At 45.1% G+C, this 230,686-nt stretch carries 206 protein-coding genes, 2 tRNA genes, 1 other RNA gene and 1 pseudogene (2 of these 210 running past the window's edge); 92 read left to right on the top strand and 118 right to left on the bottom strand.

All coding sequences use genetic code 11. From position 1 onward, the window contains the following. On the bottom strand, positions 1-744 hold the 5' portion of the coding sequence (locus ACTRWF_RS04245) for a CheR family methyltransferase (protein WP_012517625.1). The gene continues 87 nt to the left of window position 1, outside the view; only the first 744 of its 831 coding nucleotides appear in the window; its start codon is at positions 742-744; its stop codon lies beyond the left edge, outside the window. Between the two features lie 15 nt (positions 745-759). Then, positions 760-1,689, bottom strand: coding sequence for a chemotaxis protein CheV (locus ACTRWF_RS04240; RefSeq protein WP_015066431.1), 930 nt, complete (start codon positions 1,687-1,689; stop codon positions 760-762). A 271-nt stretch (positions 1,690-1,960) separates the two neighbouring features. Here ACTRWF_RS04240 and flgA point away from each other — a divergent pair, with 271 nt between their 5' ends. The 3 genes from flgA (at position 1,961) to flgN (ending at position 3,571) form a co-directional block, all read left to right on the top strand. After that, a complete protein-coding gene (flgA, locus tag ACTRWF_RS04235; protein WP_015066430.1) occupies positions 1,961-2,677 on the top strand; it encodes a flagellar basal body P-ring formation chaperone FlgA in 717 nt (238 codons plus the stop codon). 102 nt (positions 2,678-2,779) lie between these two features. Continuing rightward, on the top strand, positions 2,780-3,109 hold the full coding sequence (gene flgM, locus ACTRWF_RS04230; protein ID WP_015066429.1) for a flagellar biosynthesis anti-sigma factor FlgM: 330 nt from the start codon (positions 2,780-2,782) through the stop codon (positions 3,107-3,109). Positions 3,110-3,139: 30 nt separating this feature from the next. Beyond that, a complete protein-coding gene (gene flgN, locus ACTRWF_RS04225) occupies positions 3,140-3,571 on the top strand; it encodes a flagellar export chaperone FlgN (protein WP_015066428.1) in 432 nt (143 codons plus the stop codon). A gap of 46 nt (positions 3,572-3,617) precedes the next feature. On the opposite strand, the gene ACTRWF_RS04220 is transcribed toward flgN, so the two are convergent. Beyond that, on the bottom strand, positions 3,618-4,103 hold the full coding sequence (locus tag ACTRWF_RS04220; RefSeq protein WP_020744886.1) for an LPP20 family lipoprotein: 486 nt from the start codon (positions 4,101-4,103) through the stop codon (positions 3,618-3,620). A gap of 298 nt (positions 4,104-4,401) precedes the next feature. Between ACTRWF_RS04220 and ACTRWF_RS04215 the strand changes: the two genes are divergently transcribed. Together ACTRWF_RS04215 and ACTRWF_RS04210 are read left to right on the top strand one after the other, a co-directional pair. Continuing rightward, on the top strand, positions 4,402-5,586 hold the full coding sequence (locus ACTRWF_RS04215) for a flagellar assembly protein T N-terminal domain-containing protein (protein ID WP_015066426.1): 1,185 nt from the start codon (positions 4,402-4,404) through the stop codon (positions 5,584-5,586). A gap of 272 nt (positions 5,587-5,858) precedes the next feature. Next, entirely contained in the window at positions 5,859-6,242 is a 384-nt protein-coding gene (locus ACTRWF_RS04210) for an EAL domain-containing protein (RefSeq protein WP_080653170.1), read from the top strand. On the opposite strand, the gene ACTRWF_RS04205 is transcribed toward ACTRWF_RS04210, so the two are convergent. From ACTRWF_RS04205 to ACTRWF_RS04185, 5 genes and pseudogenes are all read right to left on the bottom strand, one after another. Continuing rightward, the gene (locus ACTRWF_RS04205; protein WP_012517616.1) at positions 6,217-6,813 is read right to left on the bottom strand and encodes a response regulator transcription factor; all 597 of its coding nucleotides are present in this window, start codon (positions 6,811-6,813) and stop codon (positions 6,217-6,219) included. The genes ACTRWF_RS04210 and ACTRWF_RS04205 overlap by 26 nt on opposite strands. Next, positions 6,814-8,181 carry an HlyD family type I secretion periplasmic adaptor subunit gene (locus ACTRWF_RS04200; protein WP_015066425.1) on the bottom strand — a complete coding sequence of 456 codons (1,368 nt, stop codon included), beginning with the start codon at positions 8,179-8,181 and terminating at the stop codon, positions 6,814-6,816. Further along, positions 8,178-10,265 (bottom strand): annotated as a pseudogene (locus tag ACTRWF_RS04195) (type I secretion system permease/ATPase). The gene ACTRWF_RS04200 and the pseudogene ACTRWF_RS04195 overlap by 4 nt, the downstream one beginning before the upstream one ends. A gap of 89 nt (positions 10,266-10,354) precedes the next feature. Then, the gene (locus tag ACTRWF_RS04190; protein WP_232363022.1) at positions 10,355-12,001 is read right to left on the bottom strand and encodes a TolC family protein; all 1,647 of its coding nucleotides are present in this window, start codon (positions 11,999-12,001) and stop codon (positions 10,355-10,357) included. A gap of 11 nt (positions 12,002-12,012) precedes the next feature. Beyond that, complete coding sequence (locus ACTRWF_RS04185; RefSeq protein WP_232362909.1) at positions 12,013-12,288, bottom strand: hypothetical protein; 276 nt, start codon at positions 12,286-12,288, stop codon at positions 12,013-12,015. Positions 12,289-12,548: 260 nt separating this feature from the next. Between ACTRWF_RS04185 and ACTRWF_RS04180 the strand changes: the two genes are divergently transcribed. The 5 genes from ACTRWF_RS04180 to smrA all read left to right on the top strand — a co-directional run bounded on the left by ACTRWF_RS04180 (position 12,549) and on the right by smrA (position 16,082). Then, complete coding sequence (locus ACTRWF_RS04180) at positions 12,549-14,369, top strand: retention module-containing protein (RefSeq protein WP_015066424.1); 1,821 nt, start codon at positions 12,549-12,551, stop codon at positions 14,367-14,369. Beyond that, positions 14,335-14,697 (top strand): hypothetical protein, encoded by a 363-nt coding sequence (locus tag ACTRWF_RS04175; protein WP_015066423.1) that lies wholly within the window; start codon positions 14,335-14,337, stop codon positions 14,695-14,697. Before ACTRWF_RS04180 ends, ACTRWF_RS04175 begins: the two co-directional genes overlap by 35 nt. Before the next feature lie 212 nt (positions 14,698-14,909). Beyond that, a tRNA-Arg gene (locus ACTRWF_RS04170) sits at positions 14,910-14,984 on the top strand. Between the two features lie 130 nt (positions 14,985-15,114). Beyond that, positions 15,115-15,240: a hypothetical protein gene (locus tag ACTRWF_RS04165; protein ID WP_020743011.1), complete on the top strand. Its 126-nt coding sequence runs from the start codon at positions 15,115-15,117 to the stop codon at positions 15,238-15,240. Between the two features lie 254 nt (positions 15,241-15,494). After that, positions 15,495-16,082 (top strand): DNA endonuclease SmrA, encoded by a 588-nt coding sequence (gene smrA / locus ACTRWF_RS04160; RefSeq protein WP_015066422.1) that lies wholly within the window; start codon positions 15,495-15,497, stop codon positions 16,080-16,082. A 157-nt stretch (positions 16,083-16,239) separates the two neighbouring features. Here the strand turns inward: smrA and ACTRWF_RS04155 are convergent, their stop codons facing one another. Both ACTRWF_RS04155 and purL read right to left on the bottom strand, forming a co-directional pair. Continuing rightward, entirely contained in the window at positions 16,240-16,380 is a 141-nt protein-coding gene (locus tag ACTRWF_RS04155; protein WP_012517588.1) for a hypothetical protein, read from the bottom strand. A gap of 258 nt (positions 16,381-16,638) precedes the next feature. Beyond that, positions 16,639-20,526 (bottom strand): phosphoribosylformylglycinamidine synthase, encoded by a 3,888-nt coding sequence (gene purL / locus ACTRWF_RS04150; RefSeq protein WP_015066421.1) that lies wholly within the window; start codon positions 20,524-20,526, stop codon positions 16,639-16,641. 176 nt (positions 20,527-20,702) lie between these two features. On the opposite strand from purL, the gene mltF reads away from it, so the two are divergent. Then, positions 20,703-22,094 (top strand): membrane-bound lytic murein transglycosylase MltF, encoded by a 1,392-nt coding sequence (gene mltF, locus ACTRWF_RS04145; protein ID WP_015066420.1) that lies wholly within the window; start codon positions 20,703-20,705, stop codon positions 22,092-22,094. A 159-nt stretch (positions 22,095-22,253) separates the two neighbouring features. Beyond that, on the top strand, positions 22,254-22,409 hold the full coding sequence (locus ACTRWF_RS04140) for a hypothetical protein (RefSeq protein WP_012517585.1): 156 nt from the start codon (positions 22,254-22,256) through the stop codon (positions 22,407-22,409). A 70-nt stretch (positions 22,410-22,479) separates the two neighbouring features. On the opposite strand, the gene tadA is transcribed toward ACTRWF_RS04140, so the two are convergent. Beyond that, positions 22,480-23,151, bottom strand: coding sequence for a tRNA adenosine(34) deaminase TadA (tadA, locus tag ACTRWF_RS04135; protein ID WP_015066419.1), 672 nt, complete (start codon positions 23,149-23,151; stop codon positions 22,480-22,482). Positions 23,152-23,560: 409 nt separating this feature from the next. On the opposite strand from tadA, the gene ACTRWF_RS04130 reads away from it, so the two are divergent. Continuing rightward, a complete protein-coding gene (locus tag ACTRWF_RS04130; protein WP_012517583.1) occupies positions 23,561-23,788 on the top strand; it encodes a hypothetical protein in 228 nt (75 codons plus the stop codon). Positions 23,789-23,835: 47 nt separating this feature from the next. Here ACTRWF_RS04130 and ACTRWF_RS04125 read toward each other — a convergent pair whose 3' ends face one another. Continuing rightward, positions 23,836-25,803 (bottom strand): monovalent cation:proton antiporter family protein, encoded by a 1,968-nt coding sequence (locus ACTRWF_RS04125; protein WP_080597421.1) that lies wholly within the window; start codon positions 25,801-25,803, stop codon positions 23,836-23,838. Positions 25,804-26,027: 224 nt separating this feature from the next. On the opposite strand from ACTRWF_RS04125, the gene ACTRWF_RS04120 reads away from it, so the two are divergent. Then, complete coding sequence (locus ACTRWF_RS04120; RefSeq protein ID WP_015066417.1) at positions 26,028-26,927, top strand: GGDEF domain-containing protein; 900 nt, start codon at positions 26,028-26,030, stop codon at positions 26,925-26,927. Between the two features lie 67 nt (positions 26,928-26,994). Here ACTRWF_RS04120 and tilS read toward each other — a convergent pair whose 3' ends face one another. The 17 genes from tilS to rpsB form a co-directional block, all read right to left on the bottom strand. Beyond that, a complete protein-coding gene (tilS, locus tag ACTRWF_RS04115; protein WP_015066416.1) occupies positions 26,995-28,320 on the bottom strand; it encodes a tRNA lysidine(34) synthetase TilS in 1,326 nt (441 codons plus the stop codon). Between the two features lie 136 nt (positions 28,321-28,456). Next, a complete protein-coding gene (gene accA / locus ACTRWF_RS04110) occupies positions 28,457-29,413 on the bottom strand; it encodes an acetyl-CoA carboxylase carboxyl transferase subunit alpha (RefSeq protein ID WP_012517579.1) in 957 nt (318 codons plus the stop codon). A 68-nt stretch (positions 29,414-29,481) separates the two neighbouring features. Beyond that, entirely contained in the window at positions 29,482-32,946 is a 3,465-nt protein-coding gene (gene dnaE / locus ACTRWF_RS04105) for a DNA polymerase III subunit alpha (protein ID WP_015066415.1), read from the bottom strand. A gap of 4 nt (positions 32,947-32,950) precedes the next feature. Next, a complete protein-coding gene (gene rnhB / locus ACTRWF_RS04100) occupies positions 32,951-33,523 on the bottom strand; it encodes a ribonuclease HII (protein ID WP_012517577.1) in 573 nt (190 codons plus the stop codon). Then, positions 33,516-34,664 (bottom strand): lipid-A-disaccharide synthase, encoded by a 1,149-nt coding sequence (lpxB, locus tag ACTRWF_RS04095; RefSeq protein WP_015066414.1) that lies wholly within the window; start codon positions 34,662-34,664, stop codon positions 33,516-33,518. Before lpxB ends, rnhB begins: the two co-directional genes overlap by 8 nt. A 2-nt stretch (positions 34,665-34,666) precedes the next feature. Further along, positions 34,667-35,437: an acyl-ACP--UDP-N-acetylglucosamine O-acyltransferase gene (gene lpxA / locus ACTRWF_RS04090; RefSeq protein WP_015066413.1), complete on the bottom strand. Its 771-nt coding sequence runs from the start codon at positions 35,435-35,437 to the stop codon at positions 34,667-34,669. A 1-nt stretch (position 35,438) separates the two neighbouring features. Beyond that, positions 35,439-35,888 (bottom strand): 3-hydroxyacyl-ACP dehydratase FabZ, encoded by a 450-nt coding sequence (gene fabZ, locus ACTRWF_RS04085; protein WP_012517574.1) that lies wholly within the window; start codon positions 35,886-35,888, stop codon positions 35,439-35,441. A gap of 193 nt (positions 35,889-36,081) precedes the next feature. Beyond that, on the bottom strand, positions 36,082-36,597 hold the full coding sequence (locus ACTRWF_RS04080) for an OmpH family outer membrane protein (protein WP_012517573.1): 516 nt from the start codon (positions 36,595-36,597) through the stop codon (positions 36,082-36,084). 62 nt (positions 36,598-36,659) lie between these two features. Next, on the bottom strand, positions 36,660-39,137 hold the full coding sequence (bamA, locus tag ACTRWF_RS04075) for an outer membrane protein assembly factor BamA (protein ID WP_015066412.1): 2,478 nt from the start codon (positions 39,135-39,137) through the stop codon (positions 36,660-36,662). 58 nt (positions 39,138-39,195) lie between these two features. Then, positions 39,196-40,548, bottom strand: coding sequence for a sigma E protease regulator RseP (rseP, locus tag ACTRWF_RS04070; protein WP_015066411.1), 1,353 nt, complete (start codon positions 40,546-40,548; stop codon positions 39,196-39,198). After that, positions 40,542-41,729: a 1-deoxy-D-xylulose-5-phosphate reductoisomerase gene (ispC, locus tag ACTRWF_RS04065; protein ID WP_015066410.1), complete on the bottom strand. Its 1,188-nt coding sequence runs from the start codon at positions 41,727-41,729 to the stop codon at positions 40,542-40,544. Before ispC ends, rseP begins: the two co-directional genes overlap by 7 nt. After that, complete coding sequence (locus ACTRWF_RS04060) at positions 41,729-42,592, bottom strand: phosphatidate cytidylyltransferase (RefSeq protein WP_014948557.1); 864 nt, start codon at positions 42,590-42,592, stop codon at positions 41,729-41,731. The genes ispC and ACTRWF_RS04060 overlap by 1 nt, the downstream gene beginning before the upstream one ends. Before the next feature lie 54 nt (positions 42,593-42,646). After that, entirely contained in the window at positions 42,647-43,432 is a 786-nt protein-coding gene (gene uppS / locus ACTRWF_RS04055; RefSeq protein ID WP_015066409.1) for a polyprenyl diphosphate synthase, read from the bottom strand. A 9-nt stretch (positions 43,433-43,441) separates the two neighbouring features. Further along, positions 43,442-43,999, bottom strand: coding sequence for a ribosome recycling factor (gene frr / locus ACTRWF_RS04050; protein ID WP_012517567.1), 558 nt, complete (start codon positions 43,997-43,999; stop codon positions 43,442-43,444). 23 nt (positions 44,000-44,022) lie between these two features. After that, positions 44,023-44,760 carry a UMP kinase gene (gene pyrH / locus ACTRWF_RS04045; RefSeq protein WP_015066408.1) on the bottom strand — a complete coding sequence of 246 codons (738 nt, stop codon included), beginning with the start codon at positions 44,758-44,760 and terminating at the stop codon, positions 44,023-44,025. Between the two features lie 235 nt (positions 44,761-44,995). Continuing rightward, a complete protein-coding gene (tsf, locus tag ACTRWF_RS04040; protein ID WP_012517564.1) occupies positions 44,996-45,868 on the bottom strand; it encodes a translation elongation factor Ts in 873 nt (290 codons plus the stop codon). 122 nt (positions 45,869-45,990) lie between these two features. Continuing rightward, positions 45,991-46,722: a 30S ribosomal protein S2 gene (gene rpsB / locus ACTRWF_RS04035; RefSeq protein WP_015066407.1), complete on the bottom strand. Its 732-nt coding sequence runs from the start codon at positions 46,720-46,722 to the stop codon at positions 45,991-45,993. A gap of 386 nt (positions 46,723-47,108) precedes the next feature. Here rpsB and map point away from each other — a divergent pair, with 386 nt between their 5' ends. The 3 genes from map (at position 47,109) to dapD (ending at position 51,645) form a co-directional block, all read left to right on the top strand. Further along, a complete protein-coding gene (gene map / locus ACTRWF_RS04030; protein ID WP_015066406.1) occupies positions 47,109-47,903 on the top strand; it encodes a type I methionyl aminopeptidase in 795 nt (264 codons plus the stop codon). A 269-nt stretch (positions 47,904-48,172) separates the two neighbouring features. Further along, positions 48,173-50,824 carry a [protein-PII] uridylyltransferase gene (gene glnD / locus ACTRWF_RS04025; RefSeq protein WP_015066405.1) on the top strand — a complete coding sequence of 884 codons (2,652 nt, stop codon included), beginning with the start codon at positions 48,173-48,175 and terminating at the stop codon, positions 50,822-50,824. Next, positions 50,821-51,645 (top strand): 2,3,4,5-tetrahydropyridine-2,6-dicarboxylate N-succinyltransferase, encoded by an 825-nt coding sequence (gene dapD, locus ACTRWF_RS04020; RefSeq protein WP_012517490.1) that lies wholly within the window; start codon positions 50,821-50,823, stop codon positions 51,643-51,645. The genes glnD and dapD overlap by 4 nt, the downstream gene beginning before the upstream one ends. A gap of 226 nt (positions 51,646-51,871) precedes the next feature. Here dapD and ACTRWF_RS04015 read toward each other — a convergent pair whose 3' ends face one another. The 3 genes from ACTRWF_RS04015 to ACTRWF_RS04005 form a co-directional block, all read right to left on the bottom strand. Further along, a complete protein-coding gene (locus tag ACTRWF_RS04015) occupies positions 51,872-52,321 on the bottom strand; it encodes a flavodoxin domain-containing protein (protein ID WP_015066404.1) in 450 nt (149 codons plus the stop codon). Between the two features lie 78 nt (positions 52,322-52,399). Then, positions 52,400-53,197, bottom strand: coding sequence for a pseudouridine synthase (locus tag ACTRWF_RS04010; RefSeq protein WP_015066403.1), 798 nt, complete (start codon positions 53,195-53,197; stop codon positions 52,400-52,402). After that, on the bottom strand, positions 53,194-53,562 hold the full coding sequence (locus ACTRWF_RS04005; RefSeq protein WP_015066402.1) for a YqcC family protein: 369 nt from the start codon (positions 53,560-53,562) through the stop codon (positions 53,194-53,196). The genes ACTRWF_RS04010 and ACTRWF_RS04005 overlap by 4 nt, the downstream gene beginning before the upstream one ends. A 251-nt stretch (positions 53,563-53,813) precedes the next feature. Between ACTRWF_RS04005 and ACTRWF_RS04000 the strand changes: the two genes are divergently transcribed. Together ACTRWF_RS04000 and ACTRWF_RS03995 are read left to right on the top strand one after the other, a co-directional pair. Further along, a complete protein-coding gene (locus ACTRWF_RS04000; RefSeq protein WP_015066401.1) occupies positions 53,814-54,863 on the top strand; it encodes a DUF3549 family protein in 1,050 nt (349 codons plus the stop codon). Between the two features lies 1 nt (position 54,864). Beyond that, positions 54,865-55,167 carry a DUF3301 domain-containing protein gene (locus tag ACTRWF_RS03995; RefSeq protein WP_015066400.1) on the top strand — a complete coding sequence of 101 codons (303 nt, stop codon included), beginning with the start codon at positions 54,865-54,867 and terminating at the stop codon, positions 55,165-55,167. A gap of 973 nt (positions 55,168-56,140) precedes the next feature. Here the strand turns inward: ACTRWF_RS03995 and ACTRWF_RS03990 are convergent. Continuing rightward, a complete protein-coding gene (locus ACTRWF_RS03990; protein ID WP_015066399.1) occupies positions 56,141-56,788 on the bottom strand; it encodes a GNAT family N-acetyltransferase in 648 nt (215 codons plus the stop codon). 217 nt (positions 56,789-57,005) lie between these two features. Continuing rightward, a complete protein-coding gene (locus ACTRWF_RS03985; protein WP_015066398.1) occupies positions 57,006-57,371 on the bottom strand; it encodes a DUF3192 domain-containing protein in 366 nt (121 codons plus the stop codon). Between the two features lie 368 nt (positions 57,372-57,739). On the opposite strand from ACTRWF_RS03985, the gene ACTRWF_RS03980 reads away from it, so the two are divergent. Next, the gene (locus ACTRWF_RS03980) at positions 57,740-58,042 is read left to right on the top strand and encodes a YceH family protein (RefSeq protein WP_015066397.1); all 303 of its coding nucleotides are present in this window, start codon (positions 57,740-57,742) and stop codon (positions 58,040-58,042) included. Between the two features lie 22 nt (positions 58,043-58,064). On the opposite strand, the gene syd is transcribed toward ACTRWF_RS03980, so the two are convergent. Continuing rightward, positions 58,065-58,610: a SecY-interacting protein gene (syd, locus tag ACTRWF_RS03975; RefSeq protein ID WP_015066396.1), complete on the bottom strand. Its 546-nt coding sequence runs from the start codon at positions 58,608-58,610 to the stop codon at positions 58,065-58,067. A gap of 147 nt (positions 58,611-58,757) precedes the next feature. Between syd and queF the strand changes: the two genes are divergently transcribed. The 7 genes from queF (at position 58,758) to ACTRWF_RS03940 (ending at position 66,756) form a co-directional block, all read left to right on the top strand. Continuing rightward, positions 58,758-59,618 carry an NADPH-dependent 7-cyano-7-deazaguanine reductase QueF gene (gene queF, locus ACTRWF_RS03970; protein ID WP_015066395.1) on the top strand — a complete coding sequence of 287 codons (861 nt, stop codon included), beginning with the start codon at positions 58,758-58,760 and terminating at the stop codon, positions 59,616-59,618. A gap of 76 nt (positions 59,619-59,694) precedes the next feature. Beyond that, complete coding sequence (locus ACTRWF_RS03965; RefSeq protein ID WP_015066394.1) at positions 59,695-61,251, top strand: GGDEF domain-containing protein; 1,557 nt, start codon at positions 59,695-59,697, stop codon at positions 61,249-61,251. An 11-nt stretch (positions 61,252-61,262) separates the two neighbouring features. Continuing rightward, positions 61,263-62,627, top strand: a complete 1,365-nt coding sequence (gene ppnN, locus ACTRWF_RS03960; protein ID WP_041702587.1) for a nucleotide 5'-monophosphate nucleosidase PpnN — start codon at positions 61,263-61,265, stop codon at positions 62,625-62,627. A 175-nt stretch (positions 62,628-62,802) separates the two neighbouring features. Then, complete coding sequence (locus ACTRWF_RS03955; protein WP_015066392.1) at positions 62,803-63,177, top strand: DUF3192 domain-containing protein; 375 nt, start codon at positions 62,803-62,805, stop codon at positions 63,175-63,177. Between the two features lie 11 nt (positions 63,178-63,188). Then, positions 63,189-64,799 (top strand): HDOD domain-containing protein, encoded by a 1,611-nt coding sequence (locus tag ACTRWF_RS03950; RefSeq protein ID WP_015066391.1) that lies wholly within the window; start codon positions 63,189-63,191, stop codon positions 64,797-64,799. Positions 64,800-65,047: 248 nt separating this feature from the next. Then, the gene (locus ACTRWF_RS03945) at positions 65,048-66,055 is read left to right on the top strand and encodes an isocitrate dehydrogenase (protein ID WP_012517475.1); all 1,008 of its coding nucleotides are present in this window, start codon (positions 65,048-65,050) and stop codon (positions 66,053-66,055) included. A gap of 386 nt (positions 66,056-66,441) precedes the next feature. Beyond that, positions 66,442-66,756: a ComEA family DNA-binding protein gene (locus ACTRWF_RS03940; RefSeq protein ID WP_287151421.1), complete on the top strand. Its 315-nt coding sequence runs from the start codon at positions 66,442-66,444 to the stop codon at positions 66,754-66,756. Positions 66,757-66,835: 79 nt separating this feature from the next. Here ACTRWF_RS03940 and galU read toward each other — a convergent pair whose 3' ends face one another. From galU to wecA, 4 genes are all read right to left on the bottom strand, one after another. Beyond that, positions 66,836-67,726 carry a UTP--glucose-1-phosphate uridylyltransferase GalU gene (gene galU, locus ACTRWF_RS03935; RefSeq protein ID WP_012517473.1) on the bottom strand — a complete coding sequence of 297 codons (891 nt, stop codon included), beginning with the start codon at positions 67,724-67,726 and terminating at the stop codon, positions 66,836-66,838. Between the two features lie 290 nt (positions 67,727-68,016). Then, the gene (locus ACTRWF_RS03930; protein WP_020742991.1) at positions 68,017-68,895 is read right to left on the bottom strand and encodes a glycosyltransferase family 2 protein; all 879 of its coding nucleotides are present in this window, start codon (positions 68,893-68,895) and stop codon (positions 68,017-68,019) included. Further along, positions 68,892-69,779 (bottom strand): glycosyltransferase, encoded by an 888-nt coding sequence (locus ACTRWF_RS03925; protein WP_020742990.1) that lies wholly within the window; start codon positions 69,777-69,779, stop codon positions 68,892-68,894. The genes ACTRWF_RS03930 and ACTRWF_RS03925 overlap by 4 nt, the downstream gene beginning before the upstream one ends. A gap of 112 nt (positions 69,780-69,891) precedes the next feature. Then, positions 69,892-70,953: a UDP-N-acetylglucosamine--undecaprenyl-phosphate N-acetylglucosaminephosphotransferase gene (gene wecA / locus ACTRWF_RS03920; RefSeq protein WP_015066387.1), complete on the bottom strand. Its 1,062-nt coding sequence runs from the start codon at positions 70,951-70,953 to the stop codon at positions 69,892-69,894. Positions 70,954-71,446: 493 nt separating this feature from the next. On the opposite strand from wecA, the gene ACTRWF_RS03915 reads away from it, so the two are divergent. The 8 genes from ACTRWF_RS03915 to galE all read left to right on the top strand — a co-directional run bounded on the left by ACTRWF_RS03915 (position 71,447) and on the right by galE (position 79,424). After that, on the top strand, positions 71,447-71,845 hold the full coding sequence (locus ACTRWF_RS03915) for a hypothetical protein (RefSeq protein ID WP_020742989.1): 399 nt from the start codon (positions 71,447-71,449) through the stop codon (positions 71,843-71,845). 4 nt (positions 71,846-71,849) lie between these two features. Next, complete coding sequence (locus ACTRWF_RS03910) at positions 71,850-73,679, top strand: polysaccharide biosynthesis/export family protein (RefSeq protein ID WP_462835151.1); 1,830 nt, start codon at positions 71,850-71,852, stop codon at positions 73,677-73,679. Positions 73,680-73,681: 2 nt separating this feature from the next. Continuing rightward, the gene (locus ACTRWF_RS03905) at positions 73,682-74,461 is read left to right on the top strand and encodes an ABC transporter permease (protein WP_012517467.1); all 780 of its coding nucleotides are present in this window, start codon (positions 73,682-73,684) and stop codon (positions 74,459-74,461) included. Next, the gene (locus tag ACTRWF_RS03900) at positions 74,458-75,132 is read left to right on the top strand and encodes an ABC transporter ATP-binding protein (protein WP_012517466.1); all 675 of its coding nucleotides are present in this window, start codon (positions 74,458-74,460) and stop codon (positions 75,130-75,132) included. The genes ACTRWF_RS03905 and ACTRWF_RS03900 overlap by 4 nt, the downstream gene beginning before the upstream one ends. A gap of 11 nt (positions 75,133-75,143) precedes the next feature. Beyond that, positions 75,144-76,262, top strand: a complete 1,119-nt coding sequence (locus tag ACTRWF_RS03895) for a KpsE/RkpR family capsule polysaccharide export protein (protein WP_012517465.1) — start codon at positions 75,144-75,146, stop codon at positions 76,260-76,262. A 220-nt stretch (positions 76,263-76,482) separates the two neighbouring features. Next, positions 76,483-78,003 (top strand): peptide MFS transporter, encoded by a 1,521-nt coding sequence (locus ACTRWF_RS03890; RefSeq protein WP_012517464.1) that lies wholly within the window; start codon positions 76,483-76,485, stop codon positions 78,001-78,003. Positions 78,004-78,102: 99 nt separating this feature from the next. Then, positions 78,103-78,405 (top strand): DUF6170 family protein, encoded by a 303-nt coding sequence (locus tag ACTRWF_RS03885; RefSeq protein ID WP_012517463.1) that lies wholly within the window; start codon positions 78,103-78,105, stop codon positions 78,403-78,405. Next, complete coding sequence (galE, locus tag ACTRWF_RS03880) at positions 78,402-79,424, top strand: UDP-glucose 4-epimerase GalE (protein WP_012517462.1); 1,023 nt, start codon at positions 78,402-78,404, stop codon at positions 79,422-79,424. The genes ACTRWF_RS03885 and galE overlap by 4 nt, the downstream gene beginning before the upstream one ends. A gap of 153 nt (positions 79,425-79,577) precedes the next feature. On the opposite strand, the gene ACTRWF_RS03875 is transcribed toward galE, so the two are convergent. From ACTRWF_RS03875 to ccmA, 10 genes are all read right to left on the bottom strand, one after another. Continuing rightward, the gene (locus ACTRWF_RS03875) at positions 79,578-80,492 is read right to left on the bottom strand and encodes an MlaA family lipoprotein (RefSeq protein WP_012517461.1); all 915 of its coding nucleotides are present in this window, start codon (positions 80,490-80,492) and stop codon (positions 79,578-79,580) included. A 2-nt stretch (positions 80,493-80,494) separates the two neighbouring features. Next, complete coding sequence (gene ccmI / locus ACTRWF_RS03870) at positions 80,495-81,781, bottom strand: c-type cytochrome biogenesis protein CcmI (protein WP_012517460.1); 1,287 nt, start codon at positions 81,779-81,781, stop codon at positions 80,495-80,497. Further along, complete coding sequence (locus ACTRWF_RS03865; protein WP_041703046.1) at positions 81,778-82,212, bottom strand: cytochrome c-type biogenesis protein; 435 nt, start codon at positions 82,210-82,212, stop codon at positions 81,778-81,780. Before ACTRWF_RS03865 ends, ccmI begins: the two co-directional genes overlap by 4 nt. Before the next feature lie 92 nt (positions 82,213-82,304). Further along, positions 82,305-82,964 carry a redoxin family protein gene (locus ACTRWF_RS03860; RefSeq protein ID WP_012517458.1) on the bottom strand — a complete coding sequence of 220 codons (660 nt, stop codon included), beginning with the start codon at positions 82,962-82,964 and terminating at the stop codon, positions 82,305-82,307. Beyond that, complete coding sequence (locus ACTRWF_RS03855; RefSeq protein ID WP_015066379.1) at positions 82,964-85,021, bottom strand: heme lyase CcmF/NrfE family subunit; 2,058 nt, start codon at positions 85,019-85,021, stop codon at positions 82,964-82,966. Before ACTRWF_RS03855 ends, ACTRWF_RS03860 begins: the two co-directional genes overlap by 1 nt. Positions 85,022-85,024: 3 nt before the next feature. Beyond that, positions 85,025-85,519, bottom strand: coding sequence for a cytochrome c maturation protein CcmE (gene ccmE, locus ACTRWF_RS03850; protein WP_015066378.1), 495 nt, complete (start codon positions 85,517-85,519; stop codon positions 85,025-85,027). Positions 85,520-85,565: 46 nt separating this feature from the next. Continuing rightward, positions 85,566-85,781 (bottom strand): heme exporter protein CcmD, encoded by a 216-nt coding sequence (gene ccmD, locus ACTRWF_RS03845; RefSeq protein ID WP_015066377.1) that lies wholly within the window; start codon positions 85,779-85,781, stop codon positions 85,566-85,568. Position 85,782: 1 nt separating this feature from the next. Then, on the bottom strand, positions 85,783-86,565 hold the full coding sequence (locus ACTRWF_RS03840) for a heme ABC transporter permease (RefSeq protein ID WP_015066376.1): 783 nt from the start codon (positions 86,563-86,565) through the stop codon (positions 85,783-85,785). Further along, positions 86,565-87,230: a heme exporter protein CcmB gene (ccmB, locus tag ACTRWF_RS03835; RefSeq protein WP_012517453.1), complete on the bottom strand. Its 666-nt coding sequence runs from the start codon at positions 87,228-87,230 to the stop codon at positions 86,565-86,567. Before ccmB ends, ACTRWF_RS03840 begins: the two co-directional genes overlap by 1 nt. Beyond that, positions 87,230-87,853 carry a cytochrome c biogenesis heme-transporting ATPase CcmA gene (gene ccmA, locus ACTRWF_RS03830; RefSeq protein WP_020744885.1) on the bottom strand — a complete coding sequence of 208 codons (624 nt, stop codon included), beginning with the start codon at positions 87,851-87,853 and terminating at the stop codon, positions 87,230-87,232. Before ccmA ends, ccmB begins: the two co-directional genes overlap by 1 nt. A gap of 308 nt (positions 87,854-88,161) precedes the next feature. On the opposite strand from ccmA, the gene fliK reads away from it, so the two are divergent. Both fliK and ACTRWF_RS03820 read left to right on the top strand, forming a co-directional pair. Further along, a complete protein-coding gene (gene fliK, locus ACTRWF_RS03825; RefSeq protein ID WP_015066374.1) occupies positions 88,162-90,747 on the top strand; it encodes a flagellar hook-length control protein FliK in 2,586 nt (861 codons plus the stop codon). A gap of 11 nt (positions 90,748-90,758) precedes the next feature. Next, entirely contained in the window at positions 90,759-91,076 is a 318-nt protein-coding gene (locus ACTRWF_RS03820) for an EscU/YscU/HrcU family type III secretion system export apparatus switch protein (protein ID WP_012517450.1), read from the top strand. A gap of 154 nt (positions 91,077-91,230) precedes the next feature. Here the strand turns inward: ACTRWF_RS03820 and ACTRWF_RS03815 are convergent, their stop codons facing one another. The 4 genes from ACTRWF_RS03815 to ACTRWF_RS03800 all read right to left on the bottom strand — a co-directional run bounded on the left by ACTRWF_RS03815 (position 91,231) and on the right by ACTRWF_RS03800 (position 95,243). Further along, complete coding sequence (locus ACTRWF_RS03815) at positions 91,231-92,427, bottom strand: ABC transporter permease (protein WP_012517449.1); 1,197 nt, start codon at positions 92,425-92,427, stop codon at positions 91,231-91,233. Continuing rightward, positions 92,411-93,232 (bottom strand): ATP-binding cassette domain-containing protein, encoded by an 822-nt coding sequence (locus ACTRWF_RS03810; RefSeq protein ID WP_015066373.1) that lies wholly within the window; start codon positions 93,230-93,232, stop codon positions 92,411-92,413. The genes ACTRWF_RS03815 and ACTRWF_RS03810 overlap by 17 nt, the downstream gene beginning before the upstream one ends. A gap of 304 nt (positions 93,233-93,536) precedes the next feature. Further along, positions 93,537-94,583, bottom strand: a complete 1,047-nt coding sequence (recA, locus tag ACTRWF_RS03805) for a recombinase RecA (RefSeq protein WP_012517447.1) — start codon at positions 94,581-94,583, stop codon at positions 93,537-93,539. 120 nt (positions 94,584-94,703) lie between these two features. Continuing rightward, positions 94,704-95,243, bottom strand: coding sequence for a CinA family protein (locus ACTRWF_RS03800; protein WP_012517446.1), 540 nt, complete (start codon positions 95,241-95,243; stop codon positions 94,704-94,706). A gap of 160 nt (positions 95,244-95,403) precedes the next feature. Between ACTRWF_RS03800 and mutS the strand changes: the two genes are divergently transcribed. The 9 genes from mutS to ACTRWF_RS03755 all read left to right on the top strand — a co-directional run bounded on the left by mutS (position 95,404) and on the right by ACTRWF_RS03755 (position 108,571). Continuing rightward, positions 95,404-97,995, top strand: coding sequence for a DNA mismatch repair protein MutS (gene mutS / locus ACTRWF_RS03795; RefSeq protein WP_015066372.1), 2,592 nt, complete (start codon positions 95,404-95,406; stop codon positions 97,993-97,995). Positions 97,996-98,131: 136 nt separating this feature from the next. Beyond that, positions 98,132-99,763 (top strand): CTP synthase, encoded by a 1,632-nt coding sequence (locus ACTRWF_RS03790; protein ID WP_020742982.1) that lies wholly within the window; start codon positions 98,132-98,134, stop codon positions 99,761-99,763. 59 nt (positions 99,764-99,822) lie between these two features. Beyond that, entirely contained in the window at positions 99,823-101,115 is a 1,293-nt protein-coding gene (gene eno / locus ACTRWF_RS03785; protein WP_012517443.1) for a phosphopyruvate hydratase, read from the top strand. Between the two features lie 144 nt (positions 101,116-101,259). Continuing rightward, positions 101,260-102,000, top strand: a complete 741-nt coding sequence (locus ACTRWF_RS03780; protein ID WP_012517442.1) for a hypothetical protein — start codon at positions 101,260-101,262, stop codon at positions 101,998-102,000. A 429-nt stretch (positions 102,001-102,429) separates the two neighbouring features. Continuing rightward, positions 102,430-103,989: a 2-isopropylmalate synthase gene (gene leuA, locus ACTRWF_RS03775; RefSeq protein ID WP_020742981.1), complete on the top strand. Its 1,560-nt coding sequence runs from the start codon at positions 102,430-102,432 to the stop codon at positions 103,987-103,989. Beyond that, on the top strand, positions 103,990-105,087 hold the full coding sequence (leuB, locus tag ACTRWF_RS03770; protein WP_012517440.1) for a 3-isopropylmalate dehydrogenase: 1,098 nt from the start codon (positions 103,990-103,992) through the stop codon (positions 105,085-105,087). 9 nt (positions 105,088-105,096) lie between these two features. Beyond that, the gene (leuC, locus tag ACTRWF_RS03765; protein ID WP_012517439.1) at positions 105,097-106,497 is read left to right on the top strand and encodes a 3-isopropylmalate dehydratase large subunit; all 1,401 of its coding nucleotides are present in this window, start codon (positions 105,097-105,099) and stop codon (positions 106,495-106,497) included. Between the two features lie 3 nt (positions 106,498-106,500). Next, positions 106,501-107,106, top strand: coding sequence for a 3-isopropylmalate dehydratase small subunit (leuD, locus tag ACTRWF_RS03760; RefSeq protein ID WP_015066369.1), 606 nt, complete (start codon positions 106,501-106,503; stop codon positions 107,104-107,106). 277 nt (positions 107,107-107,383) lie between these two features. Further along, positions 107,384-108,571 carry an HD-GYP domain-containing protein gene (locus tag ACTRWF_RS03755; protein WP_015066368.1) on the top strand — a complete coding sequence of 396 codons (1,188 nt, stop codon included), beginning with the start codon at positions 107,384-107,386 and terminating at the stop codon, positions 108,569-108,571. 162 nt (positions 108,572-108,733) lie between these two features. Here ACTRWF_RS03755 and ACTRWF_RS03750 read toward each other — a convergent pair whose 3' ends face one another. Further along, entirely contained in the window at positions 108,734-109,981 is a 1,248-nt protein-coding gene (locus tag ACTRWF_RS03750) for a general secretion pathway protein GspB (RefSeq protein ID WP_462835150.1), read from the bottom strand. Further along, positions 109,974-110,885: an ExeA family protein gene (locus ACTRWF_RS03745; protein WP_012517435.1), complete on the bottom strand. Its 912-nt coding sequence runs from the start codon at positions 110,883-110,885 to the stop codon at positions 109,974-109,976. The genes ACTRWF_RS03750 and ACTRWF_RS03745 overlap by 8 nt, the downstream gene beginning before the upstream one ends. A 219-nt stretch (positions 110,886-111,104) precedes the next feature. Between ACTRWF_RS03745 and ACTRWF_RS03740 the strand changes: the two genes are divergently transcribed. The 4 genes from ACTRWF_RS03740 to hemW all read left to right on the top strand — a co-directional run bounded on the left by ACTRWF_RS03740 (position 111,105) and on the right by hemW (position 115,620). After that, a complete protein-coding gene (locus ACTRWF_RS03740) occupies positions 111,105-112,298 on the top strand; it encodes a tRNA nucleotidyltransferase/poly(A) polymerase-related protein (protein WP_020742980.1) in 1,194 nt (397 codons plus the stop codon). Between the two features lie 150 nt (positions 112,299-112,448). Next, positions 112,449-113,675 (top strand): ATP-dependent RNA helicase SrmB, encoded by a 1,227-nt coding sequence (gene srmB, locus ACTRWF_RS03735; RefSeq protein ID WP_015066365.1) that lies wholly within the window; start codon positions 112,449-112,451, stop codon positions 113,673-113,675. Between the two features lie 210 nt (positions 113,676-113,885). Then, positions 113,886-114,488: an XTP/dITP diphosphatase gene (locus tag ACTRWF_RS03730; RefSeq protein WP_012517432.1), complete on the top strand. Its 603-nt coding sequence runs from the start codon at positions 113,886-113,888 to the stop codon at positions 114,486-114,488. Next, the gene (gene hemW / locus ACTRWF_RS03725) at positions 114,481-115,620 is read left to right on the top strand and encodes a radical SAM family heme chaperone HemW (RefSeq protein WP_041702583.1); all 1,140 of its coding nucleotides are present in this window, start codon (positions 114,481-114,483) and stop codon (positions 115,618-115,620) included. Before ACTRWF_RS03730 ends, hemW begins: the two co-directional genes overlap by 8 nt. A gap of 124 nt (positions 115,621-115,744) precedes the next feature. Here hemW and ACTRWF_RS03720 read toward each other — a convergent pair whose 3' ends face one another. The 11 genes from ACTRWF_RS03720 to ACTRWF_RS03670 form a co-directional block, all read right to left on the bottom strand. After that, positions 115,745-116,539, bottom strand: coding sequence for a YggN family protein (locus tag ACTRWF_RS03720; RefSeq protein WP_012517430.1), 795 nt, complete (start codon positions 116,537-116,539; stop codon positions 115,745-115,747). 257 nt (positions 116,540-116,796) lie between these two features. Continuing rightward, entirely contained in the window at positions 116,797-117,360 is a 564-nt protein-coding gene (locus ACTRWF_RS03715) for an Lcl C-terminal domain-containing protein (RefSeq protein ID WP_012517429.1), read from the bottom strand. A 2-nt stretch (positions 117,361-117,362) separates the two neighbouring features. Beyond that, positions 117,363-119,132: an Lcl C-terminal domain-containing protein gene (locus ACTRWF_RS03710; RefSeq protein ID WP_015066363.1), complete on the bottom strand. Its 1,770-nt coding sequence runs from the start codon at positions 119,130-119,132 to the stop codon at positions 117,363-117,365. 90 nt (positions 119,133-119,222) lie between these two features. Beyond that, positions 119,223-119,714 carry a PAS domain-containing protein gene (locus ACTRWF_RS03705; RefSeq protein WP_015066362.1) on the bottom strand — a complete coding sequence of 164 codons (492 nt, stop codon included), beginning with the start codon at positions 119,712-119,714 and terminating at the stop codon, positions 119,223-119,225. Beyond that, positions 119,714-120,709 carry a response regulator gene (locus ACTRWF_RS03700; protein ID WP_020745444.1) on the bottom strand — a complete coding sequence of 332 codons (996 nt, stop codon included), beginning with the start codon at positions 120,707-120,709 and terminating at the stop codon, positions 119,714-119,716. The genes ACTRWF_RS03705 and ACTRWF_RS03700 overlap by 1 nt, the downstream gene beginning before the upstream one ends. A gap of 280 nt (positions 120,710-120,989) precedes the next feature. After that, positions 120,990-121,700 carry an LrgB family protein gene (locus tag ACTRWF_RS03695; protein WP_015066361.1) on the bottom strand — a complete coding sequence of 237 codons (711 nt, stop codon included), beginning with the start codon at positions 121,698-121,700 and terminating at the stop codon, positions 120,990-120,992. Then, positions 121,693-122,106 (bottom strand): CidA/LrgA family protein, encoded by a 414-nt coding sequence (locus ACTRWF_RS03690; protein ID WP_012517424.1) that lies wholly within the window; start codon positions 122,104-122,106, stop codon positions 121,693-121,695. Before ACTRWF_RS03690 ends, ACTRWF_RS03695 begins: the two co-directional genes overlap by 8 nt. A 173-nt stretch (positions 122,107-122,279) precedes the next feature. After that, positions 122,280-123,041, bottom strand: a complete 762-nt coding sequence (locus ACTRWF_RS03685; RefSeq protein ID WP_462835149.1) for a LytTR family transcriptional regulator DNA-binding domain-containing protein — start codon at positions 123,039-123,041, stop codon at positions 122,280-122,282. A 146-nt stretch (positions 123,042-123,187) separates the two neighbouring features. Beyond that, positions 123,188-123,514 carry a DUF3718 domain-containing protein gene (locus ACTRWF_RS03680; protein ID WP_012517422.1) on the bottom strand — a complete coding sequence of 109 codons (327 nt, stop codon included), beginning with the start codon at positions 123,512-123,514 and terminating at the stop codon, positions 123,188-123,190. Positions 123,515-123,873: 359 nt separating this feature from the next. Next, positions 123,874-124,203, bottom strand: a complete 330-nt coding sequence (locus ACTRWF_RS03675) for a hypothetical protein (RefSeq protein ID WP_015066359.1) — start codon at positions 124,201-124,203, stop codon at positions 123,874-123,876. Positions 124,204-124,501: 298 nt separating this feature from the next. Further along, the gene (locus ACTRWF_RS03670; RefSeq protein ID WP_015066358.1) at positions 124,502-125,311 is read right to left on the bottom strand and encodes an MbnP family protein; all 810 of its coding nucleotides are present in this window, start codon (positions 125,309-125,311) and stop codon (positions 124,502-124,504) included. A 431-nt stretch (positions 125,312-125,742) separates the two neighbouring features. Between ACTRWF_RS03670 and ACTRWF_RS03665 the strand changes: the two genes are divergently transcribed. The 5 genes from ACTRWF_RS03665 to ACTRWF_RS03645 all read left to right on the top strand — a co-directional run bounded on the left by ACTRWF_RS03665 (position 125,743) and on the right by ACTRWF_RS03645 (position 130,088). Continuing rightward, positions 125,743-125,819: transfer RNA gene (locus ACTRWF_RS03665), tRNA-Ile, on the top strand. A 368-nt stretch (positions 125,820-126,187) separates the two neighbouring features. Beyond that, positions 126,188-126,907, top strand: a complete 720-nt coding sequence (locus tag ACTRWF_RS03660; RefSeq protein WP_462835148.1) for a zeta toxin family protein — start codon at positions 126,188-126,190, stop codon at positions 126,905-126,907. Between the two features lie 23 nt (positions 126,908-126,930). Beyond that, positions 126,931-127,107 (top strand): hypothetical protein, encoded by a 177-nt coding sequence (locus tag ACTRWF_RS03655; RefSeq protein WP_168104024.1) that lies wholly within the window; start codon positions 126,931-126,933, stop codon positions 127,105-127,107. A 1,041-nt stretch (positions 127,108-128,148) separates the two neighbouring features. Then, positions 128,149-129,333: an MFS transporter gene (locus ACTRWF_RS03650; protein WP_462835147.1), complete on the top strand. Its 1,185-nt coding sequence runs from the start codon at positions 128,149-128,151 to the stop codon at positions 129,331-129,333. A gap of 176 nt (positions 129,334-129,509) precedes the next feature. After that, complete coding sequence (locus ACTRWF_RS03645; RefSeq protein ID WP_015066334.1) at positions 129,510-130,088, top strand: outer membrane beta-barrel protein; 579 nt, start codon at positions 129,510-129,512, stop codon at positions 130,086-130,088. Between the two features lie 124 nt (positions 130,089-130,212). Here ACTRWF_RS03645 and ACTRWF_RS03640 read toward each other — a convergent pair whose 3' ends face one another. From ACTRWF_RS03640 to ACTRWF_RS03620, 5 genes are all read right to left on the bottom strand, one after another. Then, positions 130,213-131,349 carry a mechanosensitive ion channel family protein gene (locus ACTRWF_RS03640; protein WP_015066333.1) on the bottom strand — a complete coding sequence of 379 codons (1,137 nt, stop codon included), beginning with the start codon at positions 131,347-131,349 and terminating at the stop codon, positions 130,213-130,215. A gap of 613 nt (positions 131,350-131,962) precedes the next feature. Then, positions 131,963-132,364: a hypothetical protein gene (locus ACTRWF_RS03635; protein WP_041702571.1), complete on the bottom strand. Its 402-nt coding sequence runs from the start codon at positions 132,362-132,364 to the stop codon at positions 131,963-131,965. Between the two features lie 88 nt (positions 132,365-132,452). After that, positions 132,453-133,379 carry a PA2778 family cysteine peptidase gene (locus ACTRWF_RS03630; RefSeq protein WP_015066331.1) on the bottom strand — a complete coding sequence of 309 codons (927 nt, stop codon included), beginning with the start codon at positions 133,377-133,379 and terminating at the stop codon, positions 132,453-132,455. Between the two features lie 4 nt (positions 133,380-133,383). Then, positions 133,384-133,764 carry a PA2779 family protein gene (locus tag ACTRWF_RS03625; protein ID WP_012517410.1) on the bottom strand — a complete coding sequence of 127 codons (381 nt, stop codon included), beginning with the start codon at positions 133,762-133,764 and terminating at the stop codon, positions 133,384-133,386. Positions 133,765-134,245: 481 nt separating this feature from the next. Beyond that, positions 134,246-135,196, bottom strand: a complete 951-nt coding sequence (locus ACTRWF_RS03620) for an IS30 family transposase (RefSeq protein WP_462835146.1) — start codon at positions 135,194-135,196, stop codon at positions 134,246-134,248. A 226-nt stretch (positions 135,197-135,422) separates the two neighbouring features. On the opposite strand from ACTRWF_RS03620, the gene ACTRWF_RS03615 reads away from it, so the two are divergent. Next, the gene (locus ACTRWF_RS03615; RefSeq protein ID WP_012517408.1) at positions 135,423-137,015 is read left to right on the top strand and encodes an ABC-F family ATPase; all 1,593 of its coding nucleotides are present in this window, start codon (positions 135,423-135,425) and stop codon (positions 137,013-137,015) included. A gap of 79 nt (positions 137,016-137,094) precedes the next feature. Here the strand turns inward: ACTRWF_RS03615 and ACTRWF_RS03610 are convergent, their stop codons facing one another. Further along, positions 137,095-137,883, bottom strand: coding sequence for a hypothetical protein (locus ACTRWF_RS03610; protein WP_012517407.1), 789 nt, complete (start codon positions 137,881-137,883; stop codon positions 137,095-137,097). 412 nt (positions 137,884-138,295) lie between these two features. Here ACTRWF_RS03610 and ACTRWF_RS03605 point away from each other — a divergent pair, with 412 nt between their 5' ends. Beyond that, the gene (locus ACTRWF_RS03605; protein WP_015066329.1) at positions 138,296-138,796 is read left to right on the top strand and encodes a sulfotransferase family 2 domain-containing protein; all 501 of its coding nucleotides are present in this window, start codon (positions 138,296-138,298) and stop codon (positions 138,794-138,796) included. 79 nt (positions 138,797-138,875) lie between these two features. Beyond that, positions 138,876-139,643, top strand: a complete 768-nt coding sequence (locus ACTRWF_RS03600; protein ID WP_012517405.1) for a MipA/OmpV family protein — start codon at positions 138,876-138,878, stop codon at positions 139,641-139,643. A 102-nt stretch (positions 139,644-139,745) separates the two neighbouring features. Here the strand turns inward: ACTRWF_RS03600 and ACTRWF_RS03595 are convergent, their stop codons facing one another. The 4 genes from ACTRWF_RS03595 to ACTRWF_RS03580 all read right to left on the bottom strand — a co-directional run bounded on the left by ACTRWF_RS03595 (position 139,746) and on the right by ACTRWF_RS03580 (position 144,471). Next, positions 139,746-140,258, bottom strand: coding sequence for a CreA family protein (locus ACTRWF_RS03595; RefSeq protein ID WP_012517403.1), 513 nt, complete (start codon positions 140,256-140,258; stop codon positions 139,746-139,748). A gap of 82 nt (positions 140,259-140,340) precedes the next feature. After that, positions 140,341-141,957, bottom strand: coding sequence for a histidine ammonia-lyase (gene hutH, locus ACTRWF_RS03590; protein WP_015066328.1), 1,617 nt, complete (start codon positions 141,955-141,957; stop codon positions 140,341-140,343). 2 nt (positions 141,958-141,959) lie between these two features. After that, entirely contained in the window at positions 141,960-143,651 is a 1,692-nt protein-coding gene (hutU, locus tag ACTRWF_RS03585; protein WP_015066327.1) for a urocanate hydratase, read from the bottom strand. 64 nt (positions 143,652-143,715) lie between these two features. Next, positions 143,716-144,471, bottom strand: a complete 756-nt coding sequence (locus ACTRWF_RS03580) for a UTRA domain-containing protein (RefSeq protein ID WP_012517400.1) — start codon at positions 144,469-144,471, stop codon at positions 143,716-143,718. Positions 144,472-144,616: 145 nt separating this feature from the next. On the opposite strand from ACTRWF_RS03580, the gene hutI reads away from it, so the two are divergent. Together hutI and hutG are read left to right on the top strand one after the other, a co-directional pair. Beyond that, on the top strand, positions 144,617-145,876 hold the full coding sequence (gene hutI / locus ACTRWF_RS03575; RefSeq protein WP_015066325.1) for an imidazolonepropionase: 1,260 nt from the start codon (positions 144,617-144,619) through the stop codon (positions 145,874-145,876). Beyond that, the gene (hutG, locus tag ACTRWF_RS03570; RefSeq protein WP_015066324.1) at positions 145,869-146,873 is read left to right on the top strand and encodes a formimidoylglutamase; all 1,005 of its coding nucleotides are present in this window, start codon (positions 145,869-145,871) and stop codon (positions 146,871-146,873) included. The genes hutI and hutG overlap by 8 nt, the downstream gene beginning before the upstream one ends. A 100-nt stretch (positions 146,874-146,973) precedes the next feature. Here the strand turns inward: hutG and sstT are convergent, their stop codons facing one another. The 6 genes from sstT to ACTRWF_RS03540 form a co-directional block, all read right to left on the bottom strand. Further along, positions 146,974-148,194 carry a serine/threonine transporter SstT gene (sstT, locus tag ACTRWF_RS03565; RefSeq protein WP_015066323.1) on the bottom strand — a complete coding sequence of 407 codons (1,221 nt, stop codon included), beginning with the start codon at positions 148,192-148,194 and terminating at the stop codon, positions 146,974-146,976. A gap of 136 nt (positions 148,195-148,330) precedes the next feature. Then, positions 148,331-149,344 carry a S41 family peptidase gene (locus tag ACTRWF_RS03560; RefSeq protein WP_232363019.1) on the bottom strand — a complete coding sequence of 338 codons (1,014 nt, stop codon included), beginning with the start codon at positions 149,342-149,344 and terminating at the stop codon, positions 148,331-148,333. Next, on the bottom strand, positions 149,242-149,730 hold the full coding sequence (locus tag ACTRWF_RS03555; protein WP_232363018.1) for a hypothetical protein: 489 nt from the start codon (positions 149,728-149,730) through the stop codon (positions 149,242-149,244). The genes ACTRWF_RS03560 and ACTRWF_RS03555 overlap by 103 nt, the downstream gene beginning before the upstream one ends. A 124-nt stretch (positions 149,731-149,854) precedes the next feature. After that, positions 149,855-153,580, bottom strand: coding sequence for an AAA family ATPase (locus ACTRWF_RS03550; protein WP_015066322.1), 3,726 nt, complete (start codon positions 153,578-153,580; stop codon positions 149,855-149,857). A gap of 2 nt (positions 153,581-153,582) precedes the next feature. Continuing rightward, the gene (gene sbcD / locus ACTRWF_RS03545) at positions 153,583-155,061 is read right to left on the bottom strand and encodes an exonuclease subunit SbcD (protein ID WP_462835155.1); all 1,479 of its coding nucleotides are present in this window, start codon (positions 155,059-155,061) and stop codon (positions 153,583-153,585) included. 265 nt (positions 155,062-155,326) lie between these two features. Next, positions 155,327-156,619 carry a DUF3754 domain-containing protein gene (locus ACTRWF_RS03540; protein ID WP_462835145.1) on the bottom strand — a complete coding sequence of 431 codons (1,293 nt, stop codon included), beginning with the start codon at positions 156,617-156,619 and terminating at the stop codon, positions 155,327-155,329. A 174-nt stretch (positions 156,620-156,793) separates the two neighbouring features. Between ACTRWF_RS03540 and ACTRWF_RS03535 the strand changes: the two genes are divergently transcribed. Beyond that, entirely contained in the window at positions 156,794-158,092 is a 1,299-nt protein-coding gene (locus ACTRWF_RS03535) for a methyl-accepting chemotaxis protein (RefSeq protein WP_462835144.1), read from the top strand. A 120-nt stretch (positions 158,093-158,212) separates the two neighbouring features. Here the strand turns inward: ACTRWF_RS03535 and ACTRWF_RS03530 are convergent, their stop codons facing one another. Continuing rightward, positions 158,213-158,536 (bottom strand): DUF3718 domain-containing protein, encoded by a 324-nt coding sequence (locus ACTRWF_RS03530; RefSeq protein ID WP_462835143.1) that lies wholly within the window; start codon positions 158,534-158,536, stop codon positions 158,213-158,215. Between the two features lie 328 nt (positions 158,537-158,864). Between ACTRWF_RS03530 and ACTRWF_RS03525 the strand changes: the two genes are divergently transcribed. Beyond that, positions 158,865-159,467: a YigZ family protein gene (locus tag ACTRWF_RS03525; RefSeq protein WP_015066317.1), complete on the top strand. Its 603-nt coding sequence runs from the start codon at positions 158,865-158,867 to the stop codon at positions 159,465-159,467. A 122-nt stretch (positions 159,468-159,589) separates the two neighbouring features. Here ACTRWF_RS03525 and ACTRWF_RS03520 read toward each other — a convergent pair whose 3' ends face one another. From ACTRWF_RS03520 to ACTRWF_RS03510, 3 genes are all read right to left on the bottom strand, one after another. Next, entirely contained in the window at positions 159,590-160,126 is a 537-nt protein-coding gene (locus ACTRWF_RS03520) for a redoxin domain-containing protein (protein ID WP_012517392.1), read from the bottom strand. A gap of 269 nt (positions 160,127-160,395) precedes the next feature. Further along, positions 160,396-162,327, bottom strand: a complete 1,932-nt coding sequence (locus tag ACTRWF_RS03515; RefSeq protein WP_015066316.1) for a M1 family metallopeptidase — start codon at positions 162,325-162,327, stop codon at positions 160,396-160,398. 251 nt (positions 162,328-162,578) lie between these two features. Further along, the gene (locus ACTRWF_RS03510; RefSeq protein WP_012517390.1) at positions 162,579-163,007 is read right to left on the bottom strand and encodes an organic hydroperoxide resistance protein; all 429 of its coding nucleotides are present in this window, start codon (positions 163,005-163,007) and stop codon (positions 162,579-162,581) included. A 137-nt stretch (positions 163,008-163,144) separates the two neighbouring features. Between ACTRWF_RS03510 and ACTRWF_RS03505 the strand changes: the two genes are divergently transcribed. The 3 genes from ACTRWF_RS03505 to ACTRWF_RS03495 all read left to right on the top strand — a co-directional run bounded on the left by ACTRWF_RS03505 (position 163,145) and on the right by ACTRWF_RS03495 (position 165,039). After that, complete coding sequence (locus tag ACTRWF_RS03505; protein WP_462835142.1) at positions 163,145-163,585, top strand: MarR family transcriptional regulator; 441 nt, start codon at positions 163,145-163,147, stop codon at positions 163,583-163,585. Between the two features lie 188 nt (positions 163,586-163,773). Continuing rightward, the gene (gene trhA, locus ACTRWF_RS03500; RefSeq protein WP_015066314.1) at positions 163,774-164,430 is read left to right on the top strand and encodes a PAQR family membrane homeostasis protein TrhA; all 657 of its coding nucleotides are present in this window, start codon (positions 163,774-163,776) and stop codon (positions 164,428-164,430) included. 93 nt (positions 164,431-164,523) lie between these two features. Continuing rightward, positions 164,524-165,039, top strand: a complete 516-nt coding sequence (locus ACTRWF_RS03495) for a protein-tyrosine phosphatase family protein (protein ID WP_462835141.1) — start codon at positions 164,524-164,526, stop codon at positions 165,037-165,039. Between the two features lie 75 nt (positions 165,040-165,114). Here the strand turns inward: ACTRWF_RS03495 and ACTRWF_RS03490 are convergent, their stop codons facing one another. Continuing rightward, positions 165,115-166,023, bottom strand: a complete 909-nt coding sequence (locus ACTRWF_RS03490; protein WP_015066312.1) for a hydrogen peroxide-inducible genes activator — start codon at positions 166,021-166,023, stop codon at positions 165,115-165,117. A gap of 330 nt (positions 166,024-166,353) precedes the next feature. On the opposite strand from ACTRWF_RS03490, the gene ACTRWF_RS03485 reads away from it, so the two are divergent. Then, positions 166,354-167,331 (top strand): universal stress protein, encoded by a 978-nt coding sequence (locus ACTRWF_RS03485; protein ID WP_015066311.1) that lies wholly within the window; start codon positions 166,354-166,356, stop codon positions 167,329-167,331. A gap of 94 nt (positions 167,332-167,425) precedes the next feature. Here the strand turns inward: ACTRWF_RS03485 and ACTRWF_RS03480 are convergent, their stop codons facing one another. The 5 genes from ACTRWF_RS03480 to ACTRWF_RS03460 all read right to left on the bottom strand — a co-directional run bounded on the left by ACTRWF_RS03480 (position 167,426) and on the right by ACTRWF_RS03460 (position 174,398). Further along, a complete protein-coding gene (locus tag ACTRWF_RS03480; RefSeq protein ID WP_015066310.1) occupies positions 167,426-168,697 on the bottom strand; it encodes an inorganic phosphate transporter in 1,272 nt (423 codons plus the stop codon). Positions 168,698-169,037: 340 nt separating this feature from the next. After that, positions 169,038-169,754, bottom strand: a complete 717-nt coding sequence (gene phoU, locus ACTRWF_RS03475; protein WP_012517383.1) for a phosphate signaling complex protein PhoU — start codon at positions 169,752-169,754, stop codon at positions 169,038-169,040. Positions 169,755-169,838: 84 nt separating this feature from the next. Continuing rightward, positions 169,839-170,645 carry a phosphate ABC transporter ATP-binding protein PstB gene (gene pstB / locus ACTRWF_RS03470; RefSeq protein WP_015066309.1) on the bottom strand — a complete coding sequence of 269 codons (807 nt, stop codon included), beginning with the start codon at positions 170,643-170,645 and terminating at the stop codon, positions 169,839-169,841. A gap of 17 nt (positions 170,646-170,662) precedes the next feature. Continuing rightward, positions 170,663-172,222 (bottom strand): phosphate ABC transporter permease PstA, encoded by a 1,560-nt coding sequence (gene pstA, locus ACTRWF_RS03465; protein ID WP_462835140.1) that lies wholly within the window; start codon positions 172,220-172,222, stop codon positions 170,663-170,665. Continuing rightward, positions 172,215-174,398, bottom strand: a complete 2,184-nt coding sequence (locus ACTRWF_RS03460) for an ABC transporter permease subunit (RefSeq protein ID WP_462835139.1) — start codon at positions 174,396-174,398, stop codon at positions 172,215-172,217. The genes pstA and ACTRWF_RS03460 overlap by 8 nt, the downstream gene beginning before the upstream one ends. A gap of 209 nt (positions 174,399-174,607) precedes the next feature. Between ACTRWF_RS03460 and ACTRWF_RS03455 the strand changes: the two genes are divergently transcribed. From ACTRWF_RS03455 to ppx, 3 genes are all read left to right on the top strand, one after another. Beyond that, positions 174,608-175,114 carry a glycine cleavage system transcriptional repressor gene (locus tag ACTRWF_RS03455; RefSeq protein ID WP_015066306.1) on the top strand — a complete coding sequence of 169 codons (507 nt, stop codon included), beginning with the start codon at positions 174,608-174,610 and terminating at the stop codon, positions 175,112-175,114. A 142-nt stretch (positions 175,115-175,256) separates the two neighbouring features. Further along, the gene (ppk1, locus tag ACTRWF_RS03450; RefSeq protein WP_015066305.1) at positions 175,257-177,329 is read left to right on the top strand and encodes a polyphosphate kinase 1; all 2,073 of its coding nucleotides are present in this window, start codon (positions 175,257-175,259) and stop codon (positions 177,327-177,329) included. 16 nt (positions 177,330-177,345) lie between these two features. Further along, positions 177,346-178,908 carry an exopolyphosphatase gene (ppx, locus tag ACTRWF_RS03445; protein WP_012517377.1) on the top strand — a complete coding sequence of 521 codons (1,563 nt, stop codon included), beginning with the start codon at positions 177,346-177,348 and terminating at the stop codon, positions 178,906-178,908. A gap of 85 nt (positions 178,909-178,993) precedes the next feature. On the opposite strand, the gene ACTRWF_RS03440 is transcribed toward ppx, so the two are convergent. Then, complete coding sequence (locus tag ACTRWF_RS03440) at positions 178,994-181,102, bottom strand: prolyl oligopeptidase family serine peptidase (protein WP_462835138.1); 2,109 nt, start codon at positions 181,100-181,102, stop codon at positions 178,994-178,996. A 232-nt stretch (positions 181,103-181,334) separates the two neighbouring features. Here ACTRWF_RS03440 and ACTRWF_RS03435 point away from each other — a divergent pair, with 232 nt between their 5' ends. Next, complete coding sequence (locus ACTRWF_RS03435) at positions 181,335-181,784, top strand: hypothetical protein (protein WP_333970462.1); 450 nt, start codon at positions 181,335-181,337, stop codon at positions 181,782-181,784. 82 nt (positions 181,785-181,866) lie between these two features. Here the strand turns inward: ACTRWF_RS03435 and ACTRWF_RS03430 are convergent, their stop codons facing one another. The 4 genes from ACTRWF_RS03430 to tkt all read right to left on the bottom strand — a co-directional run bounded on the left by ACTRWF_RS03430 (position 181,867) and on the right by tkt (position 187,374). Further along, positions 181,867-182,766 (bottom strand): fructose bisphosphate aldolase, encoded by a 900-nt coding sequence (locus ACTRWF_RS03430; protein WP_462835137.1) that lies wholly within the window; start codon positions 182,764-182,766, stop codon positions 181,867-181,869. 301 nt (positions 182,767-183,067) lie between these two features. Then, positions 183,068-184,243, bottom strand: coding sequence for a phosphoglycerate kinase (locus ACTRWF_RS03425; protein WP_012517373.1), 1,176 nt, complete (start codon positions 184,241-184,243; stop codon positions 183,068-183,070). Positions 184,244-184,353: 110 nt separating this feature from the next. Continuing rightward, the gene (gene epd, locus ACTRWF_RS03420; RefSeq protein WP_024015764.1) at positions 184,354-185,364 is read right to left on the bottom strand and encodes an erythrose-4-phosphate dehydrogenase; all 1,011 of its coding nucleotides are present in this window, start codon (positions 185,362-185,364) and stop codon (positions 184,354-184,356) included. 18 nt (positions 185,365-185,382) lie between these two features. Then, positions 185,383-187,374 (bottom strand): transketolase, encoded by a 1,992-nt coding sequence (gene tkt, locus ACTRWF_RS03415; RefSeq protein WP_462835136.1) that lies wholly within the window; start codon positions 187,372-187,374, stop codon positions 185,383-185,385. 405 nt (positions 187,375-187,779) lie between these two features. On the opposite strand from tkt, the gene metK reads away from it, so the two are divergent. Together metK and ACTRWF_RS03405 are read left to right on the top strand one after the other, a co-directional pair. Further along, the gene (gene metK / locus ACTRWF_RS03410; RefSeq protein WP_012517370.1) at positions 187,780-188,925 is read left to right on the top strand and encodes a methionine adenosyltransferase; all 1,146 of its coding nucleotides are present in this window, start codon (positions 187,780-187,782) and stop codon (positions 188,923-188,925) included. 243 nt (positions 188,926-189,168) lie between these two features. Continuing rightward, complete coding sequence (locus ACTRWF_RS03405; protein ID WP_462835135.1) at positions 189,169-189,639, top strand: hypothetical protein; 471 nt, start codon at positions 189,169-189,171, stop codon at positions 189,637-189,639. Between the two features lie 38 nt (positions 189,640-189,677). Here the strand turns inward: ACTRWF_RS03405 and ACTRWF_RS03400 are convergent, their stop codons facing one another. Next, positions 189,678-190,181 carry an exonuclease domain-containing protein gene (locus tag ACTRWF_RS03400; RefSeq protein WP_462835134.1) on the bottom strand — a complete coding sequence of 168 codons (504 nt, stop codon included), beginning with the start codon at positions 190,179-190,181 and terminating at the stop codon, positions 189,678-189,680. 321 nt (positions 190,182-190,502) lie between these two features. On the opposite strand from ACTRWF_RS03400, the gene ACTRWF_RS03395 reads away from it, so the two are divergent. Further along, positions 190,503-191,681, top strand: a complete 1,179-nt coding sequence (locus ACTRWF_RS03395; RefSeq protein WP_462835133.1) for an ABC transporter substrate-binding protein — start codon at positions 190,503-190,505, stop codon at positions 191,679-191,681. Beyond that, the gene (locus tag ACTRWF_RS03390) at positions 191,681-194,560 is read left to right on the top strand and encodes an ATP-binding protein (protein WP_462835132.1); all 2,880 of its coding nucleotides are present in this window, start codon (positions 191,681-191,683) and stop codon (positions 194,558-194,560) included. Before ACTRWF_RS03395 ends, ACTRWF_RS03390 begins: the two co-directional genes overlap by 1 nt. Positions 194,561-194,826: 266 nt before the next feature. On the opposite strand, the gene ACTRWF_RS03385 is transcribed toward ACTRWF_RS03390, so the two are convergent. Further along, complete coding sequence (locus ACTRWF_RS03385; RefSeq protein ID WP_462835131.1) at positions 194,827-195,771, bottom strand: DMT family transporter; 945 nt, start codon at positions 195,769-195,771, stop codon at positions 194,827-194,829. 391 nt (positions 195,772-196,162) lie between these two features. On the opposite strand from ACTRWF_RS03385, the gene ACTRWF_RS03380 reads away from it, so the two are divergent. After that, a complete protein-coding gene (locus ACTRWF_RS03380; protein WP_462835130.1) occupies positions 196,163-198,556 on the top strand; it encodes a TonB-dependent receptor domain-containing protein in 2,394 nt (797 codons plus the stop codon). A 102-nt stretch (positions 198,557-198,658) separates the two neighbouring features. Here the strand turns inward: ACTRWF_RS03380 and rnpB are convergent. The 4 genes from rnpB to ACTRWF_RS03360 form a co-directional block, all read right to left on the bottom strand. Continuing rightward, positions 198,659-199,009, bottom strand: an RNA gene (gene rnpB / locus ACTRWF_RS03375) — RNase P RNA component class A. Positions 199,010-199,046: 37 nt separating this feature from the next. Next, positions 199,047-200,510: a potassium/proton antiporter gene (locus tag ACTRWF_RS03370; protein ID WP_020742946.1), complete on the bottom strand. Its 1,464-nt coding sequence runs from the start codon at positions 200,508-200,510 to the stop codon at positions 199,047-199,049. A 160-nt stretch (positions 200,511-200,670) separates the two neighbouring features. Next, a complete protein-coding gene (secD, locus tag ACTRWF_RS03365; RefSeq protein ID WP_462835129.1) occupies positions 200,671-203,247 on the bottom strand; it encodes a protein translocase subunit SecD in 2,577 nt (858 codons plus the stop codon). Between the two features lie 83 nt (positions 203,248-203,330). Next, the gene (locus ACTRWF_RS03360; RefSeq protein ID WP_462835128.1) at positions 203,331-203,645 is read right to left on the bottom strand and encodes a hypothetical protein; all 315 of its coding nucleotides are present in this window, start codon (positions 203,643-203,645) and stop codon (positions 203,331-203,333) included. A 510-nt stretch (positions 203,646-204,155) separates the two neighbouring features. Between ACTRWF_RS03360 and ACTRWF_RS03355 the strand changes: the two genes are divergently transcribed. Together ACTRWF_RS03355 and ACTRWF_RS03350 are read left to right on the top strand one after the other, a co-directional pair. Beyond that, positions 204,156-205,103: a DUF3034 family protein gene (locus tag ACTRWF_RS03355; protein ID WP_462835127.1), complete on the top strand. Its 948-nt coding sequence runs from the start codon at positions 204,156-204,158 to the stop codon at positions 205,101-205,103. Positions 205,104-205,115: 12 nt separating this feature from the next. After that, positions 205,116-205,547, top strand: a complete 432-nt coding sequence (locus ACTRWF_RS03350) for a group I truncated hemoglobin (RefSeq protein WP_020745395.1) — start codon at positions 205,116-205,118, stop codon at positions 205,545-205,547. 130 nt (positions 205,548-205,677) lie between these two features. Here ACTRWF_RS03350 and ACTRWF_RS03345 read toward each other — a convergent pair whose 3' ends face one another. Next, complete coding sequence (locus tag ACTRWF_RS03345) at positions 205,678-206,400, bottom strand: YebC/PmpR family DNA-binding transcriptional regulator (protein ID WP_012517357.1); 723 nt, start codon at positions 206,398-206,400, stop codon at positions 205,678-205,680. A gap of 228 nt (positions 206,401-206,628) precedes the next feature. Then, on the bottom strand, positions 206,629-207,726 hold the full coding sequence (gene zapE / locus ACTRWF_RS03340) for a cell division protein ZapE (RefSeq protein WP_024015751.1): 1,098 nt from the start codon (positions 207,724-207,726) through the stop codon (positions 206,629-206,631). A gap of 255 nt (positions 207,727-207,981) precedes the next feature. Between zapE and ACTRWF_RS03335 the strand changes: the two genes are divergently transcribed. The 3 genes from ACTRWF_RS03335 to ACTRWF_RS03325 all read left to right on the top strand — a co-directional run bounded on the left by ACTRWF_RS03335 (position 207,982) and on the right by ACTRWF_RS03325 (position 211,238). Further along, the gene (locus ACTRWF_RS03335; protein ID WP_012517355.1) at positions 207,982-208,419 is read left to right on the top strand and encodes a ZapG family protein; all 438 of its coding nucleotides are present in this window, start codon (positions 207,982-207,984) and stop codon (positions 208,417-208,419) included. Between the two features lie 88 nt (positions 208,420-208,507). Next, the gene (locus ACTRWF_RS03330; RefSeq protein ID WP_015066282.1) at positions 208,508-209,869 is read left to right on the top strand and encodes a DegQ family serine endoprotease; all 1,362 of its coding nucleotides are present in this window, start codon (positions 208,508-208,510) and stop codon (positions 209,867-209,869) included. Between the two features lie 298 nt (positions 209,870-210,167). Then, entirely contained in the window at positions 210,168-211,238 is a 1,071-nt protein-coding gene (locus ACTRWF_RS03325) for a trypsin-like peptidase domain-containing protein (RefSeq protein ID WP_012517353.1), read from the top strand. A 72-nt stretch (positions 211,239-211,310) separates the two neighbouring features. On the opposite strand, the gene murA is transcribed toward ACTRWF_RS03325, so the two are convergent. The 7 genes from murA to mlaF all read right to left on the bottom strand — a co-directional run bounded on the left by murA (position 211,311) and on the right by mlaF (position 216,018). Continuing rightward, entirely contained in the window at positions 211,311-212,573 is a 1,263-nt protein-coding gene (gene murA / locus ACTRWF_RS03320; RefSeq protein ID WP_024015749.1) for a UDP-N-acetylglucosamine 1-carboxyvinyltransferase, read from the bottom strand. 12 nt (positions 212,574-212,585) lie between these two features. Continuing rightward, positions 212,586-212,843, bottom strand: a complete 258-nt coding sequence (locus ACTRWF_RS03315) for a BolA family protein (protein ID WP_012517351.1) — start codon at positions 212,841-212,843, stop codon at positions 212,586-212,588. A 29-nt stretch (positions 212,844-212,872) separates the two neighbouring features. Then, complete coding sequence (locus tag ACTRWF_RS03310; protein ID WP_012517350.1) at positions 212,873-213,181, bottom strand: STAS domain-containing protein; 309 nt, start codon at positions 213,179-213,181, stop codon at positions 212,873-212,875. Further along, on the bottom strand, positions 213,178-213,843 hold the full coding sequence (locus ACTRWF_RS03305) for an MlaC/ttg2D family ABC transporter substrate-binding protein (RefSeq protein WP_020745393.1): 666 nt from the start codon (positions 213,841-213,843) through the stop codon (positions 213,178-213,180). The genes ACTRWF_RS03310 and ACTRWF_RS03305 overlap by 4 nt, the downstream gene beginning before the upstream one ends. A gap of 118 nt (positions 213,844-213,961) precedes the next feature. Further along, on the bottom strand, positions 213,962-214,435 hold the full coding sequence (mlaD, locus tag ACTRWF_RS03300; protein ID WP_012517348.1) for an outer membrane lipid asymmetry maintenance protein MlaD: 474 nt from the start codon (positions 214,433-214,435) through the stop codon (positions 213,962-213,964). 9 nt (positions 214,436-214,444) lie between these two features. Next, positions 214,445-215,221 carry a lipid asymmetry maintenance ABC transporter permease subunit MlaE gene (gene mlaE, locus ACTRWF_RS03295; RefSeq protein WP_462835126.1) on the bottom strand — a complete coding sequence of 259 codons (777 nt, stop codon included), beginning with the start codon at positions 215,219-215,221 and terminating at the stop codon, positions 214,445-214,447. After that, complete coding sequence (gene mlaF, locus ACTRWF_RS03290; protein ID WP_012517346.1) at positions 215,218-216,018, bottom strand: phospholipid ABC transporter ATP-binding protein MlaF; 801 nt, start codon at positions 216,016-216,018, stop codon at positions 215,218-215,220. The genes mlaE and mlaF overlap by 4 nt, the downstream gene beginning before the upstream one ends. 583 nt (positions 216,019-216,601) lie before the next feature. On the opposite strand from mlaF, the gene ACTRWF_RS03285 reads away from it, so the two are divergent. The 12 genes from ACTRWF_RS03285 (at position 216,602) to mgtE (ending at position 225,982) form a co-directional block, all read left to right on the top strand. Further along, entirely contained in the window at positions 216,602-217,558 is a 957-nt protein-coding gene (locus tag ACTRWF_RS03285; protein ID WP_020745392.1) for a calcium/sodium antiporter, read from the top strand. 2 nt (positions 217,559-217,560) lie between these two features. Beyond that, the gene (locus ACTRWF_RS03280) at positions 217,561-218,541 is read left to right on the top strand and encodes a KpsF/GutQ family sugar-phosphate isomerase (RefSeq protein ID WP_020742942.1); all 981 of its coding nucleotides are present in this window, start codon (positions 217,561-217,563) and stop codon (positions 218,539-218,541) included. Then, positions 218,542-219,090, top strand: a complete 549-nt coding sequence (gene kdsC / locus ACTRWF_RS03275; protein ID WP_012517343.1) for a 3-deoxy-manno-octulosonate-8-phosphatase KdsC — start codon at positions 218,542-218,544, stop codon at positions 219,088-219,090. It begins immediately after the preceding gene. Beyond that, positions 219,087-219,665: an LPS export ABC transporter periplasmic protein LptC gene (gene lptC, locus ACTRWF_RS03270; protein ID WP_012517342.1), complete on the top strand. Its 579-nt coding sequence runs from the start codon at positions 219,087-219,089 to the stop codon at positions 219,663-219,665. The genes kdsC and lptC overlap by 4 nt, the downstream gene beginning before the upstream one ends. Beyond that, the gene (gene lptA / locus ACTRWF_RS03265; protein ID WP_020745391.1) at positions 219,634-220,188 is read left to right on the top strand and encodes a lipopolysaccharide transport periplasmic protein LptA; all 555 of its coding nucleotides are present in this window, start codon (positions 219,634-219,636) and stop codon (positions 220,186-220,188) included. The genes lptC and lptA overlap by 32 nt, the downstream gene beginning before the upstream one ends. Before the next feature lie 2 nt (positions 220,189-220,190). Then, on the top strand, positions 220,191-220,916 hold the full coding sequence (lptB, locus tag ACTRWF_RS03260) for an LPS export ABC transporter ATP-binding protein (RefSeq protein WP_012517340.1): 726 nt from the start codon (positions 220,191-220,193) through the stop codon (positions 220,914-220,916). Between the two features lie 73 nt (positions 220,917-220,989). Then, complete coding sequence (locus ACTRWF_RS03255) at positions 220,990-222,471, top strand: RNA polymerase factor sigma-54 (protein ID WP_020742939.1); 1,482 nt, start codon at positions 220,990-220,992, stop codon at positions 222,469-222,471. A 30-nt stretch (positions 222,472-222,501) separates the two neighbouring features. Beyond that, complete coding sequence (gene hpf, locus ACTRWF_RS03250) at positions 222,502-222,789, top strand: ribosome hibernation promoting factor (RefSeq protein ID WP_012517338.1); 288 nt, start codon at positions 222,502-222,504, stop codon at positions 222,787-222,789. A 13-nt stretch (positions 222,790-222,802) separates the two neighbouring features. Continuing rightward, complete coding sequence (gene ptsN / locus ACTRWF_RS03245) at positions 222,803-223,246, top strand: PTS IIA-like nitrogen regulatory protein PtsN (RefSeq protein ID WP_020742938.1); 444 nt, start codon at positions 222,803-222,805, stop codon at positions 223,244-223,246. Positions 223,247-223,334: 88 nt separating this feature from the next. Beyond that, positions 223,335-224,180 carry an RNase adapter RapZ gene (gene rapZ, locus ACTRWF_RS03240; protein ID WP_012517336.1) on the top strand — a complete coding sequence of 282 codons (846 nt, stop codon included), beginning with the start codon at positions 223,335-223,337 and terminating at the stop codon, positions 224,178-224,180. Next, positions 224,180-224,452 (top strand): HPr family phosphocarrier protein, encoded by a 273-nt coding sequence (locus ACTRWF_RS03235; RefSeq protein ID WP_012517335.1) that lies wholly within the window; start codon positions 224,180-224,182, stop codon positions 224,450-224,452. Before rapZ ends, ACTRWF_RS03235 begins: the two co-directional genes overlap by 1 nt. A 171-nt stretch (positions 224,453-224,623) precedes the next feature. Further along, on the top strand, positions 224,624-225,982 hold the full coding sequence (mgtE, locus tag ACTRWF_RS03230) for a magnesium transporter (protein ID WP_012517334.1): 1,359 nt from the start codon (positions 224,624-224,626) through the stop codon (positions 225,980-225,982). Positions 225,983-226,320: 338 nt separating this feature from the next. Here mgtE and ACTRWF_RS03225 read toward each other — a convergent pair whose 3' ends face one another. From ACTRWF_RS03225 to rpsI, 6 genes are all read right to left on the bottom strand, one after another. Next, positions 226,321-226,794, bottom strand: coding sequence for a ClpXP protease specificity-enhancing factor (locus ACTRWF_RS03225; protein WP_015066278.1), 474 nt, complete (start codon positions 226,792-226,794; stop codon positions 226,321-226,323). Continuing rightward, positions 226,791-227,423 carry a stringent starvation protein SspA gene (gene sspA / locus ACTRWF_RS03220; RefSeq protein WP_015066277.1) on the bottom strand — a complete coding sequence of 211 codons (633 nt, stop codon included), beginning with the start codon at positions 227,421-227,423 and terminating at the stop codon, positions 226,791-226,793. The genes ACTRWF_RS03225 and sspA overlap by 4 nt, the downstream gene beginning before the upstream one ends. A gap of 168 nt (positions 227,424-227,591) precedes the next feature. Further along, positions 227,592-228,326 carry a cytochrome c1 gene (locus ACTRWF_RS03215; protein WP_015066276.1) on the bottom strand — a complete coding sequence of 245 codons (735 nt, stop codon included), beginning with the start codon at positions 228,324-228,326 and terminating at the stop codon, positions 227,592-227,594. Beyond that, a complete protein-coding gene (locus tag ACTRWF_RS03210; protein ID WP_015066275.1) occupies positions 228,323-229,588 on the bottom strand; it encodes a cytochrome b in 1,266 nt (421 codons plus the stop codon). The genes ACTRWF_RS03215 and ACTRWF_RS03210 overlap by 4 nt, the downstream gene beginning before the upstream one ends. A 1-nt stretch (position 229,589) precedes the next feature. Then, positions 229,590-230,222, bottom strand: coding sequence for a ubiquinol-cytochrome c reductase iron-sulfur subunit (gene petA / locus ACTRWF_RS03205; protein WP_015066274.1), 633 nt, complete (start codon positions 230,220-230,222; stop codon positions 229,590-229,592). A 436-nt stretch (positions 230,223-230,658) separates the two neighbouring features. After that, positions 230,659-230,686: the 3' portion of a 30S ribosomal protein S9 gene (gene rpsI, locus ACTRWF_RS03200; RefSeq protein WP_015066273.1), read on the bottom strand. 365 nt of this gene lie beyond the right edge of the window; the window shows 28 of its 393 coding nt (coding positions 366-393); its start codon lies beyond the right edge, outside the window; its stop codon occupies positions 230,659-230,661.

The following is a 230,686-nucleotide window of genomic DNA, read 5'->3' as shown; positions in this document are numbered from 1 at the left end:
GAAAAGTATGCCTTCAGACTGCAGTTGTCCGGCAATTTGTTGCAGTATGCGCTGCTTGATGTCTGCTGAAAAATAAATGAGCACGTTGCGGCAGAAAACGATGTCAAAGCGGCCAAGGGCGGCATAGCTTGAAAGAAGGTTAAGGCTTCTGAAGTTTACCATTCGGCGAACATCAGGCTTTATCTGCATCAAACCGCTTTCATTTTTTTGAAAAAATGCTTGTCGTCGTTGGGGCGATAAACCCCGAGCCAACGACAGCTCGTCATAGATGCCCGATTCGCACTTTTGCAACATTTCAGAGGACAAGTCAGTGGCAACAATTTCAACCCCCGCACGCAAAGCGCCGGGACGCTGACGCTGATACTCAAGTACAGACATAGCGATGGAGTATGGCTCTTGACCGGAAGAGCATGCTGCGCTCCAAATCCGTATCTTTTGGTTCTTTGCCGATAACTTAGGAAGCAGGTCTTTAACAAGAAGGTCAAAAGGATAGTTGTCGCGAAACCAAAGGGTCTCATTGGTCGTCATTGCATCTATAACGCTTTGAAGTAAAGATCTGTCAAAACCTCGTACAACGACATCAATCAGTTCGTCAGCCGACTCGTATTTATATTTGAAGAGCAAAGAAGCCAAGCGGCTGCGCACTAGATATTGTTTATTATCACCTAGTACTATACCGCACTGCTTTTCTAAGAATTCTCTGAACTTCAGGTAACTTGCTGGCGAAACGTCTTTATTAGCCAATCCTATATTGCTCCGTTATTCGCACTCTGTCATTAGCCATTTTTGTACTGCGGTCGCAAGCTCATCAGGATGAAATTTTGCGATAAAGTCATCAGCGCCGACTTTCTGTACCATTGCTTGGTTAAATACACCACTAAGTGAAGTGTGGAGCACGACGTGAAGCTTCTGCAATTCCGGCGTATTTTTTATTTCCGCCGTCAGCGTATAACCATCCATTTCCGGCATCTCAATATCAGACACTAAAACCCCAACACGGTTAGTTACATCGCCATACTCTTCAGCGATTTCTTTCAACCGTTTCAAAGCCTCTAAGCCGTTTTTCGCAAGCTCAATTTCAAGGCCAAGCGACGTTAATGCTTTTTTAACCTGATTTCGAGCCACTGAAGAATCATCTGCAATAAAGATAATCTTATTTTCTTGGCCCTCTGTGGTTAAGCCTTCAGCTACCTCAGTACTTACTTCTGCATTAAGCGGCGAAATTTCATTGAGAATTTTTTCTACATCAAGGATCTCAATCAATTCATTTTCAACTTCAGTAACCGCGGTTAAGTAACTTGCTCGCCCCGTACCTTGTGGAGGAGGCATAATTGCGTCCCAGTTGGTATTTATAATACGTTCCACAGCGCCCACTAAGAACCCCTGCACCGAACGATTGTATTCTGCGATAACGATAAAGGCATTAGAAAGGTCCTCAATCCGTCGGCCTCTCGTTGCCATGCTTAAGTCGATAACTGAAATAGTTTGCCCACGAATATGTGCCACCCCCCGCACCAGAGGATTGAGTTTTGGCATAGCGGTTAGCGGAGGACATTGCAGCACTTCCCGCACTTTAAAAACATTGATCCCAAAGCGTTGGCGGCCGTTCAGTCTAAACAGCAACAGCTCCAAGCGATTCTGCCCAACAAGCTGCGTGCGCTGGTTTACTGAATCTAAAATCCCCGACATAGGTCACCTCTAAATAATACTGGGCATGATCATTGCCTCTCATAGTAAAGATAGACAATATCACTAAAATTTTGCAGGTCAAACGACAGAAAAATGACACTTAATATCATTTTTGTTTTTGTAATTGCCAATTATTACAGCGTTGATAAGCCTGCGTTGAGACTAGCGCCTATTGACCTTACTGTACGCTTTGCAATTAAATCCAATGCGGATTTACACTGGTGTTACTAAGCATAGTCAATAACTCGTAAACTGAACACGAAAAGTCACTATGAAACCAAATAACGCTACAATGCACCAATCACTTACTCGCTTACTTCTATGCGTGGTACTTAGTGTGATTTCAATAAGTTGCTTAGCGGCAATGACTAATCACGTACGCGTAGAAGAAGGCGCAAAGCAATATTTGCTCTCTCAACTTACTGATAATGCGCAGGATACTAGCATTGATGTGGCTATTGTGAAGATAGACGATAGGATAAATATTCCAGATTGCCCCACCGGTTTTCAGTATAATGCTTCGCAAGAAGCGCTAAGTCAGTCGTATATATCGGTGCGCGTTAGCTGTCAAAATAATGAATGGTATTTGTTTACCAGCGGCCAAGTTACACGCACAAAAGAAATCGTTGTTACCCAAGGAGCCGTCAGTCCTGGCACGGTTCTTACTTCTTCTAATTTAACACTGGCAAAAGTTGACGTTAGACGATTGCGGCATACCGCATTTACCGATTTAGAAGCCCTTATTGGCGCTAGAATGAAGCGCCGAGTAACTAACGGACAAGCAATACAATCGAATATGCTATGCTTTGTCTGCAAAGGCGATAGAATTACTATTACTGCTGAGGTAGCTGGCATGGAAGTTAAGACTGCCGGTATTGCGCAACAAGACGGCGTCGTGGGTGATAATATTAAGGTTTTAAACGCAAGCAGCAGAAAAGCAGTAATCGCTAGAGTCGCAAGCCCTGAAGAAGTCGTGATACACTTGTAATTGAGGCAGTAAATATCTACTTTTTTGTGCATAATTTGGCTAAAGAAATAAGCGTAAAGGCCGATATACTTTACAGAGGCAAAAAAGTAGTGAGGACTTATTATGGCTATTAATAATATAAACAATGGGTTACCTAAAACACCCGTTGATAATGGGAAGGTTGCGCAACAAAACCAGACGCAGCAGTCTCAGCAACAGGCTTCGGCACAAACCGCGCAGACGGCTCCAGCGCCACGTCAAGACTCAGTGTCGCTGACTCAATCTGCACAGCAGCTAAATCAAGTGCAGAAAAAAGGAACTGAAGCGCCTGTTAATCAAGACAAAGTAGATCGTTTAAAGAAAGCGATTCAAAGTGGCGAATATAAAGTGAATCCAGAAGTGCTCGCTAACAAAATAGCGAAACTTGAAGGTGAAATTTTCGGTACCAAATAAAAATAATCAAGTGAATAGTAGAGCGTAAGAGTGACTGAACAAAACAGCCCATTATCCCAAGCAATAGCTAAGCAAGTAGAGCAACTCTCTACACTTGTTGCCTTGCTTGAGAAGGAGCTTCAGCTTATAAGCTCTCGTGACGCTGAATCGTTAATGAAAGTACTAGACGAAAAAACGCAGCTACTTACGTCCATTCAGACACTTGATAGTGATATTGAACGTACTCTTGCCGGCTCTGCCTCATTGTCCCAATACGATGAAGATTTAATGGAGCAAGCAAAGCGTCTACTTGACGATTGCAAGTACCGCACACAAGTCAATCAAAAAGCCGTGGAGCAAGGACAGCTACGCCTCACACACCTGCGGAATTTGATGATGGAAGTGCGTGCGAAAGAGTCGCTTACTTATGATAAGAAGGGAAAGCCAAAAGGCGGAACCTTAGGTTCTGGCGTCAGCGCTTAGGCCCTATATACCAAGGTAGCCTGCGCTCCTTTATATCGCCCCATTCCTAATAGTATTTTACGTCTTTGACTCTTCTTGGCTTCGCGGTAGACAAATAAATATCATAAACTTGCTGCATATCTAAAGAGAGTTCTGTCACGTAGGTGTCCTCCCCTACCGGATAAGTTTTGACGACTTCAGCGCCTCTTATCACGCCTTCAACTGAGGCTCGCAACGATTCCGACTCTACAACAAGATGGGAAACTGATTGGCTGCCTTCAATTTTTTGTCCATAAACTTGTTCTGTGAGTTCTCTGTATGCATCTAATTTTGACGCTTTCATTGCCATTATCAATTTCATACTATCACTTTCACCTCGCTGAGATGAAATCGGCGCATAGCCAATGGCCTTCAGAACGGGATAACTTTCTGGCTCAACCGTCTCCCACTCGACATGTTTATCAATAATGCCACAGCCACTTATACTGAGAGCGAAACCGAGAATGGAAGACTGAATAAGCACTTTCGATTTTTTCAATTTATTCAAGCACATGAATCTAAACCTCAATTTGCATCAATAACAGGTTACTGACGGCTTAACTATTTGTTAGCTTCTATTAGATACGCTATGACAACGCTCGATGGCCTGTTTGACCTAACGCCTAATTTTTCGGTATTCACCGATTCGCCTGCCTACATCAGGCACGCATTTACTCGCTGATATAGCCCAAAGAAAGCAAGATGTGCGCCCATTTTAACTTATTATAGAAAACCCACATCACTTGGCACTTTTTTCGCATAGTTCGTTGTATTAATCTGGCGCATAGACTGAGCAACAATAGGAGTGTGTGGTGCAACGCATAAGCAGAACAACTCTGGCGAAATTTTTTAATATTGCTGTGGCGGTAGTTTGCCTATTAGTTTTTTTTATTGGGCAAGCGCATGCCGCGTGGTATGAGGCCACGGGGCAAGCAGTTGTGCTAGATGGTAATAAAGAAGCAGCTAAACGCACGGCCACGCAAGAAGCGTTAAAACAAGCAATGCTGTTTGCCGGCGCTTCAGTGCACAGTGTTGCCAAACTCACCAATGGATTGCTTAAAAACGAAGAAATGACAATCCGCTCTACCGGCGAAGTTAATCAGCTTGAGCTAGTTAACGAAACCTTTAACGGTGAGGTGATTACCGTGCGTGTCCGTGCCGACATTTTTCCTAAAGGTAAGACGTGCGATGCACAGCTTGATGAGAAACACTTCGCCACTACACACTTTAGAATTAGAAATAGAGGCCATTTGACCCATGGCAATATGCCTAATTTCGACAAAGCTTTCACTCAGCGACTCGTAGAGGCAATGAAAGCTCAAACCAACAACCTTAGCATTACTTATGTTGCACCTCATACGGCAAAATTTGACAGCCGGTTTACCGCAGAGAATATACGCACCCTATCGGCCCAAAGTAACACTCAGTTTGTGATTATTGGTGTTATCGACGATTTAAGTATGGGCCCAAAAGATACCCCGTCTGTGTTTACACCGTGGCGTGATAGTACACCAGAGCGCGCGTTCTCAATGTCACTTGAGGTTTATGATGGAATAAATGGGGGTCTGCTTTATACCTCGTCGTATAGAAACCAAGAAGAATGGACGTTTGACAGATTCGAAGATGTTGATGAGTTTTCGTCAACCTTTTGGCAGTCCCGCTATGGTCAAGCCATTGACGTAAGCATCAGCGAGGCAATAGAAGATATCAAAGAATCCACTGCTTGCCAGCCTATAACAGGTAGGGTAATTAGCGTTGCGAACAACAAAATTTCAATTTCTTTAGGGAGAGATAATGGCATTTCTGAGAAAGATGAACTATATCTTTATCAAGCTAAAGAAGTAATAGATAACCTTGGCAGGACGTACCTTCAGTATGCTGTCTACCCTGGCACGTTTATTGTCGACCGTGCCTTTGGCAATTCATCAACGGTGGTAAACACAGGTACAGGCGTTATCGCGAACATCCAAGAAAACGATTTTGTAGTAAAAAAATAACCTCTAACAAATAAATCCCCTAGCAAATTCATGGTTGGTTTATCAGCATAGCCGTGCTATATCTATAACAACGTATAACAATCAATACTTAAGTTTAATGTTCGTCCTAGTAACCTCATTTATACTTTAGTCTAAAAATAATCAAAAACCATGACCCTTTCCCTATTTGCGTCGCACTGCTTAGCTTTCGTAGCTCTGCTACTAGCTGGCCAGCAAATCAAGGATCACTATATTATCGAGTTTCCAAAACTCGAACAGGAAGTTAAAGAAAAATTTGGAGCAGATTATGTTTTGAAGTACGTGAGTCTACCGCCACGCGTTTCCCAGATGAATTTAAAGATTTTTGTAACACGCTAAAAGCCAAAGATTGCATGATTGGCCTTAAGCGCGTTGGCGAGTCTTTCTCTCAATTATTAAACGTACAAGAGATGGGCTTAGATTATGTGAAGATTGATTCTGCTTTTATGGCGGACATCGACTTTAATCCCGCCAATCACGCATTTATCAGAGGCTTCTGCTCGTTAGCTCACACCTTTGGTATTAATGTATACGCTGATGGCGTTAAACGTGCTGATCACCAAGATTTATTTATCGAGCTTGGTATTGACGGGGTGGTTTCTCATATTGAGGTTATAGAGCATCTTTTAGATGACTAAACTCACCTAAGCGAAGCAGCAGACTAATTCTGTCTTTAGCTTGGAATTTGTTGAGCAGCGTACCGACATATTCTTTGACGGTACGCTCGGTGATACCGAGTTCCCGCGCTATTTCCTTATTACTAAGCCCATCTAGGATACAGCTTAATACATCCCTTTCTCTGTTTGTTAGGCTTTTAAGGGTTGGTAGTATTCGCTTCGTTTGGAGGTTTGAAGCAACGTTTGACGTCGTAACAGACAATAACTCGTTAGGTAGCCACATGCCTCCGGCTTCTATAACGCGAGCAACCGATGCTAATAAAGATTCAGCGCCAAGGGCATGGCAATACGCTCTTGCTCCTAGCACCAGCGCTGTCTGCATTTCTAAACGATCATACTTGTAGGTAAGTAATACCACCTGAGAAACTTTCTGTTTTGCGGCGATAAGTTGCTGGCGCCAGTCGTCGTCGGTAGCTAATATCCAGATGCAGTCACTTTCCTTACACTCAATACTGGTAACGGTATTATATTTTGTCCATGAGTACTGAGTTAGCGCGCCTTGTAAATCTTTTTCGGCAATAAAATGTCTCATTTAACGCTCCCTCAGCGCAGAGGCTGTTACGTTGAACAATGGCGATAATATATAATTAAGCACGGTTTTCTTCCCCGTCAATATATCAACCTGAACTATCATCCCCGGCAAAATGTCGAGGGATTCATCTGCTATGCTCCTTTTTGTTTCCAATCTTACTAAGTAGTAAGTTTCATCTTTATCATTAGTAATAGCATCGGCACTAATATGTTGTACTTCTGCTGACATGCCACCATAAATGGTAAAATCGTAAGCGCTGAACTTAAGAATAGCTGGCTGGCCTTGTCGAATAAACGCGATGTCTTTCGGCGAAACTTTGGCTTCTACGATAAGTTGGTCATCCTGGGGTACAAGTTCAACCACGGCACTACCTGGCGTTATAACACCGCCAACCGTATTGATGAGTAACCGCTGAACCGTGCCGTTAATGGGTGATCTGATATCAGCTTGTGATACCACATCCTCTAAGCTGGTTTGGGATTGCTGCAAAGTAGCCATCTCGCCGGTAGCATCAGTAAGCTCTTGATTCCAACGATTTACCAATCTTAATCGGCTTTCTTCCTTTTTTATGATTTCTTCTTCGATGGCATTAAGTCCGCGTTCGATGGCCACCTTAGACTTCGTGATATTGCCTTCAAGTTCTACCACTTGTCGCTCTAACCTGAGAATTTCGATTTCCGAAACGGCACCTGAAGCAAGCAGCGGCTTTGTAACGGATAACTCTTTTCTCGTTAGAGACAGTACATTTTGATATTGGGAAAGGTTTGCACGTTCCTCTTCCACATCTTGGCGGCGCTGCATAATACGTGAATCTGAGCCAGCGGCTACTTCGTCAAGCTCCGCCAGATTCGAGTTATAAAGCTTGCGCTCGTTTTCGACAATGCTGGGGGCCTGCTCTTGCAACTCTTTATTAAACCTCAGCGCCTTACCTTGAGTAAGCGCCGATAGCCTTTGCACTTTTGCTGCAAGCGCAGCGAATTGTGTGGTGTTCTCTTCAAGACTGGATAGAAATCGCGTCGGGTCAACCTTAAGCAGGACTTGCCCCGCTTTTACGGTTTGCCCCTCTGTCACTAAAATGTCTTGAACGATTCCACCGTCATACGATTGCAGCACCTGTAGCTGTTGAGACGGTATAACCTTCCCATCGCCTTTTGCCACCTCGTCAATTTCGGCAAAATACGACCAAACCACTAAAAGAAAAAGTACGATGGATACGAGGTACAATAGCCCCTTTGCCTTTACTGGCGTTTGCATAATCCGTGACCACTCGGCTTCTAACACCCAATCTTGCCCCGGAGGTGGCGCAAGCCACCCGCGCATTAATCGTTGAAGCCAGTCTTTTTTCTCACCACCACTTTTTAAAATCATGGTGCCCTCTTAAGTGTTTGACTTGGCTTTCTAAATTGCACAAGTACGTCTTCCTTTTTACCATCTGCAATGACTTTTCCGTTTTCAACCACAATCACCCGTTCTACAAGGTCAAGTAAGGTCGTACGATGGGTATTTATAATAAGTGTTTTACCCGCGGTAGCGGCTTTTATGGTCTCTTTCATTTGCGCTTCGTTAGTCGAGTCCATCGCTGAGGTAGGTTCGTCCATAATGTATATAGATGGATCGCGAACAAGCGCCCTTGCCATAGCGACCGCTTGTCGCTGTCCGCCCGAGAGTAGAGAGCCTCGCTCGCCAACTATTTGCTCTACCCCATTCGCGCTACTATTGACCAATTTTGCTAAACCACATTGGCTTAATATTTCCCAGAAATCACTATCATCCATGTTCAAGTTTTCAGGCATGATATTGTCTTTAAGCGTTCCATAAAAAAGGCTCACTTCTTGGGGAACATAACCAATTTGCTTGCGCAACAGCGTGGGATCGTATTATTGTAAATCGATACCATCCATCAAGAGTTGCCCCGATTCAGGCCGATAAAAACCCATAATAAGTTTATTGAGTGTAGATTTACCGCAGCCATTTTTTCCTAAAATGGCAACATGCTCTCCTTGTTTAATAGAGAAGTTAATGTCTTTAAGTGCAAGTACATTTTCATCGGGATATTTAAAGCAGAGTTGGTTTGCATCTATATTGCCTTTCAGTACAACGTTGCTCTTAATCTGCTTATTACTGCCCGATTCACTAGGCATTGCCATAATTTCATCAAGGGCATTTTTGGCGGTTTCCGCGTGATGGAACTGGGCTAACAACGATGCGGCTTGTGAAACAGGCCCCATCGCGCGGCTAGATAGAAGATAAGCGGCAATCAAACCACCTTGCGTAATCACGCCTTCGATAATTAAATAGACGCCAGTTAAAATAATGACCACGCCTACCGACTGTTGAATCCAAAGTGCGGCGTTATTTACCGACATGGAAACTAAGCGAAGCTTCGCATTAACTTTAGCAAGAAATATGGTCTGTTTTTCCCACGCGCTCTGGTTTCGACTTTGATAACCAAATGCTTTTATGTCTTCCAAAGACGTTACGCTTTCAGTAACAAGCGAGCTCTTACGCGAGCTTATTTCCATCGATTCTTCAGACAACGAGCGCATGACTCGCTGTGCTTTCATTGCGTATAGAAATAAGAGAGTAGCGCCAATAAGCATTGGGATAATCAAGTAGATATCGATCATTGCAATGATAACGACAAATAAAAGTCCGAAGGGCAGATCCACTAAAGCAACCAGCGTTACCGAACCAAAAAACTGCCTGATACTTTCAAAAGACTGTAAGCTGTTGATAAACGCACCGCTCTTAGCAGGTTTATTCGCTAAGTTTATCGATAGCACTTTTTCCATGATTTTTGCAGAAAGGGTTACGTCTAAACGGCTTGCCGCTAGCTCAACAAAATATTGACGCAGCATGCGCAGCAAGAAGTCGGCTGCTAATACCATCAAAACGCCAATTGCTAGTGCCCACAGAGTTTCCAGCGCCGCGTTAGGCACAACCCTGTCGTACACGTTCATCACGAATAAAGGCAGCGCAATAGAAAGAAGACTGATAAAAACCGACGCTAACAGCACGTCTCGGTATAGCCCTTTCGCAGTCTTTATAGACGACCACAACCAGTGCCCTACCGACGATTTATCAATGTTTGCATTTGTCTCTTGCGCCTGCATTGCAGGGCGAGCGAAAATAACGTAGCCAGTATATCTAGCGCTTAGCTCTTCCCTTGCCACTTCAACAACAGCGTCGTCCAGCTCAGGGTAAGACACCCTGGCATGTGTTGGCGATAAACCGTGTAAGACACATGCTTGCTTTTCGTTTAACACTAAAACAGCGGGCAATAGAGCCGTGTTAATGTGATCAATATCACGCTTAACTGTCCGGCTAGCAAGCCCAGCTCTTTTAGCGGCCCGTTCAAACCCCGTGGGAGATAACTCACCGTGGTCTAACGGTAGCCCACTAAGTAAGCTTACACGTGATACATCTAAATGATGTGCGTGACAGATTGTCATTAAACAATCCATCAACACCCCGCCCTGCTGCTCTAAATAAGATACGTCGTGTACGACCTTTTTATCCTTCATATAGGTCTGCCGCATCGCTATTCGCTAGAGGGAAGCTGGATAATAGCCGCCTCAATTCTACGGTTACGCGCATTGGCAGCCTCAGACTCTTCATTAACCAAGGGGCGGCTTTCGCCGTAGCCAACAGCGGTAATTCTACGAGGCGCGATATCAGCTTTCGTCATAAGAAGAGACGCAACAGCCTTCGCCCTTCGCTCTGACAAGCGCTGATTATATGCTGCATCGCCATCAAGTGAGGCGTGACCATGAATAATCACCCCTGAATTTGGATTAGCATTTAGCGCGTCAATGACGTCTTGCAAATTGTTTTCGTATTCTGGCAACACGTCTGTGGAGTTAGATGCAAACTCTATGTTTACCTTAAAAGAGTCGATTATTTGAGCGTCGTCAAGAGTGAAGTCGGCAGCACTCGGCTCTGGCTCTTTTGCCTCACAGCCAAAATCATCAACAATAGCCCCTGGCGTTGAGTCTACGCAGTCGTCCCACAAATCTACAATGCCATCACCATCAGAATCCCGCTTAAGAATGTTTCGTTCATCTTCAAAGTTAGTGCGTACGACAGGGCAAACATAGTTGGGATCATAGCTGATTTTTTCTTCTGCCATGTCAAGTACGTCAGGTACGCCTTCTTTTGTAATACCTAATGTTTGCGCCAAACTGCCCGAGGCAGCCAAAAGCCTAACCCGCGCTTTCTCAAGGGTATACTGAGCCTCTAAATAAGCTCGACTCGACTCGTAGTATTCGTTTTCAGAATCAAGTAAATCTAATAGCGAACGCTCACCGATAGTAAACTGATCCATGTAAGCTGACTTCACTCTATCTGATGACAGCCTATGCGCGTTTAGCGAAGGAAGCTGCTCGGTGATATTGATAATGTCGTTGTAAGCAATTTGCACCGTTTGTCGCATATCGATACACGCTTTGTCTCTTAAATCTTTTGCAAGATCCACCTGAGACAATGCTTGCCTAATTGCTGCGCGGTCAGAGCCCCCGTTATACAGATTGTACGAGAAATTAACCCCTACGCTGGCCTCAGTGATTGTATTATTCAGTGCCGCTTGATCTCGCGTTTGTGCACCGTAGCTCGCCGTCAAATTAACTTGAGGGTGATACAGACTTTTAGCACTGTCTACTCCATAACGTTGTGCATCTATATTGTAAATTGCCGCGTTGAATTGCGGGTTAGTGCCATAGGCATTGGTCAATAACGTTTTAACATCTGTCACACTGGCGTCTACATAAGCAGAGTTTAACGTTACAGGCGTTAATCTATCTGCAGGTTTCTCTCCCACTAAACGAAGAAAACGTGCGGTGACGTCGTGAAGGTTAGACAACTCGGTTAATACATTGGATTCAGCAAGAGAAAGTCGTCCACTGATTTGCTCTAGGTCGGCCCGTCGCCCAACCCCCGCTTCAACGCTTTCTTCAATCAGTTTGAAAACATCAACGTGAGTAATGAGGTTTTCTTCGGCCAGTCTTAATAATTCTCTAAACAGCTGTACGTCCATGTAAGCAAGCGCAGTATCAAGCGATTTTTGCTCCACCTCGCCCAGTAATTCAAAGTACCTTACCACCTGCGCTTGTTTGAACCGCTTAACTTCGCTACTTGTTAAAAACCCGTCATAAAGCATTTGGGTTAGAGCGATTTCAGCTGTGTGCCCCATGTACTCTCGGTCTAACCATAATTTCTATCTGTGTAGGCACTCGTCGCCAATACGTCTACCTGGGGCCTAAAGCCTCCGCGAGCGATATCAACATCTGACATTGCAACTTGAAGCTGACGCCAGCTGGCTTGCACTTCAGGGTTTTGATTAACAACCTTACGAACGTAACTCTCTAGACTCGCTGAGGCACTTCCCTCACCACTAGTTTGAGCAAAAGCACCGTTAGCTATTACAACGACAGCTGCTCCTATTACAACTTTAGAAAGCACTGTTTTAATAAACTTCATACATGCATCTCACTATGTAGATTCTTCACGACATTTGTGCCGTTTCTTACTTTAAAAAAGTAGACGCTGTAAAATTTTATGCAAACCCAGTTGCGCATTATTAGACTAAAAATTAATAAATTAGGGGGAATTACCTAGTTTTTTTAACGCCTTTATACCAATGGCTAAAGCCTATCCGTACTACGGTCCGGTAACGAGATTGAAAAGCCCTGCTACGCTTTTTATATAGCGTAAATATCTATTTTTATTGAGAGAGACTTATGGCCGACGTAAGCATTGTGGAAGTAAATGGTGAAGCTTCTTTAGTACGTAGTGAAACAGGCGAGCAAATTAACGCTGTGTCAGGTATGGCGGTTAACGAGGGCGATGTTTTAAATATTTCACCAGATGCCACCGTTACCGTTAGCGTAAACGGTGAACTTCGCACATTGCCAGCAGGGCAGACCGTATCGTTCCCTCTACAGTTAGACTTTACTGACAGCAATACCGACGACGAGTTTGCAGTTTTTGATGAAAGCGTGGATGAACTTGCAGCACTGCTCGACGGCGTTAAAGGCACTGAGAGCGCCTCTCAAGAGAACGGTGACTTTTTAGACGTACTTGCCGGAGAAGGCGATATATTGGAATCGTTAGAAGCGACAGCGGCAGGTCTTGATGGCGGCGCTGGTACCGGTGGTGGTAGTAACTTTGTACGCGTAGATCGCATCAATGAAGACGTTGACCCCGTAGGCTTTCAATTTGAACAAAATAACAACAATAACGATGACATAACCCCAACTGAATTCTCGGGGACCGGAGAGCAAGCCCAAGATATTTCGCTAACCTTAGACCCTATTGGATTAACCAACGATACAACGCCGACCATTACAGGTATCACCTCTGACATTCCTGGTAGCACGGTAACCTTTACAGTGACAGACAGTGAAGGAAACACTCAAACACTCACGGCGATTGTTCAAGATGATGGTACGTTCAGCGCAGATGTTCCTAATGCCTTAGCAGACGGTGATTTTACTGTCGACGCTACTGTGCTTGAGCCAACTGGCAATACCGCTGATGGCTCAACGACAGGCCAAATAGACGCTACCGCACCGACAATCATTATAAATGCGCCAGGTTCGGATAACGATACCACGCCAACCCTTACCGGTACCACTGACGCGACGCCGGGCAGTACCGTTACCCTTACCATTGCTGATAGCGCGGGCAACACGCAAACCGTGACCGCCATTGTGCAGGCTGACGGAACTTACAGCGCAGACGTACCGGCTGAATTGGCCGAAGGTGAATTTACGATTAATGCCAGCGTGACCGACGAGGCGGGTAATACCGATACCGACACAGGTACTTTAGTAATTGATACCACTGCACCTACGGTAGCCATTAACGATCTTACTACCAACGACACCACGCCAGAACTTACCGGTACGGTAAACGATCCGAACGCGGTTGTAGTGGTGACTATTGACGGGAATGACTACACCGCTACCAATAATGGTAACGGTACCTGGACATTAGCTGACAATATTGTCGCATTACTCGCTGAAGGTAATTATACGGCAACGGTTACCGCTACGGACGCTGTGGGTAATTCTGACTCAGCTACAGGTTCGATTGTTATCGATACCAGTATTGATGAAAACAATAATGGCCAAACGGTGACGTTCGATAGTATTTCAAACGACTCTGGCGTGGCTGGAGACTTTATAACTAGCGATAGCACGCTTATCTTTAATGGAACGGTGGACCTTGGTGACAATACTACCCTAACTGTTACCGTTGATGGAACGTCCTATACCTTTGGCACTGACCCTGAACTTACTATTGATGGCAGCGGCAACTGGAGCCTGGATTTAACTGGCACACCGCTACCAGCAGGCACCTATGCCGTAGTGGCGACAGTGACAGATGAGGTCGGTAATTCGGCGAGCACGGCAAGTCAAAATGTCGTCGTTCAGGCCCTCGATGCTATAAACGACGGTAACGCCGTTGATATGGGTGAGCCTGTGGTGACGGTGAACCCGCCAGAGACCACCAGCAACGACTGTGGATATTGGCGACCCTGTTTCAACAACGCCTGAAACTACAGCGCCTGAGCCTGTTACTTCAGGAACACTACCGGAAGATACCATCACCCTTCCTGAAGAAGGTGATATTGTTTCGGGAGGTCCTGTCACTGAAGTTACGGTTGATGTAGTCGATATCGATCTTCCACCTGAAGATTTAATTCTACCTGCAACCGAGCCAACGTCTGCTGACGCAACTGGCGATAGCACTTCTTTAAGTGGGACTGAGACCGTTGCTGGTGATACGTCTAAAGAAAGTGGCAGCGATATTGGAACGGCTTCACCTACGGAGTCAGACGTGCTCAAGACAGCCATTGATAAACTACCGCCTACCGATATTTAACGTAGCCTAGTTTAAACCTTAAAGCCCTGATGTCATTGCATCAGGGCTTTTTTTTGCTTGTGAAATGATAAACCGATAACGTCTGTCTTCTCTGTACAACCACCGAATTTAAAAGGTATAAAAGATTTCCCTCGAAGCAGCTGCACATCATTGATTAATATAAGGGTTTCGTATTTTATCGAACTACGTATAATGTAGGTGTCACGCATTAGGTCCCCATAGTTTAATGGATAAAACAAGGCCCTCCTAAGGCTTAGATGTTGGTTCGATTCCAGCTGGGGACGCCACTTTTAATGTTCTCTTTAGCAATTAAGTAAAGATGTCTATACATTTCCCCTACTAAAAATCAGTTGCCCCTCACTACTTTGGTTGTATTTTGTCTACTTTAGGTAATACTTTCCGAAATAGGAGAGCATTATGACTTTCGACTACCCTAAACAAAATGACGCTGAAGGCAATGCGCAGCCAGAAGAAGATAGCCCGTTTACCGAACAAGAATGGGACGCGATTGAAGCGCTATCTGAACCAGGCGCTATCTATTAAACGTGATTTTTTAAAATCCATCCCCACCTAATACCCCTAATGGGTGACCACATTTAATGTCACCGCTAAGTAAAACAATGTGGATCAACTCACATTGAATAACGTATAAGTAACCTATACCACCAGTGTTGGTTAGCCGCAGTACAATTAACTTAAACAAAACATGCCGCAATTAGGTAAGGACGGTTACGGATAATGTATCCACGCCAACGCTAACCAACGCATAAAATGAAGTAACCTGTATGGGGATGAAAATGAGCCAATTTAAAAACGACGATATCGATTCATTTTTTGCAGAAATGCAGGATGTTAAACCTATCGCATCAGACGATAAGGCTTTACTGCACGACCCAGAAAAAGCGCTGGCCGAAAAACAAAAGCGCGCCGCCCTGAAGGTTAGTGTTCGCGACAAGCTTGCTAACCCGTTGAGCATGGAAGGTGTGAAACCTGTTCCAGCAGATGACTTTATTTATTTTCAACAGCCTGGTATTCAAGACGGCGTATTTAAAAAGCTTCGCCTTGGCAAGTACCCTTTAGAGGTTAATGTATCCTTGTCGGGCAAAACCTTAGAGCAAAGTCGAGACCTGATATACAGCACCATAACGTCAAGCCATGAACGAGGGGTACGGGCGCTTATCATAAAACACGGAATGGGAGAACACAGCAAGCCTTTTCCAGCACTCAAGAAAAGCTATGTCAATCACTGGCTAAGAGAGCTAGATGAAGTGATTGCATTTCATACCGCACAGCCTATGCATGGCGGATTTGGTGCTACTTATGTGTTGCTAAAAAAGCACCCTCAGCAAAAACTGATTAACCGAGAAAAAAATAAGAAAGGATAAAGTGAGAGACAAGTTTTGCAGGCTTCGGCTGTGCATTTCGTTCGTCTCGTTTTAAGCTTTTTTATGCGACACAACACGCAAAAAGCTTTTTAATAGCCCCAATGATTAACGCCCGTATCAAGTGACTTGATACGGGCGTTAGAATTTTTCTTTCAGACTACTTAACTGAAGACAGCACACTTAGCGTTGTTGGAGCTTCGGCAGATTTCGCAGATGTGCTAAAAACAGCAGTTACGAACATCAGCACTACAGCTACAGCCACTCCGGTTAAGCCAAACCCTTTTGAAGAACGATTCATTGGTCGTCTCTTATTATTTAAACCAGCGAAGCAATGTTACTTCAGCCAGTACAACCCTAATTCAACTCCTGTAACCAAGCCGCATTCCTTGCTTGCACTACAATAGATCAGTGACAACTTGATGACAAGGGCAAAAATCAGATTTTTGACACTTTGCCAAAGGTTTGACGTCATTCTAAAGTATGAACATTTATTAATCGGTATATTTAAGGTAAATAAACAGGGGTTTCCCCCTGTTTTACTCAATAGCCAATTTACCTAGCCAACGAATTTACGGGCGTTCCTGAAGATTCTCATCCACGCACCGTCTTCTTGCCAATCGTCTGGGCACCATGAGTTTGCAACGGCTCTAAATACACGTTCAGGGTGAGGCATCATAATAGTGCTGCGCCCATCTACAGACGTTAAACCAGTGATACCTTGCGGTGAACCGTTCGGGTTAGCTGGGTATTGCATTGTTGGCTTGCCGTAGTTGTCTACATAACGCATAGCCACCTGCTCGCCTACTTGCGATAGCGCATTATCATTAGCAAATTCAGCCTGACCTTCACCGTGCGACACCGCAATTGGCATACGCGAGCCCGCCATGCCATCTAGCAGCACAGACTTAGACTCCATCACTTCAACCATAGCGACACGGGCTTCAAATCGCGCAGACTTGTTTGTCACGAAATGCGGCCAGTGTTCTGTGCCAGGGATCAATGATTTAAGATTCGATAGCATCTGACAGCCGTTACATACACCTAAGCTGAACGTGTCGTTGCGGGTAAAAAAGCCTTCAAACTGATCGCGCGCCATGCTATTGAACAAAATAGACTTCGCCCAACCCTCACCTGCGCCTAATACGTCGCCGTAAGAGAAACCGCCACAAGCAGCAAGACCCGCAAACTGCTCAAGAGTAATACGACCCGCCAACACGTCACTCATGTGCACGTCGATAGCGTCAAAACCTGCACGGGTAAATGCAGCCGCCATTTCAAGGTGGGAGTTAACGCCCTGCTCTCTTAAAATCGCCACTTTCGGCTTAACGCCTTTGGCAATATAAGGCGCGGCTACATCTTCGTTAACATCGTAAGACAGTGCTACATGTAAACCAGGGTCTGCAGCATCCTGCTTCGCAGCGTGTTCTTGCTCTGCACACTCTGGGTTATCACGAAGCTTTTGCATTTCAAACGTAGTTTTTGCCCAGGTAGTACGCATGGATACACGGCTATCCGCAAGTACAGCAACGCCGTCGCGGTTAAACTCAATCATATCCGTGCTACTAAGCGTACCGATATCGTGCGTCAATTCAGTTAAGTCAAATTCAGCTAATACAGCGTTAACTGCGTCTAGGTCGCTTTCAAGCACTTGAATTACGCCGCCCAATTCTTCATTGAACAGTACAGCGATGTCGTTGCCTGCAAGGCCATCAAGATTAACGCTTACCCCAGTTTTACCCGCAAAGGCCATTTCTGCCACTGTGGTAAATAGACCGCCGTCTGAACGGTCGTGGTAAGCCTGCACCAATCCCTTTTCGATAAGGGCCTGCATGGCATCGAAGAAGCCTTTAAGGCGCGTAGCAGACACCACATCAGCTGGGCTATCACCAAGCTGTGTATAGACTTGTGCTAAACAACTCGCGCCCAAGCGGTTTTTACCTTCGCCCAAATCTAGTAGCAACAAGCGGCTTGCACCTTTATCAGTGCGTAGCTGTGGCGTTACCGTTTTGCGAATATCTTTGACAGCACCAAACGCTGAAATAACCAAAGATAGCGGTGAAGTTACGGCCTTATCTTCTCCATTTTCATTCCATGCGGTCTTCATCGACATGGAGTCTTTACCCACTGGTATGGTTAAACCAAGTTCAGGGCAAAGCTCTTCACCCACGGCTTTCACCGCTTCATAAAGGCCCGCATCTTCACCCGGGTGACCGGCTGCAGTCATCCAGTTGGCTGAAAGCTTTATACGTTTAATATCGCCAATATTTGCCGCCGCAATATTAGTTAACGCTTCACCTACCGCTAGGCGTGCAGACGCACCGTGCGACAGCAATGCAACGGGTGTACGCTCGCCCATTGTCATGGCTTCGCCGTGATAGGTATCAAACGCCGTTGCCGTTACTGCTACGTCAGCCACCGGTACCTGCCATGGACCTACCATTTGGTCACGACTTACAAGGCCCGTTACCGAGCGATCGCCAATGGTAATAAGAAAAGTTTTTTCAGCCACTGTGGGTAACGACAGAATGCGCGTCGCTGCATCACTTAATGTAATACCCGCGTCATCTAGTGCAGGCGAGCTTACTTTTTTGGAGCTCACATCACGATGCATTTTAGGCGGCTTACCTAAAAGCACATCTAGCGGCATATCGATGGGTTTATTTTCAAACTGGCTATCGTTCAGGTTTAAGTGCTGCTCGGCAGTCGCTTCACCTACCACCGCAAACGGCGCGCGTTCGCGGGCGCAAATCGCTTCGAACACAGGCATATTTTCAGGCGCAACCGACATAACATAGCGCTCTTGCGATTCGTTACACCACAATTCTAGTGGCGTCATGCCAGGCTCATCAGACAATACTTTTCTAAGCTCAAAGTTACCGCCGCGGCCGCCGTCGTTTACAAGCTCTGGCAGTGCATTTGAAAGACCACCCGCGCCCACATCGTGGATAAACTGAATAGGGTTGTTATCCCCTAGCTGCCAACATGCATCGATCACTTCCTGACAGCGACGCTCCATTTCTGGGTTATCACGCTGAACGGAGGCAAAGTCTAAATCTTCATTCGACTGACCAGAGGCCATTGAAGATGCTGCACCGCCACCAAGACCAATGTTCATGGCAGGGCCGCCAAGCACAATAAGCTTAGCGCCTACGGTGATTTCGCCTTTCTCGATGTGATCACGGCGAATATTGCCTAAGCCACCCGCTAGCATGATGGGCTTGTGGTAACCACGCACTTCAACACCGTTAAAGCTGTTAACTTCTTGCTCAAACGTACGGAAATAACCCAGTAGCGCTGGGCGGCCAAATTCGTTGTTAAACGCAGCACCACCCAGTGGGCCTTCAAGCATAATATCAAGGGCACTGACAATGCGCTGTGGCTTGCCATATTCTGCTTCCCACGGCTGTTCAGCACCAGGAATACGTAAGTTAGATACAGTAAAACCAACCAAGCCTGCTTTAGGTTTTGAACCACGGCCTGTAGCACCTTCATCACGAATTTCACCGCCTGAGCCTGTTGCTGCACCAGGGAAAGGTGAAATTGCCGTTGGGTGGTTGTGAGTTTCTACCTTCATTAAAATATCGATATTTTCATGATGGTATTCGTATTGATGCGACTGAGGGTTCGGGAAGAAGCGCCCTGCTTCCCAGCCTTCCATTACTGCTGCGTTATCTTTGTAGGCTGAATACACGTGATCAGGCAACAACTCGTAGGTGTTTTTGATCATTTTAAACAGCGATTTTTCTTGGTCTTCGCCGTCAATGGTCCAGCTAGCGTTAAAGATTTTATGGCGACAGTGTTCCGAGTTTGCTTGGGCAAACATGTATAGCTCTACATCGGTAGGGTTTCGGCCTAACTTGGTAAAACTATCAAATAGGTAGTCAATCTCATCATCGGCTAATGCAAGGCCTAACGACACGTTTGCATTAACCAGTGCCTCTTTGCCTTCACCTAACACATCGACACTGGTAAAGGTGTTGGCTTCGGTGTGAGCAAACAGCACCGCCGCATCGTCAGTATGGGTGAACACTGACTCGGTCATTCTGTCGTGTAAGAAGCTAGCAACAAGTGCAAAATCTTCATCACTCAATGTAGCGTCGGTCTCGATATAAAACGCGCAACCGCGTTCTATACGATTGATATTTTTTAGACTACAGTTGTGAGCGATGTCGGTGGCTTTAGAAGACCAGGGAGAAATAGTGCCGGGGCGAGGAGTAATAAGGAAGAGGGTTCCAGAAGGTGTTTGTGCTTGCCTCGCGGGGCCGTAAGTGAGCAGCTTCTCGAGAATCTCTATTTGCTGCTTAGACAAGTCACCTTGGGAGTCTACTAGGTGAACATATTCGCTATATAGGTTTTTAACCCTAACGCCGGATTGACCCAGCTTTGCAATCAGTTTAGTTTGGTTAAACTCTGATAGTGCAGGAGCGCCTCGAAGGACCAACATATTGATTTACCTGGTTTGTTAGAAACAACGACCACCAATGCGACGCGTTGCCTCTTGGATTGATGAGTATTTCGGCGCGGATTATAGAGTAAATATGCGCAGTAAGTAACCTCATAACGCGCTTACATGAACTTTTTTTTAAACTTAGACGGTTTAATGACATTAAGTAAAGGTCTATGCAGTCACAAGACTATAAAAAACGATTAAAACTACAAATAGTAATCATATTATCTATTGCTGTAATGAGTTGTGGGGTGCCAAACGTGCCCACTGCTCTGTCTTCGTTATTAGAAAGGGAATCTATTCGTGTAGGCACAGTTTACGGTGCGGGCACATTTTACAATGGTGCAGAAGGGCCGCAGGGGTTCGAATACGAATTACTGGCTGGTTTCGCCGATTATCTTGGGGTAACACTCGATTTGTACCCTTTTTACAGCTACGAGGTCATGCTTGAACAACTCGAAGAAGGCAATTTAGACATCGTCGCTACCGGAGACGCCGTTACGCCAGCGCTAAAACGTCGTTTTGCTTATGGACCTGCCTACCAGCGTGTAGAGCAGGAACTCGTATTTCAAGCTGGCGCAACCAGACCTAGAGACTTGGCAGAGCTAGACTCTCCTATTATTGCGGTAGCAGGCAGCAGCCAGGCTCACCTTTTATCTAATCTTTTCGAACGTTTAAGTGAAGAAGAGGATGAAGCAGTTCAGACTCAATTAATTACCACTGAAGACTCAGACTCAGAAGAATTACTTCAACAGGTCGCCAACGGTGATATTGCCTATACGGTTGCAGATAGTAATCGCTTAGCCCTACAGCGCAGACGTTATCCAAATTTGGCTGTCGCACGAACGCTTAATGAAAATATGCCTATGGCATGGGCGTTGCCTTTACAACAAGATGACTCGGTTAAAGCGGCGTTAATTGAATATTTTGGCACAGTACACCAATCTGGATGGTTTACCGTGTTAGAAGATAAGTACTTTGGTCATATTCGCCAGTTTGATTATGTAGATAGCCGAGCATTCAATTACGCCGCAGAGTCTACCCTTACTCAATATAAGTCTTTATTTCAAAAGTATGCAGGCGATTTAGATTGGCGCCTTCTAGCCGCAATGAGCTACCAAGAAAGCCATTGGAACAGTGATGCGATTTCAAGAACAGGGGTGCGGGGGCTGATGATGCTTACATTAGCTACCGCCAGCGACTGGAATGTAGACGATAGAACCGACCCTGAACAAAGTATTCGAGGAGGCTCGCGCTATTTCGCCAGTTTATTAAATAGAATACCTGCGCGTATCAGTGAACCAGACAGAACCTGGATGGCGATGGCATCGTATAATATCGGTATGGGTCATTTAGAAGATGCGCGCATTTTAACAGAACAACAAGGGGGTAACCCCGATCTTTGGGTTGACGTTAAACGCCGCCTGCCGCAGTTGCGGCAAAAAAAGTACTACCGCACTACCCGCTATGGCTACGCAAGAGGCGATGAAGCATTGCAATATGTTGAGAACATTCGCCGCTATTACGACAGCTTAGTGTGGTTAGACGAACAAGGAAAAATTTAACCCTCGTCGTCTGGTAGATCTCTTGAAAACTGTCATTTCGATGTCATCTTTATAGCCTACCCTAAGAATGAGTCAGCCAAAGGCTGACTCGCTTTCTCGACATACGTCATTTTTAAAACATTCACGATGTTTAACGAAAGAGAAGAGAAAGGAGAATAAATGAAAAAAAACCGTTTTATGAAGAAAGGAATAAAATTGAAAAATAACAATAGACGTCGTCTTATGCTAAAGCGTTGCCATCAGAAAGTGCTACAACGCCGCAAGCTTTTTGTTACCAGCGATATGTTTACTCAACTCACGCGTAAACCAAGTTAATCGAAGGGCCGATTTGAGCGCGCTGTACGATTGTGGTTCTTCCATTCAGCCCTTTCACTGCACTAACTTTTTAATCAGGCATTTTGCCTTCAAGCCGTTTTTTCGCTTTTTTGGCAGCCTTGATTTCTTCCCTGCGCTTACGAAAAAAATCTGACAATTTATTAGCACACGTCGACGCTAATACCCCAGAGACAATATCAACCTGATGGTTAAGCGCAGGGTGTTGCAGCAAATTCATAACAGAGCCCGCCGCCCCCGTTTTCGCATCCTTAGCGCCAAATACCACGCGCTTCACTCGAGCATGCACCAACATTCCCGCACACATCGAGCAAGGCTCTAGCGTAACGTATAACGTTGCATCGATAAGCCGATAGTTTTGAACTTTAGAAGCAGCTTGTTTGACGGCACGCAGCTCTGCATGAGCAGAAGGATCGTGGTCGCTAATCGGTGTATTGTACCCTTCCCCGATAAGTTCGCCATTTAATACCACACAAGCGCCAACTGGCACTTCCCCAATGGCCTCAGCGCTATCGGCAAGGGCTAAAGCATGCCTCATCCAACGAATGTGCTGCTCCAACTCCTCATCACTTACGGCCACGTTACCAACGTCACTTTCATGCATGTGGCTCACCGATTTGATATTAGCCACATCACTACCTGACTTAGACAGGTCTTTTGTACCGCTTTGGTGGTGATTCAGGCCAGAAGGCATGGGTGAAGGGTTGTTATTTTCGTCACTCATTCGTCAAATTTGCTATTTTACTTAGTGAATTTTATTAACTTTCGTTTTTGATTAGCCAAGAAAAATAACGTAAAGCAATAATAATTAATGACTTTTGTCACTTGGCAACTTATTTGCAACCTCTCATTATATCACTGCTAAGGCATGTTGGCCTTCCTTGAAAATCAAGGGCTGACAAGTCTGGTACGAATAGGACTTAATTGGTTACATTTTTTATCTAAAATAACGATAGATAACCGTTATATTACCTTAAGCGTAGCAGTAATTTTATCAACAAGTATTTAGCGTACTTTTATTAAACGTGTCTTAGTGAAACGCGAAAGAACCTAAATGCAAGGTGAACTAGGCAACTGGCCACATTTTCACCTACACTGTTTTAAAGCCATTTGTGAGGGATACCACCGTGAATATGACCGCGATAGCAATAGTAGCCATTTGTGCTTGGGCATTAGTTTCCATTGTCGACAGCGCAAAAGACAAAAGTAAAAAGAAGCTCAGCAGCAAAGAGACGGACGCCTACAAAAAAGAAATTGCTGACTTAAAAGAGCGTGTGTCGGTGTTGGAAAAAATTGTTACCGATGAACGTTACGACCTAAAGAAGCAGTTTGCGGATTTAGAAAAAGACCGCGTCGCGTAGGCCATATTACACTAGTTCCACCGGCAGCGCGCTAATCCATAAGCGCGCTAGCTGCCTTCCAGTAACTTGCGTTCGGCGCGCTCCACTCTTCTCGGCTTGCCTGCAATAACCAAAACATCGTGGGCCTGCAAAATAGCATTTTGGTCTGGTTCTTTGACCTCGTTTCCATCGCGCCGTAACCCCTTAATGGCCACCCGCATTCTAGAAAAGTCGATATCCTTAATGGCTTTGCCAATACAAGATGCATGTTCTGACAACACCACGGCGTGAATAAATTCTAATTTGTCTTCCGTGCCGTAAGTTATCTCTGTGGTTTCTCCCGGGTAAAAGCCATGCATGTGATCATAGCGCCCTTTTCTCTCAGCGCGGACCCGTTTTAAAATTCGCGACATGGGCACGCCCGCATAGTGCAACACTTGTGATACTAGCATTAAGCTTCCTTCCTGAAGCTCGGGGACCACTTGATTCGCGCCAGCACTGTATAGGCTTTCTAGCTGGTAGTCTCGCTTGGTACGCACCATGACATCGGTCGTACTTGCGAGGCTTCGAGTTTGTGTAATAACTTGCTTCGCTTTATCCACTTGATCGAACGTAACCAGTACAAGTCTCGCCCCTTCCACATTCGCATTAGTGAGAATATCTTTTTGGCTCGCATCACCAAAAATAACCGGCTCGCCAGCATTTCGGCTCTCGTGTACCCGCACTGGGTCCATATCAATGGCAACAAAGTGAATACCTTCCATTTTCAGCATGCGCGCCACAGATTGTCCGACACGGCCAAACCCACAGATAACCACGTGATTCGTTAACGGGCCAGCGGTACCCAAATTAGCCTTATCATCAAAAGAGATATCATTATTCACTAACCGCTTGGCTATGGTCACACTGTTATTCATGAGCCATGGCGTAAGCGCCATACTGATAACTCCCATACTAACAATCAATGAAGACTGCTCTTTAGTTAACAACCCGTGGGTCGTCGCCAAAGCGGCAATAACAAAGCTGAATTCACCAATTTGACACAGTTTTACACCAGCAGACCAACCGTCTATAGGGTCAGTTTTTACTAATAATGAGGCGCCCCTAACTAAAATGACTTTCACCACCATAAGTGCAAACACACCACACACAATCTCAAACAAGCTATCCCACAGTACGGTCAGTTCTAGCTGCATTCCCACGGTAACAAAGAAAAGCCCCATTAATATGTCTCGGAACGGACGTATATCCGCCTCGAGCTGATACTTATACTGACTTTCCCCGAGCATCATACCCGCTAAAAATGCGCCAAGCGCCATAGACAGCCCGAAGTAATAGGTTAGCCCGCCGGCTAATAACGCAATAAGAATAGTGGTAAGAACAAACAATTCATCGGTTCTTGTTCTCGCTATTTCTCTAAACACCCAAGGTAGTAACCACTTACCTACTGACATTAGAAACGCGATAACAAACACGCCTTTAAGCAGTGCTTCACCAAGGGCCAATGCAATACTGACCTCACCGGTTTGAGCAAGTAGCGGGATAGCAATTAAAAACGGCACCACGGCCAGGTCTTGAAACAGTAGAATACTCACTGCTAGCTGAGTTCGGCGATTATTAAGTATGCCCATTTCCGTGGCTTGTTTGATAACAATTGCGGTAGAACTCAATGCCAATGTTCCTCCTATAATAATAGAGGCACTAACGGGAATACCGAGAAGTAGCGGGACGCAGGTGAAAACTGCGGTTGTAAAGAGCATTTGCCCCAGCCCCACGCCAAACACCAAAGAGCGCATGGCAAGCAACTTAGGTAGAGAAAACTCCAGCCCTAGAGAAAAGAGCAGAAATACAATTCCTACTTCGGCGAGTAAGTGCATTTCTTCTGGATGAGCAAACACCGACAAAAGCTGTGGGCCCGCTAGCACACCAGCAAACAGGTAAGCGAGAATGGGAGGTAGGTGAACACGTTTAAATAAGGCGACTGCGCATACTGATATAAACATCAGCACGACAATATTTAAAAAACTAGCTCCCACTTTACCTCCTAGCGTACGAACAATTTTAATTAAACTAAAGGCCAATGCCGCAAGAAGCGTTTTGGCATTCGACTTGCAGAACCCCTTATACAAATGCAGATCCGGCAAGTTTTGCCGCTGTGAACGCCATAATTGACGCAAAAATGCGGTTGGCGCCACAGAAACGTCAGGGCTTTGACACTTGTTTCTTTGCATTCCAACGCATTTTGTATAGGGGCACTACTGTGGATTTTTCAACATCAGTCTACGATAGCACACAACATAACAATTTTTATCCTGCTGAGAGCACGGGTAAATCACTTACCTTTAGTGAGTTATCAGGCTTTGTAACACAGCTACTTTCAACACTTGAGCTTCAAGAGTTAGGTGGCGTGTATTTCCAGCAGCTTAATATGTTACTGCCTGTTGTAGGGTTCAGCTTATCTGATTTCGATTCACGTTGGGTGTACGGTAACGCAAAAATCTCGTCTACATTGATTGATTTGCCCCTTCAAGGCGCTAATACCATTAATGGTGAGCAAGCCCATGTCTACTATTACATTAGTTCACCCCTGTCGTTATCGCAACGAGAAAGTCTGTTCCAACTTCATGATTTATTTGGAAAACAAGTAAAGCACGCGTTGTCACTAACGCGCGTTCAGCAAATGGCAACGAAAGACATCCTTACTGGCTTAGGCAATCGCGCGGGTTTTGAACAATCGATGACTAGGCAGCTAGGGTGGGCACAAAGGCATGACGAACCGTTCGCTCTACTGGTTATCGATTTAGATAATTTTAAATTCGTAAATGACAATTTTGGTCATGGCGAAGGCGATAAGGTCCTTATTCACGTTGCCTCGCACCTCTCAAATGTTCTGCGAGATGAAGATGAAGCGTTTCGTTATGGTGGGGATGAGTTTTGCTGCCTATTGGATTGCCAAACGCAGCAGCAGCTTACTTGCGCAGCGCAGCGTATTCAAGCAAGCATCAATAGTTCAAAGTATTTATCACAGCTAGGGGTATCTACAAGCCTAGGCGGCGCGATATATCGCGACGGCGATACCATAAGTACGCTGTTTGACAGAGCAGACAACGCGCTTTATCACGTGAAAAATTCAGGCAAAAACAGTTATCACGCAGCCTAGCGCGTTTTCGCGTTACCTGTAGGGAGCGGCAATGTATTGCCGCTTTAGTAAGTACGTATTCGCTCCCTTAGCCTTGCGTAAACGCGAGCTTAATGCGGGGAGATTTAGGCTGTAGATAGATACACTGACCGCTAATAATCAGCGCAACAGCTTGCTCATTTAAAAAGATAACCGGTACACCATTTCGCTCCCAGCGCGGCACACGCCATACTTTAAACCACTCTTTTAAAAGCTTTGATACACTCGCATTTACTGGCTTAATGCGCAAGTTGCGCGCGTTGGTTTGAAACGTAACCGTATCGCCCTCTTCTCTTTCTAATAGCGAAACATGAAGGTTTCCGTTTAACCAAGGAAGGGCATTATCAGCATCAACATGCAATACTCCGCTAGGCTCGGCGTCGTGTACGGCGTTGACCACCCAATACAAGTCACCATCAAAGCGGATAACCTTGCCCCACTTAAAATTTACCTCTGGGGTCGCATCGTGCTTGGCTTCTAACATAAGCAATACTTGCTCTGCTTGAGCTTTAGATGGTGAAAGCTGACCTTGTGCTTTAAACCATGCGCGAATGACCATAGCCTGCCACGGTCGCGACAATGACGTCAGTTTTTTCCCATCTAAACGCAAATTTGTGCGCTTACAGTCTTCAAAGTAACGCTGGGCCGAATCGTTCACTAGTTCGCTTTGCTCGGCACAAAGCGCTGCACTGCGGCCAACGGTTTTGGTTAACTGCGGCCAGCGGTCTAATAGGTGGGGAATAATCTCGTTTCTTAAGAAATTTCTGTCAAAGCTATTTTGCTGATTTGACTCATCGTCCACCCATTGCAACATTTCGTTGTCAGCAAAGGTGACAATTTCAGCTTTATCCAGTGACAGCATAGGGCGCATAATGAGTGTGTTACCGCGATACTGCACTTCACCCATGCCTGCTAAACCCTGGGGGCCTGCGCCACGCTTTAACTGTAGCAAAACGGTTTCAAGCTGATCTTCAGCATGCTGGCCTAACAACAGTACACCGCCTATGCGTTTACATACCGCTAACAGCGCGTTGTAGCGAACCTTGCGCGCTTCTGCTTCTATACTTTTTCGCGCACTGGTATCTACCTCTACGCGATGGAGGTGAAATTCGACATCCTCTAAACGACACTGCAATTCACAGTGCCGCGCCCAGCTGTCAGCATTTTCACTTAATCCATGATGCACGTGCACCGCGTGAATAGGCCCGTTGTATTGCTCACGATATTCAATAACAGCTTGCAATAGAACCGAGGAATCAACACCGCCGCTATACGCTACCACTAAGGGCGTTTGAAGAGGTAATTCGGCGTCGGTGAGACCCTTTGCGATACGACTGACAATGTAGTCGCTCAACGATGATATTTGACGGGACACGTACTGATATTGCCTTGTAGTTTTAATTGTCTTATAACGCCAAGGGGCTGATTACCTTCGGTAACCAACCCCTTGATATGAATAAAGCTAGCCAACTATCGCGCGCAGTAAATGTCGCGCTGTCGTTATGGAAAACTTAACAATAACCGAACGACATTAAACGCTCGTAACGCTCTTCCATCAACTTAGTTTTGTCTAGCTCTTTAAGCTGGTTAAGCTGCTGCTTGATCACTGCTTTTAGGTTAGCTGCCATACCGTTGTGATCGCGATGCGCGCCGCCTAATGGTTCTTCAACAATGCTGTTAATTAGACCAAGCTCTTTAATTTGTGGCGCACTTACGCCCATGGCTTCAGCCGCTAATGGCGCTTTTTCAGCACTTTTCCATAAAATAGAGGCGCAGCCTTCAGGCGAGATAACCGAATACGTAGAATACTGAAGCATGTTTACTCGGTCGCCTACACCAATGGCTAGTGCACCGCCCGAGCCACCTTCACCAATAACAGTACAAACGATTGGCACCGTAAGCTCTGCCATTTCAAACAAGTTTTTCGCAATGGCTTCACTTTGACCACGTTCTTCAGCACCAACACCAGGATATGCCCCTGGCGTGTCAATGAAGGTAATAATAGGCATGTTAAAGCGCTCAGCCATCTTCATAAGGCGTAGCGCTTTGCGATAGCCTTCTGGTTTAGGCATACCAAAGTTACGCTTAATCTTTTCGTTAGTATCACGACCTTTCTGATGACCTATAATCATCACAGGCTGGTCATCTAGCATTGCTGGGCCGCCAACAATTGCCTTATCGTCTGCAAACGCGCGGTCGCCAGCAAGCTCGTCGAATTCTGTAAAAATACGAGGAATGTAATCTAGCGTGTATGGACGCATTGGGTGACGTGCTAATTGAGAAACTTGCCATGCGCCAAGATCAGAAAAGATCTTTTTAGTTAGCTCCGCGCTTTTGCCGCGAAGCTTATTGATTTCTTCTTCAATACCAACGTCAAACTCGCCACCTTGATTCACCAACCTAAGCTCTTCAATTTTTGCTTCTAGTTCGGCTATCGGCTGTTCAAAGTCCAAAAACTGTATACTCATTTCATGTCCTATTCGTACTACGCTCGTCTATGCAAACGCGAGATGTCCAATCTATCGAACTCTTAACCCTAATGGTAGAGAATTGAAACGGCTTTGTCTCCCAAACATTGCTTGAGATCGTGTAAAAGTTGATCTTCAGGGGTAACGTACCACTTTGCTCCACACGCTAAGGTTACTTCTACGTCTGGATGGGTCACCGCTAACTGAACAGGACAACTTCCACCGTTAAATGCCTGCAGGATAGATTGCATCTGACTCATTATTTTCGGTTCAAGCCGCTGGGTATCAACATTTATCGCCAGCGCTCTCGCGTTTTTCTCTCGTGCCTGAACAATGTCCATTACATCACGGGCGGTGATTGTATTGCCCCCAGAGAAATCATCAAAGCTGACCTGTCCCTTTATGAGCAATATTCTGTCAGTTTCTAGCAGACTTTCGAACTGTTCGTACATGTCTGGAAAGAAACGCACGTCCATTCTGGCACTCTTATCATCCAGTGTCACTATTGCCCAGCGGCGCCCTCGTTTGTTTGTCATAACGCGAACGCCCAGTACCAAGCCAACTGCACTAGCAAGCTGGTCTTTATTGGTAGGTTTTAAGTCGACCAGACGACCGTCGGTATAGTAGCGAAGCTCGTCAGCATACTGATTGATAGGATGGCCTGTTAAATACAAGCCAAGTGTGTCTTTCTCGCCTTCAAGCCACACTTTCTCAGGCCACTCAGGTACGTCGGCAAAGGCCTGCTGTACTTCTTCAGGCTCGGTGGTTAATAGGCCAAACATGTCTGACTGACCAAACGACTCGGCCTTGGCATGCTGCCCCGCCGCTGCAAGCGCTTCGGGAAGCGTCGCCATAAGCGTAGCCCGGTGGGGGCCTAAATTATCCATCGCACCAGCAAGCACTAATTTTTCGAGTACACGTTTGTTAACACGTTTAATATCAACCTTCGCGCAGAAGTCGAAGAGATCTTTAAACGCCCCTTGGGTCTCGCGCGCTTCGATAATGGCTTCAATAGGGCCCTCGCCTACGCCTTTAATCGCACCAATGCCATAAACAATGCGACCTTCGCTATCAACGGTAAATTTGTATTTGCCTGCGTTTAAATCTGGCGGCAGTATCTCAATACCCATGCGTTCACATTCATCGACAAGGGTTACGATTTTATCGGTGTTATCCATATCCGCCGACATTACCGCAGCCATAAATTCAGCCGGATAATGCACTTTTAGCCACAGCGTTTGGTAAGACACCAACGCGTATGCTGCCGAGTGAGATTTGTTAAACCCGTAACCGGCGAATTTTTCTACCAAGTCGAAGATTTTCATGGCCAGATCAGGGTCAATATTATTGCCCTTAGCACCTTCAGCGAAGGTACCGCGCTGCTTCGCCATTTCTTCAGGTTTTTTCTTACCCATTGCACGGCGAAGTAAGTCAGCGCCGCCGAGTGAGTAACCTGCCATTTCCTGAGCAATCTGCATTACCTGTTCCTGATACAAGATAATGCCGTAGGTAGGTTCTAGTATTTCTTGAAGGCATTCGTGCTGATATTCAGCGTCTGGGTAAGAAATTTCTTCACGTCCGTGCTTACGGTCGATAAAGTTATCTACCATGCCTGACTGCAGTGGTCCTGGGCGGAATAGAGCCACCAATGCGATGATATCTTCAAAGCAGTCCGGCTTAAGGCGTTTAATTAGCTCTTTCATACCGCGGGATTCCAACTGGAATACTGCAGTGGTTTCGGCGTTTTGAAGGGTTCTGAAACTCTTAGGATCTTCAAGCGGAATAGCGCTGATATCTACATCAACGTTCTTGCCCTCTTTGATCATATCTATCGCCCACTGAATGATCGTCAGTGTACGAAGACCTAAGAAGTCGAATTTTACCAAGCCTGCCGTTTCAACGTCGTTCTTATCGAACTGGGTTACCGGGTTATTCCCTTCGTCATCACAATATAGCGGAGAGAAATCAGTAATCGTGGTTGGCGCGATAACAACACCACCGGCGTGCTTACCGGCGTTTCGGGTAACCCCTTCAAGAATACGCGCCATATCGATAAGGTCTTTCACTTCCTCATCGCTTTCATAAACTTCTGGCAGCTGTGGCTCAGCTTTAAACGCTTTTTCTAGCGTCATACCAGGGTCTGGCGGTATGAGCTTTGAAATTCTGTCTACAAAACCATAAGGGTGACCCAATACTCGACCCACGTCACGTACTACCGCTTTTGCCGCCATAGTACCGAAGGTAATGATCTGAGATACCGCCTGGCGCCCGTAGAGCTCGGCAACGTGATCAATTACTTCATCTCGTCTATCCATACAGAAGTCGACGTCGAAGTCGGGCATAGATACACGCTCTGGGTTCAAGAAACGTTCGAATAGCAAGTCGAATTCTAGCGGATCTAAGTCGGTAATTTTAAGCGCGTACGCCACCAATGAACCTGCACCGGAGCCCCGTCCTGGCCCTACCGGAATACCGTTATCCTTACTCCACTGAATGAACTCCATTACGATTAGGAAGTAGCCTGGGAAACCCATTTGGTTAATTACTTCAAGCTCAATGCGAAGTCGGTCATCGTACTCTGGGCGTTTAGCTTTGCGAACTTCCTCATCGGGGAAAAGAAATTCTAGACGCTCTTCCAACCCTTCTTCAGACACTTTAACCAAGAAGTCTTCAGTGGTCATGCCACCTGTTGGAAACTGTGGTAAGAAATACTCGTTTAAGCGAACCGTCACGTTACAGCGTTTAGCTATTTCAACCGTATTTTCAATGGCTTCTGGAATATCGCTAAATAGCTCAACCATTTCTTCTGCCGTGCGCAGGTACTGCTGTTCGCTATAACGCTTGGGCCGACGGTTATCGTCCAACGTGTAACCATCATGAATACATACGCGTATTTCATGCGCCTCGAAACCTTCACGGTCAATGAAGCACACCTCGTTGGTGGCGACCACGGGCAAACCGTGCTGTTCGGCGAGCTCTACCGCATGGTGCAAGTAGTCCTCTTCACCCTGTCTGCCGGTTCTTATTAACTCGAGGTAAAATCGATCGGGGAAGTAAGACTCATAAAATGCTAAGGCACTGTCTAAAAGCTTAGCGTTATTCTTCATTAACCCCACGCCCACGTCGCCGTGTTGTGCGCCAGAGAGTATGATTACTCCCTCTGCGTGTTCGGCTAGCCATGCTTGGTCGATAACAGCCCGGTGCGCTAAATGTCCGCGAAGGTACGCTTTAGAAATAAGAATGGTGATATTCTTATAACCTTCATCGTTCATCGCCAAAAGCGTAAGCCTAAACGGCTCATCACCAAACGCTTCATTGGTAACCCAAAAGTCGGTACCAATGATGGGCTTTATTCCCAGATTATGTGCTTCGGAATAGAACTTAACCAAACCGCACATATTCATTTGATCGGTTATCGCCACCGCTGGCATTTCAAGGGCGGCAACTTTACCTAGAATAGGCTTAACCTTATTCAGGCCGTCCATCATCGAAAAGTCGCTGTGAACACGTAAATGAATAAATGGCGATGACATGATGTTATTTCTCTTCAAGTAACGCTTTAACGGGCTTAAAACTCTTACGGTAGCAATCTAAAATGCCATACTCTGCAATGGCTTCAAAATGCGCTTTAGTGGGGTAACCCTTATGCCCCGCAAAATTGTACTGCGGAAAGGCTTCGTGAAGCGAAATCATATCGTTGTCTCGCTCTACTTTAGCAATGATTGATGCCGCTGAAATCTCTGCGTGCAGGCTATCTCCCTTTACCACGGCTTCAGAATCAAAATTCCAGGCCGGCAGCCGATTACCATCTACCCGCACAAAGTCAGGCTTTACAGGCAGGCCTTCTACCGCGCGTATCATGGCGAGCATGGTAGCGTGCAGTATATTAAGCTTGTCTATTTCTTCGGGGCTCGCTCTACCAATATTCCAGTACAGGGCTTTTTCACGAATTTCTTGGGCAAGCGCCACGCGCTTTTTTTCACTGAGCTTTTTTGAGTCAGTGAGCCCTTCAATAGGATTTTGAGGGTCAAGGATGACCGCGGCAGTAACAACATCACCTACCAGTGGTCCGCGCCCTACTTCATCAACGCCGGCAATTAACTTATGCAAACAATTCCTCCACGACAGCTTTAGCTGCTGTTTTATCAGCATTGCATTTTAGCGTATGGTGGAGGTCGGTGAAACGGGCAATAAGGGCTGAATTGTCACTTTCGAAAAAGTTGAGTAGCTGATTGCTCATATTCTCTGCATTTACCTCTTCTTGAAGTAACTCTGGAATAATCGCTTCGTTTGCCAAAAGGTTGGGTAAGGTGAAAAACGGCGCTTTATATAAACGCTGCATAATTTTGTAGGTGAGCGGCGCAAGTAAATAAGCGGCTACCATAGGCCGCTTACATAACATTGCTTCCAACGTAGCCGTACCTGAAGCAAGCAAAATTACGTCACTCGCTATCATGGCATCCCGAGAAGTACCTTGGGTTACCTGAATAGGTAAACGCGCTTCAGCGTTGTCGGCTTCAAGCAACAATGCTTTTATTTGTGCAAGACGATGCTCGTTAGCAGCGGGGATAAGAAATTGAATGTCGCTGCGTTTAGCATGTATTGCTTCTATTGTTTCAAGAAAAAACGGAAGCAGCGTGTCCACTTCGCCGCGACGAGAGCCTGGGAGTACTGCTAACACAGGTGCCTTGCTGTCCACGCCCAATACCTGACGAGCAGCGCTTTGGTCGGGCTCTAAAGCAATCGCGTCGGCCATGGTGTGCCCCACAAAGGTATACGGCACATTGTATTTGTCATAAACCTGCTGCTCGAACGGAAATAACCCTAATACCCGATTGGCAGCTTTAGCAATTTTGTGTATTCGCTTCTCGCGCCATGCCCACACGGTTGGACTCACGTAGTGCATGGTCTTAATACCCCGTGCTTTAAGGGCTTTTTCTACTCTTAAGTTAAAATCTGGCGCATCTACCCCTACGAAAATATCAGGCGGGTTTTGCTCGAAGTGGGCAAGAAGCTGCTTTTTAACTTTTAAAATGGCGGGTAAATGCGCAAGAACTTCAACAAGCCCCATAACTGACAAGGTTTCCATGTCGAAAAGACTATGGAAACCTGCGTCTATCATATTTGGACCGCCAATACCTTCGATTATAGCATCTGGGTATTGGCGTTTTAGCTCTGCAACCATTCCGGCGGCAAGGATGTCACCAGAGGGCTCTCCGGCAACCATGCCGATACGAATTGGTTTAGACATAATTAGCGAATAATGCCTCGCTTGGAGTCCTGTAAGAACTTCACCATAAGTGCTACACCGGGGAATTCCTGTGCAGGCTCGGCAAGCTTTTCAATGGCTTCGTCTACTGTGTTACCTTCGCGGTATATCGCTTTATAAGCGCGCTTAATCGCCATCACTTCTTCTTTGCTAAAACCACGGCGCTTAAGTCCTTCAGAGTTAATTCCCTGTGGAATATTCTTTTGGCCGCTGACCATAACAAAAGGAGGCACGTCGCGCAGGATAATACCGCCAGCACCCAAGAACGAATGCGCACCAATCTTACAGAATTGGTGAATACCTGCAGCACCACCAACGATCACGTGGTCGTCCATGTGGACATGACCAGCAATCGCAACACTGTTTGCAATAATGATGTCGTTGCCAAGAACACAATCATGGGCCACATGAGAGTTGGCCATAAATAAACAGCGAGAACCGATTATAGTAATGCTGTTGTCTTGAATAGTGCCGCGGTGAACGGTAACCCCTTCACGGAACTCATTGTCATCGCCGATAACAAGCTCGGTAGGCTCGCCCGCATATTTCTTATCTTGGCAGTCTTCACCAATTGAAGAAAACTGATAAAACTTATTGTTTTTACCGATACGCGTTGGGCCGCGTACCACCACATGTGATTTCAGAATACAGCCATCACCTATGGTGACGTTGTCGTCTACCACACAAAATGGACCAATAGTGACATTCTCACCAATCGTTGCACTCTCTGAAATTACCGCAGTAGGATGGATCACGTTACGCTATCTCTCTCATCGCACACATAAACTCTGCACAGCACGCGACGTCGCCATCGACACTTGCAGTACCTTTAAATTTCCAGATCCCTCTGCGCTCTTTAACTAGAGCAACATCAAACTCAAGCTTGTCTCCAGGAACAACCGGACGCTTGAAGCGCGCGTTATCAATTCCCGCATATAAGTATAACTTATCATTATTCCCCATGGTCTTAAATCCTAAAACACCTGCAGCTTGTGCCATGGCTTCTAAGATTAGTACGCCGGGAAATATGGGTTGTCCGGGGAAATGCCCCATAAAACAAGGCTCATTAATGGTAATATTTTTATAAGCCTTTACAGACTCACCCAGAACATAGTCTGTTACACGATCAACAAGTAGGAATGGATACCTATGTGGAAGTAACTCCAAAATTTCTTGAATTTCGATGGTATTGAGTGAATTGGCCAAAAACTTTCTCCTGTGTACAAGCATGACCTACGACTATTTTATGCCAACATAATTTTTGGACTGGCATACTGGTCAAACTCGCCGTAAAAACTAAAACGGCGGCAACCATACGCTGTTAAGCGCAAAAAACAAATCAGACCAACACCTTTTGGGGGTTGGCCTGATCAATTTCTCAACGGTTTAGAACGATTGATTAGTTAGTTTTGCTAACCTGCTGAAGAACTTGCTCAGATAGGTCGTGTTCTTCTTTTGCAAATGCAACTGCACCTGCATTAAGTACTAGGTCGTAACCTTGCTTAGCGGCAACAGAGTCGATGGCTTGCTTGATAAGACCAAGTAGTTTATTGCGCTCTTCGTTGCTGCGACGTTGGATGTTCTGTTGAAGAGGTTGACCTTTTTTAGACAACTCTTCACGTACTGACAAGATTTTTTGTTCTAGTTCTTTCTTCTCTGTGTCGCTCATTGTCGCTGCATCGCGCTGAAGACGCTCGGCATAGAACTGACCGTCGCGCTGAAGTTGATTGACTTCTTCAAGCTGATCTTTAAATTCAGCTTGGATAGCGTTTTGAATTTCAGCCGCTTGAGGCATTGCTTGAAAAATACCTTGAACGTCTACTACAGCCACTTTCTGCTCCGCCATTACAGACGTACTAACTAAAGCGCTACCCAACATTGCTCCTGCAACGATATGTTTAACCAACTGTTTCAAAGGGAACTCCTTTTTTGAATCTTATTGTAGAGCGCAACTAATATTGCGCTCGCTTTAATGTCTTAGAAAGTTTGACCAATATTGAAGGTGAAGAATCGTGCGTCGTCACCGTCACGTTGCTGTATCGCTTTCGAGAAGCTGAATACCATAGGTCCCATTGGAGATATCCATTGGACCGATACACCCGCCGAGCTACGATACAGACTCCAATCAGAATAGTCCAACAGCTCGCCTCTCTGACTTGCCGCTACGTCAAACTGACGGTAATAGTCGTAGTCGAACTCAGTATCCCACACGTTACCCACATCCACAAACAAACTTGTGCGAACGGAGTTATCCATTTCTTCTTCTACAAATGGCGTAGGAACAATAAGCTCGATACCGCCAAGTGCCATAGCGTTACCACCTAGGCTTCGTGTAGACCAAGACAACTGCGCATCTGCGGGGTCACCTGGGAACGCTTCTCCATCTGGACCAACAATACTGCCTGAATTTCCGACAAATACACCACGTGGACCTACTGTGTTGTTCTCAAACCCACGAAGTGAGTCTGAACCACCTGCAGTGAAGTTTTCAGTAAACGGAAGAATTTGTTCATTCCCGTTAATATCACCATATCCGTTACCATAACCTAAACGCATGCGCGCAAGGAATGACCAACGTTGATTACGAGACAGTGGGAAGTACCACTTACCGTCAAATACTGTTTTAAAGTAGTTAACGTCAGAGTTAGGCGTAGTAATACTAAACGAGGCACGCTGCGACGAGCCCGCTGTTGGGAAAAGACCACGGTTAAGCGTACTTCTGCTCCAGCTTACACTCGCTAGGTAACTGTCGTATTTAATCGCTGCATCTGGGTCTTCACCATTGGTGAACTGGTTGTAGAACTGCTCAGTTTGTTCGTAGTAGCCACGGTTAAATAGCTCTACGTTACTGTAGGTCAAACCAAAGTTAATACGATTAAATTCGTTAATTGGATAACCTATGTTCGCACCAATTGACCAACGCTTCGAGTTGTATTGAATTACGTTAAAGTCAGAACCGTCGAACTCGCTGTAACCTAAGCTCCCACCCAAACTGATTCCATCAATGGTAAAGTAAGGGTCGTTATAGGTAATTTGCGCACTTCGCTGATAGGAAACCGTGCTCAAATTCAGGCCCACGCGCTTACCCGTACCCAAGAAGTTATCCTGTTGAATACCCGCCTGTAGGCTTAGCTTAGTTCTGTCTCCGTAGCCGATACCGGCATTGAACGAGCCTGATGGCTGCTCTTTAACGTTGTAATTAACATCAACCTTATCTTCAGAGCCAGGAATACGCACGGTTTCAAACTCGACTTCTTCCATATAGGTAAGACGAGACAGTTGATTTTTAGATGACTCAAGCAAGTTGTTAGACAACCAGGTGCCTTCCATCTGGCTTACGTTTTGACGTAACACGCTATCAGCTGTTACTACGTTACCGTTAAACTTAATACGGTTAACGTAAATACGCTTACCAGGGTCAACTGACAGGGTGAGTTTAACCGTTTTATCTTCATCGTTGATTTCAGGGACTGTGGTTACCGTAGGATAAGCATAACCAAAACGACCAAGATACTTGCTAATAAACTCTTCGGTGTAGGTAACTTCTGCCTGGTTGTAGAGTTCACCAGTAGTCAGCGGAAGTACCCGTTCAATATATTCTTCATGCCCCAGAACATCCCCCACTAGCTCTACTTCAGAGATAGTGTACTGTTCACCTTCGGTTACGTTCATTGCGATATAGATACCTGACTTTTCAGGCGTCATCGAGACTTGGGTAGAGTCGACATTAAAGCGAAGGTAACCGCGATTAAGATAGTGATTGCGCAGCGTTTCCATATCACCTTGCAACGTTTGTTGCTGATAGCGAGTTTCAGATAAGAAATCCCACCAAGGTGTATCGTATTGTAGCTCAAACGCTTCCATCAGCTCTTCGTCTGAGAAAATGTCGTTACCTACAATGTTTATTTGCTCAATTTCTGCCGCATCACCTTCTTCAAAAAGTAACTTCAAATCTACGCGATTACGCGGTAAAGGCGTAATAATAGCCGTAACGTCAGCGTTGTATTTACCAATGCTGTAGAAGAAGTCTTTTAACCCGTTCTCAATCGAAGTTAATACGGTCTTATCAAGTGGTTCACCAATGCGAACGCCATTACCGTCCAAGCTTTCCTGAAGCTGCTCATCTTTAATATCATCATTCCCTTCGAAAATGATGTTACTGATGGTTGGACGCTCTGCTACACGCACCACAAGCGTATTGCCATCGCGAAGTATTTCAACTTTTTCAAAGTGAGTTGAAGAGTACAACGAGCGAATTAGCTGCGTTACCCTAAATGTATTAAGCTCGTCGCCAACTTGTACGGGCAAGTAGGTTAAGGCTGCACCAAGTGCAACACGTTGTAAACCTTCTACACGAATGTCTTTAACGACAAATTCACTGTCTTGCGCCGCAGCATTGGCAAAGCTAGCACTGGAAAGAATGGCTCCGGCTGCTACTAACTGTTTTAACTTCATCTATTTTTCTTTTCCTGGCCGCGTTTTGTATTAGCTGTTTTGTACTTCCTGATTTTCATCAGGTTATGCGAGCGATATCGTTAAAAATTGCGATACCCATGATCATAAACAGAAGCACGCCACCTATTCTGTAACCCCATTCCTGCACTGCTTCTGGCACAGGTTTGCCTGTGATCCACTCCACGATAAAAAACATGAGGTGACCACCGTCAAGCATGGGCAAGGGTAATAAATTTATAATGCCTAAATTTACGCTTATTAAGGCAAGAAAACTCAAGAAGTACGCAAGTCCATACCCAGCACTTGTTCCCGCACCTTGAGCAATTGAGATAGGGCCGCTTAAGTTTTTTACCGACACGTCGCCAGTAATAAGCTTTCCTATCATTTCGACACTCAGTGTCATAAGACGCCATGTTTTATCTAACGCCTTCCCAATAGCCTCTATAATGCCATATTGATGGGTAAACACATACCCTTCTGGCCAAGGCTCAAATGTTGGGCTTACACCTAGATACCCACTTTGCCCCTGTGGTGTATCGCGGCGCGCTATCGTGGCATCTAACGTAAGCGGTTGTCCATCCCTTAGGATATCAAGCGAAATACGCTCACCAGGGCTTTCTACAATTACGTCAACTAAACGCTCCCACGATGTCAACTTAGTGCCATTTAATGCTTTAAGCTCGTCACCAGGTTTTAACCCTGCTTGCTGAGCGGCACTACCCTCACCAACAAAACCAACGGTTAATGTTGCATCGGGTCGATAAGGGGTTAACCCTAAGCTGCTTAAAGGAGACTCGCTATCTGGGTCAAAGTTCCAAGACTTCAGTGTAAATGTCAGTTCTTTTTCGACATTTGATGAATTTTTCACCGTTACACTGGCATTTTCCGACCCAATATTAGACACAATCTCAAGGTTAACGGCTTCCCAATCTGGTGTGCTTCTATCACCTATTTTGATGATTTCATCACCAGGCTGTACCCCAGCGATTGCTGCAATACTGTCTGTTTCAATATTTTTTACAACGGGCTTTACCGTGTCTAGCCCAACGAGATACATTAGCCACAAGGCAAAGAAAGCAAAAATGAAATTAACGCCAGGCCCCGCTGCAATCACAGCCATACGCTGCAACACAGGTTTATTGTTAAAGGCTTTATCTTCTAATTCAGGCGGTACATCGTCGATACGCCCATCTAGCATTCTCACATATCCGCCTAACGGAATCATAGCGATGACATACTCAGTGCCAGACTTACTTACCTTGCGCCAAATAGGTTTACCAAAACCGATTGAAAAGCGTTCTACCTGAACACCACATTTGCGGGCAACATAAAAGTGCCCCCATTCATGAACAGCAACCAAAATACCTAGGGCAACGATGAACGCACCTAAGCTCCACAAAAAGGCTAGCACTGGAATTTACCTCGAATAATCTCGTCAGCTTTAACTCGGGCTAAAGTATCTTGCTCAAGTATTTGCTGAATAGAACTAACAGAAACGTAAGGCATGGCGTTTAGCGTAGCTTCATTTACTTTTGCAATATCACAAAACTGAATGTTACCGTCTAAAAAGGCCGCAACCGATACTTCGTTGGCCGCATTCATCCGTGTTGTTGCACACTGCCCTTCTTTGCAGGCATCAATGGCCAATTTCAAATTAGGGTAGCGCTTGAAACAAGGCGTTTGAAAGCTAAAGTTAGCAATATCTGAAAAGTCTAGGGGCTTAACCCCCGCTTCGATGCGCGCTGGATGCGCTAAGCCATAAGCAATCGGCGTTCGCATATCCGGGTTACCCATTTGCGCGATAACCGAGCCATCAATATATTGCACCATGGAATGAATGATACTTTGCGGGTGAATAACCACATCAATATCATCTGCGCCAGCACCGAACAGCCAACAGGCTTCAATAAACTCCAGCCCCTTGTTCATCATAGTTGCAGAGTCGATTGTAATTTTTCTGCCCATCGACCAGTTAGGGTGTGTACTGGCTTCATCGATTGTAATTGATGAGAAGCTATCAAGTGGCCTTTCTCTAAACGGACCACCAGAACCGGTTAAGAGAATTTTACGAATGCCGGATGCAGCAAAGTTACCGTATTCATAATCGTGCGGGAGGCACTGGAATATGGCGTTGTGTTCGCTGTCGATAGGAAGAATTTCAGCGCCGCTTTGGTTCGCAGCCTCGATAAATAAAGCACCAGACATGACTAACGCTTCTTTATTGGCAAGCAAAACCCTTTTACCCGCTTTTACTGCTGCCATTGTGGGTAAAAGCCCTGCTGCACCCACAATGGCTGCCATTACAGCATCAACTTCAGGCGCGCTGGATACTTCTTCCAGCGCCTTAACACCAGCGAGAATTTCTGCATCCACACCGTACTGGGATGCTAACTCACAGGCTAGTTTGTAGTTTGCGTCATCAGCAATTACCACATAGCGCGGCGCGCATTTTTGGGCCTGCTCCATAAGCAATTCAAGCTGTGAGTTGCCAGTAATAGCAAATACACGATACTTGTCTGGGTGGCGGTTTATTACGTCGAGTGTATTACAACCAATGGAGCCTGTGGCCCCTAACACTGTTACTGTTTGCATTACGCCATCCAGGTTACATAGCAGAACGCAAAAACAGGGAATGCCGCGGTTAAGCTATCAATTCTATCGAGTACACCACCGTGCCCAGGGAGAATTTTGCCGCTGTCTTTAATGCCCGCACAACGCTTAAGCATGCTTTCGTTTAAATCGCCAAGGGCTGAAACAGCAACAGTAATGCCGCCAATAGCAAGGTGAAGCCAAATACGCGAAGGCTCTACCTGATAGTGAAGGGCCGCAAAAGCGATAATAGCGAATGAAGCTGCAATACCGCCTAACAAGCCTTCTAAACTTTTACCTGGCGATACGTTAGGGCGTAGCTTATGGCGTCCGAATTTTACGCCAACAAAGAATGCACCTATATCTGCAGCCCAAACAATCCCCAGCACATAGAAGATGAGTGAAGCACCGTAGAAAGGATCAACATCGTGCAAGCTCGTACGAAGCGCAACAACCGCTACCCATGTAGGTATAAGCGTAAGCGCCCCAAATAGGGTTCTAACGCTGCGACTGTCTTTCCAGAACTTGGAATATTTAGGATAGGCTAGCACCATAAATAAAGACGCTATCCACCATAATACGGCAACCGTTAATATGGCACGGTATAAACCATGTAATTGGCCTTGATACCAAATCGTGCTGGCATCAACAATAAGAGACAAGGCTATGCATATGGCAAAGGCACCTGCCATATAAATGAGCTTTTTAGGACGTTCACATACGCCCGACATATTCGCCCATTCATAAGCGCCAATGCCGACAACACCGGCAATGGCTATTTCAAACCAAAAAATAGGAAGAAAAAGAATAGCGTAAAGCGCCAGTGGCGCCAGAATTAATGCAGTTATTATTCGTTGTTTTAGCATAGTGTGCCCTTGGCTTTGGTTACCAGGGCAAGCCTGATAATTGCCTGTATGGTGTTAACCATCGGCTGTGACTAACTGTTCACCGGTTAAACCGAAGCGACGTTGGCGAACATTAAAATCGTCTACGGCCAATTGAAACACGTCTTCATTGAAGTCGGGCCATAGTACGTCGGTAAAATACAGTTCAGCATAGGCGCATTGCCAGAGCAAGAAGTTACTTATACGGTGTTCGCCGCCAGTGCGAATAAGAAGGTCTAACTCTGGAAGGTTAGCGGTTGAAATGTGCGCATTTAATGCGTCTTCTGTGATGTCTTGTACATCGAGTTCGCCGCTTTTCACTTGCGATGCAAGTTGCTTAGCCGCATTTACAATGTCCCATCTACCGCCGTAATTTGCAGCGATATTCAAGACAAGATCTTTGTTATCTTTGGTCATGTCTTCAGCTTTTCGAATCTTTTCGACAAGCTTGGCATCGAATGCCTCGACGTCTCCAATAACCTGTAACCGTACGCCGTTTTTATGTAGGCGTTTTGCTTCACTATTAAGAACAAGATTGAACAGGTCCATCAGAACACTGACTTCTTCTTCTGGTCTTTTCCAGTTTTCGCTTGAAAACGCAAACAATGTAAGTGACTCGATGCCATTTTGGCGTGCAAAGCGCACTACTGCACGTACAGACTCTACCCCGGCTTTATGCCCAAAGGTACGAATTTTCCCTTTCTTTTGCGCCCATCGACCGTTGCCATCCATAATGATAGCAACGTGCTTCGGGCCAGTAGTCGTTGCTACTGGCGCCTCGGCCTTCGACGATTTGGCTGCGCTTAAACGCTTTCCAATCATAATACTTACTTAAACTTCCATCAGTTCTTTTTCTTTGTCAGCTAGCAAGCTGTCAACTTTCTTAATGAACTCGTTAGTAATAGACTGAATATTTTCTTCTGCTGCGCGGCTTTCATCTTCGCTGATTTCTTTTTCTTTAAGCAGATCTTTTACATCGCCATTCGCGTCGCGGCGAATATTGCGAATAGCAACACGACCACCTTCCGCTTCGTTGCGAACAACGCGAATAAGGTCCTTACGACGCTCCTCGGTAAGCGGTGGTAAAGGAATGCGAATTGAACCACCTGCGCTCATTGGGTTAAGACCCAAGTCAGATTGCATAATCGCTTTTTCTACCGCTTGGATAGCGCTCTTATCAAATACAGTTAGCGCTAATGTACGGCTGTCTTCAGCAACAACGTTAGCAACTTGCTTAAGTGGTGTATCTACGCCGTAATAAGGAACCATGATGCCGTCTAGAAGGCTTGGATGCGCACGGCCTGTGCGAATTTTGCTGAATTGGCCTTTAAGTGCAACTAGGCTTTTTTCCATGCGCTCTTGCGCATCTAATTCAATTTCATCAATCACGTTTTGTATCCTATTGTTCTTAATTAATCGTTGTCAGCGTGGCGAATAATTGTGCCTTCTTTTTCACCCATCACAACACGTTTTAGGCAACCAGGCTTATTCATGTTGAATACGCGAATTGGTAAACCGTGGTCGCGAGCAAGGGTAAACGCTGACAAATCCATTACTTTTAATTCTTTTTCCAGTACTTCCTGATACGACAACTCATCATATAACGTTGCTTCAGGATTTTTTACCGGGTCATCACTGTAAACGCCGTCTACTTTAGTCGCTTTTAGGACTGCGTCAGCTTCAATTTCAATACCGCGAAGACATGCGGCTGAATCGGTGGTGAAGAAAGGGTTCCCCGTACCTGCAGAGAATATTACCACACGACCCGATTTAAGTAGGCTGATAGCTTCTGCCCAGTTGTACGCATCACATACGCCGTTCAGCGGAATAGCAGACATCATACGAGCATTAACGAACGCGCGGTGAAGCGCATCGCGCATGGCTAGGCCGTTCATAACAGTGGCTAACATCCCCATGTGATCACCCACTACGCGATTCATGCCCGCTTTAGCTAGGCCTTCACCACGAAATAAGTTACCACCACCGATAACCAAACCAACTTGAACACCAAGTTCAACCAGCTCTTTAATCTCTTGTGCCATTCTATCTAGCACTTTAGGGTCTATGCCAAAGCCTTCTTCACCCATTAGGGCTTCGCCACTAAGCTTTAACAGAATGCGTCGGTATGCTGATTTTGGTGTGATACTCATAGTTTGAAATGTCCTCGTAAACCCGTTTTGTCCTATGTCTTTCAATACATTATTGAGTTAAAAAACATAGGACAAAGCGCTTTCGTTGTCAGGCAGGCGCACGCTTATCTCGCCTAGCTTCACACTTACGCATTGCAATGGCAACACTCAAGACGTACAGCTATAAAAAAGCACCTCAAAAGAGGTGCTTTGTAGTTTATCTAACTATTGCGTAATGCAAAAGATAAACACTCAATTATTTCTTAGCAGCTTCCATTTGAGCAGCTACTTCAGCAGCGAAGTCTTCAGTCTTCTTCTCGATACCTTCACCTACTTCGAAACGTACGAAGTTGATTACGTCTGCGCTGTTGTTCTTAAGAAGCTCAGCAACAGAGATTGAAGGATCTTTAACGAAAGGCTGACCAGTCAAGCTCACTTCACCAGTGAACTTCTTCATGCGGCCTGCTACCATTTTCTCAGCAATCTCAGCTGGCTTGCCAGACTGGATAGCGATTTCGATTTGGATTTCTTTCTCTTTCTCTACAACTTCAGCCGGAACATTTTCAGGCTTAACAAACTGCGGGCTTGCAGCTGCAACGTGCATAGCCACGTCTTTTGCTAGCTCTTCGTCACCGCCAGTTAGGATAGAGATAACACCGATACGGCCGCCGTGTACGTATGCGCCAAGGGTGTCGCCTTCAACGTTGATAACGCGACGAGGAGAGATGTTCTCACCGATTTTAGCAACAAGCGCGTCACGAACTTCGCTTACTTTAGAACCGTTAAGTTCTGCATCGTTAAGCGCGTCGATGTCGTTGATGTTGTTCGCTGCTGCTACTTCTAGAAGCTCGTTACCGAACTTAAGGAAACCTTCGTCACGTGCTACGAAGTCAGTTTCACAGTTTAGTTCAAGCATGGTTGCACGACCACCTTCAACTTTAGTAAGGATTACACCTTCAGCTGCGATACGACCAGCTTTTTTAGCCGCTTTCGCTTGACCTGATTTACGCATGTTTTCAATGGCTAACTCAATGTCACCATCCGTTTCAACCAGGGCTTTTTTACAATCCAGCATACCTGCGCCAGTACGTTCGCGCAGTTCTTTAACTAGTGCTGCAGTCACTGCCATTTTTCAATTCCTCAGCATTAAATATAAAATTCGTTAGGTAAAAGGGGCGATGCCGCCCCTCTCAATACGTTTCGTATTGTAGTACCGCCATATTATCTAGATATGACAGTAAGCAATCAGAATTACTCTGCTGCTTCTACGAAGTCGTCTTGCTCAGCTTGTACTTCAAGGTTGCTCTCGCGACCTGAGTTGATAGCGTTTGCAGCAGCATCCAAGTAAAGTTGGATAGCGCGGATAGCATCGTCGTTACCAGGGATGATGTAATCAACACCGTCTGGGTTAGAGTTTGTATCAACAACACCAACAACAGGAATACCTAGGTTACGAGCTTCTGTTACAGCAATGTGCTCGTGATCTGCGTCGATAACAAAGATCGCGTCTGGAAGACCGCCCATGTCTTTGATACCGCCAAGGCTGTTTTCAAGCTTGTCCATTTCGCGCTGAAGCATAAGTGCTTCTTTCTTAGTTAGCTTCTCAAACGTACCGTCTTGAGCTTGTTGCTCTAGATCTTTAAGACGCTTGATTGACTGACGTACTGTTTTCCAGTTAGTCAGCATACCACCTAACCAACGCTTGTTTACGTAGTACTGGTCGCATTTAAGAGCAGCATCTTTAACTGCTTCGCCAGCGGCGCGCTTAGTACCAACGAAAAGGATTTTACCTTTCTTAGACGCAACACCTGAAAGGTAGTTAAGTGCGTTGTTGAAAAGTGGAACCGTTTTTTCAAGGTTGATGATATGAACTTTATTACGTGCGCCGAAGATGAAAGGCTTCATCTTTGGGTTCCAGTAACGAGTTTGGTGACCGAAATGCACACCTGCTTTCAGCATGTCACGCATAGAAACATTAGCCATTTTATTTTCCTCTTGGGGTTAGGCCTCCATATACCCCTTGTATCGATTCAGGCCAATCTAAATTGAGCTGAACACCCCGATACGAAGTGTCGGTATATGTGTGTTTTAATAAAATAAATTTACCCTCTAAACCGGTACTCAATTCGCAATGCAAAATGAGGATTCCGTCAGGGCGCGCGCTTTATACCACAATCACGCCTCACGCTCAAGTTTCGCCGTTATATTTCAAAGTACACCACGGTTATGAAAAAACCTCACATCTGTCACACCAACCAAATAAAACATCTATATTTCATATTGTTACTCAGAGCGGCCTGATCGATGTTATACTTTTTCCAGTAAAAACCTTTTTGTAAAACTTAGCTTAAACCGATTTGAGAGGCGCTGTGACAGCAATAATCAAAACCCCTGAAGAAATCGAAAAGATGCGCGTGGCCGGTAAATTGGCAGCCGACGTGCTAACGATGATTACGCCTTACGTTAAAAAGGGCGTAACAACAGATGAGCTCAATACCATTTGTCATGACTATATTGTTAATGAGCAGCAGGCGACCCCTGCCCCCCTTAATTATGGTCACCCTCCGTTTCCTAAGTCTATTTGTACATCCGTTAACCACTGTATATGTCACGGTATTCCTTCTGACAAGAAACTGAAAGACGGCGACATTATTAATATTGATGTGACGGTTATTAAAGATGGGTATCACGGTGACACGTCTAAGATGTTTGTGGTTGGCAAGCCTTCAATTCTTGCTGAACGTCTTATTCGCGTAACCCAAGAATGCTTATATAAAGCGATTGAACAAGTAAAGCCGGGTATGCGTTTGGGCGATATCGGCCATATTTGTCAAACTCACGCTGAAGCGCATAACTATTCAATTGTGCGTGAATACTGTGGGCACGGGATCGGCGCAAGTTTCCACGAAGAGCCGCAAATTGTTCACTACGGTAAACCTGGTACGGGCGACGTGCTGGAACCAGGCATGTGCTTCACTATCGAGCCTATGGTCAATGCCGGTAAGCGCTACTCTAAGGTATTGCCTGATCAGTGGACCGTCGTTACCAAAGACAGAAGCTTAAGCGCCCAATGGGAGCATACACTATTGGTAACTGAGAACGGCGTTGAAATTCTAACCCTTCGCGACGAAGAGACGTTAGCGCGCACCATATCTCACGATTAATGGTTCACCCCTTTATCAATAAAGAATATGAGCGGTAGCCCTAATGGCTACCCTCTTATTTTACTCTCGCCGCCTTTGTCCTATTTGGCATAAATTCGAATTTAGCTGGCGCGTTTCTCTTACGCTTTGTCATGCTACACACCAATAACAAAAAACCATAAATATTCACAATCCAACCTAACTTATGCATTAATTTGATACTGCGAACTACTATCAATTCATGCTATTGTTCGTAGCGTCTAAAAAGAAGTCTATTTCGAAGGTGTATTTTGACGCTGCAATCACTGATAAAGAATATCGACACCATCAACTCTGTTGATGAAATTCCCGCTATCAAGTCATGCGTGGAAGCAAGTTATGCTTGGATCACAGAATCTTTTGATGCCACACCGGTTAATCAACTTGTTACCGGTCGCGCGCAATTTGTCGATGCATTGCTTTGTCATCTTTGGCAACTCTATGGTTTAGATACCGTAGATGAGCTTTCGCTGTGCGCCGTAGGCGGATACGGCCGCGGCCACTTACAGCCCCACTCAGATATCGATTTACTTATTGTCAGTAGAAAGAAACTAAAGCCTGACGTGCAAGAAAAAATTGGCCAGTTTATTACGCTTTTGTGGGATATAAAGTTAGACGTTGGACAATCTGTGCGCACCATCAAAGAAACGGTGAAGCTGGCGAAAGACGATATTAGTATAGCCACTAACCTCGTGGAGAGCCGACTACTTTGCGGCAGCGAAATCACCTTTGATAAATTGTGGGACGAAGTCAATGGCCGTAATTCTTGGTCAAGTAAGTCTTTTTTCTCAGCGAAATACGACGAGCAGAAGAGACGCCACGCAAAGTTTAACGGTACCGCTTATAACCTAGAGCCCAATATCAAAGAAAACCCCGGTTGCTTGCGCGATATCCAATCTATTGGTTGGGTAGCGAAGAAACACTTTAAAGAATACGACGGCTGGAACTTGGTGGGTCACGGCTACTTCACAGAGCAAGAGCACAGCGAGCTTATTGCCTGTCGCATGCACCTTTGGAAAATGCGCTGTGCGCTTCATTTAGTGGCTGGCAGAAGCGAAAACCGCCTATTATTCGATTACCAAACCGACGTAGCCAAAATGATGGGGTATGGCGAAGAAGGAAAGTCGTCAGTAGAAAAAATGATGCGAGACTTTTTCCGCACTGTGGCACGGGTTTCTGAACTTAATCAAATGCTGCTTCAGCGCTTCAAGTACGACATGCTGAACCAAAGCGTTCAGCAATGCGTCATTATTAATGAAGACTTTGAGCTTCTTGATAATATGATTTCGCCCCGTCACGAGACGGTATTCTCATCACCCGAAGCAATTTTAGATTTCTTACACCTTGTTGCAAATACACCAGAAGTACAAGGCCTCAGCACTATTTGTATTCGTCAGTTGCGCAACGCCCATCGCGCCTTTGAAGCCGAATACTATGTAGAGCGCCCGCTGTGTCGTGAAAAGTTCATGCGCTTAATGAAGCAACCCGAGTTTTTTAACTTTGCTTGGGACATAATGCATCAGTACGGTATTTTGCAAGCCTACCTTCCCGAGTGGGATGCTATTGTAGGTATGATGCAGTTCGACTTGTTCCACGCCTACACCGTAGACGAACATACACATCGACTGGTTAAGCACGTTAATTATTTCTTCTCAAAAGAAAACAAGGACTTCCCGCGCTGCGGCAGAATTTGTAGACATCTAGATAAGCCTGAAGTGCTTTATATTGCGGCTATTTTTCACGACATTGCCAAAGGTAGAAACGGCGATCATTCCACGTTAGGCGCACAAGATGTTGCTAAATTTTGCCAGCTGCACGACGTGCCAAGTAAAGATGCGGAACTGATTGCTTGGCTGGTTGAGAATCACCTACTTATGTCGGTAGTGGCTCAACGCCGCGATATTTACGACCCCGACGTCATTAGCGAGTTTGCAAGTGCGGTAAGAAGTCACAATCACCTAAACTTGCTTTATACCCTAACGCTTGCTGACATCCGAGCAACGAACGACAACTTGTGGAATGACTGGAAAGCATCGCTACTGCGCGAGCTTTATTTGATGACGCAAAAAGCATTAGATAATGGGCTTCAATGTCAGGTCACACTAAATGAACGGGTCTCTACACATAAACATCAAGCGCGGCAGATATTACAAGAGCGGGCAATCGACACCACAGCCATAGATGCGTTGTGGGCACGCCTTGATGATGATTACTTTGTTCGATTTAAGCCTACACAAATTGCCTGGCATACAGATGAAATTATCAAGGCACAAGACGAGTGGCTTACGCCTGATCACAACGGATTGTTAGTTAAAGCTAACGATAACAGTTCGAAAGGAGGCACCGAAGTTTTTGTGTATGGCAAAGATAGAAAAGCCTTGTTTGCCCAAGTAGCCTCGGTATTAGATAGTCGCAACTGCTCCATTCACGATGCTCACGTAACCGTGACGCGCGACGGCTATGTGTTTGACAGCATGTTAATCCTTGAAAACGACGGTAGCCGTTTGAGCTCTGAATCCCGAATAGCGTCTATTGAAAAAGCCATTTCTGAGCAGTTAGAAAAACCAGGGCGTTCACATGAGAACAAAAGGAAATTACCTCGTCAAATGAAACAGTTAGACGTACCTACCAAGGTCCGTTTTTTCAATATCAACGATGAAGCGACACTTATTGAGTTAGAAGCCCTAGACGCACCGGGTATTTTGGCTAAAATTGGTCACGCATTCGTTGATACTAATATGACACTTAAACTCGCCAAAATTGCCACGATCGGCGAGCGAGCCGAAGATATTTTTATCGTCAGCAATGACGCTGGCATCGCATTAACCCAGGAACAACAGGTAAACCTTAAAAAGCGGATCCTGTTTAAACTCGACCAACTTGAAGATATCACAATACCATGAATGAATTGAAAGCCATTATTGAAGACGCCTTCGAAAATCGCGACAGCATTAGCCCATCATCAGCACCTGATGAAGTAAGAGATGCGGTAGCTCAGGCTATCGACCTACTAAACAGCGGCAAAGGCCGTGTTGCAGAAAAAATTGCTGGCGAATGGGTAGTACACCAGTGGCTCAAAAAAGCGGTGCTACTTTTCTTCCGCCTTCACAACAACGATGTAATTGAAGGTGCAGAAAGCAAGTTCTACGATAAAGTTCCGCTTAAGTACACTAACTACACCGCTGAGCAGTTTGCTGCTGACGGTGCACGTATTGTTCCACCCGCTGCAGTGCGTACCGGTACGTTTGTAGGGAAAAACGCAGTTGTTATGCCTTCTTACGTAAACATTGGTGCATTTGTTGATGAAGGTACTATGGTGGATACGTGGGCAACAGTAGGCTCATGTGCCCAGATTGGTAAAAACGTTCACCTTTCTGGTGGCGTAGGCATTGGTGGCGTATTAGAGCCACTTCAAGCAAACCCAACCATTATTGAAGACAACTGTTTCATCGGTGCGCGCTCTGAAATTGTAGAAGGTGTTATCGTTGAAGAAGGCTCAGTCATCTCAATGGGCGTTTACATCGGTCAGAGCACGCGTATCTATGACCGTGAAACCGGTGAAATTCACTACGGCCGTGTACCAGCGGGTTCTGTAGTCGTTGCGGGCAACCTACCTAGCGCAGATGGTAAATACAGCCTATACGCTGCAATCATCGTGAAAAAAGTTGATGCGAAAACCCGCGCCAAAGTAGGTATTAACGCTCTACTTCGCGGCGTTGAGTAAAACGCTCACCGCAGCGTTTTAAAAAGCAAATACTAAAAAGAGGCGCTAATGCGCCTCTTTTTGTTTGTACTAACTTACAACGCCACCCTCGCTTGCTTATCTTTCACGGGTTAAATAGCTTAAGCAAAAGTTAGGACGTTACCTTCGAACTTAAACGCTTGGCTTTAACACTTAAAATAAGCAAGTACTGATGCTTTAAAGGCGTGCATTTACCGAAAGTTGACAATTATGCTAACAGCTTATCTTTTATCGTGTTCACCCAGTCAACCACGTCTTTTTCAGGCTCTAGAGTTTCAATGGCGTCGACTTCTAGCATGTTCGCCACGGCGTTACCCTGTAGCTCACTGAGCAACTCTTGAAACTGTTTACCTGCACCACAGAAGCTTTCCCCGTAACTACTATCACCAAGTGCCGCAACGGCAAATGGCTTGCCCGTCAGCATAGGTGATTCATCTTTTAAGTCCGAGAAGACAAACTCAAGGTTTGGCGGCACGTCACCTTGCCCCGTGGTAGAGGTAATAATGAGTAGCGCGTCGGCATCGGTAAAATCAGCAACAGAAGGGTCGCTTTCTAACGAACAGTCTACACCTTGTTCGGCTAAATTCTCTTCAACCTGTTCAGCGACATGTTGGGCATTACCGTATACTGTACCCGCAATAATTTTTAAAGTTGCCATTTTTACCTCTTAAATAGTGTTCGCCCCTGTATCTAGGTGGCGAGAATCAGTGACAAGCAATTGCACTTGCTCACTAAGTTAAACCTTGAACGATGCTAGCCTATCTGCAAATTGTCGCATTTCGCTATGCATCTCACCATTAATCGTTATCCATTTTTGAGTAACAGGGTGAGAAAATCCCATCTGAGTACAACTTAAGGCCAAATGAGTAAAATTAAAGTGGCTTTTAGCGAATTTGTTTTGTTTGCCATCGCCGTGAGTCGTATCGCCAATGATAGGGTGACGAATATGTACCATATGCCTTCTTAGCTGATGCTTGCGTCCCGTACTGGGTGAAAGTCTCACTAGCGAATACCGTGCACTTTGGTATCTACCCACAGGTTCGGGAACATCGAACTTAGCTAAAGACTCATACATAGTAGAAGCAGGCTGCGGCGGCTGTTGGGGCCTTTTGTGTTTATCCGCTATTTTGTCATAGCGATATTTAAGCGCGTAATCAATATAACCAGTGTGATGAACAAAACCTCGAACAATAGCGTGGTATTGCTTTACCACCTGCTTGTCCATCATCTGTTTGCCTAGTTTAGCGGCAGTGTCAGCGCTAAAGCTAAATACCAGAACGCCGGAAGTCGGCCTATCTAAACGGTGTGCTGGAAAAACATGCTGGCCAATTAGATCCCTTAACGTCTGAACAGCAAACACGGTTTCGTGCTTATCGATAGGGCTTCTATGGACTAACAGTCCCGGCGGCTTGTCTATCGCGATAATATGCTCATCTTGATATAGCACGGGTAAGTGCAAGGGCTGATGTTCTACTTGCTTCTTCAACACATCTTCACGATGTTCACAGGCTATAGTGTTGCTTGTTTGGTTCATACGCCCTTCTCACTGGCAATATCATCAATTGTCTGTAATTGAGCGATAGTGCGATGCCCAATACCATTTAAGTAGACTTGGGCCGCTGGGGTAATTTGCATAGCTGGCAATGTTTGCTTTTGGGCAATGATGATTCGCATTTTGGGAATAAAGATAAATGCTAGCCAACTCTCAAACGGTAAGCTATCGACGGCGAAAGGCACAGTACTTTGTAGCGCGCTATCTAACACCTTTCGGGTTGGTTTGGCGTCAGGCCAAATGCCCTCTTCCTGCATTATTACCTCAAGATTATCCAGCGCCTCGCTAAGCACGCCGCTACGCGCGCTCCAATGCATGCTATGAGGCATATTTTGTGATTTGCTCACTTTCTTTCCCAACAATCTCAATACTTAATCATAAATGCGCGCAGTATATCAGGGCCTGTGCAGCAACATAAGTCGTTAGCACGTGTCGTTGAAATTCTTTGGCTGTGATACCATTTAACTTTGGTTGTTAGGACTGTTGGCGGTACCTTTTAGTGTTTCTCTACCTAGCATATAAAAACACGAGGGCTTGTAGCACCTAAAGCCCAAGTAAATCAGCAGCCCCTAAAAAAAGCAGTATTTTGGAACGAGTTATGAGCGCTAACAGTATCAATTCAATCAGTGAGTTTTTATTACATGCCGGCACTGAGTATCAGGTCTTTGACCTTGGGCGGCGCCTTGTACCAATCGATAACCAAACGTTTCTTGAAATAGAAAACGCTAGTGCCTATGCGCCCTACCCTCGCCAAAAACACGGGTGGTTTGGCATCGTTTTTTGGAATAAAAACGCATCATCACAACACTATATTTGGTTTGTAAAGCTTCCTCTTGACGAGCAAGGGCTTGTAGTGACAGCAGCAAGAAACCACTTTTTAGAAATTATTGTAGATGCATTAGGGCAATCCATCGCAGAAGATACTGAGAAAGCACAGTCTTTGCCCGATAATCCCTACTCATTTGTTCCCAATCAATCTCAGCTTGCTCAGTTTAACGCGCTAGTAAAATGTAGGCTCAATCAGCCGCTAAATGAAGATGCACAAAAAGTTGAAGCTTATATTCAGGCGCCACAGCTCGTGGACTGGCAGCAAATTACCATGCAAAGTGTGGCTGACTTTGTTCATAGCCTGAACCTACACCCAAAGAAAGCAGCGCTCATTAAGGCTATTGAACATAATTACTCACTCTACGCGGACGTCTTTTTAAATACGCTGATGGAAATGTGCGAAAGCGTAGCCTTGCCCGACGAACTTTTAACCGCTTTCATGGCAGAGATAGACAGGCAAGACAGTATTAATCTCTCGGCTTTGCGCAGCACATCACAAAGCGTGTTTAACACAGATATTAATAGCAAATTGCTTGACCTTTTAAGTAAAGACACATCACAACGACTCGATATCCTCAGTGTGATAGCAGCACGTCACTTCGAGCAAATGGAGCCATTACTACTCACGAAGTTTTTTGAACAAGCAGCAAAAGTTGATGAGAAGGAAGGACACAAAGGCGCCTTGTTTGCTGGTTTCTTTTCTGATTTAGTACAGATTCCTAAGCTTCGCCGACAAGTGCTGACTTTACTGCACTCAGAGGCTAACCCAGCGCTGTTAAAAAGCGCGTTTAAACAACTCTTCGAACAGGCGAGAAAGTAAAATGACGTTACTTGAGCTTGTTATTTGGCTAATCATTGGTTTCACTGGCTATCAATTTTGGCGTATACGAGGGATCTCTGAGCGAACCAACGTTTATCTTAAACAGTATTGTAATTCTAACAATTTGCAGCTGTTAAGCGTCGCGAGAGCAAAAACGCGTCTCACATTCAGATACGGAAAGCCTGACTGGCACAGTAAGTTTTATTTTGAATTTTCCAGCAACGGCGAAGATAGATACACCGGTGAAGTAGAATTGGTAAGTATGCGCGTATTGCGTACTGAGGTGCCACCTCATCGCGTGTGACAGAGCGCCTTTTTAAGATGTGCTCGCAATGCGCTAACGCTATTTAGCGGTGGCAAAAATGCACTTAAAAAACACACCAAAAAAAAGGGGAACCTATGGGCTCCCCTTTTTCCTGGAATTTTGAGTATCCTTCTCCGCTATCCTTTGCGACTAAAATCATCCCGATTAAAATCCGTATACGCCCCTTTCCATCTACTCTCGCGCAATCCTGTGCGAGCTACCCTTCCGTGCGTAGGTCCCTTTCCTTTGCTCCTTGACTACTGTACATCCTTCATACAGTGCTCCTCATCCTGAGGCTGTCCTCGCCAGACTCCGCCGGCACTCCCTTCCCTCGTCCTTTGTATGCTGTACATCCTGCTACAGCTTCGCTAATCCTTTAGCGTGTCCCTCTCTTCTTCCCTGGTTTGCTCGTCCATGCAAACTGAAAATCCTTATTCGGCTTTTCCTTGCCGTTGGCTCCTTGCCTCTAGCTACCGCTAGTCTTAATCCTTAATCCCTTGTTACATCCTGTCGTGAAGTCCTATCACACAACATGTCCTTTATCCTTTGGTATTCCTTACAATGTCCCTATCGTTGCAGTTTCCTCACTGCGTTCCTTTTCCTTTATCTCACTGCCATGTGAGAATCTCGTCCTTAAGTTGTCCTAACCCTTTCCTTGAAAGATTTCCTTGCTCAATCCGTGACTCGTCGTGTTTCCTTGTGACGCATTAATAGTATCCCTTCCAATTATTACCGCCATGTTGAATTACAATAATTTTAGGAAGTTTTTTGTACGACTTTTGACTAAATTTAAAAAAAGTCAACACAATCAATGACTTTATACTTTAGTCTAATTTTATCTTGCATAATTTAGGTAAGATCACGCACAGCATTTGTAGGACATATCGTACAAACGCCGTAGTAAATTGTGCGTAAAGAAAAAGAAGAAGGCAGGTAATTGATCGGTAGCGCGTTAATATTGGTTAAATAGCGTTCACTTCGCTCTATACATCACGTTGCCCTTAACGTGCGATAAGCTTAACTGACCTACAACCTTATAATTGTCGTCGTTAAAAAATGAACGGTGCTTTTCAATAGTAACAAACACTGAGACCCCCTCACTTTTCTCGTCTTCTTCAATCACGCTATCTATGGCGCCTAACAATATATGCCCGAGACCGTGGTGTTGGTAGTCAGGGTGAACTGCAATGAAACTTAGCATGTGAAAGTTATCTGCTGGAACCAGTGCTCTCACTTTTTCCTCTTTTTCGAGCATCTGTTTAGTGCCGAATAGACCCGCTGTTAATAGCATTCGCAGTCGCCAGTGCCAATATCGACCTGCGCCAAACGCAGCATCTGGTGCAGTCAAACAAGCAACTGCGATTAACCTGTCCTCATCAAAAAGCCCTATCATAGGTTGTTCTGCCACCCAAAAGGCATTTAACTCTTCACGAATAGCCGAGCGTAGGCGACTTTCATAGCCCTCTTTCTCCGCCTGAAAAATATCAATGAATAGCGGATCATCGACATAGGCATTATAAAGAATAGAGGCGGCAACTTTGAGATCGTCTACACAGAGGTATATAGCCTTAACCGTATCATTAAGGGGCGCGAACGCGCTGTTTATTGCTTCGGTACTCATAGGGGCTCCTCGAACGCAAAGTTGTTTAGGTTGATCATAACCAATACAGTAAAAGTGACAAAAGCGATCCTGTTTAGTAGAAAACTCGACCGGCCACTCAAGCTGTACAAACTTTAGCCTACGTGAAAACCCCTCCAATGTTAACTTTTTATTAACATTTATTATTGCACGCTAATTCTGATACCTTGATTCAGTAACGTTAAATTAGACTAAGCGCTTAGTGCATTAAGCTATAAGCACTGTCTCCCCACCCTACTAGCTCACCATTTCTAAACACAAGCGGCGTACACTCATCTTTTGTGGTAATTCCATCTCCCATGGTTTTTTGCGTACGGTAATACAGCACGCGATAAGTTCCATCTTGCCTTTCAAACAGCTCATTGAAATCTGCAACGCCCATTTTTCTAAGTACACTTTCATAGCTTGTGCCTGTTTCGAGGTTAGCAATATGTTTACGGTTGTTGAATTCTCTATCTTCCCAGTCAGCGCCATAGTGACTGTCAGATCCGCCACCAACAGATACAACGCAACCCGACAAAAGCACTGACGATGCTAAAGCTACAGAAAGAAGAACAATTTTCATGGGAATTCCTTATTTTTTATGTGTGATGTTTTTTATTTTAAGTGTTAAGAGCCTGCTGTCCTTTGACGTACTTCTACGGTCATCAACCTCTTTTATCTTCAAGATATTACGCTCGCTTTGTGAACTTACACTGAATCGCGTTTACTACCTCGAAATCAGCAATAAATGCCCACTGGCATTCACGCTTATTTAAAGACATAGCAAACAAGAATGAGGCCAAAACTTAACACATTGAAAAGTATGGAATTTTAAGATTATGAAAAAAGAAAACTATCGTTTAAATAGTGAAAACAGTAACTTATTAGTGAAATTGACTATACGAACAAGCTACACTGACAAGATGATAAAACGTTAAGCACCACTTACTTATGAGTAATTCAAATTTACAGCAGCTACACCTTTTGTGCGTTCAAATGTACAAAGAGGGTAAAACGCCTTCAGTAGGCATTTTGCGTTCAAAGGCGCCGTTTAAAGTGTCTGTGACTGACGCGATAGAAGCCATAAAGCGCTTTAACGCCCATAAACCAACCCTTGAGACTTCCAGCGAAACTCAACCTTTGCCACAAACCGAGAGAAAGGATCACAGCGTGCTGTCTGCGCGTGTGGAAGCGCTAGAGAATGAAGTAGCAGAGCTAAAACGGGCGCTTAAGCAAATCACAACCGGGCAATAGCCTATCGCCTACACGAGAAAAGCTATGCGTTTAATGGTGAAAGTTGCTCTATAAACTCAGCCAGGGAGTTGGCGAGGATCTGCGTTGGTGCTTGGCCTACTTGCTCGAGGGCGACTTCACCCGTTTCATTAATGACGGTTAGAATAAAATCTTCCTCATCGGTAAGCCCAAAGAAAAGCGTAGGCGCTTGATTTAATCGCTGCTTCATTAACAAATGGCCAATCAAGTTTTGTTGAAGTCGTTCAAAGTCTTCACGGTTAAATACCTGTAGCAACTCACAATCGCCTTGGGGCGCTTTGGCTTTTAAATTATCACTGTAGTAGGTTGTAAAGTAACTGCAATAATCAGCATGTAGTTTCAACGATAAGGCGTCTTCCACGTTATTGAACGACAATGGCGGGCTTTGTCGTTTAGGTGCCCACTCGACTAACTCACCATCCTGTGCAGTTTCTTCATAGCAGGGTGATGGCCATTCGCTATCAAACGCAATTTTAAGGCCCTCGCCTTTAGCGTGTTCGACATAAGATGATACAAATTTATCTAATTGTGCTGAAATTGTTAGAGCCATTATGACGTTACCTACGTATTTTTGGGGTACACTATACAACTACACCGTTAAGTCAATACTAGGGCGAATGGAACGCGATTTATCGAACGAGCTTCGGGAATAGCGCATATAGTCTTTCGCATCCTAGTCGCTATATAAAAGGTTCTTATGTCGACTGACAACTCACCTAACAAAATTATTATCACTGCGCCTGACGATCTCTCTCTCGGCAAACAGGTTGACTACGAATTTGAATACAACCCCAGTTTGCTGCAAGGCGTTCCACGTAACTTAAGTCGTGATACATTAAATCTGACGGGTGCTGAACTGCCTTTTAGCGGTATCGATACTTGGACAGGTTATGAACTTTCTTGGTTAAACCTAAAGGGTAAGCCCAACGTGGCTATTCTAGAATGCCACGTCCCTATTACTTCAGAAAACTTAATTGAATCGAAATCCTTCAAGCTGTATTTGAATAGTTTCAATCAAACTAAATTCCGCTCTGCAGAGGACGTTCAAAAAGTACTTCAGAAAGATTTATCTGCATGTGCTGGTGAGCCAGTAAACGTCGATCTAATTTTGCCAAAACAATTTACCGAACTGCAATTTAAAGAGTTTGAAGGCACGCTATTAGACGAACTTGATGTAGATATCGAGACATACTCACCCACTACACAATACCTTTTTACCAGCAAAGACGATAAAAAAGTAAAAGAAACACTGGTCTCTCACTTACTTAAGTCGAATTGTTTAATCACAAGTCAGCCAGATTGGGCTAGTATTCAAATTAAATACGAAGGAAAAGCCATTGAACACGAAGGGCTTTTAAAGTATCTGATTAGTTTTAGACAGCACAATGAGTTTCACGAACAGTGTGTAGAGCGAATTTATAACGACATTATGTTTCATTGTAAGCCGGACAAACTAACAGTATGCGCACGATATACACGAAGAGGTGGATTAGACATCAACCCTTTTCGTTCAAATTATGAAGCGCCTTATGCCAATCACCGTCAAGCGCGTCAGTAATATAAATGGTGAAAGTAAGCATATTTTAGTCAGCTAAACCGCTGCGTTAGCGGCGAGTTAGAATAAAGTCGAGATTATGGAAGCAAAACAATTACAAACCCTAAAGCAAAACAACACGCTTCTTTGTCAGTTTATTGTAAAGCTCTCTGCGTTTTATGAAGGCTTCTCGGACAAAATAGATACCGAGCTAAAGGTGTTGCGAGGGCATCTTTCTGGCACCCCTAACTTTAGCCTTGCTACTGTTAGTATTGAAAAGCTAAACAAGTCGCTCCAGCATCAGGAAATCACCCTGCGCAAATACAGTGTTGATACGGTTTCATCTCTTGAAGATGCCATGAAACAACTGCAAAAAATTGTATTTGAAGACAGTGAATTAAAAGGCTTGACCACGCAAGAGCTGATCAAACTGAATCAGCCTATTGGCGATATATTCAGTATCTATAAACTCTATGCCAAAGCCATAGCGCTACACCGTATTGCGCTAAACAAAGAAATGGTTGGACTATCGCCAATTGACTCAGGTGAAAATAGCCATAGCGGTAAGGACGATACAAAAGCCCACGCACCGCAAGATGAAAATCCTCACTATCGTTCAATATTGGTTGAACTTAACCACTTAATCACGTCTTACGCGCAGAAAAAACCTGACGACCATCAGCTGACCGATATCAAACAGCGTCTTGATGAGGGCATGGATAAAGAACAGTTACTTAAAAGTTGTGTCGTAATTTTGCGAATGATTGTGCAAGACGCTATGTCTGAAGCAAGTTTGACAGGCAAAGTAATTCAAAGCCTTCACCGCTCACTTAGCGAAGTAAGTAACGATGTAAGTAACACCATAGAAAATAGTAAGAGTCAATTTGAGAAAAGGCAGGTGGGTAATGAACAACTTAAACGCCATATCAGCCATATCGAAGAGGCCATGTCGGAAAGCGAGTCTTTTGAGGCATTAAAAGAACAAACGCAGTTTTGCGTTGAAAAACTCGTCACAGCACTTAGCGAACAACAAGATAGCGACGAGCAGGGGCAAGAGGCAATAATGGCCCTGCTATCCTCAATGCAATCGAGAATAGATACCCTGCAGCAGCAAACCAGTGTTTACAAGAAGAAGCTTGCTGAACAGGCGATGCAGAGTCGAACCGATCCACTTACCCGCCTTCCAAATAGACAGGCCTATAACGAGAGACTTGAGACAGCCTATACCCGTTTTAAATCTAACGGTCATTCGCTGGCGGTTGCCGTAGTCGATATCGATCACTTCAAATCTATAAACGATAGGTTTGGCCATGCCGCTGGGGATAAAACACTGCAAGTCGTCAGTAAGTTTTTAAAGCAAAGCCTCTCGGAAAATGATTTTGTTGCCAGATGGGGCGGAGAAGAGTTTGTCATGCTTTTGCCTGATGCCGAAATGGCGGACATAGATAAAAAGCTTAATGAAGTTAGAACCAAGCTAGCCGCAATGCCATTTAAGTTCAAACAAGAAAAAGTAAAAATTACCGCCTCTTTTGGCGCTACATGCTTTGGTCAGGATGACACTACAGAGTCTGTCTTCGAGCGCGCCGATGAGTATCTTTATAAAGCTAAACGAAGTGGTCGCAACCTTGTTGTCACAGATTTAAGCACTGACGTGTAGGATGTAGATATATGAAGAAAGTGCAGCTAAACCCCGTTGGCTGGATGAGCCAGCTATCTCAAGTCGAAGTCACCCGTCTTCAGGATGCTACAAATAGTGAGCTCTTTGCTATGTTTAGAAACTGCTGTCTGGCGGTTTTAAACAGCGGCGTTGACGAAGATAATTTCGAAGCCCTTTTTGCGCCTTATGAAAACTTTGAAATAAAGCTTGTTCGTCGAGAGCGAGGGGTTAAGATTGAATTAGTTAACCCACCTGAAGTGGCTTTTGTAGATGACACGTTAGTACGCGGCGTGCACGAGCACTTATTTGCCGTACTTCGCGATTTGCTTTACATGGGTAACAAGTATGCGTTTCTTCACCAAACTGCACCAGCGGAAGGGAGTGAAATTACCGATATGGTTTTTGACATGCTTCGCCATGCAAAAGCCTTAGAGGGCAATGATGGAGTAAATACCGTTGTATGCTGGGGTGGCCACTCGATAAACCAAGTTGAGTATAAGTACACCAAAGAAGTGGGCTATCAACTAGGCCTTCGCGACATGAATATTTGCACCGGATGCGGACCTGGCGCGATGAAGGGGCCAATGAAAGGCGCAACTATTGGCCATGCGAAACAGCGTCATAAATCAGGTCGCTACATTGGTATTTCTGAACCAAGTATTATAGCCGCAGAACCCCCCAATGCTATCGTCAATGAACTGATCATCATGCCGGATATAGAAAAGCGTTTAGAAACCTTTGTTCGCTTAGGTCACGGTATCGTTGTTTTTCCTGGTGGTGTTGGTACAGCCGAAGAGCTGCTGTACTTGCTCGGTATATTGATGAACGAGCGCAACGCTCAGCAGCCGTTTCCTTTTATTTTAACTGGGCCAGCGGGAAGCGAGGAATATTTCGAAGCCATTGATGCGTTTGTTGGCGCGACATTAGGTGCAGAAGCACAATCGAAGTACCAAATTATTATCGACGATCCTGAGGAAGTGGCGCGAACCATGAGGCTTCAACTTGAAAAAGTTAAGAAGTTCAGAGGCGCGATGGGTGATGCATTTAGTTTTAACTGGTCATTAAAAGTTGAGCAAGACTTTCAACAGCCGTTTATTCCTACACATGAGAGTATGGCCGCTTTGCAACTTCACCATGACCAAAGCAAAAGCGATCTTGCCGCCAATTTACGTAAAGCGTTTTCAGGCATAGTGGCGGGAAATGTGAAAGCAGAGGGCATCGCCCAAATTAAAGCACACGGCCCCTTTGAGCTCACCGGTAATAGTGCACTTATGCAGAAAGTTGATACTTTGCTAGAGTCATTTGTAAAACAGCATAGAATGAAGCTTCCCGGAACGGCATACGAGCCCTGTTATGTAGTAAACAATAGCCGGTAGGCAAAAACTCGAGGAAGCATTTGCTTACGTTTACTACTTATGTTTAATAGCTATTTTGCGGTACACTGTCTCAGAGTATTGTTTAACGAATGAATGTCATGCGCAACGCGTCACCTTGTTTTGGGCCTGTGATTAGCACTAACATTCGAGTACAGAGAAACGAGAAGTAACGGTCATGAATACCAAGGTCATTCGCCTAATTTTAGCTGGCGTCGCGTTATACGCGATGTTTGTTTTTATGGTTATCGCTTTTTACCCCGATAAACCAGAAAATATGGACTGGAAAGACCGTGAAGAATACAACCGCGTTCAAATTACTAAATTAAAATTAGGCAGTACACGAGAAGAGGTGCTTGCGCTTCTTGGCTCGCCTGATATTACCGAGGCCAAACGACAGGGTTCAATGGCTATTCAAGTCATGTTTTTCAGAACCCAGCACGTTCGAGCCGACGGTTTGACTACACAGGACGAATGTACCCCACTCTTATTTGAAAATGACAAGCTAATTGCATGGGGTGAAGGGGCCTACTCCAGTTATCAAAAAAGTTAAAAGGATTGGGAGTGACTAACATCATTTCCACGCTCAAGCGATTGGTGCACCAGGGCGATGAGACACTGTCTGTCGAGCAGCGCATCAATTTTTGGCTTAAAAATGCCAAGCGAGTACTGACGCTGGTTAACGCCAATCCTGCTATTGCTAGTGCCAGTTTGCACATTGATAATGACCTTCCCAAAGACACACATCAACTTTTGTTATTAGCGTTGTTTGGTAAACTGTGTCGCTTTAACGATCATTATTTACAGCATATTCTCGCTTCATTGCTTGCTACCCTATGGTTATCTGATAAAGAAACGACACGAGAGCAAACCGCTGCCGTTGTTCGTTTTTTGCGCAACCACAACCTCTCTGTTTGGTTAGATACCCTACGTTTACAGAAAGCCTTTCAGGCTACTAAACAAATAAACTATGTAGCAGATAGCAGACTGAATATGGCACAGCGGCTTTGTCTTCTCGCTGGGATATTCGCAAATAGACCAAAAAAAGTGGGTTACCAAACGCTATTCTCTCAGGTTGCGGTGCGCTTGCCCGCAAATGACAGGCATTATCTTGCTGCTTTGATTGCTTTGTTTGAGCGTGCGTTACCCGGAGCAAAAATATACGCCAATGGTGCTCCTGGCGCATTGATAGATATACAGCAAAACCATGGTTTTGTATTTATGCCAAGCAGCGAGAATGAAGATGGTAAATGGTTACCGCTATCATCCATACATTCCCCCGTCGCAATGTCTATGCCCTTTGAGCACTTTATTGCGTTATATACCGACACAGCACAAGCTAGGGTAAACCAAGGGGGCACGCCTTTTTTACCCTCTAACTATGCAATCCAGCATCCGCCCAACGCGCTGTTATCGATAGTTGATGCACTTCAAAAATCTGATGTAGATATCTCTGAACTCTGCGAAAAAATTGAGCAAGTCCCCACGTTCAATCAGTTTTTAATGCAAACGGCCAGTCAGGATAATCGACTGCAGCTGCCGGTCAAGAATATAAAACAAGCAGTATTAACCTACGGTATCGAACGCGTTGGCGATATGCTTATACAGTTCGCTTTAATGGAGCGGTTAACGCAGAATCAATATCCGCTGCTGCCTATGTGCAAGCAATTTACCCTGCTTGCGTGCGCATTTGCTAGCCACTTTGCCCAAACAGCGAATACTAAATTTTCGCCACAGTCGGCAGCGTTAACCATGACATTTGTTTGTGCGCCTCTGTTTACCTTACCCGGCTTCAAAGTATCTAAGACACTTCCCGTTAGTGGCGCTAGCGCTGTATCTATCAATAAAGCCTTTAAAGTAAAGTCTGACACGCCTTGGCTTGCCATTGCATCTGAACTTGCCGGAAGCTGGCATCAAAGTTCAACGTGGCGCGCCGTTATTCATCAATGCAGTAAAGCAAGTAGTGAGGTACCGAAATCGCTACAAAAAGAGCAGGCCATCGTTTCATTAAGTTTTGCGTTAGCAAAAGCGTGCTTGTTTACGCAAGACGCCTATTCTTTGCTGCACAATATTAGCGTTAAATCCATTCTAAATATCTTACACATAGATCAAGATGACGTGCTGCAAGCGTTAGACGCAAATGGGCAACTACTCTTTTGCCCGCGTGCTTTATAGCGCGCAATATGCTTTGACAACATCACCCCACCCTAGTTTTTCACGGTAACGCCTTAATTTATCTTTACGAATGGCTATAACTTGCGCCGGCTATCGTATAAAATACGGCAACTTTTGCAGTGCTTAACTCTTTTCCCTACAATTTCCATTATAATAAGTAAGCAAGCAGAATTTGGCACTTTACGCGTCATATAAAATTGAATAAACCTAACGATTTTGATAACAGAATTACCAGAGGATCCCTCCACATGACTCAGCAACGTATTACAGTCATCCGCGGTGACGGCATTGGCCCGGACATTATCGATGCAACCACAAAAATTCTAGATAAGGTTGGCTGTGACTTTGCCTATGACTATGCCGACGCTGGTTTAGTCGCACTGGAAGAACATGGCGAGCTTCTACCTCAAGAGACACTAGACCTAATCGCAAAAAACAAAGTTGCGCTTAAAGGCCCGTTAACTACGCCTGTTGGTGAAGGTTTTACCTCAATCAATGTTAGTCTTCGCAAACAGTTCAAACTGTACGCAAACCTTCGCCCTGTAATGTCTTTTAAAGGCACAAAAGCACGCTACGAAGACATTGATATCATCACCGTTCGTGAAAACACGCAAGGTATGTACTCTGGCTTAGGTCAAGTGGTATCAGAAGACGGTAACGAAGCTGAAGCGATGAGTAAAATCACGCGCGACGGCGCTGAAAAAATTGTGACTTTTGCTTACGAACTAGCCCGTCGTGAAGGCCGTAAGAAAGTGACTGCGGTTCACAAAGCTAACATTCTTAAGTCAACCTCAGGCCTGTTCCTTAAAGTTGCCCGCGAAGTTGGCGAGCGTTACCCAGATATCGAATCGGCTGAAATGATTGTTGATAACTGCTGTATGCAGCTTGTTATGAACCCACACCAGTTCGACGTTATCGTAACGACTAACCTTTTCGGTGACATCCTATCTGATCTATGTGCTGGTCTTGTCGGTGGTCTTGGTATGGCCCCTGGAGCAAACATTGGTGAAGACTGCGCTATTTTTGAAGCAGTGCATGGCTCAGCCCCCGATATTGCAGGCAAAAACCTAGCTAACCCAACGTCAGTAGTTCTAGCTGCAGCGCAAATGCTTGAATACCTGAACATGGGTGACAAAGCAGAGAAGATCCGTGCAGCTCTTAAAGACGTTATTGAATCAGGCGACCGTACGACACGCGACTTAGGTGGCGAAGCTGGTACCACTGAATTCACACAGGCACTTCTAGACCGCCTATAAAGTGCAAAGCGTTAACGCGGTTTAAGCGCTATAACGACGAAAACGGGCTCACTAGCCCGTTTTTTTGTCTAGAACTTATGGCTTAATACCCATGACCATTTAAATACCCAAAAAGACTAACGTCACTTAGAAAACTGTACTAAAACTGGACTACCGCTTTTCTCATTCCCACTTATCATTTCCATTGTACCCATTAAAGCGTGCTGAGCTGCCTAACTACCGGTTCTGTCAAAGTCATCAGAACGGTAAATATACACAGCTAATTTATGCGGGCCGTCGGTCATGACATTCAGCGCCCTTTATGTACATAACGCAAACAGAAAGATGCTAAAACATACCGACAACAACGGGCATAAACGTTTTAGCGCAACATACAAGGAAAGATGATGAGAAAGTTAGTTTCAGGTTTACTCGTACTATCGGCGTTAGCCATCCAAACACCCGTCGTTAACGCGCAAGAGTCTAGCGATGCGAGCAATGCGATTAGTGCAAATTTGCCTCAACAGCAGCGTATCGATTTAAATACGGCTACTGTCGAGCAACTCGTTACATTGCCCGGAGTGGGACAATCTAAAGCAAAGGCCATTATCAAATATCGTGAAGAAGTTGGCCCTTTTTTAGAAGTCGCACAGCTTACACAAGTAAGGGGCATTGGTGAGAAAATGCTAAGCAAAATTGAAAGCTATGTTCTGGTAAAGTAGCAGGGCTAGTACCCCCACCCATAAAAAATGCGCCTCTCGGGCGCATTTTTCTTAAGCTTATAAATAGCTTACTATATTATTAAAGTACTGTAGCTAAGTATTCTTTAAACTCATCGCCTAAAGATGGGTGACGAAGTGCGTACTCTACGTTTGCCTTCATATAGCCTAGTTTACTACCGCAGTCGTGGCTCTTGCCTTTCATGTAGTAAGCATCCACTTGCTCAAGCTTCATTAGCGCATCAATGGCATCAGTAAGCTGAACTTCACCACCAGCACCAGGAGGAGTAAATTCTAGCAGATCCCAAATCTTTTCAGAAAGCACGTATCTGCCCACTACAGCTAGATCTGACGGGGCTTCATCACGAGGTGGCTTTTCTACCATTTTATGAATTTTAGCAGAATCGCCTGGCGCAATTGCGGCACCATCTAAATCAGCGATACCAAATTTAGAGATATCTTCATCCGGTACTTGCTCAACCATAACCTGACTTACGCGACTTGTGTTAAACTTCGCCACCATGTCTGCAAGGTTATCTTTTTTAGGGTCGCTGGCAACATCATCAATAATTACGTCAGGAAGAACCACGGCAAAAGGCGCATCACCAATAAGAGGACGGGCGCACAACACGGCATGACCCAAGCCATTCGCCACACCTTGACGAATATGCATAATGGTTACGTCTTTCGGGCAAATTGACTGAACTTCTTCTAAAAGCTGACGTTTAACACGCTTTTCTAGCGTTGCTTCAAGTTCAAAAGACGTATCGAAATGGTTTTCAATGCTGTTCTTACTTGCGTGAGTAACGAGAATGATTTCTTTTAGTCCTGCAGCGACACATTCACTAACTACATATTGAATTAGCGGCTTATCGACAACTGGCAGCATTTCCTTAGGAATAGCTTTCGTTGCGGGAAGCATACGCGTCCCAAGACCTGCTACAGGGATTACCGCTTTTTTAACCTGACTCATAGTTAATATCCTTTTTTAAAATCCTAAATTCACGCTCAAGCCGACACTCCATTATCGAAGTATTTCTTAAGCAAAAACATATTTGCATCTGTTAGTACGAGTAATGCAATCGATGTTCCAATTACCTTTTTAGAGCGTTAATGTATTAAAAACGGGCAAAGCCGTCTAAATCCTAGTTTTAAAGCACTAATATTGGGATAAATGATATCTAATGCACCAATTTAGTGAAAGTGCATAGCGCACAATTTTCACGTTAGGTCTGCAACTTTTTGCAAAAGTGTTGCTTTTAGCTAACGCTGTTTACCCTTATCTTTAACGCTTATTGGGCCAGTTCGATGCAGAAAACCGTCTTTAATACCTTCACGCATAAAACGCCCGCGCTCTTTACCCTGCGTAAAGCAATAACGGTTTACAATATATCGAAGTGGTATTGCACAAACATGACGAACTTTCCAATAAAGCGGTACATAGCGCCGACGAGCTAAAATAAGTACGTTACGAAATTGGTAATAAAGTCGTACGGGCGCACCCTGTTTAAAGGTCACGCCGCATACTTTTACTCTGTCGTCCCCCTGCCGATGAGGCATACATGCACTGAGCGATTGATAGATTACCATTCCTTTCGCTCGTGCACGCCAACACCACTCGTGGTCAACGCCGTCGATAAAAAGCGTACTTTCTTTTCCACCCACTTTGTTGAAGGCATAGCGAGAAATTAACATACCAGAGGCTATGATTTGCTTTACTTCTTTCAGCGTATTAGAAACTTGCTTTCCTTTTTGCAGTACGCCCTTGTCAACACACTCAGAAAATTGGCAGTAGATAGAAGGGCCAATAGCGGCAATGGAATGCTCTTTTTCAAGTTGGAGAAATTGCCTCAGCAGTTCGTGGGCAATGTCAGGAGAAAACAAGCTATCTTGATCGAGCAAAAACGCATGCTCGACATCATTATCAAAAAGCCTCTTTAAGCCGATATTTTGCGCTTGCGCTATGCCTACGTTGCTTGAGCAATGAATGTAAGTAACATTGCGAGAGGCTGAGTACTGCGTTCGCTCAAACGAGTTATCAACTAATACTATATTCCACTCAGGCGCCGTAAACGCATTAATGAGGGCATTTACGTGCTCAACATCTGGGTTAAATAATATTACGACAACGCCAGTAGTCAATGCTTACCAAACCTCTCTAACAAATGCCTATCAAGCTTGTAGGCTAATTTAACGATTTTACCCGGCATTAGACGCAATGAAAGTACGCCACAAGCATAGAAAAAGTTATAGGGGGAAAATTGCTTTAGCTTGGTAATAGCGTACACGCGAGCTTTAAACTCGTTTAAAGACTTACTTAGGCCGCGGCGCTTATAAAAGTTGTTTACGCGTCTGAACTTTAACAACCTATCTTTAAGGTTTCTAAATATATATCCCTTCGACGCGAGCGTGATCCAAAAAAAGTAATCTTGCGTGTTGAGTAGGTCCCCGTTATAGCGATGACCATCGTTGAAAACGTTATAGCGAATAACTACGGTAGGATGGTTAAGTGAGCACCTGCGTGGAAGAATACGCACGATTTGTTTGTGAGACGCTGGCATAACTCGTGCCCCTACCTTGAACCCACTTTCATTTATTTCAGTTAGGGCTGACCCCAGCACAGATATATTGCTATGCCTTTTAAGGTAGGTTATTTGGCGTAATAGCCTGTGTTCTTCTGATATATCATCAGCGTCCATTCTTACAAAAAAAGTAGGTTTGAACTGCATAGAAAAATCGATCACAGCATTCATACAACTTGCTAAACCAATGTTATGGCTGTTTTGCGTAAGAATAATTCTATCGTCACGCTTTACTGCATCATTGAGCACCCCTGAAATGGCTTGTGGTACCGGGCCATCAATGACGATAACAAATAAGAAATTGATATAGGTTTGTTTTGTAATACTGTCTATCGCTTCACGAAGCCATTTTGCATTGTCAGCTTGATAAACCGCCATCGCAACAATCGATTCAACATGCTGTTTTTTGTTTTTATCGTGAAGAATAGAGAATTGATTTATCAAGAGTTTTTACCAGAAAAATAAGTAACAAAGAAAATAAAAGCGCTCATAAGTGCGCTTTTATTGGTCGGTATGTTACAGAGATTTTATGCAGCCTGCTATGGTTTTACTTAAACTATGATGTTAAGCGCTTAACGAAGCGCAATACACTCCATATATGCTGAATGACTAGGCTGTAAATAACGAGCAAGCCCATAAAGCCCCAGAACATTACGGCCTCTGGCACTTGATAGACCTCGCCGAGGATACCAATCAGGCAATAGCACGCACCTAAGCATAGGATGGCGACCAACGACTTTCTGCTACTTAGCCCAGCGCGCATAAAGATATTATGAAGGTGTTGTCTATCGGGCTTTAGCATAGACTGCCCCTTGCGCGCGCGACGATACATGATAGCAGCCATATCCATAAGAGGGAGACCCACTAGCCATACCGCAGTAATAGGCCTGAACGCTGCCGTCTCACCTTGCGTGTGGTCAACAAGCAACCAAACGATGGTCAAGCCTACAAACATACTTCCCGCATCGCCCATGAATATTTTATTACCTTTAAAGCCTTTCCAACTTAAATTGAAAGCAAGAAAGGGGACGATAGCCGCTACTATAATCAGTGGCTCCATAACCGATGCGCCGTGGCCCGTAAACGTTAAAAAGCCAGCAACAGTGAGCAATATCACTAAACTCATTCCGCCGGCTAGGCCGTCAATACCATCAATCATATTGAACGCATTGATAACGCCCACAACGCAAATAATAGTGAAAAAGTAGCCGCCTAGGTCAAGCATTACCTCGCCTGTACCAAAGATATTGCCTAACGATGTAATGTAATTCTGCGCACTCCACGCCATGATAGCAGCCACACCGAACTGACACATTAAACGCCCTTTGGCACTTAAATCAAAACGGTCGTCCAACATGCCAAGTAGCACAATAAAAGCAGAAGCGGTGAAAAACAGCGGGTTATTTTTCATCCATACATCAGTGGCAACACTGGCAACAAGGACTGCCATAAAAATCGCAACACCGCCGGTTAATGGAACGATTCCGGCATGGCGTTTTCGCGCTGAAGGCTGGTCAACGAGACCAAACTGATGCGCCAATGGGGTCATCACCACTAACAGAATGAGGGCAACAAAAAATGCAGTAAAAAGCGGGACGAACTGCAAATACGCTAGCATAAAACACACAACCTCTCGTCACCAGCTAGAGAAACGTTTCTCGCTTCTTTGATAGCCAGTGCACATACAAACTTGGTAAACAAACTAAATGTCGCTTCCATTTTTTTACAACTTCCATTTTTTCCAGCGCGATGAGGGCTTTTTAATATGATTATGCGGATAGAAAACCCCGATATAATATAAAACATTCGTTTAAGTAACCACCCTAATCGCAAAAATAACATGTTAAAACCCATCTTGTAATAGAGAAGCTGGCAAAATAACTTAGATAACCCGTTAAACCGCACCGTGATGTTAACAATCTTAGAAGTTATAACGACTCACAACTCTCTTTATTCCTTTCTTTGATAACATTTGTTCTCATTTTTGAACTTGCTGCGCTGCTCACTGTCATTCAGATGGCTCAAACGACACTGCTAGCGCGATAGCAAACATGCTTTTTTTAAAACTTATGTTATCCTAGCGCGAAATTGCTATATGGATATGAAAGCTAATGTTCAAACAATTCACACGATTAATTTTGCCATTCGCGCTGACGATAAGCGCAGCTGGGTGCACAAACTCACCTACAGTTACCAAAGCTGACATACCCCTGGTGCATTCTTCACTTGCTTATTCTCTTGCACCAGATAAAGAGCTTGCAATAAATATTCCAAAAGCCAATCTTTATCACGATACCAAAGAATCGTTTTCAATACGCTTTAACGGCTACGATTATAAAGCAATAAAGCATTATATTTCGGCAACTGGGAATAAATGTATCCGGTTTTCTTTACAAGACGGTGAAACCACACCTTCAGGCGCGCAGCGCAAAGTAACGACCTGTCAACGTGATGGCCAATGGCGAGTCATCTCACCTTTGGTCGCCTCTGCAACAGCGCAAGGTGAATAATTCAATGAAGTTTATGAACATCAAAAACTCTTTTAAGGCGCTAACTTTCGCCGCTTACGCGGTGGCTGTTTGCAGTGCATTTGTTAACACTGCGTCTGCGCAAAGCGTCGAGCAATTACAGCAATTAAGAGAGCGGGCACAGCAATCGCAAAGCGGTGCAGCTACCCCGTCGGTCTCTCCTTTAAGCATTTCAACCCAGCGTACGTTGCCCGGTGCTTCAGCTTCAGCCAATACGATGGGTCAGTTTTCTACGCAGCCTAGAAACGGAGTAAACCTGCCGGGCGAACCCACTATCGATACTGTTTTCCCAGCGCAAGCGCCTATGGAAAACCCGCCTTTTGCGGCTAACTTATTTATCGGTGGCTTCGAGTCTGAGCGCAGCTCGGGATTAAACGACAATTACTTGATTGCCCCTGGCGATAAAATCTCAATTTGGCTTTGGGGTGCTGTAAACTTTTCAGATGTTGTTACCGTGGATAATCAAGGTAACATTTTTATTCCCAATATTGGTCCTATACGCATAGCAAATACACCCGCAGGCAGCGTCAACCAAACCGTAACCGGCAAAATCCGCCAAGTTTACACCAACGACGTCAATGTTTACGTAAACCTTTTAACGTCAACACCGGTATCGCTTTACGTATCAGGCCCAGTGCTAAGACCAGGTCAATATGCAGGCCTAGCTTCAGATAGCGTTTTGTACTATTTAAAGCGCGCTGGCGGAATTGACTTTCAACGGGGTAGTTTTAGACAAATCGACATTGTACGAAACGGCAAAGTCGTGGCCTCAGCAGATTTGTACGCCTTTTTTAGAAGCGGAAAGCTGCCTGAAATTTCTTTTAAGGACGGCGATACCATTTTAGTGCACCCTATTGGCAACACTATTGTGGTTGAAACCGGCGCGCGAAATAGTTTTACTTTCGAGTTTTTAAACGAAGAGCTTAACGGTGGTGTAGTTAATTACTTTGCACGCCCTGGTGAGTTTGCTTCTCATGCTTCGGTTTCAGGAATTCGCAACAACAAGCAATTTGCACGCTACTTGAGCGTGGAAGAGTTTTCGTCGCTTAAGCTAAGCGCCGGCGACACTGTTGAGTATATTGCCGATCACGAACCTCAAATTTACCGCATTAATGTAGCAGGTGCTTTCGCGGGGGCCTCTCAAGTAATGGTGGATAAAGGCGCGAGACTCATTGACGTACTCGACCACATCGAAGCTGATACCACCCTTTCTGATACACAAAATATCTACCTTTTAAGAGAAAGCGTAGCGGTAAAACAAAAAGAGATTATCGAAGAAGGCCTACAACGCCTAGAGCGAAGCATGTACACGGCGCCAATTAGTTCAACTGGTGAAGGGGCGATTCGCGCCCAAGAAGCACAACTTGTGGCTGACTTTATCACCCGCGCACGACAAGTTGAGCCTCAAGGCAGAGTGGTGGTATCTGAAAATGGCGAGATTGCTAACATTCTTCTTGAGCCTAATGACACGATCGTTATTCCAGAAGTCACCGACCTGATACACGTGGGCGGAGAAGTACTGCTTCCGCAGTCTGTCGTGTTTAACCCAGATGCAACCACAGAAGACTACGTTGCATGGGCTGGTGGCTTTACCGAGCGGGCTGAAGATGAACGTATTCTTATCGTTCGTAAAAACGGTAACGTTACCTTTACTAGCGTGAACGATTCATTCTTATCAAGCAATGATAGTAAACTTGAGCCTGGCGATCAGATCATTGTGTTACCTGCTATCGATACGAAGATTTTGCAAGCGGTTAAAGACATTACCCAAATCGTTTATCAAATTGCGATTGCAGCTAACGTAGCTACTGATTAAACATGGTAACCTTTAAAGACCAGCTATATGCATGGAGAGGCGTGATTTTCGCGCTTTTCCTGCGTGAGCTTCAAAGTAAATTCAACGACAAGTTTGGGCTGGGATGGGCTTTTTTAGAGCCTTTTGCCTTCATTTTCGCACTGTCGTATCTTAGAGGATTAATAAGCGGTGATGACATCCACTCCATCCCTCTTTTTCTCTTTATGATGATTGGTATGGTGGGTCTTCAGTCTTTAACTACCTGTCTACAGTCTGTATCGACGTCGGTCCGTCGGAATAAACCTCTTTATGCGTTTAGGCAAGTACAGCCCATATCAGCGGTACTCACTGCCGGCTTTTTAGAGTTTTCAATCAAGGTTGTCGTTGTAGCACTGTTGAGCCTTGCGTTATATCTTATGGGCGAGACCTTTGAAGTTAATGACCCTCTACTTTTAATTTCGTTATTTCTTTTACTTTGGGTATTTTCCATATCTATCGGGCTTATTTTTGCCATTGCAGCAGCGTTTGTACCTGAAGTGGATAAAATTAAATCCATGCTTACAAGACCTTTGATGTTCATATCCTGTGTATTCTTCAGCCTTCAAGATTTACCAGAGGAGTACTGGCCTTATTTGACATGGAACCCGCTGGTCCACTTTAACGAATTGGCCCGTTATGCCTGCTTTGAGTCGTATGGTACTAAGGGCGTGTCGTTAAACTTTCTTATTGAAATTACAATCGTTTTCCTTTTCCTAAGCCTTTCGATGTACCACATCACCTGGAAGAAGGTGTTATCTCGATGATTAGAATTGAGAATTTAACCAAGAGCTACCCCAGTAAAATGGGGCCTCAATATATTTTTAAAAATCTAAACTTTGATTTCCCTACGGAAAACAATGTCGCCATTTTAGGTAAGAACGGGGCGGGTAAATCCACCCTTTTCCGCATGCTTGCGAAAAGCGAATACCCCGATAGAGGCCGAGTTTTAACCAACAAATCTATGTCGTGGCCGGTTGCGCTTCAAACTGGCGTACATCCGCAGATGACAGGGCGTGAAAACACCCGCTTTGTTGGCCGAATTAATAATGTGGCTTCACTCCCCGAATATGAAGAAAAAGTGCAGGAGTTTGCAGAGTTAGGCAAACGCTTTGATCTACCTGTGCGCACTTATTCCTCAGGTATGCGCGCAAAACTTGTTTTCGCTTGCTGCATGAATATCAATTTCGATATTTACCTGATAGATGAAGCGACATCCGTTGGTGACCCGCTTTTCAGAAAAAAGGCTCGCTTGTCACTTAAAGAAAAAAGTGAACAGGCTGGGGTTATTATGGTGAGCCACGAACTCGATCAGATACGAGAGTTCTGCACTTCGGCCGTCATCATTGATGATGGCAATCTCACTTATTATCACGATCTCGAAGAAGGCATCGACGTTTACACGCAGGATGCAGACAATAAGAAATCACTCAAATAGGTTCAATCACAGTGGAAAAATCTCTTACACAGCTCAATGCCCTTCTTAGCAAGAACAAAGCACTTATCCTTGTACTTCCTTGGGTACTCTATGCATTGTATCTTGTTCTATGGGCGGCGCCTCAATACGAAAGCCATAGCCAACTTATCATTAAATCAAGTGATGGAGGCAGCAGTTTCGACCCGTCGTCCTTGCTAATGGCCGCCGGTGTTTCTGGCGCTTCAGGTGGCACTGAAAGTCAACTTGTCGAAGCCTACATACAGTCTGCGGATATGATTAAGTACCTCGATGAAACCATTGGACTTAGAGAACACTACATGTCTGATAAAGCTGATATGTTTAGTGGCCTTTCGTCTTCGCATAAACAGGAAGATTTTTACAAGTTTTATCTCGACCATATTGAAGTGAGCGTAGATTCCGCGTCGTCTGTAATTAGCTTGCGTACACGGGCTTTCGATGCTGAATATGCAAAAATCATAAACCAAGCGATTGTCGATAAAGCGGAAGAGTTCATCAACAACATCAATAACGATCTCGCTAAGTCAAAATTGACCTTTGCCAAAGGTGAACACGAAATTGTTGAGCAAAAGCTTCAACAGGCTAAGACCGAGATTTTAAGTTTTCAATCTAAATACAATGTACTTGATCCGTCTGCAGAAGGCGCAGCTTTTCAGCAAATCGCATTTTCTCTTCAAGCTACGCTTGCACAGAAAAAGGCCGAGCTAAGTACGATGTCAACCATGATGTCTAACGTGGCCCCTGAAGTGATAAACATCAAACGCGAAATTGCCGCACTTCAAAAAGAAGTAGAAAAGCAAAAAGAGCGAATTAGTACTGCAGAGGGGGAAAGTGAGGCCCTATCAGTAAGCGAATTGATGGCGCAATACAGCAACCTTCAGGTTCAATTACAGCTTGCTATACAAGCCTATTCGTCGTCATTAATCACCTTAGAGAATGCACGAGTAGAGGCGTATCAAAAGCTTCAGCACTTGGTAACGGTGGAGTCACCTACGCTGCCAGACGACAACGCTTATCCCACGGTTATTTATAACCTTGTTTTGTTCGGTGTTTCGCTACTGCTTATTTACGGTATTGTGCGAATTGTGGTTGCCACTATCCGCGAACTTTAGCACCTCACGTTAGTACCTTAATAGCGAAAAGGTCAATCGGCTACGTAGTTTAAGACGTAGCCGATTGACACTGCTTTAATGAAGTTTATCGCCCAAATCTTGTGTCTTGAAGCAAGCTCTAGTATAAGAAGCTATCCGCCTTACGGACTACTATCAAAGAGCCTATCCTATAAGCGCTCTACAATAACAACCATAAGCAATATGGAATTAAAATATAATTATGAAACCATCTAACGATACGAGCTTTTTTGGCCATCCAGGGGGCCTGAGAACGCTATTCTTTACCGAAATGTGGGAGCGCATGAGCTACTACGGCATGCGCGCGCTACTTGTTCTTTTTATGACTGCAAGCTTACAAACCCAAGGTTTGGGTTTTACTGTGGCAACAGCAGGGGCAATTTACGGTCTCTACACCGGTGCGGTATACTTTTTAGGGTTACCCGGCGGTTGGCTAGCTGACCGCTTGATTGGCGGGAAAAAGGCGGTGTGGTACGGTGGAATTATCATCTTCGCGGGCCACGTAGTGCTTGCCATTGACTTGCAAAACCTGTTCTTCGTGGGCCTTATTCTTGTAGCTTCAGGTACAGGCTTACTTAAACCCAATATTTCTGCCATGGTTGGTCAACAATACGGTGACGACGATGGACGCCGTGATAGTGGCTATGCTCTGTACTACATGGGTATCAACATTGGCTCACTTATCGCCTACCTTGTTACAGGCTATCTTCAGGAAAACTGGGGCTGGCACTATGCCTTTGGCGCAGCCGCTATTGGTATGGCGATCGGTCTTATTCAGTATTACTTTAGCAACCGCTCACTGTCACCAGACTCTGTTGCGCCGGCAAACCCATACCAAGGCGCAGCTAGACAACGCGCGTGGATGGGCGTATATGGCGTCTTAGCCATTGCTGCTGCAGTAATTGTACTGGCACATATGGGCACCATTGTTATTGAACCAGTGGCACTTGCTCAGCAAGTCGCGGTGGTCTTTACTGTTATTTTCTTCCTTTACTTCGGGTTTATTTATTTCAAAGGCCAACTCAGTGATAACGAGAAAAAACGCATGTGGGCACTGTTTTTAGTGTGTGTTGCATCGGCGTGCTTCTGGTCTGGTTTTGAACAAGCAGGCTCTTCACTTAACCTATTTGCGCAAAACTATACTGATCGCGTTCTTGAAAGCGGGTCATTATTAACCTCATGGTTTGGGATGGACGCTATTCCAACCGTATGGTTCCAGCTCTCAAACTCACTGTTCATTATCATTTTGTCGCCTTTTTTCGCTGCCCTTTGGATAAACCTCGCCAAGCGAATGATAGACCCGTCTTACACCATCAAATGTGCAGTGGGTATCGTTATTATGGCATCGGGCTTCTTGGTGATGTTTATGGCGTCGCAATACGCAGCTCAAGGCCTTAAAGTAGCGCCTATGTGGCTAGTTACGACTTACTTTCTACACACGGTTGGTGAGCTTTGCTTAAGCCCAGTTGCACTTAGTGCAGTAAGTAAACTTTCGCCGAAGCGTTTCGCAGGGCAAATGATGGGGGTATTCGTACTGACCTACTCTATTGGTAACATCATTGCTGGCCTGCTTTCAGGGAACTTCGACCCAGAGAAAGTAGAGCAAATGCCGGACCTGTACCTTCAAATTGCCTTGTTTAGCATCGCGATCGCTATAGTGATTGGCTTGATGAGCTTTAAATCTCGTTTCTGGGAAAAAGCAGGCATTGAAGAAAAAGCGTAATTTATTGTTAGCATGTTTTAAGTGCTAACCAATTCTTCTACAATAACCGCCGCAACGTTACGTTCCGGCGGTTTTTTATTAAGGGCTTTGAGTAAACCTATGAAGTTTTATTTTTCTACAAGAGACATTCCGGCCCTACAAGGCCTTTCACTTACTGAGCGAGTTAAACGTCTTGATGAAGCCTCTAAGCGACTTACTGTTCCCGAGAAAACCCTGCTAAACGTACTTAAATTGCTGGTTATTGTGCCCGTATTTGCGCTGATCCTACAAACCGCCTCAAATTGGACCTCGTTACTGTGGGCTTTTGTGGTATTTTTACTCTATCCATTGGTTATAAAACCTATTCAATATTCCATAAGCGCGAAGTACATCGCGCAACCGTCTAGCAAGGAGAATGCATGAAAACCATCCTAGTCACTGGTGGTGCAGGCTACATCGGTAGTCACACGGTATTACAATTACTTGAACAAGAATATGGTGTTGTTGTTTTAGACAACCTCGCCAATGCAAGTGCAGAATCACTTCGCCGAGTAGAAGCATTAACGGGCAAGTCGGTAACTTTCGTTCAAGGCGACATCCGCGATACCGCCGTGCTTGATGATATTTTCAGTGAACACAGTATCTCAGCGGTCATTCACTTCGCCGGGTTAAAAGCTGTGGGTGAATCGGTACAAAAGCCGCTTTCGTACTACGAAAACAACGTGTACGGTACGCTTACGCTATGTAAAGCAATGCAAAAGCATAACGTTAAGAACATTGTTTTTAGCTCTTCTGCGACAGTTTACGGCGACCCTGCATCGTTACCATTGCGCGAAGACATGGCAACCGGGCAACCAACGAACCCTTACGGTATGTCTAAATTAATGGTTGAGCACATGCTTAGCGATTTATATGCTTCAGACAATGAATGGAATATTGTGTTGCTTCGCTACTTCAACCCGGTAGGTGCCCATGAATCTGGGCAAATTGGTGAAGATCCTAACGGCATTCCAAACAACTTGATGCCCTACATTTCACAGGTAGCCACAGGTAAGCTAGAGCAACTTAGCGTATTCGGTGATGATTACGATACCGTGGATGGCACCGGCGTTCGCGACTATATCCATGTAGTAGACTTGGCCAATGGTCACTTAAAAGCACTCGACCGCCTTAGCTTAAACATGGGGCTAGATAAATATAATCTAGGTACAGGCCAAGGCTATTCTGTAATTGAAATGGTTAAAGCCTTTGAGAAAGGCTCAGGTAAAACTATTCCATACAAAATTGCGCCTCGCAGAAGCGGTGATGTAGCGGCGTGTTATGCCGACCCGACGAAAGCGGCTACAGAACTTAGCTGGCATGCAGAAAAAGGGCTGGAAGACATGTGCGCCGATACGTGGAATTGGCAGTCACAAAACCCTATGGGCTACCCTAAAGACTAGTTTTTGAGCGACCAGATGTGCTCTTATGCACAAGACCTTAAACGCTAGTTATACGTGAAAGAATATAAAAAAAACGCTATGCAATTGCATAGCGTTTTTTTATAAATACAGATTTGCGCGCTTTGGGTTCGTTGACACTTTCTCGCACCCGAATTACTCGTTGCCATCCTCAGACTTGTCTTCAGCCTTTGACTTTTCGGTTGGCTTGTCTTCTATAAGCGAGGCTTCATCAACGTCTTCAGTTGCCCCATCATAGTCGTCAAAATCGCCGCCCTCCAGCATCGCTTCAAAATCAGCAAAGTCATCTAATTGCTCATCATCTATGGCTTTATCACCGCTCTTACCATCGGTAACACGAAACTCTAGGTTTTCAAAATAGGCATTTTTTACAAACGCATAGTCATCTATCGACTGCTCTAACTGCGCTTCTTGATCTAACAACTGCGCTCTTGTTTCAAGTACCGATATTCCGATACGCGCTAGGTTTACAGAGCCCTCAAGCAGCGACATAGGAAACGCGAAGCCGTCGACATAGTCACCGGTAAAGCTGCGAGGGTCGCTGGGGCCTAAAAATGGCAGCATCAAGAAAGGACCCGTATCTAGCCCCCATACGGCCAGGGTTTCTCCAAACTGCTCTTCTTTGCGCTCAATACCTATTTTGCTCGCCACATCAAAGGTGCCGACTAACCCAACGGTTGTATTGATAAGGAACCGTGCCAGGCTGTCTAAGCCGTCATCTACCTTTCCTTGAAACATGTTGTTTAGGAAGTTCGCGGGTTCTTGCAGGTTATCCGTAATATTTACTAAGCCCGTACGTGCGGCCTGAGGCATTACCGTTACATAGGTAACGGTAACGGGGCGCAAAATATAGGCATCTAACACATCCCAGTTAAAATCCCATAACTTGCGGTTTACCGGTTCAAATGGATCACGGGGGTCGGATGTATCAACAGCAGCGCTGTTAGTTCTAGCTACATCAGCTTGTTCTTGCGCGCTATTACTCGCACAACCGCCTAAGAAGCTCGTGGCAATAATCAACCCAGCGATGAGTGATTTTGACAAATCCATACTTATAATTCCTTATTAATAATAACGCTTAATGAAGAGAGTTCGTTAGCCACAACCGTTGCTTCTGTGCTTCCCTGCCATTCCCCTTCAGATACTGCCACATTACCATCTTTAGATAGCCTAGCGGTTATTACAACCTCAGAGAGTGTAGCAAGAGTAAACTGGGGCATCATGGCATTATCAGTCGTTAACGATACAGAGATCGGGAAATCTTCAATGGGTAATTTCACCACAGCTGCCGGCATTTTATTGTCTGAATTTGCGTCTTGTGCGAACACAATTAAAAAGCCCGCTTTAGGTGCGTTTGCATCCGCTTCTTTAGACAAACTCACCGTCACGTCAAAGCCCGTTTCAATGGCATTGCCATCATTGTTAACACTTGGCTGCTTTTGCACTGTTCCAGCAGTTTGAAGCAACACCATTTCACTGGAATTGCCTTCGAGTTCCTTAATGCGGGCGCTCAAGCGCTGCGCCATATCGCTGTCAGAAGGAAGCTTGCCCTCTACTTGTTGATAAAAGCGCCGCGTGTTGTCCAAATCTCCGAGCTGAGCAGATACCACGGCCATCATAAGCGCGAGATTATCGTTTTGCGGTGTATCTTGTAGCAAGCCTAATAAGATAGATTGTGCTCGTTCAAGGTTATTTACATCGCCGGTAGTCATTAACGCTTGCGCAAGCGTGATACGATTAGCGGAATTTGATGGTGATAAGCTTACCGCTTTATCGATTGCCTCTATAGCTTGCACCTCTTGCCCTATACTCAGCATCAATCTGCCAAAGTACATCCAGCCGGTATCATCCTGAGGCTCCTCGCGAAGACGTTGGCGAATAGCCAGTGCCAGACTTGCTATATCTTCCTGGGTGAGGTTATTGGCATTACCACTGGCAAGCTGCTGACTTAACTCTGGCAAAGCGTCGATAGCCTGCTGCGCTTTAGCCACGCGCCCCACCTGATTAACCTGAGCATACACTACAATACCGCAAACTAGCGCTAACACGCCGCCTATTGCCAACGGTAATTTGGCATTGCCTGTTTTATGCGATTCAAAAGCGCTTTCATCGACCAAGGCTAACTTAAGCTCGTCTACAGCCTGTCGTTTATCGTGCTCGCTGATAAGCCCCTCTTGCACTTCGCGCTCGAGCTCAACTAAGCGCTGCTTTACAATTTGCGTATTACTTAAACTGTCTTGCTTTGCGTGGTTTTTACTGCGCAGCCAAGGGAAGGCAATAATGAGAAGAACAAGCGTAATTAAGCCTGAAACAATAATATAAAACTCAGACCAACTCATTCTTTCTCTCGCTCCAACATTTCATCTGCTTTAGCCAATTTGGCAGCCATATCTTCTGGTGGCGTGACTGATTTGCGGCGCACTACCACAATTAAGGCAATAAAAATAAACAATACAGGGCCAGCCCACAGCCAAAGCGTAGCCGCTGTCACCGGCGGCTGATAGTGTACGAAATCACCGTAGCGCGACTTCATAAACGCTATTACCTCTTGCTCTGTTTTGCCCTGCTTTAATAGCGAATACACCTTACGGCGCATATCGTGAGCAATCATGGCATCGCTGTCCGCAATGTTTTGGTTTTGACACATAGGGCAGCGTAGTTCAGCAGTTAGCCGTAAAAAGCTCTCTCGCTGTTCTGGGCTTTCAAATGAGAATTTATCTTGGGCAGCATGGGCGGAAAATGCTGTTATTACCCATAACAGCGTCACCATAGAAAGCGCAAGTGTTGCCAGGCCAAATCCGTTTTTTAGCCTGTTAACGCCAGTATATTGGGGGGATATATAAGATACGGCGGGGAGTAGTTTCATTGCAGCCCTCCCTGAGCGCTTTTATCATCGCTCATTACCGCGTTTACCTCTGTGTGCGCATCTGCACCTTGTGTTTTGGCCGCTTGTGCCACCAACTTATTATAAAGGGGGCCAACTTTTGTGTTCCAAACGCGCTCGTTAATATCGCCAATATGATGCATGCGTATAACGCCATTAGCATCAATCACAAAATGCTCTGGTGCGCCGGTCACGCCTAAGTCTAACGACGTATCGCGATATACATCAAAAATATTATAGGCATAAGGATTCCCGTAGCGACTTAGCATTTCAGTCACTTCTTGCTGAACACGGCTCAACGTTTTTGTACCGAAATCTGGGTCTAAATCCTGATCGAAATACAAACCGACTATATGCACATCTTGCTCATTTTTAAGCTGTGTTAGATACGGCATTTCAACCGCGCAGGTTACACACCATACGCCCCACACGTTTAAGATAGTAACCTGCCCTTTTAAATCTTCTGGTGTATATGTCACGTCCGGCTGCATTAAATCTGGCAGCGAGAAGGCCGGTAACGTTTTATCCTTAACCTGCGAATCTAATTCACGCGGGTCGGAAAAAAGCCCTTTAAAAAGAAAAATGACTAGCAACGAAAAGAGCACGATTGGAATAGCCACCAACGACGTTTTTTTCATTATGCATCTCCTTTTGTGGATACTCGTGACACGGCAGAGGCGTGGGTATTTGGTGTACCTGTTGAAGCTACAGATTTACTGCCAAGTACACGTTTCAACTTTTTCACTTTCGCCATGCGGTAGCGCTTATCACTAATAGAAAAAATACCGCCTATCGCCATAACAACCGCACCCGCCCATAGCCAGATAACAAACGGTTTAATGTAAATACGAATAGCCCATGCGCCATTGTCTAACGGCTCGCCCATGGCAATGAATAGATCACGCGCCAAGTTTGAGTGGATGGCCGCTTCTGTCATGGGCATGCGCTGCACAATGTACAAACGTTTCTCTGGCTCTAGATGCGCTATCATTTCACCATTTTTATAAACATCGAATATGCCTTTATCTGCATTAAAATTCGGACCTTCCACCTTCCGTACATCTCTAAAGCTAAAGTCATAGCCACCCAGCGAGACGGTATCGCCGATATCCATACGTACGTCGCGCTCAAGTTCATAATTGGAAACCAGCGTAATGCCAATAATACAGATAGCAAAGCCCACATGGCCTAGCACCATGCCCCAGTGACTTGGCGTAAGCTTGCGAAGTTTAGCTATTACTGATGCATTCTCGGTGTTCGACGAAGGCATAGCCGCTAAGCGCTGCATTACCTCTTGTACCGTGGTGACGAGGATCCAGAAAACCAGCACCATGCCCAGTACCCCCATGTAAGTGGGTTCGTCGTAAGCAAAGTTCACTAGTACACCTGCACTTAGTGCAATACCGCCTGCGACCAATAGTTGTTTTTGCAGTTCGCTGGCTTTTTGCTGTTTCCAGCGCGTTAGTGGACCTAAACCCAGCATTAATACAAAAGGCACAATGAGAAGCGTAAACATTTGGTTAAAGAACGGCGCGCCTACAGAAATACTGCCTAAGCCTAACTCTTTGTGAACAAGGGGCAGTAGCGTACCGAGAAGAACAACTAATGTTGCTGCGCACAGAAAGACATTGTTGCCCATTAACAGCACTTCTCGAGAAAACGCTTGGTAGCGCCCAGGGCTTTTAAGCGAGGCTGCACGCATGGCATAAAGCAGCAACCCAAAACCGCTAAGTACAATCAATATGCCCAAGATGAACAAGCCTCGAGTAGGATCGCTTGCAAAAGAGTGCACCGAAACAATAACTCCGGAACGTACTAAGAAAGTGCCTAGTAAACTCAAACTAAATGCAGCAATAGCAAGCAGCACTGTCCATGATTTAAACGCTTTTCGCTTTTCGGTCACTGCCAGCGAATGCATGAGCGCCGTGCCTACAAGCCATGGCATAAACGATGCATTTTCTACCGGGTCCCAAAACCACCAGCCGCCCCAGCCGAGTTCGTAATATGCCCACCAGCTACCTAGGGCAATTCCCACGGTTAAAAAGGCCCACGCTGCAATCACCCAAGGACGAGACCACCGCGCCCATGTCGAATCTAGTTGCCCCGAAATTAACGCAGAAATAGCGAACGCAAAGGCAACAGAAAAGCCTACGTACCCCATATAGAGCATAGGCGGATGAATAATCATACCAAAATCTTGCAGCAGCGGATTAAGATCTCGCCCGTCGACCGGGAAAAACGGTAGCATGCTGTCAAAGGGGTTTGAGGTAAGCAGCATAAATAAGTAAAAACCAATGCCTACCATGCCCAATACCGACAGTACTCTAGCGACCATGGCAAGAGGTATCCCCTTACTGAATATTGCTACTGCCACGGTCCAGATTGAAAGCATCAATACCCACAGTAGGAAAGAGCCTTCATGACCGCCCCAAACAGCAGTAATCTTATAGTAAATGGGCAATCGGCTATTTGAGTGTTGCGCAACGTAGGCCACACTAAAATCGTCAGTAACAAACGCGTACGTTAAACACACGTAGGCAATAAGCGTGAAGGTGAATAAGCCAATTGCCAGTGGTTTGGCGGTTGCCATTAACGCTTCGTGCTGACGGTGAGCCCCCCATAGCGGATAAACGGCCAATAATATAGAGAGCACTAGCGCAAGCGTCAGCGCAATATTTCCAATTTCAGGTACCATAGATTATTTGCTCCCGGCGCCGTTTGACGACTCATACGTTGGCATATTTTCAGGTTTTACATGCTTAATGCCTTTCATTTTTTCAGCAAGTTCTGGCGGCATGTACTCTTCGTCATGCTTAGCTAATACTTCTTGCGCTTTAATCGCCCCAACATCGGTGAGTACGCCGGTAGCGACAATGCCCTGACCTTCGCGGAATAAATCAGGAAGGATCCCCGTGTAGGTTACGGTAACGGTAGGACCGGTATCGATAAGGTCGAAACTGACGGCTAAGCTTTCACTGTCGCGGCTAACGCTACCCGGCACTACCATTCCGCCTATGCGAAGGCGCTGGCCTATCTGGGGCTTCTGACCATTTTTACCTTCAATGATCTCGCTTGGCGTATAGAAAAGGTCAATACTGTCATTTAGCGCGTAAAGCATTAATCCAATTGCACTTACTATTAAAAAACCGATAATTCCCACTACGGCCAGTCGCTGCTTTCGTCTCGGGTTCATGCAACTCTCACTTCGAAAAAACTAATAAACAATTACAAAACGCAAGTTAAAGCGATGTACTCTCTTGCTGTTGCTGTCGCGCTTTTTTAATGCGCGCTTTGCGCTCTTTTTCCACCACAACCTGTTTTAAAAGGTTACGGTGTTTAATCAAACTTTGGATGGCGATGATAGCCATGGCCGCAAATGTCACACCAAACGACAGCCATACATAAAATGCATAGCCCCCCATGTTGATAAAGTCGGCCAACGATTCAAACTGCATATTAGTTGCCCCCTTTCACGCTGTGGTTAACTTGCTGTTTAGAAGCTAACTGACTGATAGCCAAAGCTTGCACCCATGGCCTGTGCATTTCGCGTAAAACAATCTCATTTCGAAGGCGCACTGTGGTTACTGCACCAATAAAAAATGCGAATCCAAGTAAACTAATTAACAGCGGCCACAGCATTTCTGGCGCAATAGAAGGGTTATCAAACTTACTGATTGTCGCCCCTTGGTGCAACGTATTCCACCATTCTACCGAGTAGTGAATAATGGGGATATTTACTACGCCCACCAGCGCCATCACGCCTGCGGCTTTACCGGCCTGTTGTTTGTCTTCAAATGCGCCATAAAGGGCAATTACGCCCATGTACAAGAAAAGCAGAATGAGCTCTGAAGTTAGGCGTGCATCCCACACCCACCAAGCGCCCCACATAGGTTTTCCCCATGCAGCACCTGTGAAAAGCGCAATAAAAGTCATCACCGCCCCTATTGGCGCCATAGCAATCATGCTCATATAAGCAGTTCGCCACTGCCACACCATCCCCACAAGCGCAGCGATGGCCATGGCTACGTAGGTGCCCATAGACAAGATTGCGCTAGGAACGTGGATATAAATAATTCTAAACGAATCACCTTGCTGATAATCTTGAGGCGCAAACGCCAGCCCCCATACCGTACCAACGCTAAGGCACAGTAACGCGCCAGCCCAAAACCAAGGCTGTAAGGTTAAACAAAGCTGATACGCACGCTCTGTTTTAGCGTAAGGGTGTAACCACTTCCACATTAGTTTTGACTCACTTTTAAAGAATACGCTATGGCAAACGGTGCCAACGCCGCAGCCAACAACAGCATGGCGGCGATAATAGCAAGTTGTGCATGATAAGGTAATTGCAGTGCGGCAGAATCCACAGCCGACGTGGCAAATATCAGTAACGGAATAAAGACAGGGATAAGTAGCAATGCCAACAGCACCCCGCCTTTTTGCAATCCAACGGTAAGTCCTACCGCAATGGCGCCAATTAAAGAAAGTAATGGCGTTCCCAGCAACAATGTTAAAACGAGGGCGATATACATATCGACCGTTAGATTCAAAAACATCGCTAGCAGCGGAGAAAGCAATAATAAAGGCACAAAACTGACCAGCCAATGGGCAGCTACCTTCACCGCGCTCACTGCCGGCAACGCCAAACCAGAAAGCATATACTGTTCTAGCGAACCGTCTTGAAAGTCATCGCGAAACAGTCTTTCCATTGCCATAAGTGATGACAAAATTGCCGCAATCCAAATTACCCCCGGTCCAATGCGCTGAAGGGTATCAGGAGAAGGGCTTACACCTAAAGGGAATAAAGTTACCACCATGAGTAAAAACATCAGTGGTTGCACCAATTCCGCTTTTTGATTGAACGCAATGTGCATGTCGCGTTTAAAAATACCTTGGTAAAGTGACATTAAAAGCGGTACTCCAGGTCAAATACGCGGTGTTCCCCAGCGGTTTCTGACAGTGGTTGATGAGAAGTAGTAATAATAAGACCACCGCGACTAACGTGCTCTTTCATACTCGTTTCGAGTAAGTGAATCCCTTTTACATCAAGCGCTGTAAACGGTTCGTCTAATACCCACACCTTTGCTGGCTTTAGCCATAGTCTCGATAGCGCAACACGACGCTGTTGACCTGCCGATAAATACCTAACAGGCACATCTTCAAGCCCAACTAAACCCACTTTCGCTAAGACGTCATAAAGCACGTTTTCTTGCACCGATGTACTGTGTTGGGCTAACCAAAACGATAAGTTATCCAAAGCAGAAAGGCTGCCGTTAGTACCACTCTTATGTCCTAAATAGAAAAGATCGCGATAATAGTCTGTTTTGTCCTCGGCTATGTCCATTCCATTATATGAAACGGCGCCCGACTCAGGTGCACTCAGCCCAGTTAATATGCGAAGTAAGCTGGTTTTCCCTGCACCGTTAGGCCCGCGCAAATACAGCAACTCACCAGTATTAACAACCAGTGAAAGCCCCTCAAAAAGGGTTCTGTCTCGTTTGCTGCACGTTAATCCGCACGCCTCTAACACTACTTGGCTACTCCAACCTAAAAAAGAGGTTTTAAAAAATGGTGCTAGTCTACCACATGAACGCTTTTTCGCAGTCGCGAATTCCAATTAAATATGATTTACTTCAAAGACAAACACATTCTTCCCGAGCCTCCTTAGCCCAAGGGTGGGTTGTCTTTCAGCACAAGAATAATTGGTTCACCGACCTTAAGAAAGAATGGTTTCGCTGTACTTTATTAGCGAGCGCTTATTAATGATGAAACAGCCTCAAAGCTCTTTGCTATACTCAAATAAGTAAGGAAAAGCGCGACTATGCCGATACCTCAATTATGACAACACCATTATCATCACTATTGGCAGCCGCTCTGAATCAGCCAACTAGCCCGACCTCCCCTACATCTTTACCGTCACAGGTAAATGTTGATGCCGCTACTCAAGGGGCGAGTCGAAGTACTTCTCCTGCTATTGCCAACGCTGCGCTGTCGCAGGCAGCCACGTTAGATAATGCGGCGAAAGTAATAGTTGAACGCTTGCCTGAACGAGTGCTATCGATAATGGTGACTCCAAATAATGTATCGTCAGCAGCTCAAATACTTAACGTTGCCTTACCCGCAGAAGTCAGCGCTAAGCTTTCCAACCAAGCAATTAATAATGCGCAGCTTGCACTTTTGCCAACCTCTCCTGCCCATATCTCAGGCCCAGAAGCGAAAAGTGCTCAAAATACTTCTCAAAGTCAGGTAAACGCTCAGTCTGCAGTGCTGCTTTCTACACGCTTGTCTCAACAAGGCGTGTCATTGTCTGCGCCCGAAAAAGCTGAATTACTGAAAGCGGTGGTACAAGCTCTTGCTGCAAATAACGCCGCCGTCACGCTTAAAGGTCAGCTTTCGATTTCTACAAAGAGTGAAAATTTTGGGCAACTCATGCTCACCACCGCTAAAAATGAGGTTATTCCCCTATCGGACATTAATACTGAAAAGCTTGATAGCACGGCTAAAGCAGCGCTTCAAAAACTAGTTGGACAACAGGTCGTCATAGGACTAAGCCGAGCTAGCAACGGTGGAATCGCGCTGCAAATCTCTCAAGGTTTGTCCAATGAAAGCGCTGGCCCAACAACCAACCACAATAATTTCGCCGCCATGACTCATAAAAATGTAAGTACCAACTTACAACAACAGCTAATTTCCAGTGCACTTAAGCAAGGTGGCGTAGCTTTTGAGCATAACTTGAGTAACCCGCCTCGACTTAACGCGCTTTTAAAAGGTTCTGGTGCCGACACTAACGCGTTAAAAGTGCTTTCTGCGTTGACCTTAACTGACAACAAGCTTTCGATTCGTACATCACAACAAAGCGCGGTATTACAAATTGATATACCTCAGAGCAAGGGGTCTTCCCTTGCGGCCCCGACTCTGACGCAGGAGCAGGTAAATAAACTTAACCTTTCGCAATTACCAAAAGCGACAGCGAAAGGGCTCGAAGCCGTCGCCGGCACTAGCGCTAGTTTTACCTCATCTTCTCAGCCAAACGTTAAAACTGAAGTTCCCACATCGCTTAAAGGCACCAATGTTCACAATGCAATCGCCGCACTTTCCCGAGTATTACTGAGCCAAACAGGCAGTACAAACCAAGCACTGAACCAACTCATAGCTATTGTGGAGAATGAAAGATTATCGCCCAGCCAGGGTATGCCTAAAGCACATGAAGCTCAGCATTTTGATAAAATTTTGCAACAACTTAAAGGCCTTGATGCACTCAACGCAAAGGCTTCTCAAGCCAAGGTATCAAATGGAGAATTTATCGGCCCTCCAAAGCCACCTAAGGAACAACTGCTAGCATCGGCAAAAGCTATATTAACTGAAGGGAAAGATGCCGCTTCAGCAGAGAATAATGGCCTGCAAGGAAAAGACAGTGGGCGTAAACCCTCGCTTGTATCACTTGCCTCTCTCGCACAAGCGTTAAGCTCACAGGCCAAAGGCTTATCAAATAGTTTACTGAGCAATATCGCTGCACAACTGGCGGCTACACAAGGTAAAGGCGCAGAGATACCACCAGTGGATTCAGATAGTCATGCCAGCCCAGCCTTCTCTAAAACAAATGAAAGTGTAGCTGGCGAGAACGTCGGTGCAGTCGACGGGGTAAAAACTGGAACGAAGAAACTAGCGCTAGATATGAATGAACAAGGATTGTCGCAACGCTTGCAGCAGCTTATATCCACACAGGCGCTCGTTACCACACCAATTAACTTAACCTCGCCCGTAAACGCTTCTAGCTTTGTTCAAGGACTGGTTGCCTTAGTTCAATTGGCACTAGCGGGTCGCGCCATGCAGCGTCAGCCTAGCTTAAAAGCGCAAATAGACGCGCCTGACTCTATCGTTTCAAAAACGTTAACGAATATGGGGGTTACCGCTCAACCAAGTCGTGTTAGCCAAGACATGCACCAGCTAGACGGCCGACAGCAGCTGCTTTCTCAACTTAAAACGCTGCTAAGTAGCCACCAGCAAAACAAAATTGCTAATGTGGACAGCCGTATTCAAGGCCAAGATAGTTTCTATTACGTTTTGCCATCGCTTTCACAGCACCACAGTCCACCAGAACTCTTGATAAAACGAGAGCAAGGTGGGCAGAACAATAAGCACGCACAAGCAGGCCAGCGCTCTCTTTGGAATATCACGATGAAGCTAGACATTGGTGACAGCGGACAAGTGTTGGCAAAATCAAAGATAGATCAAAGTAGCATTACGCTCGATTTGTATGCATCAAATGATGAAGTATTAAAACGCATTAGCGATACCCTGCCCTACCTGCATCGTCGTTTAGAATCATTAGGGCTGGAGGTTGAAAACACGAGCTTTCAGCGGGGTCATATCCCTGACACGCTAAACACTCGACCGCATCAAATTTTTGAAACACGGGTATGAGAAGTGCATCGATGAGCGACACGAGAAAGGCGAAACGGGCAATTGGATTAAAATATGAAGGTGGCGATAAGAAAAACACACCGAAGGTCGTGTCCAAAGGCTATGGAGACTTAGCCGAAGCGATTATCGCCATGGCTGAAGAAACGGGCATTTTAATCCACGAAGACCCGTATTTAAGTGAAGTGTTGGCCACTCTCGATGTAGGTCAAGATATCCCTGAGTCACTGTATTTTGTTATTGCTGAACTCCTTGCTTATTCTTATGTATTGCAAGGCAAGATACCGCCTGGCTGGGAAGGTATTATCAAACGTGTTGATTTTGAGGTTTAGGGCAGAAATACTACCTATGTCTTTCCCGGCAGCTCTATCCAAGCGTTAGCAAAGAGAAAGTAAAAAACGCTTAGTCGGGCTTTTTATCTATTGTAACTAAATAGCCCGCTATTACGGGCTATTTTTAAATGAGTGTAATAACTGCAGCCCTTACTTATCTAAACAACACTTTTTCTTTATTAAACCAGTGTATGCAGAAGAAGATAAGCCCGGTTGCAATAACCGCTGTAGAAGTGAAAATTCCGAACAGGGCGAAGTAATCCATAGTCCCCTTGAACAGTTCTTTCATCGCCAGTGCTACGTTAGTCAGCGGAACCCATACCCAGCCACCTTTCAATTCTACACCAGGCATCATGGCAATAATAACAGGGAAGATGACTACCATTATGAGCGACCCCATATAGCTTTGCGCTTCTTTAAACGAGCGAGCGTAGATAGAAAGAGACAGTAATACTGCTGCGAACACTGCCACAACCGGGACCAACATTAAGAAGATAAGTAAAAAGTCGACTAGACCAATCATAGACATTATTTCTACTACAAATTCCACTGCCATACCTTGGGATAATACCAAGCCCCATATGGCCATGGAAGATACCGTTATTAGCGCAGTAACAATACCTGCGGTGGCAACCGTAAAGAACTTGCCCAATACCAACTTGTGACGATCCATTGGCGATATAAGCAGGGTCTCTAGGGTACCGCGCTCTTTTTCTCCTGCACCTAAATCTGCTGCTGGTGCCATCGCACCCTGTAAACACAAAATAAAGATGAAGTACGGCAGCATACCGCCTAAGCGTTCACCCCATACTTCACGATCATCCGCCACATTTTGCTTTTCTATCTTGATTGGCTTCAACAAAGCCTCTTGCTGAGTTTCATCTAGATTAAGCTGCGCAAAAGCGGTCTGTTGGAAAGCATCGGTATATTCATCAATGATGTCAGATACACGCCCCATAACTTTGTTAAGGCCTGCATCGTTTAAATAAAGCTGAATCTTATGTTGCCCTGAATTTAATACATCACTATCGAAACTTTCTGGTATAACCAACACAAAGTCTAACGTTTCGTTTTTAATGAGTTTGGCATAATCCGTTTCATCGCCAATCGCGACCGGTTCAAACTTATCAGACGCGTCGTTAAAAGATTGTACAATTGCTGGCGCGTAGGCTTCGCCAACGATAGCGTATTTTAATACTTCGTTTTCTGCTTTATCTGCCGCTGAACTCATAAAAAAGAATGCGACACCAAAAATGGCTGGGAACAGTAGAAGCGGTAAACCAATCATAAAGATGATGGTTTTCTTATCGCGCAATAGCTCTTTGAATTCCTTTTTAAAGATTAACCACATTGCCCGTCTCCTCAGTATCCATTGATAGTGTTTTTAGAAAGCTCTTGTGCATCTGACCGCTGGCCCCGTCATTGCCAGACAAAGCACTAAAAGCGGCAAGCGAATCGTTAAATACGGTTTCCCCTTGGTTAATCACGGTCACCTTGTCGCAAAGGGTTTGCACCTCATCAAGATGGTGAGTAGAGAAAATAACCGGGGTACCTTTATCCTTAAGGCGTTGGATAAATTCCATAACGGTACTGGTTGCCATAATATCAAGGCCGGTTGTAGGTTCATCAAGTACCACCAGTTCTGGCTCGTGAATAACAGCGCGGGCAATCGACACTTTTTGTTTCATGCCTGATGAAAAATTCTCCGCTCTTCTATCAAGGAAGGTTTGCATATCGAGCAAGTCAGCTAACTCTTCAATACGTGCATTAATCACATTTTTTGAAATGCCGTGTAGCTCACCGAAGTAGCTAATATTCTCACGCCCGCTTAAACGGCCATATAGACCTGTTGAACTCGAAAGAAAACCAATTTTCTTTCGCGCAATGTTGGGGTTAGAAAGTACGTCCTCGCCACCTATGAGTACTTTGCCACTGTCGGGTTTAAGCGCTGTTGAAAGCATACGCAATGTAGTGGTTTTACCTGCGCCGTTAGGCCCTAGCAGTCCCAGAACCTGACCTTTTTCGCAAGTAAAAGACACATCCCTTACTGACTGAAAATAACGCCCTTTTAAACGCGGGTCCTTCTTCTCTTGTTCGCTAAGCTTTTTCGGGTTTTCCACCGTAAAGCGTTTAGCGAGACCTGATATTTCAATCATTCCCTTTTCCCTCTTGATGTAAGCTGTTCTCAATATTAATCGTTGTTCAAGGCATTATTTGCTATAGCCACAAATTTTCCTTATTTATATTCTCAAACGTTGAACCTTGGAAATACCCCAAAAGCCAACCTTTCTTTGTAGTCTTCGCTTATCGTACTTTATTACAGCATTCCCTGTTTTTATTTTTTGTACAAGTTCTAGGTTACCAAGAAGTGTTAATAAATATGTATTGTCGAAGGTATAAAATGCAGATACAAAAAAACCCACCAAAGGGTGGGTTTTTAATCGCTATGAAGCGTTAATTTTACTCAGGAAGTACGTCGTCTTCACCCTGCGGCAATGCTTCTTCTGCCTTTACTGTTTTAGAAAGCAATAGTTCTTGGCGGATCTTCGTTTCGATCTCGTTTGCTGTCTCTGGGTGTTCCTTAAGGTACTTCATTACGTTTGCTTTACCTTGACCAATACGGTCACCCTTATAGCTGTACCAAGCGCCGGCTTTATCAACAAGCTTCTGCTTAACACCTAGGTCAATAAGCTCTGCTTCTTTGCTGATACCTTCACCGTAGCGGATCATAAATTCAGCTTGTTTGAACGGTGGCGCAACCTTGTTTTTCACGACCTTCACGCGGGTTTCGTTACCCACTACCTCATCGCCTTCTTTAACTGCACCAATACGGCGAATGTCTAGACGAACAGAAGAGTAGAACTTAAGCGCGTTACCACCCGTTGTCGTTTCTGGGTTACCAAACATTACACCAATCTTCATACGAATTTGGTTAATGAAGATACAAAGGGTGTTTGAACGCTTAATGTTTGCCGTAAGCTTACGCAGCGCCTGTGACATCAAGCGGGCCTGAAGACCAACGTGAGAATCACCCATGTCACCTTCAATTTCGGCTTTTGGTGTAAGTGCAGCAACCGAGTCAACAATAACGACGTCTACGGCACCAGAGCGAACTAACATGTCGCAAATTTCTAACGCTTGCTCACCAGTGTCAGGCTGGGATACCAATAGCTCGTCAATGTTTACGCCTAACTTTTCGGCGTATACAGGGTCTAGCGCGTGTTCAGCGTCAACGAACGCACAGGTTTTACCATTTTTCTGCGCTTCAGCGATAACTTGAAGAGTTAGCGTGGTTTTACCTGATGATTCAGGGCCGTAAATTTCTACAACACGACCACACGGTAAACCGCCTATGCCTAGAGCGATATCAATGGTTAGTGAGCCAGTAGAAATTGCTTCAATATCCATGGCTTGGTTGTCGCCTAAGCGCATGATAGCGCCTTTACCAAATTGCTTTTCAATTTGGCCTACTGCGGCGGTTAAAGCTTTTGATTTGTTATCGTCCACGTATGTATCCTCTAGGATTTGCGGTTAAATTCTGTTTTGACATCGCCTATTCATTTAATGACGGTATCAAATAATGATCACATTCTATACTGTACAAGCATACAGTTTCAACCCGTGTTTTTAATTTTCACTCAACAATTTTACTAAGTGAGAAATAGCAAAAGCGATCGCGTGATGGCGAACTTCATCTCTGTCACCGCTAAATACTTGTTTAATTTGTTCCGCTTTTTCGCCACATAAAAAACCGAACCATACAGTACCCACCGGCTTTTCTTCACTGCCACCATTTGGGCCAGCAATCCCGCTTACAGTAACAACGAGTTGCGCACCACTATTGCGGCGTACTCCGTCCGCCATTTCTTTTACCGTTTGCTGAGATACGGCGCCATACTCTACTAGCGTTTGCTCGGTAACGCCCAATCGGCTTTGTTTAGCACTGTTTGAGTAGGTTACCCATGATTGATTAAACCAATCCGAGCTGCCCGATACACTGGTAAAAGCAAAGGCTATACCTCCGCCCGTACAGGACTCTGCGCTAGACACACTCCAACCTTTTGCTCGAAGTGCATCGCCCAATACCTGAATTTGAGCAGATAATGCACTATCAAGCCTTAAAGGGGTGGCGTTTACTGTCGAATCAGTTGAAAATGTCCCGTTCATTTTAGAGATACCTAGTTACACCTGTTGTTATTCACCAGATCTGTTATTCATAAGATCTGCGCTTGATCTTAAAGAGGGTGAGTTTATCATTTATTCCCTTCAACAGGCATTAAACCCAGCAACAAATTCGCAGAGGCATTTTTTGGAATCACATACTCCTATGATGCGCCAATATTTAAGCATAAAGGCGCAACATCCGAATATTCTACTTTTTTATCGCATGGGCGATTTTTACGAGTTATTTTATGACGATGCCAAAAAAGCTGCTGAATTACTGGACATTTCGCTTACGGCGCGAGGTAAATCGGGTGGCGAGCCCATTCCCATGGCAGGCGTGCCTTATCATGCGGTAGAAAGCTACCTATCGCGTTTAGTAAAAATGGGGGAGTCGGTTGCCATTTGTGAACAAGTTGGCGACCCAGCGACGAGCAAAGGCCCCGTTGAGCGTGCCGTACAGCGCATTGTTACGCCGGGCACTGTAACCGACGAAGCTTTATTAGAAGAGCGTCGCGACAATATTCTTGCCGCTGTGTGCGGCCATAGCATGCATTATGGGTTAGCCACATTAGATGTAACTAGCGGTCGCTTTGTGGTGTTCGAGTGCGATAGTGATGAAAGCTTACTGGCTGAAATTCAGCGCATTAACCCGGCTGAGTTACTTTACCCTGAAGGCTTTGAAAGCCTGTCTCTTGTTGAAAATCGCAAAGGGCTACGCAGGCGTCCCGAGTGGGAATTCGACGTAGATACTGCAAATGAACAGCTTAACGCCCAGTTTGAAACTAAAACATTAGATGGCTTTGGTATAAAAGGCGTCACTAAAGGATTAGGCGCAGCAGGTTGTGTTTTACAATATGTAAAAGATACCCAGCGCACTGCCCTGCCCCACATTCGCCGCATTCAGACTGAACAGCAAGACAGCCGTGTTCAGCTTGATGCCGCAACGCGCAGAAACCTGGAACTTACCCATAATTTGTCTGGCGGTCAGGAAAATACCCTGTTCAGCGTAATGGACACTACCACCACGGCCATGGGCAGTCGTATGTTACAGCGAATCATTCACTCGCCGCTGACCGACCAGCATGAGCTCCAAAGCCGCTTAGACGCAATAGACACCTTTATTAATGACGATCCTGAAGATATCCGCAATGCGCTAAAACACATTGGCGACATAGAGCGTATTATGGCGCGTTTAGCCCTTCGCTCGGCGCGCCCTCGGGATTTTGCACGTTTAAAAAATGCGTTTAATGCACTGCCTGATTTGCAAGATGCTCTTGCCCGTTTTGACACAGGACAAATTAGAAGTATTGGCGAAACCATTGGCACTTACCCTGAGCTTCAAGCCCTGTTAAACAGCGCTATAATCGATAATCCACCAGTTGTTATACGCGATGGTGGCGTAATTGCCGAAGGCTATAATGCTGAACTGGATGAACTGCGCAAACTATCACAAGGTGCTACCGACTACTTAGATGCGATGGAGCAACGTGAGCGTGAACGCACAGGCATTTCTACGCTAAAAGTGGGCTATAACAAAGTGCACGGTTTCTTCATTGAAATTAGTCGTGCTAACAGCGCTTTGGCCCCCGCCGAATACATTCGAAGACAGACCCTTAAGAACACCGAACGTTATATTACGCCTGAGCTTAAAGAACACGAGGACAAAGTGCTAAGTAGCCAAGGGGCTGCACTTGCCCTTGAAAAACAGCTTTATGAAGCCTTGTTTGACAATTTTGCGCCATACCTCAACAAGTTAATTGAAACCGCCGCAGCGCTTGCCAAGCTTGACGTGCTGTGCTGTTTTGCCGAACGCGCGGTATCGCTCGATTGGCATCGGCCAAAATTGAGCCAAGAATGTGCGCTTACTTATGATGCCGGTCGCCACCCTGTGGTTGAGAACGTGATGAAAGACCCCTTCATTGCCAACCCACTGCAACTGGATACTGAGCGCCGTATGCTCGTTATTACCGGCCCAAACATGGGCGGTAAATCGACCTACATGCGTCAAACAGCGCTTATTGCTTTATTGGCCTGCATCGGCAGTTATGTGCCTGCTGAAAACGCCCACATCGGCAAGCTGGATCGCATATTCACCCGGATTGGCGCATCAGATGACCTGGCCTCTGGCCGCTCAACCTTCATGGTTGAAATGACCGAAACGGCAAATATTCTTAATAACGCGACTGAAAACTCACTGGTGTTAATGGATGAAATTGGCCGTGGTACCAGCACCTACGATGGCTTATCGCTGGCATGGGCTTGCGCGAGCTACCTCGCGAAGCAACTCAACGCCTACACCCTTTTTGCGACCCACTATTTTGAGCTGACCGAGCTACCCGAAACGCAAGCGGGCGTTGTGAACGTGCATCTTAATGCGATGGAGTTTGAAGACACCATTCGCTTTATGCATACCGTATCTGAAGGCGCCGCGAACAAGAGCTTTGGTTTACAGGTTGCACAACTTGCTGGTGTACCAAAACCTGTGATTAAAGCCGCTCAGCAAAAGCTCGCTATTTTAGAATCATCACACGTCATGACCAGTGATGAATCAAGGGGCAGTGACACTTCGCAAGCGCAAAGCAACACCTCCAGAAAAATTGACAACAGTTCAAATGCGAAAGGACAAGCAGAAATGCTTTTTCCAGACAAACCGCACCCCGTGGTGGAAGCGCTTGAAAACTTATCGCCCGATGAGCTATCTCCTCGCCAAGCGCTCGACCTCATCTACACCCTTAAACGCTTAAGTCAATCGTAAAATTGCGCATCATGTGGGCAAATTGATTGTCTGCCCACATGAATTTGCGTATACTATCGCCCCGTCCAAAGTGTAGCTGGTTTTGTTCTAAACTCAGCCTATATTTACCATACAACCCAAACGTTCTAGGTTTCGCATGACAAATTATATTTTCGTCACAGGTGGTGTAGTTTCATCGCTAGGTAAAGGTATTGCTGCAGCATCATTAGCCGCAATTCTGGAAGCTCGCGGTCTCACCGTAACCATGTTAAAACTCGACCCTTACATCAATGTCGACCCGGGCACAATGAGCCCCATCCAGCATGGTGAAGTATTTGTTACCGATGACGGCGCAGAGACCGACCTTGATCTTGGTCACTATGAGCGTTTTATTCGCACCCGTATGACCAAGCGCAACAACTTCACAACCGGCCGGGTATATGAAGAAGTACTGAAGCGTGAGCGTCGCGGTGATTACTTAGGTGCAACCATTCAGGTTATCCCTCACATTACCAATGAAATTAAGCGCCGCGTTATCGAAGGTGCTGAAGGTCATGATGTGGCAATTGTTGAAGTGGGCGGAACCGTAGGTGACATCGAGTCACAACCTTTCTTAGAAGCTATTCGTCAGCTTGGTACTGAAGTGGGCCGTGAACGCGCTATGTTCATGCACTTAACACTTGTGCCTTACATGCCTGCATCGGGCGAAGTTAAAACCAAGCCAACGCAGCACTCGGTAAAAGAGCTTCGCTCTATTGGTATTCAGCCAGACATTTTAGTGTGCCGTTCTGTCGGTGCATTGCCAGCCAGTGAACGCTCTAAAATTGCGCTGTTCACTAACGTTGCTGATAAAGCCGTTATTTCATTAAAAGACGTAGACAGTATTTACCGTATTCCTGCCGCACTTAAAGCTCAGGGTATGGATCAGCTGGTTGTAGACCGCTTCGGTCTTGAATGTAACGAAGCCGACTTGTCTGAGTGGGAACAGGTACTTTACGCAGAATCTAACCCTACCGCTGAAGTTAATATCGGCATGATTGGGAAATACGTTGAACTGCCTGATGCTTATAAATCAGTTAATGAAGCGCTTAAACACGCCGGCCTTAAAAACCGTCTTACTGTGAATATCCATCACATTGACTCACAAGATGTGGAAAGCAAAGGCACACAAATTTTAGAGCAGTTAGATGCTATCTTAGTGCCTGGCGGCTTTGGTGAGCGCGGTATTGAAGGTAAAGTTGCGGCAGCCCGCTATGCGCGCGAAAACAAGGTGCCATACTTAGGTATTTGTTTGGGTATGCAGGTAGCGCTTATCGAATACGCACGTAACGTTGCCGGCATGGAAAAAGCGAACAGCACAGAGTTCGACCCTGAAACACCTTACCCAGTTGTTGGCCTTATTACCGAGTGGTTAGACGCTGCGGGTACGACCGAAGTGCGCACTGAAACATCAGACCTTGGCGGTACAATGCGTTTAGGTAGCCAGCTTTGCCACCTTATTGAAGGGACAAAAGTACACGAGATGTACGGCAACGCTGAGATTTATGAGCGCCACCGTCACCGTTACGAAGTGAACAATAATCTTCGCGATCAAATTGAAGCAGCAGGATTGAAAGTAAGTGGTTTGTCCACTGACAAGCGACTTGTAGAAGTAGTGGAAATCCCTGATCATCCTTGGTTCATTGCGGGCCAATTCCACCCTGAGTTCACATCAACGCCTCGGGATGGACACCCTTTATTTACTGGTTTCGTTGCTGCGGCAGGAAAGTACCAGAAAGAAAATCACTAATTTCTAATAAAAGGGGCGCTCTCTCCTGTTGCGCCCCATTACATTGTTGAGGAAAAAACATGGCGAAAATTAGTCGCATTATCGGACGCGAAATCTTAGATTCACGCGGAAATCCTACTGTAGAAGCAGATGTATACTTAGAATCAGGCGCAATGGGCCGTGCTGCTGCACCATCAGGTGCCTCTACTGGTAGCCGCGAAGCACTAGAACTACGCGACGGCGACAAGTCTCGTTACCTAGGTAAAGGCGTAACAAAAGCCGTTGCAGCGATTAACGATACCATTTCACCAGCATTACTAGGCAAAGACGCACTAGCACAAGCTGATATCGACGGCATCATGATTGACCTTGATGGCACAGAAAACAAAGAAACACTGGGCGCGAACGCGATCCTTGCGGTTTCTCTTGCTGTAGCAAAAGCGGCAGCGGCTGAAAAAGGCGTAGCACTTTACGAGCACATTGCAGACCTAAACGGCACATCTGGTCAGTACTCAATGCCTGTTCCTATGATGAACATCATCAACGGTGGTGAGCACGCTGACAACAACGTAGACATTCAAGAGTTCATGGTTCAGCCAGTAGGCGCGAAGAGCTTTAAAGAAGCTTTACGTATGGGCGCGGAAATTTTCCACGCACTTAAGAAAGTACTTTCTGCCAAAGGTCTAAACACAGCGGTTGGTGACGAAGGTGGTTTTGCCCCTAACCTTAGCTCAAACGCTGAAGCACTTGCTGTTATCGTTGAAGCCGTTGAAAACGCTGGCTATAAAATGAATGAAGACATCACACTTGCACTAGACTGTGCGGCGTCTGAATTCTACAAAGAAGGCAAATACGTTCTATCTGGCGAAGACAAAAGCTTCGATTCAGAAGCGTTTGGCGACTACCTTGCTGACCTTTCTGCACAGTACCCAATTGTATCTATTGAAGACGGCCTAGACGAAAGCGACTGGGACGGCTGGGCAAGCCTAACTAAGAAGATTGGTGACAAAGTACAGCTAGTTGGCGACGACTTGTTTGTAACTAACACCAAAATCCTTAAACGCGGTATTGATAACGGCATTGGCAACTCAATCCTTATCAAGTTCAACCAAATCGGTTCACTAACTGAAACCCTTAACGCAATTAAAATGGCGAAAGACGCTGGCTTTACAGCGGTTATCTCTCACCGTTCTGGTGAAACAGAAGACGCCACCATTGCTGACCTTGCAGTAGGTACAGCGGCTGGCCAAATCAAGACGGGTTCACTATGTCGTTCTGACCGTGTTGCTAAGTACAACCAACTTCTTCGCATTGAGGAAGCACTAGGTGACGCAGCAACTTACAAAGGCCGTAGCGAAATCAAAGGCCAGTAAGTTACCCCTGTTAAAATGATGAAAGGCCGCTTAATGTAGCGGCTTTTTTTGTCTGTTTTTCACGCTGTTTAGTTAAACCGTGTAGCATCAAGCGCTGAATCTTGGTAGTGTTAAATGACTCTAGACAGGCATTTGATAACCCTAATGGCTCCAGGCGACGAACTTTCTCACTCTACTACCAACACTCAAGTTGGCTTTTTTAGTGACGCTGGTGAACTTGGTGGAAGCCATCCTCAATTTAATGAAATATGTACTGCCTTGTACGAAAGGGAAGTTATCTCTCTCGCACACAGTCAAATAACGAACCTTTCTTTACTTAAGCGTCGAATGGGCGGCCTTCCCTATCACGTTAAAGCCATTGCTCGACATATGGTAAATAACGAGGCTTTATCTAACCCATCGCCGCTAAGAGTAGATACACACAATGGTAGTTGGTATGCCAAGCAATCGGCCAAATGCCCCGGTATTAATCATTTAGATGATTCAGAAAAACGGGAGTCCTGGTATCGAAAAAATGCTAAGTACGGCCTTGTTGTCCCCGTTCTGGTTTTAAATATTGAAGGTACGCACATTGAACTCGATTCTATTGATATGGTTAATCAAGACAATACGCAGCTACATTTAAACAAGAATGGATGGTTTGCTAATACAGGTGAATGTATTCACTCCACTACACAGCCAGACGATGACTCTGCTTCAACGGCGCTTTCTGTGGAGCGTAAAATATTACTGCGGCCTTCAAAGGCTATAGTAACCGCAGCTTGCTGTGGCCACGCGTGGAGCTTTAAGTCAAAGCGTTCACCTCGTGCATTAACCCTTCGCGAAATGCGCTTGTCGACGCAATTAAACTGGAAGAATTTCACGTTAAATCCAAAAGACCAATAAATATGCACTAATTGAGAATAAAAACTCAAAATACCGAAAACCGAAATTTTATATTTTTTAGTAGAAACATCCTACCTAAAGAGAAAAAAGCAACAAAATCTCTAAGACCCTAAGCTCTCTACCTTAAAATCACCTTTCACTTAAATCCTGGTTAGGATAAATATCCTAAATAATTAAAAGATAGCTTTTATACACGAAAAATATACTCATTATCGTAAACAATGGTTGACCTCTTCATGCCACATGGTACATTGTCGCTATCAACTTGGTCAGCAAAGAAACAACAGCAAATGCGTATTCGTTTTCTTCTTCTATCTCTACTCCTTATGGCAGCCAGACTGCACGGGTAGATTGCGACCAGCGATTCAAATTCACAAAAACCCGTGCCAAGCACGGGTTTTTTTTTAACTATTTAACTGAGAGAGCGTCATGACAAATCAAGTGAAAATCTTTGATACCACATTGCGAGACGGTGAGCAGGCCTTACCTGCAAGCCTAAGTGCCAAAGAAAAACTACAGATTGCGCTGGCGCTCGAACGGTTAGGCGTTGATATTATCGAAGCTGGTTTCCCTGTATCTTCACCCGGTGATTTTCAATCAGTTCAAATGATTGCAAAAGAAGTGAAAAACTCTATCGTTTGTGGTTTATCTCGGGCGCTTCCAGGCGACATTGATGCCTGTGGACAAGCGTTGAGCGTTGCCGAACAGTTTCGTATACACACCTTTATCGCCACCTCTGAAATTCACGTGGGCGCCAAGCTTCGCAAGTCTCAAGATGAAATTGTGGATATGGCAGTAGCTGCCGTAAAACATGCGCGCAAGTACACAGACGACGTGGAGTTTTCGTGTGAAGATGCGGGCCGTACTCATATCGATTACCTATGTCGTATGGTAGAGGCAGCAATCAACGCCGGCGCAACTACCGTCAATATTCCTGATACCGTAGGCTACACCACGCCAACTGAGTTTGGCGGCATTATTCAGCAACTGTTCAATCGCGTTCCGAATATCGATAAAGCGACCATTTCGGTACATTGCCACAACGATTTGGGTTTAGCCGTTGCAAACTCCCTTGCGGCCGTCGAGCAAGGCGCTAGGCAGATAGAGTGTACTATTAATGGTATTGGTGAGCGTGCGGGTAATGCGTCGCTAGAAGAAATTGCCATGATCTTACAAACTCGTAAGAACATGTTGGGCTTTGAAACCAATATCAATTCTTCTGAAATTTCGCGTTCTTCTAAGTTAGTTAGTCAGCTTTGTAATATGCCCGTCCAGGCAAACAAAGCCATTGTCGGCGCTAACGCATTTAGTCACTCGTCTGGTATTCACCAAGACGGCGTCTTAAAAGCGCAAAACACTTATGAAATTATGACCCCAGAAAGTGTGGGCATTAATAAAAACAACCTAAACCTAACGTCGCGATCTGGCCGCCATGTAATTAAACACCGTTTAACCGAACTGGGTTATAAAGCTGAAGACTATGATTTAGAAGCGGTTTATGACGCATTCTTGAAGTTAGCGGATAAAAAAGGGCAAGTTTACGATTACGACCTTGAAGCCTTGTTATTCTTTGATAAACAAAAACACGACCAAGCTCACTTCCAATTGCTTTATCTTCAAGCGAATTCAGGCCGTGAAATCATTCCAAGCGCCACGGTGAAAATGAAAGTGGGCAATGAAGAAATTACCCAGTCTAGTACTGGCAACGGCCCTGTAGATGCGGCTTATAAAGCGATTATGTCTATACTAGGGCATGAAGATTTAGAAGTTGTGGACTTCAAACTAGATTCAAAAGGTGAAGGTGCAGACGCCCTTGCACAAGTAAGCGTTATCGCCACTTATAAAGGCCGCCGCTTCCATGGTATTGGCCTTGCTACAGATATTGTAGAAGCCGGCGTTAAAGCCTTGATCTTTGTATTAAACAACACTTATTTAGCCGATCAAATCGATCAGCAAAAAAATCAACAAGAACGCGTTGCGGGAGTATAAATGAGCCAGTATTCAATTGCCGTACTAGCCGGAGACGGTATCGGCCCAGAAGTTATGCAGGAAGCCAATAAGGTTTTAGATGCAGTCGAAAAGAAGTTTAACGTTAGCCTAAACCGAACTGCATACCCTGTGGGTGGCTATGCCATTGATACTGAAGGTGAAGCCCTGCCTTCTAAAACTTTGCTAGGCTGCGAACAAGCCGATGCGATTTTGTTTGGCAGTATCGGCGGCCCTAAATGGGATACATTACCGTTAGAGCAGCGCCCAGAACGTGCTGCGTTGCTTACCCTTCGCAGCCACTTTGACCTGTTCAGTAATCTTCGCCCTGCACGCATTTATCCTGGTCTTGAAAGCCTGTCGCCGCTACGCGAAGACATTGCTAAGTCAGGGGTAGATGTTTTAGTTGTGCGCGAACTGACTAGCGGTATTTACTTTGGCCAGCCAAAAGGTCGAGAAGGTGAAGGCGAAGAGGAATTCGCTTATGACACCATGCGCTACAGCAAACGGGAAATTCGCCGTATTGCTATTGCAGCGTTTGAAGCAGCGCAAAAGCGTCGCGGTAAAGTAACCTCTGTAGATAAAGCAAACGTATTGGTCACAAGCCGTTTATGGCGCGAGATTGCCGAAGAAGTAGCAAAAGACTACCCAGACGTAGAGCTTGATCATATCTACATTGATAACGCGACTATGCAAATTATGAAGAACCCGGCTCAGTTCGACGTGATGCTATGCTCTAACCTGTTTGGCGATATCGTTTCTGACGAATGCGCCATGATGACCGGCTCTATGGGCTTGTTACCGTCGGCAAGTATGAACGAAGATGGCTTTGGCCTTTATGAACCTGCAGGCGGTTCAGCCCCCGATATCGCAGGTCAGGGTATCGCTAACCCTATCGCACAAATTTTATCAGCCGCTATGATGCTGCGTTTTAGCATGAACTTAGGCGACGCTGCAGATGCGATTGAAAAAGCGGTAGTAGCCACTTTAGAAGCAGGTGTACTGACAGGCGAGTTACTCCCTGCTGAACAACGTGAAAATGCAGCAAGCACATCGCAAGTAGGCGATGAAATTGTAAAACAATTAATGGCGCAGGAGTAAAAGAACCTCATGGCCAAGACCTTATATGACAAAGTGTGGCAAGCGCACATTATCGACCAAATCGGTGAAGACAGCTTAATTTATATCGACCGTCATTTAATTCACGAAGTGACGTCGCCGCAGGCATTCGCGGGCTTAAACGAAAAGGGCCGCAAAGTACGTCGTCCAGATCGTACTGTTGGCACTATGGATCACAGTATATCAACCCGTTCATTGGCAATTGATGCGTGCGGCCCGGCTAACGCGCTGCAGCTTCAAACCTTGGCTAAAAACTGTGAAGAGCATAATATTCAGCTTTTTCCTGTTGGCCACCAAAAGCAAGGCATTGTGCATGTTATGGGGCCGGAACTTGGCTTAATTCAACCCGGCATGACAGTAGTGTGCGGTGATTCACATACCGCTACCCACGGCGCATTTGGTGCGCTTGCTTTCGGTATTGGTACGTCTCAAGTCGAGCATGTACTGGCTACGCAAACCCTTAAGCAAAGCCGTGCGAAAAGCATGCTGATTAATGTAAACGGTAAACTACCCGTTGGCATTACCGCAAAAGACATCATTCTTGCCATTATTGGCAAAATTGGCCACGCTGGCGCAACCGGTCATGTTATTGAATACGCGGGTGAAGCGATTCGCGGTTTAAGCATGGAAGAGCGCATGACTGTGTGCAACATGAGTATTGAAGCGGGTGCCAAGGCAGGGCTAGTTGCGCCAGATGAGAAAACCTTTGCCTACCTTGAGGGTCGCGAATACGCACCAAAAGGCCAAGACTGGGAAGATGCGGTAGCCTACTGGAAAACGCTCTACACTGAAGAAGGCGCCAAGTTTGATACTGTGGTTGAACTTGAAGCGGCAGATATTGCTCCACAGGTTACTTGGGGTACAAACCCAGGCCAGGTTATTGGCGTAAACACACCAGTACCAGCCCCTGAAGATTTCAGCGATCCAATTGAAAAAGAAAGCGCGGTAAAAGCGCTGGAGTACATGGGCTTAAAGCCAGGCGAAAAGCTTGCTGATATCCCAGTAAACCACGTATTCATTGGCTCTTGTACCAACGGACGTATAGAAGACATGCGCGCAGCGGCACAAGTTGCTAAACGCGGCAAAGTCGCCGATTCCGTTACCGCAATTGTCGTACCGGGTTCGGGCGCGGTTAAACGCCAAGCAGAAGCGGAAGGCCTAGATAAGATATTTACTGACGCTGGCTTTGAATGGCGCTTACCGGGCTGCTCAATGTGCCTTGGTATGAACGACGACAAACTAGTAGCAGGCGATAGATGTGCCTCTACCAGTAACCGCAACTTCGAAGGTCGCCAAGGGCGTGGAGCGCGCACCCATTTGGTTAGCCCAGCAATGGCTGCGGCCGCGGCTATCACTGGCCGTTTTGCTGACGTTAGAGATTATCAGGAGTAAGTTATGTCTGAACAAGGTTTTACACAACACACTGGCATTGCTGCGCCACTTGATCAGGCCAATGTCGATACCGACCAAATCATTCCAAAGCAGTTTCTTACCGGCGTAACCCGTGCAGGCTATGGCAAGCACTTGTTTCACGACTGGCGCTATTTGGACCTGGAAGAAAAAGAGCCAAACCCTGAGTTTTCACTCAACAAGGCAGAGCATGAAGGCGCAAGCTTGTTGCTAGCGCGCGAAAACTTTGGCTGTGGTTCAAGTCGTGAACACGCCCCGTGGGCACTGGCTGACTTTGGCTTTAAAACCGTTATCGCCACCAGCTTTGCGGATATATTCTACGGTAACTGTATTAACAACCAGCTAGTACCTGTTGCATTGTCTAGCGAACAAATGGACGCATTATTTGCTGCAGTGAAAGCAGATCCAACAACCGAGATTACTGTGGATCTTCCAGCGCAAACCGTAAGTTTTAACGATACGAGCTTTAGCTTTGATATTGCAGAGCATCACAAAAATAACCTAATAAAAGGGTTAGATGCCATTGGGCAAACACTAGAGCTTACAAGCAAAATAGAAGCGTTTGAAAATAAGCAGCCTTCTTGGTTGTAGGCATTAACTGCTTACCCCATACCCAGGTGAATGCTATTACCAAGTAGCATTCACCTGCTTTCCTCTACTGCAAAATAGACGTAATACACGAACCAACGTCTTCTATACAGAGAACAAATCACTGTCCTATTGTCCAGATACACGAAGCAACGATTAGATTAAAAAAATGTAGCTTTATACTAAAGGTTAATAAACCGCTCACTTTTTCTATTGGAATATCGTACTATTCGCCTTTATTGTAGTTGAATATGCGGCAACACGTTCCACAGGAGAGATAATGCTAAAACAGGTACCCATTGATGATTTGCAGCCAGGGATGTACGTCAATCAAGTACTTGAACAAACGGGCTCATTGAAAATGCGCTCTAAAGGCATTGTGAAAACCCAAGCCATCATTGATAGCCTTAATTCAAAAGGCATTCTGGTTGTTGAAGTTGACCTTGCCAAATCTAAACTTCCTAAGGCAGAAAAAGCGCCCGTCAAACCTGAAACAGCTCCCGAAAAACCTACCGTGAAGCCTGTAGGCCGTGACTCTATTAATGAAGCTAACGACTTATACGACAGCGCTCTCTCTATCCAAAGCCGCTTTTTAAAGTCATTGAAAAATGGTGGGGCAAAAGATTTGTCCCCAGTGGAATCCCTATCGCAAAGTTTAATAGAAAGCGTTTTTGATAATAAAGATGCGCTTAGCTGTCTGACTATGATCAAAGATACAGACCATTACTTGCTTGAGCACAGTATAAACTGCAGCGTGCTCAGCGGTATCTTTTGTGAGTTTCTTGGCTTCGACAGAGACACCATTGAACAAGTTAGTTTAGGCGCTCTGCTGATGGATATTGGCATGTCTTCGCAACCAGAAGAAATTCGTAATAATACGGAGCAGTTTTCTCAAAACGACTGGGATGTAATGAAAACACACGTGGAAATAGGTGCTGATTTGGTCGCTCAGTGCGGTGACATTTCCGACCTCTCACTGTGTATTATTGAACAGCACCATGAACGGGTTGACGGCAGCGGCTATCCCAAAGGATTAGTGGGCGACGAAATATCTGAGTTTGCTCGCATTGCCGCCATTGTTGATGCGTATGACGCTATGACATCGAACCGTCCGCACAAAAACAGTATTACGCCAACCCAGGCTTTGAAGCGTTTAACTGCTACTGAAAATTTAGATCAGGAATTGGTGAAGCAATTCATACAGTGTATTGGCGTACACCCTGTAGGTTCACTGGTTAGGCTTAAAAGCGGCAAGCTAGGCATAGTAAGTAAACTAAACCCCAAAGACCCGGTAAGCCCGCATGTTATGACCTTTTACAGCGTTACATCTCAACACTTCAACGAAGTGAAACGTGTTGATCTTAGTCTGTACGATGATGAAATTGTCTCAGGCGTTAAACCAGAAGAGTTCAGTTTAAACCTGCCTAAGTTTTTTAAAGACGTTTTCGTTAACCAAATGCCACTTTAAGCTAACACTAATAGGCCTGAGTCCGATTTAATATCGCCGTCAGGCCTAATTCGTCATTTTGAAATGCGTGCTACTTTTAAAGCTCACCCCGCGCTGGACCTTTTTAATTTCTCGCGTAAGTAAATGCGCATAAAAGATACGTCACATTTAAGTGGCAGGTCTTTACCAGTCAGTCAACGCCGCCATGGTAAACAATTCATCTTCAAATGAAAGCACTACCCGCTGCGCTTCTATATTAATAATTTGCACCTTATCGGCAATCCAATCGCCTTCACCTAGTTGCCGCCCGTTTACCCTGACCCACCGATCAGCCGTGCGAGACGCGTACATATGGGCACTAAAGTTCATTGTAGGAAGCCGCGTAAGTAAGCGAACGGGAAGCTGATCGACTCTGGGAATATCATCTTTCACCGTTAGCACATTCTCATCAGGTCGCTCATTATCTTGGGCTTTAGTATCAAGGGCTTCAACCGCTGCGTTAAAGCGAGCCATGAGTTCGGGTGATACCGATACATCAGAATTCGATGTATCCTCGTTGAGGACCTTTCCTTCGTATTCTTGTGCTGTGTCACCACCTAAGGTGGGCTGTGATTGCGCCGCCTCCTTTCCATTTACATCAACGCTGCCTCTCTCGCTCTCGCTTTGGGCTACTGGGTTAGCTAGAGGTTGTTGTACTTCTGCGTTAAGGCCATCCGCTTGACTGCTAGCACCACCGGTTTGACCAACAGAGCCGCTTGTTCCCGACGGACTAATAGGTTGAGAGCCAGCAGAATCCCCCTGTGAATTATTCTGCCCCACGTTACCCTGTGTAGTTTGAGAAGTCGTGTCGCTTTCTGAGGCCCCCTTTACCGAAGCCTGTTTTAGCTCTTCTCTATTTTGCGCTGCATGTAGGCTCGGTGTTCCCTCGTTATTTTCATTATCCGTTGTACTGTTTTTCGTTTCAGCAGCAGGCGAGCTTTCAAGCTTGGCGGTGTGTGAAGTTACTATGGGCCACCAGCGTTCGATTGTTGCAGCACAAAAGCCTATACCCAAACCGACAATAATGACCACTGCAAATAATGCAATCTGCTTAGTATAGAGCTTCCATGCGGATGGTAACCCTTCTACCGTGGGTAAGAATAAACTGCGATTAAACTGCTCATTAAGCGACTTATCAAATTTGGCTGTCGTATCGTGCTCGCCTCGCAATAAGGCTTGAGTTTGGGTTCTATGATGCACCGCAGGCGCAATCTCCACCGTTTGGTCTGGGTCTATTTCAACCTCTTGCACGCCCATTTCTGACAACCCTTGAACCATAGCATCACTGGTCACCAAGCCTGATTTTCGAATTTTTACCGGCCCGTTTTGCTTAAGTATTTGTACTATCACCATACCGGGCTTTACGTTTTCAATGGCTACGATATTAGACATACAAACTCCCCACCCCGTAACCACACACAACGGCGACGAAAAAGGCGGATACCAAGTACCACTTTCGCTGACTTTGCACACGCTGGCTCACTACGTCTTCGCCCAATATTTGCTCTGCTGCTGCCAAGAAAATGGGCTTTTGAACCACAGCATGCTGCTTGGTAAACGATAGCGTTAAGGCGCGGTCGCAAAGCAAATTGATTACCCTTGGGATCCCGCCAGTAATTTGATGCACTGCGCGCAGCGTAGACTTACTGAATATGCTGATGTCCCCTTCTGCAACACTTAAGCGATGCGCAATATACGCGCTTACCTCTGGCGCGGTTAAAGGAAGTAAGTGATAACGGGCAGTGATACGTTGGGCCAACTGGCGCAACTCGTTACGCTTTAACAATTGCTGTAGCTCGGGCTGGCCAATTAGCACCACTTTTAACAGTTTTTCACGGTTGGTTTCTAAATTGGTTAATAAGCGCAGCTGCTCTAATACTTCAGGCAATAAGTGTTGAGCTTCATCAACCATTAACACTGTATTGATACCCGCCTGATGGTTTTCCGCTAATTTCGACAAAATTAAATCGGTGAAGTATTTTAAGCTGGCTTTGTCGGAGTTATATGCCAAACCCAATTCGTCGCATACTGTGGCTAATAGCTCTAATGCAGATAGCGTTGGGTTTAGGATCATGGCGACTTGGGTATTGTCCGGCAGCTGCTGCAACAGCTTTCTTGAAACCGTGGTTTTTCCTGTCCCCACCTCTCCTGTGAGCATTACAAAACCACCACTTTCCCTGAGTCCAAATGTTAAATGAGCCAACGCCTCTTTGTGTCGTGGGCTCATATACAAATAATCGGGGTTGGGCGCAATCGAAAAAGGATTGTCATTTAACCCGAAATAATTCAAATACATGGTTGCTGAAGCGCCTATTTGTTTTGTTTTTGACGTGGATTAAACTACCAGACGCAACCTGTAAGTGAAAGCGCATAACAACGTGGCTACGAATTTTATTTGTAACATTGCTATACTGCGCCACTATTACGTGGGGAATGTTTATTTTCGTTACACGCCAAAAGTTGATGCATCCCCAATCTAAAAAGTATTACTGACTAAAAAAATCGTTGGAAGAGCATGCAAGTATATCTCGTTGGTGGCGCAGTACGTGACGCACTGTTAAATAGAAAAGTGATTGAACGCGACTATGTGGTAGTAGGCGCTACCCCACAAGAAATGCTCAGCCAAGGTTTTACCCAAGTGGGCAAAGACTTCCCTGTTTTTTTGCACCCCAAAACTCAGGAAGAATACGCCCTTGCTCGCACAGAGCGTAAGTCAGGTAAAGGCTACACTGGGTTTGTGTGCGATGCGTCAAGCTCGGTAACGTTAGAAGAAGACTTACTGCGCCGAGATCTGACCGTTAACGCGATAGCCCAAGACAATCTGGGGAACCTCATCGACCCCTATGGTGGTAAAAAAGATTTAGAAAACCGCCTACTTCGCCACGTATCAGAAGCCTTCAGTGAAGACCCCCTGCGGGTATTTCGCGTGGCCCGTTTTGCCACTCGTTACGCTTATTTAGGGTTTACCATTGCCAATGAGACCATGGCGCTAATGCAGTCTATGGCCGAAAGCGGCGAGTTAAGTACGTTAAGCGCAGAGCGCGTATGGCAAGAAACAAAACGTAGTCTTTTAGAGAAAACGCCGCATGTGTTTTTCACTGTATTAAACCAAGCTCATGGCCTTAATGACTGGTTTGCTGAACTAGAAAGTAATTTAGATGCGGCGATAGCCACATTAAAAACAGCGGTAGCGCTAGAAAATGCCGCAAAAGAAAACTTCGATAAAAGCGGGCAACTTGAAAATAAACCGCTTGAAACCAAAATACCTGAAAGCAGCTCTTCAGGCACAACTACCCTCATAATAAGGTTCACTGCCCTGCTCGCTCACCTTAATGAAGAGGAAGCGAAGCGGTTATGCAATCGACTGAAAGTGCAGAATCAACTAAGTGAGATTGTCATTCTTGCCTGCAAGTTTAAAGATTTTCTATTAAACACGCAGAACTCGCCCGCCGACTTACTCGCCTTATTCAATGGCTGTGATGCATGGCGAAGAAGCGAGCGCTTTACCCTGTTGCTTAAGGCTTTTGCGCCTTATGCTCATTACAAGGACTTAGATTGGCAGCGCCAACAGGAGCACATAGAAAACGCTTTGAGCGCGGCCAACCAAGTAAATGTGCAAGACATCATTGCCACGGGCGTTAAAGGCCCAGCGATAAAAGAAGCCCTGAACCAAGCGAAATTAGACGCCATTGCTTCGATAGGCGAATAGTTTAAAAACCACCGGTACCAAATATGGTGAACTACTTGGTATTTGAATGTGTTTTTACCTCCTACGTGCGAATTTAACAGCAGTTTTTCTCTATGTTTTGGTATAGCAATGCTACAATATGCCCCATTCATTTAGAGCATTTTTTATACTATGACTTTCGAAGAACTCGAATTAGACGATGCGCTGTGTCACGCAGCAGCAGATATGGGGTTTGAAGCTCCAACTAACATTCAAGAATTGGTGATCCCACACGCGCTAGACGGCCGAGATATTTTAGCGTCTGCGCCAACTGGTACAGGTAAAACCGCTGCATTCTTATTGCCAGCATGCCAGTTTTTACTTGATTACCCGCGCAAACAGCCGGGTGCGACACGTATTTTGATCTTAACGCCAACCCGCGAACTGGCTTTGCAGGTTTACGAGCAAGCGGTTGCCATTACCAAGCACACCCAGCTTGTGTGTGGCGTAATTACTGGCGGTATTAACTACGGCACAGATAAAGAGACGCTTAGCAAGAACTTAGATATTCTTGTCGCCACACCAGGCCGTCTTCTTGAACACATTGAAAAAGAAGCGGCAGACTGTCGCGATATTGAATGTTTAATTCTTGATGAAGCCGACCGTATGCTGGATATGGGCTTCTCGACTGTGGTGAACCAAATTGCGGCGGAAGCGCGCTGGCGCAAGCAGAACCTGCTGTTCTCGGCCACCCTTGAAGGTAAAGGTGTTAAGACCTTCGCTCACGACATTCTTAATAACCCCGAAATTGTTGAAGCAAACCCGTCGCGCAAAGAGAAGAATAAAATTCACCAGTGGTATCACCTTGCTGATGACATGAACCACAAGCAAGCTCTTCTGGTGAATATCTTGAAGCAGGAAACTACAACATCGGCGGTGGTATTTGTAAAAACCCGTGACCGCCTGCAAATGCTAAAAGACTTTCTAGCTTCACAAGATATTCAGGTGTGCTGGTTACAAGGTGAAATGCCGCAGGACAAACGCAACGCCGCTATGGCCCGCTTTAAAAGTGGCGAAGTCCCTATTTTGTTAGCGACTGATGTAGCTGCCCGTGGCATTGACGTGCCAAACGTCAGTCATGTTATTAACTTTGATATGCCGCGCAAAGCCGATATTTACGTTCACCGTATTGGTAGAACCGGCCGCGCAGGCGCTAAAGGCACGGCTATTTCACTGGTTGAAGCACACGACTTTGAAATGGTAACCAAAGCAGCGCGTTACATGGGCGAGCCTTTAAAAGCCCGTGTTATCGACGAGCTACGCCCTAAAAACAAAACGCCTAAAATTGGCCCGAAAAAGAAAAAAGTGAAGGCCAAAGATAAAACTAAGGCGAAAGCCAAGCCTAAGAAGAAAAAGTAAAGAGTGCAAAGGTAGTAAATAAGTAACATTCAGGTGAGTTAATGCGGTGGGCTAGGATGTAGGTGGAACATTGCCGACACAAACCCTCTGCCGCAGGGATGCGGCAGCGGAGCGCACATGGATGTGTTTACCGCGTGTTTGTGGAGGCAATGTTTCGCCTGCAGCCGCCTCCCTCCGCTTTAGCTCACCGTCAGTTCAAAAGAGTACATAATGAAATTTCCAGAAAAAATTGTTCTCGCCACAGGTAACCAAGGCAAGGTGCGTGAGTTTGCATCCTTATTTGCAGATTACGGTGTAGACGTAGTAGCGCAAAAGGAATTAGGTGTATCTGATGTACCGGAAACGGGAACCACATTCGTTGAAAATGCCATTATTAAAGCGCGCCATGCCGCACAGGTGACCGGCCTTCCTGCTATTGCTGACGACTCAGGCTTGGTGGTGGATGCCCTAGGCGGTGAACCCGGCATCTATTCAGCACGCTATGCTGGCGCTGATGCAACTGATGATACCAATATCGACAAGCTATTAGCTTCCCTTGATGGCGAAACTCATCGCAAGGCACACTTCTTCTGTACTTTAGTGTTCATGCGTCATGCCGACGACCCTGTACCGCTGGTTAGCCAAGGTAAATGGGAAGGGGAAATTTTAAGCGCACGTTCTGGTAACGACGGTTTTGGTTACGACCCTGTGTTCCACGTGCCAACTCACGGCTGCACCGCTGCTGAATTGGAAAAGGCCGAGAAAAACCGCATAAGCCACCGGGGTAACGCCCTTAGTATTTTGCTTGATACAATGAGAGCAACGTTTGCGTAATCCTCCGCTAAGCCTGTACATACACATTCCCTGGTGCGTTCAAAAGTGCCCGTACTGTGACTTTAACTCTCACGGGCTTAAGTCTGACCTCCCCGAAAAAGAATATGTGGCCCACCTGCTTGATGATTTAGCCATTGATGCAAAGCGTATTGGTGACCGCGTTGTTGAAACTATTTTCATTGGTGGCGGCACACCCAGCTTATTTTCAGCTGATGCCATGGCAGATATCTTAAACGGGGTAAAAGCGCGCGTTAACCTAAGCGACAATGCTGAAATCACCATGGAAGCGAACCCAGGTACGGTAGAGGCAGGAAAGTTTGCCGGCTTTTATCAGGCGGGCGTGAACCGCATCTCCGTTGGTATACAGAGCTTCCAGCCTAAGCATTTAAAGGTGCTTGGTCGCATTCACAATGAAAGCCAAGCTGAAAACGCGGTAAAACAAGCACATAGTGCGGGGTTGCCCACGTTTAACCTAGATCTGATGCACGGCCTTCCCGAGCAAAGCGTTGACAATGCTATGTCAGATTTAAAGCAAGGCATTGCTTTAAATCCGTATCACTTGTCGTGGTATCAGCTGACTATCGAACCCAATACGCCTTTCTACTCGAAACCGCCTGAATTGCCCGACGATGACATTTTGTGGGAAATACAGGAACAGGGCCATAAGCTTTTAGAAAACGCAGGCTATCAGCAGTATGAAATTTCAGGCTATGCCAAAGCGGGCCACCAGTGTCGTCACAACTTAAATTACTGGCGCTTTGGTGATTACTTAGGCATTGGCTGTGGAGCCCATGGAAAAATCACCGATGCGGCTAATGGTACTATTCACCGTACTGTTAAGGTTAAGCATCCAAGGGGCTACATGGAAATGAGCCGCCCTTACTTGGATACGCAATCTCAAGTTGAAGCTGGCGATTTACCCTTCGAGTTCTTTATGAACCGCTTTCGCTTGGTGGAGCCCTGCCCTATCAGTGATTTTAGCGACTTTACCGGTATCGCTATAACTGATGAAGTAGAGCGTGCACTGTGTGATGCACAGCATCAAGGGCTGTTATCCATAACGGACACCCACTGGCAAGTAACCGCAAAAGGTCGTCGGTATTTAAATTCGCTCTTGTCTTGCTTTGTTTAGCCTAGCGTTAATACTAAAAAAGCCTGCGTTTTAGCAGGCTTTTCGTGAGGTTCTTTTTCTTAAGGCTATTTTTGTAAGCTTCAGTTTTTCGCGTGCTTCCGTGGGCATGTTGCATAGCAAAACGTTAATCGTCGGTTTTGTCATGCCGAGTAATGATATTGTATGGCTGTAGCCCAGGTATGCTGGCGCGTAATTTCTCTTCGGCAACATCAAGTCGTTTTAGTTTCTCACAGAACCACTCTGCTTTTTTGCGCAATGTTGTGGCTTTGTCACCAACGTCTAAGTGCTCACCCACGTTGTTAAGCTGGCGGGTTATTTCAGCTACCTTTTCCTGGTTCACTTCTCCGCTCCCGGTATTGATGCCGCTAATGGCAGAGAGTATTCCACCTACCGAGGTTGAAATCGCTTCTTCTAGCTGCGCTTCAATTTCACTGTCTACAAACTCGTCAACGCTTTCCAGCGATCCCGGCCCAATAAAATAATGACTGCTAGCGTGTCTAAACTTGTCTTTAACCCGGTTTTGTACCCGTTTCATTGCGGCATTTAACCGTTCATAGCTATCATGGTCGCTTCCAACTAGCCCTAAATACACGTGTTCAATGGTATCAATGGCAAGGTCTACACCTTCCGTAGCCAAAACAATCATTTTCGGCACCACATAGTGTAGCCCAGACGAATACTCTTCAAGCCATTGCCGCTCTTGTTCGCTTAAGGTTTGCCAACGGCCGCCAATGAACAATTGATTCCGGTCGTTTATTTGAACCACAGTGCGGGTTTTGTCCATCACTCTAAGCTGTGTGTTATTAACAGCAATACCGTAAGCAAAATCAATATTGCAAGTATATTCAGCTTGCGCTGATGTACTAAGACCAGCGAATAAACAAATTGTGAAGAAAGCTGCCTTTAGGCGCGATATCATTTTCATACCATCATTGTGGCTAGCTTACTGCGAAATAAAAAGCCATCATGAGTCTAACGTGCTAAAAATCAGGTTGAACATGTCGAGATGTCCTATCTGCTCGAATCTCTTCTATTGCTTAAGTAAGGCTGGCGATAGTCTCAACTCAAAGCGTGCTAGCCTAAAACAACAAAGCACGCATTATAGAGCGTGCTTTGTTGATAAAAAGTCTTAGGCGCCGATACTAGACGAAAGACTAAGAGGCGATAGCGTACCGCTTATTCGTTTGTGTAAGTTCGAACCAAACGTACATAGATAAAGCGGTCTTTCTCTTTGATTGAGTGACTGGCATTAAAGAATGCCACAACCCACGCGCGATCGGGGTCATCTGCAGAAGGCGTCGATGTCCAAAAGTCATCCGGTGGTGTAGCCGGGAACAGTGAGCTGTTAATTGCTGGGCGAACGCAGTCTCGCTCAGTGAGCGTTGCTAGCTCTTTTACGTTAGGCAAACGCCACCCCAGCAAATCATCGTTACTTGCTTCGTGGGCTAAAACTAGCGCTTGCTGCCACGTATACTTAACCGCTTCGCCGCTACATGTAGAGCCATCCCATGTTTGCCCTTCTGCGCAGCGCTTCCAAACCAAATCTGTTGTCGTATCTAACAAACTACTGGTGGTAACCGCTTCAAAATTATCGTTTGGCGTGGTCTCAAGACCATCAGACAAACACTCCTGAGCGAACGTGGACAGTGACGTACAGGCCAAAAGCGCTGAAGCAAAAAGGGTTTTCATTGAAGATAGCACGTGGCTGTTACGTTTTTTAACATTGACTACTTTATTCATGTTTATCTCCCCGCTCTTACTAGACGCACGCGAGCGGCTGATGATTTATTGAGGAAGTTATCTACCCCTGAGTCGAAATCTAACGCCCATGCATTTTGCGCATCGTCACTATTTACACCATCTGCACTCGGTACAGAGGTCCAGTACCACAATGGTTCATTGGTTACGGCACCAGTGTTAGGAAAGTAATCTTCATCAATAGCCACATCATCGGCAATACCCAAATGCATTAATGAGAAAAGTTCATCATGTGTAGGCAAACGCCAGTCATAAAAACCGCATAGACCTTGTGCGTTAACGGCTTGTACATAAGCAGACGTGTTACAGCTAGTCAGTAAGCAGGTCGCATTCAGCCCCGTTTGATCACCTTCAAACCCGCCGTTTACTTCTTCACTGTACCAAGAGTAGGTGTAGTCTTTATCTTGGAACGCACCATCGTCAGTTTTCACTTCCCACACCAGCCCGGTCACGTTATCGCGCACACACGACCAAGTATCAGCACTGGCATCTTGCTCATCACCATTTGCATTCAACCGGGTAAAGTCAAAGCCAGCTTTACCGCGACCCGCTTTTTCAATTAACCCGTTTTGTTCAATGATGTCGGCGCCTCTTTGACCATCTTGCCCCGGAAAATCGTTTTGTTGTGCTTCAGTTAACGCGTTATTGGTGGCCTGCTGCAAAAAGCCCGTGTCGTTGAGTAACGGTGTTGGCATTGGACGTATTTGCACGTTTATGGTGTCTTCAACGCTGTTGTCATTAGCGTCTGTCACGGTAAGCGTGTAGGCAACAACTGTAGATGTGGTGACTGCCGGTGCAATGGCAAAGGTTGAAAGCGCGTCACTGTCATCAACAGAGCGAATGGTAACGCCGGAATCTGTAGATGAAACGTTATTGCTACGCTCCCATGAGTAGGTAAGAGGTAAGGCACTTGGAATGCTAGTGCTAGCTTCCCCTTCAAGTATCACCACCTCACCACTGAACACGCCTTGGGAAACTCCCGCACTGACTACGGGCAGCGTATCGGTTTCAGATTGTACGATAATAGTAACGGTTTCTACATCAGTAGCACCTTCACTGTCTGTTACTTCAAGCTGAAAAGTTAGCTGTTGCTCTTCATTGGCAATAGGTGTGACGATAGTCAGTGTAGATAAGTTGGTGTCGACACCCGTAATAACATTGGTGCCTGATGTCTGTGTCCAAACGTAATCGGATATATCGCCATCAGAGGACGCTGAGTCAGAATCACTGCTTCCCGTACCGTCGAAGATAACTTCCACACCGCCTGGGAATGTGTTTGCAGGCAGCCCATCCCACTCAGGCACATCAATGCTCGCTTCAGGTGCAATATTAACCGGCGCCACAGTGATCACCGTAAAGTCGCTCGCGGTGTTGCCACTTTGGTCATTAACAGACACCGTTAATGTGTATTCAGTGGCGTTATTAACTAGCGGGGCAACAAAGCTTGCAGCAGAATCGCTGGTGTCTTCATGAGTGATAGACAACGAAGGCGACGCGCTCCAATTGTAGGTGTATGTGCCATCCCCTCCGCTTACTTGCGCACTCAACGTGTAAGTGACGCCTTCGGTAACAGTCGCATCGGGGCCTGCGTTTATCACAAGGTCACCGCTGCCGGAGCCGCCATCACCACCTAAATCGCCGTCACCGCCTCCGCCGCCACAAGCAGCAAGCAGTAACGCTGTTGCGAACAATACTAATCCGCGAACGATAGCGCGAGGAAAGTAGCTTGAGATTGAAAACACATTGAATTGCATACGTACTCCCGCCGCACTACCTACTTGTTAAAGCGTAGTGCGAGTCAAAACTTGATATAGATGGTATTGCTGATTAGCAATATGTAGCAGTTAGGAATAGGAACTTTTCGCTTCTTGGGCTTCAGACACGGTTACCTGTAACGCCTCAAGTTGCTTTTTACCTACAGCCACATCAGTCATGTCATAAATCATCATACTGATAAAATCCACTTTGCCCGTAGTTGATGTAAGTGGAGAAAGCGTGATGTTTTGGTACATGAAAGACTCACTACCTGTAATCGGCCGGTAGTTGGGAAACTTGAACAAATAGGGGCGCTGCTCCCATGTCATGAACGCGCGTGTTTTTAAGTCGAAGACAGGCTTCGCTTTTTTCATAAACCAGTCTTGCTTAATGGCAGGAAATAGTGAGAACAAGGTCTTGTCTCTTACTTCACTAGGCAGAAGGCCGCTGTGACTTTCCATAAAGCCATTCCAAACTTTAACAGTAAAGTTTCTATCTAAAACAACAATACCCACATCGACCGTCTGAAGCATATCCATCATCCAATGGAATTCTTGGAACTCATCTAAATGTTGGCTCATTAAAAATCCTCCAACAAGTGGGCAAGTTTAGAATTCATCATCTTCATCGACTCTTCTGTAAATAAAAGTATTAAGTCGCACTGTACGTTGTAGCCCTCTAGACCATAGCTAAGCTCTATCGCTAAGGTACGCTTCCATTTGATTTGATTCATGGCAATAATTTCAGTGATAGCGCGGTGCTGGCCAAGTACTATGGGGTGGCCCTGACTGAAGTTAATGTCCATTTGGTTCGCCAAACCCGTTAGGCAAGTGCCAATAAGTATGCTGGCGGCGTCCATCAAGAGCTCTAACTGAAGTTGATCGTCTACTTCCCCTTCCACATTAAGTATTTTAGCCACATCATCAAAGCTTGAATCGCTTAAAATACACAGTGCTTCACCGCTCACTCCCGGCCCCAAAAAGCCTTGGCATACCGCGGTAACCTGCTCGTGGCATTCAATATCTGAAAGCATCATGTGAAGCTCTGAGACTTCAATAAGATTTACATTAGGAATGGGCAGCTCTACAAATACATTCATTGTACGGGCAAGGTGATCACCCGCTTGGCCCATAGCAATGTTAGTAATTTCCTGGTAGCAATCGCGAATATCCGGGTCTAGCGGGGACGCTTCTACAACATCGTCTTCCTCAGCATGAAGAATATTGTACTTATCTAACACCTCAGCCAGTTTCTTAGGGTCAACGGGCTTTCGAATGAAATCTAAGGCACCTAAGGAAGTCACCCGGTCATGAGCTTCTGGTTGAATATCTCCAGATACGACAATAACTTTCGTCTTAAGGCCCTGCTTCTGAATTGCTTCCAGCGTGCCGTACCCATCGAGAACGGGCATATTAAGGTCAAGCAGCAAAAGGTCACCTTTTCCCTCTGCCAGCGCCGTCAGCGCTTCTTGCCCATGTTTGGCAAAATGGACCGCTACTTCCCAATCTTGAGGAAGGCACTTGGCCACTTGCTTGCGGGCAACCAGAGAGTCGTCACACACGAGTACAGAAAACATTAAGTTCTTTTACCACCTAGCTTTTTAAACCAGAAACCACTGGCATTTCTTAGCAATTTCAATTGTATCGGCACAACTACAATGAACTGTAGTAACGATTTTCCCGCTTGCTAACTGAACGGCTGGGTCACTACTTTTATTATCAGATAATCTTCCGTATATAGTGATACGAAACGCCTCTCTAAGAAATAGCACTTTTGGGGAATATTGCCAGCCGACTTTGCTTTGCCTTAAAACTCTGTATTTATAAAACCGGCCCAGTTATCTTGCTTTCAAATGGTTAAACAAACAGCCCAAAAACAATGGGTAACGCGACAGCAGTGAATATGCCGTTCACGCATAAGCCCAATATGGCCATTGCCGCTACATCCTCTCCCATTTGAATAGCTTTTGCCGTGCCTACCGCGTGAGCAACCGTGCCAAGCGCAATCCCCTGTGCTTGTCTATTCGTTACATTAAACAAAGAAAACATTGAAGTGGCCATAATCGCCCCTACCACGCCAGTTACAATAACAAATACTGCAGCTAATGCAGGAATGCCGCCTATCTGGGCGCTTGTTTCCATAGCTAGCGGCGTAGTAATTGATTTAGCCAGTATAGTAAACTGCATGGCCCTTGGTGCATCTAACACAAACAGTGTTAACCACGCCCCAATTGGCGCTAGCACGCCCCCAAAAGCAATGCTTACTAAAAGACGCCAACCATAGTGTTTGAGTTTTTGCCACTGCCGATAAATAGGCAACGCTAAGGCAACGGTAATTGGTCCTAACAGCCAATATAATAAAGATGCTGCATGTTGGTACGCAGTAACTGACGTATGGGTAAGATACAGCCCTAGTGATACGAGAAGTGCAGTGGTAACGATAGGGTGAGCTGCCGGATGCCCTTTACATAATCTATTGACCCAAAGTGCTGCGATATAGCTCACAATAGAAACGCTTATCCAAAACAGCCCACGTAAACTAAAGGCGTGATTGAGCGCCTCAATCATTTGTACCTCCTTCGTTCTTATTGATGTTGTTTAGCTGCGTTTTATGCGTGCTTTTGGTATTAAGAAGCGCCTGAGTCAGCCACGCTGTGAGACCTAAACAAAACGAAGTGGTAATAATAATTGCGATAGCGATAGCAAGGGCGTTAGCCTTGATATCAGACCAATAAATAGATACGCCCAATACCGCTGGCACAAAAAGCAGCGACATATGCTTAAGGGGGAAGGTAACAGCCCGAGCAACCTGGCGCTCTGTTTGGGGAAAGGCAAATAAAACCCCTACTAATAAAAGAAGCCCCACCAATGGGCCTGGCACGGGAAGAGAAGTTAGGTTAACGATGAGCAGGCCAACGTAGTATGCAGTAAACACCAACACTGCCCCTACCACCGTGTTTATCGCATTTCTCACTTGCTCTCCCTTTTTTTACCCGTTTAGCAAAACAGTGTAACCATTAGCAGGTTTAACCACCAGCAGTACCATGGTCTTATGTGGGAAGAGTATGGGAAGTGCAAGCACTCGCTAAAAACGCCACGTTTGCACAGTAATTAGCAATATAAAGTCGGCAATGGCGAGTCGTCAACTTAGCCTGTGTGCCAGTACTGATAGTAATATTTGTGCGTTATTTTAAACGCTTCGCCACCGTGCATGACAACTCGCTGTTGATTCAATTTTTGTTCTATATGCATTACGTATTTTGCGTTAACCGCTACCGACCGGTTACAGCGTTTGAAGTGGTGTTCGCCTAACCGCTTTAACAAATGGCACAGGGTGGTACGAACGATGTAACTTTCCGATAATGTCTGCACACACATGTAATCCCCCGCTGCTTCTATCCACTTGATGTCTGCGGGGTTCAAACAGCACCATCCGTTTTCTGCGCGTATTCCTACTACATTTGGCTGCGCGTTTTTATAGAGCTGCTGCCTCAATGTAGCTAAAAGCGCAGATTCAGATACGCCATATTGCTTACATAATCCTTTCACTAACAGGTTAAATTGAACATCGCGCTTGTGGCAATAGTGCTTAGCTTTAACGTGTTCAACAGTGCACCGCACCTGCTGTTCATTAAACGGAGACGTAATGAACCCTGAAGCATTATGGTTAAATGCCAACATGGCTTCTTCGTCTTTATCTCCTACAGCGAGCCAATGCTTTGAAGCGAGATTTCGGCTAGACTTCGACACGCTATAAAAACCGATGGACTGGGGGTGTTTTTCAGCAAGTGCCAAACTATGTCCAACCGAATGCGCGCCGTAAACATGTCTGAATAGGTCGAGCTTTTCAAGCATGGTACAAAGCGAAGTTTGCATAGCAACAGATTGTAAGAAAACCAGTGCGATCATCTGCGTTCCCTTGCACGTGTGAACCGTACTCGTGTTGAATATTTTCGAATCGTCTTGGCCCGCAACAGCCTAAAGCGAATACCAGTTAGCGTGAAAAAAGGGGCTACGCATTACGTAGCCCAATTGCCAGGGCATAAAGGTTTTCACTAGCGTTTTGCTGTTAATACACTGGGGCTTGCATTAATACGGCGTGCAATATGTTGAGCGGTTTCAGATGCATTGTGCGTCACAGCAAAGGTCAACATATCTTGGCCATTACAAACTAATCCATCGTGCAGATCTCGCATGCTCAAACCTGTCGCCTTTACTGCGCGGTGTAGCTGCAAACGGCTATCACTTTTAACAGCCTTACAAATGGCGATTAACTCATTCTCAAGAGCTTTGGGGTAAGAAGCTGCGCTTGCAGCTGAAACGGTTAGCGACAAACTAATGCCAATTAAAGCAAATTGGGTAACACGGCGTGACATAAACATAACAAGTTCCTCTGATAATATTCGGTGACGCGGTGACGACCTCTTTTTGTCGCCGCATCATTAAATTAGTGAAACTATGTTAAGTTCACGCTATAAAAACGTTAAAGCACCGCTATATGCGATATTGCGACAAGCGTACAAAAGCTAAGGTTTAATAATCGGTCTAAACTGTTATTAGTCGTACTTAACACACACTTTGCAACATTATTAAACTGAGCAACGTAATAACCGTTACGTGTAGAGATAGGGAAAGAGAGGAATTATTGGTGGCGTTAATTTATTGAAAGCTGACAACGGGGGTCAAACCACTCGACCCCGCTCGTCTAAATCACATTGTTTGCGCGTGACGCGAGTGTGCTTTAGAAAATGCTGTCTTGGTGGATTTTGATAAACATACTCGTACCAACTTTTGAGTAGTCAATCTTGTATTCTTTACCATTTAGCGTTTGTATAAACACTAGTGTTTTTTCGTCGCCGAAAACATCGCTGGTAGTAACATCTACCAATTCCATATCCATCATTTTAGCATCGCGCTTGTTTTCAGGCACTTTGCCTTCGTACTGCTTGATACCTTTATAAGTTACAATAATAGGCGGGTTATCATCGCCATTGATAACCAATAAATCTAATTTTCTTATTTTGTGAATGATGGTATTTCGACCACTAGTAATGAAGGGTTTTTCAGTCATTCTTATCTCCGCGACCGCTTACCTGCTTTTTTGATTATTAACAAAGATTCTGAGTTTTTGAGTTTATCACGATGTTAATAAACAACACATCAGCATTTGGTTGATATATGCGTGCAAAGTATAAACATAAATTACACAAAATGAGCAATAAATCGCTATTTTTTGCACCTTTGGTGTTTAAATACTCACTTTTTACCATTGATATCGATAAACAAACGCCCCGTTTTAGTCGGCCTCAATAAAAATGCAAACAACAAAACAATCAAAGGCCTAACTTTTTTTACCGATACAAAGGCTATTACTGCCACTTAATCCACGGCCTGTGTACCAGGTTTTGAATAAGCTTGTCGCAGGGCGACACCTCAGAAGAGGCAAATACACAACTTTCTGCGTCGTTTATATCGACTTGCGCAACAATATTAGATACTGAAATTTCTATGTCCAAATCGGTGTCTAGCTGTGTCATTGGTAAAATAAACTCAACGCGATTAGTGAACGCGCACGATGTTTCAGGGGGAGCTGCTTCAGACTCTGACCCACAGCCTGCGCTGCCTAGATGATAGGACCACTCCCGCGTTTCCTTAGCGTTTTTAGATACGTCCAACCTTAGAAATTGATGCCCGTTTCGTCGATTTGAGAACATCGAACTATCGTTAAGCGGTGAAGGCTGTGTAAGGGCGTCGGCGTGATTAACGTCGAAAGGCAGCCCCATCGTAAAGCGAAGATTAGTCGCCAGTTTTAACAGCTCTTCTGAAACATCAAGCACTAGTTTACTGTTGGCATCGTCTGGGGTGATACACTTATTGTGAAACTTCAATAAGGCTTCGTTCGGCGTTTGCCACTTTGTTTGTTTAAACTTAACTCGCTGCCACTTCCCATCAATACGCACTTCTGGCTTGCTTAGGTAAAACCCAAAATAGTCGATATTCCAACGGTCTTGCCCGATACTCATGATCATAGGGCATGCACCCGTGTCTACACCCACCAGTTTAAAAGGGATTTCACCTGGCTCGCGCCCTTTAAAGTCAATAACGTCGCACCCAGCTAGCGCAAGCAGCGCTGTTAAAAGAAGCGAAGGCATGGCCCCCATGCGAAAAGGCATTTTCATGTAATTATTTACTTCCTATAAATATTCAGCAATTTTGGTACGAATAACTGCTTGTTTAACACCCGCTGTTCTAGGCGTTTGGTTCAACACACTGCATTTTCGCCAATAGTGATGCTTTTAGCCTTTGTGAGTCAAGGTACACGAGCAAATAGAAACAATAATAACGTGCGGCTTAAAGTAACAATGGCGAAAGCTTATACCACTTAGTTACACCAAAGCTTTAAGTGTAAAAGGATGTGATAAGATAAAGATACATTAAAAGGTGGTGTAAGACCTGAAAAACACGGCTTAGTGAACAAAAATAAAGCAAACAAATCACAAAGCCACTAGCGAGGCGTGACAAGGCAAATAAAACTGCTTATACTTGCGCTCGCTCGTGGTTGTTACGCAAAGCTATTTGCAATTAAAAACTTCACAGCACATTTCAAAATGGCCCCATAGCTCAGTTGGTTAGAGCATCCGACTCATAATCGGCAGGTCCCCTGTTCAAGTCAGGGTGGGGCCACCATTTTCCGCCTGCGTTTCCGCTTTGGCGAATTTAGGCATTTCTATCCAGCCAGCGTTTCACCGTAGTCCAGTTTACAGCAACACCTTTACGAACAAGCCAGCGCTGAAGCTCTGCTTTACTTGCCCCTTTTTATAGCGTTTTAGCAAGTGCACTCGATTCAGTGTACGAAAATAGTTTGAAATCGACTTATCCACGTACGAAAAAGGTTTTCAGTGTGTATCAAGAAAGTTCTATCGTCTGTGAAGCCCTTGCTATGCTTGAGCTGTAGAGAGCCGCTATTAGTTATCTTTTAGTTTTTATTTATTTATCTATTACTGAACGTTACTGTATGTGTATAAGTATCAGCTGTATCGGTTGTAAATCACGAGATGACTGAAGACGAAAAGCGTATTGAACAAGAAGCCATTAAGTTTGCTAAGAAGAGCCGTACTGCCATTGCAAACGAATTGACTGACAGAGAAAGATTCCCTCCTGAAGATGAACCCGTAGCGGTCTTCATGGCCGGCTCCCCAGGCGCGGGGAAAACCGAAACCTCCAAAGGGTTTCTGCAAGAAGTTGAAGCTACCAATGTTATTCGATTAGATCCCGACGAATTACGTCACTATTTCGAACAATATACGGGAGACAATTCATTCCTATTCCAAAGAGCGGTCTCCTTTATTGTAGAGCGAACTCTAGACAATGCGTTTAATCGTAAGCAGTCATTTTTGCTTGATGGAACGTTATCAAATTACGCTATAGCCGAGAAAAACATTAAACGGGCTATTGATCGAGGTCGCGCAGTTCTCGTATTGTTTGTATACCAGTCACCAGAGTTAGCATGGAAGTTTGTTCAATCTAGAGAAAAAGTCGAAGGTAGACGGATTAACCCTGAAATATTTGTAGAGCAATTTTTAGAATCTCAAGCGGTAGTACGGAATCTAAAGCAGCAATTTGGTGGTCAGATAAAAATAGATCTATTGTTAAAGGACAACGAGGGGGGCACTCGTATGTACCACGCTAACATTCAGGCTGTAGAAAATCATGTTAAGCAAAAATTTACTCGCGAGGCGCTTACTACCCTGATACAATCGCAACCCGCTCATTAATTGGGCAATCAAATGGGAGAATGATGATGTTTGCCAGATTTAAAAACGGCCAGACAACCAAATACAACTCCAGCCTGTCTGAGTTTGTCCGCAATGCCGACTCGTCTAGAAAGAAAAAGGTATACAGCCGTGTTATTGATAGAGCTGTAGAATCTCAGAATTCAGTAGTGAAGCAGGCTGAGCTACTACAAACTCGCTAATATTCGAGGGAGCCAGATACTCCCTCTATCGTTTTGTCTCTTTTATGCTAATAAAGCTGACATCAGTTCAAGTCGCTGTTCCTTGCATAAGCTTGTTAACTGTTTTGTAAGTTGTCCTAACGAACTTTCGTCACTACAGCTTTTAACTCCAGCGTATTACGATAGCCTTTTACATATCCTATCTGCTGGCTCTCTTAATTCCTCCGCTGTCAAAACCGTATAACCAGCACTAACATCACTGCGGCTGGCCTTATGATTCAGTAGCTGTTTCAAGGTGTAAGTCCCGACACCGATCGTTTCAGCAACAGAGCAGAAAGTTCGGCGCAGGTCGTGAAGAGTAAAAGAAATGTCAGCCCTTTCGTTTATTTTTTTAATTATCTTTTTAGGCTCCACCACTCTGCCATGATGGTTGTCAGCACCAAACACAAAACCCGAAACGTTTTCTTATTTGATGGAAGAAAGTCAATAATGAGACCTAGCACTTGAGAATCGTAATATCGAGCGCGTTTCTCCGAGCCTGATAATTTCTCGATGGCCTGTTCTGTAAACCTGAATTTTGTTGCTGACATGCTGTGCTACCTCTGTGTTACTTTGAGCGCAAAATCTAATGCGCTGAATTGCTTAAAAAATTAAGCAATAGAGATAAAAAACTCAACAACCCATTGATTTATATTAAAAATTAAGTAATTACTAGGTAAATAAAGTAACTACCGGTAAACGCTCGGTTCGAGTTTCAAAATCGGCAGGTCTCCTGTTCAAGTCAGGGTGGGGCCACCATTTTTTCTACGTTTTAACGATAGTTATTACTTACATCTTTCGTAGAACACTTTCTCTTCGAAATTAATCCCGGCATATTCAAATGAGTTCATTTCTTCTCTGAGGTCGTTGTGCAAATGAATATTTTCGGCAGAAAAAACTCGAGCACCGAGTACGTCACTTACAAGCACATTGAGTCTCAAAATACATTGTTATTAAAACTGTCATATCCTGTCTGTAGCATTTATAAATAGTTGTTCTATTTACTGACTGGTTTGCTATTAGATGAAGTTGCCGATGTCGCGCCATGCCTTTTATTCCATGACTGGCACCTTCACCATACTGTCTATTCTAGGCCAGGTTTCTACCAGTATTTATAGCCCCTTCTTTTACGACTTAGCGATTATGTATAGCAGTCATGTTGGGGTTATTGAAAAAAGTGTAGCGATTTTTCTTATCGCTTTTTCCATTTCACAGTTACTGTCTGGCTTCATCTGCGATTATGTAAATAAGCAGTCGTTTTTGCTATACGGGCTCTTGGTGTTTATGGCTGGCACCGCTATGGTCACCCTTGCCGATAAGGAGTCCACTTTTCTTATTGGTCGTATTATACAGGGGCTCGGCGGCGGTGTGGGTGTGTCAGTTTCCCGTGGCTTATCCCGGCAATTATTTAATGAAAAGCAGCTTAACGTTTCGCTTTCAATCACCAATATTGCCTTTGCTATTGCGCCTGCAATAGCACCACTTGTCGGTACATTAATTGGTGGATATTTTGGGGTCAGCGCAATTTTTTACTTTATTCTAATGATGGGATTAATAGCGCTACTATTGCTTTTTTCAGTAGGTTCGACCATTAATCAATATACGACGCCTAACTCGGCTAATGTATTAAGTGACACGTTAGCGCTTATCAAAAACTCAATAGTAAATATTGTTTCGGTAGGGGTAGCTAGCGGCCTATTATACGGCATTGTCTTTTGCTTTATTACTATCGCGCCTTCTATGGTTATGCAGCAGTTTGAGCTTAGCAAAACCATGTTCTCGATATATTCGCTTTTTGCTACCCTTTGTTTTGTGGTGGGAAGCTTAACGAACATTCGTCTCGCTGCCATAGCAACAATCACAAAGTTCAAGCTCTCTAGCATCTTTATACTAGGGCTTTCGTTGCTGTTCTGTTTAGTAACGATAGGCACCGGTGATGCTGAGTTAATTGCTATATTGATTTATTGCTATATCGCGTTCTTTTTTATTGGCATTGCCATGCCTTGCAGCGTCACCATGATGCTTGGGTTTTCTAAAACTTCAGCCGGTTTTTTAGCCGCGTTAACAGGCTTTTTTCACTTAACGGGGGCCGCAGCGGGCGCTTATTTCGTTACGTTGTTTACAGCGGGGCCTACACTTTCATTTAGCGTTACCACAATGGCTTTGAGTATGGGTAGCGTTGTCATCTGTGTTTTTATTAGAAAGTAATGACATAGCCTTTTGCCGACTTTAATCGAGTAAGTATCATTCCCCCTAACCATGCTGCTGCTTTTGAATACACGATTTATTAGTAGCCACCGTTTGGTTTTAAAAAAACCATCCCCATAATGGTGATGCTTCCGAAGTGGTTGGAAGTAATTATTGTTAAAAGGATATTAGAAACAATGAAACGTACCATTATCGCCGGTATTTTTGGCGCACTTTCTTTAAATGCATTTGCAGCTTCGCCTTCTTATGACTTCGTTAAAGCTGGTTATGTACAAGCAGATATTGAAGACGCTGGTGATTTCGAGCCTACGGGCTTTCAAATTCAAGGCTTTAAAGCACTAAATGAAAATGTGTACCTAACGGGTCGTTACGGTCAGTTAAGTGAAGATCTATCTGGTGGTGATATCGATTTAGACTATGTGTCTGCGGGTATCGGCTACCGCTACGGCCTAACCGCTAATACAGACTTTTTTGGTGAAGTCACTTACGAATATGTAGATGTTGATCTCGATTCTAGTGTCATTTCTGGTGACGCGGACGACAACGGCTATGGCATTACTGCCGGTGTTCGCTCAATGCTGTCTGAGCAGTTTGAGCTTCGCGGCGCTATTCGCTATATCGACATTGAAGAAGATGAAACTGCCTTTGAAATTGGCGCAGACTACTTCTTTACGCCGCAGTTTTCATTCGGTGCGACCTATGTGATCGCTGATGATGTTGACCTACTAGGTGTGTCGGCGCGCTACACGTTCTAATACACGGCAGTTGTAACCTGTGAACACTGTGAAGCCACGTTGTGTAACGTGGCTTTTTTGATGCCAAAACCCTGGTTGCGTTAGCCAACCAACCCTATTTAAGGCTTAGCGAATTGAGGCTTGCCTACGTTGGCCGTGGCGGCTTTTCCTGATATTGCTCTGAAGGCTGATTTTGGTGTCGCTGGTTGTAAAGCGCACTCGCCGCCCCTTCTTGCTCAACATTTAGTGCAGTAATAGGGAACGGGATCACGATACCCTCTTCGTCAAAACGCTTTTTAAGCATCTTTATAAACGCGCTTTTTATAAAGAACCGATTGAAGTACTCTCGGGTTCTCAGCATCACCGTTAAATTAATGCTTGAATTGTCGAAGGTGTGAAATATAACGAACGGTTGATAAGTCTCAACGCCGTACTCGTGCTGTTCTAATATGCAGTTGGCAACGTCTAAGCAGACTTTTTCAACGTGTTCTAGGTCTGAACTGTAATGTACTCCCACATCTACAGGCACCGACAGCTCCCGCTCGGGATAGTAATAGTTAATAAGCTTTGAGTTAGATAATTTACTGTTTGGCATAATGACGATGTTGTTGGGCAGCATTCTAACCCATGTAGAGCGCCAACCAATTTTCTCGACAAACCCTTGCTCACCTGAATCTAACTCTATGAAATCCCCAATCCGGATAGGCTTATCCATCACCAACTGAATACCTGAAAAGAAGTTTTCTAAGGTGGGCTGAAGTGCTAATGCTACCGCTAAAGAGGTGATACCCAGCGAAGCTACGATAGGCGTAACCGAAACCCCCATCGTACTTAAAATAATAAGTATGGCTAATACTGCGAATACGGCCCGTACCGCACCACCCGCTATCGCACTTGTGTTTTTAACTATCGTTGATTGGTCGCGGTAGCGCTTTAGGGTGTAATTGACAAAGCGCTCGAAAAAGAGAAATACAGTGATGATTATCCCTGCTTCAATAACAATGCCGAGTGCCTTTATAGCGACCTCATCTTCAATGCTAAATACCGAAACGATACTTTTTACCAGTTGAAGAAAAATAACCCAAATCAGCAAATTTAAAGGGGCATTTAACGAGAGCACAAGTACCCGATAAATATCAGACATACTGCTTTTTTCAGAACGCGCTTTTGCCTTTAAGCGCACCAAAATAAGACGTTTAATGATGAAAAGCACAATAACCACACCCACAAGTGCTGCTATTGCTATTGCCTGCTCATTTTCAAAAAGGTTTGTACTGGCCACGGATGACGGGGCTCCTGCGTATTAATGCTAACAATTTTATTTTCTAAGGAATATTTAATACGCAAAACCTACACCAATTGTTTAACGTACAGTGGTAGATATCAAGGCTATAGCGTTGTGGTCGAGCATAAAAAAGCCCCATGCTGTTCATACGACACGGGGCTTAATAAACGTGTGTTCGCGCTTAAAACTGCAAGGCTCTAAAAGGCGATGCATTTTAAAGCACTTTATACAGCTTGCGAGACACTTTAGTTAAGGATGCTTAAAGGCAATACTTTTCCCGTTTCGGGGTCAAACTCAAAGGTAACCGTACCTGTAGTCGCATTAGCGTTTTGACCCACGTTTGCGTCGTAAATATCACTTACAAACTGATGCTATCAATATGATGCGCTGTTGAAGGGATAACATGGTCATCTTCTACTGGCCTCGCTTCAATGCCCGCATCTTCACGGAAATGCTGAGCCATCACTTGATAGCGTTGACCAAATTAGAATCGTGTATAAAGCGAGCAACCTGCATAGGGGGTAACTACTAGAGTGAACTGCACCAACCAGATAAAAAACCTATCACATTAGCCTGGCGCAACCTTTGATTTAATACTGTATTAAAGTTATTAAACGGGATGAAATTTACGTTTGTATTCTTGCAATAACCACAACTGCGCTTCGTCAATATCGGTAAAAAACAAATAATCCAAACGTTTTAGCTCAGGGATCCTTTGAAAAATGATCCCGCGGATAACTGGCCCATGGTAAACGTATGCTTTCGCTACCAGGCCCATTTCGGGCAGTCGATTGATAATGCGCTTTACTATATCAAAGGCTTCAGGTGTTGCGCCTTCCACCTGACTAATATCAGCAAGAAGTGCAAAGGGCTTTTTATTCAACCCCATCACTAATTCGAACAATTGCTCTTTATATTCTTCCGCGCTACTTTCATTGAAGATTCCGTGTAGCGTGCTTGTTATAATACTGTCTTTATAACTAATCGATGAGCTACTAAAATTCTTAGTCATAGCCAACATTAGTTATTAATCAATAACTAAAGGGTAGTAGAAAAATCGGGTTAATTAAAAAAAATTGCGTTAAATTTATCGTAATTTTTCACTCTTTTAGCTTTATAAGAGCCTCGTTGTCGGGAAAGCGCTTAAGTCCCTGTTTAAGAACTTTGTTCGCTTGGTCGCGCAAGTTATTTTGTCTTAGCCCAACGATATAATTGTGTATATATGCTTGCTGTTGCTGGCCTACATCATAACCTTTTTCAAACCATGTTATCGCTTGACTGTCGTTCTCTTCCAGATAGTAATTAGCAATGAGAAAATAGCTTAGCCAATATTCCGGCCATGTTTGCGAAGCGGTTTCTAAAAACGCTAATGCTTGCTGCTTATCGCCTACTTTGAGCATGTCATAGGCAGCACTCACATAAGTGAATGGTGTCATTTGTGATGAGGTAACGCGCGGCGGAACGGGGGCAAGATACCAATAATTTCCTCTTCCCCAGGTTCGCTCAAAGAGTTCTAGCGACATCTCATGATTTGGCGTAAGCCCCGTGTGCAGTGTCACGGTTCCTTTCTCGCTATCAAACCCAATCACGACGGCATAATGCCATTGTGGCAAAAGCTGAATAGATAAGTTTTGAAAAACTACAACTGGTATATCGTCTTTAACAAACTGCATCACAGAAGAGAGCGTTCCTCGCTCGGTATACGGCAAAAAGCCGTACTGACGGGTGGCACTCACCATTTCTAACTGAAGGCTACCCTCTTTATTTGGAATAAATAACTTAGGCGCTATATCAGAAGGAGAGACACTTTTTCCATAATAGCCAAACACTTCGGAGAGCGTAGTAGGCCCGCAGTAGAACTGCTCTTGGGGAGTAAAAGGCACAGATTGAATAGTGTGCGACTGTGGCAAAGAAGCAAGGCCTGCTTGTCGCAGTTGGTCTGCTTGTGGTGTGGCCTGACAGCCAGTCAGTAAAAGTAAAAGAGAAAAGCCTGCTAAAAAGCAGGCTCTTTTAAATATGGCATTCATTCCATTAGTTGCTTATAGGGCGAATAAACGGATAAACATCTGTTACGCCTGCAAGGTCTAAAATGGCAATAACCGCTAAAACGGTAAGTACCGCACCCACAATACCGCCTGCTGGCGCTTGATTGATTTCGTCGTTCAGTTGTGCAATTTCGCTGTCGGTCATAGCGTTAATTCTGGCAATTGCGTCATTGCTATCAACGCCTAAGCTAACCAGCTTGCTTTGTACGTCTGAGCGATTAACCATATCAATAAGCTGCTGCTTATTGTACTGAGCCATTTGGGTTTGCATTACACTATCAGAACTTATCGCTTCAGCGTGCACACTTCCAGACATAATAACCGTTGCAGAAAAGCAACTTATAACAATGGTTTTCAAAAGCTTCATTTTGTTTCCCTCTTATATATGCGAGATTTTATTTTTTCTCTATCGATACCTAATAAATGTAGCGCATAGTTAAATAAAACGTCGACCAACGTTAGCCGATAAGTTGTGTATACTTCGGCTTTTCCCAACAAGTAGTTTAATTTCAATGGATTCAATGGTTTCAATGCTTAACGTAAGCAAAGTTGAGGCCACTCATATACCTTTAAAGCTGATAAAGATTGAGCGTAAACATATTTTTTCTTATGTAAAGAGAGGTTAGCGCAATTTAGAACATCAGAAAACAGCATGTTCTGCAGTAAATACACTGATAATTATCAGTATTGGAATTTGCTGTAGAGTAATATTTTCCTTCTCAGGAATTATTTACCGACTCTTTTACCTATTTCTTTAATTGAGCTTCAAATGCTCAAAATTTCTCGTAAGCAAAGTAGAATACTAAAACTGTTCGCGAATTCAAGTCCGAAGTGCACCACTCGCTAAATTAGGCCGCTCCGCGTAATTTATTAAAGACAACTTCTGGCTGTTTGTAACCAAGGCACTTCCTTGGTCTCAAATTCAGAGCACGTTGCGCTTGCGCAATCTGCTCGTGTGTTACTGTGCCCAGGTCTGTACCTTTACTGATGTACTGCCGCAGTAACCCGTTAAAGTTCTCATTCAAACCTCGCTCCCAAGACGAATAGGGATTGGCGAAGTAGATGTCTGTTTTCAGCTTTTCAGCGACCAACTCGTGCCCGCAGAATTCGGTTCCATTATCTGCGGTAATAGTGTGCACATGCCTGCGATAGCGCCATAACATACCAATCATTGCACGACTGACTTCTTCTGCGCTCTTCGCAGGCACCTTACGTATTAGGTAGAACTTACTTTTCCGCTCAACCAAACTCACAATGGCACCTGTACCGTTTTTGCCTAATACGGTGTCTGCTTCCCAATCGCCGAAGCGTTTCTTTTTATCAACGATAGCAGGCCTATGCTCAATACCAACGCGGTTCCGGATAATCACGCGCTTCGCGCGACAGCCTTTTCGGTATTTACGTCGGCCATGGCGCAGCTGTTTATAGAGCTTGCCACCTGAAAGTTTATCATGCTGTACATAACCATAAATCCACTCATGACTAACTGGCTGGCCAATAAGTTTACCCACACCGGCTATTTGTTCAGGACTCCACTTTTGATTCAAGCCAAACTCGACAAACGTAACAGTGAGTGCTGGTACACTATATTTTGCTGCACTTCGCCGTCGCTTAACCGTTTTTGATTGCGCAACCTCAGGAAGATAATGCGTACCGCGAATTCTATTACGCCGAACCTCTCGACTGATCGTGCTGTGGCTCACTTTCAAACGACTTCCGATTTCTCGGTAACTGAAACCCTCGCGTAAGTAGGCTTCTATCTGGTATCGTTGTCCCTCGATCAACTGCTTGTAACTCATGGTAACTACTCTTGTTTTTTGGCGATTACAGAGTACCACCAACAGGCAGTTGATCTCTTCTCACCATTTAACCAAGAGTGGTGCACTTATTATCTGAATTCGGGGTTCAAAATTCCCTCGACATAAAGCCTTCAATTCCTTATAGTGCGCCCGCTTTTAAATATTAGTGGGCAGATTATTCGCTCAGTAATATCTCTTCTCATCGTTTTACCCCTGGATACCTGTTTTGATTACCACCGCAAATATCACCATGCAGTTTGGCTCTAAGCCATTATTTGAAAATATTTCCGCAAAATTCGGCAACGGAAACCGATACGGCCTAATTGGCGCAAATGGTTGTGGTAAGTCGACCTTTATGAAAATTTTAAGCGGTAAACTTACGCCTTCCGCAGGTAACGTCTCTATGGCACCGGGCACAAAACTCGGTATCTTGAGTCAGGATCAGTTTGCGTTTGAAGAATTCAGCGTCGTAGATACGGTAATAATGGGTGATCGTGAATTGTGGGAAGTAAAGCAAGAGCGCGACGCCATATACAGTAAAGCTGAAATGAGCGAAGAAGACGGTATGCGTGTAGCAGACCTAGAAACCCAGTTTGCTGAAATGGACGGTTACACAGCCGAAGCACGTGCTGGGGAAATATTAACGTCTGCAGGCATCGACGAAAACTATCACTTTGGCTTAATGAAAGAAGTGGCCCCGGGTAAAAAAGTGCGTGTGCTTTTAGCCCAAGCGCTATTCGCTGAACCGGATATTCTTCTACTTGATGAACCTACCAACAACTTGGACATCTACACCATCAGCTGGCTTGCAGAAGAGCTAAATAAACGTAAGTCCACCATGCTTATTATTTCGCATGACAGACATTTTCTTAACTCTGTTTGCACACACATGGCTGATATCGACTACGGTGAACTACGTATTTACCCAGGTAACTACGACGACTATATTCAAGCTGCCATGCTGGTTCAAGAGCAGCTTCATGCAGAAAATGCGAAAAAATCAGCCGAAATTGAAGAGCTTCAAAGCTTTGTTGCCCGCTTCTCGGCAAACGCATCTAAAGCTAAACAGGCAACCTCTCGTGCCCGTCGCCTTGAAAAGATTGAACTTGCTGAAGTTAAAGCCTCTAGCCGTCGTAAGCCTTACATCGTTTTCAAGCAACACAAAAAGCTTCACAGACTAGCCATTACCCTTGAGAAGCTAGGGCATAGCTACCCAGACCTGCCGTTATTTGACGATGCGAACCTGCTTCTTGAAGCCGGTCAGCGCTTAGCGATCATCGGTGAAAACGGGGCAGGTAAAACCACACTATTAAAGTGTTTGGTTAACGATATTGAGCCCACAGCCGGCAGTTATAAATGGGCTGAAAACGCGGCTATCGGCTATATCCCACAGGACAACGCCAAGTATTTTGCTGAAGATATCACTATGTTCGAGTGGATGAGCCAGTGGCGCAGCCCTAAACATGACGACCTTCAAATTAAAGGCATGTTAGGGCGTCTGTTGTTTACGTCTGACGACTTTAACAAGCGCGTTCAGGTATGTTCAGGGGGTGAAAAGAACCGTTTGTTATTCGGTAAGCTTATGCTTGAAGATATTAACGTTTTAGTAATGGATGAACCGACTAACCACATGGATATGGAGTCGATTGAAGCGTTAAATAATGCACTTTATAAGTTCGACGGCACCGTTATTTTTGTAAGTCACGACCGTGAGTTCGTATCATCACTGGCTACGCAAGTCATTGAAATTAAGGATAAGAAACTTAATCACTTCGATGGCAACTACGAAGAGTTTTTAGCGCATAGAGAAGGCGCGTAGATAACGAGAAAAAGGGGCGTTCATCGCCCCTTTAGTTTTTTAAAGAACTTGTTGCTGTCGCCTTTTTAAATCAGTACTTTTACTGACTTGAAACATTTTCATTCCCTACTAAAAACTGTCGTGTCATTCCCGCAAGATTATCAAAATACTCGATAAGTGCGGTCTTAACTGGAGCTAATTCTTCTTCAGTTATATTTTCAAAATCAGCGGGATCAGCGAAGTCTTCAAGTGGCTTATTCTTTGCCATGTAAGTTTGTGTTTCATTCACGTGTTCTAGTCGTGTAATGTCTACTGGCTTATCAATTGTCTCGATTGAGATTACAAAGCTAGCCGATGCCATGTAGTTATCTAAGCCTAAAAAGCTTCTCGTAAAAAGCCCGTAACCTTGGCTGTAATGCTCTGAACAGCCATACATTCCGCACTCCATTGCTGCTAAGGTGGGCGACTCTTTAATGACAACAACCGCTGTGATGCCTTCGGCAGCTAGTTTTTCTCGAGTCCTCGTACTCTTTTCGTTGAATACCCATTCCTTATTTACCACATCAACAAAGCTAAGCGTATCATCTTCAGAAATAAGGTTTGACATGTCTACCACATCGTATGTAGTTCCCCCCTCTATTTTTCCTTCGAAAATATCGAATATCGTTTCTTTCAACTGCCAGTCATAGTCATACTCTTTGTTGAAATTATTAAAGATTGTTGTCCCTACATGTGTATGGCTCGGGTTTTCTTTAGCGACGACCAGAACTCCGACCTTACTTTTTTCAGGCGCTTTATAACCTGTAGTTGGAGGGACGTAGGTTGAAGCACACCCAGTAGCTACAAGTGCTATTACAACTACTGTAAATAACTTAATTGGCGATTTCATCTTTGTTCCTTTGTGCTTTTTGCACTTTTTAATTATATTTTTCAATTTATCGCTATTTAGCCCTAGCGCGATTTCGATAAATATGGAAATAAGCTTTTGGACAGACAGCGCATTAAAGTCGCACAAGTTTTACACAAAGACAACGTGTATTGTATTTAGCATTTGCTCTGCGCACCTTGCAATACTAAGTAGTAATGAGGGGCTAATGAACAGGTTCATTCTTTATAAAAAGAGGGCCACTGCTGAATAGATCATTGTGTTAACACTGATAGCTTTGCAATATTATCCATTTTGTAAAGCAAATAGGCGCATAAATCTCACTGTAACAAAACCCCTTCATACTGCTCTTATTACAAACAGGCCTGCTCCCTTTCAAAGGCCGGCTCGTCACCTTTATGTATTAAGGAAAGCAGTGCTTTTATCACATAGTAAGCAATTTTTATTTGTACATATTGCTAAAACCGGTGGCACCAGCGTTCGCGCTGCACTATCGAGGTATCGATTGGGACACCGTTATGCACTGGCTCAGTTTATTTGCAATAAAATGAGCCAATTTACCGACCATAAAATTGCAAGTCGCTTCCCACGACACTCTCGTATCATTGCGGCGAAAGAGATGCTGCCAGAAACGTATTTCAATCAACTATTTAAGTTTGCTGTGGTGAGAAATCCATGGGACCTACAAGTAAGCTCTTTTCATCATATCAAGCGGGAACGTCCTGCTGTAATGCAGGGCTATAATGACTTTGGGCACATATGCAGCCAGCTTAAGCTTTCGAACATTACGCTCCCCCATCGACGAAAAGCAGACAACAGAGAGGATTACCGCCGTTACTACAACAGCGAATTAGTTGACTTGGTAAGCGCGCATTTTCAAAAAGATATAGCGCTTTTAAATTACACCTTTGAATAAAAACTTGTGTAAAGCGCACACGTTATTTTGATCGAACTCGTAATTTAGGCTGTATTGTGACTAAAAAGGAAACTTACTGATGACTTTACGAAAGTGTTTTGGCATAGCAAGCCTATCAACCTTGCTAGCGTTTTCCGCTACTGTTTCTGCACAACAGCCATCAGGCTCACAGCAACCACAAGGCTGGATGTGGGGCTTTGGCGTTGCTGCGTCACAAGATGTTTATACCGACTTCGATAACCGTATCGTGCCTATCCCCATCATTGGCTATACAGGCGAGAAATTACGGGTTTACGGGCCTTTTGTGGGCTATCAACTCTTCCAACAAGACGGTTTTACATTGGATGCCCAACTTGTCCCTGTGTTTGCTGGTTATGAAGAAGACGACAGCGCTGTATTTACAGGCATGGAAGATAGAGACTTTAGCTACGCGGCTGGCATAGGACTTAATTACAATACCGGCGGATGGGTATACTCCCTTTCTACCAATGCTGATATTTTAGGGAAGTTCGATGGTTATCAGGCCTCAGTCCGCGTCGGGAAGCAATTTAGAATCGACCAGTTTATGATAGAACCGTCTATTGGCGTGAACTATCAAGATAGTAATTACGTTGATTACTACTATGGTGTACGCCCTGAAGAAGCCACAGCAACTCGAAGTAAATATAACGGCGATAGTGCAGTTAACACTGAGGTACGCCTTGCGGTATCGACACGCCAGTTCTTTAACGGCATGACCCGCCTGGAACTAGGGGCAACCTTTTTTGATGACAGTATTAGCGACAGCCCGCTTACCGACGATGATACGTCGTTGAGCGCGATGCTCGTTTATACCCGCTTTTTCTAAAAGCGATGCAGCGCCTAAATAGCCAAATGTAGCGAAGCTACCTTGCAGCATAAAAATGCCCTCGGTCTTGAGGGCATTTTCGATAGTGCAAAGTAAATGTTTTTAAGCAGGTTTTTTAAACGCTAAGGTCTCCCACAGTGGGACTGTCGACAGGCTGTGTTTGTAACTACCTGAAGTTTCTTTGGTACTGTAAGACAAATAAATCAGTGTTTTCGCTTTCGCATCATAAATTCTACGAAGTTTCATGTTTTTAAAAAACACACTCTTCGACTTTTTAAAAATCACTTCGCCCGAGTCAGATTTATCAATAGCGTCAAGCATTTCAGCGGTAATTGGCCCTGTTTGTCTGCACGCAATTGAACTATCTGATGGGTCTGACAAGTCCAAGTTTGCCTCTATACTTGAGATATGGCAGGTAACGCCTGTTACTACTGGGTCTTGAAGGGCATCAATCTTGATGTCTTTCGTAGTAAAAAGCCCAAGCGACACATCACCCACTTCACTGTCACTACACCCCCAAAGTCCGAAAACTGATGTGACTAGTAACCCTAGCGCCGCAGCTTTAGCTGCACTGCCCTTAGTACGCTGGCTAATGGAACGTCCGTTTATTTTCATGTCTTCCCCACCCTTAATCTTTTAATGATCTCAACTTTTAATTACTAGACTAGTTACTTGACGCTTCTCGCCTTTGATCATTTTAGCCTAACAAGTTTATTTGGGTACTATCCATAAGGCGGTGCTGCTTTATGAGTTGTTTCGCCGTTTCAATATCGGGGGCAAAGTAGCGGTCTTTGTCATAAAAAGGCACATGCTCTCTTAATAAGTTCATCAATACTTGCAACTGTTCACTTGTTTTAAGAGGCTTGCGAAAATCGAGCCCTTGGCATGCAGCTAGCCACTCAATAGCTAGTATTCCTGCAACATTATCAAAAATATCTCGAAGCCTTCTGGCCGCGAAGGTCGCCATGGAAACGTGATCTTCTTGGTTAGCAGAAGTAGGGAGTGAATCGATAGAGGCAGGATGTGCCAGCGTTTTATTTTCACTAGCCAATGCCGCACAGGTAACTTGAGCAATCATAAACCCTGAGTTTACACCGCCATTTTCAACTAAAAATGGAGGTAACCCGCTTAGGTGCGTATCAATCATCAACGACATTCTTCGCTCAGATAACGCACCAATTTCAGAAAGAGCGATAGCTAACATATCCGCTGCCATTGCTACCGTCTCTGCATGGAAGTTCCCACCAGATAAAATATAGCCTGCAGTTTGGTCGATGCTATCAACAAAAACCAATGGGTTATCACTTACCCCATTTGCCTCTATAACTAAAATCTCTTGAGCGTATCGCATTTGTTGTAAGCTCGCACCCATGACCTGAGGCTGACAGCGCAGGGAATAAGGGTCTTGTACTTTTTCACAGCCTTGATGAGAACGACCAATCTCTGAACTAGCAAGCAAGCGTCTAAATGCCTCGGCTACATCGCTTTGGCTTTTATGGCCGCGTACTTTATGGATGCGTGCATCAAATGGTACGCGTGAACCTAACGCGGCCTCTACCGTTAGCGCACCGATACCGATGGCACTGTAGAGCGCATTTTCTGTATAAAACAACCCCTGAAGTGCAAAAGCTGTCGACGCCTGCGTGCCGTTTAAAAGTGCCAAGCCTTCTTTTGGCGCAAGGGCAATAGGTGCCAACCCAGCAATATTAAGAGCCTCAGTTGCGTTAATTCGCTTACCTTTGTGAAAGGCTTCCCCCTCGCCTAAAAGCACAACGCTCATATGGGCTAGCGGCGCTAAGTCTCCACTGGCACCAACCGAGCCTTTCTCAGGTATAGCCGGGTACACCTGCGCGTTAAACAGTTTAATCAATGCGTTAATAACACTTAACCTGATACCTGAATAACCCCGAGCCAGTGAGTTTATTTTTAACAGCATTAGTAGGCGTACCGTATCTTCTTGCATGAAATCACCGGTACCCGCAGCGTGCGACAACACTATGCTGCGCTGTAATAATTCCAGTTCGTCCACGTTTATACGTGTGTTAGCCAACAGACCAAACCCGGTATTTATGCCATAAACCGTGCGATTTTCTTTTATAACGTTAAGTACCGCCTGTTCTGCCGCATTAATTGCAGGTATTGCCGATTCATCTAAAGATAACTGTATAGGGCTTCGATACACTTCTCTTAGCTGGTCTAGGGTCAAGGTGCCTGGGATGAGTTTTAAATGCTTAACGCCATCAACGTGGTAGATGGTAGAGCGGTCACTATGTTGGTCGTCAATTATCGTAGAAGAAAAGCGAGAATCTGACATGGTTACGCCTCTCTATTACGAGTTTTTTGGCCATTCACCATAGGTAAATCTAGCCCATGCTTTTTTGCGCACTGCTTAGCAATGTCATACCCTGCGTCTGCGTGACGCATAACCCCTGTAGCAGGGTCGTTATGCAGCACCCGCGCTATACGTGCGGCTGCTTCATCTGTACCGTCACACAGGATCACAACACCCGAATGCTGACTGAAGCCCATACCCACGCCGCCGCCGTGGTGAAGGCTTACCCACGTTGCCCCACCTGCGGTGTTTAACAAGGCATTGAGGAGTGGCCAATCTGATACTGCGTCAGATCCGTCTAACATCGCCTCGGTTTCGCGATTTGGAGAGGCCACCGAACCAGAGTCTAAGTGGTCGCGGCCAATCACCACTGGCGCGCTTAACTCGCCAGTGCGAACCATTTCGTTAAAGGCTAATCCCAGCTTTTGCCTCTCACCTAAACCTACCCAGCAAATACGCGCGGGCAGACCTTGGAATTGAATGCGTGCTTTGGCCATATCCAGCCAATTGTGTAGATGAGGGTTATCTGGAATGAGTTCTTTAACTTTTTCATCGGTTTTATAAATATCGTCGGGGTCGCCCGAAAGCGCGGCCCACCTAAATGGCCCTATGCCCTGACAAAAAAGAGGTCGAATATAAGCAGGCACAAACCCTGGGAAGTCAAAAGCGTGCTCTACACCTTCTTCTAACGCCATCTGCCGAATATTATTACCGTAGTCGAGGGTGGCCGCCCCCGCTTGCTGAAAACCTAGCATGGCTTTTACCTGTAGCGCCATCGACTGCTTCGCTTGTTTGATCACGCAGGCTTCATCTTTAATACGCTGAGCTTGCGCTTGATCTAGCGTCCAGCCTACCGGTAAATAGCCGTTAAGCGGGTCGTGAGCGCTGGTTTGATCGGTCACGACATCTGGAACGATCCCTTGCGCTAGCATAGCCGGAAATACTTCAGCTGCATTGCCCAATAATCCGATAGATACAGGCTTGTCGGCTTTTTTGGCCTCTTCCAACATGGTCATTGCTTCATCTAACGAATGGGCTTTCTTATCTAAATAGCCAGTGCGAATTCTAAAGTCTATTCGGGTTTCATCTACCTCCACTGCCAGCATAGAAAAGCCTGCCATCGTTGCGGCAAGAGGCTGTGCTCCGCCCATACCGCCAAGGCCGCCTGTTAGAATCCAGCGCCCTTTTGCTACACCGTTGAAATGGGCTTTAGCCACGCTAACAAAGGTTTCATAAGTACCTTGAACAATGCCTTGTGAGCCAATGTATATCCACGAGCCCGCCGTCATTTGCCCATACATCATTAGGCCTTCTTTATCTAAGGCGTTAAATTGTTCCCAGTTAGCCCAGTGCGGCACAAGGTTAGAGTTAGCAATAAGTACTCGGGGCGCGTTTTCATGAGTAGGAAAAACCCCAACGGGTTTACCTGATTGAATAAGTAAGGTTTCATCAGTATTTAATCGCTTAAGCACTTCAACAATTTTGTCGTAAGATGCCCAATCACGCGCAGCTCTGCCAATGCCACCGTACACCACTAAGTTTTGCGGATGCTCTGCCACCTCTGGGTCTAGGTTATTCATGAGCATGCGAAGGGGCGCTTCAGTTTGCCAACTTTTTGTATTGAGCACGGCGCCTCTTGGGGCACGTATTTCTCTTGTAGGGTCAAGGCGTTTCATAAACTTCTCCTAGGCCTATTTAACATGGCTGTTTTATTCTTCTTATTGTAATAATCTATTGGACTTAAAATTCTAAATGCCCGCCTAAACGGTATCGGCTTCCCGGGTGATAAAGCACTGCGTGACTCACCACGGCGCCGCTGTTTCCATAATTATTTGCATTCATTACCTTTGGTTGCGCTGTGGAATTTGAGCCTCGGGAAAAGGTGCGGCGGGTAATTTTAAGACAAGGATCTTTAGATTTGATAAGCAGGGCATTGGCAATGTCTTTTTCTACAATCACAGCTTCTACACTGTGATCGGCTTGAGACAAAGGCGCTACTTGGTTCAAGTAATAATTCGCCGTATGCGCCTTAAAGTCCTTGTTTAGATAGTCACCTATCCAAGCGGGATTCACCCATCTATCTTCATATTGAACAGGCAGGTTATTCTCACAATGCACAATAATGCTGTGATACACCTCTACGCCTTCATCGACAGCCAATCGGTGAGCTATATCAGCACTAGCTGGTGCAATTTCCAGCACTAAAATTTCGTTTGTGTAGCGATGGCCACGCTGCTCTATTTCATCGCGGATACTTTTTATCTCTAGCATAGAGCTCATAGGGCGATGATCTGATACAAAGGTACCAATGCCTTGGCTGCGCATTAATATGCCATCATCTACCATTTCACTTAGCGCGCGACGCGCTGTCATACGACTAACATTGTGCTGCTGCGCCAGCTGGTTTTCAGAAGGGACTTGGCTACCCGGTTTCATTTCTCCACGTTCGATGGCGTCAAGAATGGCCGTTTTAATAAGCATGTAACGAGGTTGCATAGAATAGAGGTTCACAACTAAATTGTTAATAATATGCTAACAGCATACTTGTATATACAAGTATGCACAAGTACACTTCATATAAAAAGCGAAGGCTGATGAGGTAGTGAAGTGGCTGAAGTCAATAAAATGAGCGAGGAAAGTTATGGATAGTAAATACGATACGCTTATTTACAATGTGCGAATTGCATCTATGCAGCACAACGGCATGCCTTACGGTGAGCTACCGCCAACCGCTATTGCTATTAAAGAGGGTCACATTGTCGCCTTGCTCTCTTGTGATGAGCAACTTAACGACGCATTACAGCAAACCAGTACAGTGATAGATGGCAGTCGTCTCATTCCTTGTAATGAAAATGAGCAGCCCACACTTCCTTGGCTACTTCCTGGATTTATAGATTGTCATACTCACCTCGTCTATGGCGGGAATCGCGCTGAAGAATTCGAAATGCGTTTGCAGGGCGCAAGCTATGTAGAAATAGCTGAGCGCGGCGGAGGTATAAAAGGAACCGTAGAGAAAACTCGGCAAGCGGATGAACAAACACTACTTAACACCGCAATAAAACGCGCCATGCGGTTGTGCGAAGAAGGGGTAACAACCATTGAAGTAAAGTCTGGGTATGGGCTTGATGTAGACACAGAGATACGCATGCTAAGCGTAGCTAAATCCCTTGAAAAGCATTTACCCGTCACTATTCAAACCACCTATTTAGGTGCCCATGCCCTGCCGAATGAGTTTAATCATGATGCTGACGCCTATATAGACTTTATATGCCGAGACGCCCTGCCTCAAATTGCGTCGCTCGGCTTAGCCGACGCTGTAGACGTTTTCTGTGAAACTATTGGATTTTCGCTACAGCAAACCGAACGGGTATTTAGCTGTGCTAAGCAATACGGTTTACCGGTAAAAGCTCACGTAGAACAGCTAAGCGATAGTAAAGGTGCAGTGCTTGCCGCTAAATACGGGGCGCTATCGGTCGACCATATAGAATACTTGGTCGACAGCGATATTCCTTCTCTTGTTAAAAGTGAAACGGTAGCTGTTTTGCTACCCGGCGCTTTTTACTATTTAAGCGAAGTACAGAAACCGCCGGTAGAGGCATTGCGGGCGCACAATGTTCCTATCGCTGTAGCCACCGACTTTAATCCAGGCAGTTCGCCATTAGCCTCTTTGCTTACTGCGCTGAATATGAGTTGCGTATTGTTTAAACTTACCCCAGAAGAAGCGTTGCGTGGCGCGACGGAGCACGCTGCGAGTGCGCTTGGGCTAAACGATAGGGGTGTGGTTGATATTGGTAACGTTGCCGACCTTACCTTGTGGGATATAGAAACCCCCGCAGAACTTGTCTATTGCATTAACGGTCACCGCCCAATCGCGGTATTTAAGGATGGTAAACATGTTTAAATGGCAAGGTAGAATAGACAATGAAGACGGTCTTGAAGGTCTACGCTGGCACCAAAAGGTTGATGAACACGCATATAAAGAAAGCGGCAACCTCACAAGCGTTAATAATTCTGATAAGCGTGCGACTATTGACAACACCGTAACGTTAGTGGGGTTTGAAAGTGATTTGGGCGTAGCATTCAACAAAGGGCGCACAGGCGCTGCCGCTGGCCCCAACGCCATTCGCCAAGCGTTATCAAACTTACCTTGGCACTGGCCGAATACGTCTTTTACCGATTTAGGTAACGTTACAGCCGTAGACAATTTAGCTCAGGCACAAACCCAATATGCCGACGCCATCTCCTATGCACTTAAACAACATACTGGGTTTACCATTGGTTTAGGAGGAGGCCATGAAATTGCGTGGGGTAGCTACCAAGGGCTTTTCAATACGAAACCGGAAAATGCACGCATTGGTATTATTAATTTTGATGCCCACTTTGACCTCAGAAAACCGGCTTTGAACACCAGCTCTGGTACACCATTTAGGCAAGTCTACGACCATTGCCAGCTTCACAATACGCCGTTTTATTATGCTTGCTTGGGCGTATCTAAAGCCGCTAATACGGCGGCATTATTCAACTTTGCCAATGTGTCCAACACACGGTATTTGACCGATATGGCATTAAATGATGAATCGTTATGTATGCAGCGAATAGATGAGCTGCTGTCTCCAATGCTAAAAGACATCGATGCGCTGTATGTCACCGTATGTTTAGATGCATTTTCTGCAGCCCAAGCGCCTGGGGTAAGCGCTCCTAGTGCATTAGGCATTTCACCAACACTTGTCATCAATACGCTGCATTTTTTAGCGCAGCACCAAAGCACCTATGGCTATCAATGGCGACTGTGTGACGTTGCAGAAATGAACCCTAACTATGATATTGACAGCCGCACAGCCAAACTGGCTGCACGGCTAATTTTTGAAGCGGTGGATGCGGTAAGCTTACGCAATTAACGCTTAATGCGGCTTAGGCGACTCGCGCGTTTGAAGGCGCTTAGCGAAAGCGTTGGCGATGAAAACCACCACCAACAATGTTTAAGGCAACGCGCTCGGTTTACTTGCTGGCAGCACGCTTGCACGCAGCGGCGGTAAACAAGACATCGGTGGAGCTATTTAATGCGGTTTCAGCAGAATCTTGCAATACGCCAACAATAAAGCCCACCGCGACCACCTGCATAGCCACTTCATTAGGTATATTAAACAGGCTACAGGCAAGCGGAATAAGCAATAGCGAACCGCCAGCAACGCCTGAACTTCCGCATGCGGATACCGCCGCAATAACGCTTAACAGTACAGCAGTGGGAAAATCTACAGAAATACCTAAGGTGTTAACCGCAGCTAGTGTCAGCACCGTGATGGTGATCGCAGCCCCCGCCATATTAATGGTGGCGCCTAACGGAATGGATACCGAGTAGGTATCTTCATCTAGCTTTAAGCGTTTGCACAGTGCCATGTTTACCGGAATATTGGCGGCAGAACTACGGGTGAAAAATGCCGTAATACCGCTTTCTTTTAAGCACTTAAACACCAAAGGGTACGGGTTCTTTTTAGTCGCTAAAAATACTAACAACGGATTGGTCACCAGCGCGATAACTAGCATTGCGCCAATAAGTACTGTTAATAAATGGGAGTAGCCAAGCAATGCTTCAAACCCCGTGGTAGCTATGGTGTTGGCTACCAAACCGAAAATACCAAAAGGGGCAAGCCTGATTACAAACCCAACTACGGTTGTTACGCTATCTGCCATATTTTGCAGCAGGGCTTTCGTTGCCTCGCTAGCGTGTCGTAGGCCTAAACCTAGGCCTACAGCCCAAGTAAGAATACCGATGTAGTTTCCATTTACTAGCGCATTCACTGGGTTATCCACCATGTTATAAAGCAAGGTGGTAAGCACTTCCGACACCCCTTTCGGTGCAGCTTGACTAATGTCGGAGGTCACTAAACTTAAGCTAGTGGGGAAAGCAAAGCTTGCCATTACGGCGGTAAGGGAAGCCAAAAGTGTTCCAATTAGATATAGCACCAGTACGGGCTTTATGAACGTTTGCTCGTTTTGCTTGTGGTTGGCAATGGACGCCATAACCAAAACAAACACTAATAGAGGCGCTATAGCTTTAAGGGCCTTTACGAATAAGCTCCCCAACAGCCCTGCAGATTGAGCAGCTGAAGGTGAAAAACTCGCTATCGCAATACCACATACGATACCAATGATAATTTGCAGTACCAAACTGCCATTCATGTAGCGCTGAAACAGGCTAGGGCGTGACGTTGAGTCCATAAATGTTGGTCCATTATTATTTTTGACAACGCACCATAATGTAAAACCCCAGACAAATGAACCTGTTTAGCCTTAGTTACTCGCAAATAACCGCATACTTGCCGTTTATAAGGGTTTACATGCCTTCAAGTATCTTTTACGTATAAGACGTCCACTCATAAATAGGGATCTCTTCGTCAATATAATAGTCTGGCTGAATGCCTACCCCATCAATGGCCATGTGGGGAATGCACAAACTTTTGGTTAAACTGTAATGCAAGGTAAAAGCACCGCTCGGCGAATCAGTTTTATACATATTAGAGATATCGAGCACACCCGCTGTGGTCTGCCCAAACAGCTTTACTTTCTTGCTTTGTTTAGCCGCCAGCAAGAACTGCTCAGCGGTGCTGCCATTACTTGAATCAACAAATACGCCTATACTTTTTGGCAAGGGTTCAATTTTATCAAATTTCTCTACCGTTACATCTTCACCAATATTGATGTAGCTACCAATGTGTTGCTGAAGAATGTCATATCCGTCTTTAGCCCACTGCTTTTCTTCTTCACTGAAATGAGGGTTTTGCAAAAAGCCGAGCATTCTAGAGTTGTTAAGCTCGGTTGATAAGTATTCCACGCCTACCGTTCGAATAGGGTTGGTGTATAAAATTGGTAGCAAAGAAGCATAGCTGGCATCACTACCACCACCGTTTCCTCGGATGTCGATAATGAGGTTTTCGGTTTTTAAAATCTTGTCTAGGTGCTTAGCAATTAGCGCGTCGATATCTTTTTTGAAGGCATGGTTGAAAGACGGTATGCGAACAAGCACTGTGTTCTCAGAAATTCTCTTGAATAGCGGGGCTTTTGCACTAAGTAGGCGCACATAACGCGTTACTTCAGGCGATGATTCTTGTCGCGGTTCCTGACGGGACATAACGATAAAGCTGTTTCCCAGTACCACATGATTGTTACCCAAGAACATCATGTTATTTATTTGTCGGGCGGAGTGATCGCCCATAAAAAACGTTACTTTTGCGGCATTGTCGTCTTCAGGGTCGTTAACAATGAACTTTACTTGCCCTGCCTTCCATGACGGATTGGTACTTTCAACGATATAGCCTTTATGGACATTGCCTTCTTTTTTAACGCAACCGTATAGCTGGAAAATTGCCAAATCCCCTCAAGAGACTCATCACTTTTAGTTTCTAAATGCTGTTTAAATGCTGATAAGTCGAAATCATGTACTTTCGATTCGGTTACCGTTTCGTTTGAATTATTTGTATTTAGCGCAAGACCAATATGCCCCTTGCGAAAAAACGCGAGCCAGTCGCTAAGCACAGTTTGGCATTGCGCTTCGTTCTTCGCGCTTTGCACCCGAGCCAAGATGGCATTATTGTGGGCGGAATAAAGGTCCTGCCCTTTTTTCTCTACGCTATATTGAAAACCGGCATCGTTGTTTTCAAACGTGCTCTTTAGCCATTCAAACTCACTTTCACATTGAAAGGTACTACCAAACGAACAGAAAGAGGCAAAAAGAGGGAGTATCGCAAATCGTTTCACTGTTTATGATGTCCATATCTACTTTTAATAACGATAAAGTATCATAAAACTATGATCTTGCGAGCATTTACCTCGCACATACTTGTAAGCAAACGTTTTAGCTACTAATCCCTAAGCGGTGAGTTCACCCCACCGCATAAGGCTTTTCTAGTGCACTTAAGCCCACACCGTTGCGTTTAATTACTTTAAGTTGAGTAGGAATTCGCTCTTTCATGGCCTCGATATGGCTTATGACACCAATCATTTTTCCACTGGCATTTAAGTTGTCTAGCGCATCGAGGGCCACATCTAAGGTTTCAGCATCAAGGGTTCCAAAGCCTTCATCTAAAAATAGTGAATCGATACTGGTTTTGTGACTTACCAGGTCAGATAACGCCAATGCCAGCGCAAGGCTCACTAAGAAGCTTTCTCCACCCGACAGCGTTTTGGTATCGCGTACCACGTCTCCTTGCCAAGTATCTAAAACACTTAAGCCTAGCCCGTCGTTTTCTTTGCGAATAAGCTGATAGCGACCGTGCAACTTATCTAGCTGCTGGTTAGCAAGTTGGACAAGGTTGTCCAGCGTAAGCCCTTGTGCAAAACGTCTGAATTTGTCACCGCTTGCCGAACCAATCAACGAATGCAGGTAAGTAATATCATCGTAATAGGTTTCGAACGCGGCCATCTCTTCTACCAGCGCCCTTTGCTTTTCACGGGCTTCATTATTGGCGTTTAACTGCTGTTTGATTTGCCCAAGGGTGGATAACAAAGCGTCTTTTTGTTGCGCTTGCTCGGTAATTTGATTTTCAACCCACTGCATACCATGTTCTTCTAGCTCGCGCTGCCACTGCTGTGCATGGTCACGCGCTGTTAGCGATTGCTGTGTCGCTAGCGCGTTTTCTAGTTTAAGGTCAGCCTGTTGTTTTTGCTGCGTTAATTGCTTTTGCAGCTCAAGCAACTTATTACGGGTTTCTTCATCTAGTAGCGCATTGCTAAACGCTTGCTCATCGGCAAATGGGCTGTTTGCTAGCTGGCGATTAAAGTTCTCAGTCGCCTCTGTAAGTGCCTGCTCTTTCTCGCGTATTTGCTCATTAAGCTGGTCAATTTCTGCTTCTAACCGAGACAAAATAGTATCCGTTTGGTGCAAGCGAGATTGGCATTCACTCAATTTTTGCTCAGCCTGTACTTGGGCGGCGCTTGCTTTACTCCTTACTTCTGAAATATTACCTTCAGGGAATACCGCCATACGTGATTTGCGCAGTTCTATCAGCGTGCTATCTAGCTGCATGAGTTCTTCAGATACGCTTTTAAGCTGTGTTTCTGCACTTTCAATATCACGGTTTAGTACAAGCAAGGTACGACTCACCTCTTGTAGCTCTTCATTAAGGTTTGTGTGCAGTTGATGATTGTGTTTATAAGTTTTGAGCGCTTCGGCTTTTTCATTTAACCACGTAGCAATTCCTTCAATAGGCAGGTTGTGAACTTCAGCACCGTGCGCCGTCATAGTCTCACGAATTGTTGCAATGCTGTCGTTAACCCCTTTAGTTTTGTTCTCTACTTCTGCGTTGCGTTCGGTGAGTTGCTTTTCCAATGTTTCGCGCCGCTGCAAAGAAACTGCAAGTTCTGACTGTTTGGCTTGCAACGCTTGTTGTGCTTCATTTTTGCTCTGCACTGCGGCATTTAGGGCTTGTTCGCATTGCTCTATGCGCGTTAACTGGGCACTAATGTCATCAAGACGGGTTTTAAACTGCTCGGTAAATTGGGCAACGCTTTGCGATATATTAATATCGACTTTTTCAAAGCTCGATATATCAGCGCTAAGTACGCTTGAAAACTGCTTCCACTTTTCTAACAACGCATCGCGTTTTGCGCTTGTTTGGTCTAGCTGCTTATTAACCTGGGTAAGGGTTAACTCAGTGTGTGTAACGCTTTCTTTTGCCTGTGCTCCTTGTTGCTCAATATCATCTAACTGCTCTTTTAAGCTGTCAAGCTTTTGTACAGTTTCAGGTATATCAATCGCCACGCTAGCCGTAGTGTGCTCGTTAGCTCCACATACCGGACATGGCTCGCCACTTTTTAGCTGGGCGCGCAGGTGTGCCACTTCAGCATCTAGGGCGATCAGCGCCTCTATGTCTTTTAAATTACTGCGTGTTTGTTTGTAGGCGTCAACCAAGGCTTGTCGGTCAGATTGCTGCTGCGCTAGTTTTTTCGATAAGTCTTCCTTCTGTGCACTCAGCGATACTTTGTCTTGCTCTAGTGCCAAATATTGCTGTTGAATATGACCTATCTGAATCAGGTTGTCCCAGTGATGAAGCTTGGTATCCCGCTCTTGTTGAAGACTTGTTTTACTGCTTGCGCTATTTTTATTGGCGTTAGAAAGCGCAGCATTTAACGCCTCTTCACAAGTGGCGACGTTGGCGGTCGCATTATCAAAAGTTTGCGTTAATGTTTTCAGCGCCTGATTCGTTTGTGTAATAGCTTCATCAATTGAGGAAAGCGCGTCGCGGTGCTCTTCGGCACTTTGTTTAAGCGTCGCTATTTGCTTCTGTTCGCTCTCAATATGCCGCGCAGTTTCACTCCAACCGCTGATAAACTCGGCCATACTGCTGAGTGAGTGGTTTTCATTTAGGTAGGCTTCTAATTCACCCAGTTTTTTCTTGTTATCGGCTGACGCATTTTCTATTTCTGTACGCTTTTTAGTTAGCGCATTTATGGAGCGCGTAAACTGCGCAGCGCTGTCATTTGCTTTTTGTTGGGCGGCTGTACTCTGCGCTATATTATTATCTAACGGAACCACCTGCTCGTTTATGCGCTTTTCAAGTTCACTGCTTTGTTGCTTAGTTTGAAGTAGTGCTCGTTCAGCATTGGTCACTTCCGAGCTTAGCTGTTCTTTTTGCGTTTTTAATTCAGGAAGCTGAGCCGCTTTTTCATTGAGCTTTTCTTTGTAGCCCAATACGTCTTGCTGAAGCCCGTTTCGCTGCAAAAAAGGGAGGCGAAGCTTTTCGGCGGGCTCACTGTGAGTTAGCACATTAAGTTCTTGTTTCGCCTCATCAATCGCATTATTCGCAGCAAGCTGTGCTTCTTTCGCCTCTTTAAGCGCGAGTGCATTGGTGTTGAATGATTGTTGCCATTGCTGTTGCTGTTGTAGTTCAGTAAGTGTTTGGTTAAACGCCGCAACTTGACCATTAATACCGTCTTGCTCTTCTTCCAACTGGGTAATTTGCTCATTGCTAAGTAACGTTACCCCTTCAAGCTTTATCGCGAATTCTTTTTTCTTTTGTTTAGCCTCGCTAAATTGCTGATGTACTGCTTGTGATATTTGCCCATAGATTTCAGTACCAGTTAGTTCTTCAAGTAACTCAGCCCTGTCGCCTTCATTGGCATTTAGAAAGGCAGCAAAGTCGCCCTGCGACAACATCATAGATTTTGTGAAGCGCGCAAAGTTCAGACCAGTGAGCTTTTCTATCTCTTCATTTTTAGGGCGAACCTGGGTTGCTAGCACATCGCCACTTTCAACTTCAGCCAGCTCAACATCGGCACTTTGCAGATTACCGTCAACTTTTCCTCTGGCGCGGCGCATGCTCCAAAACGCACGGTACGCTTTACCCTTAATATCAAACTCAACTTCCGCCAAACACTCCGCTGTACCGCGAGTCATAATGTCGTTGTTCGACGTTGATATAGGCCCAAGTCGAGGCGTTTGGTGATATAAAGCTAAACATATTGCATCGAGCAGGGTGGTTTTACCCGCACCGGTTGGGCCAGTAATGGCAAACAAGCCGTTGTCGATAAAGGGTGACTGAGTGAAATCTATCTTCCACTCCCCTTTAAGGGCATTTAAATTTTTAAGGCGTAAGGTCAATATTCTCATTTTCAATCGCCCTGCGTTTCTTTGTTTGGTTCAGATTCGCTTGCAGGCTTTGATTGTACTAGCCCTTCGCTGTTTTCTAAGTCTTCTTTATTGGTATGCACTAGCGCTACGGCTTCGGCAAACAAATGTTTAATACGCTTAATACGTGACGGCTCAGTATTTTTCTGCGGCAGTTCTGAAGCCTCGTTGGACGTTTCATTAGGTTCCTCATCCAACGACTCTAGCACTAAGCGCGCTTCAAAAACCTCGTTCACTGACAGCTCGCTAAGCTGTACATTTTGCTTTTTGCTCAGGCTTTTCACCGTGCGCTTACGCATGCGTTTTAGCTGAAGAATTTCAGCGTTTTTACCTTCTAATAAGCCCTGAATTCGCTGCTGTAAATCAGTCAGGTAGTCTTCGGTTTCAACCTCAATACACAACCACACGGGGTCTTTTGAGCCAAAAGGTTTTTCGTTAGAACTAGAAGCTTCATGGCTAGCGAGAGGTTCTGAACTGGCGTTTTGGTCTTCGTTTGCTAGGGAAGCATAGGCTATGGCTTCGCTTTCATTAATCATCGCCTCAATCGCTTTTAAGTCCCCTTTTATTACTTCCATGGCTTGAAAACGAGGTACTGGAAGGGTTGAGATATTGGGTGTCGTGCTTACCCCGTCAAACTCCACCAGCACGATTTGTTTTTGAGAAGTTAATTCATCAAAGCTTAGCGGTATAGGCGAGCCTGAATAGCGAATGTGTTCGGTTTTCGCTACCTTTTGGGGTCTATGGATGTGGCCTAATGCGATATAGTCGGCTGGCGGAAAACCTTTGGCGTCAAAGCCTTCAAGGGTGCCAATGTAGATATCACGCACACTTTCAGACTGACTTACACCCAAGGCGGTTAAATGCCCCGTGGCGATAATGGGAATAGCAGCGCTATGACCAATGCCCTCTTCTAATCGATTATTTTCCAATGTGTTGCGTAGTGTTAGGGCTTCACTATAAAGCGACGCATAGTGCTGTTTTATTGCATTGCCCAGCGCTTGGCGCTTGTCAGTTGCGTTTTGCCCTGACTCACTTACCAATACATCACGAGGGCGAATAAATGGCACAGCACAAAGCACGGCACTGGGCTGACCCTTGCGGTTTTTAAGCGCAATCACCTGTTCACTTATTTCTCCATATGTACTGGCTATCACATGACTATTTAAATATTTCAGTAGCGCCTTGCTTTCATTTAGTACCGACACCGAGTCGTGATTTCCCCCCAGCACCACCAATGTACACTGCATGCCTTGTAATTCACCGATAAACGCATGGTATAGCTCTCGGGCATAGCTTGGCGGCGTGCCAGTGTCAAACACATCGCCCGCGACAATAATCGCATCTATTTGATGCGCTTCTACTTGTTGGAGAAGCCATTTAAGGAAAGCGGCATGTTCTTTTTTGCGACTTTTTGTAAAAAAACTCTGACCTAAATGCCAGTCAGATGTATGCAATATTTTCATGTAGAAGTGAACCAGGCTTGTTGCATTGGAGATAGAGAAACGCATTCGGCGCAATGCGGCTTTTGCCATGGTGTGTCGATGTTGATCAACGCACCGTACAGCAACTATAGAGATTTTGTGGTTTTATGACAATGGTTTGTATTAAGGGCACATGACTAGGAGTACGGATAGAAAGCAAAGGGCACCGCTGGCTTTATTAAACGTGTGGTGTCTAAAAGCGTAGGTGACTGACATCTAATTTATCGCAGTAGCCAAATAAAACCGTTCACACCGGTTGATAAATATTGTCCCAGTAATCATCGAGTATCTTCACGGCATCGTTGAGCGCTCGTGCTGCAAAAATATCACCGTTTTGCTCAACCAGATCCATAGCCACCAGTTTATCAATGGCATCGGTAACGTCGAAATCGAGCGCACAGTTGTGTTTTTCTAAAAAGTAGGTTTCTATTGCACTATCTAGCGTTGCTAATGTCATTCCACCTGCGGCAATTTCACTGCCTGTTCGCATCTTACAAAATGACGCAGAGCCTTCATCGAACACGTTACTACATCTCAGCAGAAAGGTATAAGCCAACAAAGCTTCTTTGCAATCCTCTTCCTCTGCTGCATCGATTAACGTGTGAAACACACCTGCGTTATTGTCTAAATTTTTGAAATACAGGTTGTCGGAAAGGGCCTTCATAAACCGAATTTTTCTGTTTTTAAACTTTGTCCATTCCTTGAAGATAAAGCTACCAAATACCCCCATGCCTATGCCAAAAGTAATTAAACTCTGCTTCGTCAACTCCACTTCATCATCTTTAAAGCCTAGCCAAAATGCGATAAACGACGCCACAAGTAGTAATGAAGCACCTAACTTAGTCACTAAGACAACTGTGCCGCCTATTGCAGCCGATGCGCTAATGATTAACTTATCTAGCGGCCGCATCTTCACTTCGCTATTGGGAAACAGCATTTCGAGATCGGCTTTAGGTACGTTTTGAAAAAGCTTAACTATGGTTGAGCCAGGTTTAAACGTTAACACCTTCTGCCCTTTTTCTTTAAAGTAGGCTTCATCTTTAAAGGTAATATACACCGCTACTTTGTCGTAGTTAGTGAACGACACCTCTTTTTTCCGTAAACCGAAAAAAGTACGCACGGTTTCAGTTTTCACCGACTCGCCTCTTCGATAAAAAACCACGTCTTCAAAATCGTCAAAACTAACCGCAAGGCGCACTTTAAACAGCGATTCTTCACTAAGCGCAGCGGCTAAATCTTCGTCTGTGACTTTCTCGAAATTGGCCGCATCAAGAAGGCTAGCAAATCCCTTAGAAAACGCTTTTTGGTTCTGCTTTCGCAACCTTTCATCCGCAGGCTGCAATTCTCGTGTGTCTTTATTTGGGTCAAAATAACTGTAGCTATTTTTCAACGCTTCTAGTTGCTCGTGGTACTGGTAGTGAATACGGCTTACTAACAACGTAGAAAAAGTTCGGAAACCTGAAGAGTCGTAAGAGAGTACCCCCTCACACAAGGAGATGACATCGCATTTGCGAAATGGAATAAATCGTTCTAGTGGCATAGGTGGCTTTATGAGTTTTGCTACTTTTTATTCGCTGAGAATAGTCGCCTTAGCGCACGAAAAACACAACCATTCTTAGCGAAATTCCGCCTAATGTCTAAACGAAATAACTCTTCAATAAATATAATCTACATTACTTTATTAATAGTTGTGCATATAAATTAAGGGGACGCTATGTTCGTATCAAGTTCTCGATACAATAATGACATATCGGCTCTTAGGGATGAGAGCCAAGGTTTGCTTGGCACGCTGGATGCGTTCAAAAATAATATGGCTTATGCCATCTACAGTACCGATGGACAGTGCACTTATGCTTCTCCAGCGTTACTTTCCATTTTGAGTTATCCAAACTCCACGGTAGCATCGTTTTCCCACGCTGCGATGCGTGTGGAAGGTATTGAAACCGAATCTCAATACAAAGCGTTTTGGCAACAGCTTGTCAATGGTGGCAGTTTTAGCGACACGGTTGCAAGAAAGACAGCACTTGGTGAAACCAAATGGCTTAAAGCAAGCTATGTTACTGTTAATGGAAACGGTAGTGTGGAAATTCACGCTATTTATCATGATATCACTGAGCACGAACAAGCGTACTTTGAAGGCAAAGCAGTCACTGATGCACTAAACAAATCAATGGCGGTTATTGAGTTTGAACCAGACGGCACAATCATCACGGCAAATGAAAACTTCACTGCCACAGTAAAATACAGTTTGTCTGACATTCAGGGCAAACACCACCGCATGTTTTGTAATGATAAGTTTTATCAAGATAACCCCAACTTTTGGGATAACCTTGCGCGAGGAAATTTCTCTTCAGGTCAATTCGAACGCGTCGATGCTAACGGCAATACGTTGTGGTTAGAAGCAACGTACAACCCTGTTTTTGATGGCTCTGGTCGCGTTACTAAAGTTATTAAATTCGCTTCAAATACTACCGACGCTGTGAACGAAAAACACGCTATTGCTCAAGCAGCTGAATTAGCAGTATCGACGGCAGAAGAAACTTCGCAGATTGCAGCAGATGGCGCCTCTTCGTTGCAGCGCAGCGTAGAGACTTTCGACGCTGCTCTTTCAGAAGTTGAAGAAACCAATCAGCTTATGAATGAACTCAGTGAACAGTCACTTAAGATTGAAACTATTGTGACGACTATTAGTGGTATTGCAGAACAAACTAACTTGTTAGCCCTAAACGCTGCAATTGAAGCCGCTCGCGCAGGCGATCAAGGCAGAGGTTTTGCCGTAGTTGCAGATGAAGTGAGACAGCTCGCTCAGCGCACTAGCCACTCTACGGTAGAAATAGAAAGCGTTGTAGCAGAGAACAGAAAGCTTGCCGACAAGTCCACAAAGAAAATGGCTGGAGTCAAAGGCAGCGTAGACCAAAACAGTCAGCAAATTGCGCAAGTGCAGAGCATAATTGACGAAATTCAAAAAGGTGCGTTGAATGTATCAGAAACCGTTTCTGATATTCTTCGCTAAGAAATAATGGGTGAAAAATACAAAGGAGCTGTTGATATTCAACAGCCCCTTTCCTGTTAAAGCTTGATGGTATTTACTCTCTTAAGCCTTTGAAATGCGCGATGACTTAAGTCGAAGGTACTATTTATTATGTGCAACATTGGCGATGTGCTGCTGATGAATGTTCAGGTATTTTTTAATGCTATCTGCGTTCTTACCGTACTGTTCGACAAATGCAGAGACTGTTAATCCGTTGCACATCATTTCTTTTTCAACATACTTTTTGTCTAACGCTGAATCTTTAATTTGATTGTGCAACTTCCATTTGTTTCCCGAAGCCGCTGTCACGCAAAGGTTGGACGTTACCGAGTTGTCAGTAGGGGTGAATTCCACGGAAGCAAAAGAACCTCCTGCGAAAAGTGATGTAAAAGCAACAATAGCAATAGCGGTGGTACGTAATTTCATAGCATAATTTCCTTTTGGGGACGAAGTTACCTTGTTGTAGCATTACGTCTTAGCCACATGCACAACTAACATTACTATTACAATCACTAGGCCAACATTGAAAAAACAATCAATTTCAGATACTTAAAACCAAATAAGAATATATCAAATCGTTTCGCTCGAAAAATAAAAGCCACCTATCAAGATAATTCACTAAATAGTCGTATTTTTGACCACTTCAATTTGTGAGCAACATTCTAAAGTCAAAACTCAGCTTCATTTATCGATTTAATCTTCTACCTGGCTTATTTGACTTAACTAAAAAATTGCCTTCGCTTACAATGTGCTAATGACTTATCCCGTTCCCGCCAAACAGGTTGAAACCCTGTACGAAATTAAAAAAAGCAAATTCATTGCTTGTGCCGGCTTTGCCAACTCTCGTGAAAGTGCAATGGCGCTTTTAGACAGCGTTAAACAACAATACCCTGATGCTCGCCACCACTGCTGGGCTTATGTTTTTGGAAATCCTAGCTCGCCAACGAGTGCAGCCATGGCAGATGACGGTGAGCCTAGCGGTACAGCAGGCAAGCCTATTCTAAATGTGCTCCAGCACAAAGATATTGGCGATATCATGGTAATTGTTACGCGCTACTTTGGCGGAATTAAGCTTGGCGCAGGAGGCTTAGTTAGAGCCTATTCCGCAGCAGCTCAGCAAGCAATTGACGCACTAGAAGTAAGACAAGAAGTTCGTTTAGAAACGCTCAACGTTAATATTGATTTCAAACACGAGCAGTTTGTACGACATTTAGCTGAGCAAGCACAGGGAGAAATTGGTTCGTGCGATTACACTAGCAGTGTTTTAATTGAAGTAAAACTTCCCAATGCCGCTATTGAACAATTTAAGCAGCAACTAGCTCCAGTTGCTTTTTCTATTAATGAGTGCGAGATATAGTTCAGTTTACTTCTTTGTCCATAGGGGCGCTCACTAAAAGCCTGAGAAAGACCTCGGTGAAACCACTGGCACTGGAAACAGCGCCAGGTGAATTCCACCTACCGCTGTTAAAACATCAATAATTAGCTTTTAAGCGTGCCGCGAATAGGATAATTGTTATCGGGGTTACGAATAAACTCTAAGCCCGACACCAACTGTTCCAAATCCGGACGAACAAAAGGCGCATTGGCAATTTCAGCAATATGAATTTCGTTGTCACTGTTAAGCACAAACAACGCGGGTTCAGCGAAGTTATGATCGGTTTCTTTTTCTGAGCGTGGTTCAGAAATGTATAAGCCAAGCTTTTCCATATCACTTTGTGATAAACCACATGCAATAGGGAAGTTTATGGATAGCTCATCAAGATGCTCGTCAAGCTGTGCTTTGCTATCGCCGCTTACTGCAACTACATCGATATTCATTTCACGGAGGCGGCCAGTGAAGTCTTCGAGTTTATTTAAGTATTTAGTACAGATCGGACAATGCTTGCCGCGAAAAACGACGACCATTTTCCAGTCGCATCCCTCTTCTTTGTTAGTCAACGATACCGTTTCACCAGTTGATAATGTAACACTAACTTCAGGAAAAGTGGCGGCTGGGTGCATTTTTTGTGTATACATAGAGACTCCTTAACAATTAATCTGAATCCTTCAACGCACGGCAAGCAAGTCGCTTGTTTTGCCGTACTAGAACTACACTAGGTAAACTTAATACGTTAAACCTAACGTTCAGATCGCCTTTTGAACAATCGTTCAATTTTTTTCGATGTAAAGGCTTAAAGGTCACCAATGTGTTATAGGGAATTAAAAAAACGAGAGATAAAAAAAGCAGCGCCGAATACGCTGCTTTTTTGTGTGGCAAAGCCATCGATATATTCAAGCGCTGAGGGTTAGTTTACGTATCCCTCATTGGTTCTAACGGTGAGCGGGTGATAGCCCGGTTTCGCTTCTTCAAAGGCGCGCTTCGCAAACGCCTTGCCGTCGGGCGTTTTTGATAGCTCACGATACAGCGGCTTAACCAGTTTATTGCGTCCTATCGACACTAGATAGGTGTACAAACGATCAAAAGCAGGTTGGTAGTTATTTTCTACCGCGATCATCAGCCAGCTATGAGCAATTTCGTTGTTCTTTGTTGACGTTAACGAAAATGCCTTGTCCAATTCAGCAAGCTGTGGCTCAGTCAATGTTTCAGGCATATTGTTCAGGAAGTATAACCACTCGTGTACCGTCCATTGTGCCGTTTCTATATCCGCCGCGTTTACATCACCTGAAAGCCATGCCGTGCGTGTATCATCAATTTTGGTGAAAGCATCAGACTCTGGCTGAGGTGCATCTTCCGGAAGACCCGGTTCGAAAATCCAAGTATTTATGCGCTTAGCATCGAGTTTATCTGGGTATTGGTTCAATAGAGTTTCATCTAAATAAGCGATAAATGTGTCGGTGGTTATGCTCTTAAAAGCAAAGTCTTTAAAGTACTGCATTAAAAACGCGTCAAAGTTTTCGCGACCTATTTTTTGCTCAATTTCACGTAAAAATAGTGCCCCTTTTTCATAGGGAATATTCGAGAAAACATCATCTGGGTTACGGCCACGAAGGTCGATAGCTAAGATCTCGTCGTTTTCATCTAACGCTGCAATATCGTTCTCTAAGTCTTGATAACCTAGCACTGCTTCTTTTTTAAAACGATCATGACCATAGATCATTTCCATAATTCTGTAAGTTAAATAAGTGGTGAACCCCTCGTTTAACCACAGATCGCGCCACGTTGCGTTAGTTACGGTGTTGCCCGACCAGCTGTGTGCAAGTTCGTGGGCAATCAATGAAACCAAGCTCTTATCACCGGCAATAACCGTTGGTGTGATAAACGACAAGCGAGGGTTTTCCATGCCACCAAACGGGAACGACGGCGGTAGAATAAGCAGGTCGTAACGATCCCACTGGTAGGGACCATAGGTTTCTTCTGTTACTTCAAGCATCGCTTCAGTGTCTTCAAACTCTTTCGCTGCGCTTTCAAGAAGTGCTGGCTCTGCATACACACCAGTACGTTCACCCATGGCTTTAAACTTCAGATCACCGATTGCCAACGCAATAAGATACGACGGAATAGGCTGTGGCATGGTGAACTCATATTCGCCGTCGCGCTTTGTTGTAGGGTCGTTCGACGCGCTCATTACCGCCAACAGAGCTTCAGGTGTTTTTATGGTCGCATCATAGGTCACGCGCACCTGTGGTGAATCTTGAAGGGGAATAAAGCTTCGTGCGTGAACCGCTTGGGCTTGTGTAAATAGAAACGGATGCTGTTTACCTGCCGTTTGTGCTGGCGTTAACCACTGCACGCCAGAGGCGTCAGGTGATGTGGAATAGGCTACGGTTACTGAATTCGCAGCGCTAGGTAACGTAATGGTAAGAGGCGTACCTAAATCAGGATCGGTCTTGCCTATTTCAAAGGGAACGCTTTCACCATTAACGGTGACACTGTCGATGTCTAGAGCGCGTGTATCCAATACCAACGTATTGTTTTCAGGCTTTGCGCGCTTTACATCAAGTGTTACATCGCCAATGAGCTGCTTGGTCTCGAAATTTGCGGTGAGGTCTAGGCTTAAGTGCGTAACCCGAACTTCATTAGGGTTCGCAAACGAATGATAGTCTACGCCAGACGCAATGGTAGCATCGTCGCGTTTTTCTGCTTCGACATTCAAGACCGCGCTTTCATTGACGGCCTGCTCTTTATCTGTTTTCGCTGTGTCTACACTGCTGTTATCACTGCACGCGAACAACACAGGCGCGCATACGAATGTAGCCAGTACTCCGTATTTTTTCATATAACTTCCTAAAGAATGGTTGATACCGTTTCAGTGTATCAAGCTGTTATATGACTGGCGACTCTAATTCGAAGCGCTGCCTTTTCAATGCGCTGAATTTAGGACAGTAGCGTGAATACTGGCGTTCGAACTAAATCGATTACAAACGTAGCTATAAGAACTGGCGTGGCGATTTCAAAGGGTGTAAGCAATCTACGTAAATAAAAACGCCCGCTGTAGCGGGCGTGATTACTGAACCCGTAGCGGCATAATTAGGCTAGATTGATATCTACTTCAATATTACCGCGGGTTGCGTTTGAATATGGGCACACCTGATGCGCAGTATCTACCAAACTTTGCGCTTGGGTTTTATCCATATCCCCTAAATCTACCGTTAGTTTTACCGCAATGGCGAAGCCTTGATCAATGGGGCCAATTGATACATCACCGGTAACACTTATGTCGTCAGCTAACTTTATTTTTTGCGATGCAGCCACGTGTTTAAGCGCGCCAATAAAACACGCTGAATAACCTGCTGCAAACATCTGTTCGGGATTAGTACCTTCACCACCTGCGCCTCCCAGCTCTTTGGGTGTAGACAGGTCAAGGTCTAGCTTACCATCGCTTGATTTGGCCGTTCCTTCACGGCCACCCGTTGCGGTTGCAGTACCGGTATAAACCACTTGTTGAAGCTTATGCATAGTTGCTCTCCTATTTGGCAAATTCAATTTAATACTTTGCATACAAAACAACTTAACACTAAGGTGACTTGCAGTTCAAGTACTTTGTATGCAAAATACATTTATCGTTTATCGTCGAACAAACTTAGGAAAGCGCCGTGTCAGAATTGTTAAAGTTAGAAAATCAGCTTTGTCATCGGTTTTATACGCTGTCAAACGCGTTTACTCGCGCCTACAGGCCTCTTCTAAAAGCGCTAGATATTACCTACCCTCAATACGTAACCTTAATGGCGCTTTGGGAAACTGACCACATTACTATTGCTGAACTTCTAGAGAGAACCGCCATTGACGGAGGAGCTATGTCCCTGATACTTAAAAAGCTTGAGGACAAGGACTTCTTAATGGTTAATAAAGATGAAACTGACAAACGTGTTAAACGCGTACAGCTCACTAAAATGGGGAAAAAAAAGAAAACCATAGCAGAAGAAGTACCTGCGCAAATGTTGTGCAAACTCGAAGGTATGAGTGCAGAAGAAAGCCGCGAATTGGTTAAACTGCTCGACAAATTAAGCGGCTGTTTTGAGAACGCTGAGTTGTAACGCCACTTTGTAATCTCTGCGTCATCATACCGGCCGCGTTATCTGTTATTATTTACACATTGAGCGAACAAGTGTGCGCTATAATTGTCAAAGGTATGCGAATCGCTTAGTAAACTCGTTTTTATGCTGGTAGCTATCTACAAACAAGAGGTACACATATTTCTACAGATATCAAAACAGGAGCTGTAATGACAGACGTAAAGGAACAAACAAAAGTTATTTCTGCCAAAGCTTACTCCGTTTTAGAAGAATGGCTTAACAGCATTACTCACGGCATTGGCTTTGTTGCGGCGATTGTAGGTTTAGTCTTGATGCTGTACCGCGCAGAAGACACGCTAGCCTTAACTACCGCTGCTATTTATGGCTCTACACTCATTTTGGTGTTTCTGAGTTCAACCCTTTATCACGCAATTTCTCATCAAAAAGCGAAGGGATGGCTTAAACTATTTGACCACAGTGCAATATACTTATTGATAGCAGGTACTTACACACCGCTTTTATTAGTGGCAATAGGTGGCGTACTAGGTATTACCATGACTGCAATTATTTGGAGTCTTGCGATTGGTGGAGTGGCATTTAAATTAATTGCGCAACACCGCTTCCCAAAAGTATCGGTCATGACCTATTTGCTAATGGGCTGGATTGCACTGGGACTTATCTACCCACTTTATGTCGCCCTTCCAGGTGCTGGTCTTTGGTTATTGGTAGCAGGCGGCCTGTGTTTCAGCGTAGGTGTGTGCTTTTATGTGGCGAAAAAGGTAAAGTATACCCATGCTATTTGGCACATGTTCGTTATTGGCGGATGTAGCTGCCATTACTTTTCTATTTATTATTTTGTCGTGTAACAAGAGGCTCTGATACCGCTACTATGGCAACCCCAATTAAAAAGCCATTTAAGGACCTATTTAAAAATTCATGCAAGCGCAATACTAAACACCATGCAAAAAACTGAGAAAAAGGAAGATAGCACAACAGCAACACCCAATATCGCATGGTTTTCACTGCGCGCAGGTCAGATATGTTTGGGAAAAAAGCCTGTAGAAAGTGACTTTGAACGACTTAAATCACTGGGCGTAACCCACATTGCCACGGTACAAACCAGTGAAGAACACGCGCCAATTATTCGCGACCGTTCATTAGCTGCTGGGTTAAAGTGGCTATGGGTTCCCTTTATGCACCCGTCGTCAGAATCGCCTACTGAGGATGTGCACCTCCACCAATATCTTCATGAACTGTCTCAAATGTTGACAGAGGGAGCGAAGATATATTTGCACTGCGATGGCTCACAGCACCGCTGTAGCTTGTTATTCTACGCACTTTGTCACTATTGCCGTATACCATCTATCAGTGCCTACAATGCGCTGCATAGTTTTGGCGCAAACGCGGCAAATAATCTGCTTAGATCCGAACTAACATGGGCGGCAGAATTGGGACATATTGCACCTAAAATGTAGTCTATAAAAAGCGGCTACACGCAAGGGTTCAGCCGCTTTGAATAAATACTAAAGAAAGTGCACTCAGCAGTAACGCTATTTCAGCGTGGGTATAGGCAGTAGTGGCGAGATAATTTCACCAATTCGACGGAATAGCTGCATACGGGTTGTGCCTGAGCGCCATACCAAACCAATTTCTCGAAAGCCCTGCTCTTCTGCTGGAAAACTTTTTAGACCAGTGTGCTCAAGAATAGACTGGTTTATCGCAAGTTCCGGTAAGAAGGTATAGCCCATTTTACTATTTGCCAGCTGCACCAAGGTATATAGGCTACTTGCTGCAACACTGCTAATTTGATCACTATGCTGAAGATTACACGCGCTCACCGCATGCCCCGTCATACAATGTTCTTGCTGAAGCAGAAAAATACTCTTTTTCGGTAAACCTGAAATATCTACGGGACTAGGCAGTTGTTCCGCCATATCTTTGTGCGCTATAAGATGGAAGGGGTCGTGGCCCAATACCATCTGCTTACACCCTGGGGTTTCCATTGGAAGCGCTAAAATTAGTAAATCTAACCTACCGTCTGTTAACTGTTGTAAGAGCTTTTCAGTGGTATCTTCCTGCATTTCTAAATTAATTTCAGGAAGGAAGGCAGAGAAGGCCCCCATCATTCCTTCAAAAAGAAACGGCGCTATTGTTGGTATAACACCAAGCTTAAGCGTTCCACGCTGCCAGTTGCCCGCATTTTGAGCATACTCGACCAATTCCCCCGCTTCTTGCAGCAGCACTTTACTGCGCTCAACAATATCTAAGCCTAATGAAGTAAAAACAAAGGTCTTGTGTTCACGCTCAAGTAATTGACTACCAAAATGCTCTTCTAAATTTTGAATGGCCGTACTTAATGTTGACTGACTTACATTACAACGCTGAGCAGCGCGGTGGAAGTGTTGCTCTTGGTGAAGCGTCACCAAATAGTGTAGGTGCTTAAGATTTGGCCATTTCATAGGCATCTCTCTATTATTTAAAGGGATTAAAAGATAATGGTTTAATCTAACATAAAGATTATATACAGCCTAGCCGCTCACCGAGACTATTCTTGTAAAGGCCATAGTTTGCGAATTACATTCACTTTCATACCGCTTGTATAAGAAGGTTTTAAGAATTCTATCGCCGCCCGCTGGAAAGCCATTAGAAGTAGCGTTAGGATTCAATTAAATAAAGCTTTTTAGTTGCCATTGAAGTTAAATCTATGACCTTCACGGCATATTTATACAGCGAAGTGGAACCCACTCTTGTATCATTAACGCATAGAGCGAATAAATACCGAGGGCAGTATGAAAGGACATTATAAAAACATTTTATGTGTGTTGAGCGATTCTCATCGGCAGGATGACACCGTTGCCCAAGCACTGCATATCGCTAAAGCACATCAAGCCTCGCTTACCATTATGCTCTCTTTAGAAGCATTGCCGCCTAACGCCAGCATGGTGATGGAGTCATTTTCATATGTTGATTCTCAGCAAACTATGGAAAAGCAGGCTGAACTTTGGCTTAAAGAACAGGCTGAAAGCTGGAGTGAAAACTACAAGGTTTCTACCGCTGTAACCGTGGGGCATCCATTAATTGACGTGGTGCGCTATGTGGTAAAAAACAATATAGATTTAGTCATAAAGCGGGCTGAGGAAAGCTTTTTAGATAAGCTTTTTGGTAGCTTAGATATGCAGCTGTTTCGCAAATGCCCCTGCCCTTTGTGGATAATTAACCATAAACCGCGTAGCCAATACAAGAACGTGGTAGCCGCACTGGACCTTAATTACCATTATCCAAGTCACGAAGTGTCAATAAGGCGTGACCTTAACCGTGATATATTGCGACATGCAAGCCAGATAGCGCTGCTAGAGTTTGCTCAACTGCATATTGTTCACGTATTTGATGCTGTACCGGAAAATATCGCAAGAGATGGCTTTATTACCGTAGACAACGACCGAATGGAAACGGACCTTGCGAAAATTCACGCCGAGCGCGAGAAAGAATTAGAGAAGCTACTTAATGAACTAGCTGAAGAGCTTGACGACAATGTGTGGGAGTACTTACAGCCTAAAAATCACATTGTCCACGGTTACCCTCGCAGAGAAATTGCAGCCACAACCACGTCCCTTGATACTGACATTATCGTAATGGGCACAGTATCTCGCTTAGGCGTGCCTGGCTATATTATGGGTGATACCGCCGAAGAGACCATTCACCAATTGAAGTGCGCTGTCGTGGGCGTTAAGCCAAGAGGGTTTGAAACGCCTATTTCGCTAGACTGAGCGCCTTAGGTTTTATACGAACACAAACAAAAAGGCCGCGCTTCAAGAAGCGCGGCCTTTTTTTATATCTACATACATGTAAGCGTTAATGGCGTTACGCTACGCCGAATGCTGCTTTTAAGATGAAGAAGAAAATAATTGAAAGTAGTGCACCTGCCGGCAAAGTTACAATCCAGGATACAACGATATTTCTCACAATGCCCAAGTTCAGTGCTGAAACGCCTCGCGCTAAACCTACACCTAACACGGCACCCACCAATGTTTGCGTTGTTGAAATTGGCAGACCTGTACCCGATGCAATAACCACCGTACAGGCTGCAGCAAGTTCTGCAGCAAAGCCACGGCTTGGCGTTAAGTGAGTAATACCCTGACCAATCGTTTTAATAACACGATGACCAAATAGAGCCAGGCCAGCTACGATACCTAAACCACCTAACGGCAGGATCCACCAGGCCAATGTGGCACTTGAATTAATCTCACCACCGCTGGTCACCACGCTTACCACTGCCGCGAGAGGACCAATAGCATTAGCCACGTCGTTCGAGCCATGGGCGAAGGCCATACAGCATGCAGTAACAACCATAAGCAGCGCGAAGACTTTCTCTACGTTTGCCGCCTGTAAATCGGCATCTTCAGAGCCGCTAAACTTCATACGGCCGATAAACCATTTACCCACGAAGCCCAATGCCACGGCAATAGCAATCGCCAATAGATAACCGTTAACAGCACTCAGTTCTAAACCTACGTGCTTCAAGCCTTTCTTAATGGTAACCAATGACATAACGAAGCCCGCTAACGCCATGTAAAATGGCACATAGCGCTTGGCGTAAACAAACGGTGAGTCGGTTTGGAAAATGAGCTTGTGAGCGCTCATAAAGATAAGGTACGCGATAATGCCTGATATGGCTGGCGTTACCACCCAACTACCTACAATGCCGCCTACTTTACCCCACGCTACCGCATCCATACTCACGCCAGTGGCAGTGAAACCAATAATAGCGCCGATAATTGAATGCGTAGTAGAAACGGGCCACCCCAACCATGACGCCACAGCAAGCCAAATCCCGGCAGCTAGTAGCGATGAGATCATGCCCAATACAAGGTATTCAGGGATGTCTATAAAGAAGGTTGAGTCGATAATTCCTTTTCGAATAGTAGACGTTACTTCGCCACCGGCTAGGTAGGCGCCAGCAAACTCAAATATCATTGCAATGATAATAGCTTGTTTAATAGTTAAAGCTTTAGAACCTACCGACGTACCCATTGCGTTGGCAACGTCATTTGCTCCAATACCCCATGCCATGACGAAACCAACGCCGGCGGCAAGGATAATAAGAATTAGGCCATAACTTTCAAAAAATTCCACGGATAATCGCTCCCGGTCTAAACGCGATTTAGGCTGGACGCTACTTGAGTAAGTAGCATGATCTCTTCGCCATTAAGGCTAGAGAAAGAAGTTAAAGACAAATTGTGTTCTATCATAATGTTCGATTAAATTTTGCACGATCTGTTCTTGGCTGCGGCGCATGATAACGTAATCGTCATAGAAGCCATAGCGAAAATCATCGAAAAACGATAAAAGTATGCGGAATTATTTGATTGCGATGATAAATTCACCAAATATTACAGTTTTATGACGCATAAATTTCTTACTTCCTACAATTTAGTGCGCTTTGCGCAAAATAAAATTGACCAAATGGACAGTTTTACGTCAAATCTTCCAACTTTTGCTGCATATTTTCGAGCGGTGTATGCCTAACATCGGTACCACGAGTGAGATAAACCACATATTCGCATACGTTTTTGCACCTGTCCCCAATCCGCTCTAATGAACGCATTGCCCACAACACATCCAGCCAATCCTGCATATCGTCTGTGCTTTTTTGCATTTCTGACGTGGTGTAGGACAATAACCGCTTGTACTCACTATCAATGCGATTGTCTTGATCGTATACCTCAAGCGCCGCCGCTTCATCCTGACGTGCAAAGGCATCGAACGTACCGCGCATCATCGCCGCTACACGCTCGCCGATAAGTAACATACTGCTTTTAATCGTATCTGAACTAGGAAGCTTATTGCGGGTCACCAGCTTTGCAATACGCTCAATCTCATCCCCCATTCGCTCAATGTCGGTAATGGCTTTGGAAACCGTCATAATGAGACGCAAGTCGCTTGCCGTGGGATGACGTTTGGCAATAATACGAAGGCACTCTTCATCGATTTGGATTTCCATCGAGTTAATCTTCAAATCGTTTAATACCACTTTTTCAGCTAATGAGGCATGGTTATGCTTCACCGCTTTTAAGGTATTAACTAACTGCTGCTCAACCTCTCCGCCCATGGTTAATACCGAGTTCCGTAAGTTTTCCAATTCAATATTAAAGGTGCCAGAGATGTGCGTATTTAAGGCCACCTGTCGCATGCTTATTTCTCCTCGCGTGCCCACACTTGTTGTGTTGTAGCAAACGTTAATTGTATCTGGGCTCTGCTCTTTACACGCGCCACGTTATCCATAGCGACCCGTAATATAATCTTCGGTTTGCTTTTTCTCAGGCATGGTAAACAGTGTGTCACTGTCAGCGTATTCTATTAGCCGGCCCTGATGGAAAAAGGCGGTATAGTCACTTACACGTGCCGCTTGCTGCATATTATGAGTAACAATAACAATGGTGCACTGCTTTTTCAGCACGTCCATAAGTTCCTCTATAAACAGTGTAGTCAGCGGATCAAGTGCCGATGTAGGCTCATCAAGTAGCAAAATATCAGGCTTTAATGCCAACGCTCTCGCTATGACCAAACGCTGCTGCTGACCACCGGATAACACTTGAGCCGATTCGAAAAGACGATCTTTTACCTCGTCCCACAGCGCCGCTTGTTTAAGTGCGCCTTCCACCGCATCATCTAGATGCCTTCGTACCTTCACACCCTGAAGTCTAAGCCCGTAACACACGTTTTCATAAATGCTCATAGGAAACGGATTGGGACGCTGAAACACCATACCAACGTTGGTTCTCAGCCGCGACACATTAACTTTACGGCTATTGATGTTACGTCCATCAATAATGATTTCACCGTTGTATTTACAGCCGTCATACAAGTCATTAAGTCGATTAAAACAGCTTATAAGGGTAGATTTACCACACCCACTTTGACCTATTAAGGCCGTGATCTTATTTTTAGGAATACGCATGCTGACGTCGTTTAAAACATGCTTATTACCAAACCATAAGTTGAGATTTTTAACATCAACGGCAGTTTGCTCTTCACTAATGTCTTTAACGTTTAGCGTATTGTGTTCAAACAACTTCAACATGTACTAAAAACCTGTAATTAACCTTTGAGATAGCGCTTACGCAAACGCGCCCTAAGCAAAACGGCCAAAATATTGAGTACGAAAACCACGATTAACAATAATAAACAGGCCGCAAACATCATACTGGCACTTTTCCCATCAGTTTGGCTATGAAAAGCACCGTCGTAAATAAGCACGCCTAAATGCATAAACTGTCTATCTAGGTGTAGATAAGGAAATTCGCCGTCTATGGGCAGAGTTGGCGCAAACTTAACAGCGCCCACAAGCATAAGAGGGGCCACTTCACCTGCCGCTCTGGCGATCGCTAAAATGACGCCAGTCATGATCCCTGGTGAAGCGATAGGTAAAACCGTACGTATTATGGTTTCAATTTTAGTGGCGCCTAAGGCATAACTGCCGGCTTTTAACCCATCAGGTACACGACGCAAGCCTTCTTCGGTTGCCACTATGACCACGGGAAGTGTTAAAACTGCCATCGTTAGGGCTGCCCAGAATACGCCTGGACTCCCCATCGTTGGCGCAGGCAGCGTATCGCTAAACAACAACTCATCAATGCTGCCACCTAAGGTGTATACGAAAAAGCCAAGCCCAAATACACCGTAAACAATGGACGGCACGCCAGCCATGTTACTCACGCTAACGCGAATAATGGTTGTTAATGCGGTGTTCGGCGCATACTCGCTTAAATATATGGCGGCTAGCACCCCAAAAGGGGTCACTATAATTGTCATTAAAAATACCATCAGAACTGTGCCAAATAACGCGGGGAAAACGCCCCCTGATGTGTTCGCTTGCTTAGGGGAGTCAGAAAGAAAAACACTAATTTCAGAAAACACCACCTGCCACTTTTCAAACGTAGTTAGACGGCTTACAAAGTCTACATCCTGAATACTTGAAATGGGAATAATGAAAGGCGAACCGTCAGCGAAACTAACAAGCAACCTATACTGGGCACGCGTGCTCTCTAAAGCCTCAACACGCTTTTGATACTCGTTAAAAGCAGCAACCAGCTTTTCTCTAGCCGGCGCATCTTCCACCACATCTCTTTTATCAAATTGAGACAAGGCCTCATGAATAGGCGCAAGATGCTCGGTGTTTAGGTCTTCAATTTGTGCCGTAATCAAGGCAACATCTTGTAATACTGCACCAATGTTATCTAGAGGCTGTGGCGGTTTTGATGGAACAACGATGTGCTCTGGAATAGCCATTACCCGCCTGCCATCCAACAGTTTAATCTCTGCACTGTCCAAGGCGAGGTTAGCACTGAGCAATTGTTCACGGTCAAATTGTTTTTGAAAGCCAAAGGGGTGATTCACATCTGAATATTTGAGGGTGATGTCTTCTTCTGACGCATCCTCAAAGATGTTCGCAAGTACAGAGAACCGAGAGCCATCTGGTAGCGTGCCAGTTACCTTATAAATAGGTTCAGGCCAAAAATAAGCGGTACCGCGAAAGCTAATTAGTATTAGTACGCTAACTAGCGCAATGAGCAGCAAGCTAGTGAAAAAAGCCGTTAAGCTAATCACCAACGACTGGCGCTGAACCGCATTAAGCCCGAATATGTCTCGGTTAACCATAGTAAGCCCTGCCCCTAATTCGCTGGCGTATAAGCTCTGCTACTGTGTTAACTAAAAACGTAAATAAAAACAATATACACGCGGTGAAAAACAAAATTTGATAATGCGCGGATGACACATCCGCTTCGGGAAGCTCAATAGCCAAGTTAGCAGTCAGTGCTCGCAAACCTTCTATAAGACCCCAACTTGATATGGGTGTGTTCCCAGTTACCATAAGCACGATCATTGTCTCACCAAACGCCCGACCAAAACCCAGCATAATAGCCGCTACAATACCGGGCAGGGCTACGTGTAAAACGATGTGGAGCAGGGTTTGTAAACGCGTTGCCCCTAATGCAAAAGAGGCATGTTTTAAATCAGTTGGTACGCCATTGATGGCGTCTTCTGCAAGCGAATAAATACTGGGAGAAATAGCTACGCCTAACGCCAATGCAACCACAATGGTTGTTTTACCAATAGGGCTATCAGACTCTGCCGCTAATAAGGTGAAGCCCTCTACTCCCATCAATGACAAGACGATGGATGGCGCAAACTCTACGCTTATAAATCCCAACAAAAATACGCCGCCTATTGCGAAAATAAGCTCCGCCCCATGCCTTAGGTGCTTAGGTAGGTATTCGGCAACGGGGCGCTGCACTACCGCTACAGCAATTAACACAAAGGGGATAACTATAAGAAAAAAAGCAAAGGAGAAAAGAAATTGCTCAGCTTTAGGCGAAAGCCAAATAGCGGCTATAAAACCAATAAGTACGCTAGGTATCGCTTCAAGTAATTCTATGGCAGGCTTAACGATATTCCGCATGCGGCTTTTAGCAAAAAAAGCGGTGTAAATAGCAGCGCCAATGGCAACGGGAATGGCAATAAGCAATGCCAACAAAGACGCTTTTATACTGCCAATTAAAAGCGGGGTTAAACTAAACTTAGCTTCTTGAAAATCAGATGCGCTGGTTGTTTGCCAAACAGTTTCTTCGGTTTCATAGCCTTCATAGTGTTGGGGGTCGAAAAGGGAAGACCATGTCGTGATACCGCTTAAATGCTGTCCTTCCCACACCGACAATGTGCTATCAGAAAAACCATACAGCTTGTTTCCGTACCAAATAATCTGTTCAGCTGAGTCGTCTATCTTTTGAGAAGACACCACATCCCCTGATACGCGATTGACTAACAGTACCCTAGCGTTACTCGTCAGTACTGCCACTAAATTCATACTCGCATGTTCAGCGACATCTTTTACTTTTTCATTGCGTAAGGGAATTTGATAGGTTTGCTCGAAGGAAAGGCCTTTATCCGTTTTGCTTAAGACCCAACGCGTTAATGTTTCCGTTTTGCTATTCATCAAAAAGAACGTGCGATCTTTAGCAAGGGGGAACACTATTTTTTCATCTAAAGAGGCGGAAACATTGCCCACCACGGGAAGTAGCGCCACACCTTCATCTCGTAACCTGTTAAGGTAGAGCGTTTGGTCAACTTGAAGAAGTACGCTTTCGCTGCCCGGTAATAACGTTAAACGATCAATATTATAAAAACGTTTGTCTACTATATGCGTGGGTCGTTTGCGGTTAACCCATCTAACGAAAACGCTATCACCATGGGTGATAGACACCACCGCCCACTTTGAAGATAACGCCATATCCCAGCTTTCGCGCTCCTTCCATACTTCTTTAGGAAGCGAGAAAGTGATGTTGTTGGTTAATACTGACTGGGCAGTTTGAGGGGGCGCCGCCATATCCGCTAGGTTATTATCACTTACGTTAAACGACCTTACCGGTAACACTCTGACTAACGCGTTGGGGGAAATATCGACAATGTAGTTTTCCCCCATAACGCTATCGGCCGACAGCACATGCTCACAAGGGCGAATGTATTCATGGTTACTGACTAACGTATTATCTTGAAGCAACTTTAAACCTAAACGGCAGTCAGACTTCCTAACGAGCAGAGGCTGACCATTAACAATGTCACCTGCACTGACAAGCGCTTCGCTTTCTGAGGTTGTAAAGGTATTAAGGTGTTTTAAGTTGGGAATATACGTTAAAGGCAGCGCTTGGCTAATAAGGTGAGTAATAAGAATGACTAACGTCAATAAAACAAGGCCGCCAAACCCCGTTACCACATAGCGTGACAACTTATCGTTGCGCTGGCGTTTTTTATTTGAGCTGTTGCTGTCGAAAGTCATGCGGTTGTTTAGTCATTCTTATTTTCGAAATTCTTCATTTTTAAGAAGAATAACCCTAAATTGCACTGGTGAGCAGTGTAAGTTTTGTTATGCTAATAGCAAGTAAAAATTTATAGCATTACCTTCGCGCAAACTACTGTGCGCCTATGGTATTACCCAACAGGAAGACGATCAAAGTTTTTCTCTACACGCCCAATAAGGAGCACCGCATGCAGTCATTGGTAATAAGCATCATGGGTAAAGATAAGCCTGGTTTGGTAGACGCATTAGCTAAATGCGTATACAAACACGAGGGCAATTGGCAGGGCTCAAGTTTTGCGCATATGGCAGGGATGTTCACCGGCTTTGTAGAAGTTCACGTATCAAATGACAATAAGCAAAGCCTAATCGATGCGCTTGACGCGATAAAAGATATGTCGGTGCAATCGGTAGCCGTTGGCAGCAGTGAAAAAAGCAACAACACCAAGCTGACTGTTGATGTGATGGGTAACGATAAGACGGGTATTGTTCAGGAACTAACCTCTGTTCTCAACCAGTTTAATTTAAATATTCTTACTTTTGCCTCTCATTGTGAAAGTGCGCCAAATTGGGGAAGCCTCATTTTCAAAGCCAAAGCCGAAATTGCTGTACCTGACGGTTTTGACGATGGCGCTTTGCAAGAAGCCCTTGAATCACTCGCTAACGACCTAGTCGTAGATATTACCGCTAAGCGTTAAGTGCTTAGTTTCGCTAAAGGTATATAGGTAACGGAATCACCGCAACGTAAGCGTGCGTGTAGCACGAAATACGCGTTGTCACAGTAATGTCACTGACTGGTGGCAGTCTTTGACCATTTTTATGAACGTGAATTGAGACATTATGGATAACGACGTTTTATATTATCCCAAAGAATTAAGCTGGCTATCGTTTAACGAACGCGTATTGCAAGAAGCTGCGGATAAGAATAACCCTGCGATAGAACGCATTCGCTTTCTGGGTATTTACTCTAATAACCTTGATGAATTTTATCGGGTACGCGCGGCAGATGTTAAACGCCTTATCACGATTGCGCAAAACGACGGGAACGAAGAAGAAGCAGAGCGCCTCACCGAACTTATGGCGCAGATACAAAAGAAAGTGGTACAGCTTTCTGAAAAATTTGACCAAATCCATAAAGACGTTGTCAAAAGCCTTGCCCGCTACAATATTCATATCCTGCGTAAAGACGACTTAGATGATTATCAAAAGCAGTGGGTGCGTAACTTTTTTATCAATAAAGCACTGCGACACATCGCTCCCATATTAATTGATAAAAAGACAGACCTGCTCAGCCGCTTAAACGGCAACTCTGTGTATTTATATGTCGCACTACGAAGAAAAGAGCGCAACCCTAAATTCGCCGTTATTCAAGTTCCCACGTCTGAGATGTCGCGCTTTATGCTGATCCCTCCGCAAAAGAGCCGTAAGAAAAAGAGCATTGTTATGCTCGATGACATGATTCAGCTGTGCATTGAAGATATTTTCCGCGGGTTCGTTAAATTCGACGAAATTGAAGCTTTCTCCTTTAAAATGACACGAGATGCGGAATACTCTATCAACGAAGAAATTGACGAAAGTTTCGTAGAAAAAATGTCAGAAAGCATGAAGCAGCGTCTTATTGCCGAGCCTGTCCGCGTTATTTATGACACCGACATGCCTGAAGACATGCAGTCGGACCTACGCAAGCGCCTTAAAATAACCAAGCTTGATACCATGCATGCTGCAGGGCACTATCGCAACTTTAAAGATTTCATCGGCTTCCCCAATGTGGGCCGAGATTATTTAGAACACGCGCCGCTTCCTGCTATCGACAGCAAGGCATTTTCAAAACACAACACCGTATTCGATGCCATAACTGCTCGTGATATCTTGCTATATTACCCTTATCATCGCTTCCTTCACTTCACAGAGTTCGTGCGTCAGGCCGCTTTCGACCCGAACGTGAAAACCATACGCATTAATATCTATCGGGTGGCGAGTAATTCTCGCATAATAAATTCGTTGATTGACGCGGTAGATAACGGCAAAAAAGTCACCGTAGTCGTAGAGCTTCGCGCGCGTTTTGATGAAGAAGCAAACATCGAATGGTCTAAGCGCATGACCGATGCAGGCATACGCGTAGTACTTGGTGTGCCCACCCTGAAAATTCACTCTAAACTATGTATTGTGACCCGGGAAGAACGGGGCAGTTTGGTGAATTATGCGCATTTCGGTACGGGTAACTTCAACGAGAAAACCGCGAAAATTTATACCGATTACAGCTTATTCACCCGTAATCAGGAGCTTGCCAATGAAGGCGTCGCAGTATTCGATCTTATTCAATACCCTTACCGACGTTATAAGTTTCAGCATCTACAAATTTCGCCGTTAAACGCCAGAACCAAAATTCAGTCGTTAATTCGCCAAGAGATTCAGCACCTGAATCAGGGCCAAGATGCGCAAATCACCTTTAAGATTAACAACCTTGTTGATAAAGAACTTATTGATGATTTATATCGCGCGAGCCAGGCTGGCGTTAAGATCCGCGGTATCGTGCGCGGCATGTGCTCACTTAATCCAGGCATAAAAGGGATTAGCGAAAACATCGAGATCATCTCTATTGTTGATAGGTTCCTTGAACACCCTCGCGTGATGATTTTTGAAGGCGGTGGCGAAAGAAAAGTGTATATCTCATCTGCTGACTGGATGACCCGAAACATGGATAACCGCATAGAAGTAGGCTGCCCCGTTTACGATAAAGGTCTTCAACAGCGTATTGTCGATATAATGGAACTACAATTTAAAGATACCCTGAAGGCTCGAGTGATTGACAAGGATCAGAGCAACAAGTACGTTGCGAGGGGTAATCGTAAAAAACTTCGCTCGCAAATAGAAATTTACGACTATTTAAAGAAGCTAGAAGACACTTTGTAGGATAGAAAATTAGTCCATGACCCAACATGAAACCGTTTTTAATGATGTGGAAACCCGCGAGGTAAGTAAAGTCGCGGCGTTAGATATTGGCTCTAACAGCTTCCATTTAGTAGTGGCGCGTATTGTTGCTGGGTCTGTTCAGATACTGCATAGAGTTAAGCAAAAAGTTCGCTTGGCCGAAGGCCTCAATGAGGACGATATTCTGTCTGAAGAAGCGATGGAGCGTGGGCTTGCTATGCTTAAAGTGGTAGCAGAAAGCCTCAAGGGGTTCGAGCCTGACTCTGTGCGCATTGTTGCCACCCATACACTGCGTAAAGCCCGCAATGCCAGAGACTTTATCAGTGCAGCAAAAGACATTCTTCCCTACCCCATTGAAGTTATCTCTGGTGTAGAAGAAGCCCGTCTGATTTACTCTGGCGTGGCCCATACCAATCATGCTGATGGCCAGCAACTTGTTATCGATATAGGCGGCGGCTCCACCGAGTTCGTTATTGGTGAAGGCTTCACACCCTTACTTTGCCGCAGCCTTCAAATGGGTTGCGTAAGCTATACTCAACGCTTTTTCCCCGACGGCGAATTAAAGTCTAAAGCTTTTGAGCGCGCGATTACCGCAGCTCAACAAGAGCTTGAAATGATAGATAACAAGTATCGCAGATTAGGCTGGGTACAGTGTGTAGGTACCTCAGGTACTATCCGATCGTTGTTCACGTTATGTCAGCAAGACCGTCCAAATGGGCATGATATTCCAGTAACCTTAAAAAGCCTACGCAACCTAATGAAGCAATTCGTTAGCGCCGGTCACGTCGATAAATTAGCTTACCCAGATTTAAGTGAAGATCGTCGTGTGGTTATCGCTGGCGGCTTAGCCATATTGATTGCGGTCTTCAAGGCGCTAGAAATTGATGGTTTAGTGTATTCACCCGCCGCGCTGCGCGAAGGCGTGTTGTACCAAATGGAAGATGAACTTCATCATGCAGATATTCGCGGGCGCACGGCGAGTAGCTTGGCCAGACGCTATGACGTTGATACAACGCAGGCGACCATGGTTCTAAATACCACGCTGGCACTTTTCGGCGAGGTTGAAAAAGCATGGAAACTGAAGGGAAAAGACTTTAAGAGCATGCTAGGTTGGGCAGCCCTGCTGCACGAAGTAGGCATGCAAATTAACTCCCGCGGTATTCAAAAACACAGCGCCTATATACTGGGTAATGTGGATATGCCGGGCTTCACTCAAGAACAGCAACTATTGTTAGCCACACTAGTGCGTTTCCACAGAAAGAAGATCCGCACCAATGAGCTCCCCTCGTTTAATCTGTTCGATGAGCATTCGATAAAGCGCTTAATTGCACTACTACGCCTTGGTGTACTGCTAAATATAAAGCGTCAGGAAGGTTTCTTACCTGAACTTAAGGTCAACGTAGACAAAAGCGAACTCACTATTACGTTTCCAGATGGTTGGCTTGACGAGAAGCCGATTATCTCTGCTGACCTTTTAAGAGAAAGCCACTACTGGAAGGCATTGGGTTTGAAGCTAACCGTGCTTCCCGATATTAGTGAGATTCACCCATCGGCTGGATAGGTAAAAGTTAAGGCCTTATTCTGTAATAGAAAGCTCACCAGGTTTAGGGCAAATACAGACTGTATTTGCCCTTTCTTGCAATGCCCTACTTTTTGACAGCGTCGCTGTCATACTTCTTGAACCACGCCAGAATATTTTCTATTTTGCCAATCATTCGTGAAGGTTTAGCGGCAATACCGTGAGGCGAACCGGGAACTTTAACTAATACACTGTCAACCTTTTGTAGCTTAAGTGCCTGATAAAATTGCTCGGTTTCAGACATTGGCGTGCGCTTATCTTCTACACCGGTAATTAGCATAGTAGGCGTAGTAACGTTGCCCACTAGCGATAACGGCGAGCGCTTCCAGTAGTGCTCAACGTTGTCCCACGGTTTTCCCGGGAACTGAAAAGGAATTTGATAAAGGCCCGAATCAGCGCTAAGCACTTTCGACAGCCAGTTAATAACGGGCTTTGCAACCACTGCCGCTTTGAAACGGTTAGTAAGACCAATGGCATAAGCAGATGCAATACCACCTGCAGAGCCCCCCGTAATGAATAGACGTTCAGGGTCGGCAATGCCTTTCTCAATCAGCGCGTCTACCCCAGACATATGGTCAGCAAAGTCGTACTCAGAGCTATATTTCCCTTGCAGCAATAACGCAAAGCGTTCGCCGTATCCCGTACTTCCTCGGTGATTATCATAAAACACCACGTAACCTTCTGCGGCCATGCGCTGCAATTCAGCAGTAAATACAGGCCCATAGGCTAGGTTGGGCCCACCGTGGATTTCCAGAATGAGAGGGTAGGTTTTTGAGCTGTCATAGTTTGGCGGCAGAATGTACCAGCCTTGAATTTCCTCACCGTCGATAGACGATGGGTAAACAACTTCTTTCACTTCACCGAGCTGCTTGTGGCCTAAAACATCTTCATTAAGTGCTGTAAGCTGGCGCTCTTTTCTGGTGGTAACGAACAAATCTGCAGGCCGGTCAGTACGACCTTTGGTGTAGGCCACAACATCGCCAACCGCATGGTAAGTACCAAATACATAAGGTCGGCCTAACGTGGTGCCACCAAGCCCTTTTGCTACGGCTTTTACACTACCCGATAGCGAAACCACATCCACCTGGGCCAGACCGCGAACTGATTGCTGAAAATAGATGCGTTTATTGTCTTTCCAGTGAAAATTAGACACCGAATTATCAATATCTTTTGTTATGTTTCTTTGTTCAGAGCCGTCGCTATTCATTACATACAAATAGCTATTTTTGTACATCACTTTTTCGTCGTCTCGGTACGCATAAGCAATATACTTTCCGTCAGGTGATACTACTGGTGACGACTCTCGCCCTTTGTCCTGCGTCAATTGTTCAATATTCCCCGTCATATCAACAGAAAATATATCGGCCTCAACGGGTTCATATTCCCAGTTATCACTTCGGTTAGCAGAGAAATAAATCTTCTCACCGTTCGGCGCAAAACTTAACCGACCGTTGTGATGGTAGTTGCCCGAGGTTAACTGTCTTGCTGTACCTCCGTCAGAGGGCACAATAAAGATATGGGTATAGGCAGGGTCAAGCACGCCTTTGCCATCGGCTTGATAACGCGCCTTAGTGATATATTGGAATTTAGGCGACCACTTTGCGCCTTCCGGCTTTTTAGGCATTTTTACATCTAGCGGCTTTTCCTTGGCATCCACACTCATAGTGAATGCAATGTATTTTCCGTCGGGTGACCACGTGATATTACTTGGGCTTGAAGTAACGTTGGTGACTAACGCCGTTTGCCCCGTATCCATCCAGCGCACATACAGTTGCGGTTTGCCCTCTTCATTGGAAAGGTAAGCTAATCGGCTGCCATCTGGTGACCAGCGAATAGAGTAATAATTTTTTTTCGAAGAAAGTAAGGGACGGTGTGATTTACCATCTACCGAGGCTAGCCAAACATTGGCGCGGCTACTGTCTGACATGACGTCGTTTGAACGGCGCACGTATGCGATATATTTACCGTTTGGAGATACCTGGACTTCACTGACGTATTCAAGGTTGAAGATATCTTCTGATTTAAAATAGCGTTCAGAGTCGGTAGTAAAAGATTCTGTTTCATTGCTCGCAAGCACTGTGGCTGGCATAGCTAGCGTGCCTACGCTAAATAGCACAGCCCACATCGCATACCGTTTTTTGACTGACGGGTACCTGTGATTTCTAGTAAAAGACATATCTCACCTTAATTATTTGTTTTTATCCGATCATTTTTATGGGGTGATCACTTTGCCGTGATGCATTTAACTTTCCCATACTACTGAATTAATTCAGGCAATAAAGATTAAACGTTGAGCGACATCATCTAGGAGATTAAGCGCATAAGCCTGCCTTTGAATTTAGCCGAATGGTTAGTTGCGTGCTGACAGTTAGGTGTTAAGTTTTAAGTAAGACTTGAAGGTATTCCCCATGAATAATCCGCACGGCGAATTTGAATGTAGCGTAAGCGGTCAACTGCTGCTTTTATCAGCAAGGGGCCCGTGGAATGATGAAACCATGCGAAATGGCGTGGTTAAACTGTCTTCCGACATTTCTAAATTTGAACAAGGCACCGAGTGGGCACAAGTAAGCTGTCTTTACGGTGAGAGCCTCATGCCCCCTTCAACATTTGATATATTTGTAAAGCATACTCGAGTGCGAAAAACCCGCGGCCTCTCATTTCTTGCCGTGGTGATATTAGATACCGATATTATGCTTACAACAAAGCATCAAATTTCTCAGTGCTACGACACTGCCGAGGTTCTTTATGGCTTCTACGATACTGTAGAAAATGCCCTACAAGCGATGACAAATATGGGCTACGACTTTGATAGTGAAGAAGCTGAACGCTTTTTTAGCCGTTTCAACTTTACTCGTTAAGAAAACAGCGAAAAGTGACTAAATAAAAAGAGCGCCAACGGCGCTCTTATAAGGTGTCAATGAAGATAGCCAGAGCTTATGATTACGCCTTAGAAGCTTGGTAAATACCTTCAATCGCTTTATCTAGTGTTGCTTCAAACTCTTTTTGAGATTGCTGTGCAGATACACCTTCGGTTAAAGCGCGAGAGAAACTCGCGATCATACCTTGGTTTTCAGCAAGCTTAGCATTAGCGTCGTCACGGCTGTAACCGCCAGAAAGCGCAACCACTTTAAGTACGCGAGGGTGATCAACAAGTTCTTTATAAAAGTTAGCTTCAGTTGGTAGCGTTAGCTTGAGCATCACTTCCTGACCTTCATTTAGAAGGTTAAGCTGGGTTAAAATTTCTAGCTTAAGTAGTGCTTCTGCTTCTGCTTTTTGCGGGCTGTGAATATCTACTTCTGGCTCGATAATAGGAACAAGGCCAGCCCCTAGAATTTGCTTACCTACTTCAAATTGCTGAGCAACAACATCTTTAATGCCTTGGTGATTAGCAAGCTTAACAACACTGCGCATTTTAGTGCCAAACACGTCTTGCGCTACGGCTTTTGCTAATAGTGCATCAAGCCCTGGCATAGGCTTCATCACTTGAACACCATTGCTTTCTTCAGCTAACCCTTTATCCACTTTCAGAAAAGGAATAACACGCTTTTTCTGCCACAAAAAGTGTGCAGAAGACATGCCTTCTATTTCTCTATCAAGGGTGTTTTCAAACAAGATTGCGCCAAGAACGCGCTCGCCGCTAAAAGGGGTGCTGGTGATAATGCGCGTACGCATTTCGTGAACAAGGTTAAACATCTCTTCGTCTGAGCTGTATTCAGACTCTTCGATGCCATATAAGCGTAACGCTTTAGGGGTACTACCGCCGCTTTGATCTAACGCTGCAATAAAACCGGTTTGCGTCTTCAGTTTATCCAGCATTGCCTGCTGAGCTTGTGATGCCATTGCAACACTCCTTTTGTATTATACTGCCTTTATAGGCAGGTGTAGGGTTTATTGTTATACCAATTCTATTAAAGATCTGTTTGTCTCAGACACGGCGTGCCGGTACCTAAAGTAAACACATCTGTAATAAAATTGGTATTTATGCCTGCGTACTTCACTGTTTCGCAGGGGTAATCGTTTCCGATTAAAAGGTCACGCTCAAAAATGCTGTTACTGAGCGTGACACCTATGGGGTAACGTTTGTACTAGGCCTTAGCTATATTGAGCTATCAGGCACTGCGTTTGTGTGCAGTGCTCAGGCTTATTTATTTTTTTCTTCTAGTACTGCTACCGCTGGTAGCGTTTTGCCTTCCAAAAACTCTAGGAACGCGCCACCACCTGTTGAAATATAAGAAACCTTATCGGCAATTCCGTATTTATCAACTGCGGCTAGTGTATCACCACCACCTGCGATTGAGAATGCGTCGCTTGCGGCAATCGCTTCAGACAGCGCTTTTGTTCCAGCACTGAACTGTTCAAATTCAAATACGCCTACAGGGCCATTCCATACTATGGTACCGGCATTTTTAATGATATCTTCAAGGGCTTTTGACGAGTCTGGGCCAATGTCAAAAATCATATCGTCATCAGCAACATCACTGACTACTTTAAGCGTAGCTTCGGTATTCTCATCAAACGCCTTGCCTACTACTACGTCTGTTGGCACTGGGATATTACCGCCATTAGCCTGCGCTTCATTCATAAGCTGCGTGGCTTGCTCGGTAAGGTCCATTTCAACCAGCGACTTACCTACATTGTGCCCTTGCGCTGCAATAAAGGTATTGGCAATACCGCCACCAACAATAAGCTGATCTACTTTTTCAGCTAGCGTTTTAAGCACGGTAAGCTTAGTCGATACTTTAGAACCACCCACAATGGCAACCATTGGGCGCTTCGGATTATCTAGCGCCTTACCCAGTGCATCTAATTCTGCAGCAAGTAATGGGCCAGCACAGGCTTTTGGCGCGAATTTAGCAACGCCATGGGTAGACGCTTGTGCGCGGTGCGCCGTGCCAAATGCATCCATCACAAAAATATCGCAAAGTGCTGCGTATTGTTTAGATAACGCTTCGTCGTCTTTCTTTTCGCCGTTATTAAAACGGACGTTCTCAAGGATAACCAATTCGCCGTCAGCAAGCTCAACACCGTCTAGGTAGTCTTTAACTAGCTTCACAGGCACGTCTAGGGCGTCATTAAGATAATCAACAACAGGTTGAAGAGAGAATTCGTCTGCAGGCTCGCCTTCTGTAGGACGGCCAAGATGAGACATCACCATAACGGCCGCACCTGCGTCTAGGGCTGCTTTAATGGTGGGTATAGATGCTTTGATACGGGCATCAGAGGTAACTTTGCCGTCTTTTACCGGCACGTTTAAATCTTGTCTAATTAGTACGCGCTGACCGTTTAAGGCCATGTCGCTCATGCTTGGAATTGCCATTGTCTTTCCTATGTTAATTTAAATTCAGTAGAGCGTGCGTTTAAAAGCACGCTCAAATTAACTGTGAAAGCTGCGCGGGCTGTGCTACCAGCCCTGGCAGCATCAATGCGTTATTTTGCGTCGAACATCACTTTTGCTGTGTCGAGCATACGGTTTGCAAAACCCCATTCGTTGTCACACCACACCAGCGTTTTTACTAGTTGCTTATGACTGACTCTTGTCTGTGTACCATCTACAATACACGAGTGGGGGTCGTGATTGAAATCTACCGACACCAAAGGCTCTTCGGTGTAATCGAGTATGCCTTGTAATCGCCCTGCTTTTGCACTGCGAAGGGCTTGGTTAACTTGCTCAATGGTTACCTTAGATTGAAGGGTAACGCTTAAGTCCATGGCAGTAACATTGATAGTAGGCACGCGAACGGCAATGGCTTCAAACTTACCCGCAAACTTAGGCAGAATGCGCTCTATACCCGCAGCAAGACGTGTATCAACAGGTATAATTGACTGACTGGCCGCACGGGTTCTGCGCAAATCTTCGTGATAAGCATCGATAACCTGCTGGTCGTGCATAGACGCGTGAATGGTTGTTATCGTACCACTTTCAACACCGAATGCCGCATCTAGCGCTTGAATGACAGGAACAATGCAGTTTGTGGTGCACGAACCGTTAGAGACTAATTTTTGTTCACTGGTCAACGTGTCTTCGTTGGTCCCAAAAATGACCGTATTGTCTAAATCTGGTGAACCGGGTGAAGAGAAAAGTACTTTGCCAGCGCCTGCATATAAATGCGCTTGCCCCGACGCTCTGTCATCAAACTTTCCCGTACACTCAAGTACAATATCTACGCCTAAGTCTCTCCACGGAAGGTCTTTAATATCACTTATCGCAAGCAAAGCAATATCATCACCCGCTACATTTAGCGTATTGTTTTCTAAGGCCACATCAAAACGGAACCGCCCGTGGGCGGTGTCGTATTTAAGTAAATGTGCAATGCCTTCGGGTTTAGCAATGTCGTTAATGGCCACCACGTTGAATTCGTTATTGCGCCCACTTTCATAAAGCGCGCGCAATACGTTACGACCAATACGACCAAACCCATTTATGGCAATATTTACCATAGGCTTATCGATTACCTCTTACAGAGACAGTGCAGCCTCTACTACAGCGTCAGTGGTAATATTGAAGTGCTTAAATAGGTCGCCTGCAGGTGCAGACTCACCAAAGGTATCCATACCTACGATAGCGCCGTTAAAGCCAACGTACTTGTACCAGCTGTCTTTTGACAAGGCTTCAACCGCTACGCGTTTAACAACACTAGACGGCAGTACGCTTTCTCGGTAATCAGCCGACTGACGATCAAAAACATCAGTAGATGGCATAGATACTACGCGAACCGCTTTACCTTGCTCGGTAAGTTTTTCTGCCGCTTCAACAGCTAGCTGCACTTCAGAACCGGTACCAATAAGAATAAGCTCAGGCGTACCTTCGCAGTCTTTAAGTACGTAACCGCCTTTCGCAATATCTGCAACTTGTTGAGCGTTTCTTTCTTGCTGGGCTAAGCCTTGACGTGTGAAGATTAGTGTTGTTGGGCCGTCAGTGCGCTCAATGGCAGACTTCCACGACACAGCAGACTCAACCTGATCACAAGGGCGCCAGTTATCAAGGTTAGGCGTTGCACGTAGCGCAACCACCTGCTCCACCGGCTGGTGAGTTGGGCCGTCTTCACCTAGACCAATTGAATCGTGGGTATAAACGAAAATTGCAGGCTGCTTCATTAGGGCCGCCATACGTACCGCATTACGTGCATATTCCATAAACATAAGGAAAGTTGCGCCGTACGCCTTAAAGCCGCCGTGAAGGGCAATACCATTCATCATGGCCGACATACCAAACTCACGCACACCGTAATAAATGTAGTTACCTGATGCGTCGTTTGCTTCAACACCTTTACTGCCTTCCCAAATAGTCAGGTTAGAACCCGCAAGGTCGGCAGAGCCACCTAATAGCTCAGGAAGTAACGGACCAAACGCGTTTAATGCATTTTGCGATGCTTTACGTGAAGCAATGTTTTGTGGGTTCGCTTGAAGCTCAGCAATAATTGCGTCTGCTTTGTCGCTGAAATCTGCTGGCAACTCGCCATTTACACGGCGTTTGAACTCTGCCGCAAGCTCTGGGTAAGCGGCTTTGTATGCTGCGAAAGCGTCGTTCCACGCGCTTTCCGCTTTTGAGCCTTTCTCTTTGCCATCCCAGCCCGCGTAAATATCGTCTGGAATTTCGAACGCACCATGGCTCCAGCCAAGCTTTTCACGTGTGGCGACAATCTCGTCATCACCTAGTGGTGCACCGTGGCAAGACTCAGTGCCTTCTTTATTCGGTGAGCCGAAACCAATGGTAGTTTTACAACAAATAAGTGTAGGCTGCGCCGTATTCGCTTGCGCCTTTTCAATGGCGGCTTTGACTTGCTCAGCATCGTGACCGTCGACGCCTTCAATCACTTCCCAGCCGTAGCTCTTAAAGCGTGCTGGTGTATCGTCAGTGAACCAACCTTCTACTTCACCGTCAATTGAAATGCCGTTGTCATCCCAAAATGCGATGAGCTTACCAAGGCCTAGCGTACCGGCTAGTGAACATGTCTCGTGTGAGATACCTTCCATTAAGCAGCCGTCGCCTAGGAATGCATAGGTGTGGTGATCAACAATAGTGTGACCGTCTTTGTTAAATTGCGCAGCAAGTACTTTTTCAGCAAGCGCCATACCTACAGCGTTACTAATACCTTGGCCAAGTGGACCTGTGGTGGTTTCAACACCGGGTGCATAACCGTACTCTGGGTGGCCTGGGGTTTTAGAGTGAAGCTGACGGAAGTTCTTTAACTCTTCAATAGGCAGTTCGTAGCCTGAAAGGTGAAGCAAAGAATACAACAGCATCGAGCCGTGACCATTTGAAAGCACAAAGCGATCGCGGTTAGCCCAAGACGGGTTAGCAGGATTGTGTGATAAGAAATCACCCCATAGTACCTGCGCGATGTCAGCCATCCCCATTGGGGCGCCTGGGTGACCTGATTTAGCTTGTTGAACAGCATCCATGCTTAGTGCACGGATAGCATTGGCGAGTTCACGACGAGAGGGCATGTTGTCTCCTGATTTATTTTGTATCTTTTGTTTCGTATCTTAGCGGGCTAGGCAAGCTAGACGAGCGTAGAGGTAAGGCGTTCGCTCCACTTCTTTATACGAATGAATGTGGCATTATTCTTACCTATGCCACCTAACAGTTCAATGGGTTTTCATTGCCAATAGTGAAAGTAATAGTAAAAAATGGTCTATACGCTCACCAATGCGTATTAGCTCGGTAATGAAAACCCTCTTATCTTTGCCTAAGTCTTTTTATTGTATAGAAATAACCCTAATACTGATCGGGTCATGTCAACATTTCGTAACAAAGAGACTTTTAGACGTCTAGAAGTAAAGACTGGTATTTATAACTTGTTTTAGTACAATATACGACTATTTTGATAATTTAACGCTTACGGAGCATTTATGGCCACGCATTTATTCACATCCGAGTCAGTGTCTGAAGGACATCCGGACAAAATTGCTGATCAGATCTCAGATGCGGTTCTTGACGCTATATTAGAACAAGATCCTCGCGCTCGGGTGGCCTGCGAAACGTATGTAAAAACCGGTATGGTTTTAGTAGGTGGTGAAGTAACCACTTCAGCGTGGGTAGACATTGAAGAGCTTACCCGCAACACCGTAAAAGAAATCGGCTATACCCATTCAGATATGGGCTTTGATGCTGACTCATGTGCGGTATTAAATGCCATTGGTAAACAGTCTCCTGACATCAATCAAGGTGTTGATAGAGCAAGCCTTGAAGAGCAAGGTGCAGGTGACCAAGGCCTGATGTTTGGTTACGCGAGCGACGAAACTGATGTATTAATGCCGGCGCCTATCACGTACTCACACCGCCTTGTTCAAAAGCAAGCCGAAGTACGCAAGTCTGGTAAGCTAGACTGGTTACGCCCGGACGCAAAAAGCCAAATTACCTTCAAGTACGAAAACGACAAGCCTGTGGGTATTGACGCTGTTGTACTTTCAACTCAGCACTGTGATTCAGTAAGCACTGAAACTGTACGTGAAGCGGTAATGGAAGAAATCATCAAGCCAGTGCTACCAAGTGAATGGATTGATGGCAATACACGTTTTCACATTAACCCCACGGGCCGATTTGTTATTGGTGGTCCAATGGGCGACTGCGGCTTAACAGGTCGTAAAATCATTGTAGACACATATGGTGGTATGGCTCGTCACGGCGGTGGTGCGTTCTCTGGTAAAGATCCATCTAAGGTAGACCGCAGCGCAGCCTACGCAGGCCGTTACGTTGCCAAGAACATTGTTGCGGCAGGTCTTGCAAAGCGTTGTGAAATTCAAGTGTCTTACGCCATTGGTGTTGCAGAGCCTACGTCTATTAGCATTGATACCTTTGGTACGGGTGTAGTAGATGAAAAAACGTTAGTAGCGCTTGTGCGTGAACACTTCGACCTACGCCCTTACGGCCTTATTCAAATGCTTGACCTTGAGCGTCCTATTTATCGCCCAACGGCCGCATATGGTCACTTTGGTCGTGACGAGTTCCCATGGGAAGCAACAGACAAAGCGCAAGCGCTAAAAGCCTCACTTTAATTCAGTAGGCAATAAGCACATAGTGCAAGACGCCGCTCGGTTGACGTTTTCATTATCGTCGTACCGAGCGGCGTTTTTGTTTTTCTTCGATCTAATGCTAGCGTGCGAGAAGAAAAAGTTAACGATTCTATTTTCAACATTTATTATTTAACGCTATGATTAAATAATGTTCGCTTCGTTATTTGCTACTCACCCCTTGTAATCTAAACGCTATACAAGCAGTGGCAACACTTGGGCTCATCCATGAATGTAGTTACCAGTATTTTTCTCGCTCTCTGTATTACTGCAGCCATGATGACAACACAGGCTTTTGCAGGGACAAATGACACGCATTTCAGCCCTATTCAATTTAAAAGCAAAAAACTGGCTCGATGGCAGCTAAATAGCATGTATCGCGTACAGTCAATTACCGAAACCCATCATTACGACAGCAGTTTTTCTTACCCTGCAGGTTCACAAGGGATGATAAGTGCCAGTCGGCGTTTTGATACTTGGGTTCCGCAAAAGGTTTATGCGACGTACAAAACCAATAATACGGCGTTTCAACATTATGCAGAGTGGCTATACTTGCCACACGACGAGGGAACCTTTACCCGCTTAGGTTGGTTACTTGGTGGACGTGAGGGTTTAAACATGGCTGTTGAAATTGAACATAGGATGGTAGGGGAAGAAGAAAACATGGCGTTATCGCTTGGCGTAAACTACCTGTTTTAAAAAGTAACTTGTGACAGCTGCTCGCTTAAAAGCAAAACCTAGGTTTTAGTGAGTTCAAGGGTTTTCGCGTAGGTTTGCTGAATAATCATTGCATCTGAACTGGCTCTGTGGCGTTTAACATCAACGTTTGCGCTCAGGCTATCCTTTACTTCATGCCACTTATCCATTTGCGCTTCAGTCAAAATATACTCTAACGCTCGACACGTGAAAGACATTTCTACTTGAGCAGCAGCATATAGCTTAATGAGCCACGGGTTATCTACTACCCACCCATCGCTGTAAGCAATGGTATTACCTAAGAAATTATTTAGCTCCATACACACGGTATAAGGCTCCTCGCCTCTCGATTCCAGCATCTGTTGCGAAATACCGTGGAGCGATTCAGCGCTTTTGTCCCAATGGACCCAAGAAGCAAAGGGCCTTAGCAATTTACACCACTTTGCACCATCATAGCGCACGATGCCTATTTCTATAGGGTAACTCGCAGCCCCAAATCCACTTGCTTCAACATCTATTATTGTAGGCAGGCTTATATTTCGCACTCATACTCCAAACCGCTATTTATCCTTGCTTGCAACACAGTCAAACAATATTCAATACGTTGGCCTTAAACACTTTAGGGCATTCAAACTGCTGAACGCCTACCAACACCTGTACGCTAAATATACAGCCAACATTATTCCTGTACGACTAATAGTAGAATCATGCCACATTGCTTCCTGTCACTGAGCGTAATACTGAATGCGCACTATTTAAAACTGTAGATAACCTCCCCTAAGTTATACTAAAGAATAATGCGTTAAAGAGAAAAATGTTCACGCATTGCTATACACTTTTATAGTGAACCCTTAGGTATCTTATTCATGCGTGTAAAGCTTTTCATATCAGTTCTCATAAGCGCTCTGTTGCTTTTCATAACGCCTCGAGCCAATAGCACCACCGAGCCTTTGATTATAGGCATTGATGCGGACTTGTCTGCCGTAGCCATTGAAGGGGGCGTAGCTATATCACGAGGCGTTGAATTAGCCGTTGATGAAATTAATGCAGCAGGTGGAATTCTTGGTCGTAAACTAAAGGTAATTTCTAAAGATCACCGAGGTAACCCTGCGCGTGGTGTATTTAATATTAACCAGTTTTCTGAAATGCCACACTTACTTGCCGTGGTAGGGGGTGTTCACACACCTGTTGTTCTTGCTGAAATAGAAGTCATACACGAAAAAAACATATTAATGCTAGTACCATGGGCGGCGGGCACACCTATTGTCGATAATGATAAAACACCCAACAATGTATTTCGCGTATCGGTTCGCGATGCAGAAGCCGCGAGGGTACTCATTGACTATGTTAAAAACATTGGCCTCTCTAACGTAGCCCTTGTTTTAGAGCGCACTGGCTGGGGTCGTTCTAATCTCGCGTCGCTCACCAAAGCCGCAAGTGAAAAAGGCATTGCGTTCACGTCAACCCACTGGATTAACTGGCAACAAAAGGATTTTTCTGAAGATATTACTGCCATTAAAAACAACAAGGCTGAGGGCATAATTTTAGTGACGAATGTTCCTGAAGGGGTTGTAGCTCTGGATGAAATAGCAAAGCAAGAGTTAACCAAACTCCCCATAATTTCACATTGGGGTATTGCCTCTGGACAATTTGCGTCAGCGCTAGCTAACCCGATAGGCATGTATGATATCTCTGTGCTCCAAACGTTTCACTTCAGCCATCAAAAAAATAGCCAATCGAAACAACTGTTAGAAGCCTACCACAATAAATATGGCTTGGTAGATAGTCAGGCTATTGGCGGTGTTACAGGGCTAGCTCATGCTTATGATTTAATTCATTTGATCGCTGCGGCTGCCGATAAAGCTGGTAGTATAGAAATTGATAAATTGCGCAGTGCCCTTGAATCTTTGCAGGACGTTTCAGGCGCCGTTAAGCACTATGACGCCCCATTTACAAAAGAAAGGCATGATGCACTTTGGTCAAAGGATTATTTTATGACGAAGTATAATGATAAAGGCCACTTGGTAACAATAGGCCAAAAATAATGCAACACAAGCCAACAAGGTTACGCTCTTTACTACTTTCAAGCATGATACCTCGACTAGCATTGTTAATAGCAGTGCTGTCTGTAATGCTATTTGGGCTTTCTTTTCACTTTATCATTAAGCAAACAGATGAACTTCAGCGTCAGTCGATAAGTGGATTAGAGCAGGACATTAACTACATTGTTAGTGATACCACTCGACAACTTGCTGACCTTGCTGCAAACGACATCATTATCAACGCGCTTGTCGATATAGAGCGCCGTGATAGCTATCTGCCAATGTTCTTTCGCTCGTTAAATTTAACGCAGGCGAAAAGCGTAGAGTTTGCGTTATTTGATTTTGCGGGAAACCGAGTCATCGACAAAAATTGGAATGCAACTATTCCTGAATCGTTAAGCAGTGCATGGCGACAACAGACGTTAGGCTCATCGAATACGTTCTCTTCTGTATCACAGTATGGTGTACTTATTAGTGTTCCAGTGCTTCTTAAAGGGGTTGCCGAAGGTGCACTGGTCATGTACGTTGATAGCTTACAATCATTATTAGCGCCTTACCCTCGTTTAACAAATCAGCTTGTCACAGATTCAACTGGCCACGTGCTGTTTAGCAGCGAACCAACCCTTATTGCACCCGGCTCAAATTTTTCTAATTTCAACAATAGCGGGTACGCTATAACGCGGGCAAACTGGAAAAATCTAACGCTATACAGCGTTAAGCCCACAATAACAGCGTACCGGGAAATGGCGTGGACCGGCATTGTTTTGTTAGCCATGATTGCAGGCTTCATATTTATTATTTTGCACATGGTTAGCATGACAGGTACATTAGCTGAACGCACGCTCTCTAAGCTTTACGAAGATATCAAAAACAGCCTTAACAGCAATAGCAATGCGCCTTTGCGCGATGACCAACAGCTTGAAGCGCAAGAGCTTTCCGACATTCGTAAAGCGTTTGACAAGCTAATTTGGGACCTCACCGAAGTCTCTCTTTCAAATGAACAATTTTCTAATGTTCTTGAGTCAATGGGCGACATGTTAGTTGTTGTCGATCAAAATCAAGAAGTCTTGCTTTCGAACAAACGGTTTGATGATTTTTGCGATGACCAATATGGCGAAAAGCAAGGTATCCTTAAATTTATCATGCAAAAGCTGGGATCGACTCAAAGCAATGAGCTAAAACACTTTTCGGTTAGCACAGGACAAGAGCGGTTCGTTCGTTGGACAAAAACCTCTCTTGCTGATGCGAATGGCAACATTCGCGGCGATATTTTTGTAGGTAGTGATGAAACCGAGCAGCGTTCGTTAGAAAGCCACGTAAAAGTGCTTACCCACGCAATGGATGAAGCCACCGTATCCATTATCATTTCTGATATCAAACGCGTTGGTCAGCCTATTATCTATGTAAATAGTGCATTTGAAGAGCTAACTGGCTACACCCGCGAAGAAATCATCGGGCATAATTGCCGTTCTATGCAGGGAGAGGAAACCAATGAAAAGACCATTGACTGCATTCGCAAAGCTATCGCTACCCGAGAGCCCATAGAAACCACGTTATTGAACTATAAAAAAGACGGCACCAAGTTCTTTAATCGCCTAAACCTGACTCCCGTTAAAACTAACGGTGAAATAACTCACTACATCGGGTTTCAGCAAGATGTAACCCAGCAGCGTCAAACCGAACAATACCTTCAGGAAGCAAGAGAGAAAGCGGAAGAGTCTGCGCGCCTCAAGTCTAGCTTTTTGGCAAGTATGAGCCATGAAATCCGTACACCTATCCACGGCATTTCTGGCGTACTACAACTGTTAGGGGGCTCAGAACTTACCGGGGAACAAAAACATTACTTGTCTTTGGCTAAATTTAGTATTCAGGGATTGTTGCACATCGTAAACGATATTTTGGACTTCTCTAAAATTGAAGCCGGTCAGCTTCAAATAGAAGAGAGCCCGTTTGATATCTTGGAGTCTCTGGAAAATTTACAAAGCCAGTACGCCATACTCTGCCAAGAAAAAGGGCTAGAACTACACTTCCACTTTGACTTACAAGGCTACCATGTCGTTCAAGGTGATGATGTTCGATTTAGACAAATTCTTTCAAACTTATTAGGTAACGCCGTCAAATTCACCGATACAGGCTACATTGAAGTAACTACCTGTATTGAGAAAAACCCCGACAATACCCTTCGTTTATTATGCAGCGTAAAAGATACAGGTATCGGAATAGCGCAAGATAAGCAGAGCACTATCTTCGATGTATTTACGCAAGAAGACCTTTCTACTACTCGCAAGTTTGGTGGAACCGGCCTTGGCCTTTCTATAAGTAAACAGCTGTGCGGGCTTATGGGCGGCGACATCAAACTTGAAAGTGTTAAAGGTAACGGCAGCACTTTCTCGTTCACTATTCAATTAGAAGAGGCCGATGAAAGCCTGATAAAACCGATACATTACAACAACGCGTCGAAAACCGTGAAAGGCAAGAAGCGTAAAGTGCTCATCGTAGAAGACAATGATATTAACCAGGTAATTGCAAAGCAGCACCTTAGCAATCACACCACGTTAAGTGCAAAGTCGGGTGTTGAGGCCCTGCAAGCTTTGAACAAAATGAAGGTTACCTTCGACGTTATCTTGATGGATTGCCAAATGCCCGAAATGGATGGGTTTGAAGCCACCAAGCGCATTAGAAATGGCGAAGCCGGCTCTCGATATTTGAATGTCCCCATCATAGCCCTTACGGCTAATGCCATGAAAGGTGACAAAGAGCGCTGCGTAAGCGCTGGGATGGACGATTATTTAAGTAAGCCTTTTGACGCCGAAGACCTTACCGACAAAGTGGAACGTTGGGCAAGTATTGAGAAAGACCAAGAAGCGAACGCCGTACATTAGTGCCGTGGTAATAAATTTAGGCCGTTAAATGCCTTTGCAAGTGTGCCAACTTCCCTCAAACAGATTTGTTCATTGCGCTTGTTCGTGGCTGCCATGATGTATTGCAATTTCGCCTTAGCGGAAGAAGTACTGCGTTATAATATAGGTACTTCTGGCAGCTCCCCCCCTATGAAAATGCTATTAACGAAAATCGAGCAGGCATTTTAGTTGAAAACCTGCCGCTTATTATGGATAGGGCGGGATTAAAAATAGAATATGACAAACCTTTAGGTAATGGCCTTTCGACTTGAAAGTTGTAAAAAGACCGGAAGTTTCACGGTTTGAATAAGTAAACAGAGGCAAACTAGCCCCATGCCAACCCACCCTACCGGCTTAAACGCTTCGCCAATAAGAAATATGGCAAATAGCGTTGCAACAAGAGGCTCAATGAGGGTAATAAGGGTGGCCTTACTTGCTTGTGTGGTACGCAGACCATACCCAAAAAGAAGGTACCCTAAAAACATAGGCACCACAGCCATATATAGCGAAACGCTCGTGTTGATAGTACTTTCAAACACATTCTGACCGGTAAAATAAAGCGACGGTAATAATACTAATGCAGCGCACCCGAAAAGCCCGGCCATTGAGGAAGTCGAATTTGCGCCTGTCTCAATTAACTGCTTAGCAGCCCACGAGTAGCCTGCATAGGTTAAACCTGCAACTAGGCCTAATACAACGCCTAATGTTTGATGACGCTGTGCTTCTAACAACCCGAGGGTTTCAGTAGACCTCCCTGCCGCTAATAGTGCAATACCGATGGCGCCTATCACGAAGCTAACAGCCCACTTAAAAGATACCGGCTTTTTGCTGATAACGCGTTCCAAAACAGCAGCAAATAGCGGCGCACTGGCAATTGAGACTACGGTACCTATTGCAACGCCAGATAATCGCATCGCGCTATAAAACGCAAGCGGATATACAGCCACGCATACGCTTCCAAACACCAGCACCCAAGGCCTAGAAAATAGAATATGTGCATCGCGAACCAAGGCCCTGTGGGCACTCACACACAACAAAATGCCCCCTACTCCCATAGCAAACGCACCAATAGCGAGGGGGCTTATCTCGGGGGCGAATTGCGCCGCAGTTCCGGTTGTTCCCCATAAAAAACTGGCGATAACGATAGCAATAATGCCCTTTAACCCGTCGTCCACGCTTGAAACTTTCTTCACTTCTGATGCTCCTGACAGATATTCCTGATAGATACCACTTGCTTTATAGCCCTGCTTAGTAACTGCGTGTAATAGCCAAGCGAGTGCAAAGTTCTATTCATCGCTACGCCAAGTTTATTTAGCGTGACAACTTACTTAAACATGATCATACGTGGATTGTTTCCATTGTATTTAGCTTGATAGACGCTTTTTTTGACCTTTTAGACGCAAGTTCACTACTGCGCCCAGCGCGGCACCAAAATTAACATTGCGATTACAATTAAAATACACCTCAAGATATTCGACTAAAGTTGAAATATTTATTCTAGTATCTATGGAAAATCCCCCGCCTTTTTGCCACATTACGCCCTTGCCTAATAACAAAATAGAAACAACCAACCTGGATGGACTTATGTTTAAACTAGAAAATTCGTCGTTTCGACGAAGCACATTAAGCATTGCGGTAATGAGTTTACTTAGCTCTGGCGCAATAGCACAGGACACAAAACAAGCAGACGACGACGACTTCGAGCAAATTATTGTTACAGCAACGAAGCGTGCAGAATCCATTGAAGACATTCCGTTTTCCATTAACGCTCAAACACAGCGTGACTTCGAGCGCAGTGGTGCTGGAAATCTTGAAGATGTAGCAAGAAACGTAGCTAGCGTATCCATTCAAAACCTTGGACCGGGTCAGAGTCAAGTGTCTATGCGTGGTGTATCGGCAGGGCAAATCGTTCGCGATCAGCCCGGCGTTAAAGAGCAGGTAGGTGTGTATCTAGATGAAAGCGTGATCTCGCTATCTTTATTCACACCAGATCTCGATCTTTTTGATCTTAACCGTATTGAAACGCTGCGCGGCCCACAAGGCACATTGTTTGGCTCGGGTTCTATTGGCGGTACCCTTCGATACATTACCAACCAGCCTGAATTAGACACCTTTGAAGGTAAATTTGAAGCAAACTTAAATACAGTGACCGATGGCGGCGTAGGCGGACACGTGAAAGGGATGGTTAACCTACCCATCTCAGATACCATCGCTATGCGCGCTGTAGTGTATCGCACAGACTACGCGGGTTTTATTGATGCTTATGGCGAAAATGGCGCGTTTAAAGAAGACGTTAATGACGGCGATAGAACCGGCGGTCGCGTTGCCTTCGTGATAGCGCCAAATGATAAATTAACCATTACTCCACGACTTATTTTCCAAGAATTGGAAATGAACGGATTTAACCGTCAAGAAGTGTATAACCTATTTGGTAACCCTTATACCACCTCACGACCCGCTGTCGAATTTGATGAGCGTGAGCAGTATTTATTGCTCGATGAAGGCTTCTCCGATGACACCTTTATTGCTGACGTAACCGCTGAATATCAAGCTGATATTGCCGATTTCACCTTTGTTTACAGCTACACCGACCGCGATATCCTGGTTAGTCGCGACGCCAGCGCCCTATCAGGCTCGGTTAGTATCGACCTAGGCTTTCCAGATGAAGCGGTATTATTGCCATCGAACTTATTGGATAGAACAGAAGTAGAACAGGACACCTTTGAGCTTCGCGCTGCGTCTAACGATGATGGTGCGCTAGACTGGCTTGTTGGTGCATTTTACTCGTCTACCGAGCGCGTGTACGATCAATCACTTCCAACCCCTGGGTACGACGCGTTCACTGATGCAACGTTAGGCGAAGGCACTTCGGCGGCTGTAGCAAACGGCTTTGAAGCAAATTCGCCATACAACGCTTACCTACCTTACGACTTAAAACAGCTGGCGGTATTTGGTGAAGTAAATTATCAGGTTAATGATGACTTCAAAATGACCGTTGGCTCGCGTTTTTACGATTACGAAGAAGAGCGACAATTTATCTCTGGCGGTTTGTTTGCTAATGGCGATAACCAAACCGACGCAACAGAATCAGACGGCTTTACGTCTCGCGTAATTGGCCAGTACAGTCTGAACGACAACGTAAACTTTAATGCTCAGGTTTCACAGGGCTTTAGACTTGGCGGCGTTAATGACCCGCTAAACCGCAGCTTGTGTACCGACCAAGATGAAGCCATCTTTGGTTCATTCCAAGACTATGACGATGAAAAGCTTACTAACTATGAGATTGGTATGAAATCATCAGGTCGTGGATGGACGGCTAATATCTCGGCTTTCTATAACGATATCGAAGATCTTCAAGTTACCTTAGATGCGGGATCTTGTTCTTCACGTGTATCGTTCAACGTACCAGAGGCCCACACCCAAGGTATAGAGTTCGAGCTTACCCGTCAGTTTACCGAGCAACTATTCTTCTCGCTAACCGGTAGCATCATCGAAGCTGAGTTCGACTCAACGGTGGTTGATGGCGACGGTGCGGTACTTGGTGGTGTAGAAAAAGGGAATCGTTTAGCGTCAGTACCTGAAGAAAGCTTCGCTATCGCGTTTACTTACGATTTAGCGCAGCCTTTATTCTCATCAAATGCGACCTATTTCCAAGGTTCGTATCAATATGTGGGCGATCGTATAACCCAACCAAGCGACCAAGTTGCGGGCGCGGGCACTTTCACATCAGGGCTTGCCTTTGGCGGAGCTACAGGTAGCGAAACAACGGAATTAGATTTGTTGTTAGACGACTACGGCACGCTGAATATGAGCTTTGGCTTAACGTACGATGATTATGAAATCTTAGTCTACGCTAACAACCTGTTCGACGAGAACGCACTGTTGTCGTTTGATAGAGAACGTGGTGGTCGTGCACGCCTTGGCTTTACCACTAACCAGCCTCGCACTGTAGGCGCAACCTTCCGTTATTTCTTCTAGTTACGGATGAATAAACGCTTTGCCTGGAGGTATGCGCTTTCAGGTAAAGCGCTCACCTGAAAGCTAAATAACAAAAGCGTCAATAAACGCTATCTTGGAAAAGAGTGGAGTTGGCCGTAAGCCGGGTTCTGTCGTGGGCAACCATTCCTCTAGATCAGCAATCGCTCACTGATTCAAGCAACCTACCCGATCCCCATGCGGGCCACACGTTGAGGGATCCTATTTGGTCTTGCTCCGGGTGGAGTTTACCTTGCCACACTCTGTTACCAGAGGTGCGGTGCGCTCTTACCGCACCCTTTCACCCTTACCGGCATGTAAACATGCTTAGGCGGTCTTCTCTCTGCTGCACTTGTCGTCGGCTCACGCCGCCCAGACGTTATCTGGCACCCTGCCCTTTGGAGCCCGGACTTTCCTCCCCTTTCTTACGAAAGCGGCGATTGCCTGGCCAACTCCGCGGCGCATTCTACATGAAGTGCACTACAATAGCACCCTATTCCTGCTCGCTGTAAAAGCACTGCTCAACGGCGTTTTTATCGAGCAGTTTTGTGATTATAAAAATTTGATCGCCTCTCTTTATTTTCGTGCTTCCTTTAGGGATAAGGGTGTCTTCTCCGCGGGCAATCATCGCCACAACCGTATTATCGGGTAACGCTAACTCACTAATAGTTTTATCAAGCGCTGGCGAAAGCTTTGATACTTCAATTTCGATAAGTTCCCGCTTGCTCTTGGCGACTTTGACAATTTCTAGGGTACTCGACGCTTTAACGTTATCATCTAGCACTAAGCCTAACTTGCGCGCCGCATAAGGGAGCGTAGAACCTTGCAACAAGGCGGAAATTAGCACGATGAAAAATACCACGTTGAATATAAGCTCGGCGTAAGGCATGCCGAATATAAGCGGGAATATAGCCAAAATAATGGGCACTGAGCCGCGTAACCCCACCCACGAAATAAGCAGAGACGCTTTAAACGAGAACTTAGAAAGCAACAAAATGGGCATTACCACCAGCGGGCGCGCTATAAATATCAGCACACAGGCAATCAATAAACCTTCTTTCCAACTAACAAACAACTCTGTTGGGGTAACCAGAAGACCTAAGATAACAAACATAGCAATTTGGCCTAGCCAGGCCAGCCCGTCGAGAAACACAAAGGTATTGCGCTGATAGGCAAAGCGGCTGTTGCCCACAATAACACCCGTAATGAACGTGGCGAGGAAGCCACTTCCGTTTAGGTTTGCAGCTAGGCCAAAAGATAACACACCAAACAGCATCACAAACACCGGGTACAACCCTATCGCCATGAGTGTAACTCGTCTAAAGAGCCACACGGCAATACCGCCGATAGCAATACCCACGAAAGCACCCACCCCCATTTGACTGGCAAATAAAGAGGCCAAATCCAGAGGGTTGGTGGTGCTATCTTGAATGAGGGTAATAAGACCTATGGTAAGAAAGATAGCCATGGGATCGTTTGAGGCACTTTCTAATTCTAAGGTAGATTTTATTTTAGTCGGTATGCGAATACCTGCATTTCGCAATACTGAAAATACGGCGGCGGCATCGGTAGAGCCTACAATAGCCCCCAGCAACAAGCCTTTGTATAACGGTAAATCGAGTATAATCATAGCGGACAGACCGGTTAATGTAGCGGTACCGATAACACCAAAAGTTGCCAGTAGCGCAGCCGGTTTCCACGCCTGAACAATCGATCTTTTTGAAGTTTGCAGGCCGCCGTCAAAAAGGATAAGAATAAGCGCGAACGTACCTATAGCGTGCGCAGCATCGGCATTATCAAAGAAAATACGCCCAATCCCATCTTCACCAGCCAGCATACCTACACCAAGGAATAACACCAAAACAGGTACACCAAAGCGCGGAGACAATTTACTGGCCAGCACGCCTAGAATGGCCAGCACTGCGCTAAGCAAAATAATGTGATCAACTGCAAACATTATGCGTTCCTTATTGCCTTTAATGTCAATATACATACTCACAAACTAAGTAGGTACACATCAAAGGTTCCTGTTAATACTGTTACCTTACCGCGTTTCTACGCCAATGTATTGAGGTACAAAAACGCGGTAGGGGCTTGAATTAAAGAGCGTGTATCGTTTAAGGGATATGCGACAACGACGCCTTAATTTCTTCTGCAGTGGGCTTTAACTGTGCTTTTCCTTGCCTCTCTCTTCTACTTCCCAATAGATACAGTAATGTAGAGGTAATAAACAAAGTTGAAGACGTGCCAACTACGACAGCAAAGACCATAGGCACTGCAAAACTTTCTACTGCGTCACCACCAAATATAGCCATTGGGAGCAGCGCTAATAGCGTGGTAACGGACGTAAATACCGTTCGACTTAATGTGCTGTTCACCGCTTCATTGATAGTGTTCGCTAAAGGTTTAGCTGGGTCTAAACGCAGTAATTCACGGATGCGATCAAGCACCACCACTTTATCGTTTATCGAATAACCAATAAGCGCTAATAACGCCGCGACAGCGGTTAAGTTAAACTCGATACCGGTTAACGCGAAAAAGCCTACGGTTTTGGTTAAATCGAGTAACACAGTAAGTAATGCTGCTGTCGCGAAATGCGCTTCAAAACGCGCCCACAGGTACACCAACATGCCACCACCGGCGATAAGCAGCGCAAGAATAGATAGCTCCGCGAAACCTCCGCTAACTTTGGGACCAACCATATCAATTTTATCAAAACTTACTTGGTCGTCAGCCTGTGAAATCGCACGTTTCAGCGCGTCAGTCTGCTTTGCATTGCTATTTTCAAGCTCGCCATTACTGTCGAGAACAGGGGCTCGCAACAAATAGTGATGCTCACTGCCATACTCTTGAATGGCTACCTGATCAAAACCATTACTTTCAATGACATCTCGTAACTCGTCAGTCGAGAGCGCTGGCGCAGTCAGCTCAATCATGGTGCCACCGGTAAAATCGACGCCATAATGTAAACCTGGTTTGGCAAATAATCCGATTGAGAGCACTGTTAGCACTACCGAAATAGCTAATGCGATTTTACGTTTAGCCAGAAAGTTAATACCGCTAAGCTTATCGCTCAACCGCAGTAGCGGTGATGAGAAGCGCAAAGAAAGGCGCTGCTGAGTGCGGTCTCGCGTATTTCTGTGCTTCGACTTAACCACTTTTAGCATTAGCACTTTAGTTAAGGCAACCGCAGTAAAAACAGAGGACACAAGACCGAGGGCAATGGTGATAGCAAAACCTTTGATAGGCCCACTACCGAACATAAACAATAAGCTGACTGCGATAAGCGTAGTGAAGTTTGAATCGACGATTGTTGCGAATGCTTTATCAAAGCCCACGTCTATTGCACGCGCTGCAGGGCGGCCTTTTTTACTTTCTTCGCGAATACGTTCATTAATCAAAATATTCGCGTCTACCGCCATGCCCATAGTCAGAATCAAACCAGCAATGCCCGGTAACGTCAGCGTTGCGCCAAATAGGGTTAACGCGCCAAACACCAGTACCATGTTGATACACAGAGCAAAGCTTGCAATAGCCCCCCACCTGCCGTAAATAGCCACCATAAATGCTAAAACTAACAAAGCGCCAGCTACGCCGCTTTGCACACCGGTTTGAATCGCATCGCTGCCTAAATCAGGTCCTACCGTACGTTCTTCTATAATGGTAAGAGGCACAGGTAGCGCCCCAGTGCGAAGCATTAGCGCGGTATTACCTGCCTCGGGCAAGGTAAAATTACCGGTAATTTCACCGCGGCCACCTGGGATCACGCTATTAATAACCGGGGCGGTCACCACTTTGTCGTCAAGTACGATAGCAAGTACACGGCCAATGTTTTCACGGGTCATAGTGGCAAACTGCTTAGCACCGGCACTGTCTAATCGAAACGTCACTACGGGCTGACCGGTTTCGCTACTTAAGACACCTGCCGCATCAGTGATATGCTCACCCTCTAGCGCCACCTTTTGCTCTAATTGATAGGTATTGCCTGCGACATCCTGTTTATTCATTACTTGCTCAGACTGGCTGTTTGCAGCCCAATGAAAGGTCATTTGTGCTGTAGTGCCCAATAGTTTTTTAACTTGGGTAGGATCAGACATGCCCGGCATCTGGACTAAAATCGCGTCTTTACCCTGTAAGGTAACACTTGGCTCAGTAAGTCCTGTTTCGTTCAAACGCTTTCGAACTACCTCTACACTTCGGTTTAATGTGTCTTTAACCAGCTCTTCGGTGTACAACTCATCAAGCGTAAGGGTGACGGTGTTTTGCTTTATCGCAACATCAAGAGCACTTGCTGTGTTCGGTTGCGCGGAAATTTGATAGGCAATGTCTTTGACCTTTCTAGCATCATCTGCACTGCGCAAGGTAAATACAACGCGTCCAACACTATCTTCACTACTCGCCTTAGAAGAAAGCGAGTGAGGTGTTCTGGTATAGCGTACGTTTTGGCTACGTAATTCGCTAAGTACATCGCTGGAAAAACTGTTGAGTTGCTTCGCAAACAACGCGTCGGTGTCTGCGGCTAAGAGCAGATGCGATCCGCCCTGTAAATCTAAGCCTAAAGAAAGTGTGCTAGTGGTATACCACGTGGGTAACTGCTTTTTAAATGATTGTGGCAATATGTTGGGCGCAGCGCTCAGTAAACCGAGCATAACGATAAGCACATACACAACGCCACGAAATGAAAATCGTGCCATTTTAAATCCTGAATAATTAAGTTTTAAGGCGCTATAACGAGAAACAAAGGAGCTTTGCTTTCACGTTAGCGCGTGTAAAGGGGTTAACTCAGGATGGAAGGTGGGCCTCGCGGGCTCGCTTTTACCCACGTTTTACGGTTAAAGAAAGGCCCTGCTGATGGCACCTTGGTGGATGAAGCTTTGTAAAAGGCAAAGTTTGGCGATGCCGATATTAAGCCGTGCGGCTCTGCGTCAAAGGCCTTATCGCCTTTATCACCGGTCAGCTTAGTGGCGCTAAACCTAAGAGAGTAGTTTTGCGTGCTGTGAACAAACTTAGCCAGCGGAGATTGCGACGTAACTTCAGCATTATTCGCTACATCAGGTGTCTGAAAACCCGTACTAACAATTAGATACGACAATACCCACGCGACGAGGAGCGGCGTAAATGAAGAAGGGCAATAGCGTTTTATAAAAGCGCGCACGATATTTAGGCTGGTTTTACTAAAAATACGATTTTAGACAAGCAGGTGAGATGGGGGCGGACAGATTATTTTCAACGTTTGTTTGCATCGTACTTCTTAACCGTATAACGCTTATTTAAATCTTCAATAATTGGGTGAGACACAACTAACTCCTCAATACATAAATGGGAATAATCTAAAAGTTGTGCGTATGGTATAGATTCAGATTTTCACTGATAAGCCCTATAAAAAATGAATCAGTTTCAAAGTAAATTTGAAAATAAGTTTAAGTACAAACGGAAAACCTCTTAAAGCTGCTTTATCGTCATCGGAGGATTATCTTTCTAAACCAATACCGTGGAATGCGTTATTAAAACCTTTTTGTGATTAACTTCACAAGGGGAGGGCTAACCGCTATGCTGAATTACGATAATTCAAATAACTCCATGAATAAATTAGGTTTACCTTATGATAAAGCGTTTGCTGTTATCCCTATTTTTTATTTCGCCGCTAGTATTTGCACAAAGCGGTTCTCGCTTAATAGCCTCAGGGGGAATTACAGGGTTCGAGGGCACCGCGGGGGGCGGTATAACCCCATGGGCGTTCATTGGTGGGTACACCAGTAAAGAAGAGATAAGTTATTCTGCCAATGTTCAGTACTTAAGCCTGAACGATTACTCGCTCACTACTGCTGGTGCAAGCATAAGTCTGTTTGACCGCGTTGAAATTAGCGTACAGCGCCAGCGTTTAGATATTTCAGCAGGGTTAACCAGCAATGTTTTTGCGCTACTTACAGAAGGTGCGGTGACCAACGCTAACAGTGCGACTATCGAACAAGATATCGTGGGCGCGAAAGTGAAATTATTTGGGGATGGTGTATTTACGCAAAACTCATGGGGTCCACAAGTTGCGATAGGTGCCCAGTATAAGAAAAATAGAGATTTCGACAGTTCGCTTTCATTGCCAGATGGCACCGTTCCACTTCCAGAGATCGGCGTACCTTTGCTGTTAGGCGCAAAAGACGATAGCGGCACTGATGTTTACGTTTCGGCTACTAAATTATGGTTAGGTACACCATCAGGCTACAATTTACTTACCAATCTAACCGCTCGATACACAAAAGCCAATGTGTTTGGTCTGTTGGGGTTCGGTGCTGAAGAAAACGACAATGCAAAGCTTGAATGGGAAGGCTCATTGGCCCTGTTAATTAGCCCAACTACCGCAATAGGAACAGAGTTTAGAACGCAGACTAACCGACTTGGTGGGCTGGCCGAAGAAGATACGGTTGTTGATGCCTTTATTGCTTACTTCCCCAATAAATCTATTTCAATTACGGCAGCTTACGTCGATTTAGGTAACTTACCGTTACAAGAAAGCTCCAGTGGCTTTTACCTTTCGGTTAACGGCAACTTTTGATAGGGGAATACAATGATCAAACATTGCATTAGGTTAACAGTATCCGCGATTCTAGGCGCTTTAATCAGCGCGTGCGCGACTTCTCCTGAACAAAGCCTTTATGATGAAATTGGCGGCCATAAAACGCTTAATACTATATACGGCGTAGCTATTACGCGAATTTATACAGACCCTGTAATTGGTCACTATTTTAAAGGGGTTCCCAAAAAGCATTTGCGTGACCAGCTTGTTTTGCAAACGTGCGAGCTTATTGGGGGGCCTTGCGAGTATGACGGTAAGTCCATGGTAGAGTCTCATAAAGACCTAAATATCAAAGAGCGGGAATTCTATATTTTAGTGGAATACGTGCAGGGCGCCATGCGCGATGTGGGTCTGACTTATCAACAAGAAAATCGCATTCTTAAAAAGTTAGCGCCTATTAAATACGAAACCGTTTATCTCTAAGATATGAGCCCTTAGCACAAGATTAAGCTTTTCCGAAAAATCGTCATTGTTGCAAAGCACTTTTTTTTCGTACGTGTATTAAAAAACCCTCGTATAAACGAGGGTTTTGAGCATCTACATAGTGCGCTTTTTAGCTAGGCGTTACCGCATTGTGGTAAACGTCTTGAACGTCGTCACAATCGTTAAGCATGTCCATGAATTTTTCGAACATAGGCATGTCTTCTTCACTGATTTCAGTTTCAGTTTGCGGCATCCAGCTTATCTCATCTGCGATAAAGCTAAGGTCTGGGTACGCTTCAGTTAGCGCAGTTCTCACTTGGTAAAATTCAGTATGCGGTGCATAAACCGTTACTTTACCGTCTTCAACTTCAACGTCAGTGACGTCTACGTCTGCTTCCATTAACACTTCTAAGATAGCGTCTTCATCGTCACCTTCAAACTGGAACACAGCTTGGTGGTCGAACATGTGCGATACCGCGCCTTGCGCACCTAACTTGGCGTTAGTTTTTGTAAAGCAGTTACGTACTTCGGTGATAGTGCGGTTTGCGTTGTCAGATAAGCAGTCAACAATTACCATGCAGTTGCCCGGGCCGAAACCTTCATAGCGCATAGGCTGGAAGTCTTCACCAGCACCACCTGCCGCTTTATCGATTGCTTTTTCGATAACGTGGCTTGGAACCTGATCTTTTTTCGCTTTTTCCATAAGGCGGCGAAGTGAAAGGTTGGTGTCTGGGTCGGCACCACCGTTTTTCGCGCACACGTAAATTTCTTTACCGTATTTAGAATAAACCTTAGTTTTTGCGCCAGCGGTTTTCGCCATGGCGGCTTTACGTACTTCGAATGCTCTTCCCATCTTAAAATTCTCTTTCTCGCAATTAGAACGCTGCGTTGGGTTTTATCGGGCTACCGTGCCGCGCAATGGCAAGCCTTGGAGTTTTGCCTAGCGACACAGAAAAATTGTGCGAAATTCTACCTTAATTTTCGTTTAATACCAATGTGAATGCCCTTAGAAAGGAAGCTGGCATGTTGCCTTTACGTTTTCATTCAGTACTAAATGTACTCTGACCCCACACACTTGTGCCTATGGCAAGTGCTCTGTGGCTAGGTAATCGTGGGACTGCATTTCTTTTAATCGGCTCAAGCATCGTCTGAATTCAAAGTTGAGCAAGCCCTCTGTATAAAGGCTTTCAAGTGCAACTTCTGCGGATATTATCAGTTTTACATTGCGTTCGTAGAATTCATCTATCATGGCGATAAAGCGTCTTGCTACATCGTCATTGTGTTGCCCCATCTCTTTTACATTGGCGAGCAATACCGAGTGATAGTAACGGCTTAGTTCAATATAGTCACTTTGGCTTCGAGGCCCACCGCATAGCGCATTAAAATCAATCATAAGCACGCCGTCAGCATTTCTCAGGGTACTAATTTTGCGGTTATTTACTTCAATATCTTCGTCCTTCGACCCTTCCTCTGGCGCTAGCTGGACAAAATAGCTATGCAGGTTCTCGGTGGCTTCTTCATCAAGTGGGTAATGATAAATTTCAGCTTGTTCTAAGGTTCTTAGACGATAATCAATACCGCTGTCTACGTTCACCACCCGAGTGTTTTGGTTGAGCAGGTCAATTGCTGGTAAGAATCGCGCTCGTTGTAGCCCGTTTTTATACAAGTCATCGGGTACAATGTTCGACGTTGCCACCAGCACGATACCATGGCCAAACAGCTCTTCCATTAGCGTACCTAAAATCATGGCATCGGTAATGTCAGACACGAAAAACTCGTCAAAGCATATCACTCGCGCTTCTTTTGCTAATTTTTCAGCTACTAGCTTCAGCGGGTCTTGGGCGTTTTTAAGCTGTTTGAGCTCGTCATGAACGCGGTACATAAAGCGGTGAAAATGCACACGCATTTTCTTTTCAAACGGTAAGCAGTCGTAGAAGGTATCCACCAAATAGGTTTTGCCTCGCCCTACACCACCATAAAAGTAAATACCTTGTATGCCCGGTTTTGCATGGCCTTTACCAAATGCTGCTTTTAACTTTACCCGCCACGTCATTTTCTTTTCAGGCTGGGTTAGTTCATCAAACAAACGTTGAAGTTCTTTTACTGCATTTTCTTGTGCCGCGTCGTAATGAAAATCAGACGACTTAAGATCTAGCTGATATTTTTCCCATGGCGTCATCGCCGAAACCACTCCGTACAAAAGTCAATAGCGGCGCACGCTGCACCGACCTGCTTGAATTTCTCAATTATGACCTTAATTTTAATGGAAATCACGGTAGAATCTCACATTGAAATTCGACATACACTGAATAAATGTCACTATGTATGCGCTTTTCGGGTTCGACCTTGCTATATTCAGCATATGGTCGAAAGCAGCTTTTAGATCGTAGAAGTAAAGGTCGGCTGCACGATGTAGATTTATTCGGAGAATATAATGGAATTGTTAGTATCTCTTGCTTTGTTAGTTGTTGGCTTAATTATTGGCTTTTTCGCAGGTCGCTTTTTTCAACAAAAGCAGGGCGCAGGTAATGCTGCACAAACTGAGAAGCAAGTGAAAGAGATCCTCGCACAGCAGGCACAGCATCACATTCATCAAACGCGTCAAAGCTTAGAAAGCATTGAAAGCCAGTGCGAAACGCTAAAGCAACAAATTGAAGAGTACGAAACACTGCTAGAACAAGGCGGTGATGAAGAAGACAGCAAAGTTCCTTTTTACGGGGAACAGGCTACTACCTATTTACGTAATAATCTGAAAGGGTCAGATAAGTCTAAAGTTAATCGTGTTTCTGATACCCAGCCGAAAGACTTCGCAAACTCAGGTTCGGGGTTGTTCGTCGGCGGTTCTGAGCAGAATAACGCAGAAAAACAGTAACATCGGGAACTTTATTACGACGTCGGACTCTTTTACTGAAACCATGCTATGTCGCATATAACATGAAGGAGTGTAAGCGAACATGAAAATGTCTTTCCGCCATTGTCTATTGGCGTCTGCCGTTGTTGTAAGTTCACTGGGCTTTACTGCTAGCACGCAGGCGGCGTTACCGTTCTTTTCTGATTCAAAAGATGAAGTGCCGTCTTTAGCGCCCATGCTCGAAGAAGCTACCCCTGCGGTAGTCAGTATTGCAGTTGAGGGTACGCAGACCTCACGTCAACGCGTACCTGAAATGTTTCGCTACTTCTTCGGCGCTCCCCAAGAGCAAGTTCAAGAGCGCCCCTTTAGAGGCCTTGGCTCTGGCGTTATCATCGATGCCGACAAGGGCTATGTCGTTACCAACAACCACGTAGTCGATAACGCCGATGAAATTACCGTTAAGCTAACCGACGGTCGCGAATTTAAAGCGAAAAAGCTGGGTTCTGATGAACAAAGTGACATTGCGCTTCTAAAAATCGAACCCGATGATTTAAAAGCCCTCCCTCTTGCCGATTCTGACGGCCTGCGCGTAGGTGACTTTGTAGTCGCCATTGGTAATCCATTCGGTCTTTCTCAAACCGTAACGTCGGGCATTGTAAGCGCCTTGGGCCGTTCAGGTCTTAACATTGGCGGTTACGAAGATTTCATTCAAACAGATGCCGCCATCAACCGCGGTAATTCAGGTGGCGCACTGGTTAACCTTCACGGCGAATTGGTTGGTATCAACACCGCTATTTTCGGCCCTAACGGCGGAAACGTAGGGATCGGTTTTGCCATCCCTGCCAATATGATGAAGAGTCTTGTTGACCAAATAGCTGAGTTTGGTGAAGTGCGTCGCGGCCTGCTCGGTATTCTGGGTAGCGATATTGACGCAGGCCTAGCTGAAGCAATGAATGCCGAAGTGAATATTGGCGCATTCGTTAGCGAAGTTCAGCCAGAATCAGCAGCAGAGAAAGCAGGCCTACAAGCGGGTGACATCATTACTGCCATCAATGGCCGTCAACTTCACAGTTTCCAAGAGCTACGCGCGAAAATCGCAAGCATGGGAGCAGGTGCTGAAGTTGAACTTACCGTAATGCGTAAAGGTAAGAAAATGAATGTTGATGTGGTACTTGACGATGCTACCGATACTACGGTTACGGCAGCGCAAATCCACCCGGCCCTTGAAGGTGCAACCCTTTCTAACGGAGCCGATGATGCAGGTAATGCAGGTGTTGTAGTGTCTGATATTGAACGCGGTGCGCCAGCGGCAAGAATTGGGCTACAGTCCGATGACGTTATTATTGGTGTTAACCGAGTGCGCACGTCTACAGTGGCCGAGTTTAGAAATGCCCTTGATGAAGCTAAAGGCGTTATCGCGCTTAACGTGAAACGCGGAAACTCTACTTTATACTTAGTTATTAGGCAGTAGTTTTCATTTAGGTAACGTTTAACTTATTGATCAAACGGCGCTATTAAAGCGCCGTTTTTATTTTTACCTTAGCAATTCAAGGTTTACTGAAACGGTTCGCAAAACCTCTTTCTACAGAAATAACCAGACTCTTTGAGTTACACAAAATTTGCGTTTCATTACGGTAGTTTAGTGAATAAAGTGATATCCTTTACACTAATAAAGATAATTCAAGAACGTTGCGCTTTTAATTTGTGAAGTAGTACCCCAATAACGGTACGTATGGAGTAAGTGCGACAGACAACAATAAGTGTGACTTGTGACTGGCCGCTCAATAATAAACTTCTTACTAAAATCTGTGATCCTCGGCGTTGCCGTTGCTGCTTTGCTATTGATTTTTTTACCTGAGCTTCGCCAAGGTAAAGGTCTGGCACAAGGCTTCTTTAACGAGTCATCCGTTAGCGCTAGTCGCGAAAGCTACTTTTCTGCGTTAAGCCGCTCAGCACCTGCTGTGGTCAATATCTACAGTGTTAGCATCGAAAATGGCTCGGGGCTATTTCGCAATCAATCCCGTGGGCGCACCAATCTGGGCTCCGGGGTTATCATGACAGAAAACGGCTATTTGCTTACCTGCCATCACGTAGTAGCGGATGCCGACAGTATCTATGTAGCAGTGCAAGACGGGCGTATACTAGAAGCGCAAATTGTGGGTACCGACCCACTAACCGACCTCGCAGTGTTAAAAGTTACCGCTGATAACCTACATATTATTCCACAAGTCGCTGAACCTGATACCCACGTTGGCGACGTCGTCATGGCAATTGGTAACCCGTTTGATTTAGGCCAAACCATTACTCAAGGTATTGTAAGTAGAGCTGGTCGTAACGGGCTTTCAAACTACGTAGACTTTATCCAAACCGATGCGGTGTTGAACCAAGGAAATTCCGGCGGTGCATTAGTAGACAGTAACGGTATTTTGCTAGGCATTACCAACGCCAACTTCCAGGTACTTGATTCAAATAACCGTGTTCGCAACGTAGACGGCATTAACTTTGCGGTACCTTACGAGTTAGCCAAGCGCGTAATGGATGAAATTATTAGTAACGGCAGAGTTATACGCGGCCAGCTAGGCTTTGTGGGTGGAGAGAACCGCAACCGCCCTGGCATTGATGTGTCAGCGGTAGCGAAAGGTAGCCCTGCTGACGTGGCGGGTATACGCCCAGGAGACATTATAGTGGCAATAGATGGCGTACGCTTAGAAAGTGCATCGAAAACGCTGGATATGATTGCTGAAACAGAACCTGGCACAGAGCTTGAAATTGAATTGAGCCGCGATGGGCGTTCGTTAACACTTACCGCTACAGTGGGTGAGCTTCGCGCAGGGCAATAGTAATAAGGCACGAAAAAAGCGCCTCGTAGGATATACTGGCGCTTTTTTTAGCATTCTTATAAGTTGTGGGTATTACTCTTTAACGCGCTCAATAATGGCACCCAACCCGCCTAGCTTTTCTTCTATTGCTTCGTAACCACGGTCTAAGTGGTAAATGCGGTTTACATGAGTTTCACCTTCGGCAATAAGCCCCGCTATCACTAAGCTTGCCGACGCGCGAAGATCTGTTGCCATCACGGGTGCGCCTTTAAGGCTTGAGCTGCCTTTCGATACCGCAGAGTTAGCTTCAAGCGCAATTTCAGCCCCCATACGCTGCAGTTCAGGTACGTGCATGAAGCGGTTTTCGAAAATCGTTTCCGTAATTACGCCCGTGCCCTCGGCAACACAGTTTAAGGTAACAAACTGCGCCTGCATGTCGGTTGGAAATGCCGGGTGCGGTGCGGTTTTAACTCTTACAGCTTGAGGCTTCCGCCCTTCCATGTCGAGTTCAATCCAGTCTTCACCTGTGGTAATTTTTGCTCCGGCTTGTTCTAGCTTATCAAGCACGGCATCAAGAGTATCTGGCGCAGCATTTGTGCAGCGAACTTTGCCACCTGTGACGGCAGCCGCCACTAAGAAAGTCCCTGTTTCAATGCGATCAGGCAACACGGCATAATCACAACCATTGAGTGTTTCCACACCCTCGATAGTAATTTTATCGCTTCCGGCACCGCTAATTTTAGCGCCCATCTGAATAAGGCAGTTTGCTAGGTCAACAATTTCCGGTTCACGTGCTGCGTTTTCTAGGATGGTAGTACCGTCAGCCAGTGCCGCTGCCATCAGTAAGTTTTCCGTGGCGCCCACGCTCACCATATCCATAAAGATACGCGCGCCTTTAAGGCGACCATCAACTTCAGCGCGAATATAACCTTCGTCCACTTCAATTTTTGCGCCCATTTTTTCAAGGCCAGTTAAATGAAGGTTTACAGGGCGAGCTCCAATGGCACAGCCACCCGGTAATGATACATTTGCTTTACCCTGCTTCGCGAGAAGCGGGCCTAGTACTAAAATTGACGCACGCATAGTACGCACAAGATCGTAAGACGCCGTTACGCTTTCAAGTGTACTGGCATCTATAACAATATCGTTAGGAGCAGGAAGCGCAACTTCAACGCCTAGCTCACGCAACAGCGCGGTAGTAGTGTTAATATCGCGAAGGCGAGGAACATTGGTATAGCGACAAGGAGAGTCAGTAAGCAAACTTGTCATCAACAATGGTAACGCCGCGTTTTTAGCGCCGGAGATACGCACAGTTCCGTTTAAGGCTGGGCCTTTTTTAATTACGAGTTTATCCACGAGCAGCGCCTATTATTGAGGAATATTAAACTGGCGCTCACGCTCCCAGTCTTTCACTGAAAACGTCTTGATAGTAATTGCATGCATACTACCGTCTGCAATTTTATCCGCCAAAGGCGCATACACGGCCTGCTGGCGCTTTACGCGACTCATTTCATTAAACGCATCGCTCACTGCAATGATATTAAAATGCGAACCTTCACCTTTTACGTGGACTTCGTGAAGATCTAAGGCATCTTTCAAGATTTTTTCAATTTCAGACAATTCCATAACTTACTTCTTTATTCGCTAACTGGTGTTTATTCTACGGGTAAAAAGCCATCGGCGTTGCTAATTTTTGCAAGCTTGTGCAACTTTTCCGGCATTTTATGAAGGGTTATGCTAACACCATTTTGCTTTGCATCCCTAACGGCATTAATAAGCCAAGCTAAACCCGCACTGTCTGCACGCTCTACATCGCTCAAATCAACTGAACAACGTTGGTTTTGAACTAACGTGTTGCGCTCACTACTCGCTAGGCTTTCCCAGAAGTTTTTAGACAGCGTATCACGGTCAAGGTGACCGTGAACAACCACGTCACCTTTATCGTTTACCTCAAATAGGCTCACTCAGCCTCTCCCTTGATTTCGATAGGCTCGTCTTGCTTAAGCTCCACAGGCTTACCAATTTTATCGCGCATTAGCGCAATAACCGCATCAATGCCTTCTTGGCGCAGGATTGACTCGAACTCGCTGCGTTTGCTGTTAAGCATGCTGATACCTTCAGCAACCATGTCGTACGCTTTCCATTCGTTGGTCTTGCTGTCTTTGCGCACTTTAAACGCTATTTTAATTTCCGGGCGTTTTGGATCTTGGACCACGGCGCGTACTGTCACCGACTTTTTATCATCAAACGATGATTCAGGCTCAAAAATAACTTCTTGGTTATCGTAGTAACCCATTGCTACCGCATACGTTGTTACCAGATACTGACGAAATACGCTAATGTACTCCCCCATTTTTTCCTGCGGCACAGACTTAAAATGCTTACCTAGCACCATAAAAGCGGCAAATTTGTAATCGATATGCGGAACCAGTTCTTCTTGCATAATAGTACGCAACATTTCAGGGTCAGCTTTAATTGCATCTTGGTTAGCTTTAATGCGGTCAAAGGTTCGGTTTGCCACATCTTGAACAAGTTCATAAGGGTTTTGCTCGTTCACGTCTTGTGCATTGGCTACACCCGCTACAGACATCATAAAGATGCCAATTGCTACCATAATTTTTTTCAAAATATCTCTCCTAACTTCAAACTCTTTTAAGCAGACCTGACAATTATCGATTTTGTTTCATCAAGCCTCTGTAATTTTTAAGCGACGGCTTATAGCTCATCCGTCGCGGTTGCAATAACTAGTCTTCGTCGCTACCGCGGTTAAATAAAAACTGCCCGATAAGGTCTTCCAGTACTAATGCAGACTTTGTATCTTGAAGGTAATCGCCGTCTTGTAGGTTAGCGACGCCATCAAAAGAAAACCCAGGCTGGAAACCTACGTACTGCTCACCGAGTAAACCAGAGGTTAAAATAGACACCGAACTGGTTTCAGGAAAGCCGTTGTATTCATTTAAAATAGACAGCTCTACCACCGGCGTGAAATCTTCTTGGTCGAGTGAAATTGATGAAACTCTCCCTACTGTTACACCACCCACTTTTACCGCTGAACGTGGTTTTAGGCCGCCAATATTGTCGAACTTCGCGTATAAGGTATAGGTATCGCCTTCGGTAGCCACCGTTTGGTTTGCCACTTTAAGTGCCAATAATAACAATGCACCTATAGTAAGCATGACAAACACACCAACCATTACTTCCGTTTTATACTTACTCATTCCAATCCCCTACTCGATACCAAACATAAGGGCGGTTAGCACGAAGTCCAGCCCTAATACTGCTAATGATGAATAGACTACCGTTTCAGTAGTCGCTTTGCTGATCCCTTCCGACGTTGGAACAGAATCGTAACCTTTAAATATGGCAATCCACGTCACAACCAAGGCAAACACGAGGCTTTTTATTACGCCGTTAATGACATCTTGGTTCCAATCCACCGTTGACTGCATGATTGACCAGTAGCTGCCGGCATCAACGCCAAGCCAGTCGACACCTACTAAATGACCGCCTAAAATACCAATCGCACTGAAAATAATGGCAAGCATTGGCATAGCGAGCATGCTGGCCCAAAAACGTGGGGCAACGATACGCCTTAGTGGGTCTACCGCCATCATTTCTAAGCTACTCAGCTGTTCAGTGGCTTTCATTAAGCCTATTTCTGCGGTCAATGCAGAGCCTGCTCGACCTGCAAACAGCAACGCGGTAACCACCGGCCCGAGTTCCCGTAAAAGAGACAGGGCCACCATGGGGCCCAAACTTCCTTCAGCGCCATAATCAACCAAAATGGTGTAGCCTTGTAGGGCCATAACCATACCGATGAATAGTCCCGACACCATGATAATAAGTAGCGACTGTACACCGACCACATAAAGCTGTTTGATTGTCAGTGGAATATTTTTAGCTCTAGGAATCGCGATTAGTGCGCCGAATAACATAAGCGCCGCACGGCCAATCGCCGTTATCTTGCCTATGGTCTTGGCCCCAGTTGATTGAAAGAACTTCATTTATCTGCTCCCAAAAAACTCGTTTTTAAATCAGGCGCAGGATAATGAAAAGGCACGGGGCCATCCGCTTTTCCTTTCAAAAACTGTTGAACCAGTTCGGAGTCACTTTCTTTAATTTCTTGGGCCGTGCCTTCACCAATGACGCGTTTGTCGGCCAGAATATAAATGTAGTCAGCAATGGTGAGCACTTCTGTTACATCATGAGTTACGACAATGCTTGTTAAGTTAAGCGCATCATTGAGCTCGCGAATAAGCTTCACCAGTACTCCCATCGAAATAGGATCTTGCCCGGCGAAAGGCTCATCGTACATAATTAAGTCAGGGTCAAGCGCGATTGCGCGAGCGAGTGCTGCACGTCTTGCCATACCGCCTGAAAGTTCACTTGGCATTAATTGAGCGGCACCGCGTAAACCTACAGCCTGTAGCTTTAATGCGACAATCGTTGCAATAATATCTTCGCTTAGTTTGGTGTGCTCTCGAAGAGGAAATGCCACATTATCAAATACGCTCATATCGGTAAAAAGCGCGCCGCTTTGAAATAACATGCTCATTCTACGTCGGGTTTCATACAGCGATTTTCTCGACATGGAAACAATAGAGTCGCCATCGAACTTAACGTCGCCTTGATCTGGCGTTAACTGCCCGCCGATAAGGCGCAACAAGGTGGTTTTACCTATTCCACTTGGCCCCATTACCGCGGTAATTTTACCTTTGGGTACCTTAAGCGAAATCTCATCGTAAATGATGCGATCGCCACGCTTAAAGGTTAGGTTATCTACTTCAACTAAATGATCCATAGTTACTTAAATGTCGACCCCTGACGTAAGTTTATGGCTGTAAGAATCATACTCACGGCCTACTTTAATATTTATTAAGTGAATACAAGCAACCTGAGTATTCAATTTCTATGCCTGCGGCACCTATTGCCCTTAAAGTATACTCAATAGTGTACTTTAAGAACACAAAATACCGAGAAAGTTTACTCTGCAGTGTAGTTTATTAACCCAACCGGCTAATTCTATTTACTAGGCGGTGTAATTTTGTGGCATTGTACGCGTTTTCAAGACCCTCGCCAAAGTCAAAAAGTTACAAGTTATGTTCGATTAAGACGAATGTAAGGTCTTTCGGGTTTAAGTGCGGCCTGCCTAAGCCCTGCGAAACAAGCGAAGCAAATCCCCACACGCAACTCCTATCCTATTTCCCTGTTTATTAACTGAAACTGAATGTGGTATTTCTACTGCCTGCCCCCGCGTCTAATGTCCTCTTCAGCGGGAATTTACGGCATTTAACCCTATTTGCTAAAAATAAAGCATTGCGAGCATAGGCAAATGGCACTCTTTTTGCGACAATCAAGCGAAATACTTTTTATTACAGGTTGTTGTGCTTTTAAACATCGTCATTTTTATTGTAGGGCTGGTTATACTGAGTTGGAGCGCTGACCGTTTTGTATACGGTGCTTCGGCATTAGCAAAAAACATTGGCATATCTCCAATGATGATTGGGTTAACGATTGTCGCTATGGGATCTTCGGCACCTGAAATTGTGGTTTCTGCCATTGCCTCTGCGAATGGCAATATGAATACCGCCGTAGGTAATGCATTAGGCTCCAATATAACGAATATCGCTCTGGTGCTAGGCATTACCGCGCTAGTTAAACCGCTACTAGTGTCATCTACAACGTTAAAGCGTGAACTCCCTGCTCTTCTTATCATCTCATTAATTGCTATTGGCTTTATGTTCGACGGCGAACTCAAGTCTTACGAAGGAATTATCTTGCTGGGTCTATTCATTTTCGTGCTGGCAATGATGGCATGGTTGTCACTACAGGTTGATAAAGAAGACCCCCTTGTTGCAGAGACCGCTGATGAGATTCCAAAAGGCGTATCTAATACCTCTGCGCTGATTTGGATAGGCGTTGGTCTTGTTGTATTACCTTTAAGTGCACACTTTTTAGTAAACTCTGCGGTAGAAATTGCGCGATATATGGGAATATCAGACCTAGTCATAGGCTTAACAATAATCGCATTGGGCACAAGTCTTCCTGAACTTGCTGCGAGTATAGCAGGCGTATTAAAGGGTGAAGACGACCTAGCGCTGGGCAACATAATAGGCTCTAATATTTTCAACTTGCTGGCTGTGCTAGGTATGCCTGGCCTCATTGCTCCCGGTTTATTAGACCCCGACGTTTATAATCGCGATATGTACGTTATGTTAGGTTTAACGCTATTACTGTTCCTGTTCAGTTTCGATTTAATAGGAAAGCGTACAATATCAAGAACAAACGGATGCTTATTTCTGGCCTGCTTTATCGGCTACCAATTTTGGCTGTTCGGATAACCATGAATACACAAACTCAGATGAACTATATCGACTCGGCGAAGCGCGTTATTGAAATTGAAACGCAGGCCATTGCCAATTTAAGTGAGCGTTTAAACGACGACTTTATTACAGCCTGCGATATTCTTTTTGCCTGTCAGGGAAAGGTTGTGGTTTGCGGTATGGGGAAATCTGGGCATATAGGTAATAAAATTGCCGCCACGCTGGCTAGCACAGGTACACCTGCTTTTTTTATGCACCCTGGTGAAGCCAATCACGGCGACCTAGGAATGTTGGGCAAAGGCGATGTTTTATTAGCCATATCCAACTCTGGTGAAACCAATGAGCTTGTAAACTTATTGCCTGTAGTCAAACGCTTAGGTATTCCAGTGGTAGCCATGACCAACAGTGCTTCAAGCTCGCTAGGGCAGCATGCTGATGTCATCCTTGATATTAGCGTTGAGAAAGAAGCCTGTTCACTTGGTCTAGCTCCAACTACTAGCACCACGGCTACATTAGTAATGGGGGATGCGCTTGCCGTTGCGTTACTTGACCAGAAAGGGTTCACGTCTGATGATTTTGCGTTATCACACCCTGGGGGAAGCTTAGGGCGTAAACTGTTGCTTAAGGTGCGGGACATCATGCTAACTGGCAGTGATATTCCGCTTATCGAGTTAAACGCATCGGTGGCTGATGCTTTGCTCGAAATTTCTAAAAAAGGGCTAGGAATGACTGGGGTGCTTGACACTGATGGTACCCTAACAGGCGTATTTACTGACGGTGATTTACGGCGCATTTTAGATGCTCGCATTGACGTACATAGCGCAACCGTCGAAAGTGTTATGACCAAAGGCGGTAAAACAACCACAGCCGAACAACTTGCTGTCGAAGCATTAAACTTAATGGAAACTCATAAGATTAGTGCATTAATGGTCACGGATAACGAGCGCAAACCAGTGGGCGCGTTTAACATGCATATGCTACTTAAAGCTGGAGTGCTATAAATGACAACAACCTTGTACACAGAAATGGATGACGGGCTTTTCGATGCGCTGGCTAACGTTAAGTTATTGGTATGTGATGTGGACGGCGTGTTTTCAGACGGTCGAATTTATTTAGGCAACGACGGTGAAGAACTGAAAGCTTTCCATACTCGTGATGGTTATGGGGTGAAAGCCCTAGTCAGTAACGGTGTTAACGTAGCGGTTATTACCGGGCGTCGTTCCGCAATTGTAGAAAACAGAATGAGTGCGCTCAACGTAGCCCACATTATTCAAGGTGAAGAAAACAAAGCTGACGCATTGAGCACATTGATAGAAAATCTTGGTTTAAGCGCTGACGAGGTTGCCGCGGTGGGCGACGACATGCCTGATACCGGCATGTATAAGCATGTGGCGATTAAAATAGCGGTTGCCGACGCACACCCTTTCGTGGCAAAACAAGCGAACTGGATAACCACCTTGCCAGGCGGATTTGGCGCGGTGCGCGAGATATCAGATACTATTTTACACGCCAAAGGCGTAGCGAATGAGATTTTTGGAGCAAGTGTATGAGCCAATTTGGCTTTAATCGCTTAGGCTTAAGTATATCGGCGCTGTTTATCTTGGCGTTGCTGATGTATGTACCTACGTGGATGGAAGAGCAGCCAGAATCACAAGGCAGCAGCGAGAATGGCGCCTTAAAACCTGCCTATAAAGCGAAGAACTTGACCACTACCCTTTACAACCAAGAAGGCGAGTTAAACCACAAGGTATTTGCCGAATCAATGGAGCACTACGACCAGCTAGGTTTTGTATTGTTCCAACAGCCCAAGTATACACTGTATACTGAGAACGCTACGTCTCCTTGGGTGGTGACGGCGCAAGAAGGAACGCTCTACAACAACGATCTGATTCAATTAGAAAACCAGGTTGTTATCGAGAACCAAACCAGCGATGACTTTGTCAAAAGCCTCTCAACCGAATACATTCAGATTAATTTAGACACCAAACAAATGACATCTGATCAAGTCGTTGAAATACAGGGTACCCAATATGTCATTTTGAGCAATGGGTTTAACGCGAATTTACGCACACAAGAATACGAGCTTTTAGATCATGTACAAACCACTTATTCCCCTAGCAACTAGCCTTTTACTTGTCATCGCTAGCGGTGCGGTAAACGCAAGCGAAGATGATTTTTCGCAGCCCATTAAAATAGGCTCAAATACTCAATTTATCGACGGTAAAAATAAAACGGCGTTGTATAAAGAAGATGTACTGATTACCCAGGGTTCGCTGGTAATTGAAGCCGACGAAGTGGAAGTTATCGCGAGTGAAGGTAGTGGCCGCGAAATTTTTATCGCCAGAGGAAAGCCAGCCAGTTATTCTCAAACACTAGAAGACGGTACTCCGGTGTCTGCTAAGGCAAACGAAATTCGTTATGAGGTGATCAATCGCACGATTTCTCTTTCAGGAAACGCGGAACTTCAACAAGACACCAGTAAAGTGCAAGGTGACAACATTACTTTCGACATGATTACTGAGCAGTTACTTGCTACTGGTGGTGCGGGCGAAAATGGAGAAGGTCGAGTGACTACGGTATTTACTCCTGAATCCATTCGCAAGGCATCATCGAAGAAAGAAGATAAAGACAGTGGGGACAATCAATAGCAATGGCAACTTTGAGCGCAACCAACCTTGCTAAGGCATATAAATCGCGTCAGGTAGTACGCGACGTCAGCCTTTCTGTCTCGACGGGTCAAATTGTTGGCTTACTTGGGCCTAACGGCGCTGGTAAGACCACTACATTTTATATGATTGTGGGGTTGGTTAACCTGGATAAAGGCAAGATTGAAATTGATGATAATGAGCTTACTCATCAGCCCATGCACGAGCGTGCACGCCGCGGAATTGGCTACCTTCCGCAAGAGGCATCAATTTTCAGAAAGCTTACGGTACATGAAAATATCATGGCCATTTTGCAAACCCGTAAAGATTTAAATTCACAGCAGCAGGAAGAAGAAGCTGACGCGCTACTTGATGAATTTAATATTAACCATATACGTAATAGTACAGGGATGAGTTTGTCCGGTGGTGAACGACGGCGTGTTGAAATAGCACGCGCACTAGCAGCTAATCCGCAATTTATTTTATTAGACGAACCGTTTGCTGGTGTTGATCCAATATCAGTTAATGATATAAAGAAGATAATACAGCATCTTCGAGATAGGGGTATTGGAATCCTTATCACCGACCATAACGTGCGAGAAACATTGGATGTTTGTGAGAAAGCGTACATTGTGAGTCATGGCGAGCTTATCGCGCAAGGAACAGCGGAACAGGTTTTAAGTAATCAAAAAGTAAGGGATGTATACCTAGGCGAACAATTCAGGCTATAGTTAGTGTAACTGAATTGTCATTTTTCAATTTCGCTCTGGTGTATTCAATTTAGAGCATTTAAATAAGACGTAGATGAAACCATCTTTACAGCTAAAATTTAGCCAACAACTTACCATGACACCCCAGCTTCAGCAGGCGATAAAACTGCTGCAGCTATCTACGCTTGATCTTCAGCAGGAGATTCAAGAAGCCCTCGATTCAAACCCTTTATTGGAAGTTGAAGAAGGTAACGACGAGCCGCAAGTAGAAAAAAATAATATCGATAGCGACGATAGCGTGACAGAAGCGTCTGCGACAGCGTCTAGCGATACATTGGAAGCGGGTGACGCGTTAGAAAAAAACGACCTTCCCGATGAATTGCCTATCGACAGCACATGGGATGAATACTATTCAGCGTCATCGGCCCCAGCGCCAGGTCCTTCAAATGACGATGAACAAATATTTCAAGGCGAAACCACCGAGGATATTCAGGAACATTTGTCGTGGCAGATGCGATTGACCCATTTCTCAGATACTGACCGCGCCATTGCTACGGCAATTATCGACTCTATTGACGAGTCTGGCTATTTAACCGTGACCCTTGAAGACATTCTTGACGCGGTAAACTCTGAGGATATGGAAGAGCCTATAGAAATGGACGAAATAGAATGCGTACTTAAGCGTATTCAGATGTTCGACCCCATTGGTTCGGGCTCCCGCTCGCCGCAGGAATGTCTAATGGTGCAACTGCGCCAGTTCTCAGAAGACACACCATGGCTTAACGAAGCCAAACAGCTTATAGAAGAATATTCAGACCTATTAAGCAGTAAAGATTATCGCACGTTAATGCGTAAGAGCCGCTTGAAGGAAGATCAGCTGCGCGAGGCAATGCGTTTATTACAAACCTTGAATCCTCGCCCAGGTAGTGCTTTAGTTACTAAAGAGCCTGAGTACGTTATTCCTGATGTCTCGGTCGCCAAAAAGAATGGCCGTTGGGTGGTTGAGCTTAACCCCGACAGCCTGCCTAAGTTGAGCGTAAATCAACAATACGCTGCAATGAGTCGTCGTGCCAAAAATAGTAGCGACTCACAATTCATCCGCTCACACATGCAAGAGGCTAAGTGGTTCATTAAGAGCCTTGAATCTCGCAACGAAACCTTAATGAAGGTGGCAAACTGTATTGTGCAACAGCAAATGGGCTTTTTTGAACATGGCCCGGAAATGATGAAACCTATGGTGCTTAACGATGTAGCAGAAATGGTAGATATGCACGAATCAACGATTTCACGCGTCACAACGCAAAAGTATATGCATACACCACGTGGTATATTTGAATTGAAATACTTCTTCTCTAGCCACGTAGCAACAGAGTCTGGTGGTGAGTGCTCATCTACCGCGATTCGTGCATTGATCAAAAAGCTAGTGGCGGCTGAAAAGCCGAGCAAGCCACTAAGCGATAGCAAGATTGCTTCATTGTTGGCCGAACAAGGCATTAAAGTTGCCCGGCGAACAATAGCAAAATACCGGGAATCATTGTCGATCCCGCCGTCGAACCAACGCAAGAGCCTAATTTAAACAGGCTTAATAATATAAGGAAGACGAAATATGCAAATCAACCTTACTGGTCATCATGTCGAAATCACCGACTCTTTGCGTAATTATGTCGATACGAAGTTCAGCAAACTTGAACGTCACTTTGATCACATTTCTAATGTGCATGTCATCCTGAACGTTGAAAAATTAAATCAAAAAGCCGAAGCGACCGTTCATTTAAGTGGCGCTGAAGTATTCGCATCCTCAGAAAATACCGACATGTATGCGGCGATTGACAGCATGGTTGATAAACTCGACCGGCAGGTAATCAAGCATAAGGAAAAACTGAAAAAACATTAGTAGTTAAATAAGTATGGATATACAAGCCATCGTAAGTCTGGACCGCACCGAGTGTGCGGTTCAGTGTAATAGTAAAAAACGAATTCTTGAGATCATCGCAGATATCGCTGCCAAAAATAACGAGAACATCGATCAGGCAACGGTACTTAATAGTTTGATGTCTCGAGAGCGTATGGGTAGTACCGGAATCGGCAATGGCATTGCGTTACCACATGGGCGCTTGCCAGGTTTAGAAAAGGTGATAGCTATTGTTGTCACCAGTACGCCAGCCATTAATTTTGACGCGCTCGATGAAAAGCCGGTAGATATATTTTTCGCGTTACTTGTTCCTGAAGAGCAAACCGAAGGCCATCTACAAACATTGGCCACGGTAGCCGGTAAACTAAGCGATAAAGAAACGATTAAAGCGATACGTCGTGCCAGTACAAGCGATGATATTCTTTCTGCACTAAGTTAAAGATTTAAGCGCCTTAGCGAGGTCGTGACCAAGGCGCTTAAGACAATAAAGCGTATGCGATAAAACCAGAAGATTTGGGAGAAGTTAGGTGAAGCTGATTATAATCAGTGGTCGTTCGGGGTCTGGTAAGTCTGTCGCACTTCGCGCATTGGAAGATTTAGGGTACTACTGCGTTGACAACATTCCTGTAAACCTACTTCCTACCCTAACCCACACTGTTGTTGATGAATACGACCAAGTGGCGGTGAGCATTGATGTGCGTAACTTGCCGAAAAACCCTGATGATCTGGTAGAAATTTTAGATTATCTTCCGTCATCGTGGTCAATGACCATTGTCTATATCGATGCCAGCGATGATGTGCTGGTAAAACGCTTCAGCGAAACCCGACGTCTGCATCCCCTTGCGAAGCTCAATAAGTCTCTATCTGAAGCCATAAGGGCAGAGTCAGCCTTGCTAGCCCCTATCGCTGAACGGGCAGACTTGTATTTAGATACAGACAAACTGACTATTCACCAACTTGCTGAGTTGATACGCGAGCGAATACTCGGTAAGAAAAGCTCCCGCTTAGTGCTGGTGTTTGAATCTTTTGGCTTCAAACACGGTATTCCGAAAGATGCCGATTATGTTTTTGATGCGCGCTTTTTACCTAATCCTCACTGGGAGCCTGACCTGAAGCACCTAACAGGGCTTGATGCGCCCGTTGAGGTTTTCTTAGGCTCTCAACCCGTTGTTACCAAGTTCATCTGGCAAATTCAGAATTTAATTACCACCTGGCTACCTCATTTAGAGCGCAACAACAGAAGTTACGTAACAGTCGCTATTGGCTGTACAGGCGGGCAACACCGCTCTGTGTATATTGCCCAAACTCTGTCGAAAACCTTCAGCGAAATACACCCAGATGTACAAATTCGCCATCGAGAGCTAAACCAGTAATGACAATTAAAAAAACGCTAACCATCGTAAATAAGCTGGGATTACATGCAAGAGCAGCGACCCAATTAGTGAAGCTTGCCAATCAGTTCGACGCCAAAATTATTTTAAAGAAAGGCGATAAAGAGGCTGACGCCAGCAGCGTTCTTGGTTTAATGATGCTGGAAAGCCATCAAGGTGAACAAGTAGATGTTATTGTAGATGGAAACGATGATGTTGACGCCCTTGCTGCCATTGAAGAGCTCATAGAAGGTAAGTTTAACGAAGACGAATAGTTTAAATCCGTCACCTGATTACTTATTAAACGTTTAGCGCCGTTTTATAGTTATACTGCGCAAAAGCCACGCAATTTTCATGACAGACTCATCGTAATTGCGATATTCTACGCCCACTTAGGCTTTAAAGCCTTCACCGTTCATCTTAATAGCAGGTAGGAATAACGCCTTATGGCAGAAGCGCTTGTTTCTAAATACGTACAAACCCAGTTACGCGCCCTTAATGCCGCGTTGACTAACGGTCAGTTTGTCTCAGTACGTAAGCTTCTGCTTGAACTTCCCCCTTCTGATGTCGCCCACATACTGGAATCGAGCCCGAGTAGAACCCGTGACGAATTATGGGAACTCATTGATAGCGACTTTCACGGCGACATCTTAGAGGAACTGTCTGATGATGTACGAAACGGTATTATTACCAAGATGCTTCCGGCCAATGTGGTTGATGCACTTGAAGAGATGGACACCGACGACTTAGCCGAAACGCTAAGCAGCCTGCCAGAGCCCGTTCTTGCCGACATTCTCGACTCAATGGATGCGCAAGACCGTTTACGTGCAGAACAAGCCCTATCTTATGGTGAAGAGACCGCTGGTTTCATCATGAACACAGATACCATCACCTTACGACCTGACGTCACGGTTGATGTGGTACTGCGCTATATTCGATTGAAAGGGGAGCTTCCGGAAAACACCGATACCTTTTACGTAGTTAACCGAACCGATAACTTGGTTGGTATTGTTCCTGTAGCGCGTTTACTGACCGCTGAAACCGATAATAAGGTATCAGAAGTCATGGATGAAGAGTCGGAAGCCATTCCGGTAAATATGCCTGATGACGAAGTCGCCAGTCTGTTCGAGCGCTATAACTGGCTATCAGCGCCAGTGGTTGATGAAAACAACCGGCTGGTGGGCCGAATTACCATTGATGACGTGGTAGATATCATTCGCGAAGACGCCGAACACTCGATGATGAGTATGGCGGGTCTAGATGACGACGAAGATACTTTTGCCCCCGTCATGCAAAGTACTAAGCGCAGATCGGTATGGTTGGCAGTAAACCTTGTTACTGCGCTAATGGCTGCAATGGTAAGTGACTTATTTGAAGCGGCGCTAAGTCAATTAGCGGTATTAGCTATTTTGAACACTATTGTGCCAAGCATGGGCGGCGTAGCAGGAAACCAGACCCTAACCCTTGTTATTCGCGGTATGGCGTTAGGTCACGTTAATGCCAGTAACTCGCGCTGGCTGATCAGTAAAGAAATCGCGATAGGCTTTTTAAATGGCGCTATATGGGCTATTTTAATTGCCTCTGTCATTGCGCTCTGGAAACAAGATTACATGCTGGGCATTATCATTGCGTTTGCCATGATGATAAACATGATTGCTGCGGCGTTAGCGGGCGCAACATTACCGATGATCATGAAGCGTCTTAAAATAGACCCGGCACTAGCAGGTAGCGTTATCTTAACCACTATTACCGATGTAGTCGGTATTTTCGCCTTCCTAGGTACGGCAACTTTATTTTTAATTTGAGTCTAGGCTTGAAGAATAGCTGGTGTTAAATACTTGCTTAGCCACTAAGCGATTCGGCAGTATGCCCGTTGATATTGAGCCTGTAATCTACTCCCTATACGGTTTGTACCAGCTGCCCACCGTTTTCAATAGTGTTTACTTTATCAACTCTTAGATTTTATAGTTCAACAACAATTAGCGACGCGTAGAACAGGTGCTTTGAGTTTAAAGTGAAGTATCTGTTAGGGATAATGGAAGGGATAATAGCTGGCTCTGCTTACGCGAAAAGCTTCACAAAGCCAGGCTAATTCAATACTCACAAAGTTTTTAAATCGCGGCCATACGAGCGGCTCAATCCGCTATTTAATAACTTTAAGGGTAGGCTTACCCTTTTTAGGTGGTACAGGCGCGTCTTGCACGTCACTTGCGTCAGCGTCTTCTAAAGAGGTTGGACCGCTTGGTTGTGATAAGTCTTCAGGCTCTTCACTGCGCTCTTGCTGAGCACGCGCTACATCTTCTTCTGTCGCGAACACAGTACCCGCGCCGTTTTCTCGCGCGTAAATGGCCATTACCGCCTCACATGGCATGCTTAATCTTCTAGGTTGCCCAGAAAAGCGTGCTTGAAACGACAGGCCATCTAAATCAAGAGAAAAGTTAACACACGCACTTGGCGATACGTTCAAGACGATTTGACCGTCTTTTACGAACTCTTGTGGTACTTCTACCAACTCGTTCATGGCATCAACCACAATGTACGGCGTTAGGTCGTTATCGACAATCCACTCATAAAAAGCCCTAAGTAAATAGGGCTGGTTTGACGTCATAGATGTCATAGCGGGTTGTGGATCTCGCGCTCTTGGTCAGTCAAAGACGCTTTAAACGAACTGCGAGAGAAAATGCGGTTCATGTAAGCGTTAATTTCTTTGCTGCCAGCACCGTTCAATTCGATACCTAACGCAGGTAGACGCCATAATAGCGGAGCAAGGTAGCAATCAACTAAGCTGAACTCTTCGCTCATGAAATAAGGCATTTCACCAAATACTGGAGCTAGTGATAACAAAGCTTCACGTAAATCGTTACGTGCTGCTTCAACGTCACCTTCGCCACGGAAAATTCGAGCTGCAAGTGAGTACCAATCCTGTTCAATGCGGTGCATCATCAGGCGGCTTTGACCACGAGATACTGGATATACCGGCATAAGTGGTGGATGAGGAAAACGCTCATCAAGGTATTCCATGATGATGTGCGACTTGTAAAGTACAAGCTCGCGATCAACTAGAGTTGGAACAGTACCGTAAGGGTTTAACTCCAACAGATCTTCAGACAGGTTGCTAGGATCTGTGTAGCTGATTTCAACACCCACACCTTTTTCTGCCAACACAATACGCACCTGGTGGCTATAAATATCAATTGTGTCAGAGAACAACGTCATAATAGAACGTTTATTCGCGGCTACGGCCATTCAATTTCCTCCGTCGAGAAACAAGTTTACGCTTACAAACGGTAAGCTTATTACGTTAACTCGTGCTACCTGAACACCCTATACAAAAGGGTTTTCAGGTAGCACGAGTAAATACCAAAAAAAGGGGGCGAGAAGCCCCCTTTTCATATTATACATAAATCTGTGCGATTAGTGCACTTCTCGCCAGTATTCTTTCTTCAATAAGTAAACAAATACGAACAATACTGCGATAAAGATAAGCACCCACTTACCGATTTTGTGAGATTCAAGTTTCGCAGGCTCACCTGTGTACTCCAAGAAGTTCACGATATCGGCAACGGCTTGGTCGTACTCGTCAGGAGACATTGCGCCAGTACCATCTGACTTAATGCCTACATAACGCTTGACCATCTCACCATCAACCATTTGCTCTTCATAAGTGCGCGTTGGCGTACCTTGAAGTGGCTGAAGCACGTGTGGCATACCCACTTCTGGGAACACTGTGTTATTAACACCAAACGGGCGGCTTTCGTCAACATAGAAAGAGCGCAGGTAAGTGTAAATCCAGTCTTCACCACGAACACGAGCCACTAGCGTTAGATCTGGTGGAGCAGCACCAAACCACCCTGCTGCTGCCTCTTCAGGCATTGCACGAGTGATATAGTCAGACACCTTGTCACCCGTGAACTGCAAATACTCTTGGCCTAGTTCATCAGGAATACCCAAATCTTGGAATGAACGCTGATAGCGCTGATACTTCATTGAGTGACAGCCCAAACAGTAGTTCATGAACAACTGTGCACCGCGTTGTAAAGACGCCTTATCAGTCAAATCGATAGGCGCTTCATCTAGGTGTACGTTCCCGCCTGCCGCAAACGCGACGCCAGGTAGGAAGAAGGCTAAAAAGCACATCATTTTTTTCATTTAGAAATCCTCTCTGGCACTGGTTTAGTATTTTCGTTTTTGCTGTATAGGAACAGTGCAATGAAGAAACCGAAGTACATTACTGTTGCGATTTGCGAGGCAATGATTTTCCAGTTTTCTTGCGGCGTACCACCTAGGTAACCAAGGAAAACAAACACGATAGCGAACACAATTAGGTTTACTTTGTGTAGGCCACAGCGATAGCGCCATGATTTAACGCGACCACGGTCAACCCAAGGCAGAGCAAATAGCGCAGCAATAGCACCAAACATGGCAAGTACACCGAACAGCTTATCAGGTACCGCTTTCAAAATGGCGTAGAACGGCGTGAAGTACCAAACAGGGAAAATGTGCGCAGGAGTCTTCAGCGGGTTAGCAATTTCAAAGTTAGGGTGTTCCAGGAACTTACCACCCATTTCAGGGGCAAAGAACAGCACATAAGTGAATAGTGCTAAGAACACGCAGAACGCCACAAGGTCTTTAAGAACAATGTGCGGGAAGAACGGTAACACGTCATCAGCAATGTCGTACTTGCTTGTGTAGTACTCGTGAATTTCATATTTAGTCTTCTCAGACTCAGGCAGTGAGCCTTTCTTGTGCTTAATCGCAATACCGTCTGGGTTGTTAGAGCCCACTTCGTGAAGAGCGATGATGTGAAGGAACACAAGAATAACGATAACCAGAGGCAGCGCAATTACGTGAAGTGCGAAGAAACGGTTAAGCGTAGCGCCAGAGATAACGTAGTCACCCTGAAGCCAGATAACAAGGTCAGGACCTACAACAGGAATAGCACCAAACAGTGATACGATTACCTGCGCACCCCAGTAAGACATTTGTCCCCAAGGCAGTACATAACCCATGAATGCTTCTGCCATAAGCGCTAGGTAGATAAACATACCAAACACCCATAGAAGCTCACGAGGCTTTTGGTAAGAACCATAAATCATGCCGCGGAACATGTGTAGATATACCACAATAAAGAACGCCGATGCGCCAGTACTGTGCATGTAACGGATGATCCAACCGTAGTCGATCTCACGCATGATGTATTCAACAGAAGCGAACGCGCCTTCTGAAGATGGAACGAAGTTCATAGTCAACCAAATACCAGTAACAATTTGGTTTACCAAAACGATAGTAGCTAGGAAACCGAACACGTACCAAAAGTTCATGTTCTTTGGAGCAGGATATTGAAGGGCGTGCATGTTCGCAACGCGCATCAATGGGATGCGTTCTTCAATCCAACCTAGGAAAGCATTCATGTTAAGCAACCTCCGCTTCTGAGCCGATGATAACGGTGTTGTCATCAACGAACTGATAAGGCGGCACAACTAGGTTTAATGGTGCCGGTACGTTTTGGAATACACGTCCTGCCATATCAAACTTAGACCCGTGACACGGGCAGAAGAAACCATCTGGTACGCCTTCAACCACTTCTTCGAAAGCGCCATCTTTAAGGTGCTGTGGAGAGCAACCAAGGTGCGTACAAATACCCACTAGAATCAGGTATTCTTCTTTCATTGAGCGAAAACGGTTTTGAGCAAAAGTAGGTTGCTGCTCAGCTTCAGAGTTAGGATCTTTCAGCTTATCTTCGTGAGTGCCTAATTCTTCAAGAATTTCTGGCGTACGACGTACAATCCATACAGGCTTGCTTCGCCACATTACACGTACTAACTGTCCAGGCTCAATCCCGCTGATATCTACTTCAACGTCAGCACCGGCGGCTTTCGCTTTGGCGCTCGGATTCCAGGACGCAATAAAAGGCACAGCAGCACCAACGACACCTACACCACCAACTACCGACGTGGCAACGGTCAAGAACCGACGACGGGTGTTGTTTTCTGGCTGGTTTTCATTGTGTGCAGACTCTGTTGCATCTACAGATACATTGCTCATCCACATTTCTCCAGGTTTGGATAATTATGATGTGTAACCCAAGCTTATACTGGTTTTATCACGCTTGCGTCATACATCATATGGCTTGTCATGACAGCGACGTAACAGCAAAAATTTACTGGTTTACGAGGTCACGAAAGTTTTCAAAATTTTCGACCGCAAATGATAAAAGAAAAGCCCTTATAAACACAAGGTTTTACTGATATTTAAGCGATAATTTAATTCAAAAGGTGTGTTTAGGTTTAGTGAGGGAAAGACCTAAAATCAAGGTTTTGAAGAATATTTACTAGGATAAGGGGTAGAAATTAAACCTTTGTTATGAAATGAAGGGGCCTTCGCACTTTGCTGTACACTAAAAACCAACAATGACCAGTAAAACGCAGGCAATAAAAAACCCGGCATAAGCCGGGTTTTTGCAATACAAAAAACGCAAAAATTAACGTTTTGAGAATTGTGGACGCTTA

The organism is Alteromonas sp. G5_S2_22_S1, assembly GCF_054968525.1.
Note: the sequence above shows the minus strand (reverse complement) of the source record. Positions and strands in the feature narration are given on the sequence as shown.

What these genes read in the sequence shown, in the direction of transcription:
- ACTRWF_RS04240 (WP_015066431.1), bottom strand. Translation starts at nt 1,689, where the DNA reads ATGTCGGGGATTTTAGATTCAGTAAACCAGCGCACGCAGCTTGTTGGG.
- flgA (WP_015066430.1), top strand. Translation starts at nt 1,961, where the DNA reads ATGAAACCAAATAACGCTACAATGCACCAATCACTTACTCGCTTACTT.
- flgM (WP_015066429.1), top strand. Translation starts at nt 2,780, where the DNA reads ATGGCTATTAATAATATAAACAATGGGTTACCTAAAACACCCGTTGAT.
- ACTRWF_RS04220 (WP_020744886.1), bottom strand. Translation starts at nt 4,103, where the DNA reads ATGTGCTTGAATAAATTGAAAAAATCGAAAGTGCTTATTCAGTCTTCC.
- ACTRWF_RS04205 (WP_012517616.1), bottom strand. Translation starts at nt 6,813, where the DNA reads ATGAGACATTTTATTGCCGAAAAAGATTTACAAGGCGCGCTAACTCAG.
- ACTRWF_RS04200 (WP_015066425.1), bottom strand. Translation starts at nt 8,181, where the DNA reads ATGATTTTAAAAAGTGGTGGTGAGAAAAAAGACTGGCTTCAACGATTA.
- ACTRWF_RS04190 (WP_232363022.1), bottom strand. Translation starts at nt 12,001, where the DNA reads ATGGGGCACACAGCTGAAATCGCTCTAACCCAAATGCTTTATGACGGG.
- ACTRWF_RS04185 (WP_232362909.1), bottom strand. Translation starts at nt 12,288, where the DNA reads ATGAAGTTTATTAAAACAGTGCTTTCTAAAGTTGTAATAGGAGCAGCT.
- ACTRWF_RS04180 (WP_015066424.1), top strand. Translation starts at nt 12,549, where the DNA reads ATGGCCGACGTAAGCATTGTGGAAGTAAATGGTGAAGCTTCTTTAGTA.
- ACTRWF_RS04165 (WP_020743011.1), top strand. Translation starts at nt 15,115, where the DNA reads ATGACTTTCGACTACCCTAAACAAAATGACGCTGAAGGCAATGCGCAG.
- smrA (WP_015066422.1), top strand. Translation starts at nt 15,495, where the DNA reads ATGAGCCAATTTAAAAACGACGATATCGATTCATTTTTTGCAGAAATG.
- ACTRWF_RS04155 (WP_012517588.1), bottom strand. Translation starts at nt 16,380, where the DNA reads ATGAATCGTTCTTCAAAAGGGTTTGGCTTAACCGGAGTGGCTGTAGCT.
- purL (WP_015066421.1), bottom strand. Translation starts at nt 20,526, where the DNA reads ATGTTGGTCCTTCGAGGCGCTCCTGCACTATCAGAGTTTAACCAAACT.
- mltF (WP_015066420.1), top strand. Translation starts at nt 20,703, where the DNA reads ATGCAGTCACAAGACTATAAAAAACGATTAAAACTACAAATAGTAATC.
- ACTRWF_RS04140 (WP_012517585.1), top strand. Translation starts at nt 22,254, where the DNA reads ATGAAAAAAAACCGTTTTATGAAGAAAGGAATAAAATTGAAAAATAAC.
- tadA (WP_015066419.1), bottom strand. Translation starts at nt 23,151, where the DNA reads ATGAGTGACGAAAATAACAACCCTTCACCCATGCCTTCTGGCCTGAAT.
- ACTRWF_RS04130 (WP_012517583.1), top strand. Translation starts at nt 23,561, where the DNA reads ATGACCGCGATAGCAATAGTAGCCATTTGTGCTTGGGCATTAGTTTCC.
- accA (WP_012517579.1), bottom strand. Translation starts at nt 29,413, where the DNA reads ATGAGTATACAGTTTTTGGACTTTGAACAGCCGATAGCCGAACTAGAA.
- dnaE (WP_015066415.1), bottom strand. Translation starts at nt 32,946, where the DNA reads ATGTCATCGCCATTTATTCATTTACGTGTTCACAGCGACTTTTCGATG.
- lpxB (WP_015066414.1), bottom strand. Translation starts at nt 34,664, where the DNA reads ATGTCTAAACCAATTCGTATCGGCATGGTTGCCGGAGAGCCCTCTGGT.
- bamA (WP_015066412.1), bottom strand. Translation starts at nt 39,137, where the DNA reads ATGAAGTTAAAACAGTTAGTAGCAGCCGGAGCCATTCTTTCCAGTGCT.
- ispC (WP_015066410.1), bottom strand. Translation starts at nt 41,729, where the DNA reads ATGCAAACAGTAACAGTGTTAGGGGCCACAGGCTCCATTGGTTGTAAT.
- ACTRWF_RS04060 (WP_014948557.1), bottom strand. Translation starts at nt 42,592, where the DNA reads ATGCTAAAACAACGAATAATAACTGCATTAATTCTGGCGCCACTGGCG.
- uppS (WP_015066409.1), bottom strand. Translation starts at nt 43,432, where the DNA reads ATGATTGGAAAGCGTTTAAGCGCAGCCAAATCGTCGAAGGCCGAGGCG.
- pyrH (WP_015066408.1), bottom strand. Translation starts at nt 44,760, where the DNA reads ATGAGTATCACACCAAAATCAGCATACCGACGCATTCTGTTAAAGCTT.
- tsf (WP_012517564.1), bottom strand. Translation starts at nt 45,868, where the DNA reads ATGGCAGTGACTGCAGCACTAGTTAAAGAACTGCGCGAACGTACTGGC.
- rpsB (WP_015066407.1), bottom strand. Translation starts at nt 46,722, where the DNA reads ATGGCTAATGTTTCTATGCGTGACATGCTGAAAGCAGGTGTGCATTTC.
- dapD (WP_012517490.1), top strand. Translation starts at nt 50,821, where the DNA reads ATGAATGAATTGAAAGCCATTATTGAAGACGCCTTCGAAAATCGCGAC.
- ACTRWF_RS04015 (WP_015066404.1), bottom strand. Translation starts at nt 52,321, where the DNA reads ATGGCAACTTTAAAAATTATTGCGGGTACAGTATACGGTAATGCCCAA.
- ACTRWF_RS04010 (WP_015066403.1), bottom strand. Translation starts at nt 53,197, where the DNA reads ATGAACCAAACAAGCAACACTATAGCCTGTGAACATCGTGAAGATGTG.
- ACTRWF_RS04000 (WP_015066401.1), top strand. Translation starts at nt 53,814, where the DNA reads ATGAGCGCTAACAGTATCAATTCAATCAGTGAGTTTTTATTACATGCC.
- ACTRWF_RS03995 (WP_015066400.1), top strand. Translation starts at nt 54,865, where the DNA reads ATGACGTTACTTGAGCTTGTTATTTGGCTAATCATTGGTTTCACTGGC.
- ACTRWF_RS03990 (WP_015066399.1), bottom strand. Translation starts at nt 56,788, where the DNA reads ATGAGTACCGAAGCAATAAACAGCGCGTTCGCGCCCCTTAATGATACG.
- ACTRWF_RS03985 (WP_015066398.1), bottom strand. Translation starts at nt 57,371, where the DNA reads ATGAAAATTGTTCTTCTTTCTGTAGCTTTAGCATCGTCAGTGCTTTTG.
- ACTRWF_RS03980 (WP_015066397.1), top strand. Translation starts at nt 57,740, where the DNA reads ATGAGTAATTCAAATTTACAGCAGCTACACCTTTTGTGCGTTCAAATG.
- syd (WP_015066396.1), bottom strand. Translation starts at nt 58,610, where the DNA reads ATGGCTCTAACAATTTCAGCACAATTAGATAAATTTGTATCATCTTAT.
- queF (WP_015066395.1), top strand. Translation starts at nt 58,758, where the DNA reads ATGTCGACTGACAACTCACCTAACAAAATTATTATCACTGCGCCTGAC.
- ACTRWF_RS03965 (WP_015066394.1), top strand. Translation starts at nt 59,695, where the DNA reads ATGGAAGCAAAACAATTACAAACCCTAAAGCAAAACAACACGCTTCTT.
- ppnN (WP_041702587.1), top strand. Translation starts at nt 61,263, where the DNA reads ATGAAGAAAGTGCAGCTAAACCCCGTTGGCTGGATGAGCCAGCTATCT.
- ACTRWF_RS03955 (WP_015066392.1), top strand. Translation starts at nt 62,803, where the DNA reads ATGAATACCAAGGTCATTCGCCTAATTTTAGCTGGCGTCGCGTTATAC.
- ACTRWF_RS03945 (WP_012517475.1), top strand. Translation starts at nt 65,048, where the DNA reads ATGACTCAGCAACGTATTACAGTCATCCGCGGTGACGGCATTGGCCCG.
- ACTRWF_RS03940 (WP_287151421.1), top strand. Translation starts at nt 66,442, where the DNA reads ATGAGAAAGTTAGTTTCAGGTTTACTCGTACTATCGGCGTTAGCCATC.
- galU (WP_012517473.1), bottom strand. Translation starts at nt 67,726, where the DNA reads ATGAGTCAGGTTAAAAAAGCGGTAATCCCTGTAGCAGGTCTTGGGACG.
- wecA (WP_015066387.1), bottom strand. Translation starts at nt 70,953, where the DNA reads ATGCTAGCGTATTTGCAGTTCGTCCCGCTTTTTACTGCATTTTTTGTT.
- ACTRWF_RS03915 (WP_020742989.1), top strand. Translation starts at nt 71,447, where the DNA reads ATGTTCAAACAATTCACACGATTAATTTTGCCATTCGCGCTGACGATA.
- ACTRWF_RS03910 (WP_462835151.1), top strand. Translation starts at nt 71,850, where the DNA reads ATGAAGTTTATGAACATCAAAAACTCTTTTAAGGCGCTAACTTTCGCC.
- ACTRWF_RS03905 (WP_012517467.1), top strand. Translation starts at nt 73,682, where the DNA reads ATGGTAACCTTTAAAGACCAGCTATATGCATGGAGAGGCGTGATTTTC.
- ACTRWF_RS03900 (WP_012517466.1), top strand. Translation starts at nt 74,458, where the DNA reads ATGATTAGAATTGAGAATTTAACCAAGAGCTACCCCAGTAAAATGGGG.
- ACTRWF_RS03890 (WP_012517464.1), top strand. Translation starts at nt 76,483, where the DNA reads ATGAAACCATCTAACGATACGAGCTTTTTTGGCCATCCAGGGGGCCTG.
- ACTRWF_RS03885 (WP_012517463.1), top strand. Translation starts at nt 78,103, where the DNA reads ATGAAGTTTTATTTTTCTACAAGAGACATTCCGGCCCTACAAGGCCTT.
- galE (WP_012517462.1), top strand. Translation starts at nt 78,402, where the DNA reads ATGAAAACCATCCTAGTCACTGGTGGTGCAGGCTACATCGGTAGTCAC.
- ACTRWF_RS03875 (WP_012517461.1), bottom strand. Translation starts at nt 80,492, where the DNA reads ATGGATTTGTCAAAATCACTCATCGCTGGGTTGATTATTGCCACGAGC.
- ccmI (WP_012517460.1), bottom strand. Translation starts at nt 81,781, where the DNA reads ATGAGTTGGTCTGAGTTTTATATTATTGTTTCAGGCTTAATTACGCTT.
- ACTRWF_RS03865 (WP_041703046.1), bottom strand. Translation starts at nt 82,212, where the DNA reads ATGGTGACGCTGTTATGGGTAATAACAGCATTTTCCGCCCATGCTGCC.
- ACTRWF_RS03860 (WP_012517458.1), bottom strand. Translation starts at nt 82,964, where the DNA reads ATGAAAAAAACGTCGTTGGTGGCTATTCCAATCGTGCTCTTTTCGTTG.
- ACTRWF_RS03855 (WP_015066379.1), bottom strand. Translation starts at nt 85,021, where the DNA reads ATGGTACCTGAAATTGGAAATATTGCGCTGACGCTTGCGCTAGTGCTC.
- ccmE (WP_015066378.1), bottom strand. Translation starts at nt 85,519, where the DNA reads ATGAACCCGAGACGAAAGCAGCGACTGGCCGTAGTGGGAATTATCGGT.
- ccmD (WP_015066377.1), bottom strand. Translation starts at nt 85,781, where the DNA reads ATGCAGTTTGAATCGTTGGCCGACTTTATCAACATGGGGGGCTATGCA.
- ACTRWF_RS03840 (WP_015066376.1), bottom strand. Translation starts at nt 86,565, where the DNA reads ATGTGGAAGTGGTTACACCCTTACGCTAAAACAGAGCGTGCGTATCAG.
- ccmB (WP_012517453.1), bottom strand. Translation starts at nt 87,230, where the DNA reads ATGTCACTTTACCAAGGTATTTTTAAACGCGACATGCACATTGCGTTC.
- fliK (WP_015066374.1), top strand. Translation starts at nt 88,162, where the DNA reads ATGACAACACCATTATCATCACTATTGGCAGCCGCTCTGAATCAGCCA.
- ACTRWF_RS03820 (WP_012517450.1), top strand. Translation starts at nt 90,759, where the DNA reads ATGAGCGACACGAGAAAGGCGAAACGGGCAATTGGATTAAAATATGAA.
- ACTRWF_RS03815 (WP_012517449.1), bottom strand. Translation starts at nt 92,427, where the DNA reads ATGTGGTTAATCTTTAAAAAGGAATTCAAAGAGCTATTGCGCGATAAG.
- ACTRWF_RS03810 (WP_015066373.1), bottom strand. Translation starts at nt 93,232, where the DNA reads ATGATTGAAATATCAGGTCTCGCTAAACGCTTTACGGTGGAAAACCCG.
- ACTRWF_RS03800 (WP_012517446.1), bottom strand. Translation starts at nt 95,243, where the DNA reads ATGAACGGGACATTTTCAACTGATTCGACAGTAAACGCCACCCCTTTA.
- mutS (WP_015066372.1), top strand. Translation starts at nt 95,404, where the DNA reads ATGATGCGCCAATATTTAAGCATAAAGGCGCAACATCCGAATATTCTA.
- ACTRWF_RS03790 (WP_020742982.1), top strand. Translation starts at nt 98,132, where the DNA reads ATGACAAATTATATTTTCGTCACAGGTGGTGTAGTTTCATCGCTAGGT.
- eno (WP_012517443.1), top strand. Translation starts at nt 99,823, where the DNA reads ATGGCGAAAATTAGTCGCATTATCGGACGCGAAATCTTAGATTCACGC.
- ACTRWF_RS03780 (WP_012517442.1), top strand. Translation starts at nt 101,260, where the DNA reads ATGGCTCCAGGCGACGAACTTTCTCACTCTACTACCAACACTCAAGTT.
- leuA (WP_020742981.1), top strand. Translation starts at nt 102,430, where the DNA reads ATGACAAATCAAGTGAAAATCTTTGATACCACATTGCGAGACGGTGAG.
- leuB (WP_012517440.1), top strand. Translation starts at nt 103,990, where the DNA reads ATGAGCCAGTATTCAATTGCCGTACTAGCCGGAGACGGTATCGGCCCA.
- leuC (WP_012517439.1), top strand. Translation starts at nt 105,097, where the DNA reads ATGGCCAAGACCTTATATGACAAAGTGTGGCAAGCGCACATTATCGAC.
- leuD (WP_015066369.1), top strand. Translation starts at nt 106,501, where the DNA reads ATGTCTGAACAAGGTTTTACACAACACACTGGCATTGCTGCGCCACTT.
- ACTRWF_RS03755 (WP_015066368.1), top strand. Translation starts at nt 107,384, where the DNA reads ATGCTAAAACAGGTACCCATTGATGATTTGCAGCCAGGGATGTACGTC.
- ACTRWF_RS03750 (WP_462835150.1), bottom strand. Translation starts at nt 109,981, where the DNA reads ATGTCTAATATCGTAGCCATTGAAAACGTAAAGCCCGGTATGGTGATA.
- ACTRWF_RS03745 (WP_012517435.1), bottom strand. Translation starts at nt 110,885, where the DNA reads ATGTATTTGAATTATTTCGGGTTAAATGACAATCCTTTTTCGATTGCG.
- ACTRWF_RS03740 (WP_020742980.1), top strand. Translation starts at nt 111,105, where the DNA reads ATGCAAGTATATCTCGTTGGTGGCGCAGTACGTGACGCACTGTTAAAT.
- srmB (WP_015066365.1), top strand. Translation starts at nt 112,449, where the DNA reads ATGACTTTCGAAGAACTCGAATTAGACGATGCGCTGTGTCACGCAGCA.
- ACTRWF_RS03730 (WP_012517432.1), top strand. Translation starts at nt 113,886, where the DNA reads ATGAAATTTCCAGAAAAAATTGTTCTCGCCACAGGTAACCAAGGCAAG.
- ACTRWF_RS03720 (WP_012517430.1), bottom strand. Translation starts at nt 116,539, where the DNA reads ATGATATCGCGCCTAAAGGCAGCTTTCTTCACAATTTGTTTATTCGCT.
- ACTRWF_RS03715 (WP_012517429.1), bottom strand. Translation starts at nt 117,360, where the DNA reads ATGAATAAAGTAGTCAATGTTAAAAAACGTAACAGCCACGTGCTATCT.
- ACTRWF_RS03710 (WP_015066363.1), bottom strand. Translation starts at nt 119,132, where the DNA reads ATGCAATTCAATGTGTTTTCAATCTCAAGCTACTTTCCTCGCGCTATC.
- ACTRWF_RS03705 (WP_015066362.1), bottom strand. Translation starts at nt 119,714, where the DNA reads ATGAGCCAACATTTAGATGAGTTCCAAGAATTCCATTGGATGATGGAT.
- ACTRWF_RS03700 (WP_020745444.1), bottom strand. Translation starts at nt 120,709, where the DNA reads ATGTTTTCTGTACTCGTGTGTGACGACTCTCTGGTTGCCCGCAAGCAA.
- ACTRWF_RS03695 (WP_015066361.1), bottom strand. Translation starts at nt 121,700, where the DNA reads ATGATTGAGGCGCTCAATCACGCCTTTAGTTTACGTGGGCTGTTTTGG.
- ACTRWF_RS03685 (WP_462835149.1), bottom strand. Translation starts at nt 123,041, where the DNA reads ATGATCGCACTGGTTTTCTTACAATCTGTTGCTATGCAAACTTCGCTT.
- ACTRWF_RS03680 (WP_012517422.1), bottom strand. Translation starts at nt 123,514, where the DNA reads ATGTTTATGTCACGCCGTGTTACCCAATTTGCTTTAATTGGCATTAGT.
- ACTRWF_RS03675 (WP_015066359.1), bottom strand. Translation starts at nt 124,203, where the DNA reads ATGACTGAAAAACCCTTCATTACTAGTGGTCGAAATACCATCATTCAC.
- ACTRWF_RS03670 (WP_015066358.1), bottom strand. Translation starts at nt 125,311, where the DNA reads ATGAAAATGCCTTTTCGCATGGGGGCCATGCCTTCGCTTCTTTTAACA.
- ACTRWF_RS03660 (WP_462835148.1), top strand. Translation starts at nt 126,188, where the DNA reads ATGACTGAAGACGAAAAGCGTATTGAACAAGAAGCCATTAAGTTTGCT.
- ACTRWF_RS03655 (WP_168104024.1), top strand. Translation starts at nt 126,931, where the DNA reads ATGATGTTTGCCAGATTTAAAAACGGCCAGACAACCAAATACAACTCC.
- ACTRWF_RS03650 (WP_462835147.1), top strand. Translation starts at nt 128,149, where the DNA reads ATGAAGTTGCCGATGTCGCGCCATGCCTTTTATTCCATGACTGGCACC.
- ACTRWF_RS03645 (WP_015066334.1), top strand. Translation starts at nt 129,510, where the DNA reads ATGAAACGTACCATTATCGCCGGTATTTTTGGCGCACTTTCTTTAAAT.
- ACTRWF_RS03635 (WP_041702571.1), bottom strand. Translation starts at nt 132,364, where the DNA reads ATGACTAAGAATTTTAGTAGCTCATCGATTAGTTATAAAGACAGTATT.
- ACTRWF_RS03630 (WP_015066331.1), bottom strand. Translation starts at nt 133,379, where the DNA reads ATGAATGCCATATTTAAAAGAGCCTGCTTTTTAGCAGGCTTTTCTCTT.
- ACTRWF_RS03625 (WP_012517410.1), bottom strand. Translation starts at nt 133,764, where the DNA reads ATGAAGCTTTTGAAAACCATTGTTATAAGTTGCTTTTCTGCAACGGTT.
- ACTRWF_RS03620 (WP_462835146.1), bottom strand. Translation starts at nt 135,196, where the DNA reads ATGAGTTACAAGCAGTTGATCGAGGGACAACGATACCAGATAGAAGCC.
- ACTRWF_RS03610 (WP_012517407.1), bottom strand. Translation starts at nt 137,883, where the DNA reads ATGAAATCGCCAATTAAGTTATTTACAGTAGTTGTAATAGCACTTGTA.
- ACTRWF_RS03600 (WP_012517405.1), top strand. Translation starts at nt 138,876, where the DNA reads ATGACTTTACGAAAGTGTTTTGGCATAGCAAGCCTATCAACCTTGCTA.
- ACTRWF_RS03595 (WP_012517403.1), bottom strand. Translation starts at nt 140,258, where the DNA reads ATGAAAATAAACGGACGTTCCATTAGCCAGCGTACTAAGGGCAGTGCA.
- hutH (WP_015066328.1), bottom strand. Translation starts at nt 141,957, where the DNA reads ATGTCAGATTCTCGCTTTTCTTCTACGATAATTGACGACCAACATAGT.
- hutU (WP_015066327.1), bottom strand. Translation starts at nt 143,651, where the DNA reads ATGAAACGCCTTGACCCTACAAGAGAAATACGTGCCCCAAGAGGCGCC.
- ACTRWF_RS03580 (WP_012517400.1), bottom strand. Translation starts at nt 144,471, where the DNA reads ATGCAACCTCGTTACATGCTTATTAAAACGGCCATTCTTGACGCCATC.
- hutI (WP_015066325.1), top strand. Translation starts at nt 144,617, where the DNA reads ATGGATAGTAAATACGATACGCTTATTTACAATGTGCGAATTGCATCT.
- hutG (WP_015066324.1), top strand. Translation starts at nt 145,869, where the DNA reads ATGTTTAAATGGCAAGGTAGAATAGACAATGAAGACGGTCTTGAAGGT.
- sstT (WP_015066323.1), bottom strand. Translation starts at nt 148,194, where the DNA reads ATGGACTCAACGTCACGCCCTAGCCTGTTTCAGCGCTACATGAATGGC.
- ACTRWF_RS03550 (WP_015066322.1), bottom strand. Translation starts at nt 153,580, where the DNA reads ATGAGAATATTGACCTTACGCCTTAAAAATTTAAATGCCCTTAAAGGG.
- sbcD (WP_462835155.1), bottom strand. Translation starts at nt 155,061, where the DNA reads ATGAAAATATTGCATACATCTGACTGGCATTTAGGTCAGAGTTTTTTT.
- ACTRWF_RS03540 (WP_462835145.1), bottom strand. Translation starts at nt 156,619, where the DNA reads ATGCCACTAGAACGATTTATTCCATTTCGCAAATGCGATGTCATCTCC.
- ACTRWF_RS03535 (WP_462835144.1), top strand. Translation starts at nt 156,794, where the DNA reads ATGTTCGTATCAAGTTCTCGATACAATAATGACATATCGGCTCTTAGG.
- ACTRWF_RS03530 (WP_462835143.1), bottom strand. Translation starts at nt 158,536, where the DNA reads ATGAAATTACGTACCACCGCTATTGCTATTGTTGCTTTTACATCACTT.
- ACTRWF_RS03525 (WP_015066317.1), top strand. Translation starts at nt 158,865, where the DNA reads ATGACTTATCCCGTTCCCGCCAAACAGGTTGAAACCCTGTACGAAATT.
- ACTRWF_RS03520 (WP_012517392.1), bottom strand. Translation starts at nt 160,126, where the DNA reads ATGTATACACAAAAAATGCACCCAGCCGCCACTTTTCCTGAAGTTAGT.
- ACTRWF_RS03515 (WP_015066316.1), bottom strand. Translation starts at nt 162,327, where the DNA reads ATGAAAAAATACGGAGTACTGGCTACATTCGTATGCGCGCCTGTGTTG.
- ACTRWF_RS03510 (WP_012517390.1), bottom strand. Translation starts at nt 163,007, where the DNA reads ATGCATAAGCTTCAACAAGTGGTTTATACCGGTACTGCAACCGCAACG.
- trhA (WP_015066314.1), top strand. Translation starts at nt 163,774, where the DNA reads ATGACAGACGTAAAGGAACAAACAAAAGTTATTTCTGCCAAAGCTTAC.
- ACTRWF_RS03495 (WP_462835141.1), top strand. Translation starts at nt 164,524, where the DNA reads ATGCAAAAAACTGAGAAAAAGGAAGATAGCACAACAGCAACACCCAAT.
- ACTRWF_RS03490 (WP_015066312.1), bottom strand. Translation starts at nt 166,023, where the DNA reads ATGAAATGGCCAAATCTTAAGCACCTACACTATTTGGTGACGCTTCAC.
- ACTRWF_RS03485 (WP_015066311.1), top strand. Translation starts at nt 166,354, where the DNA reads ATGAAAGGACATTATAAAAACATTTTATGTGTGTTGAGCGATTCTCAT.
- phoU (WP_012517383.1), bottom strand. Translation starts at nt 169,754, where the DNA reads ATGCGACAGGTGGCCTTAAATACGCACATCTCTGGCACCTTTAATATT.
- pstB (WP_015066309.1), bottom strand. Translation starts at nt 170,645, where the DNA reads ATGTTGAAGTTGTTTGAACACAATACGCTAAACGTTAAAGACATTAGT.
- pstA (WP_462835140.1), bottom strand. Translation starts at nt 172,222, where the DNA reads ATGGTTAACCGAGACATATTCGGGCTTAATGCGGTTCAGCGCCAGTCG.
- ACTRWF_RS03460 (WP_462835139.1), bottom strand. Translation starts at nt 174,398, where the DNA reads ATGACTTTCGACAGCAACAGCTCAAATAAAAAACGCCAGCGCAACGAT.
- ACTRWF_RS03455 (WP_015066306.1), top strand. Translation starts at nt 174,608, where the DNA reads ATGCAGTCATTGGTAATAAGCATCATGGGTAAAGATAAGCCTGGTTTG.
- ppk1 (WP_015066305.1), top strand. Translation starts at nt 175,257, where the DNA reads ATGGATAACGACGTTTTATATTATCCCAAAGAATTAAGCTGGCTATCG.
- ppx (WP_012517377.1), top strand. Translation starts at nt 177,346, where the DNA reads ATGACCCAACATGAAACCGTTTTTAATGATGTGGAAACCCGCGAGGTA.
- ACTRWF_RS03440 (WP_462835138.1), bottom strand. Translation starts at nt 181,102, where the DNA reads ATGTCTTTTACTAGAAATCACAGGTACCCGTCAGTCAAAAAACGGTAT.
- ACTRWF_RS03435 (WP_333970462.1), top strand. Translation starts at nt 181,335, where the DNA reads ATGAATAATCCGCACGGCGAATTTGAATGTAGCGTAAGCGGTCAACTG.
- ACTRWF_RS03430 (WP_462835137.1), bottom strand. Translation starts at nt 182,766, where the DNA reads ATGGCATCACAAGCTCAGCAGGCAATGCTGGATAAACTGAAGACGCAA.
- ACTRWF_RS03425 (WP_012517373.1), bottom strand. Translation starts at nt 184,243, where the DNA reads ATGGCAATTCCAAGCATGAGCGACATGGCCTTAAACGGTCAGCGCGTA.
- epd (WP_024015764.1), bottom strand. Translation starts at nt 185,364, where the DNA reads ATGGTAAATATTGCCATAAATGGGTTTGGTCGTATTGGTCGTAACGTA.
- tkt (WP_462835136.1), bottom strand. Translation starts at nt 187,374, where the DNA reads ATGCCCTCTCGTCGTGAACTCGCCAATGCTATCCGTGCACTAAGCATG.
- metK (WP_012517370.1), top strand. Translation starts at nt 187,780, where the DNA reads ATGGCCACGCATTTATTCACATCCGAGTCAGTGTCTGAAGGACATCCG.
- ACTRWF_RS03405 (WP_462835135.1), top strand. Translation starts at nt 189,169, where the DNA reads ATGAATGTAGTTACCAGTATTTTTCTCGCTCTCTGTATTACTGCAGCC.
- ACTRWF_RS03395 (WP_462835133.1), top strand. Translation starts at nt 190,503, where the DNA reads ATGCGTGTAAAGCTTTTCATATCAGTTCTCATAAGCGCTCTGTTGCTT.
- ACTRWF_RS03390 (WP_462835132.1), top strand. Translation starts at nt 191,681, where the DNA reads ATGCAACACAAGCCAACAAGGTTACGCTCTTTACTACTTTCAAGCATG.
- ACTRWF_RS03380 (WP_462835130.1), top strand. Translation starts at nt 196,163, where the DNA reads ATGTTTAAACTAGAAAATTCGTCGTTTCGACGAAGCACATTAAGCATT.
- ACTRWF_RS03370 (WP_020742946.1), bottom strand. Translation starts at nt 200,510, where the DNA reads ATGTTTGCAGTTGATCACATTATTTTGCTTAGCGCAGTGCTGGCCATT.
- secD (WP_462835129.1), bottom strand. Translation starts at nt 203,247, where the DNA reads ATGGCACGATTTTCATTTCGTGGCGTTGTGTATGTGCTTATCGTTATG.
- ACTRWF_RS03355 (WP_462835127.1), top strand. Translation starts at nt 204,156, where the DNA reads ATGATAAAGCGTTTGCTGTTATCCCTATTTTTTATTTCGCCGCTAGTA.
- ACTRWF_RS03350 (WP_020745395.1), top strand. Translation starts at nt 205,116, where the DNA reads ATGATCAAACATTGCATTAGGTTAACAGTATCCGCGATTCTAGGCGCT.
- ACTRWF_RS03345 (WP_012517357.1), bottom strand. Translation starts at nt 206,400, where the DNA reads ATGGGAAGAGCATTCGAAGTACGTAAAGCCGCCATGGCGAAAACCGCT.
- zapE (WP_024015751.1), bottom strand. Translation starts at nt 207,726, where the DNA reads ATGACGCCATGGGAAAAATATCAGCTAGATCTTAAGTCGTCTGATTTT.
- ACTRWF_RS03335 (WP_012517355.1), top strand. Translation starts at nt 207,982, where the DNA reads ATGGAATTGTTAGTATCTCTTGCTTTGTTAGTTGTTGGCTTAATTATT.
- ACTRWF_RS03330 (WP_015066282.1), top strand. Translation starts at nt 208,508, where the DNA reads ATGTCTTTCCGCCATTGTCTATTGGCGTCTGCCGTTGTTGTAAGTTCA.
- ACTRWF_RS03315 (WP_012517351.1), bottom strand. Translation starts at nt 212,843, where the DNA reads ATGGAATTGTCTGAAATTGAAAAAATCTTGAAAGATGCCTTAGATCTT.
- mlaD (WP_012517348.1), bottom strand. Translation starts at nt 214,435, where the DNA reads ATGAGTAAGTATAAAACGGAAGTAATGGTTGGTGTGTTTGTCATGCTT.
- mlaE (WP_462835126.1), bottom strand. Translation starts at nt 215,221, where the DNA reads ATGAAGTTCTTTCAATCAACTGGGGCCAAGACCATAGGCAAGATAACG.
- mlaF (WP_012517346.1), bottom strand. Translation starts at nt 216,018, where the DNA reads ATGGATCATTTAGTTGAAGTAGATAACCTAACCTTTAAGCGTGGCGAT.
- ACTRWF_RS03280 (WP_020742942.1), top strand. Translation starts at nt 217,561, where the DNA reads ATGAATACACAAACTCAGATGAACTATATCGACTCGGCGAAGCGCGTT.
- kdsC (WP_012517343.1), top strand. Translation starts at nt 218,542, where the DNA reads ATGACAACAACCTTGTACACAGAAATGGATGACGGGCTTTTCGATGCG.
- lptC (WP_012517342.1), top strand. Translation starts at nt 219,087, where the DNA reads ATGAGCCAATTTGGCTTTAATCGCTTAGGCTTAAGTATATCGGCGCTG.
- lptA (WP_020745391.1), top strand. Translation starts at nt 219,634, where the DNA reads ATGTACAAACCACTTATTCCCCTAGCAACTAGCCTTTTACTTGTCATC.
- lptB (WP_012517340.1), top strand. Translation starts at nt 220,191, where the DNA reads ATGGCAACTTTGAGCGCAACCAACCTTGCTAAGGCATATAAATCGCGT.
- ACTRWF_RS03255 (WP_020742939.1), top strand. Translation starts at nt 220,990, where the DNA reads ATGAAACCATCTTTACAGCTAAAATTTAGCCAACAACTTACCATGACA.
- hpf (WP_012517338.1), top strand. Translation starts at nt 222,502, where the DNA reads ATGCAAATCAACCTTACTGGTCATCATGTCGAAATCACCGACTCTTTG.
- ptsN (WP_020742938.1), top strand. Translation starts at nt 222,803, where the DNA reads ATGGATATACAAGCCATCGTAAGTCTGGACCGCACCGAGTGTGCGGTT.
- ACTRWF_RS03235 (WP_012517335.1), top strand. Translation starts at nt 224,180, where the DNA reads ATGACAATTAAAAAAACGCTAACCATCGTAAATAAGCTGGGATTACAT.
- mgtE (WP_012517334.1), top strand. Translation starts at nt 224,624, where the DNA reads ATGGCAGAAGCGCTTGTTTCTAAATACGTACAAACCCAGTTACGCGCC.
- ACTRWF_RS03225 (WP_015066278.1), bottom strand. Translation starts at nt 226,794, where the DNA reads ATGACATCTATGACGTCAAACCAGCCCTATTTACTTAGGGCTTTTTAT.
- sspA (WP_015066277.1), bottom strand. Translation starts at nt 227,423, where the DNA reads ATGGCCGTAGCCGCGAATAAACGTTCTATTATGACGTTGTTCTCTGAC.
- ACTRWF_RS03215 (WP_015066276.1), bottom strand. Translation starts at nt 228,326, where the DNA reads ATGAAAAAAATGATGTGCTTTTTAGCCTTCTTCCTACCTGGCGTCGCG.
- ACTRWF_RS03210 (WP_015066275.1), bottom strand. Translation starts at nt 229,588, where the DNA reads ATGAATGCTTTCCTAGGTTGGATTGAAGAACGCATCCCATTGATGCGC.
- petA (WP_015066274.1), bottom strand. Translation starts at nt 230,222, where the DNA reads ATGAGCAATGTATCTGTAGATGCAACAGAGTCTGCACACAATGAAAAC.